This is a genomic window from Rhodoferax sp. GT1R46 (assembly GCF_056521285.1).
In genome coordinates this window covers 741,458-971,458 of record NZ_JBWMBC010000001.1, presented here as the reverse complement: position 1 = coordinate 971,458, position 230,001 = coordinate 741,458, and the positions used below count along the sequence as shown (strand labels likewise).

Sequence of the window (230,001 nt, the reverse complement as noted above, 5' to 3'; positions counted from 1 at the left end):
TCTAACCCTTGGCTCAAACGTTGAACCATATTGGATGGCGGATTGAACGACTGCTGGCCCCATTGGGCTAAGACTGACAATGCAGCACAGCGGTCTTTGGTGAATGAACCCGCATGGCGGGTGACAGCCTCGCAGTACACACAGCACGGGTATTGATATCGATGCACCCATATCAGCTTGCTCAAAAATTTTCGATATAAAAACAGCCTGTAGCCCCCGCCCATATTGCGCAAGCCGCTATCAATAGCAGAGCAATCTGTCCGCCATCGCACACTGGGCAGATCGCTTTCAAAATTCTTCACCCGCTGGAAACTGGCGATCCACAGGGCCCCCAAGTCGTTGACCGCCCGATTGTCAGCGATCGAATGGAAACGCGCCGGATTGGGGCGCTTGTTTACACTGTTCTCTCCATTGCAAGCAATCGTCATCCAGGGTCCCTAAAATGCGGGCGTGAAGATTGGCCAGAACCGAAAGAACTACCCATGCGATTCAATACAAAACTGCTGCTGTCAGCCATCATTCCCTCGGTGCTGTTTATTGTCGGGTTGTTGGTCAGCATCGGCGGCTTGGTCTACACCAAAAGCCAGTTTGAACATTACATCAATACCGAGCAACGCATGGGCACTGCGTTGACCGAGATGTACGCACAAGGTCTGCAGATGGGGCAAGCGTTGCGCAACATTGTTCTGGACCCTGCCAACACCAAGGCGGTAGACAACCTCAACGCGGCGCGCACCGCTTACGAAAAAGCTTTTAGCGAGGCATCTGGCGTTGCTGTGGGAACCGTTTTTGAAGCAGGCATCAAATTGCTGCCCGCTTTGCGTGGCGCACATGCCCTGGCACAAGAGAAGGTCGTGGTCATGGTTCAGGAAAAATCAGAAGACACCATCAAGTTTCTCAATAGCACCGAAACACCGGCATGGCGGGTGCTGCGGGCAGAGTTGATCAAACAGATTGAAGAGACCGGCAAGGTATCCGCACAGGCACAGCTTGACGTCAATCAGAAAGCGAACCGCGCTATTGTGTTCGCAGCGGTGCTGGCTGGCCTGGCGGCTCTGGTTTCCATTGGCTTTGCACTCTTTATGAACAAGACGGTAGCCACGGAGCTTGGAGGTGATCCCGCCGTTGCCCGCGAATCCATCTCCAGAATTGCCGAGGGTGACCTCTCGGTCAGCCTGCCCTCGACTTCCCAGGAAGGCAGCCTGATGGATGGACTGTCACGCATGCAGGAATCCCTGCGTCGACTGGTGGGCGATGTGCGAAGCTCCACGGACAGCATCACGACTGCCAGCGATGAAATCGCCAGTGGCAGCCAGGATCTGAGCAACCGGACTGAACGCACCGCAGCCAACCTGGAGGAGGCCGCCGCTTCGCTGGAGCAGTTGACGGGCACCGTGGCACAGTCTGCCGACTCGTCCCGCCAGGCCAGCCAACTGGCCTCGTCAGCGGCTGTGGTAGCCACCCAGGGTGGCACAGTGGTCGCGCAGGTGGTATCCACCATGAACGACATCAATGACAGTTCCCGAAAAATATCGGACATCATCAGCGTGATTGACGGCATCGCCTTTCAAACCAATATCCTGGCACTCAACGCGGCAGTCGAGGCGGCTCGTGCGGGAGAACAGGGGCGTGGCTTTGCGGTGGTGGCCTCGGAAGTTCGCAGCCTGGCCGGACGTTCTGCCGAAGCAGCCAAAGAAATCAAAAGCCTCATTGGCGCCAGCGTGGAGCGGGTTGAGGCAGGGTCCCGGCTCGTGGCCGACGCGGGCCGCACCATGAATGAAATTGTGAGTTCGGTTCAGAAAGTAGCCGACATCATTGGCGAGGTCACTGCGGGCATTGCCGAGCAGAGTGGCGACATCGGTAGCGTCAACACATCAGTCGAGCAGCTCGATGAAATGACCCAGCAAAATGCAGCACTGGTTGAAGAGTCTGCGGCAGCCGCCATGAGCCTGCGCGAGCAGGCGCAGCATTTGAATCAACTGGTGGGGACCTTCAGACTCTGACTCGCGTGGGTCTGTCAGTCGCGTGGGCAACTATTTTTGTATAAAAACTGCCTGCAGCCCGCGTGCAACATGCGCAAGCAGCTATTCAATAAATAGCAAATCACTAACTGCAACCCGCACCCAGACGCAGCGCGCAGTTCTGCGCGTAGGCGAGTGACTCCAGTTGCAGGGTGACGTGGCGAATCTCGAAGTGCTCGTGCAATTCATGCTCGGCTGCGTGCAAAACGGCGCCCGTGTCTGCAACCCCGACGTTCAGCACCAGATGCGCCGTGAGTGCGGTTTGCGATGTCCCCATAGCCCATACATGCAGATCGTGCACATCGGCAACACCCGGCAGGTCGAGCAGAACGGTGCGGACGGTGGCCAGATTCACACCATCCGGCACGCCATCAAACAGCAGGTGCAGCGATTGCTTGAACAGGCTCCAGGTGCCCACCACGATGATGACCGCAATGGCCAGGCTCATCACCGGGTCGACCCAGGTCCAGCCTTGCCACAGGTAGAGAGCGCCGCCAATCACCACCCCCAACGACACCAGCGCATCCCCCGCCATGTGCAAAAAGGCACCGCGGATGTTGAGATCTTCTTTTCGTCCCCGCATGAACAGCAGCGCGGTGGCGGTATTGATCACGATACCCACGGCAGCCACGGCAATGATGGTCCAGCCCTCGGTCGCCTCCGGCGAGCGCAGGCGCCCCGCCGCTTCCCAACCGAGTGATCCCATGGCCACCAGCAGCAACAAGGCATTGAAGAAGGCCGCCAGGATGGACGCGCGCTTCAAGCCATAGGTGTGGCGCACGTCGGGACGCAGTTTGCCCGCCAGCGCACCGCCCCAGGCCAGCACCAGCCCGGCCACATCGCTCAGGTTGTGACCCGCATCGGCCAACAGTGCCAGCGAGTTGACCTTCCAGCCGTAAAAACCTTCGATAGCAACGAAAGCAATGTTCAGTGCGATTCCAATGGCAAATGCCTGGTTGAATTCTGCAGGGGCATGGTTATGTCCGTGGTCATGCCCATGATCGTGATCGTGATCGTGCCCAGCACTCATGGTGCAGCACCAAACAGCGTGCCGACCCCGGCAGTGATCAGCATCGCCAATGCGCCCCAGAATGTCACGCGCAGCATGCCACGGCCGATGCCGGCACCGCCGGTGTAGGCCGCCAACGCACCGAGCAGCGCCAGCAACACCAGCGATGCCACGCTAACCACTAACGCCAATTGGCTGGGAGCGGCAAACACGGCCACCAGCAGAGGTAGGGCCGCACCCACAATGAAAGACAAGGCCGAAGAAAACGCCGCCTGCAAAGGCTTGGCCGTCATCGTCTCCGAGATACCCAACTCGTCGCGGGCATGCGCGCCCAGCGCATCCTTGGCCATCAGCTGCTCGGCGACCTGCCGCGCCAGTGATTCGTCAAGACCGCGCCCCACATAAATGGCCGTCAATTCCGCATGCTCATGCACGCTGTCGGTTGCCAGCTCAATGCGCTCGCGCGCCAGATCGGCCTGTTCGGTATCGGACTGCGAACTGACAGACACATATTCACCAGCCGCCATGGACATAGCCCCTGCCACGAGACCCGCTGCACCCGCGACAAGAACGGCGCTGTGGCTCGCGCTGGACGCGGCCACGCCAACGATCAGACTCGCGGTGGACACGATGCCGTCGTTGGCACCCAGTACGGCCGCGCGCAGCCAGCCAATATGTTGCGTGCGATGAGATTCTGTGTGGCGTCTAGACATGATTAAAAACCGCTCCTTCAAAAACAGGTGCAAAGCCACCACCGGGGGTGCGAAAGTTGGTCGTCTGGCCCTGGTACAAGCGGGCGGCTACCCACTGCACCTGTCCATCAAAAACGTAGACGCGCAGGTCAAACTTCAGTACCTGCGCGGGCTGCTGATCCGAGGCGTCAGAGATCGTGCGCTCGCCCGGCGCCACCAGCGCCTGCGCCACGTAGTCGCCCGCCAGAATCTCTTGCCACACCCGCTGCGTGAGTTTGTCACCCCGGTAAGCGGCACGGCTGCCATAACCGGCAAAGGGCTTGAAGAACAGGCGCTTGCGGTTGCTCCACAAGCGCTCGGCGTTGGCCGGATCCACAATCTCGGTGTGCGGAATGCTGTCCAGCAATACGTCCTGAATGGTTTGCGGCACGTCCAGCGCCTGGAGTGCTGCAGCATCACTGAGCAAAGCCAGATTGCGCTTGTCCGCATACAAGGCATGCACCTGGGGGTGCGGCGTGAGCACCGTGGCGTTTTGCAAATAGGCGTCGTGCAGCGTCGCGCTGGCGGGTGCGGTCAGGTAGAAATCAGTCAGCCGGTTGTAGACCAGGTCAATGGCCAGGTCGCCATGCCACAGTACCCCATCACGCAGGGTGAATTCCGATGGGTCGGCAATCACGGCCTGCATCCCGTGGCGGTGGAACAGCTGCTGAAATAGCAAAAACTCCGGGTACAAATACTGCTGCTGGGGCGCCTCGTCCACGATGGCAATGCTGCGCAATGGCCTGTTGCGGCCTGAGGAATCCCATTCCTTGCGAAACATGGCCACTACGCTTTCTTCCAGCGCATGGGCTGTGGCCGGCAGTGGGACCATGCTTTCAATCTCGGGGCAGCAGGCACGCTGCGCTCGCGCCAACACCGCGTTGAGCAGCGCGCCACCCGCATTGGTATTGACCTCAATCAGCCCGAATCCACCTTCGGTAACGTGAAAGTCGTAGCCGAAGAAAACACCCTTGGCGCCGCCCGCGTCGTGCCGGGCAATGGCGGGAGACTGCGCCAAAACCTTCTCACGGTAGGCGGGCATGGAAACCACCGCTTCAATAGCACGTACCACCTGCGCCATGCGCACCATGTGGGTCTGCGATACAAACACGGGACGCGCGGCAAACAAATACGGGCACCGCTCGCGAACCAGGTCAAACAGCCCGGGCTGGCCAATCTCCGACTCCAGTGCTTTTCGCAATGCGTCTGTGTCCAGGCTGATGCAGAAGCACTCATTGTTGAGCGTCTCAACCAGTTGGGCCGTCATGGGGGCTGAGGTCGTCTTCGCAACAGGCGGCAATGGCAAGGTTTCGTGCATCAGGGGATTTTGCCAGTACATCACCATCAGCACCTTGAAGCCCCACTTCACAATGTTCGCTAGAGCACAGACGCAGGGTCCCCCTTGGGCAGAACATCTTCTGACATCCATCCAAGAGAGACCCCACCATGACCGAGAAGACCGCCAACGTCCATTGGGAAGGCCCGGGCAAAAAAGGCCAGGGACAGATCAGCACCGAAACCGGGGCGCTCAAGCGCTACCCCTATGGCTTCGCGAGTCGCTTCGAGGACGACCGCCTCGGCACGAACCCCGAGGAAATACTGGGGGCTGCACACGCCGCCTGCTTCACGATGGCATTCTCGTTCGCGTGCGACAAAGCAGGCTTTGCCACCGCTACTGTCGACACACAGGCCCGTGTGCGCCTGGCACAGCAGGGCGAAGGATTTGTCATCGACCGGATTGCGCTCACCTTGAAGTCCGCCGTACCGGGAATCGATGACGCCCAATTCCAGAGCATTGCGCTGGCGGCCAAACACGATTGCCCGCTGTCCAGAGCGCTGGCAAGCGTCTCCGAGATTACCTTGCAGGCCACGTTGATCGATAGCCCCAATCTGGTGGATGACTTTTTCCACCCGGCCAACGACAAGTAGCCGTGTTGCCTCGGAAAGCCGGGAATAGCACCGACCAACAGGGTCCGTTCGCCCATGTCAAAGACCGCGCGATCCAAGCGGTGCCCTGTTTCCATTTGCTGGCAATGAGGATACAGCTATGACCTCGCCGGATAGTCGCAGACAAGGCAAACGGTCTCTCAGTGAAGGTTATTGCCGCAACTAAGGGGCAGATCGCCGCACTGCGCAAGCCTGGAAAGGCCCCGGATCGATGACACGCCAAGCCACAAGGCTCCCCTGTGGCAGAACTCTTCAATTCAGTGGAACGGCGCCCACAAGGGTACGTTTTTCCAGAGTCCACTGGTGCAGTGAGCCGTCATACAACTTGGCGGATTTGTTGCCCAAAATTTCAGAGGCCAAAAACCAGGGGCCGGACGACAAATGTCCGCTGTTGCAGTACGAGATGGAAGGGGCTGACGGATCGATACCCTGCGCCGTCATCAACGCTTTGTAGGTATTGGAGGACAGGAACTTGACCGCGCCACCCGAGGCGTTGACCATCAAGTCCGTTCCGTAAAGTTTGGCTCCATCGAGGTGACCAAAGGCAGATACATAGTCGCGTTTTCCCAAGCCGTTAAACTGCTTGGAGTCACGAGAGTCAATCAGGGTTGCGCTCTTGTCGGCCATGGCTTTGGCAACATCCTCAGACGTTGCGAAGTACTGTGCGCTGCGATCAGCCTTGGCAATCCAGGTGCCGGCTTTGGCTGGGGCCGCAGCGGAACTGTGTTCACGCCCCTCCAGGAGCCAGGTCGCCATGCCGCCATCCAGCACGGCCATTTCGTCTTCACCGTACACCTTGAACTGCCAGTACACGCGCAAGGCGTCGTCCACATCGGTCACGTCCACGCCTACTGGCACAAACACGATGGGCTTGTCCGCGTCAACGCCAGCGGCCTGAATGGCTTTTTCGAAAACGGTTTTTTCCGGGATCATGTACTTGACCTTGATGTCACCATAGGTGCGGTCTGTGCGCATATTCTTCATGTCAATCAGGCGAGCACCAGGAATATGACCACCCACCTCCACCAGTACTTTTTTACCGGTCTTTGCGTCCGTTTCCAGTTCTGGCTTTTCGGTGAAAGACTTCACGTTGGAGCGCACTTCAACCACCTGCACCTTGTCCAGGTTGTCAGCCAGCCATTTGGTGTTGACCAGCGGGCCGGGCAGTACGCCTGCGTGGGCGACCACGAGTCCAAAGGCTGCTACGGCAGCGGCAGATACTTTGATTAATAGTTGTTTCATCGCGTTCTCCTGATTGTTGGCTGCTTAGTCAGCCGAGTTGTTGAATCTGTTGAATCCGTTTGGCAAGCGAAATTCGGGTTTGGGTCACCACATCCAGCTGCCGGTCTTCACAAAGTACGTCCCACCCCTGGCGGGCGCTACGTCGGGCCATCACCGCATCACGGCGGCGAATCAGCTGCTTCAATTGCGGACCGTACAAATGCACCATGGCGGTCAGCCAGCGCGCTACCGGGGCCATACGGCCGTGCGTCTGTACCGCAAAACGCACCAAAAATTGCTCCACCTCAGCGGCCGTGCGCCAGGTTTCACCCGTGACCCAGCGGTTGGTGGTGAACAGGCGAACCGGTTGGCCTTGCGCATCAATCGATAGCCCCGCCAGATGCGTGTAGTCGCCGGGCTGCTTGCCGTGGGCGAACAGATGAAAGTGACCGTGTTCGTTATCCGGTGTGTGGCGTGATCCGTGGGCATGGTAATAAAACCGGGTGCCATGCGCGCCGTCCACCACATCGCGGCGCGGGTAGTGTTGCAACTCCACCCACTGTCTTGCTCCCGCCATGGCGGCCATTGCCAGACTGCTGCCCGACCGGGCATAACGCAGTGGTATGCCCAATGCGTCATGCGCTGCGTGTAGCAGTGGTTCAGAAACCGCAGCCATGGCGTTAGTTCTAGCCGTCCTTCAAGCTCTTACTTCTTGGGTGCGCAAGGGTTGCCGGGCGCACAAGGGTTGTCTGAGCCCTTCTTTTTCTTTTTCTTGGCTGGGCCACAGGGATTGCCTGGGGCACAAGGGTTCTCAGCCTTCTTTCCATCTTTTGCCGCACTGGCGGCTGCAGCGGGCGCGTCTGCTGCCAGCACTGCGGGAGCCGGTGCCACCAGCGCGGTGGCCAGCATCAGTGCGGACAGGGTCTCTGCTAATTTCGAGCGGGAAACTGTGGATTTCTTCATCGGTAAAACTCCGGGTGTTGTTGAATAGTCAATGGGAGCTTGGAGAGCCCGCGCCTGCGAGGGCCTGCTCAGCCGTTACAGGGCCAGCAGAACGTCTCTCGAACCACGAGCCAAAATAGAACACGGCCACCAGGGCGGCAGAAAGAATCGCCAGCATGGTCACTTCGGAAACACCGAAAGCGTCTGTAAAGGTGTCACCCGCCTGCACTTCCCACATGCCCATGAGCGCTTCAATGGCCGGCCCGTAGAAGCCAGCAAAAATTACCGTTCCCAGCAGCAAGCCAACCAGGAAAACCAGTGCGTCGAGTCGGCCCGAAAACAGCCCTACCACGGATGTACCGGGGCAATACCCGCCCACCGCGAAACCTGCGCCCACCAAAGCGCCACCCACGGCTGAGGCCATGAGCAAGGCGCTGGGCACAAACACGGCATCGGCCTGCATGAGCCCCGCCGCCTTGAGACCGTAAAGACCGAAAGCCGCCACCACAATGGCGGTGAACATGACCTTGAAAACCGACCAGTCGCGCAACTCGAATTGCGCGGTCAGCTTGGCGGGGCTCCCAAATCCTGCGTTTTCCAGCACAAAGCCAAACAGGACTCCGCACACAAGCCCGGAAATCACACCTGCATCATTGAATGGAAACATCTCAGAGCCCCTTCACCAAACGGCTGGCAATCAGGCCAGTCGCGAAGAACAGGCCCAAAAAAACAAAAGCTGCGATCCCGAGCGTGGCCGCGCCCGACAGGCCCAAGCCGCTGGTGCAACCAGCCGCTACACGGGCACCAAAGCCAGAAACCAGGCCTCCACCCAAGGCTGCCAGCAAACGACGCGGCGTACCCACACTGCGCGCACCATCCAGCTGAACCCGAAAACGGCCACCCATGAAGGCGGCTGCCAGCGCGCCAATAGCCACACCGATAACTTGCCAGGTGATCCATGAGGACAGAGGATTACCGCTCTCCACCATGGGACCAAGGTAGCTGTTTGCCTGCGTTGCGGCGGGGACCACCGTCCAGCCCAGCCATGCGGTCATGCGGGTGGTGGCACCCGTAGCGCCAAGGCCGTGACCCGTCAATACGAAGGTCAACAGCAAGACCAGGCCTAAAGCAACGCCAGCGACCAAAGGCGGCCAGAAAGGCCTGACTCTACTCCCGGCAGATTGGACAGAAATCGACATACGCAAAAGCCTCAAATAGAATTTATACCCATACCAGTATAGGTAATTTTATTTTAGCGTGGTACGAGGACAAACCCTGATTCATTGATCAGGATCATGCTGATCGCCGCTTCACGGGGTCACACTGCAAGCTCTGATTAAAAGAGGTATCACCATGAAACTGCTGACCGATCTGTTCTCTACCGACTATGGCCTCATGAGCATCAGCGGGATAATTTTTATGCTCGGTATGGGGGTATTTTTCCTGCGTTATTTCAAACGCAAAATGGCTGAAGACGCTGCTACCGCAGCCAAGGCTGCGAGTTAGGGGCTTGCTTTCAGGCGGCAAGCAAACAATCCAGATTGAGGATGCGGTAGACGCGACCGCATTTGTCCAGTGGCTCCAGAGCCTTTTCCCGCACCAGTGCGCTGACCTCGCGACTGACCGTTTCCATTTTGAGGTCAAGCATGGCTCCCATGTCTTCACGCGCAAAAAGCGTAACCGTCTGGGCATCCACCAGGCTGCGCATCTTCAGCACCAAATTGCAGACTCGTTTGCGCGCAGAACCAAAATTCAGATCTGCCAACCAGTCGTCCGCCTCCTTGAGGGTGCGAGACCACTTACCCATCAGGCTATGGTGCAAACGCGGTGACTGCACACCCAGCTTGTGGATGACCGACAAGGGAATCCGGCAAACGGAAACCTCGGTCAATGCCACCGCGTCGGTTTCGTGGCGGGAGGTCGCTAGTGCCTCCAGGGCAATCACGTCACCCGGCCGAAGCACCCGCACGATGCGCTGGCGACCATCCGAGGTAGAGCGTACCAATTTGATCATTCCAGTGCGTAGCGTGAATATGCCTAAAGCCGCCGCTCCTTCCTGAAACAAGCTCGCACCAGCGTGGAACTCCATGTCGTCAATCGGCGCATGGATGAGCCCGAAGTCTTCTTCGTTGAGATCAGCAAACAGCACCATGTCACGGATGCTACAGTTGCGGCAGTCGGAGGTGCCCTTCCAGGCGGATTCAGTTTTTATGGGGATCATGTTGCCTTGCACGGTACGCAGTTTTGCGCTCCAACTCCTTGCAGGAATGGGCGCATGACTGGATAATATCGCTACACGCTTATAAATGAAAGTAGAAACGATGACACACTCCGTTCCAGCTACGCGCCTTGATGTCCGACCACGGAGAATGGCAGCTCTTCTCCTGGCATGCGTGCTCACGGTCTCGACATTCACCAACGCTCATGCGCAGGACTCGGCAGGGGTCAAGGCGATGGAGGACTATCTGGACTTCGTCGATTACGGCGGTGCCACCATTTTTCCAGAGCAGATTCCCGCCGCAGACTGGAAACGCTTTTTTGTGATCGACGCACGCGATGCCGATCAATTCAGCAAAGAGCACATCCCTGGCGCGACCAACATTGAATGGCGCAAAGTGCTGGCAGAGCGCAGCCGCATCCCCAAAGACAAGCCGGTCCTGATTTATTGCAACACCGGATCCCTGTCATCACAGGCGGGGCTGGCATTGCGCCTGGCTGGCTATGACAACCTGCGCATCCTGCAGGGCGGCTTTGCAGAGTGGAAAGCCAAGGGCGGCTTTGAAGCCAACACCCGTGCGGCCGGTGCCATCCCCACCCACTGACACGCACCGTAAATACTGAATCCCCCCGGGGAAACACTAGCAGTGGCTACCCACTACTCGCGGCGCGCCCGGTACCAGCCCAACAAGCGTAGAAACAGAATCAGCAGAGGCACTGAATGCAGCAGCAGATCGAAGATATCAATCGGCCGCACCAGAGTGCCGGCTGAGAGCATGCGAAATTTTTCAATCAGATGAGGTTCTGGCGAGATAGGGGCAATGGCCAACCAGCCCGCGATCACAGCCAGCCAGATTAGCGGAATTCGGTTGATAAGCTTCATGACTTGACTGCCGCCCTGGCCTGCTGCATTCGTTGATCCAGATAGGCACCATAAAAGTCTGGCAGGTAGCCGCCCTCCAACCGTTCTGCCACCTCTTTACCGCCAGCACCGAAAAACAAAATAGTCGGCGCCACCTTGATGCCCCATGCCCGCACCAGCTGATCGTGGGTCACGGCTACACGTTTGAAATCGCGCACCACCACAGCGCTGCGCATATCGATCTGGAACACAGGAACACCCTCCTGGCGGCGCAGGGGATCAAAGTAGTGGTCTCGCGCCACACGACAAAACGGGCAGCCTTCCAGACTGACCATCACAACCAGTGGTTGACCGATTTTTAATGCCTTGGGCAATTCATCGGCCAGCGAGTCTGGCGCCGGCAAGGCCGGACTTGCGGCCCAGGCACGGGGGGTCAGAGCCGTTGCGAGGCAACCGGCCGCGAGGATCAACTCTCGACGCCCGAGTCCATTTGGGCGTGCCGTCATTGCGCAGCTCTTTCCATCAGCAAATACGTGTTGTAAGCATTCATGCGATTGGCCACACGAAACAGCGGCAGGTGCTCAAACTTCATCCAGTCGGTCGCGTCATAGGCTTCTTCGAAAGGCAGCATGTTCTTCGCTGCCTCACCCATCGCAGAGCGGAGGTAAATCAGGTAGTCCCGAGTCAATTCCATGTCCTTGCGCGCTTCCGATGACAGGGGTCCATGACCAGGAACGATCACCGCGGTGTCGAAAGAAAGCAGGGTTTGCAGCGCTTTGATCCAGTGCCCGCTATCCGCCTGACCTACATAGGGAATGCGACTGCGGAAAACCAGATCACCTGCAAACAACACCTTCTCATGCGGCATGTAAACCACCAGATCTTCCGGCGTGTGCGAGGGCCCTACCGGCTGCAACAGGAAGTGAACACCACCGACGACCAACTCCTTGGGGCCATCAATCCATTCATCTGCAGGTACCAGACGGGTTGTTTCATCAATCCACGGTGCGAGCTCCTGGCGGGACGCCTCCAGCCGAAGGCGGGCAGTATCCGAATTCAAGTATTCCAGCGCAGCGCGGTGCGCAATGATGTGTGCGCCCTTTGCCTTGAACGCCTGAAGACCGTAAATATGGTCCGCATGGTAGTGGGTAACGATCACATGGGTCACGGGAAGAGGTGTGATTTTGCGGATCTCTGACATCAGGTGCTCCGCCAATGCCGGCGAACCCAGCGAATCGATGACCACCACACCCGCAGGGGTTACAACGAACGCCGCATTGGAGATGAAATTCTGATTGGCGCTGGACCCCAAGGCCCCCAAGCCTTCAACATACCAGGACGACGGAGATACGCGCTGCGCAACCATGGCCATGGTCTGCGCAAACGCCGGCACCATGGGACCGAACGCAGCCAGCAAGACCATCAAGTAGTGCCTCGCATGCCGCAGAAGGGTTTGCTGGGTCGGAAAATTCATGGGATCTCCTCGCAAAACTGGAAGTTGCATTTTTTCAACAGGGTGAATGAGCCATCATCAAACTCTTGACCGGGATCAACTCATCGCTTTCACCAAGCCTTAATATAAGCGTTTGCTGAATTATTGGGGAATGCGATGGATCTGGCAACCATTTTGGAAAGATATGGCGATGGCGTTGTCATGGCCATGGGTGGCTTGGTGATTGGTGCGTTGTTCGGATTTTTTGCCCAAAGATCGCGTTTTTGCCTCCGAGCAGCCGTCATTGAGTTCTGGCACCGCACATTCGGCGAGAAGCTGTCGGTCTGGCTGCTGGCCTTTGCCAGTGCGGTGGTCGTGGTTCAACTGCTGATCCTGACCCACGCGCTGGACGTCAGTACGGCGCGCCAGATCGCCACGCGCGGAAGCCTCTCGGGTGCATTGGTGGGTGGCCTGCTATTCGGTGCTGGCATGATCATGACACGCGGATGTGCCAGCCGATTGCTGGTGTTGTCGGCCAATGGCAACTTGCGCGCCCTGCTCTCGGGGTTGATCTTTGCCGTCACGGCTCAGGCCTCCCTCTCTGGCGCACTGGCCCCTTTGCGTGCAACCATCAGCAGTTGGTGGACGGTCGAGGCAGGCCCTTCGCGCGACTTTCTGGCAACCACCGGTGCCGGCCCATGGGGCGGCCTGGTAGCCGGTTTGGTATGGCTGTTCGCGGCGCTGTATTTTTCCTGGCGCAGTCCCAAGCGCAGCGTGTGGGTTTGGATGGGTGGCATCGGCACCGGGTTAACAGTAGCCGCTGCGTGGTGGTTCAGCTATTTTGTGTCCACCCAGTCGTTCCAGCCCATCCAGGTTCAGGGATTGACATTCAGCGGCCCATCCGCCGAATGGCTGATGCGCGTGCTGGCCTCGCCAGCACCTGGAATCGGGTTTGATTTTGGCTTGTTGCCCGGTGTTTTCGCGGGATCATTTTTAGGTGCTTGGCTGGGACACGACCTCAAGCTGGAGGGCTTCAAGGACGGCTACAGCATGACCCGGTACATCGCCGGAGCCATCTTGATGGGATTCGGTTCCATGCTGGCAGGCGGCTGCGCTGTCGGGGCGGGGATGACAGGGGGCTCTATTTTTGCCATTACCGCCTGGGTAACGCTGATTGGCATGTGGGGTGGTGCAGGTCTGATGGACCGTGTGCTGGACAACCGGCCCACGCGCCACCAGTCCAATGTGGGCATGCAACCGACAGCCAAAGCAACCTGACCGGCAAGCCACCCGGACTGGATTATTTTCCGCTGAGGTACTCAGCTACCGCCGCCATTTCCAGCGGCGTCATCTTGATCACGATGGAGTGCATGACCGCGTTGTCGTTGGTGCGTTCGCGCTGGTTGAACAGCTTGAGTTGGGTCTCGATGTAAGACGCATACTGACCCGCAAGCCGGGGTAAATTCGTAGTCCCAAGCGCACCCGGTCCGTGGCAGCTGGCGCAGGCGGCTACGCCGCTGTACTTGTTGCCATTCTGGTAAATGTAGCTTCCCACCGCAGCCAGTGCGGTGTCTTTGGGTGACTCGGTAGCCACAGTCTTTTTTTCAAAAAAGCGACCCAATGCCACCATCTCGTCGGGTGTCAGCTTCGCAGCCATATCTTTCATGGCAGTGCTTTTGCGTTTGCCCGACTTGAAGTTATCCAGTTGCTTGGCCACGTACTCCCAGTGCTGGCCCGCCAGTCGTGGGAAAACCTCGCTGGAAGACTCGCCTTCGGCGCCGTGGCACAAAAAGCAGACTCCCGCCACAATTTTTTTCGCGCGCGCCTCGTCGGCCTGCGCCCATGCGCCGCCGGCGATAGCCGCCAAGGCCAGCGCACACAACCAACTGCGTCCTGATGGCATTCCTCTACCTTGCATAGAGAAGATCAGGCCAGGGTGTCAGCCCAGATGTTGCGAGCCCATGCCATCGCATAACGTCCTTCCAGCTCGTTGGCTGCGCTGGACACTCCACCTGCACCTGGCACTGCCAGCATGGTCTTCTTTTCTGCATCGTAGCGATGCACACTGGCCACGTGCACTACGTCTTCGTCGCTGACGAAGCTGTAGCAGGTGTTGGTATAGATCGGCGCGCTATTGGGCTGCTTTCCTGTCAAAAGTGCCACCACAGCCGCTGCGCAGGTCTTGCCATGCTGGTTGGCCATGTGACCCGATTTGGGCATGGCAGGCGCGATCTGAATGGAGTCACCGAGCACGTGCACATTCGGGACTGCCTTGGACTCAAACGTCAGAAAGTCGACGTCGCACCAGCGCTTGTTCGCCGTTGCCATGCCGGTTTTGACTGCGATGTCGCCAGCGCGCATATCGGGAATGACATTCAGCACTGCCGCCTTCACGTCGTCATTGAACTCGAACTTGAGCGTATTGGTGGCGGCATCCACATCGGCCAGCTTGTGCTTGGGGCGGTATTCAACAATACCTTCGTAGCGGTCTTTCCAGGCTTTTTTGAACAGTGCCGCCTTGGAGGTCACGTCGTCATTCGCATCCAGAATCAGTACCTTGCTCCTGGGCTTGGCTTTGCTGAAATAACTGGCCACCTGGCAGGCGCGCTCGTAGGGACCGGGCGGGCAACGGTATGGAGCCAGAGGAATGGACAAGGCATACACGCCGCCGTCCGGCATCGCTTCAAGCTGCTTACGCAACGCCACGGTTTGCGCGCCTGCTTTCCAGCTGTGCAACACCTTGTCCTTGGCGCCCTCTTTGGCCATGCCGGGCAGGTTTTCCCAGATGAAATCCACGCCAGGCGAGACAATCAAGCGGTCGTAAGCCAGTTCGCCACCTTTGGCCAGCATGACTACCCGCTTATCGGGGTCGATACGGGTCACCATGTCCAGCACTATCTTTACGCCATGGCGTTTCACCAGGTTGTCGTACGGGGTGGTGATATCCGCCATGGTCTTGCTGCCACCCAGCACCAGATTTGAAATGGGGCACGAAATGAAAACACTGCTGGGCTCGACCAGTGTCACGTCGATGCCGTAATCGGACCACATGCGCACATACTTGGCTGCAGTCGCCCCGCCATAACCACCACCCACCACCACGACTTTGAGCCCATTGCCATTGCCAGTTGTTGCGCAACCAGTGACCAGACCCAGCGCACTGAGGGAGCCCGCTGCTCCAAGGTTTTGAACAAATTGACGACGCTTCATCATGATCAGGCCTCCCTTATTGTTTCAAAGCAGAAAAATAGCTCGCCAGTGCCGCTAGCTGCTCGTCGGAATAGCCCTTGGACAGTTGGTGCATGATGGTTGCCGGCTTCTTGCCGATCTTGAAGTCCAGCATTTTTTTCAACAACTCATCCTTGTTGACGCCTGCCAGTGACTCATTGCCGGTTTGTGCAACGCCGTTGGTACCGTGGCAAGTGGCACAAGAGGCAGCCATGCTGCGCACCTGCAAAGGGTCCACAGGCTGGGCCTGGCCCCAACCCGAAACTGTAGCGAGCACGCAGGCCGCCAGAGCTGAATGCATTTTCATGTGGTGATCTCCTGATGTCGGATTGGGTAACATTGCGTCAAGGGTGGATGTAAACAAAACCCTCTTTGGCTTGCAGGTTGGCCGTCTCGGCAACGCCAGAAGGCACGATTTTCGCTTCCATAGCAACCTTGTCTTTGGAAATATTGCGACTGGTCAGCGTGTTGTTACAGACCCTGAACTCGACCCCGCGGCCGGCCAGATCACCAATGTCTCCTGCAAATGTCTGACCCCTGGCGTTGACTGCACCGTCCAGCAAGAAATCTATTCCGGCACCATGGGTGACGACCACGATCTTGACCGTTGGATCGGCGGCGATATGGTTGCGAATATTCCCGATCGCCCGGGAGGCCTGCGGAATACCTTCGCTCAGGTGGTACACCACTTTCACTTCACCCCAAGCCAGCGAAGCAGCAAGCAAAGTCGCAACCAGCAGCAGCACTCTTTTCATAATCGACTCCTTATATATATGAATCGAATGCTAGTGCTACCGCTGCCTCCGCCGATACGGTAATAACCCTGACGTACTGGAGAAAAGTGGTTTAGTGTGCGACCAAATCGCCATCGGCGGCGACTTGGGCGCAGACGACGCGGCACAAGTTGGCGACACGGTCGTCGGCAATGCGGTAGTAAATTTGCACACCATCCCGGCGTTTTCCCAGCACGCCGGACAGGTACAGCGTATTGAGGTGCTGCGACATGTTGGGCTGTGTGGTGTTAATGACGCTCAGCAATTCGCTGACGTTTTTTTCGCGCTCGCACAGGCTCTTGATGATTCGCAGCCGCATGGGCGCGGACAACACGCGAAACAGCTCAGCCGCCAACTCGAAAACCTGATGGTGATCAAAATTGGAATCAGGTGACTCTTGTTTAGCAAGCTTGCCCATGGAAATATCCTCGAATCAACAATATGTGATGCCCCTATTGTGATTCAAAGTTGGCGAGACTGCAGCTAATCACCCTGCGGGGTTCATGTTGGTGACACCTCGATACAGTCAGCCGGGATAAAGTCGGGTTGAAACAACCCCTACGAGGAGATACACATGCGATTGTTACGCGTCGGCCCAGCTGGCCAGGAACGCCCCGCCCTGCTGGATGCCCAGGGTCAGCTACGCGACCTTTCGGCGCACTGCGCGGACATAGGCGGTACCACCTTGATGCCGGCGGGTCTGGCGGCTCTGCGCACCCTCGATACAAACCAGCTGCCATTGCTGGACCCAACGTTGCGCATTGGCCCTTGCGTGGGAAGCGTGCGCAAGATTGTCTGCGTGGGGCTGAACTACGCGGACCATGCCGCCGAGGCTAATATGGCGCTTCCCGCCGAGCCGGTGCTGTTCATGAAGCCCGTCAGCAGTATCTGCGGCCCGTTTGACAACGTGGAGATACCCCGTGGCGCAGAGAAAACCGACTGGGAGGTAGAACTCGCCATCGTGATCGGCCAGCGCGCCAAGTACGTCAGCCAGGCTGATGCGATGCAGCATGTGGCCGGCTATTGCGTGGCCAACGATGTGTCAGAGCGCGCTTTTCAGATTGAACGCGGCGGTCAATGGGACAAGGGCAAGGGACACGACACCTTTGCACCGATTGGCCCCTGGCTGGTTACCTCTGACGAAGTGCCGGATCCGCAAGCTCTCTCCATGTGGCTGGACGTAGATGGTCACCGCTTTCAGAACGGCAGTACCCAAACCATGGTGTTCGGCGTGCGCCATGTGGTGAGCTACATCAGCCAGTTCATGACCCTGGAGCCCGGCGACCTGATCTTCACCGGCACGCCGCCCGGTGTGGGCATGGGGCAAAAACCCCCGGTATTCTTGCAGCCTGGCCAGACCATGCGCCTGGGCATTCATGGCCTGGGCGACCAACAACTCCGCACCATTTCCGCCTGACATTTCTTCCATTGAGACAGAATCATGATTGACCTCTACACCGCTGCAACGCCCAACGGCCACAAAATATCCATTGCGCTGGAAGAGCTGGCGCTGCCGTACACCCTGCACACGCTCAACTTGTCCGGAAACGATCAGAAGCAACCCTGGTTTTTGAAAATCAACCCCAACGGACGCATACCCGCCATCGTGGACCGTGCTGAGGATGATTTTCCGGTGTTCGAGTCGGGTGCCATCCTTGTCTACCTGGCCGAAAAAACCGGGAAGCTGATGCCCAGTGACACCAAAGGCCGCTCACGCGTGATGCAGTGGCTGATGTTCCAGATGGGCGGCATCGGCCCGATGATGGGACAAGCCAATGTTTTCTTTCGCTACTTTCCCGAGAAAATTCCAGCGGCCATTGATCGCTACCAGGGCGAGAGCACGCGGCTGTTCCGGGTGCTGGATGGCCACTTGAAAGACCACGAATACCTGGCTGGCGATTACTCCATTGCCGACATTGCCAACTGGGCCTGGGTGCGCACCCACCGCTGGTCGGGTGTGTCCATGGACGACATGCCCCACCTCAAGCGCTGGACGGACAGCATTCGAGCCAGACCCGCCGTCCTCAAAGGGATCGAGATGCCGCCCTCCTCCCTGAACATGCGCATTGATGACGAAGACAAAGCCCGCCAGTTCGCAGAGGAAGCCCGCAAGATGATGGAAACCGGCCAGTCCCGCACCCCCGGAGCGCAGCCATGAAGCTTTACGTCTCCCCCCGCGCGCCCAGTCCGCGCCGCGTAACCATGTTTTTGGCCGAGAAGGGAATCAGTCACATTGAGCAAGTCACCGTCAGCATTGCGGGCAACGAACACCAAACCGAGGCCTACCGCGCCAAGAGCCCTCTGGCCAAAGTACCGGCGCTGGAACTGGACGACGGGCGCGTGCTGACCGAGACCCGCGCCATCTGCACCTACCTGGAGGGCCTGTTCCCCGAGCCCAATTTGATGGGGGAAAACTTTGAAGAGCGCGCCTTCATTGAAATGACGGACCGGCGGATTGAGCTGTACCTGATGAGCAGCATTGCCAACTGCATACGCCATACCCACCCCGGCCTGGCTGCGCTGGAGCAGCCGCAGTTCCCCGATTTTGGAAAATCACAGGGTGAAAAAATGCGCCTGATAGCGCGCTGGCTGGACAGTGAATTGGCCCACCAGCCCTATGTGGCCGGCAAGCGCTTCACCATTGCGGATATCACCACCTTCATTGCCCTGGAGTTTGCGCGCGGACTGATGAAATTCAACCCCGGCGAGGAAGGCATGCTGCATCTGCAGGCCTACCGGGACCGGTGGATGGACCGACCCAGCTCCAAGGTTCAATAATCCGCGTTCAGCTGCTGCTCAAGCTGGTGCAGCACCCGGTAGCACGGCAATACGTGGGCCACACTGCTGTTGGGCTCGCGGGCTTCACGAATGGCGGCAAAGAACTCGCGGTCTTGCAACTCGATGCCGTTCATGCTGACATCCACTTGGCTCACGTCAATCTTTTCTTCCTTGCCATTGAACAAGTCGTCATAGCGGGCGATGTAGGTCGCCGTGTCGCCGATGTAGCGGAAAAATGTACCCAGCGGACCCTCGTTATTGAAGCTCAGCGACAAGGTGCAAATCGCCCCGTTGGCAGCTTTGAGCTGGATGCTCATGTCCATGGCAATCCCCAGCACCGGGCGGATGGGACCTTGCATGGCGTTCGCTTGAACAATCGGACTTCCGCACTGGTAGGCAAACAGATCCACCGTGTGCGCCGCGTGGTGCCACAGCAAGTGGTCGGTCCATGAGCGCGCCTGACCCAGCGCATTGGTATTGGTGCGACGGAAGAAGTAGGTTTGTACATCCATCTGCTGGATGTTGAAACGCCTGGCCGCCACCTCCTTGTGCACATACTGGTGGCTGGGGTTGAAGCGACGGGTGTGCCCGCACATCGCCACCAGCCCCGAGGCCTTTTGCGCGGCAACGACTTCTTCCGCGCCCTGCAGGCTGTCGGCCAGTGGAATCTCGACTTGCACATGTTTACCGGCTTTCAGGCAGGCAATGGACTGCTCAGCATGCATCTGTGTTGGGGTACACAGAATGACGGCATCGACCTCTTTGAGCGCCAGACTATCGGCCAGATCGGTTGTCACATGGCCGATGCCGTACTTGGCAGCCACTTCCCGCGTCTTGTCCAGATCGCGGCTGATGAGCGACACGACTTCCACGCCGTCAATGTTCTTGATGCCATCCAGGTGTTTGATGCCAAAGGCACCTGCGCCCGCGAGGGCGACTTTGATGGTTTTGCTCACTTAGTTGTTCTCCAGGATCAGATGGCCCACCGCCGTATTGGACGCAGGTACATGGTAAAAACGGTGCTTGACCCGCACAGAACCTGCGCCGTCAGCTACATCTTTCATAGCACCGCGCGCGATCAGCCACATCACCAGCTCGATACCTTCGCTGCCCGCCTCGCGCACATAGTCGATGTGGGGAATGGCCGCCGCTGCTGCAGGGTCCGCAATCAATTTGTCCAGAAAGGCGTTGTCAAACTCCTTGTTGATCAAACCGGCGCGTGGGCCCTGGAGCTGGTGGCTCATGCCGCCCGTGCCCCAGATGTGCACGTTCAGGTCGTCGTCGTAGCTCTCCACGGCCTTGGCAATGGCCCGACCGAGATTGAAGCAACGCTGGCCGCTAGGCACCGGGTACTGCACCACATTCACAGCAAATGGAATCACGGGGCACGGCCACGCGTCGGGCTGGCCGCACATCAGGGAGAGCGGCACAGTCAGGCCATGGTCCACATCCATCTTGTTGACAATGGTCAGGTCAAAGTCCTGCTGGATAACCGACTGCGCAATGTGCGAAGCCAGCTCCGGATGGCCGATGACCATTGGCACAGGACGTGCACCATAGCCTTCGTCAGCCGGGTTGAACGAGGCTGCGGTGCCAATCGCAAAAGTCGGAATCATGTCCAGACTGAAGGCCGTAGCATGGTCGTTGTAGACCAGAAAGATCACGTCAGGCTTGTTGTCCTTCATCCACTGCTTGGAATACTCGTAACCCTTGAAAACCGGTTGCCAGTAAGGCTCGTTGCTCTTGCCTTGGTCGAGTGCTGCCCCAATGGCCGGTACGTGGGAGGTGTAAACACTTGCGGTAATTTTGGCCATGATCAGTCGTTCGCCTTCTGTTGTGATTTCCCTTGTGGCTGGCGGTGTGCCTGGGCATCACCGTCTTCTCCGACCACGCGATTGCCCTCAACCGAGCGGCCCCCGGCAATCATCATGTTGCGGTATTCGACTTCGGTCATGCCGGTCATGCTGCCCGCCATTTGCTGGAAGCTCAGGCCGTCGGTTGCACCAATCTTGGCCAGAAAGTAAATATTGCCACCCGCCGCCATGCAACGGTTCAGGTCACGGGCCAGCACGGCGAGTTTCTGCTCCTCCGTCATGGGCCACTCATCCAGATAGGCCCGCTCGTTGGCCTTGAAGCGCTCGCGGTTGGCGGCCTTCATCAGCGACATGCAAAACTGGTTCAGGTGGTAGCCCTTGCGGGACTGTTCGGCATCAAAAATGGTGGTGCCGGGTACATCAAGGTACGGTTTGTCGAGTGCCATGGGGTTTCCTTAGTCAGCCGCTTCGTCTGGCCAGTAGAGTCGCATCGGGTTATCGAGCAGCAGCTTGCGCTGCAGCTCGGGTGTGGTGGCAATATGGGGAATGAAATCAACCAGCAAACCGTCGTCGGGCATGTGGTCCTTGAGGTTCGGGTGCGGCCAGTCAGTGCCCCACAGCACGCGATCCGGAAAAGTCTCCACAATGCGACGGGCAAATGGAATCACATCGGCATAGGCATTCTGCTCACCGTTCAGCGCTTTCGGACCGGTCACGCTAAGGCGTTCAGGGCAGCTCACCTTGCTCCACACATTCCGGTGCTCACGCATGAACTTCACGAACAACTCGAACTCAGGCCCATCGACCGGTTTGTTCAGATCGGGGCGACCCATGTGGTCCACGACCACAGTGGTGGGTAGCACGGTAAAAAAGTCCCACAGCTCGGGCAAATCCACCGCTTCAAAGTAAATCACCACATGCCAGCCCAAAGGCTTGATGCGGTTAGCGATTTCAATCAATTCGTCTTTTGGCGTGAAATCGACAAGACGCTTGACGAAGTTAAAGCGCACGCCGCGCACACCGGCTGCGTGCATGGCCTGCAGTTCTTCATCCGTAACACCGCGTTTGACGGTAGCCACCCCGCGGGCCTTTCCATGGGAATGCACCAGTGCATCGACCATGGCGCGGTTGTCGGCCCCGTGGCAGGTAGCTTGCACCACCACGTTGCGCGCAAAGCCCAGGTGGTCGCGCAATGCGTAAAGCTGCTGCTTGGACGCATCGCAGGGGGTGTATTTGCGCTCGGGCGCAAAGGGAAACTCGGCTCCGGGGCCAAACACGTGGCAATGTGCATCGACCGCGCCCGCGGGTACCTGGAAGCGGGGTTTGCTCGGGCCGGTATACCAGTCGAGCCAGCCGGGGGTTTTGGTAAATTCCATGACGGGTTCTTTTCTGTGCTCAGTCGATGTACCGCAGGCCCGCTTTTTCCAGCGGCTCACGCATCTTGTACATGTCCAGACCCAGCACGCCTGCCGCAAACTTCGCGCGCTTTTCACCTTCAAAACTCTCCCGCTTTTCGGCGGCATCGGCCACCTGCTGGGCGATGGCGGCTGGCACAACAACAATCCCATCGGTATCGGCAATCACCACATCACCGGGGTTGACCTGCGCACCGGCACACACCACCGTGATGTTGACGGAACCCAGCGTGGCTTTGATCGTTCCCTTGGCGTAGATGACACGGCTGAACACCGGAAAGCACATGCGCTCCAGCTCATCCACATCGCGCACGCCGCCATCGATGATGAGACCCATGGCGCCGCGTGCCTGGAAACTGGTGGCCAGCAAGTCACCAAAGAAACCATCAAAATTATCGGTCGTGCAAGCGGCCACGACGACGTCACCTGGCTGAATCTGCTCGGCCGCCACATGCATCATCCAGTTGTCGCCGGGTTGCAGTAAAACCGTGACGGCCGTTCCACACATTTTTGCGCCCTTGTAGATGGGGCGCATATACGGCTTCATCAGCCCGACGCGGCACATGGCCTCGTGGATGGTGGCCACACCAAAATGGGACAGTTTTTCGACCGCCGCCTTGTTGGCACGGGTGATGTTGCGTTTGACGACGCCGAGGTTATTCATGTCCATGGTCATTTGCCTTTCTTTTGCAGCGCTGCATTCAGCCGAGGAAACACGCGGCGTACATTGCCTTCATAAATCTGGAAACGGTCTTCTTCGCTGAGGATCTTCGACGCCTGGATGTAGCGTTTGGTGTCGTCGTAATAGTTGCCGGTCTGCGGGTCAATGCCGCGCACCGCGCCAATCATTTCTGAGGCAAACAACACGTTTTTCACAGGAATCACCGTGTTCAGCAGGTCAATGCCCGGCTGGTGGTACACACAGGTGTCAAAGAAAATGTTGTTGAGCAAATGTTCTTCCAGCAAGGGCTTTTTGAGCTCTTGCGCCAACCCGCGAAAGCGGCCCCAGTGGTAGGGCACCGCACCGCCGCCATGGGGAATCAGAAAACGCAGCGTCGGGAATTCCTTGAACAGATCACTGGTCAGGCATTGCATGAACGCGGTAGTGTCAGCATTGAGGTAATGCGCGCCGGTTGTGTGAAAGCAGGCATTGCAACTGGTTGACACGTGAATCATGGCGGGGATGTCGTACTCCACCATCTTCTCGTAAATGGGGTACCAGTGCTTGTCGCTCAACGGTGGGCTGGTCCAGTGCCCGCCCGATGGATCGGGGTTCAGGTTGATACCCACGTTGCCATATTCCTTGATGCATTTCTCCAACTCAGGAATGCAGCTTGCCGGGTCGACGCCAGGGGACTGCGGCAGCATGGCGACCGGCACAAAGTTGTCGGGAAAGAGCTGACTGACACGGTAGCAAAGTTCATTGCAAATTGCCGCCCAGGTGCTCGACACGTTGAAGTCGCCTATGTGGTGCGCCATGAAACTGGCGCGGGGCGAGAACAGCGTGATGTCGCTACCGCGCTCTTTCATCAGGCGCAACTGGTTGGTTTCGATCGTTTCAATCAACTCGTCGTCGCTAATTTCCAGGTCCGCCACTTTGGGCATGCTGGCCGGGTCTTTGATGCCGGCAATCTGCTGATTGCGCCAGGTCTCCAGCGCCTTGGGTGCCGTGGTGTAGTGGCCATGGCAATCGATGATGAGTGGTTTTTTCATAGCGTGACTCGCGTTGCTTTACCAATAGGTTGATTGTTCAAACCGGCTCCATGCCGTGTCTGCGTATTGCGTCTGTGGCCTCGGATGAAGCCATGAAGGCCAGCAACCCGCGCACCGCTTCCGGCTCGGAGCAGCCGCGGCACAGGCCTGCCGAAAAGGTTGTCACGATCTGGACGGAGGGCGGCAATGGCCCCAGCACCACAATGCCTTCGAGGTGCATCAACTCGCTGCTTTGCTGGAAACCCAATGCCACCCGGCCATCTGCCACCAGGGTGCCAACAGGCACGCCGGGCGGGGCCTGTACGATACGGGCCTCAATGTCCTGCGCAATGCCCCACCGCTCAAAAAGCTTGGCAAGCGCCACGCCGCTAGGGCCGGTCGAGAATCCGATACTGGAGGCACTGCGTACGGCATCCCGCAATGCGTCTTCCGTCGAGATATCTGGCTGCGCAGCCCCCAGGCGCACCGCCACCGCCACACCCGAGCGCATCAAATCCACCTTGCTGTCGGCGAGCACGTGGCCGCTGGCAATCAGTTTGTCAATTGCTTCCGACGCCAGAAAGACCACATCAAAGGCTTCGCCAGCCTGCACACGCTTTGCGGCGTCGACGCCGCCGACTGATTCAATGGCTGCGCTGCGCCCCGTTCGCTTCGCGTAGGCGGCGACCAGATCATTCAGCACCGCGCGGGTGGCCATAGAGGAAATGCCGCGCATGACAGGGCGGGAAATGGCAATTTTCATAAGTAAATTTTAGAGACTTACCCTTGACTACGGTGCATTTCTCGTCACTAGCTGTTATAAACAATCGGTATAGCTTATACGTTGATATTCCAGATAAGACCATGGACCTCAAACAAATTGAATCATTTGTACGCGTAGCCGAACTGGGCAGTTTCACGCGGGCCGCTGCGGCCCTGAGCATGCCGCAGCCTCTGCTGAGCCGGCATGTTCGCCAGCTGGAAGTGGAATTCCACCAGACCTTTTTACTCCGCAATGGCCGCGGCGTGACCCTGACCGAATCGGGCCTGGTGCTGCTGGAACATGGCCGGGGCATTCTTCACCAGGTTGCACTGGCGCGCGAAGAACTGGGGTCCGTGCGCGGTTCTCTGGCGGGCCGCGTCTCGATTGGTCTGCCCCCCTCCCTGAGCAAGCTGATCACAGTACCGCTGACGCTGGAGTTTCGCAAACGGTTGCCCAATGCGCACCTGACTTTGACGGAAGGATTTTCCGTGGTCATGAATGAGGGTTTGCGCTCTGGCCGGCTGGACATGGCGGTGCTGTACAACACCGCACACTCCCCCGACATTGAAACCCAGCCGCTGCACCGCGAAGAGCTCGTTCTGATTTCATCGCAAGAGAGCGTGAAGCGCAACCCGGTGCCCGGCCTGAGCGCGCGCATGCCCCTGTCTGCACTGGCCGACCTGCCCCTGATTGTGCCCAGCCGTCCCAATGCCTTTCGCGTGTTGATCGAGACGGAACTGATACGCGTCAACTGCCGCCCGAAAATCGAACTGGAAGTGGACGGCCTCAACGCCATTCTCGATCTGGTGGGAGAAGGCCTGGGTTTTGCTGTGCTGCCGCCATACACCCTGAGCAACTTCCAGAAACCGCATGTCTTTTTGACACACAAACTGCATAGCCCGCAGCTGATTTGCGAGCTGATGCTGGTCACCTCCGCACGACGGCCCAGTACCGAAACACACAAAGAGGTCCAAAATTTGGTGGCCGATGTGGTCAAAAAGGCTGTTCAGGCATACGCCTAGACCCTTGCTGGCTTGTTGCCATTTCCGTTCCCCCAACTGCAAACCGCAAGTAGATTGAAGATTCAACATGAGTAACACCAAATTCTGTCTGGCAGGCGTCATGGGATGGCCTGTTGCCCATTCGCGTTCACCCCTACTGCACAACTACTGGATTCAGAAATACGGCCTCACGGGCGCGTACGTCCTGCTGCCAGTGCTGCCCGAAAATCTGGAGGTGGCCATTGCCGGCCTGCCTGCTCTCGGATTTGCCGGTTGCAACATCACCATTCCCCACAAAGTGTCGGCCATGGCCCTGGTGCATGAGGTGGACAGCATGGCGCAGCGCATGGGCGCCATCAACACCATCGTGGTGCAACCTGACGGGTCACTCAAAGGCTTTAACAACGACGGTTTCGGCTATATCCAGAGCCTGCTGGATGCCAAGCCCGACTGGCGGGCGGATTCCGGCCCGATCACGGTGCTCGGTGCCGGCGGTGCAGCCCGTGCCGTGGTTTTAAGCCTGGCCGAGCGCGGTGCCAAGGAGATACGACTGCTAAATCGATCCGAGGACAAGGCACAAGAGCTGGCAAGCCTTTTTGGCGGCCCTGTAAAAGCCATGCCATGGTCTTCGCGCCACGATGCCTTGGCCGATATTTCTTTGCTTGTCAACACCACCAGCCAGGGAATGCACGGCAACCCGCCCCTGGAGTTGAATTTAACGCAGATGCCTCTGCACGCACTGGTTTCCGATGTCATCTATGTACCCCTGGAAACGCCATTGCTGGCCGCAGCCCGCGAACGCGGCAACCCCACCGTCAATGGGCTGGGAATGCTGCTGAACCAAGCCCGGCCCGCATTTCATGCATGGTTCGGCGTGATGCCGGAGATAACCCCCGAGTTGCGTCGTGCCATTGAAGCCACCCTCTGAACATCTTCAGGATGGGTACTGGCCTGATCCTGCTTGAAACAATCGATTGCCACTGCCACGCTCTCGACCCGTTGGGTTTGCCCCTGTGCAGCCGTCGATCAGGCCTTTACCTCAGCACGAGCGACCGCATTTTCGGCCGCATAAATCAGCGCCACGTCAACGGAATCCATAAACTCCTGAACTTGGATCGGCTTGGTCAAATAGCGAAAAAATCCGGCGTCCAGGCCCCGAGCGATGTCACGCGCAGTCGCGCTGGCCGATAGCGCCATTACCGGAATATGGGCAGTTGCAGGCGCATCACGCAGCACCCGGAGCGCGTCAAACCCATCCATTCCGGATAAATTAATGTCCATCAAGATAATGTCAGGGCGGTAGGCTCTGGCCATCTTGATACCCAGTTCGGCGTCAATGGCGGTCAACAGTTTCAAATCACGTCGCCGCCCAATCAACTCCTCAATCAGAAGCAAATTTGCCGGATTGTCCTCCACGCACAGCAGCGTGCGCGGGGGTGGAGGCGCACGTGTCACATCTTGAGCCGGCAAGTTCTGTTCGATCGGGTCACTTTCGATGCCTGTCGGCTCAGGCGCTTTCATGACCAAGAATTCAACCCAAAAAACACTGCCGACACCCACACTGCTTTCGGCGCCGATTGCGCCGCCCATCAGTTCGACCATTTTCTTGGTGACAACCAGACCGATACCTGTGCCTTGCTCGGTACCGCCCTCTCGCCCCAATCGGTTAAAGGGCTGAAACAGTTGATCTACCTGCTCCTGCGTCAGTCCAGCGCCCGTATTGCTGACGGACAGGCGCAGCCTGTCATTTCCTGTCGCCACACACTGGACGACAACCGAGCCGCCCGCCTGGTTGTATTTGATCGCATTGGATAACAGATTGAGCAGCACTTGCTTGAGCCGCGTCCGGTCGGCAAGAACATGATGGTTCTGCCCGAACCAGGGGAATGTCATCTTCAGTCCGCGTTGCTGCGCCTGGGGCTCGATCATGGAAAGACAATCTTGCAACACTTCGCTCAGCGACACCGATTCCTGCGACATGGTGACGGTGCCCGACTCAATCCTCGACAAATCGAGAATTTCATTAATCATGTCCAGCAGATACCAACCCGCCTGCAAAATCTGGTGGATTGAGCGCATCTGAGATGCTGAGGGCGGTGGCGTGCCTGATTCAATCAACTGGGCAAATCCCAACACGGCATTCAAGGGTGAGCGCAATTCATGGCTCATTCTGGACAGAAACTCGGACTTCGCCAGATTCGCCTTCTCGGCGACGGCCTTGGCACGGTACAGTTCCTCGTTATTGCTACTGAGCACATGCTCAAACTGCCTGCGATCGGTGATATCGACTGCTGTGACGATAACGCCGGTGGGCTTCTCACTGGGCCCAAGCGGCACCGAGTTAACCGAAATCCATGTCAACTCCCCGGAGGGTTTATGAATTCCCATGACTGTGCCGTGCTGTGCAATTCCCTGGCTTAGCGACACGGTAGCGGGATGATCTTCTTGCGCAAAATCGGAGCCATCATCATGAATAATGTTCCATTGGGCATCAGTCGCGCTGAGTCCCGTCAACTGTGCCGCCGTCAACCCCAGGATGCGCTCCATGCTGGAGTTGCAGAAATCGATCTTGCCATCCTGATTGTGCAGAACGACCCCTTCCTGCAGGGATTCAATGGCTTTTTCAAACCGGCTCACGCTCTCACGCAATGCATTGTCTGAGCGTCGTCTATCAGAAACATTTCGGGCGACCTTTGAGGCGCCGATGATCTTGCCATTCTCGTCGTGGATTGGCGAAATGGTTACGGAAACGTCGATTGCCGCTCCGTCTTTGTGCAACCTCACCGATTCAAACTGCACCAATCTTTCTCCGTCGCGAATCCTTCCAAGAATTGTTTCCTCTTCATCCAGTCGCGCAGGGGGAAACAACATGCCAATGTGGCATCCGACGATTTCATCTGCGCGATACCCAAACATCGCCTGTGCTCCGGGGTTCCAGCTGGTGACGATGCCGTCGAGTGATTTACTCATGATGGCATCGTCCGATGAAGTGACGATGGACTTGAATTGAATGTTCTCGAGTTCCCTTAGTTTGGTCTCGGTGATATCTCTGAAAACCAGACTGAAGTTGTTGCCGCCCATGGAGTTTGCACAGACGCGGAACCATTGCGCATGCGCCGCGCTGTATTCATCACAACACACCACTTTTTGAGTACGGACAACCTCGCCGTAGCGAAGCAGCCACTCCGGCTCAACGGGTGCGAGAACTGCAGAAACTCGCCGGCCAACCGCCTGCTCCCGAGTGATGCCGGTGTGTCGCTCATAAGCCGAGTTCACATCGAGAATGAGGACATCGACCGCATGCCCTTCGTCATCCATGATGAGTTCACACAACTGCACCCCGTCAGTCATCCCGTCGAAAAATGCACGGAGGCGCTGTTCTGCAACGTCACCATGCACGTTCAAGTCTTTAACCAAGGGAGATCCTTTGATGCGGCAAGCAGCCGGTCGGCATACGCCTGCCAGGATACATTCTTTTCCAGGCCGGCGAACACTCCGCCCCGGGCCTGATCGGCCACCCATTGCTGCTTGTCGGCAATGGCGCGGGCCATGAAGGGCTCGAACCCGGCTTCCTGCACCGTGTTGGCCGCTTCACGCATTTCCTCGGCGCGACGCTGGCCGTGTTGCACCACGCGGCTGAAAAAATAGGCGCCGGTCTGCTCCCAGTCGATGCTGGGAAAAGTCTCGGCCAGGGTGGGCAGCACGTAGGCTTCCACCCCATAGGCGCGGGCGGTGGTATAGCTCTCTATCACCAATGCCTCCAGGCCTTTGATCATCACGCTGCGGCACATCTTGATGGCGCTGGCAACGCCCAGCTTCTCCGACACGGCTTTGGCATCCATGCCCCAAGCTATCAGCACACCCGCCAATTCAGCCGCGCGCGCGCCACCCAGCAGCATGGGCACCCGAATGCCATAGGGCGGCACAGAGGTCATCACGCCCGCTTCCACATAATGCGCACCGGCAGCATCAATCAGTGCTGCAGCCTGCTGCTTGGTTCCGGGAGATGCCGAGTTGAGATCCAGAAAGACTGCGCCGGGCCGGATGTGCATGGCTGCCGCTTGCGCCACGGCCAGCGTGTTGGACGCGGTCACCGCGGAAATGACAAGATCGGCACCACTGCAGAGTTGCGCAATGGAACTGCAGGCCGAAACGCCCGATTGCGCCGCGTGGGCCAGCGGCTCCTGCGCCAAGGTGAGGGACTCAAACTTCAGGTCCCAGGCACTGGTGGCGCTCGCCTTGGGCTTGAGCCCCGCGCTGAAAATTCTGCCAACCTCGCCGTAACCGATCATGCCGATGTGGTCAAACTTCACAGGTCGCCCTCCCCTTCATCGCAGATGGACTGCGCAATTATTGCTGCGGAACTTTGGCGCGCACGATGACGTCGCCCCAGCGCTTGATCTCACTCGCCAGCAACTCGGAAGCCTGCTCAGGCGAGCTCGATTGGGCTTCCACATTCTGGTCGTGTAGCCGCTTTTTGACGTCGGGGGCATTGAGCGCGGCCACCACGTCCTTGTTCAAACGGGCGATCACACCTTGGGACGTTTTGGCCGGTGCAGCCAGCGCATTCCAACTGGACACCACGAAGGTAGATAAGCCACTTTCTTTGGCTGTCGGCACATCCGGCAAAACAGCGACGCGTTTGGCACCGGTGACCGCCAGCGCGCGCACGGCTCTGGCATTGATTTGCGGCAGCATGGGAGCCAGTATCTCAATGGCGGCTTCAACCTGCCCACCCCGAAGAGCAGTCACTACCGCGGGGGAACCGTTGTAGGGCACGATTTGAAGGTCGATACCGGCTGCAGTTTTGAACAACTCGGCTGCCAGATTCTGTGTGCTGCCAATGTTGATGGTGCCCAGATTCAGCTTGCCGGGGTTGGCTTTGGCAAAGGCCAGCAGGTCGCCCAGGGTTTTGAATGGGGAAGCAGCCGGGACGACGATGGCCAGGTCGAAAAAGCCCAGGGTGGACACCGGCGCAAAGTCCCGCGCTGTGTCAAACGGCAAAGCCTTGAACAAGCCTGCACTGACAGCCGTGCCGTTGGACATCAGCAGCAGGGTGTGGCCATCGGGCTCGGCCTTGGCGACCGCATCACCCGCCACCACACCGCCGGCGCCGGGCTTGTTGTCGATCACCACCGGTTGTCCCCATGACTCGCTGAGCTTCTGGGCCACGGTGCGCGCCGTCAAATCGGCCACACCGCCCGCACCGAACGGCACCACGATACGAACGGGTTTGGAGGGAAATGTCTGGGCCCATGTCGACCCAGAGAGCCAGATACCAGCGCAAAGGACAAGACCCAGGTATTTCAGCAACGTTTTCATATGATTCAGGCCTCTAGCCCCCGTGGAATATGCGTGAGCAGCTATACAAATAATAGCAAACTGCTTCAACTGACTCTAGCGTGCAACACCCAGCAGTTTGTCGAGCAATGCCGGTTGCTCTTGCAGACTGGCCGCAGTGCCCGCATGCACCACAGTTCCACGGTCCAGCACGGCAGCCGTGTCCGAAATAGCCAGAATTGCCTGGGGATGCTGCTCCACGATAATGGCAGACAGCCCCTCTTCGCGCGTAATGCGGCGAATGGCGCGCAACAACTCCTGCACGATGATCGGCGCGAGGCCTTCCAGCGGTTCGTCCAGCAGCAGCAAGGTGGGGTTCAGCACGAGTGCACGGCCCACGGCCAGCATTTGCTGCTCGCCGCCCGAAAGCTGGGTACCCAGGTTGGTTTTGCGCTCCGCCAGACGGGGGAACATGTCGTACACGCGTGCGGGCGTCCACGGGCTGGTAGTTTTTCCCGCCCGCCCGGGCCGTGTCACCGCCGTGAGGTTTTCGTCCACCGTGAGCGATTTGAAGATGTTGCGCTCTTGTGGCACCCAGCCAATGCCCGCTGCCGCCCGCTCATGCGAGGGCAGCTTGTGCAGGGCCACGCCACCCAATGTGATGCTGCCGGCGTGCTGGCGTGTAGCGCCCGCCAATGTATTGATGAGCGTGGTCTTGCCCGTACCATTGCGACCCAGCAGCGCCAGTGTTTGCCCTTCAGCCAGCGACAGGGAGATACCTGTCAACACAACGGCCTCGCCATAACCGGCGCTCAAACCCTCCACTTTCAACAGCTCACGCATGGCCGGCCTCCTCGCCATGTCCCAGATAGACGGCCTTGACCTGCGGATCGTTGGCAATCTGGTCCGGGTCACCCTCGGTCAGTACTGTGCCGTTGACCAGCACCGTCATGCGGTTGGCAAAGCTGAAAACCAGATCCATGTCATGTTCAATCAAAAGTACCGATACATCGGCCGGCAGGGCCGCCACGGTTTGCAGCAATTCTTCGCGCTCACCCGCAGGTACACCGGCTACCGGTTCGTCGAGCAAGAGGACGCGCGGCTCGCAGGCCAGGGCAATGGCAATCTCCAGCAAACGGCGTTTGCCGTAGGCCATCACGTTGGTGGTCTGGTGCATCACACTGGTCAGGTGAAACTGCTCCAGCAGCTGTTCACAACGCTCGTTCACGCGGGCATTCGAGCCCAGGGCCTGCCACCATTTGCCGCCCAGCCCCTGCTGCTGCGACACGGTGAGTGCCAGCGTCTCCATCGGCGTCATGGTGTCAAACAACTGGTTGATCTGGAAGGTGCGCACCATGCCCCGGCGTACGCGCAGGTGGGGTGCCAGCTGGCTGATGTCCTCGCCCTCCAGCGTGATGCGGCCTTCAGTGGGCTCCAGCACGCCGGTTAGCAGATTGATGAGCGTCGTTTTGCCCGCCCCGTTGGGACCAATCAGTGCGTGACGGGCGCCCCGTCGCAGGTCCAGATTCACGTTATTGGTGGCAGTGATGCCACCAAAGCGTTTGATAAGGCCTTGCGCACTCAGCACAACGTCAGCGGATGGCATCGATTTTGTGAGGCTCATACTTTGCCCCCACGCGAGAACCAGGTCCACGGGCGAATCAGGCGCTCACGCCCGACCAGTACCAGTACAACCAGGAACAGACCAATCCAGAAAGTCCAGTACTGTGGCGTGATGGAAGAGATGACATTCTGCAGCAGCGTGAACGCAATCGCGCCCACCACACCGCCATACAACCAGCCCGTTCCGCCCACCACCAGCACCAGCATGACATCGGCCGAGCGGTGAAACTCGAACACGTCCAGCGACGCAAACCCGGTGGTTTGGGCCAGCAAAGCGCCCGCCGCGCCCGCCATGCCCGCTGCCACCGTGTAGATCACCGCAAGGCGTTGGGTGACCGGAATGCCGATGGCCATGGCACGCAGGCGGTTGTCGCGAATCGCCTTGAGCGTGGCGCCAAACGGCGAGTTCACCAAGCGTCGCGCCAGCACAAACAACACCAGCAATACGCCAATGGAATACCAGGCCGAGGTGCGCCCCGCCAGGTCAAACTCAAACTGGCCCAGCACGGGGCCCATGACGACGCCCTGCAAGCCGTCGGCACCGCCGGTCAGCCAGTCGAGCTTATTGGCCAACTCCATCAATATCAGGCCCACACCCAGCGTCACCATCAGGCGTGTTAAATCGCTTCCGCGGATGATGGTCATGCTGCACACCGCCCCCAGCACGGTCGATACGGCCACCGCAAATGCAAGACCCACCAGGGGGTCGGGCATGACCAGCTTGGCAAACAGCGCTGCAGCGTAGGCTCCCATGCCAAAAAAAGCAGCATGGCCCAGGGACACAATGCCGGTGAAACCCAGAATCAGATCCAGCGAGACGGCAAACAAGGCCACGATGGCGATTTCGTTGATGATGAGCGCGTGGGTAGAAAGGACCAGCGGCGATGACAGCGCCACCAGCCAAAGAGCCAACTCCCACCATTTCCAGCGATTTCGGTCCATCATGATTTTCCGCCCTTGCGTACAAACAACCCCTGCGGACGCCAGATCAAAATGGCAATCATCAAACAGTAAACAATGAAGGCCCCGAGTTTGGGGATGTAGTACTTGCCGGCCACATCGGCAATGCCCAGCAACAAAGCGGCCAGCAAGGGCCCGGTAATGCTGGACGTGCCGCCCACGGCGACCACGATCAAAAAGTAAATCATGAACTTCAGAGGAAAGGTGGGGTCCAGCCCCAGCACTTCGGCGCCCAATGCGCCGCCCAAACCGGCAAGGCCCGAACCCACCGCAAAGGTGGACAGAAACACCACATTGACATTGATACCCAAACCTGCGGCCACTCGCTGGTCATCCACCGATGCGCGCAGACGGCTACCGAAGCGGGTGCGGGTCAGAATGAACTGAAGGCCCACCGTGAGTGCCGCACACACAGCGATGATGAACAGGCGGTAGTGACCCATGCCCAGCATCCAGTCGCCCTCGCCCAGCTCGGTGCGGCCCTTGAGCCACTCAGGTAGTTGCACGATTTGCTGCGTGGAGCCAATGAAATAGTCGGCACTGGCGACAGCCATGAAGGTCAGGCCAATAGAGAAAAGCACCTGATCCAGATGGGGTTTGTGGTACAGCGGGCGGTAGAGCGTGCGCTCCAGCACCCCGCCCAACAAAGCGGAGCCTAGAAATGCCAAGGGCAGGCATACCAAAAAAGGCACACCCAGGCGCTGCATGAGCAGCACCGTGATGTAGCCGCCCACCATGGCAAAGGCGCCGTGCGCGAGGTTGATGAAATTCATCAGCCCCATCGTCACCGCCAGCCCCACGGCAAGAATAAACAACAGCATGCCGTAGGCTACGCCGTCAAAAAGGATGGTCAGCATTCAAACGTCCGTTCGATTCGGGCTGGTCATAAAAAAAACCGTTGCCACCAGGCTGCGCGCAGCCCAGAGGCAACGGTGAGGTAGCAAGTTACTTGGCTTTTCCAGGATCTTTGACGTCTTTGATCACGTCAAATTCCACGTTGTACAGTTGGCCGTCTTTGCGCTCAACCTTGCGCAGGTAAATGTTTTGCACCACGTCACGGGTTTGTGCATCAATGAACATCGGGCCGCGTGGGCTCTCAAAAATCTGGCCCTTCATGGCTGCCAGCAAGGCATCGCCGCCGCCAACGCCTTTGGTGATCTTCAGCGCTTCGTAAATCACGCGCATGCCGTCGTAACCACCCACGGCCATGAAATTGGGACGCAAGCCTTTGTTGGCCTTCTGGAACGCGTCAACAAACTTTTTGTTGGTGGCCGAAGGATGCGCCGTGGAATAGTGGTGCGAAGTGACCACACCCAGGGCCCCGTCACCCATGTCGTTCAGCTGGTCATCATCCGTCACGTCGCCCGTACCGATGAGCTTGATACCGGCCTTGTCCATGCCACGCTCAAGGAACTGTTTCATTACGGCGGCACCGGCGCCGGATGGCACAAATACAAACAAGGCATCGGGTTTGAGGTCGCGCACTTTTTGCAGGAACGGGGCAAAGTCGGGATTGCGCAAGGGCACGCGCAAGGACTCGGTGACCTGACCGCCATTGAACGTCAGGCGTTCCTTGAAGTATTTTTCAGCGTCAATGCCGGGGCCGTAGTCACTCACCAGGGTCACCACTTTCTTGATGCCGTTCTTCGGAGCCCAGTCGCCCATCGCGACGGCCGCCTGTGCCAGTGTGAAGCTGGTACGCACAATATAGGGAGATGCCTGGGTGATGCTGGAAGTTGCAGCAGCCATCACCACTTGAGGCGTTTTGGATTGGGTGGCAATTGGGGCGGTGGCCAATGCGGAAGGCGTAATGCCAAAACCAGCCAGCACGTCGACCTTGTCATTCACCACCAGTTCCTGGGCAAGACGCTTGGTGACATCCGGCACGCTCGTATCGTCTTTCAGGATCAGCTCGATCTTCTTGCCCGCCACCATATCGCCGTTTTGTGCCATGTACAGGCGGGCCGCGGCTTCAATCTGTCGGCCCGTGGTGGCCTGCTGCCCGGTCATGGGCAAAATCAGGCCAACTTTGAAGGTATTGCCTTCTGCCATTGCGCCACTGGAAGCAAGAGTGGCAACTGCCAGCGCTGAGGCGCTGAGGAATAGTCTTTTTTTCACGGGGTGTCTCCTAAAATTGCGATTATGGTGCATCGTGTTGCCAAATTCTTCTATTGGCAACAGCATATTCAGACTGGTTGATATAACAAATCGTGATAGCTTCAGGTTCGAATCTAGATCTCTGGCCGGTAAGCGGAGTCCAGTGTGATGGAACCCACTGCACGCGAAACACACACGCAGATGCGGCGGTTCTGCGCCTTCTCTTCATCGCTTAGAAATACATCGCGGTGGTCAATCTCCCCATCGACGGACAGCACGTCCATGGCGCACAACCCACACTCGCCCCGACGACAGTCATACAGCGCTTGCACGCCTTGCAGCTCCAGCGCATCCAGCAGGCTGCAGTTGGCTGGCACGGTGATGTCAACGGCCTGTCGCGGGATCTTGACCCGAAACGCCTGCGGCGCAAAGCGGCCACTGCTACCAAAGGTTTCGTAGCGCAAATCGGCTAGCGGGCGCCCGGCAGACTGCCAGGCACGGCGCATCGCATCGAGCATGGGCGCCGGTCCACACACATAGGCCTGGGTACCTGGTGGCAAAGCAGCAATTTCGGCATCAAAATCGATCGATTGATCCAGGCTGGACACAGCGGTCTGCAACGAGAACGGGGACTGAAGCGCTGTCAAATCAGGCAAATAAGCGAGCTCATCCTGGGTTCGGGCACCGTACACCATCCGAACCATCACACCGCGACGGGCCAGCGTCTGGGCCATCAGAACCAGAGGGGTGATGCCGATGCCACCGGCCACCAACAAATAAGCGGGCGCGACTAAATCCAATGAGAAGTGATTCTGCGGCTCACTGATGCGCAACCGGTCGCCCACAGACAGCCGCCACATGGCAAGTGAGCCGCCGCGCCCCTCATCGAGACGCTTGACGGCGATGCGGTAGAACGCACCTTCCGACGGACCAATAAGCGAGTAGGAGCGTGTTTTTGGACGGGCCAGCGCGCCCTGCCCCACGTTGATCTGGACTTGCAGGTGGCTACCCGGCTCGTGCGGCCGAACGCCGTCGGATGGGCGAAGCGTGAACTCGCGAACGGTGGGAGTGATCTCGCGCACAGTGTGCACGCTGGCATCAAGCCAGACTTGTGTGGTTTTCATGGCGCTTGAGTGCCTCAACTTCGTTTGCGGATCAGGCGCACACCCGGCATCTGATCCAGATCATGGCTTTGCACCGCTTCACGCAGATTGCGCTGTGCAATTCGCGAGTGCTCCCGCATGAGGTTTTCGGCACGGGAACCTTCGCGCCGCTCAATGGCATCCAGCACCTGCCAATGCTGGTCTTGCGCCACCACCAGCAAGTCGCGGGCGCGGGGGCTGCTGGCCTGCACCACAACAAAGCCTGAGGGCGACGCAAACGGCAAACCGCACACGCGCTCGAGCTCACGTGCCAGCACCGAGCTCTCGGCCATCTCGCCCAGCAAGGCGTGAAAGCGCTCGTTGAGCGTCACGTAGCTGGCGAACGCCTCGTCATCCAGCGAACTGTTGCCCAGTACGGAATCAATCTGTCTCAGGCACGCGCGAGACTCATTGAGCACCACGGGTGAAACACCGCGTTCTGCGGCCAAGCGGGCCGACAGGCCTTCGATCGTGCCGCGCAGCTCAATGGCCTCGGACACGTCGCGCTCCGAAAACGTTTTGACGGCATAGCCTCCGTTGGGCAGAGCGTCGAGCAAGCCCTCCTGCTCCAATCGCATCAAAGCCGCACGAATGGGCGTACGGGAAAAACCCAGTTTCTCGACAATCGACAGCTCGGCAATCCGGGCACCCCCTGGCAACTCGCCCGCCAGAATCATCTCGCGCAGACGGCGTTGCGCCTTGAGCTGCACGCTCTGTTGCAGATTCTTTATGTCATTTTGACCGTTAGCCCCCGTATTCATTGCGTGAACCGCTATATTTCTAGTAGCAATCGCCATGGGGTTTACACCTTCTTTCATACCGTCAAGTCGTATGGCGTATGGGAATCACAGGCGTCTTGGGCTCTTCCCGAGCGACCAGATCCTCGACGAGGCGCCTGGCCCACATGGATCCCGCGTCGATGTTGAGGTTGTAGAACTGATGTCCGGGGTGGTCTTCCATCGCTTTTTGCTGCGCTTCCAGAATCAATTCGTCTTCGCGAAAAATACTGGCTACTCCTTCGCGCAGCTTGTGCGTCAAGGCCTGTTCGCCTAGACAATAGTTGCGTGCGAAGGCCCAAAAATACAGGCAGGTTCCGTCGGTCTCCGGCGTGATGGTGTTGAGCACCATGCCATTGACCCCTTTGCTACGGTCACTGGTCCGGCTATCGCCAGCGTTGCCGCCCACCGGAACGGCGCCAGTACCCGCTTCGGCCACGCCCACATCAATGTTCACTGTGCAAGGCGCCTCAAAGCGGATGATCTGCCAGCGATCGACAGGCCCCTTGTATCCGCGGGCGTGTTCAATTTGTCCAGCCCAAAACGGGGGTGCGTCGATGTTTTCCATCCAGCGGGTCACCGTGGCCGTGCGGCCGCCGTGGGTGGCCACAAAAGGTGCCTCTGCCACAGCGCGCTGACCGATGCTGGAGCCATGAACGAAAGTCTCGTGGGTAAGGTCCATCAGGTTGTCCACCACCAGGCGGTAATCGCATGCCACCCGGATCATTTTGCCGTCGCCCGCCCAATGGGCATCGTCGTTCCAATGCATATCGGGCACCAGCGCCGGGTCGGCCTTGGCCGGATCACCGGGCCAAATCCATACAAACCGGTGCTTCTCAAGCACCGGGAAGCTGCGAACGCAGGCAGACGGGTTCAGCGTTTCCTGGCTGGGCATGTGTGTGCATCGCCCTTGCGCGTTATAGACCAGGCCGTGGTAGCCGCACGTCACCTCGTCTCCATTGAGGTGCCCCATAGAAAGCGGCAGCAGACGGTGCCAGCAGGCATCCTCCAGCACGGCAACGGTGCCGTCCAGTCTGCGAAACAACACCAGCTTCTGATTGCAGATGGTGCGAGGCAGCAGGGCGTGGACCACTTCGACATCGTAAGCAGCGGCGTACCAGGCATTGAGTGGAAAAGTAGAGTTCTTAGCTTTCATGGATACGTAATGTATACATAAATTAATAAATATGACTTGAATTTAGGGCAATTGCTGGTCTATCAGATATTCCTGTATTCAATAACGCATCGTAAACCTGCTCTACCATTACACGTAAGTTCATCCCAAGGAGACCCAGTCATGACCCAGCTCCCCGCCCACTACGACCATGTAGGCAGCTTTTTGCGCCCTCAGTACTTGCTTGAAGCCCGTGAGCAAAAAGCAAAAGGGGCTATGACCCCAGAGCAGTTGCGCCTGGTAGAAGACCGCGCCATTACCGAGATAGTGAAGTTTCAGGAAGACGTAGGCCTGAAAAGCATTACAGACGGAGAGTTCCGCCGCACCTATTTCCACATCGATTTTCTAGAGCAAATCGGAGGGGTCAAGACCGACATCCCGGTCACGGTCATTCGACCCGACGGCACACAGGAACTGGCGCCACCGGTGATGCGCGTGGTCGACAAGGTTCGCCACGTCAAGAACATCCAGCTGGCAGACTTTGAATACCTCAAGAGCCAGGTGAGCGCTGGCAACACACCCAAGGTCACAATTCCTTCGCCCACCATGCTGCATTTTCGGGGCGGGCGTGCAGGCATCAGCAAGCAGCATTACCCCGAGCTGGACCCCGATTTTTACCAGGATGTAGCCAATGCCTACGGCGATGAGCTTCGGAGCCTCGCCGCTGCTGGTTGTACCTATGTGCAGATGGACGACACCAATCTGGCCTACCTCTGCGACGAAAAAATGCGGGAAGCCGCACGCCAGCGCGGCGACGACCCCAATGAACTGCCCCACCGCTATGCCAAATTCATCAACCTGGTGGTGGCGCAAAAACCGCCTGGCATGCTACTGGCCATGCACCTGTGCCGTGGCAATTTCAAGAGCACCCACGCTGCCAGCGGCAACTATGAACCCGTAGCGGAAGCCTTGCTCAAGGAAATGAATCTGGATGCCTATTTCATGGAGTACGACGACGCCCGCAGCGGTGACTTCAAGCCACTGCGCTTCTTGCCCAAAGGAAAGACGGTCGTACTGGGCCTGGTGACCACCAAGTTCGGCGAAATGGAAAGCAAGGACGACCTCAAACGCCGCATAGACGAAGCAGCCCGCTACGCACCGCTTGACCAGTTGGCCTTGTCACCTCAGTGCGGTTTTAGCAGCACAGTGCATGGGAATGACATTGCCGTAGAAGCGCAACGGGCCAAGCTGAGGCTGGTGATTGAAACTGCGCAGGAGGTGTGGGGAGCAACCTGAACGGGTCACCGGCGCTTCACAACAGGGGACGCAGCTCCCGTGCGGCGTCGAGCAGCATGGGTAGCAAGTCTCTCTGCATCGCATCCAGCGTCAAACGGTGGGGCGCAGCCACGACGTTGAGCGCCGCCACGGTCTTGCCCGCGATGTTGCGTAGCGGCACCGCCAGTGCCTGCACGCCCAGTTCGTGCTCCTCACTCGCCATACAAAAGTCCTGACGGCGCGCTTGGTCAATCAACCCTCGGAGCAGACGTATATCCGTGACGGTGTGGGCGGTCAGACGCCGCAGCGGGTGGCTTTTCAACCACTCACCAAGGGCCGGTCGGGCGAATGCCGCCAACAACACCCGCCCGGTGGAGGTCGCTTGCGCGGGCAGCCGGGCGCCCAGGTGCAATCCATAGGCCAGCACCTGGGCCGCTCCCGAGGGGGAACTGCGCCAGTCGTTCCCACTGCGCGCGACGATCACCACTTCATCACCATCCAGCACCACAGCCGAAAAAGAGGCCTGCGCCTGCATGGCAAGGCGATTCAGCGTCGGTTGCAACACCCGGGGTAAACGCGCAGACGAAAGATAACTTCCCGAGAAGCGCAATACCTTGCTGGAAAGCCAGAAGTAACTGCCATCCGTTTCAAGGTAGCCCAAATAGGCCAATGTCAGTAAGTGCCGTCGCGCCGCAGCACGTGTAATGCCGGCGCGCTGCGCTGCCAGTGTGGCGTTGAGCCGTTGACGTTCGGTGTCAAAACTCTCCAAGACCGCCATGCCCTTGGCCATTCCAGCGATGAGGTCGGCTTTTGCAATCTGGGGGCTGGCATGGGTAAGGTCGGTTGACATGGAGTTTGAATTTTGAGGAATGGTTTTGCGCGATTATCGCGCACTCACTCCATTCATCGCACAATGGGCAATGGCACTGTCTATCGGCTATGGCTATACCAACCTAAACTTTGAAGCAGTCAAAACAAGGAGATTTCATGCGTACCCAAGTTGCCATCATCGGTGCCGGCCCCTCTGGCCTGCTACTGGGCCAATTGCTTCACAAGGCCGGAATTGATGCCATCATCCTTGAGCGCCAGACCGCCGACTACGTGCTCACGCGCATCCGCGCAGGCATTCTGGAACAGGTCTGCATTGACCTTCTTGATGAAGCGGGCGTCGGTGAGCGCATGCACAAGGAAGGTTTGGTTCACGGAGGCTTTGACCTGCTCTTCAAAGGTGAGCGCCACCGCATCGACATGAACAAACTCACCGGTGGAAAAAACGTCATGGTTTACGGCCAGACCGAGCTCACGCGGGATCTGATGAGTGCACGCCTCGCAGCGGGTCTGACCACGGTTTATGAAGCAGGCAACGTGACTGTGCATGACTTCGACACCACGAAACCCCGCGTTCGCTACGAGAAGGACGGAAAGACGCACGAAATTGAATGCGACTTCATTGCCGGCTGCGACGGATTTCATGGCGTGTGCCGCGCCAGCGTGCCCCAGGGATCCATTACCGAATATGAAAAAGTCTATCCTTTCGGCTGGCTGGGCGTACTGTCAGACACACCTCCGGTACATGAAGAGCTGGTGTATGCCAATAGCACGCGCGGCTTTGCCCTGTGTTCCATGCGCAGCCACACGCGCAGCCGTCACTACCTGCAGGTGCCCCTGAGCGACAAGGTCGAAGATTGGTCTGACGACGCCTTCTGGCAGGAGTTGCGGCTGCGACTGGACCCCCAGGCCAGAGAAAACCTGGTAACAGGCCCATCGATTGAGAAAAGTATTGCGCCACTGCGCAGTTTCGTGGCGGAGCCCATGCGTTTTGGGCGCATGTTTCTAGCCGGCGATGCCTCCCACATCGTGCCTCCGACCGGTGCCAAGGGCTTGAACCTGGCCGCCACTGACGTGAAATACCTCTCCAGTTCCATCATCGAGTTCTATCTTGAGCAGTCCGAGGCAGGTATCAACACCTACTCCCAGCGCTGCCTGAGCCGCATCTGGAAAGGTGAGCGCTTCTCATGGTGGTTCACCAGCCTGATGCACCGCTTCCCCAATGACGGGGCCATTGGGCAGAAACTGCAGGACGCGGAGCTTGATTACCTGGTTAACTCAGCTGCGGCATCTACAGCGATGGCGGAAAACTACGTGGGACTCCCTCTCTAGACGGGCACAAAAAAACCCAGCACAAGGACTGGATTTTTTTGAAGCCTGTACCAAGCCAACCTCGGAGAGGCGGCCTGGCTGACGCAAAAGCAGCGTCAGTAAATCAGCTTCAGATTAGGCAGCACGTGCCTTCTTTGCAACCGCAGCACCGTTTTTCAAGGTGGAAGCAACCGCGTTTTCCATAGAGGCTGCAGCAGCCTTCAGGCCTTTGCCAACATTGGCAAACGCTTCTGGAGCAGGATGGCTCTCTTGCAGAGCGTCGATGCCCGCATTGAATTGGGCAACGCTCAAAGCAGTTGCTTCTTGCAGGTGCTTGGCTGTCAGAGCCATGCTCTTCTCAGCACTGGTCTTCATGGTTTCCAATGCGGCCTGTGGTTCCTTGATGCTTTTGAAAGCTTCGACTGATTCAGCAACCGCTGCTTGGGTCGCTTGCGCCTGACTCTGTGCAAGCTCACCCCAAGCCTTCAAGTTATCCATCAAAGGCTTGACGGCGTCTTGCATGGCAGCTGGAGTAAATTTCTCAGCGCCAGGAAACATCGTGGCAGCGGAAGCGAAAGGGGTATTGGTAAACATGTGGATCTCCAAAAAATGTTGCAGTGCAGCAATTATTAATCAAAAAGGAAACCTGTGCCTATTTGTTGCAGAAAAAAATCACAGTTAGTGGCTCGTGCCTATTCCGCATTCGTATCCAGCGCTGTTTCCCCGTGAAGTGCAAGTTCGCGCCGACCTGACAGCCTGCACGACCGAAAGCCGCATAATTTGAATTCCCCCAAAACCTAGAAAGAGACGTCAATGGAAAACCTCATGAAATCAGCCTCGATAATTACCGTGGGACTGTTGCGCGATCACCCCAATCCATCCACTGAAAAAATCGCCGAATTGCTGGGCCAGTCATTGGATGCACTGGAGATAGCGACGGGCCGGCTGAACACACGAAACGCAAAAAAGAATGCAGAGATGAAGATGTCAAAAGTTGTCACGCGATAACTTAACGCAACACAGTGGGATTTTCAGTCCCATTTGACATAGAGCCAGCCACACAGCGCCACGCCAATCGCCCAAAGCATCCACGTTTCAGAAACTGCGTAAGGGTAGACCATCAATGCCACTCCGGCCAAAGTGAGTTCGAGCCGCGAAGATGTACGACCACGGCGATAGGCAAGGTAGCCCGCAAAACCGAAAACCACTGATCCGACAAGGTAGGCTGGAGTGGGTAAGGTCAAACCGAGAGTGGCCAGGTTGGTCGATGCATCCATGTTGGAGATTTTTGTTGCTTGGCTCGGCCGATATTGGATTTAACGGTGCATTCCATTAAATCAAGTTGCGTACAGATTGCCTGCAAGCAGCACAAATGAAAAGACCTTGCTACTTATTCAATAGCAAGGTCTTCAATAATCACTTGGGGTGGCTGATGGGGCTCGAACCCACGACAACAGGAATCACAATCCTGGACTCTACCAACTGAGCTACAGCCACCGTGAGCCACTAATTATAGCGGCTGTTTGGCGTTATTCGACAGCAGTTCGCAGATCAGTTGAAGATCGTGCTGGACGCGGCACTTTGATCTGGACCTTGAAGCGGTCCTGGAGCATCTTGTAATAGGCTTGGTTCTCGGCACTTGCCATCCACTGCGTGTACTGTTTGCGCTCCTGAGCTGCCCGCTCCGGTGCCACCGCCGTGCGGGGCAGCACTTTGTTCACACGCAACACCGCATAACCTTGCGCGCCCAGATCAACACCGACCCATCCTGGCAAACTACTGGCATCGGCACGCAGCGCCGCATCCAGCACCGGACCTTGAATGGTTTGCCCCTGCTCACGCGACACGATCACAGCGGCTGGCAGACTGGTTGGAGCAACAGCTTTCCAGGCAGCCAGCTTCTCAGTACCATCCTTTTTGGCCAATTCAGCTGACCGGCTGGCAATCAGACGGTCACGCACACTGGCTCGCACTTCTGTCAATGGACGGGTACGCGCCGGGGTGTATTGTGTGATGCGCGCCGCAGCAAGCTGGTTAGCCGCTATTTCAACCGCCTCGGTATTGCGTTTTTTGTCCACGGAGTCCGGACTGAACACTGCGGCGAGCAGCTTCGGATTGGCCAGCGCACCGGTAACGGATGGTGATGGAGTGCGCTGCAAATTGGAGGCGGTCCTGACTTCCAGTTTCAAACGGTCCGCAACCGGCTTCAGGCTGTCTGACTGCTCATACACCCCGTTTGTAAACGCCTCCGCGGTTTCTGCGAATTTACGCTGCGCCTGTTGCGTTTTCAGATCTGCTTCGATACCCGCACGCAGTTCTTCGAAACTGCGCTGCTTCGGAGCCTTGATGTCCGTGAGGCGGATGATGTGAAAGCCGAAGTCCGACTCGACGATATCGCTGATATCACCCTTTTTCATCGCAAACGCTGCGTCTTCAAACGGCTTGACCATGGCACCACGACCGAAGAAGTCAAGATCACCGCCGCCCGGCGCAGAGCCGGTGTCCTGTGAATTCTTGCGGGCAACATCAGCAAAGGAATCAGGCGCCTTACGCACCTGCGCCAGCAACTCGTCGGCGCGTTCCCGGGCCTTCGAGCGATCGGCGGCTGGCATGCCCTTGGGTGCATTGATCAGGATGTGGCTCGCACGGCGCTCTTCCTTGCCGCTCAATCGGGCTGCGTTCTGCTCGTAATATGCTTTGACATCCGCTTCGTTAAGCGCAATGGTCTTTTTAACGGTATCGAGATCAAGCACCACGTATTCGACATCAGCAGCTTCAGGGGCCTGAAACAGGGACGGATTGGCTTGGTAAAACGCCTCCACATCCGCATCACTGGGCGTTACCTTGCTAGCGTAATCGGCGGGGCTGAAGCGGGCAATTTGTACTTCACGGCGTTCGAAAAATGCATTGAGGGATACATCGGCTAAAGCTTGGGGGGAAAAGGCGGTAGACAACAGCCCCGCCTCTACCTGCCGTACAGACAAGTCGCTGCGCACGCGGGCTTCGAAGCCGTCGGGTGTCAAGCCCTGGCTGGCGGCAAGCTGGCGGTAGCGATCCATGTCCAGTTTGCCGTCCGGCAGGCGCAGGGACGCAATGGTCGGGTCCTGCTGCAGTTCACGTGCCAGTCTCGCGTCGCTGGTACTCAGATGGGAATCTTGTACCGCCTCGGACAACACCCGTTCGCGGACCATGCGCTCCAGAGTGGCGTAACGGGCTTCCGGAGAGTCCAGCAACTTCGCATCCAGGTTTGGCATGGATGCACGCAAGCGATCTACCTCGTTCTTGTGGGCTGCATCCCATTCAGCTTGCGTAATGCTGTGGCTACCGACTTTTGCGACCGTTTCACCCGCGCCGCCCATGCGTCGAAAACCATCTACACCGACCAATACAAACGCCGGGATGATCAGCAAGAACATGAGAAACATCATGACCTTCGTGTGCTTGCGGACAAAATCAAACATTCGCTAACTCTCCATGAAAAACAAAAAAAGGCGAACAACACTGTTCGCCTTTGCTTGGGTGGTGGTGGGTGATGACGGGCTCGAACCGCCGACCTACGCCGTGTAAAGGCGCCGCTCTACCAACTGAGCTAATCACCCCACCTGAAACCTGAATATCTACTGTACCAATCAGTTCAATGCATCTTTCAATGCTTTGCCCGGACGGAACTTTGGAACCTTTGCAGCCTTGATTTTAATCGCATCGCCGGTACGAGGATTGCGACCGGTCCGGGCTGCACGTTTTCCAACCGCAAATGTACCAAAACCAACCAATGAAACAGTGCCACCTTTTTTCAGTGTAGTCTTTACGGCACCAATAGTGGACTCCAGCGCACGCGTAGCCGCAGCCTTGGAAATATCAGCATGTTTCGCGATGTGCTCAATCAGTTCGGTTTTATTCACAAAGACCCCTTGTATGGAAGCAGAGTTAGTCGAATTGTCTCTTCAAATTTATTTATTCACCGGACATTACACAAGGGCCAATGCGATTAACGCAAAAAAATCCTGGGGGGATGTCTGGATCATGTCGGTAGCAGTCTCACCTGCTGCAAACCATTAAAGCCACGGGCCATTCCCGTGTCAATACGCCGTGCAGCAATACGACAGTGCGGAGCAGAATTCTAGTCGCATTTCCAATGAAAACCGGCCATCAACTTCAAGAATTATTGTGGTAAGCGAGGCACAAAAAAAGTGCACTGCGCATGCACTACTTTGCACGACTCAGGGGCTCTGCTATTTGACCCGGGCCCGTATCTCCGGCAATGCTTTTTGCAGGTAATAGACCATGGACCACACCGTGAGCCCGGCCGCCACCCAGATCAGCCAGACGCCCCACACATGGGTATCTACCACGCCGAACAACAGGCCATCAAACAGAAGAAAGGGTATGGCAACCATTTGCGATACCGTCTTGAGTTTGCCGATCATGTGTACTGCCACACTCTTGGATGCGCCAATCTGCGCCATCCATTCCCGCAGAGCTGAAATCGCAATTTCACGACCAATGATGATGAGCGCAACAAAGACATCGGCCCTCTGCAAATGCACCAACACCAGCACACAGGCGCAGACCAGAAATTTATCGGCAACCGGGTCCAGAAATGCACCGAATGATGACGTCTGGTTCAGCTTTCGGGCCAAATAGCCATCCAGCCAGTCGGTAGCGGCAAACACCACGAACATGACCGTTGCAATCAGATTCCTCTCGCCGGACGTGGCAAGTGATTCGGGCAAGTAAAAGACTCCGACAATCAGCGGGATCGCGAAAATTCGCGTCCAGGTCATGATGGTCGGTATCGTCAAAAACATGCTTGGATTGTGGCACGGCTAATGCAGTGCCCGATAAATTTCTTCCGCCAATTCACGGGATATGCCATCCACTGCAGCAATGTCGTCGGCACTGGCCAACGCCACGCCCCGCACTCCACCAAAGCGTTGCAATAGCTTGGCCCGGCGCCGGGGTCCAACCCCCGCAATCTCTTCCAGCTTGCCTCCACCCACACGTACTTTGGCCCGCTGCGCGCGCATGCCCGTAATGGCAAAACGGTGGGCTTCGTCGCGTATCTGTGCCACCAGCATCAAGGCAGCTGAGTCCGCGCCGAGGTACACCTTCTCGCGACCATCGGCGAACACCAACTCTTCCAGCCCGACTTTGCGACCCTCGCCTTTTTCCACGCCGACGATCAATGACAGGTCCAGACCCAGTTGCTCAAAAACCTCGCGGGCCATGGACACCTGCCCTTTGCCGCCGTCCACCAGCACCAGATCCGGTAAACGCCCGGTGCCAGCAGGCGTCTGCCCTGTGCGCTTGGCTTCCATCAATGATTCGGCCAGCTTGCTGTAACGCCGGGTCAGCACCTGACGCATGGCAGCATAGTCGTCGCCTGGCGTGATGCCGTCGATATTGAAACGACGGTACTCGGCGTTTTGCATCTTGTGGTGGTGAAACACCACACAGGAAGCCTGCGTGGCCTCCCCTGATGTGTGCGAAATGTCGAAGCACTCCACACGCAGTTCATCCAGATTTTCCAGCGTCAAATCCAGTGCGTCAGCCAGTGCCCGCGTGCGCGCTTGTTGGGAGCCCTCTTCGGCCAGCAACCGGGCCAGCTGCAATGCGGCATTGGTTTGCGCCATGTCCAGCCAGGCCCTGCGTTGCTCGCGCGGCTGGTGAATGGCGCTGACCTTGAAACCCATCTGCTGTGACAAAGCTTTCAGCAATGTCTTGCTGACCGGGTCACTTACGATAAGTGTCGGTGGCATCGGCACATCAATGTAGTGCTGTGCCAAAAAGGCCTCTAGTACCTGCACCTCGACCGAATCTCCCGCCGCTGGCTTTTCCGCGTCCGTGCCGGTTGGAACTTCCGCATCACCGTCCTCGTCTGCTTCGTCATGCAGGCCCACGGCCTCTTCCACATGGACCGGAAAATACGGTCGATCTCCCAGATGGCGGCCACCGCGCACCATGGCCAGATTCACACATGCCTTGCCGCCCTGCACTTTGACCGCCAGGATGTCCACATCCCGGTCGGCCACATTGTCCATCGATTGCTGGTGCAGCACGTTGGACAAGGCCGCCACCTGGTTGCGCAGCTCAGCGGCCTGCTCGAACTCCAGCTTTTCCGCATGGGTCATCATGCGGGACTCCAGCGCACGCATTACTTCTTGCGCATCGCCGCGCAAGAATTTTTCTGCGTTCGCCACGTCATCCGCATAGTCCTGCGGCGAGATATGGCCGACACACGGCGCAGAGCAACGCTTGATCTGGTACAGCAGGCAAGGACGGGTGCGGTTACTGAACACCGGGTCTTCACAGGTGCGCAGGCGAAACACCTTTTGCATCAGCAGGATGGCTTCCTTCACCGCCCAGGCGCTGGGATAGGGACCAAAGTAGCGGTGTTTCTTCTCCACACCACCCCGGTAGTAAGACACCCGTGAAAAGCTCGCGGCCGAGGGCGCTGCACCCAGCGCATCCGCCCGCAGCGCTGCAGCAGGAACCCCGGTCATCTTGAGATAGGGGTAACTCTTGTCGTCCCGAAACAGGATGTTGTACTTGGGGTGCAGCGTCTTGATGAGGTTGTTTTCCAGCAGCAGTGCTTCGGCCTCGGAGCGCACCACGGTGGTCTCCATCCGAACAATCTTGCTCACCATGTGGCCGGTACGCGTACCTCCATGGTTCTTTTGGAAATAGCTCGACACCCGCTTTTTCAAACTGATGGCCTTGCCTACATACAGCAACTGCCCCTCGACGTCAAAATACCGGTAGACGCCAGGCAGCGAGGGTAATGCCGCGACTTCGCGCAACAATTCAGCAGAGTGGATTTCAGACATGGGGCCGTATTGTCGCGGGATCAGAACTCGATGGACTCCGCGATGGCGCGAATGCCCGCGGCAGCGCACGCTTCATCCGCATCCCCACCAGGCCCGCCCGACACGCCAATGGCTCCAAACACCACGCCACCCCCTTCGATCACCAGTCCGCCTCCCACGGGAATGAACCGGGGCACATTGCGCAATCCGCTCATCGCTTTGCCCGGCTGGGTTTCGTTGGCCAGCGCCGAAGTGGGCGTCCTGAAACTCGCCGCTGTCCAAGCCTTGCCAGACGCGACATCCAGCGTATGCGCACCGGCGAACCGGTCACGCAGCAACACCTGCGTCAGACCAGAGCGGTCAACCACGGCCACTGCGACCTGAAAACCCTGCTTGCGACACTGCTCCAGCGCCGAGCGCCCGGCTACCAGCGCAACCTCGGGCGTCAGCGATCGGGTCTGAAACGTGGTGTCCTGCGCCACGGCCAGCAGCGGCAGAGAAGTCAACAACAGGGCGGCAAAAGAACGGGGTTTCATGAATGTCTCCTGGTTTGAACGGGGGCAGAAGCCGGGCATCGCGGCTGATTTTCATCTTTGTTATAGCAGCAAGGCGCCCAGCAATCGCCTGGCCACCCCGACTTTGTGGACAATCCCCGCCATGACTGCCCCCAATAAGCCCGCCCTGCTGTGGGATATTTTCTGCCGCGTGATCGACAACTTTGGAGACATCGGCGTGTGCTGGCGCTTGTGTGCGGACCTGGCCGCCCGTGGGCATGATGTGCGACTGTGGGTGGATGATGCCAGCGCGCTGACCTGGATGGCACCCGGTGCGCAGGAAGGGAATTGGCATGGCATTGAGGTGCATGACTGGGCCCAGACCAGGCACCGTGAAAGCCTGGCGAACCTGGTCCCGGCGGACGTCTGGATGGAATGCTTTGGATGCGACATTGCTCCTGAATTCATAGCTGCTCACGCAGATGCTTCGGGGGCTAAACCCGAAAAAGACTTACGTAACCCGGTCTGGATCAACCTCGAATACCTGTCGGCCGAGTCCTATGTGGAGCGCTGCCACCGCCTGCCATCACCCATCCTATCCGGACCCGCGCGGGGCAGAACCAGGCACTTTTTCTACCCCGGCTTCACGCAGGGCACTGGCGGCTTGTTGCGCGAGCCCGATCTGGCCCAACGCCGGGCCTGCTTTGACCGCAACGCCTGGCTGAACGGCTGCGGCATTGAACCCAAACCGGGAGAGCGGCTGATTTCACTGTTCTGCTACGAGCCCGCCGCCCTGCCCTGGCTGGTGCGGCACCTGGCCTCCCAAAACCTGCCCACGCGCCTGCTGGTCACGGCCGGGCGTGCTGCAGCGGCAGTGCAGGCCATGATTGAACATGAAAACCGACTGAACCCCCCGTGGAATAAGCGTGAGGTGCTATCTATTTCATACCTTCCGGCGTTGACGCAAAGGGAGTTTGACCATCTTTTGTGGGCCTGCGATCTGAACTTCGTGCGGGGAGAGGACTCGCTGGTGCGTGCTTTGTGGGCCGGTCAACCCTGCATCTGGAACATCTACCCACAAGACGACGATGCGCACCACCCCAAGCTGGACGCTTTTTTGAACATGCTGGGGGCCGACGCTTCGCTGCGGCACCTTTACCGCCAGTGGAATAGCGTAGAAGGCACTGACTGCTCCAACATTTTCCTGCCTGAACCCTTGGAAGCCTGGCGGCGAATTGCCACAGAGGCCAGAACCCGACTCCTAAAAATGGATGATCTGGTCGCCCAGCTGATCCACTTCGTATCGAAAAAACGTTAAAATAGGAGGCTTTGCTGGGTTTGCCGAAAATATTCGCAGCCCGTGCTCCGCCGCAGATAGCGGCCTATTACGCTGTCAGCACAGGCTAACAGTGGTACCTATTACGAGACAATTATGAAAGTCGCTCAAGAAATCCGCGCCGGCAACGTCATCATGCACGGCAAAGACCCCATGGTCGTTCTGAAGACCGAATACAGCCGTGGTGGCCGCAACTCTGCCACCGTGCGCATGAAGCTTAAAAGCCTGATCGCCAACTTTGGCACCGAAGTCGTATTCAAGGCCGACGACAAGATGGACCAGGTTATTCTGGACAAGAAGGATTGCACCTACTCCTATTTTGCCGACCCTATGTACGTGTGCATGGACGAAGAGTTCAACCAGTACGAAGTGGAAGCCGAGAACATGGGCGACACACTGAATTACCTGGAAGATGGCATGGAACTCGAAGTCGTGTTTTACGACGGCAAGGCCATTTCGGTTGAATTGCCCACCAGTGTGGTGCGAGAAATCACTTGGACAGAGCCCGCAGTCAAAGGCGACACATCCGGAAAGGTGCTCAAGCCTGCCAAGATCGCCACCGGCTTTGACGTCGGCGTGCCAATCTTTGTGGCCCAGGGCGACAAGATTGAAATCGACACCCGCACCGGCGAATACCGCAAGCGCGTCTAAGCAAAATCGGACCCACTGCGGCGCAGGTATCCTGCGTGGCGCTTGGTCAAAGAAAGGCTCCTTCGGGAGCCTTTCTTGTTTGCTACTCCGTGCAATTGCTTGAACAACCAGCGAAGCCAGGAACTCACTTGGCTGCGTGGGACCATTGCGGGTGCTCGTCGTCGCACATGTCTATGACTGCAATGCTGCGTTTGCTGCCGGCTAGACCGGCGATCTGGATTTCGGGAATCGACCGGTTGAATCCAAGGCCCAAAGCGGTCAGTCACCTTGCAATATCGATCTACCATTTGCACTCGTTCAGTTAAAGTCCTCTCCCTCTGGGACGGCGGCCGATCGGGTGGGGCTAGCTGTGGCTTACTGAATCAAAAGGAAAACAATATGCTTTTAGTTGATATCGCCGTCGAGCACACGCTGGTGTCCAAGAAGAATGGGGTTCGTCAGACTTTCTTGCTGCATCCGTTTACCAATACGCAGCGAGATACGTTGGGTAAATTCGAGATCGTTCGTGACATCCGTGAGCCAGGGTGCAAAGAAGTTAAGCGCTCAACATTCGTATCGTTTCAGCAATTGGCGGAGTTGTACGCGAAAGGGGTCCTCGACGAATTCGGGTTTTCCGTTCGCATGTGTCCCGCGGATGGCAAATCCCCGACTGTGAATCCCGCAAAAAAAATACTGCCTATCGGCATCAGGCCAGGCTCATCGTTCGACCTAGCGGTTCAAGGCGTGGATGTTTCAAAACCGGCCAGCCGCGAATTGAGAACAGCCTTGCTTCGCACTAACGTCAAGCTTTAGGGATACCTGTGAATCCATCCCTTACCCATGCCGACCTCATTGCCACTTTCAATCGGGCGGAGGCTGAGGCGGTCCACAAGTCCGGTCTGATCCAAGCTGCCGCACAAAAGGGGCCCAAGGCTATCCACGCAGCCGTTGACGCCGCTGCAAAGGCAGCAAAGCGCAGGGACTCTTATGCAAAGAAGCTGGACGCCCTGGGGGTGAATCTCAAGGATTGAGCAGGTCTCAGCCTACTTCCCGACATCAGTCATTGGCGACTACCCCCAACTGGCCCGTAGCCGCAGCCGACCCATACCGGACTTAGCCCTCCTCAATCCGATGGCCTGAAACCAGCCACTGGCGATCAAATTCCTGAAGGCGGGTTTGCTGCGACAACAGTCATTCGGACGAACGAAATACGGCATACCATGCAACAAATACGAGTCAACATGCATGCACTTTCTAATGCCTTTCCTCTCTGTGCTACTTCTCCCTCTCGCCACCCCTCCGGCGCTGGCTAAGGAGCCGTGCCCCGAAAAAGTACGCGTAGCGTTTTACAACTTTGCCGTATCTTCTTTGCTGAATGGAAACGGTGACACGTTTTCCGACCAGCCCGGCTTGGCCCCAGCGTGGGTGCACGAGGCTATCAAGCGCAGTGGCTGCACGCCCACGGTGCAAACAGTGCGCCTGCCGCAAAAGCGTATGAACGCAGAAATATCGGAAAATCGCGTTGACCTTCTGGCTTTGACCGCGCCTACTGAGGAACGCATGAAGGTGGCACAGTTCCCTATGCGCAATGGGCTACCGGACCCGCGCTTTGCTATGGCGCAAACACGCATGGGATTTTGGGTGCGGCGGGACAAAAAGTCCATCCAGTGGGACGGAAAGACCTTGAATGGACCACCCAAATTCAGGGTCGCAGTAACCCGTGGCTCGGTCGCTGAAGAAGTGTTAAAAACGAGAGGGATTGCCGCAGAAACCGGTGGCACCGGAATGCAAACCACCTATATGTTGCTCAAAGGCCATGTGCAGGTGGCGGCGTTACCGGAGCTTGTTGTTGACGGCCTCCCCGATGATGAAAAATCTCAGTTGGAGTTGCTACTGCCGGTGCTGCAGGATTTTTCGTTTTATGCCGCTTCGGGCCTCGCGTTTTACGCGCAGTACCCTGAATTCACACAACGCTTCTGGCGTGAGTTGTGCCGTGTCTCGCACGCGGCGCCTGAACTGCCCAAGCAAAGACTGCTGCCTGCATGCCCAAAATAGTGCTTTTGACCAGTTCCCAAAGTGTGTGGTTGCATCGTGTGTGAGCCCAATTGGGTCAGCGGCTCAACTCACAAGTTCATGTTGAACGATCACATCAATAGACGCGTGTTTTCAGTCTGAAATATTGACACCGCGCTGGCCAGTCGCAACGACTGTTCCCTGAGGCTTTCCGCGGCCGCTGCAGACTCTTCCACCAGGGCAGCGTTTTGCTGGGTCATTTGCTCAATTTGACTGACCGCAGCGTTGACTTCGCCGATCTCTCGGGATTGCTGCACCGACGCTGCAGTGATTTCGCTCACTATGTCGCCCACACGCCTGACCGAACTCACAATTTCAACCATCGTGGTTCCAGCGGCCTGAACTAGGCGAGAGCCAGAGTCCACTCGCTCTACAGACGCGCCGATCAGGGCTTTGATTTCCTTGGCAGCTTCGGCGCTGCGGCTTGCAAGGCTGCGTACTTCACTGGCAACTACGGCAAACCCCCGGCCTTGTTCGCCAGCGCGAGCCGCCTCGACCGCCGCATTGAGCGCAAGAATATTGGTCTGAAACGCAATACCATCAATTACTCCGATGATGTCGCTGATTTTTTTGGAACTTTGATTGATTTCTTCCATTGTGGCGACGACCTGCCCCACCACGACTCCACCACGTGTCGCTACTTGGGCTGCTGATGCAGCAAGCTGATTTGCCTGACTTGCCGCTTCTGTGGATTGCCGCATTGTGTTGTTGAGATCTTCCATGCTGGAGGCAGTGCGCTGCAGATTGCCGGCAGTGTGCTCGGTTCGGGTACTCAAGTCCTGGTTGCCAGTCGCAATTTCATTGGATGCATCTGAAATGCTCAGCACAGAATTTTTGATCTCTCCCATGGTGGATTGCAACATAGCTACCAGCCTAGCCAGCGAATAAATGAGGCTGCCTTCCGGAGCCCGAGACACCTTCAGATCAAGGTTTCCATTGGCAAGAGCTGCGAGCGCCTGGCTCGCTTCGGAGGGCTCACCACCCAACACCGCACTTGCCGTGCGTCGGATCCAAATGGTAAAGCCTATACACACAGCGACGCAGATCGCTGTCAGCATCGCGGTAAGCGTTCCACCCACATGAAGGTAATTGGCGATGGTTGAATTGGAGGCTACCTTCGCTTGTCCTTGCAGCCACACAGCACCAAATACCACTGCGCTACCCGCACCTGCCACCATGGCGGTGGGGATAATCATGGATATAGTCAGCTTTTGCGTATAGTTCATGTCATCTCTTGCGAAATATCCCGTTCAGGAGCTTGTTCTGATGCGGCAATGGGATGTCACCACGACATGCCCACACCTTGGAGAATGATAGCAACACTGGTTCAAGGCAGTGCAACTTTCGTTCCCACATTGCCGCGGTAATCCCTGCGTTTTTCGCTGATGCCAGAAGTAGACGGTTTACGCAGCATTGCGGGTACTGACAGTCAAACCCTCACGGTCAGCAAAGGGTATTTTGGGCGAATTCTCGGCACCCAGTTGTCCGACTGCTTGCTGCCAGGTCCCGACGTTCGCAATTCCAGGGCGACCGTTAGCCGCTGGTCGATAGGCATACCAGAGACATTCAATGGGCTGCAGCTACCATTTGGTTTCCCGAATCCCGAGATAAAAGGAAACATGGTTGACCAGCACATCGCCTATAAAACTGATCCCGCAGACCAAGGCAATGTCCGTCCAATCCAGGCGAACAAAGAAGCCCAGTGCGATCAGCCCGCCTGCAATGAAGTCGAGCTGATCGAAGGGAATCCAGCGCTTTCCGGGCGCAATCTGCAGGCGGCGCTTGAAAAAACTCTTGAGACTGTCGCCCCCCATCGCTCCAAAACCGGCGGCAAATCCTGCCCCAAGCCAATCTTCCGGGGGCAGCAGGCTTCCCTCCCACTGCAGTCGGGACTGCAAGAATGTGACCGCCACACCGACTGCGACGCCCACGGCAAAACCCACCACGGTCTTGTGGTTCCCCAGGAGCGTGACGCTGATGGGGGGATTCCACCCACGCCAGAAACGAACAAAGGGGGGTGCCATGTTGGCCAGATAGACCGGCAGCATGAGATACATCAACTGTGCTAAATGCATGAATGCTCCAGAGATTGACAGCGGGACCCTAGCCAGCCCTCAGAGGCGCTATTGGACTTCCCGGATTCTCTGCCTGATCTTGCTTTGACTGCAATTAAATCGGTGTAGGCTATATCCATGCGCAACGAAATACCTGAGCCGGCGGCCATCGGCCTGAACCCGGGCAATGGCACGTTCAGCCCGGCACGCCTGGTGCTGCGCCGCGTGCTGATTGACACCTACCATGAGAATGTGGCCTACATGCACCGGGACTGCGAGGTCTACCGGGCCGAGGGCTTCAAGGCGCTATCCAAAGTGGAGGTTCGCACCAACGGGCGCAGCATTCTGGCCACTCTGAACGTGGTGGACGACGCCGCCATCGTCGCCCCCGGAGGGCTGGGGCTATCCAAAGCCGCTTTTGCCCAAATGGGCGTAGAAGACGGCCACACCGCGACGGTGGCGCAGGCCGAGCCACCCGAGTCGATGGGCGCATTGCATCGCAAGCTCGGAGGTGAGCGGCTCAATTTGGATGATTTTCGCGCCATTGTGCAGGACATTGCCGAGCACCACTATTCCAAGATCGAGCTGACAGCCTTTGTGGTCGCCACCAACCGGGACGAACTGGACCGCGAAGAGGTCTACTTTCTGACCGAAGCCATGGTCGACGTGGGGCGCCGCCTGGATTGGCACGAACACATGGTGGTGGACAAGCATTGCATTGGTGGCATCCCCGGCAACCGCACGTCCATGTTGATAGTGCCCATCGTTGCCGCCCACGGCATGCTGTGCCCCAAAACGTCCTCCCGTGCCATTACCTCACCGGCGGGTACCGCCGACACCATGGAGGTGCTGGCCAATGTGGAGCTGCCCATTGAGCAACTCGAAGAAATCGTGCGCAAGCACCGCGGTTGCCTGGCGTGGGGCGGGACTGCGAACCTGTCGCCTGCTGACGATGTACTGATTTCCGTGGAGCGACCGCTCGCACTGGACTCGCCCGGGCAAATGGTGGCGTCCATCCTGTCCAAGAAAATCGCTGCCGGTTCCAGCCACCTGGTGTTGGACATTCCCATCGGCCCCACGGCCAAAGTGCGCTCCATGCCGGACGCGCAACGGCTGCGCCGGCTCTTTGAATATGTAGCCCGGCGCATCAAGCTGTCGCTGGACGTGGTGATCACCGATGGCCGCCAGCCCATTGGCTTCGGCATTGGCCCGGTACTGGAGGCGCGCGACGTAATGCGGGTGCTGGAAAACGACCCCCGCGCCCCGATTGATCTGCGGCAAAAGGCCTTGCGCCTGGCCGGTCGTCTGATCGAGAGCGACCCCGATGTGCGCGGTGGTGATGGCTTCGCCATTGCACGCGACATACTCGATTCCGGCCGTGCGCTGACCAAGATGAACGACATCATCCAGGCCCAGGGCAGCAAATCGTTCGACCACAACCAGCCCGAACTGGGCGCGCTGACCTTTGAGGTGCGTGCGCCGGTTGCCGGTGTGGTGACCGGCATCGACAACTTGCAGCTCGCACGCATTGCCGGCTTGGCCGGTGCACCCAAAGTGAAGTGCGCGGGCGTCGATTTGCTGCGCAAACTGGGCGATGAAGTGCAAGCCAACACCGTGCTTTACCGCGTGCATGCCAGTTTTCCGGCAGACCTCGAATTTGCGCGCCAGGCCTTTCGCAGGTCCTCCGGCTACACCATTGGCACGGCCAGCGAAGTGCCCCATGTTTTTGTGGAGTTTTAATGAGTGATACCCATAACACCGCCCTGTTGCTGTGCTTTGAGGAAGACCGGGCCAGCGCCCAGCGTATCGCCACCGCGGCGGCCCTGGACTTGTCCGTCATGGAGCGCCACCGCTTCCCGGATGGGGAACTCAAGCTGCGGTTGCCCCCCGTTCTGCCAACACGCGTGGTAATCCTGCGCTCACTGGACTACCCGAACGAAAAACTGATCGAGCTGCTGCTGGTGGCACGTACCGCGCGGACGCTGGGCGCGCACCACGTCACACTGGTGGCGCCTTACCTCGCCTACATGCGCCAGGACATTGCGTTCCAGCCGGGTGAAGTCGTGAGCCAGCGTGTGGTCGGCAGTTTTCTGGCCGACCTGTTTGATGCCGTCATCACGGTGGACCCGCATTTGCACCGGGTTGCCACCCTGCAGGAGGCGGTGCCGGTTCCCCAGGCCATCGTGCTCAGCGGTGCGCCACTGCTGGCCGACCTCATCGCCGCGCACCACCAGCCATCGTCTCAACGGCCGCTGCTGGTAGGGCCGGACGAAGAATCCGCACAGTGGCTTGCACAGGCGGCCGCAAGCCACGGCTTCGAATTCGGGGTGTGCCGCAAGGTCCGCAACGGTGACCGGGATGTGCACACCACCCTTCCGGACTTGAATGTGACCGGTCGTTCCGTGGTGCTGCTGGACGATATTGCCAGCAGCGGCCACACGCTGGCCGGCGCCGCACGCCTGTTGCTGGCCACGGGAGCCACCTCTGTCGACGTGGCCGTCACCCATGCCCTGTTTGCGGGCGACGCCCTGCAAGTCATCAAGCGGGCAGGCGTAGGCCAGGTCTGGAGCACCGACTGCATTGCGCATCCCACCAATTCCGTGAGCATGGCGCCGGTGATTGCCACCGCCTTGTCTTCCACTTTGTCATTTCAAGCCACCTAGGAAGCACCCTTTTGGACACCCCACACGACCTCAATGAACGCACCCTGGCGGACGCCTGGGCCGACCTCAAAGCCCACGCCGACGCCGGCATTCCGCTGCAACCCGATGCCTACCGGCTGGCGTTCGCCGACCCCGAGTTTTTGTTGCGACGCGAAACGCGCGGCATCCGCTTTCAGCTGGAAATGCTCAAACCGGACCTGGACCAGGCAGAGATGGGCATCGACAACACCATCGTCGTGTTTGGCAGCGCGCGTTTCAGCCCGCCTGAAGATGCACTGCGTCTGCTGGAAGCAGCCCGCGAGAGCGGAGACGTTGACGCGATGACCCTGGCCAAGCGGCACATGCGCAACGCCCATTTTTACGATCAGGCCCGCCTGTTTGGCCGCATTGTGGCCACCCACAGCGAGGCGCTGCCCCAAAAGGAGCGGCTCTACATTTGCACCGGTGGCGGGCCCGGCATCATGGAAGCGGCCAACCGGGGGGCATTCGAAATGGGTGCACCCACTGTGGGCCTCAACATTGCCCTGCCCCACGAGCAAAGCGGCAATCCCTATGTCACACCGGCGTTGAGCTTCAAGTTTCATTACTTTGCGCTGCGCAAGATGCACTTCATGATGCGGGCCAAAGCGTTGGTGGCGTTCCCCGGCGGCTTTGGTACGCTCGACGAGCTTTTCGAAGTCATCACGCTGGTGCAGACCAAAAAGGCCAATCCGGTACCCATCATTCTGTTTGGCGTGGACTACTGGAAGCGCCTCATCAATCTGGACGTGCTGGTGGAAGAAGGCGCCATTTCACCCGCTGATTTGAACCTGTTTCAGTACACCGACGACCCACTGGAAGCCTGGGAATTCATCCGCACGTTTTACAAGTTGTGAGGTAGCAAATCAGGGGCGCATGCGCCAGGCGACGCGCGCACCGGCGCCCACCATCGCGCCCACGGTCCAGAACACTACCGAAACGCCCACCACCATGCCCGCGGTGCCAAACAGCATGGGCATCAGCACGCTGGACAGGTTGATGCTCATCAGGCGCAGGCCCAGTGCCTGTCCGTGCTGGGCATGGGGCGTGATCTGGTGCAGGGTGCTCATGATCATGGGCTGCACCGCGCCCAGCGACAGGCCCAGCAACACCGAGCACATGCCCATCGTAAGGGGTGACGGCATGAACGGGTAAATGGCGAACAGCAGTGCGGTGATCACCATGGAGGTGGTGACTACGACCCACTCGCGCAGGTGGGCTGCCAATAACGGCATGGCCACCCGCACCGCGGCCGCCGCAATGGCAAAAGCGCCCAGAATCGCACCAATGACTGAGGCACTGAACGCCCGCTCATGGCCCAGCACCGGCACGACAAAGGTGTGCACATCCCAGCAACTCGACAGCAGCCAGTTCACCAGCAACAGGCGGCGCATGCGGGGTTCGCGCAACAAATGCCAGGCCTTCGTTTTGGCCGCACCGGCCGGGTGCAGCACGGGAGGCAGCTCCGCAGTGCGCCGAACCAGCGCCCAGGTGATCAAGGGCAAGATCGCCAGCATCAAAAAGGCTGCCCGAAAGCCGTTGTTATCTGCCGGGGCCCCACCCATCCACACCCCCGCGTGGTCTATCAACAACCCGGCCGTAACCGGCCCCAGAAAATTGGAGACGGCGGGTCCGATGGCCAGCCAACTGAAGACCCGTTTCAATTCCGTGGTGTCTTGCACGGCGCGCCCTACATGCCGCTGCAAGGCGATGGAGGCGGTGCCTGTTGCACCGCCCATCAGCAGTGCGCTCAGGCAGAGCACTTCAAACTGGGGCCACAGCACGGCCAGTATCGCTCCGGTGGACGCAGCCAGAACACCCAGCCCCATGGGCCGCTTCAGCCCGTGGCGATCCGCAAACCGCCCGGCTGGCAAAGCCAGAAAAACCTGTGACAGGGAAAACAGTGCCAGCAGCACGCCCACCGCCAGGGCGCTATTGCCCTGACCCAAGGCCAGCAAGGGGGCCGCCAAACGCAGGCCCGCCATGCTGCCGTGCAGACAGATATGCCCGCTAATCAGGCGGGCCAACGCCCAGGGCCCGGCGTGCGGTGTGTGCGGCGCAGCACTCATGTGGAAGCGGTTTCGCTGTCTGCATCGCGATCGAAGTCCTTGTCGAATGGAATGAGCGCTTGCGCCTGTGTGTCGGGCAGCGCATCGACTTTCTTCAGCACGCGGCTCATGGCGCGGCTACGCGTCTCGGCGCTGTCCAGCGTTTTGAGCACGGTCTCGGTCTGTGACTTGACCTTGGCCAGCACATCGCCAAACTTGTTGAACTCGGTCTTGACGGCGCCCAGCACCTGCCACACCTCGCTGGAGCGCTTCTCCAGCGCCAGTGTTCTGAAGCCCATTTGCAGCGAGCTCAGCATGGCCAGCAAGGTGGTGGGGCCCGCCAGCGTGACGCGGTGGTCGCGCTGCAGGCTTTCCATCAGGCCTGGGCGGCGCAGCACCTCGGCATACAGGCCTTCGGTGGGCAAAAAGAGGATGGCAAAGTCGGTCGTGTGCGGCGGTTCCACATATTTCTCGACCATCGATTTCGCCTCCAGCCGGATACGCACTTCCAGCGCCTTGCCTGCCGCCTCGGCACCCAGCACGTCGGCACGGCCCTGCGCATCGAGCAAGCGCTCGTAATCTTCGTTGGGAAACTTGGCGTCAATCGGCAGCCACAGCGGCTCGCCCGTGTCCGACTTGCCGGGCAGCTTGATGGCGAAATCGACCACATTCTTGCTGCCGGGGCGGGTCGCCACCTGCACCGCGTACTGGTCGGGCACAAACACCTGTTCCAGCAGACTGGCCAACTGCGCTTCACCAAAAATACCGCGGGTTTTGACATTGGTCAGCAGGTGCTTGAGATCACCCACGCCCTGCGCCAGCGTCTGCATTTCGCCCAGGCCTTTGTGCACCTGTTCCAGCCGGTCGGCGACCTGTTTGAAACTCTCGCCCAGGCGCGCCTGCAAGGTGGTTTGCAGCTTTTCATCCACGGTCGCGCGCATCTCGTCGAGCTTGGCGGCGTTGGTGGTTTGCAGTTGCACCAGCTGCTTTTCCAGCGTCTCGCGCACTTCGTTCAGGCGTCGCGCGTTGGCCTCGCTCAGGCCCGAGAGCTGGTTGTTAAGCGTGTCCGACAGCGTCTTTTGCAGCAGCGCCAGTTGCTGGCCAAAGGCGTCGATCTGTGTGTTTTGGGTGCGCGTGGCCTCTGCGCCCTGTTGCGTCAGGGTTTGCTGGAAGGTGGCCAGGTTTTGGGTGGTCTCCTGGCGGGCACCACGCGACGATTCGGCAATCTCGCGGCGCAACTCGCGCTCCAGGCGCTCGCTGCTGGCTTGCAACACGCTGCGCAGATCCTGAAGCTCCTTTAGCTGCTGTTGTGCCTGCAGATCCCCACCGCCCTGCCCTCGCCCCAGCCCAACCCAGACCACCAGGGCCAGATTGACGACCGCCAACACCACCAAAACCCACACTAGCCATTCATTCACGTTGAAACCACCCCTACCAGATTATTGAAGAGAAACAGGGCTCTAGCCCCCGTATTACCTGCGCAAGCAGCTATCAAAAACGTAGCGCCTACAGCATACTGCAGCGCACTATGCAAGCGAAACTACCCCAGCGTATTCAAAGGCGTGAGCGCCTTGCCGTTCACCAGATAGCCAATGAGGTTGTTGGCCGCCAGATCGGCCATGGCACGTCGCGTGCCCACCGTGGCACTGGCGATGTGGGGGGTCAGCACCACGTTGGGCACGGTCAGCAAATCAGGGTGCACTTTGGGCTCGCCCTCAAACACATCCAGCCCGGCGGCGGCAATGCGCTTTTCACGTAAGGCCACGGCCAGCGCCGCATCATCCACGATGCCGCCGCGGGCAATGTTGACGAGGGTAGCTGTGGGCTTCATCAGCGCCAGCTCGGGCGCGCCGATGGTGTGGTGCGAAGCCGCCGAGTACGGCACCACCAGTACCACGTGGTCCGCCGTCTTGAGCAATTCTTCTTTGCCCACATAGGTGGCGCGGCACTCGGCCTCCAGCGTGGCGTCCAGGCGGCTGCGGTTGTGATAAATCACGTGCATGCCAAAGCCCAGCGCGCCCCTGCGCGCAATGCCCTGCCCGATACGGCCCATGCCGATGATGCCCAGCGTGGAGCCATGCACTTCAGCGCCCGAGAACATGTCGTAGCTCCAGCGCGTCCACAAACCGGCGCGTAAATAGTGCTCGCTCTCGGTCACGCGGCGGGCTGTGGCCATCAGCAGTGCGAAGCCGAAATCGGCGGTGGTTTCCGTCAGCACATCGGGGGCGTTGGTGGCCAGCACGCCCGCAGCCGTCATGGCGGGCACATCGAAGTTGTTGTAGCCCACCGCCATGTTGGCGCAAATCTTGAGCAAGGGGCATTGGGCCAGCAGCGATGCGCTGATGGCGTCCGCGCCGGTGGTGAACACGCCCACCTTGCCCTGCAGCCTGCGTGCCAGCTCAGCGGCGTCCCAACTCGCATCCGCCTGGTTGGACTCGACTTCGAAATGCTGCGCCAGATTCGCCAGCACCTCGGGGAATACGGCACGGGTCACCAGAATGGCGGGCATGGAAGTTGGTGTGGAATCGGGAATGGTCATGGTAATTGCTCAGGTTGGGGCGGTGCAATTTCAAACACCTGGCGCAGATAGGCCAGGTAGTTTTTGTCGTCGCACATGTCTTTGTTGGGGGAGTCGGACAGCTTGGCCACCGGCTGGCCGTTGCAGCGCACCATCTTGATGACGATTTGCAGCGGCTCGTAACCCAGATCGTTGGTCAGGTTGGTGCCAATACCAAAGGCGAGCTGGCAACGCCCGCGAAACTGCTGGTATAGCTCGATGGTGCGCGGCACGGTGAGGCTGTCGCTAAAAATCAGCGTTTTGGTGCGGGGGTCCACCCGGTTGCGGGCGTAATGGGCCAGCATGCGCTCGCCCCACTGAAACGGGTCGCCGCTGTCGTGGCGGGCACCGTCAAACAGCTTGCAAAAATACAGGTCGAAATCACGTAAAAAGGCGCTCATGCCATAGACATCGCTGAGCGCAATGCCCAGGTCGCCCCGGTACTCGCGCGCCCACGACTCAAAGGCAAAAATCTGGCTGTCGCGCAGCCGCGGCCCCAGCGCCTGCGAGGCCTGCAAATACTCGTGGGCCATGGTTCCCAGCGGCGTCAGGCCCAGTTTCATGGCCAGCAAGGTGTTGCTGGTGCCCGCTAGTTGGCCCGGCGCACCCTTGCTGTTGTCGGGGCTTTGCACCGTGCCCAGACGGGCGACCAGCACGCGCAGCACCTCGTCGTGCCAGGCGCGGGAGAAGCGGCGGCGGGTGCCGTAGTCAGCAATCTTCAAGTCAGACAGGCCCGCACTGCGCAGCTGCTCGATCTTGCGGTCCAGCCGCTTGCGGCCTTCCGGGAAATCAGGCACTTTTTGGGTGTTGCGAAAGTAGACCTCGTTGACGATGGCCAGCACCGGAATCTCGAACAGGATGGTGTGCAGCCACGGGCCGATGATGGCGATTTCGATCTCGCCACTGGGCAGCGGCGTGACCGTGATGTACTTTTCGTTGAGCTTGAACAGCCCCAGAAAATCCACAAAGTCGCTCTTGATGAAACGCATGGAGCGCAAGTACTGCAACTCGCTGTCCTGAAAATGCAGGCTGCACAGCGAGCGAATTTCTTCCCGAATGTCGCTGGCGTGCGAAGCCAGGTCAACGCCCGGGTTGCGGCACTTGAAGCGGTATTCGACCTGCGCACCCGGAAACTGGTGCAACACCACCTGCATCATGGTGAACTTGTACAGGTCGGTATCCAGAAGGCTGGTGATGATCATGGGTTCAAGACTTAAAGAGCATTCAAGGGGGTCTGCGCGGTCAGTGTAATGACCCGGTCGGCCCGGTCGGCGAGGATGCCATTTTGCTCTGCAACCAGCATGGACATTCCTTCGGCTTTCAGCGTCAGCAAGGCATCGCGAATCGATTCCACCAGCACCGGCGCAATGCCCTCGCACGGTTCGTCCAGCAGCAGCATGGACGGCCCGGTCATCAGCGTGCGGGCAATGCTGAGCATTTGCTGCTCGCCACCGCTCATGTGGGCGGCGCTGCGACCCAGCATCGTTGCCAGTACCGGAAAGAGTTGCAGCACACGCGCTGGCCCCAGGGCTCCCGGCCGCGCGGCGATCGACAGGTTTTCCTGCACCGTGAGCGCGGTAAACAAACGCCGGTCTTCGGGCACATAGCCCAAACCGAGCCGCGCACGTTGGTGCGGCGGCAACGCGACAATGCTCTTTTTTTGATAGCTGACTGCGCCATCTACACGGGGTCCAAGGCCCATAATGGCTTGTAACAGCGTGGACTTGCCGGCACCATTCAGGCCCTGTAGCACCACCAGCTCACCGCGACCGACCTGCAGCGTCACGCCGAACAAGGCTTGGGCCGCACCGTGCCAGGCGCACAGGTTTCGAACGTCAAGCATGCAGGCCGCCTTGTGACTTTTCCCACCACTGGCCCAGGTAGCGCTGGCGCACGGTGGGGTCTTCTGCAATGGCCTCGGGGCTGCCCTGCGCGGCAATGGCGCCGTCGATCAGCACCAGCACCCGGTCGGCCACGCCAAACACGGCGTCCATGTTGTGCTCGGTGTAGAGCACGGCCATAGCGGCGCGCACGCCTTGCGGTCGGGTCAGCGACTTGACCAGCGCCATCAGCGCGGCCCGCTCACTGAGCGCAAGGCCCGCTGCGGGTTCATCAAGCAGAAGCAATGGGGCCCCGACAGTCTGCGCAGGGCCCTGGCTGCGCGCGCCGGGTGGGCATTGCAGGCCGGCCAGCGCCATGGCCAGCTCCAGCCGCTTCTTGGCGCCGTAGGGCAGGCTTTGCGCGTCGGCCTGTGCCCACTCGCTCAGGCCGACTTGCGACAGCAGCGCCATAGCCACGGACGCGTCCGTTGAATTGCGTACCGAATCAAGCAGCTTAAAGGCCGAGAGCCCCCGTGGCGCTTGCGTGAGCAGCTGCAAATTTTGTAGCACGGTCAGCGCCTCAAAGGTCTGCGCCACCTGAAACGTGCGGGCGATTCCGCGTTGCAAGCGGGCCGCCGGACGCAGGGTATCCACGCGCTCGCCATTCCACTGCACCTGCCCGGCGGTCAGCGTGTGCTGACCCGCAATGCAGGCAAAAGTGGTGGATTTTCCCGCGCCATTGGGGCCGATCAACGCCACGCATTCGCCCGGCTCCACGCTAAACGTGACGCCTTTGACGGCTTGCACCCCGTCAAAGTGTTTGACCAGACCTTGCACATGCAAGCTCATGGTTTCGTCCCCCGCCGCAGGCCCAATATTCCAGACGGTGCGGCCACCATGATCACCATCACCAGCAAGCCCAAAGCACCCCGCCAGTAGTCAAAACCCCGCCCCAGTTCAGCACCCGCCCACACCAGAATGAACGAGCCCGCCGCTGCGCCCCACAACTGGTGCACACCGCCCAGCAAAATCACCAAGAGCGCATCGACCGAGGTTGAAACCGAGGCCACCGAGGGAAACACCGCCCCCTGGTGTGCGGCAAACAAGCCACCCGCCAGCCCTGCCAGCGTGGCGCTTTCTACATAAATGCGCAGCTTGATGCGCTGCACCGGCAAGCCACTGGCGGCCGCCCGCTGCGGCGCATCACGCACCGCCTGCAGGGCCGCGCCCAGCGTGGAACGGCTCAAGCGCCCCAGGGCGGCGATGCTGAGCAGCGCAACGCCCACCAGCAACGCGAAGAACAGCAGACGCGTGTCATCGCTGACCAGTTGCAGACCAATCAAGCCGTTGTCACCCCCAGTCAGCGTCACCCACTGGCTGGCGGTGGCCCACACCACCTGTGCCAAAGCGAGCGACAGCATCGCCAGGTACACGCCTGCGCTGCGCACCAGCACGCCACCCAGCGCAAGCGCCACCCCGAACGCCAGCGCGCAGCCCGCAGCCAGCGCGCCCGGCAGGGTCCAGCCCCAAACGGTATGCGCCAGCGCAGCGCCATAGGCGCCCAAGCCAAAAAACGCCGCGTGGCCAAAGCTGACCAGACCACCCAAAGCCATCATGGCCTGCAGGCTGACGCCCAGAATCAGCAGGATCAACATGTCGCTCACCAGCGACTGCCAATAAGCACCCGCCCACCAGGCCGTCCCGGCTAACACCAGACACCCTGCGCAGGCGAACAAAAACCCGCTGCGCGAGCGGGGCACCGCGTGAAATTTGTGGGCGACTTCCTGCGGACCCGCGTCCAGCGCGTTGCCCAGCAGACCTTGCGGGCGAATAGCCAGCACCGCCGCCATGGTGACAAACACCAGCACCAGCGTGGCCTGCGGGAACAGGCTGATGCCCAGGGCGTGCACCAGCCCAATCAGCAAAGCGGCAAAGAAAGCGCCGCTGATACTGCCCAGCCCGCCAGTCACCACCACCACAAAGGTCTCGACCACGACATTCACGTCCATTTGCAAATGCGCGGGCTCACGCGGCAATTGCAATGCACCGCCCAGACCAGCCAGCGCGCAGCCCAGCACCACGGCGCCCAGCATCAGGGGCGCAGGGTTAATACCCAAGGCAGACAACATGGCGCGGTCCTGGGTGGCGGCGCGCAGGCGTGCGCCAAAGGAGGTGCGCGTGAGCAACAGGTGCAAGCCCATCCAGACCAGCGGCCCCAGCACGATGGTCAGCGCCTGGTATTGGGGAAAATACTCGCCACCCCACTCAATGGTCCCTTTGAGCCCGGGAAAACGGGGCGCAAACACCTCATCGGGCCCAAAGCCCCAGCGCATCGCATCGTGCAGCGCCAGACTCAGGCCGAAGGTAGCGACCAGCTGGTACAGCTCGGGCACGCCGTAGAGGCGGCGTAGTAAGCAAAATTCGGCTATAGCCCCCGTCAACGCTGCGCAGGCAGCTCCTAAAAGCATAGCAAACGCATAGAGCCATGCGCTGTCAGCCCAGGCAGGGAACCAGTCCACCAGCCAGTGCGCACTGAACAGGGCGCCCAGCATGAAGAAGCTGCCGTGCGCAAAGTTGACGATGCGCGTCACGCCAAAGATGAGCGTCAGCCCTGCCGCCATCAAAAACAGCGTGGTGGCGTAACTCAGTCCATTGAGAAACTGAATGGCAACAAAGCTCATGGTGGGCAGGTGCCCACTTATTCAAGCCAGGTGGTGAAATCCTGCACGGGCACACGCGGTGTGTGAAAGGTGTTGACCACGTCTGACGCGTCGGCATAACCCAGCGCCATGCCGCACACCAGCATTTCGTCAGGGCCTGCACCCACATGCGGCAGGATGATTTTCGAGAAGCTGTTCCAGGCCGCCTGCGGACAGGTGTGCAGCCCGTGGCCCCGCGCCGACACCATGATGCTTTGCAGGAACGCTCCGTAATCCACCAGTGAGCCCCGGCCCATGACCCGGTCCACGGTGAACATCAGCCCCACCGGCGCATCAAAAAAACGGTAGTTGCGCTGGTGCTGGGCGTGCATCTTGTCCTTGTCCGCCTTGCCAATGCCCAGCAAGCCGTAGAGGCCCCAGCCATTTTCACGGCGACGGTCTATGTAGGGGCTGACCCATTTTTGCGGGTAGTAGTCGTACTCTTCGGTGTACTCGGCCGCCAGGGCGGGGTCGGCGCGCATCGCATCATGCGTGGCGCACACCTGGTCCACCAGTGCATTGCGGCTGGCACCCTGCAGCACATAGACCTTCCACGGCTGGCAGTTGGTGCCCGAAGGTGCGCGACTGGCGACCTGCAAAATCTGCTCGATCAGATCCCGTGCAACGGGTTGACTGGTAAAAGCACGCGCTGACATGCGCGAGGTGATCGCCGCATCCACTACCGAAGAAGTCATAACAGGGTCTCCAAAACCGTTTTGAGTTGTGCAGGCAAGGGCACTGGCCTGCGCGTTATCTTGTCTACGTAAACATGGACGAAATGTCCTTTGGCGGCGGTCAGGTCCGAGTCGCCAAAAATACCCACTTCGTAGCGCACGCTGGAGGTTCCCAGCCGCGCCACCCGAATGCCCACTTGAACCGTCTGTGGAAACGCCAGCGATGCAAAGTAGTTGCAATGGGTTTCAATCACCAGCCCGATCGTCTCCCCTGCATGGATGTCCAGGGCACCGTGCTCAATGAGATAAGCGTTCACAGCGGTATCAAACCAGCTGTAGTACACCACGTTGTTCACATGCCCATAGGCATCGTTGTCCATCCAGCGGGTGGTAATGGGGCGAAACGCGCGGTACGCACTGCGTGGCTCTGGCACGGGCTTGGGATTTTGGGCTTGCTGCATGCACCGATTTTGCCAGCCCCGGGTTGGCCGCCTTCGCGCGCATGACCCCTTGATGACAGAACCGTTGTTTGAGAAAAAATGCAAGAGATTGTTGCAATGCAGCAAATTTTGCTTGCAGAACTGCTACATCGTCCTATAATTTAGTCATGCTGCACTGCAACATACACATGGCGATTGGCCAGGTTCAGAGCACATAGTATTCACCTTAACCTCTGGAGATTTGAAAATGATGACCGTAGAACAATTGATGGCTTCCCACAAAGCAAACTTCGAAACCCTGTTTGGCTTGACCACCAAGGCTTTTGAAGGCGTTGAGAAGCTGGTTGAGCTCAACCTGACTGCTTCCAAAGCAGCCCTGTCTGAAGCCAATGCACACACCCAATCTATGCTGAGCGTCAAAGACGCGCAAGAACTGCTGGCCCTGCAATCCGGCCTGTTCCAGCCTTTGGCTGAAAAAACCGCTGCCTACAGCCGTCACCTGTACGACATCGCCAACGGTGCGACTGCCGAATTCAGCAAGAACATTGAAGGCCAGGCAGCCGATGCACAGAAGCAATTCATGGGCTTGGTTGACAACGCTGCCAAAAACGCACCCGCTGGCTCCGAAGCCGCTGTTGCTATCATGAAGAGCACGGTCGCTGCTGCCAACAACGCTCTGGAATCCGTGCAAAAAGCCGTCAAACAAGCAACTGAAGTGGCTGAAGCCAACTTCAATGCGGTGGCCTCCACAGCGTCCAATGCAACGAAACAAGTTGCCAAGAAGCGTTAATTTCTTGGCAAGAACGGGTTTTAGGAGCGATGACTCTAACAAGCAAGGGAAAACCCTGAGATAATTGCCCCATCGGGAAATGAATAACTTCCCAACTGGTTGTCTCCTCGGATCCTTTCGAAACCTTCAGGTTCAGGGATCCCTTAAGGCCTCGTTGCAAGACGGGGCCTTTTTTTTGGCCCCGTCGAACCATCAGTGTGTTTTGGAGGCAATTGCCAATCGCAACTGGGGCAGCATTTGCAGCATGGCCTGGCGGCCCGCCTCGATGGAGCGTTTACGGGCGCTGAAGTCTGAACTCGATATTCCGGTCAATACCGGGCGCACAACCACATCAGCGTCCTTGAGTTCGAAACTGTTGATGCTGCTGCCCATAATGGAAAAGGTCTGCAGCAAAACGTCCAAGGTTCCGCCTGCCAGATTACTGTCGGGCGGACTCGAAATGTCCACCGCAATCACCAACTCGGCGCCCATTTTCCGGGCAGCGCGCACCGGCACTGGCGACACCAGCCCTCCATCCACATAATCACGCCCGGAGATCTTGACTGGCTGGAATACCGCAGGAACTGCGCTCGACGCACGCACGGCCGTGCCGGTATCGCCGCGCTGGAACAGCATGCTTTGTCCACTGTTGAGATCAGTGGCCACGATGCCCAGGGGCAATGGCATATCTTGAATCAGGCGCGCGCTCACTTGACCGTTGACATACTTTGCCAAAGCGTCACCCCGAAACATGCCACTGTTGAATAACGGCAGCGTCCAGTCAGCGATGGTCACCTCTTCCATGGTCTCGGCAACGTGCTGCAATTGCTTTCCGTTTTTTCCACTCGCATAGATGGCGGCAACCAGGCTGCCGGCAGACGTTCCCGTGACCAGCGTCGGACGGATCCCCGCTTCTTCCAGTATCTGGATCACACCAACGTGCGCGAACCCCCTGGCGGCACCCCCGCCCAGCGCGAGCCCAATGCGAGGCGGGATCTTGACGGCTACAACGGGAACCGTTATGGGTGCCACGACCGGTATATCGGGCGGGCTCACATCCTTGGGAGCCGTTGAGCATCCCGCCAAAACGACCGCACAAACCAAAAAAGAAAAATACTTCATGAAGACCAATTTTAAAATGCCAACGAAAGCTTAATTGCGAATGATTCGCGTTTGTTATATGATCCGCCTACCGATCAACGCACCACCCAATAGCCAAACATGATGAAAAAAATCGTTTCCATCGCGTCCTTTCTCTGCATTGCCAGCACAGGGGCTTTAGCAGACGAACAGGTTTTGAATATCTATTCTGCACGCCACTATCCTACGGACGAAGCGCTTTACTCCAACTTCACCAAGGCAACCGGAATCAGACTGAACCGCGTCGATGCGGACGATGCCGGCATTCTCGCCCGTTTGAAGGCAGAGGGCACCGCGTCCCCTGCCGACGTCATTCTTCTGGTGGACGCCAGCCGCCTGTGGCGCGGAGAGATCGACGGGCTATTCCAGCCCATCAAATCCAAGGTGCTGGACGACGCGATACCCGTCCAGCTGCGAGGCAAGGCAACGCCTGCCGGAGAAACACCCTGGTTTGGCTTTTCGACCCGCGCCCGTGTCATTGTGTACAACAAAGCCAAAGTGAACAAAGCAGACGTTGACACATACGAGGAGCTGGGAGATCCGAAAAACAAGGGCAAATTATGCATCCGCTCCGGGTCACACCCCTACAACCTTTCCCTGTTTGGGGCCGTCACGGAGCATCTGGGCGACGCGGCAGCAGAACAGTGGCTACGCGGTATGGTGGCTAACATGGCGCGCTCCCCCAAAGGCGGTGACACCGACCAGATCAAGGCAGTAGCGTCCGGTGAATGCGCCATTGCAGTGACCAACACCTACTACCTGGCTCGCCTCATGCGATCCCAGACACCGGAAGATCAGGCTGTAATTGAGCGGGTAGGCGTGGTCTTCCCCAACCAGGCAACATGGGGAACTCACGTGAACATCGCCGGTGGAGCGGTTGCGAAAAATGCCAAGAATCCCGTCAATGCGGTCAAGTTTCTGGAGTACCTTGCCAGCGCACCGGCTCAGGACCACTTTGCCAACGGTAACAACGAGTGGCCTGCGGCGAAAGGCGTAAAGATCAGCAACCCGGCGCTCCAGGCCATGACGGGAGGCAGTTTCAAAAGCGAGACGATTCCGATCAGCGTGGTGGGTATGAACCAGGTCAAAGTACAGCAGATGTTGGACCGAGTAGGATTCAAATAATATGCGGATCCTTTGGTTCATTGCCCTGTTTGTCGTCAGCGTGTCTGCCGCATTGGTAATGGCGGGACAAATTGGCCTGCTTAGTGGTCCGGCGCCCAAAGACCTCGGCGTTCATGATGGTCGACTCAAGCCACCATCACGCACCCCCAACAGCGTGACAAGCCAAGCTGACCTCTATCCAGACCATCCACAAAAAGACTACGCGCGCATTGCGCCATTGCAGTTCACCGGTGACGGAGAAAAAGCCATGGCCAGAATTGCCGACATTCTGAAAAACTCGGATCGGACCGTGCTGATTACCCATGAACCCGGTTACCTGTACGCGCAAAGTAGCACACAACTCCTCAAGTTCACCGATGACGTCGAGTTCTGGTTTGACCGCTCCGCGGGGGTCATTCAGGTCCGCTCGTCCAGCCGCTTGGGTCAAAAAGACTTCAATGTGAATCGCAACCGGGTAGAAGCAATAAGGGCTCAGTTCTCGACGAACTGAGCCCTTTTCTCACGTTAACGTTGCGTCGTCATCAACTGGCGGTGGCTTCTTCTGGTTTGGACTTGCCTTCCTTTTTCGGCAAAGGCTGGATGTCCAGCAATACTTCGGTCTTGCTTTCATCCTTGTCGTCCAGATCCACCGTCAAACGCCCGCCTTCGGTGAGGCGACCAAACAGCAATTCATCAGCCAAGGCGCGGCGAATAGTGTCCTGAATCAGCCGTTGCATCGGACGTGCACCCATCAGCGGGTCAAAACCCTTCTTGGCGAGGTGTTTGCGCAGCTTGTCGGTAAAGGTGACGTCCACCTTCTTCTCTGCCAACTGGGTTTCCAGCTGCAGCAGGAACTTGTCCACCACGCGCAGAATGACATTTTCATCCAGCGCCTTGAAGCTGACGATGGCATCCAGCCGATTGCGGAACTCGGGCGTGAACAGACGCTTGATATCAGCAGCCTCATCCCCCGCCTCACGCGGATTGGTAAAACCAATGCTCGCCTTGTTCATGGTCTCCGCGCCCGCATTCGTGGTCATGACAATGATCACGTTTCGGAAATCAGCTTTTCGACCATTGTTGTCGGTCAGCGTGCCATGGTCCATGACTTGAAGCAAGACGTTGAAAATCGCTGGGTGCGCCTTTTCGATCTCGTCGAGCAGCAGTACGCAATGCGGCTTCTTTGTGATGGCTTCCGTCAAAAGACCACCCTGATCGAATCCCACGTAGCCCGGAGGCGCGCCAATCAATCGACTTACCGCGTGCTGCTCCATGTACTCGCTCATATCAAAGCGGATCAGGTCAATGCCCATGATGTAGGCCAACTGTTTGGCGGCCTCTGTCTTGCCAACACCGGTGGGACCGCTGAACAGGAAGGAACCAATAGGCTTGTCACCTTTGCCCAAGCCCGAGCGCGCCATCTTGACGGCAGAGGCCAATACGTCCAAGGCCTTGTCCTGGCCAAACACGACATTGCGCAAATCACGCTCAAGCGTCTTGAGCTTGCTGCGGTCATCATTGGAGACATTGGCGGCGGGGATGCGGGCAATCTTGGCCACAATCTCTTCCACCTCAGCCTTGCTGATGATCTTCTTGCGTTTGCTTGGCGGCAAAATGCGTTGCGCGGCACCCGCCTCATCAATCACGTCAATGGCTTTGTCCGGCAAATGCCGATCATTGATGTACTTCGCGCTGAGTTCTGCTGCAGCCTGCAGAGCGGCCAGGGCGTACTTCACGTTGTGGTGCTCTTCGAAACGGGATTTGAGCCCTTTCAAAATGTCGACAGTCTGCTCAACTGTCGGCTCGACCACGTCGACCTTCTGGAATCGACGGGACAAAGCCGCATCTTTCTCAAAGATCCCACGGTACTCGGTGAAAGTGGTTGCACCGATGCATTTCAATTGGCCGGAACTGAGCCCTGGCTTCAACAAATTGGATGCGTCCAGCGTTCCACCGGATGCGGCGCCTGCGCCAATCAGGGTGTGAATTTCGTCAATGAAAAGAACAGCATTGGGTTTGTCCTTCAGGGACTTCAAAACACCCTTGAGTCGCTGTTCAAAATCCCCGCGGTATTTTGTACCCGCCAGCAAGGCGCCCATATCGAGCGAATAGACCACAGCCTCCGCCAGAATTTCAGGCACATCGCCTTGCGTAATACGCCAAGCCAAGCCCTCAGCAATAGCGGTTTTGCCCACGCCGGCTTCGCCCACCAGCAAAGGATTGTTCTTGCGCCGGCGGCACAGAATCTGGATAACGCGCTCGACCTCATATTCCCGGCCAATCAGCGGATCGATTTTTCCGTCTTTGGCGAGCTGGTTCAAATTCTGGGTGAACTGCTCCAGCGGCGAACTCTTCTCGTTCTTGTCACCGCCGCCCTCTTCATTTTCTGCAGGGCTTTCGCTGGCCTTTGCAGACTCTGGCGGGTCACTTTTCTTGATGCCGTGGGCAATGAAATTGACAACGTCAAGACGTGTAACGCCCTGCTGGTGCAGGTAATACACGGCATGCGAATCCTTCTCGCCAAAAATGGCGACGAGAACGTTGGCACCGGTTACTTCTTTTTTCCCGCTTCCAGTGGACTGCACGTGCATGATGGCACGCTGAATCACCCGCTGAAACCCCAACGTTGGCTGGGTATCTACATCATCACTGCCAGCCACCTGAGGGGTGTTGTCCTTGATGAAGTTGGACAGCGACTTGCGCAAGTCGTCAATATTTGCCGAACAGGCACGCAGAACCTCTGCCGCACTCGGGTTATCGAGCAAAGCGAGGAGCAAATGCTCCACGGTAATGAACTCGTGGCGCTGCTGGCGCGCTTCCACAAACGCCATATGCAGGCTGACTTCCAATTCTTGGGCAATCATGTGCTTTCCTTTTTGCCTTGCTTTGATGAATAACTGTAAACCGTTTTCGAACCTCAGTCAGTAGCTGTGGTTAATCAGCTAAAAATCAACTGGCTCACAAATGCATTTAAGTGGGTGACCGGCCTTGTGCGCTGCTTCCAGCACCTGATCCACCTTGGTTACCGCGACATCTTTGGAATACACACCACAGACGGCTTTGCCATCCAGGTGAATTTTCAGCATGATCTGTGTTGCCGACTCCAGATCCTTGCCAAAGAACTCCTGTATCACCACCACCACAAACTCCATGGGGGTGTAATCATCGTTCAGCATGACCACCTGGTACATCTGGGGTGGCTGAACGCGCTCGGTTCGGCGCTCCAGAACCACAGAGTTGCTCTCGTCCTGGTCTGGCTGACGGACTGGTGGTACGGGGGGAGTCTTCGGAATATTTGTAGCCATGAATCAATTCTATCGGTCGACTCAAATCTGTGCGCCGACACAGTGAATTGGTGTCGCATGTCGCAGATTCAACCCAAAACCATAAATAAAAAAACCGCCAGCGGCTCGTGGAGCGTCCGGCGGTTTAAAAGCGTGACGAGCTTGGCGACCCAATGGATCACCCCACTTCATTCACAGCATTACATGTGGTCGATCATCACTTGACCGAAACCGGAACAGCTGACTTGCGTTGCACCTTCCATGAGACGTGCAAAGTCGTAAGTCACTTTCTTACTATTGATTGACTTCTTCATGGAGCTGATGATCAGGTCCGCCGCTTCGAGCCAACCCATGTGACGCAGCATCATTTCAGCAGAAAGGATCTCCGATCCTGGATTCACATAGTCCTTGCCCGCGTATTTTGGCGCGGTACCGTGTGTAGCCTCGAAACATGCCACAGAGTCAGACAGATTGGCACCCGGAGCAATACCGATGCCACCAACTTGTGCGGCCAGTGCGTCGGACACATAGTCACCATTCAAATTCAGGGTCGCAATGACGCTGTACTCTGCGGGACGCAAAAGAATCTGTTGCAGGAAGGCATCGGCAATGCTGTCCTTGACGATGATGTCCTTGCCCGTTTTGGGGTTCTTGAACTTGCACCATGGTCCGCCATCGATGAGCTCAGCGCCGAATTCCTTTTGTGCCAGTGCATATGCCCAATCACGAAAGCCACCTTCGGTGTACTTCATGATGTTGCCCTTGTGAACAATGGTCAGGCTGGGTTTGTCATTGTCAATGGTGTACTGAATGGCCTTGCGCACCAGACGCTCGGTTCCCTCACGGGAAACTGGCTTGATACCGATACCCGATGTGTTGGGGAAGCGGATCTTCGTGACGCCCATTTCCTCTTGCAAAAACTTGATGAGCTTCTTGGCTTTGTCGCTTTCGGCTTCGAACTCGATACCAGCATAGATATCTTCCGAGTTCTCGCGAAAAATCACCATATTGGTCTTCTGTGGCTCTTTCACCGGGCTGGGCACACCGTCGAAATACTGGATTGGACGCAGGCAGACGTAAAGGTCCAACTCCTGGCGCAGAGCCACATTCAAGGACCGAATTCCGCCACCAACCGGCGTTGTCAGTGGGCCCTTGATCGACACGACATAGTCACGCAGTGCGTGCAGGGTCTCTTCAGGCAACCACACGTCGGGTCCATAAACATTGGTGGACTTCTCCCCGGCATAGACTTCCATCCAGTGAATTTTCTTCTTGCCGCCGTAGGCTTTGGCTACAGCCGCGTCCACAACCTTCAACATCACAGGCGTGATATCGAGCCCGGTTCCGTCACCTTCGATAAAGGGAATGATCGGCTGATCGGGCACATTCAAGGACATATCCGCGTTGACGGTGATCTTGTGGCCTTCGGCAGGGACTTTAATGTGCTGGTACATGGGAAGAGGTCTCCGTGGATTTTAGGAATCTGAACTACCTGACAAAAGTCGTTTGCAGCGCTTCTGGAAGTATTTCAAATTTTATCCCTAAAAAATTACTCGATTCTGTCAACTCGAGCGTTTACGATAGACGTTGTGGAAACGTCTTCTGAATCTGGAAGTATTGGTATCTGCAATCTCTCATTTATTTTTAGGAATTTCGATAATGAACAAACTTCTTGCCGCTTTGGTCGCTGGTCTCTTTTCCGTTGGTGCATTTGCCCAAGCCGCAGCTCCAGCCGCACCAGTGGCGCCAGCGGTCCAGGCTGCACCAGCCGCTGCACCAGCCGCTAAAGAGATGAAAAAAGAAAAGGCCGTCGTTAAGAAAGCGAAGAAAGCCAAGAAAGCCAAGAAAGCCAAGAAAGCAGCTGTGACGAATTAATTTCGTCATTGTTGGTATGAATGCCCGCTCACGCGGGCATTTTTAATTGCTGGTCCACAATAAAGTCATGAAAATTCTGATCAATGCCTTGCTAGCTGCGCTGACACTTTCGACCCTTGGTGCGTTCGCACAAGGTGAACCTCAAACTGCTTTGCAGCGTACCACCCTGTCTGTTGGAATTCACCTGATTGACGCACAGGTCGCACTGACCCCCGAACAACACGCCATAGGACTGATGTACCGAAAGGAAATGCCACAGCACGAAGGCATGCTTTTCGCTTTTCAAAGTCCAAGTCGCCAATGCTTCTGGATGAAGAACACCCTTCTGCCCTTGACAGCAGCATTCGTCGCGGACGACGGCACCATCGTCAATCTGGAAGACATGAAGCCGCAAACCACAGAATCGCATTGCTCTGCCAAGCCTGTCCGGTACGTACTGGAAATGAACCAGGGCTGGTTTGCGAAAAAAGGGTTCAAAGCAGGAACCCGAATTTCTGGCCGACCATTCAATCCATAAAAAAAACCGGCTAAAAGCCGGTTTTTTTGTGAAGCCCAAGAGTCTTCAGGCGAAATTGGCTTCCGCAAAGCTCCAGTTCACCAGCTTCTCCAGGAATGCTTCCACAAATTTCGGACGCATGTTGCGGTAGTCAATGTAGTAGGCGTGTTCCCACACGTCCACAGTCAAAAGCGCTTTGTCAGCAGTGGTCAGCGGCGTGCCTGCGGCGCCCATATTGACAATATCCACTGACCCATCCGCCTTCTTGACCAACCAGGTCCAGCCGGAACCGAAATTGCCGACCGCTGACTTGACGAAGGCTTCCTTGAAAGCTGCATAGCTGCCCCACTTCGCATTAATGGCCGCTGCCAGCGCGCCGGTGGGCTCACCGCCGCCTGCAGGTTTCATGCAGCTCCAGAAAAAAGTGTGATTCCAGATTTGCGCTGAGTTGTTGTAAATGCCACCACTGGATTTCTTGATGATTTCTTCCAGGGGCATGCTCTCAAACTCAGTACCTTTCTGCAGGTTGTTGAGGTTAACCACGTAGGCATTGTGGTGCTTGCCATGGTGGAATTCCAAAGTCTCTTGGGAATAGGCGGGTGCCAATGCATCGATGGCATACGGCAGTGCGGGCAAAGTGTGTTCCATGAAATCCTCCAGATGGTTGCATTAAGGGGTTGATTGTAGAAACTAAATCGTGTCGGAGCTGATGACCGCCAAGTCGACCGTACCATCCGCAAGGGTAGCGCGCACCCGTTGCCCTGCTTGCGCCTGCCTCGCACTGCTCAGGCCCCCTCCATCCTCCAAAGTCAGCCAGGCGTAGCCCCGTTTGAGCACGAGTGAAGGGTCCAGCAATCCCAGACGCAGCTCCGCCCGGACGGCCCTATCGCGCTGGCGCTGCAACGCGCGGCCTGTCGAAGAGGGCCACTCCTGCTGCCATCGTGCAATTTCACTCTGCCTGAACTGAAGGGCCGTTCGCAGGGCATGGCGCATCTGCTGCTCTGCCGATGCCAGTTTCAAATGCTGCCGACCGGCCAACGACGAGGGCCGCCCCAAGCGCGTGGTGGCCATATCCAGGCGTTGTGCCTGCTGATCCAGGTATCGCACCAAGGCGTCCCGCATTCGTTGTTCGAGGTTTGCGGTTACGCCTAGCCAGGTCTGCATGGACTCCGACACCAATTCCGCTGCCGCTGTTGGTGTGGGAGCCCTCAGGTCAGCAACAAAATCAGCAATGGTGAAGTCGGTTTCATGGCCGACGCCACAAACCACTGGTACGGGACTGCGCGCAATCATGCGGGCCAAGGCCTCGTCATTAAAGGCCCACAGGTCTTCCATGGCGCCACCACCGCGCACTAGGAGAATGACGTCGACCTGAACGGGTCGCCCTTTGGCGGGCGCTTGTGTGCACTCAAAAAGGTCTGCAAGCGCCTGCATTATTTCGCGCGGTGCATTCTCACCCTGAACCGATGCAGCAGCGAGCACCACCGGAATGTGCGGTACCCGCCTTTGCAGGGCTGTCACCACGTCATGCAGAGCAGCAGCGCCCAATGACGTCACAAGGCCGATTCCCCGTGGCATGACCGGTAGCGGCCGTTTGCGGCTCGCATCAAACAAGCCTTCTTGCTCTAGTTTTGCCTTGAGCTTGAAAAACTGCTCGAACAGCGTACCCTGCCCCGCAGTGCGCATGCTCTCGACAACCAGTTGAAGTTCGCCCCTGGGCTCGTAAACGCCCAGGCGACCCCGTACTTCCACCCGATCCCCATCGCGCGGCACAAAATCCAGCAGGCCAGCGGCCCGCCTGAACATGGCACAGCGAATCTGCCCGCTCTCATCTTTGATAGAAAAATAGCAGTGCCCGCTGGCTGCACGTGAAAAACCGGTGATTTCCCCACCAACGGTAACCGGATTGAAGCGGGCATCCATCGCGTCGGCAATGGCTCGACACAGCGCGCCCACCTGCCAGATACGCGTCGGAGATGCAAACGTGCCAAGGTCAGCCATGCGCACCATTTTCGTAACAAGTTGTTGAAATCATTGGGCCTTCAAAATGCTGAATTAGTCATCAATAGGTCAAATCCGCTCTCTGGCGCGGCCTGCCGCGGGCTTTGCTTCGAGTTTTGCACAAAGTTGACCCCAACTTCTGTTGTGCCGCGAGTCTGCGAGGGTGCGCCATAATCGCGAAGCATTTCAATTGCCCGGAGTGACTATTTGTTTTCCATCATACAAGCCGCTGGCTGGCCAATCTGGCCTCTTATCGCCTGTTCCATACTGGCATTGGCCATCGTTATTGAGCGCTTCATCAGCCTCAAGACTGCCAAGATTGCCCCCCCACGACTTCTGGAGGAAGTGTTGAGTGTGACCCGGACGGGGGTTCCTGGGCCGGACGTTGTTTCTCAACTGGAAAAGAACTCTGCTCTCGGGGAAGTGCTTGCCAGTGGGTTGCGCGCCCTCAATACCGACCCCCGTTGCAGCGAAGAAGATCTGCGGGCCACCATGGAAGGGTCGGGTCGCGTTGTGGCACACCGGCTGGAGCATTACCTCAGCGCCCTGGCAACAATTGCATCGGCCGCGCCGCTCATGGGGCTTTTCGGAACCGTTGTGGGCATGATCGAGATCTTCGGCTCGCAGGCTCCCGGCGGAACCACGGGCGGCAACCCTGCCCAACTTGCACACGGCATTTCGATCGCCTTATACAACACCGCTTTTGGCCTGATTGTGGCGATTCCTTCATTGATCTTCTGGCGGTATTTCCGCGGGCAAGTGGATGCCTATTTGATGACGCTCGAATTGTCTGCCGAACGGTTGGCACGCCATCTGAAGGTATTTCGCAAATAACGCCATGAATTTTCGCCCTCGTACCCGGGACGAACCCGAGATCAACCTGATTCCGTTTATCGATGTCTTGCTGGTGGTGCTGATTTTCCTGATGCTGTCGACCACTTACAGCAAGTTCACGGAAATGCAGCTCAAGCTCCCCGTGGCCGATACCGACGCGCAGCGGGATTACCCCAAAGAACTGATCGTGACGGTCAGCGCCGATGGCGCCTACACTGTCAACCGGCTTCCTGTGCCAGGGCGCAGTCTGGAGAACCTTGCGATTGCGCTGACCGAAGGCGCCACAGCCGGCAAAGACACCGTGGTGATCATCAGCGCTGACGCCAGCGCGAAGCACCAAGCGGTCGTCACCGTCATGGAGGCGGCGCGGCGCTCGGGTCTGAGCCAGATTACCTTTGCCACCCAATCGTCTGCGCAAGCGGGTGGCAAATAGCGGCATGCCACATGCTTTGCGGCCTGCGCTGCAAAGCGCCTTGCTGCGGGCTTGGACCAGGCGAGGTTTGACGGCCTGCCTGCTATGGCCCATTTCCTTTGTTTTCAGTGCCATGATCTGGCTCCGCCGTCAGCTGTACAGCTTGGGTTGGTTCAAGATCCGGCAAGTTGACGCACTGGTTATTGTTGTCGGAAATGTGATTGCCGGTGGTGCCGGAAAAACGCCTACCGCCATCGCTCTCTTGCGCCACCTCCAGGCTCGGGGCCACCGGGTGGGACTGGTCTCCCGCGGCTATGGGCGAACCCATTCGGATTGCCGGGAAGTCAGCCCCGACTCTTTGCCACAAGACGTCGGCGATGAGCCCCTGTTGATCCAGCGCGCCACCCGGGTCCCGATATTTGTGGGTCGAACCCGCCATGAAGCCGCCACAGCGCTGCTGGCAAAGTACCCGGAAACAGAAATCATTCTGTGTGACGATGGCCTGCAGCATTACGGGCTTTTCCGCGACCTGGAGGTTTGTGTGTTTGACGATCGCGGCATCGGCAATGGATGGCTTCTTCCCGCCGGACCGCTGCGTGAAGGCTGGCCCCGACACGCGGTGGCGAAGGCAGGACAACGTGGGGATCGACTTTTCGTTCTGCACACGGGAAGCCATCCCGCATTTGCAGGCTACCTCGCGCAACGCGCGCTTGCCCCATTTGCGGTCCGCAGTGACGGCACCAGCCTCCCATTGACAACCCTGACCGGGCCAGGAGCCACGCCATGGGTGGCCGTTGCAGGCATTGCGCAACCAGAATCATTTTTTTCCATGTTGCGCGCGCTCCATCTGCCTTTGGTACAAACGGTTGGACTTACAGATCACTATGCTTTTGATAGCTTGCCACGCAGTATTGACAGGGGCTACAGCATCATTTGCACAGAAAAAGACGCAGCCAAACTGTGGCGGCTTGCGCCCGACGCGTTGGCTATTCCTCTCGTGCTGACCATTGAATCCGCCTTTTTCGAGGCGCTGGATGCATGCATCTCGGAGCAACTCGCCGCAAAGTTATCATCGGTGCATGGACACAAGACTACTTGAACTACTCGTTTGCCCGGTGACAAAGGGCTCTCTGGAATACGACCGAGAAAAGCAGGAGCTGATTTCGCGCAGTGCCCGTCTGGCCTACCCCGTGCGCGATGGCATCCCTGTGCTGCTGGAGAACGAGGCCCGCACCCTCGCAGACGACGAACTCGGCCTATAGCAAGACACATGGGCTACACCGTACTCATACCTGCTCGCCTGGCCTCCACTCGCCTGCCCAACAAGCCTCTGGCCGATCTGGCAGGCGCACCCATGGTGGTTCGCGTCGCGCAGCGGGTGCGCTCAGGCGTGGCGGCTACCACCAGGGTCGTGGTCGCGGGTGACAGCCCTGCGATTGTTAATGCATGCCTGGATCATGGTATCGAGGCTGTTCTCACGCGCAACGACCATCCCTCTGGCAGCGATCGTTTGGCGGAAGCCAGCCAGCTTCTGGGTCTGGGGGATGACGAAATCGTAGTAAACGTTCAAGGTGACGAGCCTCTGATTGATCCGGCGCTGGTTCAGGCGGTGGCAGATTTACTGCGTGCGCAACAGCAGGCCAGCATGGGTACGGCCGCCCACGCTATCGACACTATTGCGGATTTTTTCAACCCCAATGTCGTCAAGGTCGTGCTGGATGCGGCGGGCTTGGCACTGTATTTCAGCCGCGCACCCATCGCCTGGTGGCGCGATGGCTTTGCAGACGGCATTCAATCCCTGCCTAGCCCCGCGCCATTGCGCCATATTGGCATCTATTCTTATCGCGTCGGGTTTTTGCGTCTGTTTCCTCAATTGACTCAAGCGCCCATCGAGGTTACCGAGGCGCTCGAACAGTTGCGGGCACTGTGGCATGGCTACCGGATCGCGGTACATGTTTCCAGCCACGCGCCGGGACCGGGTGTTGACACGCCGCAGGACCTCGAACGCGTCAGGGCTCTCTACGTCGCAAACGGTGCATTGCCTGTAAGTTAACCGGCAGGGCTCCCATGCTATTCTTGGAGCGCAATCACACGTGGAGTCACGCCTGCTCGGCTCCTCCATCGACGTATAAGGCATTCATTCAAACTGAGGATATTCATGAGACTGATTCTGTTGGGCGCACCAGGCGCTGGTAAGGGTACCCAGGCCACATTCATTTGCCAAAAGTACGGAATTCCACAAATTTCCACGGGCGACATGCTACGTGCAGCCGTCAAGGCGGGTACTCCTTTGGGACTGGAAGCCAAAGCCGTGATGGCGTCGGGTGGACTGGTCAGCGATGACCTGATCATCAATCTGGTCAAAGAGCGTTTGACCCAGCCTGACTGCGTCAACGGTTTCCTGTTCGACGGTTTCCCGCGTACCCTGCCCCAGGCAGACGCCATGCGGGCTGCCGGTGTTGCGCTGGACTATGTTGTCGAGATCGACGTGCCTTTCGAGGCCATCATTGAGCGCATGGGTGGTCGTCGCTCGCATCCCGCGTCGGGACGCACCTACCACGTCAAATTCAACCCACCCAAAGTGCCTGGCGCGGACGACGTGACTGGAGAACCCCTGATCCAGCGGGATGACGACAAGGAAGAAACCGTCAAGAAACGCCTGGATGTGTATAGCGCTCAGACGCGACCCTTGGTTGAGTACTACTCGAATTGGGCGGCAAAAGATCCCGCTGCCGCGCCAAAATACCGCGCGATCAGCGGCATGGGCGACGTGAACGCCATTACGGCCCGGGTTTTCGAAGCATTGGCTGGGTAGCGCCAATCTGCTCCAGACCAAAGGCCGCTCCAAGCGGCCTTTTTTCATGCAAGGCAATCATCAAATTTCATCCTGCATCATCAATTCAAGCATCAGGGCAACCCGTGCTTTCAATGGCGGCAAGCCATTGGAATGCGGCAACCCGGAGGTCATCGATTCCCCCTCCACCACGCGTCCGAAGGCACAGCGGGAGGCCCGAACGACCTGAATACCCTGACTTTGCATCTCAATCAAAGCGACCTCCAGATCTTCGTGAACCGTGCCATTGCCGGTGCCCGCTACCACGATGCCGCGCACCGGCGCAGCCCCGCCCGCAGGCGCAGAGCACAGAGCCCGCACAGTGGCGCCCACAGCCCCCGCGTAGCTCATGATGATCTCGACCCGTGGCCAAACTGCATCGCGCAAGCGCTCGGTAGCAGTAAACAGGCCGGCAGGCTCATTTTCGGGGCAGCGATGCATCCAGCGCACAATACCCTCCTCCACAAACCCCAGCGGCCCGGCGTCGCCGGACCCGAAGGCATCCGGCCGGTAAGGATGAACTTTCTGCACGTCACGCGCTGAATGAATGGTCCCAGCACAAACCACGAGTACTCCCCGAGCCGCTTCTGCGCGCGTCACGACGACCGCGTCTCGCATGTTCTGGGGTCCATCGGGTGCCAACGACGTCGCGGGACGCATTGCGCAAGTCAGTACTACAGGCTTTAGAGCAAGTAAATCGGCCGGCAACACGCAGGACAAAAAATATGCCGTTTCCTCCAAGGTATCTGTCCCATGCGTGATCACCAGTCCGGCCACGCCCGGCAGGGCAAGGTAGTAACTCGCGCGAAGCGCCAGCGCGGACCAATGAGCCCAGCCCATATCCTTGCTGTTTAACTGCGCCACCTGTTCGGATACGAGCGTATGGCCGTCAAGCGCCATGTCCATGCCAGAGATATCCAACAGTAGCTGCGCCACGCTCAGTTGTGCCGCCTTGTATCCAACGTTGTCCAAAGCACTGCTCGCCGTGCCGGCAATCGTGCCCCCCATACCAAGAAAAACAATCTTTTTCGTCATATTTGGATGATCCGCTTGCAATCAAATTAAAACTGGTTAAAAATACAGCTACTGGATGCCGAAACAGTGTGTATGAACCAACAGTCCCTCTCGGCCCAGACAAAAGGAGTCAGCATGCTTGAAAGCCCCAAACTCACCGCTCGCCAACAACAGATTCTGGACCTGATTCAGACTGCAATCTCACGCACGGGTGCACCACCAACGCGTGCGGAGATTGCTTCTGAACTCGGCTTCAAATCAGCCAATGCGGCAGAAGAGCACCTGCAGGCCCTTGCACGCAAGGGCGTCATTGAACTCGTAAGCGGCACATCTCGCGGCATTCGGCTCAAAAGTGACGCACTTCGGTCCATTAATGAGTCCCGTAGCAAGCAATTTTCCCTTTCTTTGCCTGGTATGGCACAACTGGCATTGCCACTGATAGGCAGGGTAGCAGCCGGCTCGCCGATTCTTGCGCAAGAGCACGTTGACCAGACCTATTATGTGGAAAACAGTCTTTTCAAGCATCAGCCCGATTACCTGTTGAAAGTACGCGGCATGTCCATGCGCGATGCCGGCATCATGGACGGCGATCTTCTGGCGGTGCAAGCCACCAAAGATGCAAAGAATGGGCAGATCATCGTCGCCAGACTCGGGGATGAGGTCACCGTCAAGCGCTTCCGGCGCAACAAGCACCTGATCGAGCTGCACCCGGAGAATCCGGATTATCAAACCATTGTGGTGGAGCCCGGCGAGCCTTTCGAGATCGAAGGTCTCGCAGTGGGCCTCATCCGCAACACCATGCTCATGTGATTCCCCCACACAAAACAGGCACTCTATGAACATCGCTTTATTTGCCAGCCCAGGTAGTTTTGAGCCCATCCAAGGTTTGCTGCGCTGGTGGACCTCGAACAGATCTACAGCGAGGCGTCAGGCCGCCAGACCAGTTCAAGCGGAACACTCCTACGCTCCTAAATTTATAGCGCCATGCGTAACAATGACGAGGGCTAGCGGCCAAAAACTCCCTTTACTCAAACCGTTACGCGTAGTTCGCGTGGTCGAATCCGGGCAGGCGCGCTCCTGCGTGGGACGGATGGTCATATCGGGTCGCATGGCCGATGTGTGTGCAGAATTGGATCGACTCGCAGCCTGTGAATCAGCGCTGAATTAGGCGAAACAGGGGATTTTCGCTGGCAGGGAATTGCCATCGGTTTTCCCCCTGCGTCTTTGGTCGTCTGAAGAGGCACAATCAGCGCATGAATATTGTGATTCTGGATGACTACCAAGATGCCGTTCGCAAGCTGGAATGCGCATCGAAGCTGGAGAATTTCCCGGCAAAAGTTCACACCAATACGGTGAAAGGTCTGGCGCAACTATCGATTCGACTCAAGGACGCCGACATCATTGTGTTGATCCGTGAACGCACGCACATCAACCGCCAGTTAATCGAAAAACTACCCAAACTCAAGCTGATTTCTCAAACAGGACGCATTGGTAGTCACGTCGACGTGCAGGCCTGCACTGAACGTGGGATCGCAGTAGCCGAGGGAGGAGGATCTCCGGTCGCGCCTGCCGAGCTCACATGGGCATTGATCATGGCGGCCATGCGAAGGCTTCCCCAATACATCAGTAACCTGAAGCATGGCGTCTGGCAGCAATCTGGACTAAAGGCCGGGTCCATGCCAGCCAACTTTGGCCTGGGTACGGTTTTGCGCGGCAGGACGCTGGGGATATGGGGATATGGCAAAGTCGGTCAACTAGTGGCCGGATATGGAAAAGCATTCGGCATGCAAGTCATTGTCTGGGGCAGCGAGCAGTCACGGGAAAAGGCCAGTCAGGAAGGCTATGCTGCGGCGCCAAGCCGCGAGGCATTCTTTGCAGACTGTGATGTCTTGTCACTTCACCTTCGCCTTAGCGACACAACAAGGGAAATTGTTACGGCGGCGGATCTGGCGCTGATGAAGGACACTGCGCTTCTGGTGAACACTTCGCGCGCTGAGCTGATTGAAACCAACACATTGATCAGCGCACTCAATCGCGGACACCCGGGCATGGCCGCAGTAGACGTTTTCGAGACTGAACCCATATTGCAGGGGCATGCGCTTTTGAGGCTGGAGAACTGCATCTGCACCCCCCACATTGGTTATGTCGAGCAAGACAGCTACGAGATGTACTTTGGCGCAGCATTCGACAACGTTACGAACTTCATCAAGGGCACCCCGACGAACATCATCAACCCAGGCGCCCTGCAGGTACGCCGTTAGAGGGTTGTCATGGCTTGGGTGGCTGCACCCGGGGCATTGCCGGAAAGTCCGAACTGTCAAACTCAATGAGATTGCCGTCTGGTTCCGACAGATCCAAGTCTAAGTCGAGGTCTGCCGTTCTGTCTTGCTCAATTGCCATTGCTGGGGCAACCGGCACGGCGGTGGTGGGTACGGCGAAGGTTCTGGATGCGCTAAAAGGCAATAAACCCGAGTCCGAAAGAGAGTCGATTCGGCCTGCAATGCTGTGCAACAACAGCAGGTCGCGGAAGGCCTCCAAGTCAAATTCCTGTTGCGAATTTTCCAGTGTCCGCACCAGGCAATTCTCAATGAAATGCACCGATTCCTTTGATGGCCAAAGCGCTGCTATTTGGCTACAAACATCAGGGTAATCCTCCAGCGGATTTCCAGACTGATAGAAATTACTGAAAGATGGAACATGCCCGGTAAAGAGCGCATTGAAGCCATCACGATAGCGGTCATATTCAGCCTTGCGACTCAATGTGTGCAGCATCTTCAACAAATCCAGAAACACCAAGGGATTGGATTCTTCGTTATCCCGGATGCAATTCTCGAGTACGGCGATGGCATCCTCATGCTGACCCAGTGTCATGAAAAACTCGGCCTGTTGGCGTACGTCCAGCATTTCCTGGGTATTGATCGCCCGCAGGGTTGCACCGGTGCTATTCGCAAAATCACGTTCTGGAGAGCTTTTGGGCGCCGCACTCGCCAAAGAAGCCGACACAGGCTCCAGCTTCGAAAAAACGGACTCTCCCAAATGGAGGTCAATATCAACCTCACCCCCTCCGGAAATGGGCATGGGGGGGGTATGCGCAAAGGCCTCCTCAGATACGGCCGAGACCGTCTCCCGGGTCATTTCGGATATCAGGTCTGGACTCTCGCCAATCCTCCGATCAACGCCACCCAATTCAGAAAATCCATTTGCACCTGCCGGCTCCTGACCGCCCCACCAGGGCGCATCACCCCCATTTAGACGACGCCATCGAGTCCAGGCATACGCCATTCCCAAGCCGCAAGCCGCCAACAAGGTGATCAACCCATAGACCAGTGGGTTGGCATATCGCTCTGCTTCAGCGCGCTCAAGACGTCCCGCGAAATCTAAAAGGGCTTTCTGGTTCTTCACCGTCTGCTCCCTCAGACCCTTCATCTCTCCATCCATTGCCTGCAGACGGGCACCGTCACGCAGCATATCCTGCGGTGTGGCATTGAGCGACCGCCAAAGGGCCAAGGCTTCCACCCGCTTTTGAAGATCTTCCACAGGAAGAACTGTCAGTTCGTCACTGATTTTGAGTGCTGGATCGCGTTCCGGACCCAAATCCATCAGTGCCAGCTTCAAACGCGGTCGTGAACTTGCCGCAGCCTTCGTACTTTGCGGTGAATTGAACTTTGATTCAGATTTCAACTCAGGACGTTTTACGCGAGACTCAACGATGGGTCTGGAGCCATTGCTTGACATTCCTCCTGCAGACTTCTGAACTGGCATGAGCTCGCCCACGGAAACGGCTGACGCTACCGGCGTCCGAACAGAAGGTGCGGTCGCCTCCAGCAGTGGTGCCAGTTCAGTCACCATGTCTGCCAAAAGCACATAGCTGCGTGAGGACTTCTGCCCGCAGACGGCACGCAAGTACACGGTAACAACCGGCTCATTCACGCTGGCGTTAGCAGCGACTCTCACAGTAACGGATTGTGCTTGTCCACCGCCGCCAGGCATCACTGTCACTATGTTGCCACTCTGCCGAGACTCGCCATAAAAAACATCAGCCTCGAAGCACTGAGCTGCGGCATCTTCCTGGGAATCCAGCTGAACCGGCACCGACACATCGAAAGGTCGCCCCAAAATCGCCACGCCACGGGCACGGCCCATCGTCAATGCCGAACTGGCCGTAGCAAAGCAAATGAGCGCAACCCCCAAAGCCGAAAATTTTAGTTTTTTAACTGGCATCATTTATGCGGTTTATTTTCGCATACCCGGCCTACCGCATTCAGAGCCATGCTGGCAAACCCCCGATGCAGAACACAACAGCCGCCATTCGGGGTCGCGTGATAATGGCCTGATGAAACCACACTACAAAAAAATCGGAATTGTGGGCGCCGGAGCGATGGGTCGCGGCATTGCCCAAATTGCAGCCCAGGCTGGCAGTCAAGTGCTGCTTTTCGATGTGCAGACAGCTGCGGCAGATACTGCACGGGTGCACATCATTGATCAATGGAAGCGGCTGTGCGAGAAGCAGCGCATCACCGCTGATGAAGCCTTGGTAAATGCAACCCGGCTGGGCACCGCCCAGGCCCTGCCGGAACTGGCCGGCTGCGATCTGGTAATTGAAGCGGTGGTTGAGCGACTGGAAATAAAAACACGCTTACTCCAGGAATTGGAAACCTTGGTCGAACCAACTACCGTCTTGGCAACTAATACGTCCTCGTTGTCCATCACCGCCATTGCGGCAAGCCTGCTTCATCCTGAGCGGGTGGCTGGTTTTCACTTCTTCAATCCAGTTCCCCTGATGAAGGTAGTGGAGGTTATTGCAGGACTCAAAACGGACCCAGCTGTCGTCCATGGACTGACCCAATATGCCCGACAAATGGGTCATACCCCCGTAACTGCGCTTGACACTCCAGGTTTCATTGTGAACCATGCGGGGCGCGGTTACGGTACGGAGGCGCTTCGTATCGCCTCGGAAGGAGTAGCTGACTTTGCGACTATTGACCGCATTTTGCGCGACCAGGCAGGATTCAAGCTGGGCCCGTTCGAACTCATGGACCTGACTGGTCTGGATGTTTCGCACCCCGTCATGGAGTCGATTTATCACCAGTACTATGAAGAGCCGCGTTACCGGCCCAGCGTCATCACTGCACAGCGACTGGCTGGTGGTCTGACGGGGCGCAAGGTTGGCGAGGGGTTCTACAAATATACCAATAGCATTGCCCAGATCTCAGCAGAGCCTGCGGTTCCGGTCGTTGAAGAATTGCCTCCTGTGTGGCTATCCCCCAGAGCGGCGCGCCGTGCCGAGTTGCTGCAGCTCCTCAAGAATCTGGGCGCCCAAGTTGAAACCGGTCAATCCCCCTCGCCAAATGCTTTGACGCTGGTAGCCCCCCTGGGCTTTGACGTAACGACCGTTGCAGTCGTGGAACGTCTGGACCCTGCACGCACGGTCGGCATTGACATGCTGGTTGACGACGCAATCAGTCGCAGGCGGGTGATTGCAACCAATCCAGCCACACGCATTGACATGCGTGACGCAGCGCACGCCCTTTTCGCCCGGGACGGAAAAGCCGTCAGCGTCATTCGTGATAGCGGCGGATTTGTTACCCAACGGGTGGTCGCCAACATCGTCAACATTGCATCGGATATGTGTCAGCAATCCATTTGCTCGCCAAGTGACCTGGAGACGGCGGTTACATTGGGCTTGGGTTACCCGCAAGGCCCCCTGGCGATGGGCAACCTGTACGGGCCCACCAATATTCTGGAAGTTCTTTTTAATATGCAGACCGTTTATGGCGATCCGCGCTATCGTCCAAGCGCCTGGTTGCGCAGGCGAGGTGCCATCGGACTGAGCCTTTTGCACGAAGAGCCCTGACAGGTACAGACACGCAGGCGACAAATGCCTGTGCGAGAGATGGTCGCAAGGGGGACAATGGCGAGATAGAAACCGATGAACACAGTCACCCAAAAGACAGGCCATGGACGAACCCATTCTTACCATTGAGGAACGCGCAGCGATCAACTCCGGTCGCTGGTTTGCGTCGCTTTCCCCATCTCTCAAACACGATATTCTTCGATGCGCATACGTCAAACGCTACAAAGACGCGGACCTGATAACGGCCCGTGGCGAACCGCCGGAAGAGTGGATTGCCTGTGCGAAGGGAGCCGTTCGGGTGAGCTCCACATCCATCTCGGGCAAACAAGTCACACTGACCTATGTGGAGCCGGGAATCTGGTTTGGCGATGTCTCGATATTCGATGGCGACCGGCGTACCCACGATGCCTACGCACATGGCGACAGCACCATTTTGTGCGTGGCCAAGGCCGATTTCAAAAAGATACTGGCAGTGCACGCCGAGTTGTACGAAGCCCTATTGAGACTACACGCCCGTCGTATTCGCCAACTCTACGGCTTGGTAGAAGACCTCAATACCCTGCCCTTGCGCGCACGGCTGGCAAAACAACTTCTACACCTGGTTCGCAGCTATGGCGTGCCGTCCCTCAGCGACGCGAGCGAAGTACGCATTGGATTGCAGCTGGCGCAGGAAGAGTTGGCTCAGCTACTCGGAGCATCACGCCAGCGAGTCAACCAGGAGCTGAAGTCCATGGAACGTGACAACGCCATTCGCATCGAGCAAGGCGGCCTGGTCATCCGCGATCGCAATGCGTTAATGAACATCATCGAATCTGACAACTAAGCCCCCGAACTTCACCGAACGAACACTCCATGAGCGATTTTGACCATTTTGTAGGGACGCGATCTGTAACCGAACAGCATGCGTTTGATCTGAACGCGCTGACCGCATGGTTGGAAAAAAACCTGGATGGATTTTCAGGTCCGCTGACAGCTGAGATTTTCAAGGGCGGACAATCCAATCCGACATACAAACTCAATACGCCAGGCAAAAGTTACGTCATGCGTGCCAAGCCGGGACCTGTCGCCAAACTGTTGCCATCGGCCCATGCCGTCGAGCGCGAATTTGCGGTCATGGGAGGACTGCAGGGCACCGATGTACCGGTTCCACACATGTACTGTCTTTGCGAAGACGAATCAGTCATAGGGCGTGCCTTCTATGTGATGGAGTTCATGCAGGGCAGAATCTTGTGGGATCAGTCTCTTCCCGGAATGGATCGCGCCCAGCGCGGTGCCATTTACAACGAAATGAACCGCGTTATCTCGGCACTGCACAAGGTGAAATTCGCTGAACGCGGTTTAAGCGGATACGGCAAGCCAGGCAATTATTTTGAGCGGCAAATTGGCCGATGGAGCAAGCAATACACCGCATCCATTACCCAGCCTATTCCAGAGATGGATCAATTAATGGAATGGCTTCCCCGAAATATTCCGGTCATGGCGCGGGACGAGAGCATGGTCAGCATCGTCCACGGTGACTTCCGGCTGGACAACCTGATGTTCGATGCTGAAAAGCCTCACGTGATTGCAGTGCTGGACTGGGAGCTTTCTACCCTGGGCCACCCGCTGGCAGACTTCAGCTACCACTGCATGGCGTGGCACATTCCTCCCGGTGCCTTTCGTGGTATCGGTGGTCTTAATCTGACCGACCTCGGTATCCCAAGCGAAGACGAATACATTCGCCTGTACTGCGAACGCACGGGGCTTGCAACACCCGAGCAACTCAAGGCGGACTGGAACTTTTACCTCGCCTACAACCTGTTCCGCATTGCGGCCATTCTCCAAGGCATCGCAAAGCGGGTCGAGGCGGGTACTGCATCCAGCGCACAAGCGGTCAGCTCGGCAGCTGGCGCCCGCCCTTTGGCTCAAATGGCCTGGAAATTCGCCTGCAAAGCCTGCCCCCCCCTTATTACATAAACACAACCGGAGATCCCATGGATTTTGACTACTCCCCCAAGACAAAAGAACTTCAATCGCGCTTGCAGAAGTTCATGGATGAGCACATCTACCCAAATGAGGGTGCTTACCACGCTGAAATAGCGGCCAATACGGCGGCAGGCAAGCGCTGGACTCCGTTGCAAACCATCGAGAATCTCAAACCCAAGGCGCAGGCACTTGGTTTGTGGAACCTCTTCCTCCCGGAAGACAGCGCCGCAGCTTCTGGCTATGCCGGGGCCGGCCTGACTAACCAGGAATATGCTCCGCTTGCTGAAATCATGGGACGCGTCATGTGGTCCAGCGAAGTATTCAACTGCTCCGCACCGGACACTGGCAACATGGAAACCATCGCCCGCTACGGTTCAGAAGAAAACAAGGCTCGCTGGCTGAAGCCTTTGCTCGAAGGAAAGATCCGCTCGGCATTTGCAATGACCGAACCCGAAGTCGCATCCAGCGACGCAACGAATATTGCGACGCGAATTGAGCGTCAAGGTGACGACTATGTCATCAACGGCCGTAAATGGTGGACATCTGGCGCAGGCGATCCCCGCTGCGCTATCTACATCACTATGGGCAAGACAGATCCTGAAGCCGCGCGCCATTCACAGCAAAGCATGGTTCTGGTTCCAGCCAATACACCAGGCCTTAAGGTCGTGCGACCACTCAACGTCTTCGGCTACGACGACGCCCCACACGGACACATGGAGGTACTGTTCGAGAACGTACGCGTGCCCGTCAGCAATATTCTGCTAGGCGAGGGGCGCGGCTTTGAAATTGCACAAGGACGCCTTGGACCTGGACGTATCCACCATTGCATGCGCCTGATTGGACTGGCTGAACGTGCTCTGGAATTGATGTGTAAACGTGCTTCATCGCGCATTGCATTTGGCAAGCCCATTGCGGCCCAAACCGTGACACAGGAACGCATTGCTGAGGCCCGCTGCAAAATCGATATGGCCCGCCTGCTGACGCTCAAGGCAGCCTGGATGATGGACATTGGCGGTAACAAGTTTGCAAAGAATGAGATTGCCATGATCAAAGTTGTCGCTCCGACTATGGCCTGCGATGTCATTGACTGGGCCATGCAAGTCCACGGTGGCGCAGGCATGTGCGACGACTTCCCCCTGGCATACAGCTATACCAATGCCCGCACCCTGCGCTTTGCGGATGGCCCGGATGAAGTCCACCGCAACGCGATTGCCAAACTGGAGCTGGGCAAGTACGCCGTGAATCCCAAGCCGGTCGAAATGCCGATTACGCGCGGGTGTTAAAACTTCGAAGCAACTTGGTAACAACCTTGGTTGCTCCGTTTTTTGTAGCTACAGGCCCATACAAGACGTGGGCTGGCAGTGTTTTTTAATGAAACTTGGTCAATCCTGACCAGAGTTCGTTGAGATCAGAAAATCTCCATTTGGCGGGATCCTCACGGCTCACAATTTTCTCAGTGGTGCCAGCGTACGAGAGGTCCACCAACTCCGGAACAATACGCATATTCGATTTGGTTGAAAAGAACACCTTGACCATCGGCATGGTCAGGGATTTTCCAGTCTGCTCCACCACAACCCCCAAGCGCCCTGAGGTCAGTCGAACGAGCGAGCCGATGGGATATATGCCCAAGCTCTTCACAAAGGCCTGAAACACTTTTCCATCGAAGTGCCCATTGGCCCATTCGGCCATTTTGCGAAGTGACTCTGCCGGATCCCAGCCAGATTTGTAGGGTCGATTCGAAGTGATGGCGTCATACACATCACACACTGCGCCCATCTTGGCAAAAAGACTGATCTCGTCGCCCTTGAGTCCCTTGGGATAACCAGAACCATCGGTTTTTTCATGATGGTGCAGACAAACATCCAAAACCATTGGATCAAGTTCACTTCCAGTCAACAGCAGGCGATGGCCTTCTTGTGGATGCGTCTTGATGATGGAGAATTCGGCATCCGTCAATTTTCCCGGCTTATTCAGAACGTCCATCGGCATCATGGCCTTGCCAAGGTCGTGCATCAATCCAGACAGGCCCGCAGATCGGGTCTGTTCCGCGTCCAGACCCAACTGTTTGGCCAGTGCAACCATCATGGCGCACACTGCAACTGAGTGCATGTAGGTGTAATCGTCCACTGTTTTCAGTCTTGCCAAGCTGATTAACGCTCCCGGATTTCGCGCTACCGAGTCAGTTATTTCCTCCACCAAACGCTTGGCGCCGCCAGTGTCAACCGCTTTTCCCATGCGTGCCTCCTGGAACATGGAAATCACGGCCTGCTTGGATTGCAGACAAATTTTTGCTGCTCGCTCCAGCTCAACAGAAGTTGACACAGGTGCAACCTGCCGCTTTTCGCTGACAGCCAGTTGGAGTTCCGCTTCAACCTGGGCATCGGACTCTGCTTCAGACACTGCCGTCTGTCCAAGGGCAACATCCTGTCCCTTGCTGGTGTCAATCCAGACCTCTTTAATGCTGCTAGCCCAAATCGTCTGCAAATCCTTGGGGTCTTCAATAACAAAACCACTACGCCAAAACGGGTGCTCCATCCAAGAGCCACAAAACTCCTTCAGGTGCATGCCCAGTGCGAGGTGATCAACGTGAATTTTCTTCAGCATGGTGACTTACGAGTGAATGGATCAGTGCAAATGTCGCGGCTTGCGGCCTCCGCCATGTCCACCATGATTGCCACCGGATCCGCTGGGGGGTTTTCCAATAGCTAATGAACTTACCAGCAAATCAAATCGTTGCGCAAACAGCTTGTCAACTTCACCAACCACCCCGCTCAACTCGGCGCCGTCAAAGTGACGCTCCATCAGACTCACGACATCCTGTACCAGCAAGTCTCTTTGAACCTGCATGATGGCCGCTGGATCGGGCCCGACAAATAGCATCACGAAATCGTCGCGCGACTCACCGCCCGGGGGGCCATCTTCCTCATCGAAATCTGCGTCATAGAACGTCACTTCAATGGCGGCGCCAGCGTCCGCAAGTTCATTGAGATTCATGCAGACCTCATCCAGCGTTTGACGGAAGTCGAGATCGCCCGCCACGGTCCAACACATTTGAAGAATATGTTCCTGTGCGTCAAACTTGATGCCTGGCTCGTCCTCATATGAGCTTCCAGCGCCATCTGACAACGAGCGGGCACCCGCATATTTCCACATCGGTTTGAGCGCATCCTGAAGCTGTTCAAACTGGACATCTGCGCGCAATGGAACCTGTCCGTGAACGTGGATTTCAAATGGAGCGTTATAGCGTGGCATATTTTGCCGAGACCGGAACCGCAAAGGAGGCTGCAGCCCACACGAATACTCGGTTCTCTGGAGTTAATTTGAAAAAGTACCGTCAAAAGTACCGTCATTTTTCAAAGTAACCCCTTTGTTGGATCTTTGGTACCCAATAAGTTGTCAACTCATTGTAAACACGGCAGTGGCTGTCGGGTATGCGGGTAACCGCTCAAAACGCACGATTTTGATGCCCCCGTCTCGCATACGCGCGACGGGTTTCTAGCTAGTCTTGGGGTCTCACCCTTAATCGATTTCATTCAACACAAAAAAGCGCCGAGACGGATGCATTCGGCTCCAACTCATCAGCAAACCCTCCGTGTAAACACCGATCCATCCCAGTTGTTGGCATCGTGCGAGTACCAACAGAAGTACCGCCAAAGTGCTGGTATGTCATGTTGACCCGCGAGACTGCTTGAGGCAACAAAAACCCCGCTGTAGCTATGAACTACGCGGGTTTTGAGGGCTTCTGAGACCATCTAAAACTACTGATTGGTGCCCGAGACCGGAATCGAACCGGTACGCCCGTTATTCACGAAGCGGCGGATTTTAAGTCCGATGTGTCTACCTATTTCACCACTCGGGCCATTTGATCTATTGTGGAACAAAAATGCCCCGACAGCGAAAGTTGACGGGGCACTTCTAACCAAAATATCTGGAGGCGCGGCCCGGAGTCGAACCGGGCTAACCGGATTTGCAATCCGGGGCATAACCGCTTTGCTACCGCGCCACTGCTATCACAATTACATCTACAAGAAACCGATGCGTTTCACCTAATGAAAAAGGGAAGCATTTAGCTTCCCTTTTCCTGAAATATGGAGCGGGAAAAGAGTCTCGAACTCTCGACCTCAACCTTGGCAAGGTTGCGCTCTACCAACTGAGCTATTCCCGCGTTTCAAGCCTCAAATTATAGCGTGTTTTTGTGGCTTTATGCAAAGATTTAAAAATCTTATTCCACTCAAACGGCCCAATTCAATGCTTAATCGAATCCACTAATTCTACCGCAGGAACCGCCGCAGATCCCGCTGCGGGCGCAACTGTTTCATCGTCTGGCAGAGGTACAGGCTTCGATTCCAGCGCCAATTCAAGTACCTTGTCTATCCAGCGAACGGGGATGATCTCAAGTCCATTCTTCACGTTCTCGGGAATGTCCTGCAAATCCTTGGCATTGGCCTCGGGAATCAGTACCGTCTTGATTCCCCCACGCAAAGCCGCCAAGAGCTTTTCTTTCAAGCCGCCAATCTCGGTTATTTCTCCGCGCAAGGTAATTTCACCGGTCATGGCGACGTCACCGCGGACAGGGATGCCTGTCAGGGCCGACACAAAGGCCGTGGCCATGGCAGCCCCTGCACTGGGACCATCCTTGGGTGTTGCTCCATCTGGCACGTGGATGTGAATGTCCTTTTTCTCAAACACCTCATCCTTGATACCCAGTCGGCGCGAGCGGCTTCGCACCACGGTGCGTGCAGCCTCCACGGACTCTTTCATCACATCGCCCAGAGAACCCGTGCGGGTAATAACACCTTTTCCGGGCGTCAGCGCAGCCTCAATGGTCAGCAAATCACCACCCACCTCGGTCCACGCCAATCCAACGACCTGCCCCACCTGGTTTTGCTCTTCGGCACGACCATAGGTGTACTTACGAACACCCAGATAGTCATTCAGGTTGTCGGCGTTAACCTTGACCTGCGGTTCCAGTTTCTTCAGCAGAAGGCCCTTGACCACCTTACGGCAAATCTTTGACAACTCACGCTCAAGCGAGCGAACCCCAGCCTCGCGGGTGTAGTACCGAACGATGTCGCGCACGGCATCCTCGCCGATCGACAACTCGGAGTCCTTCACACCATTATTTTTCATTTGCTTCGGCAGCAAATAGGTAATGGCGATATTGGTCTTCTCGTCTTCGGTGTAGCCCGAAAGACGGATAACCTCCATCCGGTCCAGCAAGGCCGACGGAATATTCATGGAATTGGACGTGGCCACGAACATGACATCGCTCAGGTCGTAATCGACCTCAACATAGTGGTCGCCGAACTTGTGGTTTTGCTCAGGATCCAGAACCTCCAGCAGCGCACTGCTTGGGTCGCCACGGAAGTCGGTTCCCAGCTTGTCAATCTCGTCGAGCAGAAACAGCGGATTGCGCGTGCCCACTTTGGAGAGGCTCTGCAGCACCTTGCCGGGCATGGCACCAATGTAGGTGCGGCGGTGGCCGCGAATTTCGGCCTCATCGCGCATGCCGCCCAAGGCCATGCGCACATATTTGCGCCCGGTCGCCTTGGCAATAGACTGACCCAGCGACGTCTTTCCAACGCCAGGAGGCCCAACCAGGCACAGTATCGGCGCCTTCACTTTGTCCACACGTTGCTGAACCGCCAGATACTCCAGGATGCGGTCTTTGACCTTGTCAAGCCCGTAGTGGTCTTCATTGAGCACAGCCTCCGCGTTGGCCAGGTTGTGCTTGATCTTGGTCTTGGCGGCCCAAGGCAAACCGGTAAGGACGTCGATGTAATTGCGCACCACGGTCGCTTCTGCAGACATGGGCGACATAAGCTTGAGTTTCTTGAACTCGGCCTCGGCCTTCTTAAGCGCCTCTTTCGGCATCTTCGCGGATTTGATCTTCTTCTCGATCTCCTCCATATCGGCACCATCTTCGCCCTCGCCCAGTTCCTTCTGGATCGCCTTGACTTGCTCGTTCAGATAGAAGTCGCGCTGATTTTTCTCCATCTGGCGCTTGACGCGCCCCCGGATCTTTTTGTCCACATTCAGGATGTCGACCTCGCGCTCGATCTGTTCGAACAGGTTTTCGAGCCGTTCCTTCACGCTAGACAGACCCAACACCGCCTGCTTGCTATCGAGCTTCAACGGCAAATGGGCTGCGATCGTGTCAGCCAGGCGACCGGCATCATCAATGCTGGAAATGGATGTCAAAATTTCCGGCGGGATCTTCTTGTTCAGTTTGACGTACTGGTCAAACTGCTGCATGACCGCACGGCGTAAGGCTTCCACTTCGCTTGCTTTGCCGCGACCTTTTTCGGAAGTATCAATTGGTGCTTCAATTGGGGTCACATTGGCAGTGAAATGCGACTCACCCTCTTCAATTTTATTGACGAGTGCCCGCTGATGGCCCTCAACCAGCACCTTGACGGTACCGTCTGGCAGCTTCAGCATTTGCAGGATGGTGGAAACGCAACCGACATCGAACATGTCGGACACCAGAGGATCATCTTTTGCGGCCGTTTTTTGGGCTACCAACATGATGCGGCGCTCAGCTTCCATCGCCGCTTCAAGCGCTTTGATGCTTTTGGGACGCCCTACAAATAGGGGAATCACCATATGGGGGAACACCACTACGTCGCGCAGAGGCAACAAGGGCAAATCAAGAGGAGTAGCAGGCAGAGGAGTATGGCCAGACATGGGATACCTTTTAGTTACCTGTTAAATATGGACCGTAAGGCTTGAATTTCAAGCCAGCTTCGATTATCAAAGCGGCTGAAATCATAAATATCAATTAAACCAGCGCAAAAGCCCGTCAAATCGGGCATTTGCGCCGTTCTGAACTCACGCCTTCTTGGCGGTTTCGCGATACACCAGCAGAGGCGGTTTGTTTTCTTCAATCGTGGATTCGTCCACCACGACTTTTGCCACGTTGGCCGTGTTGGGCAATTCGTACATGGTGTCGATCAGGGATTGCTCCAGAATCGAACGCAATCCACGGGCACCGGTTTTACGGGCCAGCGCCTTCTTTGCAATCGCCTTGAGCGCAGAAGGTCGAATCTCAAGCTCCGCACCCTCCATGGCCAGCAGCTTGGTGTACTGCTTTACCAAGGCATTTTTGGGTTCGGTGAGAATTTGTACCAATGCATCTTCCGTAAGCTCTGCCAAGGCAGCGACGACCGGCATGCGGCCGACCAGCTCGGGAATTAAACCAAACTTGATCAAATCTTCGGGCTCAACTTCCTTGAACACATCGGTCAGGCTGCGCTGTTGCTTGCTTTTGACACTCGCTCCGAAGCCAATACCAGAAGACTGGGTGCGGGCTTCGATGACTTTTTCCAGCCCCGCAAATGCCCCGCCACAAATGAACAGGATGTTGGTCGTGTCAATCTGCACAAAGTCCTGGTTCGGGTGCTTGCGGCCACCCTGGGGTGGAACGCTGGCCATGGTGCCTTCAATCAGCTTGAGCAGCGCCTGCTGCACCCCTTCACCGGACACATCACGGGTGATGGAAGGGTTATCCGATTTCCGGGAGATCTTGTCGATCTCGTCAATGTAGACGATGCCTCGCTGCGCGCGCTCCACTTCGTAGTTGCAACTCTGCAGCAATTTGAGAACGATGTTTTCAACGTCTTCTCCCACATAACCGGCTTCGGTCAGCGTCGTGGCATCAGCCATGACAAAAGGCACATCCAGCATGCGCGCCAGCGTTTGCGCCAGCAGCGTCTTGCCTGAACCGGTCGGACCAATCAGCAAAATATTGCTTTTGGCAAGCTCAATCTCGTCCTTCTTGGCTTTTTCCTTATGGCGCAGACGCTTGTAGTGGTTGTATACGGCAACCGCCAGGATCCGTTTGGCGGGCTCCTGACCAATCACGTAGCTATCCAGATTGCCCTTGATTTCCGATGGCGTCGGCAAGTCGCTCTTGGCGTCTTTGCCTTCGGTGGTTGCCGGCAACTCGTCACGGATGATTTCGTTGCAAAGCTCAATACACTCATCGCACACGAACACAGAGGGGCCAGCGATCAATTTCTTGACCTCATGCTGACTCTTGCCGCAGAAAGAGCAATACAGGGTTTTTTCGCTGGAGGAGCCTTTTTTCTCGGCCATGTGGTGCTCGCCTTTTCGGAAGATATCCGAATGATACTCAAATAAAAACGGTGTCTGCGTCACCGCAAGACACCGCCTGGAACCCGCTTTCCGCTGGTCAGGCGCGTTTTGAAATCACCTGATCAATCAGGCCATACTCTTTGCACTCGTCGGCCGACATGTAGTAGTCACGCTCGGTATCGCGTTCAATGCGCTCCAGTGGCTGACCTGTGCGCTCAGCCAGAATCTTGTTGAGCTGTTCACGCGTCTTCAAAATTTCGCGGGCCTGAATTTCAATTTCCGTCGCCTGACCCTGGCTACCGCCTGAAGGCTGGTGGATCATGACCTTGGAGTTAGGCAAGGAAAACCGCTTGCCCTTGGCACCCGCTGCCAGCAAAAATGCGCCCATGCTGGCCGCCATGCCGGTGCAAAGCGTCGACACTTCCGGCTTGATGAAGTTCATGGTGTCGTAAATAGCCATGCCTGCGCTCACTGAGCCGCCAGGTGAATTGATGTAGAAGGAAATATCCTTGTCAGGATTCTCGCTCTCCAGAAACAACAGCTGCGCGACCACCAGATTGGCTACGTGATCGTTGACCGGACCCACCAGAAAGATCACGCGCTCTTTCAGCAAACGCGAGTAGATGTCATAGGAGCGCTCGCCCCTGCCCGACTGCTCGATGACCATGGGAACCATGCCAAGTGCCTGTATGTCCATTCCGCCCGTCGCTCCGTATTTCACATTCATAGCGTCTCCAAAAAAGTGTACTGACTGTACCGATATTTCAATTCCTGAATGCAAATGGGGCTTGCCTGCAGAACTGCAAGCCCTGCTCAAGCCCCATCCGCTTTCAATCCGTTCGCCTCAATGGCGAACCGGACCTCAGTTCTGACCCATCAATTCGTCAAACGAAACCGCTTTTTCACTAACCTTGGCTTTACCCAGCACAAAGTCGGTCACATTGTTTTCAATCACGATGCCTTCCACCTCGGCCATACGGCGGTTGTCGCCGTAGTACCAGCGCACCACGTCCGCGGGCTTTTCGTAGCTGGCCGCCAATTCGTCGATGTGTGCCTTGATCTGATCTGGCTTGGCTTGCAGTTCATTGGTGCGTACCAATTCCGCAACGACCAGGCCCAGACGCACACGGCGCTCAGCCTGGGGCAGGAACATGTCAGCTGGAATCGGTGCCTTGTCTGCATCCTTGACGCCGCGTTGCTTCAAATCCTCACGGGCGCCTTCGATCATGCGGTCCACCTCCGATTGCACGATGGACTTGGGCAGGTCGAGTTCTGCTTTGGACAGCAAAGCATCCATGACCACCTGCTTGTTGCGACCCAGCAGGCGGAACTTGACTTCGCGCTCCAGATTCTTGCGAATGTCAGCACGCAGTCCTTCCACGGTCGCATCTGCAATGCCCAGCGACTTGGCCAGTGCACCGTCTACTTCGGGCAGATGTGCCGCTTCGATCTTCTTGGGTGTGACCATGAAGTCAGCCGTCTTGCCAGCCACGTCTTTGCCGTGGTAATCGGCAGGGAATGCCAGCTGGAAAGTCTTGCTTTCGCCAGCCTTCATGCCGCGCACCGCTTCTTCGAATTCCTTGAGCATCTGGCCATCGCCCACGATGAACTGGAATGCTTCGGCTTTGCCGCCAGCGAAAGGTTCGCCGTCGATTTTGCCCTCAAAGTCCACCGTCACGCGATCGGTGTCCTGCGCAGCTGCGTCCTGGGGACGCTGGGCGAAGGTGCGACGCTGTTTTCGCAAAATTTCCACGGTTTTGTCGATGGCCGCATCCGTCACTTCTGCGCTGATTTTCTCAACTTCTGCAGCTGACAAATCACCAATCTTGACTTCCGGGTACACCTCAAAAATGGCATCAAAAGCCATCTGGCCTTCAGGAGACGCTTCACTCTCGGTGATGCGGGGCTGGCCGGCGACGCGCAGCTTGGCTTCGTTGGCAGCGGTGGCAAACGCCTCGCCGACCTTGTCATTCATCACTTCGTAATGAACCGAATAGCCGTAACGCTGGGCCACTACGTTCATGGGCACCTTGCCGGGACGAAAGCCATCCATCTTGACGGTACGGGCCAGCTTGCGCAGACGGGCATCCACTTCCGACTGGATTGCGCCCACAGGCAGATTCAGCGTGATTTTTCGCTCCAGCTTTTCCAGAGTTTCAACAGTAACGGCCATGATCAGTCTCCTAAACTAGCTAATTTTCAGATATGTGGTGCGCGGGGCGGGACTCGAACCCGCACAGTATTGCTACCGTCAGGACCTAAACCTGGTGCGTCTACCAATTTCGCCACCCGCGCAAAAAACAGAAACAGGGGATCAAAAACACCTACAGACGCTGCCTGCAGAGCTTTGACCACCCATTTGAAATCGGTCAGCCCGCTAGTTTAACCTGCTACGGGCGTCTCCCGGCGAACCTTGAACCAGGCCGCGTACATCGCGGGCAGTGCCAGCAATGTCAGCACCGTTGCCACAATCAGCCCGCCCATGATGGAAACCGCCATGGGGCCCCAGAAAACCGAGCGCGAAAGCGGGATCATGGCCAGCACGGCGGCAGCGGCGGTCAGCACAATGGGGCGCAAACGGCGTACCGCGGACTCCACAATCGCATCCCATGCAGGAATGCCCGCAGACCGGTCCTGCTCAATCTGGTCGATCAAAATCACTGAATTGCGCTGAATCATGCCCATCAGGGCGATGACGCCGAGCAGCGCCACAAATCCGAACGGACGCCCCGACACCATCAGGGCAGCCGCGACACCGGCAATGCCCAGTGGCCCGGTCAAAAACACCAGCATGGAGCGGCTGAAGCTGTGCAACTGCAGCATCAACAAGGTAAAGGTCACAAACAACATGATGGGAATGCCGGCCGCAATGGACGCGGAACCTTTGCTGCTCTCTTCCACGGAGCCAGCCACTTCAATGCGGTAAGCCCCCATTCCGTTGGCTTTCCAGGTAGCCTCCAGCGCGCGCAACTTCGGCAGCAGCTCGGCCGTTACCGTGGCACCCTGCAAGCCTTCGACGATGTCGCCCTGCACCGTAATGGCGTAGTCGCGGTTGTCACGCCACATCACACCGGGCTCCCACGCAAACGTGGGTTTGGCAATCTGCGTGAGCGGAATCGACTTGCCACTCGCCGTGGGCAGGTTGGCGTTGGCGACATCGGTGATGGCGTTGCGCTCGTCCTGCGGTTGGCGCAACACAATGTCGATCAGTTTGTCCCCCTCCCGGTACTGACCGACCGGGGTGCCGGAAAACATGGTCTTGGAAGCCTGTGCGATGGATTGGCTGGTAACACCCAGAGCCCGCGCTTTAGTCTGATCAATCTCCAGGCGGATGACCTTGACCGACTCGTTCCAGTTGTCGTTGACGCCTCGGGTGTTGCTGCTCGCGCGCAGCACGGCCTTGACTTCATCGGCTCGCTCGCGCAACACTGCGGGCTCACCGCCGACGACCCGGAACTGCACCGGGTAGGCCACAGGCGGCCCATTGGGCAGAATTTTGACGCGGGCCCGTACCTCGGGAAACTCCTGCGCTATCAGCGCCGGCATCTTGATGCGCAGCGGTTCGCGCAGCTTCAAATCCTTGGGCACGATGATGAACTGCGACACGTTGCTCTGCGTGAAAATATTATCCAGCGGCAAATAAAAACGCGGTACCCCCGAACCCACCCAGGTGCTCACGGTGCCCACATCGGGGTCCTGCAACAGACGGGCCTCAATGCGCTTGGTCGTGAGCTCGTTGGCGGCAAAAGAGGTGCCTTCGGGGTACCAGACGTCCAGCAGCACTTCGGAGCGCGCGGAGTCCGGAAAGAATTGCTGCTGCACCCGCCCCATGCCCACAATGCCCAGTGCAAACGTCAGCAGCATGAGGCCAATGGTGATCCAGCGGTGCTCCACGCACCAGTTCACGGTTTTGCGGAAGGTGTTGTAAAAAGGCGTGTTGAACAGCTCGTGCGGCTCATCACCCACGCCATGCGGTTTGACCTTGAGCAGCAAGGTGCCCAGGTAGGGCACAAAGTACACCGACACCAGCCAGCTGAGAACCAACGCCAGCACGGTCACGCCAAAAATGGCAAAGGTGTATTCGCCGGTGGAAGACTTGGCAATGCCGATGGGCAAAAACCCCACCGCCGTAATAAGCGTGCCCGTGAGCATGGGCATTGCGGTGATTTCGTAGGCAAAGGTCGCGGCACGCACCTTGTCGTAGCCCTCCTCCATCTTGCGCACCATCATTTCCACCGCAATGATGGCATCGTCCACCAGTAAACCCAGCGCAATGATGAGTGAGCCCAGCGATATTTTGTGTAGTCCAATGCCCCAGTACCACATGCCCAGAAAGGTCAGTGCCAGCACCAGCGGAATGGTGATACCCACCACCAGACCCGGGCGCAGGTCCACGTAATACCGGTTGTACCAATGGGTGCTGTTGGAACGCTTGTGCAGCCCCAGGCTGATAAAGCTCACCGCCAGCACAATCGCAATGGCCTCAATCAGCACGCCGACAAATTCATTGACGGACTTGGTCACCGCCGTGGGCTGGTCCTGCACCTTGACCAGATGAATGCCGGCTGGCAGCGTGGTTTCAATCTTCTCAGTGGCGGTGGCCAGCGCCTTGCCCAGGGCAATGATGTCTCCGCCCTTGGCCATGGACACACCCAGCGCAATAACCTGTTTGCCCTGGTGGCGCACCTTCACGGTCGGTGGGTCGACGTAGCCACGCTTGACCTCTGCGATATCACCCAGGCGCAGCTGGTTGCCAGAGCTACCCCGAATCGGCATGGCGCTGAGTTGCTCGACCGCCTCAAACTGGCCGCCCACCCGCACCTGCACCACATCCAGCGGCGTCTGCATCGCACCGGCGGATTCCACTGCGTTTTGCTGACCCAGTTGTGCCAGAACCTGGTTCAGGTCCAGCCCCAGCTGGGACAGACGCTTTTGCGAAATCTCGATGTACAGCTTTTCGTCCTGCGCGCCGAACAGCTCCACCTTGTTCACGTCGGTCACGCGCAGCAATTTCTGGCGTACGTCATCCGCAAACGACTTGACCTCGGCGTTCGAGAAACCGTCAGCCTCCAGCGCGTAAATCACGCCAAAGACATCGCCAAACTCGTCGTTGAAAAATGGACCCTGTACCCCGGACGGCAAGGTCCCACGGATGTCACCCACCTTCTTGCGCACCGTGTACCAGATGTTGGCCACATCGGTGGCCTTGGTCGAGTCCTTCACCTGGAACAGAATAGTGGACTCACCGGGCTTGGAGTAGCTGCGAATCTTGTCGGCGTTGGGTACCTCCTGCAGGGTGTGCTCGATCTTGTCGGCTACCTGCTCGGCCATCTGCTGTGCCGTGGCACCGGGCCAGAAAGCGCGCACCACCATGATGCGAAAGGTGAACGGCGGATCTTCATCCTGCCCCAGCTGAAAGTAGGCCGTCGCGCCCAGAATCATCAGCACGATCATCAGATAGCGGGTGAGCGCCGAGTGATCCAGTGCCCATTTGGAGAGATTGAAACCCGCTTTGGGTTGTTCCTGGTTCATGGCTGCCTCACTTCGCTACGGAATTCATAGCTGCCGACGCAGGATTGACGGGGGCTACAGCACCTTTTTCCTTATAAATCGTGACTTTCTGGCCGGGCGACAGCACATGCACACCCGCTGCCACCACCTGCATGCCTGGCTGCAAGCCAGCGGCCACCACCACGTCATTGCCGTCGGCGGTTGCTATCTGGATGGGTTGCAGCTTCACGGTCATGCTGGCTGTGTCGAGCACCCACACCGCGGATGATTTGCCGTCCTGGCGCAAGGCGCTGGTGGGCAGCTTGATGACCGGCACACCACTGCGATCAAACGCGTGGGGCACCACCGATACCGTCGTGCCCAGAGGCAACGCATCCTTGGCATCCAGCGACACTTTGACGCCAAACGTGCGGGTGACAGGGTCTGCACTGGCTGCCACCTCACGCACCACACCTTTGAGCGCCACGGTAGCCGACCAGGCCCGCACGTCCACTATGGATCCCGGCTTGATCAACGCGACCCGGTCTTCCGGCACCGCAAACACCACATCGCGTGGGCCATCCTGGGCAATGCGCACGACGGGCGTACCTGCAGCCACGACCTGGCCGGGCTCTGCCTCGACAGCCGTCACGACACCCGACACATCAGCCACCAGCGTCGTGTAAGCCGCCTGATTGCCCTGCCCCGATAGCTGGGCTTGCGCCTGGTCAACCTGTGCCTGGGCCGCCTTGAGGGTGGCGTCGCGGCGCTCCAGCTCGGCACCACTGATGAAATTCTGGTCACGCAGCTCTTTGTAGCGCTTGAAATCGGCAGCTGCCAGGTCGCGGTTGGTGGCCGCCACTGCGACCTGTGCTTTGGCGGCTTGCGCGGCCAGCTGGTAATCCTGCGGATCCAGTTGTGCCAGTACTTGGCCCGCCTTCACGCGCTGCCCCAGCTCGGCCTGCCGCCGAACGATCTTGCCGCCCACCCGAAAGCCCAGGCGCGAATCGACCCGCGCGCGCACCTCGCCCGCAAACTCGGCGCCGGAAAGCATGCCCTCGACACCCACGGTGATGACTTTGACGGCGCGAATGGGTTCTTCGGTCGGAGCGGGCTTGGAGCAGGCAGTCAGCACGAGGGCTGCCGCAATCAGCATCACCGCAGTGGGAATGGACTTGATGGACATGGTGGGAGTGGGCGTGTAAAGGTTGGATGTCGGTCACGTTTATTTTAATGACCGAATGGTTAGTAATTTAGTTTAAACAAGAATGCTTGTCAACCGCGACGAGAATCGGCACATGCCCCAATCCGTTACCCGCGCCGCCTCCCCTGTCCCGATTGACCACTACGAGAACTTCCCGGTCGCCTCCTTTTTGTGCCCGGCGCACCTGCGCGCGCCGATTTCCGCGATTTACCACTTTGCCCGCACCGCCGATGACATTGCTGACGAGGGTGATGCCACGCCGCAGCTGCGCTTGGACACGTTGCTTGCGTATCGCCAGGATCTGGTTGCCGCTTGCCAAGCCTCCCCTAGCCCCGGTACCCGCTGGCCGCAAGTTTTCGGCCCCCTGGAAGCAGCCATCCGGTCGCACCCACTGCCGCCCCAGCTTTTGCACGACCTGCTGGACGCCTTCGTCCAGGACATCGAAAAGTCCCGCGCGGGCGCGGGTTACTCCGACCCGGTCGAACTGCTGGACTACTGCCGCCGCTCGGCCAATCCGGTGGGCCGCCTGCTCTTGCACCTCTATGGTGTAACCGACGCGCTGGCACTGGAGCGCAGCGATGCCATTTGCACCGCATTGCAGTTGATCAACTTCTGGCAAGACCTGAGTCTGGACATTCCCCGGGGCCGCTACTACCTGACGCAGGCAGACTGCGCGCAGTTTGGGGTGGCGCAGGAGGACCTACTGGCGTTGCGACAAACGGATAACGCTACACAATTGATAGCTGCTTGCGCAGCAACCGCGGGGGCTAGCATGCGAAAAGGTGCTGCATTGGTACACCAGGTGCCTGGGCGCGCCGGCTGGGAACTGCGTCTGGTGGTGCAAGGTGGCCTGCGCATTCTGGACAAAATCGAGGCACTGCACTTTGCCACCCTCACCCGGCGCCCCACCCTGCGCTGGTGGGACTTTCCGGTCATGGTGTGGCGGGCCCTTTGGATGTAGAACGAGGAAACGCTGCAGAAATACCCACATCCTGCTCAAACACGGTACTGGCTGTCCACGCGATGGCATCCAAAGAATTCTTGTCAACGACTGTTCATCGCCCAAAGCTGCCGGAATTGCACGGTGCCCTGAGGGCCGTAGGTCGCGATGAGCGCGTATGTCTGCCAGCACACCGACAGCCGGAAGATTTCAGCATAAATTGAACCGTTGATTTTGACGGAGAAAACTGATGAAAACCCCGGCTGCTTTGGGATTTGGCGCTCTGGCGCTGCTGACCACCGACATCGCATTGGCGCAGGCCGGCAATATGATGAATGGTGGTACCGGGGGCGCTGGCTGGATGGGTGGCTACGGTGGACCATGGACGCCGATTCTGGTGATTGTTGTTGTTATCGCTCTGGTCGCTCTGTTCTTCAAGCGCGGCGGCAAGTGAGCAGCTTGACCACACCCACGAACGCAATGATGAACCGTCACATGCAAGCAGAACAGCCGGCGCCAGAACCGTCCCCGAAAGGCGCCGCAGCCGGTACCGGCACCATCTATACCTGCCCGATGCACCCGGAGATCCGCCAGGACCACCCTGGCAACTGCCCCAAGTGCGGCATGACTCTGGAACCCGTCGTTCCGACGCTCGATGACGATGAGAATCCCGAGCTGATCTCCTTCACCCGCCGCTTCTGGTGGACGCTGCCGCTCACGGTGGTCGTGACAACCCTGGCGATGTTCGGCCACCAGCTCGGCTGGTTCGACATGGCCACGCAGAGCTGGATCGAGTTGACCCTCTCCCTGCCCGTCGTGTTGTGGGCTGGTTGGCCGTTCTTCGTGCGCGGCGTGCAGTCGGTAGTCCAGCGCAACCCCAACATGTGGACCCTGATCAGCCTGGGTACCGGCGCCGCCTTTGTCTATAGCGTGGTCGCCACGCTGGCGCCTGGAGTATTCCCGGCGTCTTTCATTTCAATGGGTCGGGTCGCGGTCTACTTCGAGGCCGCGGTCGTCATCATCTCGCTGACCCTGTTCGGTCAGTTGCTCGAACTGAAGGCGCGCTCGAAGACCTCGGCGGCGATCAAGTCGCTGCTCGGTTTGGCGCCCAAAACCGCGCGCCGGGTGAAGCCTGACGGCAGCGAGGAAGACGTGCCGCTCGCCAACATACATGAGGGCGACAGCCTGCGCGTGCGCCCCGGCGAGAAGGTGCCGGTGGATGGCGTGGTGCTGGAGGGCAGCAGCGCGCTGGATGAATCGATGTTGACCGGTGAACCGCTGCCGGTCACGAAGCGGGTCGGCGACAAGCTCATAGGCGCCACGCTCAATACCAGTGGTGCGCTGCTGATGCGCAGCGAGCATGTGGGGTCAGCGACGGTGCTCTCGCAAATTGTCCAGATGGTCGCACAGGCGCAGCGTTCCCGCGCTCCCATGCAGCGCATGGCCGACACGGTGGCGGCCTATTTCGTCTATGGCGTGGTGGGCGTTGCCCTGCTCACCTTCTTCGGCTGGGGGGTATTCGGACCCCAGCCAAGTTGGGTGTATGGTCTGATCAATGCCGTGACGGTGCTGATCATTGCCTGCCCCTGCGCGCTCGGGCTGGCCACACCGATGTCCATCATGGTCGCTACCGGTCGTGGTGCAACACAGGGCGTGCTGTTTCGCGATGCCGCCGCGATCGAGAACCTGTGCAAGGTCGACACCCTGATCGTCGACAAGACCGGCACGCTGACTGAAGGCAAGCCCACGTTCGAGCGTGCAGTGGGCGCCACCGGTTTCAACGAAGAAGATGTTCTTCGCCTTGCGGCCAGCCTGGACCAAGGCAGCGAACACCCCTTGGCGGCAGCCATCGTTACGGCAGCCCGTGCACGCAATCTGACCCTGGACAAGGCCGAGCAGTTCGACTCCGCGTCGGGCATTGGCGTGCGCGGTGTCGTGGGCGGCAAGGCGCTGGCGCTGGGCAACACCACGTTGATGCAGCAACTCGGGATCGATGTGGCACCGCTGGCAAGCCAGGCAGAGGAACTGCGCGGCCAGGGTGCCAGCGTCATGCACTTGGGCGTCGATGGCAAACTCGCCGGGCTGCTGGCGGTGTCAGACCCGGTCAAGGCCACGACGGCAGAGGCGCTCGCTTCACTGCGCAAATCGGGCTTGCGCATCATCATGGCCACCGGCGACGGCCTGACAACGGCCCAGGCAGTGGGAAAGCGCCTGGGCATTGAGGAGGTGCACGGCGAAGTCAAGCCCGCCGACAAACTGCAATTAGTTGAACGCCTGCAGGCAGAAGGCCGCGTTGTGGCCATGGCCGGTGACGGCATCAACGACGCGCCGGCCCTGGCGAAAGCCAACGTCGGCATCGCGATGGGCACCGGCACGGACGTGGCGATGAACAGCGCGCAACTCACGCTGGTCAAGGGTGATTTGCGCGGCATCGCAACGGCGCGTGCCCTGTCGGTTGCGACGGTGGCCAACATGAAGCAGAACCTTGCCTTCGCCTTCGTCTACAACCTGCTCGGCGTACCGCTCGCGGCCGGGGTGTTATTCCCGTTCACCGGCTGGTTGTTGTCGCCCATGATCGGGGCGCTCGCGATGAGCCTGAGTTCGGTTTCGGTCATTACCAATGCCCTGCGCCTGAGGATCAGCGCCCTCAAGCCTGAGTGATAACCGCATTGAAATAGACAATCCTGATGCGCCCCCCACCTGCCCTATCATCCACAAGGGCGCCACGTTGTTGCTTGCTTTCACAGGGAATTGATGTATGAAACGCCTTCTTTGGATTTTTTCCGGATTGATCACAGTGGCCACACTTTCTGGGTGCGCTTCCTATTTCGCTTCGCAAGCGCCCATGACCCGTGCCGCGCGATCCACTTTTCAGCCATTCATCACGGAATCCGGTGAGGCGCGATTCGTGATTGAGAACACGTATTTTTCTTCGGAATCGCCTGAAAGAAACAGTCCCTATTTCAGTACTTGGCTGCAAGAATGGCTTATGGAATACGACTACTGCCGCAACGGCTATGACGTCATGTGGACCAAAACCGAGCCTTTTGTGGCGATCCCGACTCTAGGAGGCCATCTGGTGACCATGGCTCGCTGCAAATAGCGAAAGACCGTTGCATCCCGGTGGTTTGAGCTTCGGCATATCCCGGACTGGCGCACTTTGAGGGTCATTCTTGGTGTGACAATAAGCCCATGACACCAGCGCAATATGTTCAGGAAAAGGCCGCCGCCTCGGGCAGCAGCTTTTACTACGCCTTCTTGTTTTTGCCTGCGCCCAAGCGCGCCGCCATCACCGCCTTTTATGCGTTTTGCCGGGAAGTGGACGATGTGGTGGACGACATGGTTGACCCCAGCGTTGCCGCCACCAAACTGGCATGGTGGCAGACTGAGGTCGCCAAAGCCTTCGGCGGCCAGCCCAGCCACCCGGTCATGCAGGCCCTGATGCCACTGGCAACCGACTTCGGCATTGAGCAGCGCCATCTGCAGGCGGTGATCGAAGGCTGCCAGATGGATCTGGAACAAACCCGTTACCTGGATTACCCCGGCCTGCAACGCTACTGCCACCTGGTAGCCGGTGTGGTGGGCGAGGTCGCGGCGCGTATTTTTGGCCAGACCCAGCCCCAAACCACCGAATACGCCCACAAACTGGGCCAGGCGCTGCAACTCACCAACATCATTCGCGACGTGGGCGAAGACGCACTGCGCGGGCGCATCTACCTGCCGGTGAACGAACTGCAGCAGTTTGATGTCAAGGCCCATGAAATTTTGAAGCGTACTTATTCAGAACGCTTTGCTGCGCTGATGCAATTCCAGGCGCAACGCGCCCATGGCCTGTACGACGAAGCGCTGGCACTGCTGCCCTCTGCGGATCGCCGCGCGCAGAAGCCCGGACTGATGATGGCCAGCATCTACCGCACGCTGCTACGCGAAATAGAGGCCGACAAATTCCAGGTGCTGAACCAGCGGGTGCGCCTGACGCCGCTGCGCAAGATGTGGCTGGCGTGGAAAGTCCAAGCATTGGGAAGCATGTGAAGCTTGCCATCGTGGGTGGTGGCTGGGCCGGCATGGCTGCCGCAATGGCTGGTTGCGAGGCGGGGCATGCCGTCACGGTGTTTGAGGCGGCCCGAACCTTGGGTGGCCGCGCACGCGCCCTGAGTGCCACACTGCCCGATGGCACCGCCATCACGCTGGACAACGGCCAGCACATTTTGATAGGCGCCTACACCGAGACGCTGCGCCTGATGCGCCTGGCGGGAATCGACCCGGACACCGCGCTGCTGCGCCGCCCACTCGCCCTGCCCTTTGCCGATGGCACCGGCCTGCAAACGCCCATTTGGGCCGCCACCTGGCCTGCGCCACTGGATGCGTTGGCCGCCATTACCACCGCACGGGGCTGGCGCTGGAGCGACCGGCTGTCGTTGATGCGCGCGTCCATCACCTGGCAAATGCGGGGCTTCACCTGTGCGCCCGGCCTCTCGGTGGCGCAACTCTGCACCAGCCTGGCGCCCCGCGTGTTGCACGAGTTGATTGAGCCCCTGTGCGTCTCGGCCCTCAACACCCCCGCTTCGCAAGCCAGCGCCCAGGTCTTCTTGCGCGTGCTCAAAGACGCGCTTTTCGGCATTCGGGGCGGATCCCACCTTCTGCTGCCGCGTACCGACCTGACGGCCCTGTTCCCGGCTGCGGCTGCCAGCTGGGTCGTGCAGAGCGGTGCCACCATCCATACCAGCCAGAGGGTGGAGCAGTTGCGCTGGCAGTCGCCCCACTGGCTGATTGACGGGGAACCCTTTGACCGGGTGGTCTGGGCGACTTCATCATCCCATGCGGCGCTAGCCCTCGCAGATACTGCGCAGACAGCTCCTGAATTCATAGCAAAAAAACTTATTGACTGGGCGGAAGCTGCCGCTGCCTTGCGCTTTGAAGCCATTGCCACCGTCTATGCTCTGGCGATGGATTCAAAGCGCAAGGCCCGTTTGCCGCACCCCATGCTGGCGCTGCGCAGCGCACCGGATGCACCGGCGCAGTTCGTTTTTGACCGGGGTCAGCTCGGTGGTCCAGAAGGCTTGCTGGCTTTTGTGGTCAGTGCCAGTGACGGGTCACGCGAGTCCCTGCAGGCCGCCGTCCTCGCCCAAGCCGAGCGGCAGCTTGCCGGTTTGGGCTTGCCCGCGCTACAGCCGGTACAAACCGTCGTGGAAAAGCGCGCCACATTCGCCTGCACACCCAGCCTGGTGCGCCCACCGCAGGCCATTGCCCCCGGCCTGTTGGCGGCCGGTGACTACGTCGACGGGCCCTACCCGGCTACGCTCGAAGGCGCTGTACGCAGCGGTTGGGCAGCCGGAAACTTGCCCTAGATCAAGAAACCGGCATCCTGCGGTTTCCTTCCTGCGCAGTCCGGCATACGATCTCGCCAAGAGACCCTAGAGCCTGTCAACCGGAGACCTATTCATGGACAACAACGATCTGCATGCGCTAATGCGCACGATGGTGGAGTGCGGCGCTTCAGACCTGTACCTCACAACCGGCGCCGTACCCAAGGTCAAGATAGATGGCAAGGTCCAGACCCTGCCGCTGCCCTCGCTGCAGAGCGGTCAGGTGCGCAAGCTGGCCTACTCGGCTCTGACGCCGCAAGCCATTGCCGACTTCGAACGCACGATGGAATGCAATATGTCGTATGCGCCCGACGGCATTGGCCGCTTTCGCGTCAACATCTACCAGCAGCGCGGCGAAACCGCTTTGGTCGCCCGACAGGTGAATGCCCAAATACCAGGGTTTGAAAACCTCGGGCTGCCCCCCACAGTGCGTGACCTGGCGATGTTGCCACGCGGTCTGATACTTATCGTGGGGGCTGCGGGCTCGGGTAAAACCACCACAATGGCCTCCATGGTGGATTACCGGGCCAAGCACCATGCCGGCCATATTCTCACGGTAGAAGACCCCATCGAGTACCTGTTCAAGCATGGCGAATCGACCGTGGACCAGCGCGAGGTGGGCGTCGACACCCTAAGCTTCTCCAGTGCCCTGCGCAACGCCATGCGCCAGTCGCCCGACATGATCGTCATTGGTGAGATCCGGGATCAGGAGACGATGCAACAGGCGATCACCTACGCGGAGACGGGGCATCTGTGCATCTCCACCCTGCACGCAGCCAATGCCAGCCAGGCCATCAAGCGGGTCCTGAACTTTTTCCCCGAGCCAGCGCACGCGCAACTGCTGATGGATCTGTCCCTCAACCTGCAGGCCATCGTGTCACAGCGCCTGCTGCCGGGCCTCACCGGCCGGAGGGTTCTGGCAACCGAAGTACTGCTGCACTCGGCCCATATCGCAGACCTGATCCAGCGCGGTGCGGTGGATGGCCTGCGAGAGTCGCTGGAGAAAACCAGCGTCATGGGTACCCACAGTTTCGACCAGTCACTGCTGGAGCTCTTCCAGCGGGGTTTGATCGACCAGGAGACCGCTCTGGCCAATGCCGACTCGCGCACCGACTTGGGCTTGCGCATGCGGCTGCACTCGTCACACGACCCCCACTAGACGCCTGTTCAACCGGTTCCCACCAACGCACAGCACAAGCTCCATGACCGTTACAAGCCTGCCCAGTGCCGCGTTGCGCCTGTCCATCCTTCCCGATTCGCTGGGATTCACCGACACATCCGAGCTGGTACAGCAGCCATTGCCCTGGATTGGGCAGGACCGTGCTGAAAAAGCAGCGCGCTTCGGGCTGGCCATGGAGCAGCCCGACTACAACCTGTTTGTGCTGGGTGAAGTGGGAAGCGGCCGCTCCTCGCTGCTGTTGCAAGTCATGCAGACCGTAGCCGCCGGCCGCCCGGTTCCACCCGACCTGTGCTATTTGCACAACTTTGATGCGCCCGAGCATCCGCGCGCCTTGCGCATGCCCGCCGGTCAGGGGCGCCAACTGCGCCAGCTCATGGTGACGCTGTCGCACACACTGCAAAACGAGATTCCCCTGCGCCTGGCCAGCGAAGACTTCAAAGCCGAGAGCACGCGCATCCAGGGCGCCTACAAAACAGAAGAGTCAAAGGCCTATGCCGAGCTTGACGCCTTCGCCGAGGCGCGCCACTTCACGCTGTTTCGCGAAGAGGGTCGACTGGTTTTTACCTTGCTGGGAAGCAAAGGGCAAGCCCTGACCGAGGCCGAGGCCCGCGCGCTGCCCAAGGAACGCCGTGCCGAGATTGATCGCGACGAGCAGGCGCTGCGTGCAGAAATTGCGCGCTTCATGGAAAAAATTCGCCCAGTGGAGCGCGTCATGAACGAGGCACTGGCGGCCCTGCGCCGCCAGATCGTCATGCCGCTGCTGGACCGTGAGTTGCAGGAGATCCGCGTCAGCCTGCAAAAGCAGATCAAGGACTCCGTCAAACTCGGCACTTACCTCGACCAGGTAATGCACGACGTGCTGGAGCATATGGAACTCTTTTCGCCTCTCGACGAGGAAGAAGACGAGCAGGTGCGGCGCGACGCACTGGTGCAATTGCTGTTGCACTACACCGTGAACCTGGTGGTGGACAACCATGGCCTCACAGGTGCACCGGTCATCGTCGAAGAAAACCCGGTATTTCGCGCGTTGTTTGGCAGCATTGAGTACCAGGCGGAAGAAGACGTGCTGTTGACCGACTTTTCCCGCATTCGCGCGGGCAGCCTGCTGAAAGCCCATGGCGGTTTTCTGTTGCTGCATTTGCGCGACCTGCTGGCCGATGAGTTGGTGTGGGAAAAGCTGCGCCGCTTCCTGCGCAGCGGGCGTGTGCAGATTGAGGAACCCGGTGCCGGACTCATGCCCATGGCCGCCGTGTCGCTGGAGCCCGAGGCCGTCGATGCGGAGCTCAAGATAGTGCTGATTGGCTCCGTGGAGCAGTACTACGAGGTTCAGGAAGCCGACCCCGAATTTGCCCGGCGTTTTCGGGTGAAAGTCGACTTTGCAGAAAGCTTTTTCGCCAGCCAAGACACCCGCAGTGGCACCGCAATCTTCGTCGCCCACACCTGCCGCAAGCTGGGCCTGCCGCATTTCAGCAGCGCGGCCGTTGCCCGGTTGCTGGAAGACGCGCACCGCGAGGTGGATGACCAGACGCGCCAAAGCGCCATCTTTGCCCACACCGAGGCCCTGGTAGCCGAGAGCGCCAGCGTGTGCCGGGCCCGTGCAGGCAGCGTGGTGGAAGCGTCAGATGTGGAACACGCCCTGACCGCGCGCCGCCTGCGCCACGACTACCCCGAACAGCGCCTGCGCGAATCCATCGCCGAAGGCGACCATCTGATCTCATTGACAGGTGAACAGATTGGACAGATCAACGGGCTCACCCAGATTGATCTGGGCGACTGGCGCTTTGGCCTGCCAGTGCGCGTGACCGCGCGCACCCATGCGGGCAATGAAGGACTGATGAACATCGAGCGCGAAGTGGAAATGTCAGGCCCCATCCACGACAAGGGTGTGCTGATCCTGCACAGCTACCTGACTGCACTGTTTACCCCTATTGCACCGCTGGCGCTGAACGCCTCCATCGTTTTCGAGCAGGAATACAGCGGGGTGGAGGGCGACTCGGCCTCCTGCGCCGAACTGTTCGCTGTGCTGTCATCGCTGTCGGACCTGCCCCTCAGGCAAGGTATCGCCGTGACCGGCGCGGTCAACCAGCATGGCGAAGTGCTGCCGGTAGGCGGCATCAATGAAAAAATTGAAGGCTGGTTTCGCGTCTGCGAGGCCGCGGGGCTGGACGGCCGCCAGGGCGTGCTGATTCCGGATCGCAACCGGCGCCACCTGATGCTGGACCCCACGGTACTCAACGCCGTTAATCAAGGGTTGTTCCATGTCTACACCGCGCGCCATGTGGGCGAAGGGCTGGAGTTGATGATGGGTCTACCCAGTGGATTGCCACAGGACCTTTCACCAGGACCTTACCCTGCCGACAGCGTGCTCGGCCATGCCGAGAAAACCCTGCTCGCCTACCGCCGCGCCTGCCAGCAAGCCCGCCGCAGACGGGTGCGAAGCTGACATCGCCATTGCGTATGATGACTCCATACGAGGAGACGCAATTCATGCATATCGCGCTAAAAATAGGGGCGGCCACCGTCATCGCTGCCGCAGTGGCCGCTGGCGGTGCCGGCGCCTGGTTCATTCACACCAAACAGCCCGTGCGCAGTGGGTCCGTCGCCCTGAAACAATTGCAGGCACCGGTCAGCGTGGCATATGACGAAAGGGGTGTGCCCCACATTCGCGCCGAAAATGAGACGGACCTGTACCGAGCCCTGGGCTACGTGCATGCGCAGGACCGGCTGTTCCAGATGGAAATGGTGCGGCGCCTGTCCAGGGGTGAACTCGCAGAAGTGCTGGGACCCAAGCTGCTGGAAACCGACAAGCTGTTTCGCACATTAGGCATCCGCGTCAAGGCCGATGAGATGGCGGCCAAAATGGATCCGGCCAGCAAAGTGGGGATTGCACTGCTGTCTTACCTGGACGGTATCAACCAATTCCAGGCGGGCCATCCGGCCCCGATGGAGTTCGACATTCTGGGTATCCCCAAACGCCCTTTCACGCCACAGGACACGTTTGCCGTCTCCGGTTACCTGGCGTACAGCTTTGCAGCCGCCTTCAAGACCGAACCGGCCATGACCTTCATTCGCGACAAGCTGGGGGCCGACTACCTGCGCGTGTTTGACCTGGAATGGCACCCCGAGGGCGTGGTCGCGCTGGATGCCAAAGACTGGAAGGGTCTGAACCAGCTGGCCGCACTGAGCCAGGATGCGCTGGAGGCCGCCAGCGTGCCCCAGTTTGAGGGCAGCAACGCCTGGGCCATCTCAGGCAAACGCACCGCCAGCGGCAAACCCCTGCTGGCAGGCGACCCGCACATTGGCTACTCCGCACCCGCCGTCTGGTACGAGGCGCATCTGACATCTCCCGGGTTTGATTTGTATGGCCATTACCAGGCGCTCAACCCGCTGGCATTGCTGGGACACAACCAGCAATTTGGCTGGAGCCTGACCATGTTCCAGAACGACGACGTCGACCTGATTGCCGAAAAGGCCAACCCGGACAACCCCAACCAAGTCTGGATTCAGGGGCAATGGGTGGACCTGCAAACCCGCACGGAAACCATCAAGGTGAAAGGTGCAGCCGATGTGCAACTGGCCTTGCGTCGCTCGCCCCACGGGCCCATCATCACCGACGCTTTCAAGGACAGCCTGGGTGGCACGCCGATTGCCCTGTGGTGGGCGTTTCTCGAAACCGAAAACCCGATTTTGCAGGCGTTCTACGACCTCAACCGCGCTGACACTCTTGAGAAGGCACGGGCTGCGTCTGAGAAAATCCACGCACCCGGCCTCAACATCGTGTGGGCCAACGCGAGCGGCGACATTGGCTGGTGGGCTGCGGCCAGATTGCCGATCCGCCCGGAAGGCGTCAACCCGTCCTTTATCTTGAACGGCGGCACCGGTGAGGCCGAAAAACCCGGGTTTTACAACTTCAGCTTCAACCCGCAGGAAGAGAACCCGGCGCGCGGCTACATCGTGTCGGCCAATCACCAGCCCAAACCCAGCAGCGGTGTGCCCGTACCCGGCTACTACAACCTGCCGGACCGGGTGCAGCGGCTGGACTCCGCGCTGCGCGAGCCCGGACGCAAATGGGATACCGCTGGCGCCGAGGCATTGCAACTTGACAGCGGCAACGGCTATGGCCCGCGCATGCTGAAGGATCTGATGCCCATCCTCAAGGCTGTCACCACGGATCCCTATGACAAGGCCTTTCTCGAACCCCTGGAGCTGTGGGATGGCGACTACACCCGGGACAGCATTGCCGCACTCCTGTTCAGTCAGCTGTTATACGAGATAGCCCATGCGGCGATGGCCGACGAAATGGGCGAAGTGCAATTCAATAACCTGTTGAAAACCCGCGCACTGGACAGCGCGTTGCCGCTGTTGGTGGCCGATGCCAGCTCCCCGTGGTGGGACAACGTGAGCACCAAACCCGTGGAAAGCCGCTTCGAAACCATACGCATCGCCTGGAACAACACCCTCAGACACCTCGAATCGCAGCACGGAAAAGACCTGTTGCAGTGGAAATGGGGCAACGCACATACCCTGACCCATGGCCACCCACTGGGCATGCAAAAACCACTGAACCTGCTTTTCAACGTGGGGCCGTTTGCCGCTCCGGGTGGGCGTGAAACACCCAATAATTTCTCGGGCAATATCGGCACCTCGCCCTGGGCGGTGAGCTACGGTCCGTCAACCCGGCGGGTGATTGATTTTGCGGATGCCAGCAAAGCGGTCGGCATCAACCCGGTGGGCCAAAGCGGCGTGCTGTTCGACACCCATTATTCGGACCAAGCCGAGCGTTTCATGGCCGGCGTCTATGTACCGCAGTACCTCAGTTCAGCAGACGTCAAGGCACATACCCAAAGCACCCTCACACTGCGGCCCTAGTTCAGGCTGGTGCGCCCCAGCAGATCGCACAGTTCCGCCAAATCGGCAACCGTGGCGTGGGGATGCTGGCCCTGGGTCCACAAATGCTCGGCGCGGTTCACCCACACCGTCTGCATGCCTGCGCCCAGGGCACCCACCACATCCAGCGCGGCATCGTCGCCCACGTGCAGCACCTCGTGCGCGGCCAGATTCACGGCTTTGGCTGCGGCGTGAAATATCCGCGGGTCGGGCTTGCCCACCCCGACATCGCGGGCGTTGACACTCGCGAAAAAATATTCACCAATACCGACTCTGTGTACATCGGCGTTGCCGTTGGAAACCGCGACCAAGGGCATGCGCTCTGCAAGCCAGGCCAGAGCAGGGAGCACATCGTCAAACAGCGTCACCTGCATGCGCCCGACCATGAAGACCTCGAAGGCCGGCTCTGCCAGGGTGGCGTCGTCTCCCGCGCGCTGCAGCTGCAAACGGATGGCCTCCCTGCGCAGGGCGCCCAGGTCATGTACCAGTTCAGGCCAGCGGGCTTCCGTCTCTGCCCGCAATGCACGCCGTGCGTGCGGGTCAGCAGCCAGCGCTGCGGTGGCCGGCGCGTGCACCTGCAGCCACGCATGCAACTGCTTCTCGGCTTGCACAATGGTCGGCCAGATGGGCCACAGGGTGTCGTCCAGGTCCAGGGTTATTGCCTTGATTTTCGAAAGTTCGAGCATAGGTGCGGGAGAATACCCCATGCCTTTTGAAAAAGAACCCCCCTACTCCCATGGCCAGACGCCGCGTACTGCCATCCTGTTTTGCAACCTGGGCACGCCCGATGCCCCCACTCCTGCGGCCGTGCGCCGCTACCTGGCGGAGTTTTTAAGCGACCACCGGGTGGTGGAAATCCCGCGCCTGCTGTGGATGCTGATCCTGCACGGCATCATTTTGCGGTTTCGCCCCGCCAAGTCGGCTGCCAAGTACGCCAGTATCTGGACGCCTGAGGGCTCGCCACTCAAAATATGGACCGAAAAGCAGGCCAAGCTGCTGCAAGGCTGGCTGGGCCAGCGCAACCACCAGGTCAAGGTGCGCTATGCCATGCGCTATGGCAGCACGTCGATTGCCTCCCAACTCGATGCCATGAAGGCCGAGGGCGTAACCCGCGTGCTCATCGTGCCGGCTTATCCGCAATACAGCGCCACTACCACGGCCAGCCTGTTTGACGCGGTTTACACCTGGGCGCTCAAAACACGCGCGCTGCCTGAGTTGCGGTTTATCAACCACTACCACGACGATGCGGGTTATATCGCCGCACTGGCTGCCAGCATTCAGCGCCACTGGAAGGCCCATGGTCGACCCGACCAGTTGGTGATGAGCTTTCATGGTGTACCTGAGCGCACCCTGCATCTGGGTGACCCCTACCACTGCGAGTGCTTCAAAACCGCGCGCCTGCTGGGCGAGAAGCTGGGCCTCAGCAAGGACCAGTACAAGGTCACCTTCCAGTCCCGGCTTGGGCGTGCCAAGTGGCTGGAGCCTTACACTGAACCCACGCTGATCGCGATGGGCAAGGCGGGGGTGAAGCGGGTCGATGTGGTGTGCCCCGGCTTTACCAGCGACTGCCTGGAAACACTGGAAGAAATCAGTATGGAAGCCCGCGAAGCCTTTCTGCACGCGGGTGGCAAGGAATTCTTCTACGTCCCCTGCCTGAACGACGACCCTGAGTGGATCACCGCCCTGTGCAATGTGACCCAGCAGCATCTGGCCGGCTGGCCTACCCAGGCTGAGCCGGACACCAGTGCCATGGCAGCGCAGCGCGCGGCAGCGCTGGCCCTGGGCGCAAAGCAGTAGGCGAAAGATCTTCACCGGCTGTTCCGCTATATTTTTTATAGCTGCTTGCGCATATTCCACGGGGGCTAGAAGCCTATTTAATACCGACCGCCATACCGTGGTCAACCGACCCGTGCCCGTGAAACGTTAATGGAGTTGCGGGTCTTTACCCGACCTTCATCAAACTTCAACGCATCGGATGGTGCACTGGAGCATGCTGGAGCCACTTATAAACTTCGAAGTTGCTATCGTGAAAAAACTACTACTGGTAACCGTGTCGGTCGCTGCAAGCGGGTTCTGCTTCGCGCAGGATATGGGCGGCGCAGTGGGCCGGGTCATTTCTTCCACACCCATCATGCAGCAGGTGGGGGTTCCCCGACAGGTGTGTTCTACCGAGCAAATCGAGGTACAACAGCAAAAATCCGGTGGTGGCGCGGTGATGGGTGCCATTGCGGGCGGCGCCCTTGGCAACGCCGTGGGTCAGGGCGCTGGTCGGGCTGCTGCCACCATGCTGGGCGTTATCGGTGGTGCGGTCGTAGGGGACCGTATTGAAGGTGCGCCACCTGCGCAGTACCAAAACGTTCAACGGTGTTCATTGCAGAACTCCTATGAAAACCGGGCTGTGGGCTACAACGTGGTCTATGAATTTGGTGGCAAGCAGTACGCCGTTCAAATGCCGCAAGACCCAGGTCCGACCATTCAGTTGCAGGTTTCAGCCGTGGGCGCCAGCACCCAAATGGCCGCGCCTGCCAATAACGTGATCCAGACCCAACCCGTCTACGTGCAGCCTTCCAACGTCATCGTGACCCAGGAGGCCTATCCGACGTACTACACGCGTCCCTACTACCGTCCCTATTACCCACCCGTTTCCATTGAATTGGGGTACGGGTACTGGGGTGGTGGCTACCGGGGCCATGGCCACGGCCACTGGCGTTGATTCTTCAATCGCTGTCGGCTGCCCGCCCGCTGCTGTGGATCAACCCGCATCGGACGGCTGAGCCGCCAGCAACCACGGTGGTGGGTGATACCCCGCTTGGCCTGCCCGACATGCAGGCCGCGCAGGACCGGTTCGAACGCTTTGCCCCTTTACTGGCAGTGCTGTTTCCCGAACTGGCTGCCTCCAATGGCCTCATCGAGTCGGCCCTAGTGCCTGTGCCAGCGATGCAGCGCGCTCTGCACCTGCCGCCTGCGCAAGGTCGACTATGGGTAAAGGCTGATCACAGCCTGCCCGTGGCAGGCTCGATCAAGGCCCGCGGTGGCTTTCATGAAGTGCTGGAACTGGCCGAGCGCCTGGCGTTGCAACACGGCTTGCTTCAACCCGGCGACGACTACCGCGCACTGGCGCAACCACCCGCACGTGCGTTATTTGCCCAATACCAGGTCGCGGTGGGCTCCACAGGCAATCTGGGCATGGCTATTGGCGTGATGGCGGCCGCCTTGGGATTTCGCGCCGCGGTGCACATGTCCGTTGACGCCAAAGACTGGAAAAAAGAGCGCCTTCGACTGCGGGGGGTGCAGGTAGTCGAACACGCGGGGGACTACGAGCAAGCGGTGGCCGCAGGACGCCAACGGGCCGAAACAGACCCCCTGTGCCATTTTGTTGATGACGAGCGCTCGCTCTCTTTATTGATTGGCTACAGCGCCGCAGCACTGCACCTGCGCACCCAGTTGCAGGCCCAGGAGGTGGTGGTCAATGCCGACCACCCCTTGCTGGTGTACCTGCCCTGCGGAGTCGGCGGCGCACCGGCCGGTATTGCCTGGGGCCTGCACCAGCTCTACGGATCCCACGTTCACTGCTTTTTCGCTGAACCCGTGCAGTCACCGTGCTTTCTGCTGCAGATGCTGTCGCCTGTCGACAGCCACCGTTCAGTTTATGACGTGGGCCTGACCAACCAGACGGAGGCTGATGGTCTGGCGGTACCCCGTGCGTCCTTGCTGGCCGCCCAGATCATGCGGCCCTTGTTGGCGGGCGCGTTCACGGTTGAAGACCAAACGCTTTTTGATCACCTGGCTATGGCACTAGGCACCGAGGGTTTGCGCCTGGAGCCCTCTGCCGCTGCGGGTTTTAGCGGGCCACTGCATTTGCAGGGCAACCCGCTGGCCCATGCCGGCGCCAACCATGTGGTGTGGACCACCGGTGGCCTGCTGGTGCCAGAGGTACCGTACCAGGAATTTTTGAAGCGGGCGACTACGCAGCAGCCCCGGCAATAAACGCCGCTACGCTGTCGAGCTGCGACGGCACATTGAGCGCCGGCGCGTGGCCGCAGCCGGGCACCTCCACCACCTGCAAAAGCCCCGCCGCCCCCGGACCACGCTGCTGCATGGTCTGAAGGGTCTCGGGCAACACCAGATCCGACTCGGCACCGCGAAGGCACAACACCGGGATTTGCAATGCGTCGTAGTGGGGCCAGATGTCGTAGTCGTTCGGATGGCTGATGAACTGCTGCACCATGGCCGGATCGTAGTGCGGCGTCACCCGGCCATCGGGCAAGCGGCGGGTGGACGTTTCGGTCAGGCGGCGCCACTGCACATCGCTCAACCACCCGTAGGGTTTATAAACCTGGCGGAAAAAAGCTTCCAGTTCAAGAACCGTTGCAAACGCGGGCGGACTGCCGGCATAGCTGCGGATACGGTCGATGGCCGTTTGCGCCAACTCGGGCGCATTGTCATTCAAAGTCAGGCTTTGAATGCGCGCTTTCATCGAGGGTTCAAACAGGCCCGACGCGCACACCGTGCCAATGGCGCCGCCCATGGAAGTACCGACCCAGTGGGCGTGTTCAATGCCCAATTGGTCAAAAAGCCGTGCCGCAATGCGGGCATAAAACGCCAGGCAGTACTCTTGATCGGGTTGCGGGCTCCACTGGCTCAAACCGCGACCGATGGTGTCGGGGCATATCACTCGGTACTGTGTGCTGAGATGTGCGGCCAGTTCGTCCATGTCGCGGCCGGTGCGGGCCAGGCCGTGCCAGGCAATCACCAGCGGTGCCTCAGGCGAGCCCCATTCGGTGTAATGGATTTCGCGTCCCGAGCAGGTGATGTACCGGGACGAGAAACTCATACGCAACCTCGTTTGTTGATCGACGCAGTCCGCAAGCGCCCCACGACACCGGTTGGAAAATAGTAAACCGACAGCACAAACAGCACACCCAGCCAGAGCAGCCAGCGGTCCGGTGACAACAATGCAGATAACCAAGGCAGCGAACTGGTCGCCTCGCTAACCACGCGCAGCAAATCCTGCAGATAACTCTGCGCCACCAGGAAGAGTGCCGCGCCAATGACCGCGCCATACATCGTGCCCATGCCACCGATTACCACAATCAGCAACACATCCATCATGATTTCAAACGAAAGCGAGGTATCAGGCCCGTTGTAACGCAGCCAGAGCGCCAGCATGGCACCCGCCATACAGGCAAACAACGCTGACAGAATGGCGGATGTGGTGCGGTACACCACCACGCGATAGCCAATGGCTTCAGCCCGGAATTCGTTTTCGCGAATGGCTTGCAGCACCCGGCCAAAGGGTGAATTCACGATGCGCAGCAAGGCCAAAAATAGCACTACTGCCGTTACAAAAAGCAGATAGTAGCACAGCAAGCGGCCATCCAGCGACACACCCAGAAAAGGCGTTTCGCTGAATTCAAAACTGGGCGACAGCACCTCGGGCACTTTGAAGGACAAGCCATCCTCACCGCCCGTGATTTCGTGCAACTGCGACGCCAGCGTCAAAAATGCCGATGCCACAGCCAAGGTGATCATGGCAAAAAAGATCGCTCGCACCCGCAATGAAAACAGCCCTACCACCAGCGCCAGCGCAAACGACAAAGCCAATGCGCCGCCAAGGCCCACAGCCAATGCTTCCCATGTGGCGCCCATGCGGGTGGTGGCCACTGCAATGCCGTAAGCACCAATGCCAAAGAACATGGTGTGCGCAAAGCTGACAATGCCGGTGTAGCCCAGCAACAAGTCAAAACTCGCTACCAGCACAATGAACACCAGCACTTTGGCAGCCACATTGAGCGCTTTCACGCCAGGGAAAATAAAAGGCGTCAGCGCCAGTGCCAATACCAGCAGCACCAGCAAAGCAGCCAGCCAGCGGCTGCGCGGCATGTCATTGGAGAGGATTCGATGCAACATGAGAATGCCTCTTATCGGTTGGCTACGGGATACACACCCTGTGGCCGCCACAACAGCACGCCCACCATGAGCGCTATATTGGAAAACAGCGCGACCTTGGGCGCCAGAAAGCCGGTGTAGTTGGCCATTAACCCCACCAACAAGGCGCCGATCAGTGCGCCACCGGTTGAACCCAGCCCACCGATGATGATGACGACAAAAATCAGTACATTGACCTGTGCGCCCATCTGCGGCGTCACCGTTTGCTGGTACAGGCCCCACATCACGCCGCCCAGCCCAGCCAGGCCGCTGCCCACCACAAACACACCCACAAACAGGCGCTTGATGCGGTAACCCAGCGACTCCACCATTTCTCGGTCTTGCACACCCGCGCGGATCAGCAGGCCGATCTTGGTACGACTCAACACCCACGCCAGTGTGGCAAACACGGCCAGCCCCACCACCACTGCCATCAGGCGGTATTTTTCGATGGCGGCATCACCCAACAGTACCGAACCGCGCATGCCTTCAGGCAAAGGTAGTGGAATCTGCGCCGGCCCCCAAATCACTTTGATGAGTTCTTCGCCAATAATCATGCCGCCCATGGTGATCAGAATCTGCTTGAGGTGCTGGCCGTAGACCGGCCGCACGATGAAGCGCTCAAACGCGAGGCCCACGGCACCCGCCACTGCCATGGCCACCAGCATGGCCGGGAAAACTGCCACCAGGTTGCGCCAAAGCACGTCCGAGCTGGTCCAGTCGCCCATGGCGCCCATCACAGCGGTGGCCACAAAAGCCCCGAGTGCGATGAACACGCCGTGGCCGAAATTGAGCACGTCCATCAAGCCAAAAACAAGGGTCAGGCCTGAAGCAATGATGAAGATGATCATGCCCATGGCCAGCCCGGCCACCGTCAGGGTCAACCAGGTGGATGATGAACCAATGAAAGGCATCACAAGCACTGCCAACAGCGGAACAAGCACGAGCGGCTTCCAGTCAAAGTCAAGATTTTTCATATGGCTAACCCCAGCAAGGCATGCTGCATGTCTTCGTTGTCCGCCAGCTCCTGCATGGAGCCGGCGTGCACGACACGGCCGTTATCCATCACAGCCACATGGTCACCCAAGCGTTTGGCGAAGCTGATGTTTTGCTCCACCAGCAAAATGGTAGTTCCGGTTTGCTTGAGCTGCGCAAAGGCATCAATCATGTTGTTGATGATGGCCGGCGCCAAACCTTTGCTGGGCTCATCCACGATCAACAGTTTGCGGGGCTCAACGATCGCGCGTGCCACCGCAAGCATCTGTTTTTGTCCGCCCGACAGCTTGCCTGCGGGGTGGTTCCAGAATTTCTCCACAGCGGGAAAAAGTGAAAAAATCCAATGCAAGCGCTCTGAGTCCATCTGCTGAGCGCGCTTGGCCGAACGCGCTGCCAGCAGCATGTTTTCCTTCACCGTCAGATCCGCAAAGATGCCCATGTTTTCGGGCACATAGGCAATGTCCATACCGGCGATTTGCGGCGTCTCAACCGCCGTAATGTCGACGCCATCGAATACGACCTTGCCTTGTGATGCGTGCCACAAGCCCATGATGGTTCTCAGCGTAGTGGTCTTGCCCGCACCGTTGCGCCCCAGCAGCATGGTGAGCTGACCACGCGGTACCGCCAGGTCCACCCCGTGCAGGATGTGATACGAACCGATGTGGGTGTGCACGCCTGACAGGGTCAACAAATTGTCATGAGGGTGGAGGTTGCTCATACGCCGTCCTCCACTGTCGCAGCGCTGGGACTGATGCCCAGATACGCTTCCTGCACCACGGGCGATGCGATCACCTCCGCAGGATCACCATCGGCCACCAGCGAGCCGTTGTGCAACACGATAATGCGGTCCGCCAATTCACGCACCACGTCCATCTTGTGCTCCACCAGCAGAATGGTTTTGGTCTTGTCTTTTTTAAGCGCGCGGATCAGGTTGAGAATTACCGGTGCCTCATCGGCGCTCATGCCAGCAGTTGGCTCGTCAAACATGAATACGTCGGGGTCCAGCGCCATCAGCAACGCCACTTCCAGCTTGCGCTGGTCACCATGCGGCAGGCTTGCGACTGGCAAGGTCTGTTTGTCCATCATGGATACCGCTTCCAGAATTTCCAGCGCACGACGCGTCAGGAGCGCATGGTCGCTCCAGATGCTCCACAGGTTCAGTCCCCGCCAATGCGGCCCAGGCTTTGCCGCCTGCACTGCGAGGCGCACGTTCTCCAGCACCGACAGATGCGGAAACAAATTGGTCAGCTGGAACGCCCGCCCTAATCCGGCCCTGGTGCGCGCCGAAGGACTGAGGCCGGTCAAGTTGCGGCCATTCAAAAAAACCTCACCTGCAGTCGCCTTGAGCTGACCCGAGATCAGATTGAAATAGGTAGTTTTACCCGCACCATTGGGGCCAACAATGGCGGTCAACGTGCCCGGCTGAAAAGTGCAGCTGACAGCATTCACCGCCACGTGTCCGCCGAAGCGAATCGTGAGTTCTTGGGTTTGAAGCATGGTTCAGAACTCCCCCGAACAGGGGGAGCCTCGAGGCGACTGGCCGATGGGTTGGCGGATTTGCCGATTAACGCTTGTTGCGGATCGGGATGTTCATCTCTTCGGCCTTGATCTCGTGCACGAGCTCAGGCACGCCCCAGGCAAACGCCGGGTCCACCTTGATCTTGAAGTGGTACATGCTTTGCATGGCCTGGTGGTCTTCCTTGCGAAAAGTCATCTTGCCTTTGGGTGTGTCAAAGCTCATGCCTTCCATGGTCTTGATCAGGGTGTTGGCCGAGGTGTCGCCCTTGCTGGCATTGAGCGCGGTCACCACCGCCATGGCTGCTGAGAAACCACCGGCGGTAAAGAAGTCAGGCGGCGCCTTGAACTGGCTGTAATGGCGGGCGACCATGGCCTCATTCACCGCATTTTTTGGCATGCCAAAGTAGTAGTACGCGGCGCCTTCCATGCCAGGGAACTGCTTGAATGCCGTCATTACTGGAAGGATGTTGCCACCGGTCGCGATTTCAATGCCATGGCGCTTGAGGTCCATATCGGCAATCTTGAACGGATTGCCGCCAGCCCACAAAACAAAAATGACCTTTCGACCCGGCAACTCTTTGAGTTTGTCGATCATGCGCTGACCACCTGCGGTGAAGTCGGTTGTAGCGGGAGGAAGGTACTCCTCATGCACCAGTTTGGCCTTCTTTAACGCCTCTTTGAACGCTTTGACGCCATCGCGACCAAACGCGGAGTCTTGCGCCATGGTGACGATACTGACACCGGCCTTGTCCAGCGCAACAGCGTTGGCAATAGCATCCTGCGAACTGTTGCGCCCGGTGCGGAAGATGTATTTATTCCACTTCTCACCGGTAATTGAATCGGCCACCGCAGGCTCCACCAGCAGGATCTTTTTGTATTCTTCAGCCACCGGCAGCATGGCCAGCGCCACGGGCGAGGCGGTAGGGCCCACGGCCAAATCCACCTTGTCGTCACCATAGGCTGCCGCCAGCAGCGACTTGCCTTGATCGGGCTTGCCCTGATCGTCTTTTTCGATCACGACAATTTTTTTACCTGCAACCATCATGGTGCCGCCGGTCGCATAGTCCAGGCCCATCATGAAGCCGGTTGCGGTTTGCTTGCCATAGGCCTCCAGGGGTCCGGTCTTGCTGTAGATGTGGGCAATCCTGATTTCTTGGGATTGCGCAAAAGCGGTGCTGCACACCATGGCAGCGCACAGCCCGGTGGCAACCAGCGTGGCCTTGATAGCCCAGATGGGTTGGTTCATTGTCGTCTCCTGTTGTAGTCTTCTGACATTAAGCTTTTGCACGAAATGTGCCACATTCCAAGCCCTTGATTTCATTGTATTTTTATAGGCTTGGCGGAGGCAATGCTGAAAAATGACTAAAACAAAGACATATTGAATGCATCAAAAAAATACATGTTGTCTGTATTTTAGACACTGTGAAGCCGGGCATACAAGGTCGCCCGCGCGATGCCCAGCACCTTTGCCGCAGCAACCTTGTTGCCCTTGCTCGCCTTCAAGGCTGCATCAATAGCCCGACGCTCCAGATCCGCCACCTGCTGCGACAGGGGGCGCAACAAATGGGCATCGCCTTCCGCCATGACCGCCGGCGCCAGCGGCTGCACGCCGGACTCGCGCAGCACCGTTTCGAGTTGCGTCACCTCGATGCGCGATACATCGCTGCGCATGGCAGCCTGCTCCAGCACATTGCGCAACTCGCGGATATTGCCCCGCCACGGTTGCGCTTCCAGAAGGGCCAGCGCCTGCGCCGACAACTCGGGTGGCTGCAACCCGCTGCGTAGCGCTACATCCTCACCCAGCACCTCCAGCAGGGCTGCGATGTCGCCTCGACGCTCCCGTAGCGGTGGCACACGAATCGGCAACACGTTGAGGCGGTAAAACAAATCCTCACGAAAACTGCCTTCGCGCACCAGTCGGGGCAGGTCACGCGAGGTCGCTGCAATCACCCGCACATCAAACTCAATCAGTTTGTTGGAGCCGAGTGGCTCGATCTCCCCCTCCTGTAGGGCCCGCAGTAATTTGGACTGCAAAGCCAACGGCATGTCCCCAATCTCATCGAGAAACAGGGTGCCACCATGGGCCAGCAGAAACTTGCCGTCTCGCCCCTTGCGGTCGGCGCCGGTAAAAGCACCGGGTGCAAAGCCAAAGAATTCCGCCTCCAGCAGCGTATCGGGTACTGCAGCTATGTTCACGCTGATAAACGGCCCTGCTGCGCGTGCCGATGCCGCATGAATGGCATGGGCCAGCAGCTCCTTGCCGGTACCGGTTTCACCCAGCAGAAGCACCGGGCTGGAGGACTGCGCAGCCCGGCGCGCCTGGCGCTTGACTTCTACGGCAGCGGCACTCAGGCCAATAAAGCTGGCAAACGTGTACTTGGATTGCCGCTTCCCCGTCTGGCGCAATCGCTGGGTGGCGAGCTCGCGACGCGCATCATCCAGATCGCGCTGCAGCAGAGAAAATTTTTCAATCAAGGGCTGCAGCGTGGTTTCGGCATGGTCAAACAACACAATGCCCAGCGCCCCAATCACCAGCCCCGATGCATCCCGCAACGGAATGCGGCTAACCACAAAGGTGCCCGCCCGGTTAGTCAACAAGTCGATGAGAATCGGCTTGCCGGTTTCCAGCACCTGGTGCATCAGGGTGTTTTGCACCACCTGTGACACCGGATGGCCCACAAAGTCGTCCTCGCGCTCAAACCCCAATGCGGGTAAAAAACGCCGGTACTGGTCGTTGATCCAGACGACCCGTGCCTGGCGATCGACCAGCATCATGCCTTCGCTGGCGCTGGAAAACAGCGCGAACATAGAGCGTGCCGCCAGCTCCAGAATGCTTTGGGCGTCGCGCGGCAGGGTGTCATTTTTCTCCATACAAGAATGTTACCCTGACGACCATCTCCACAATTCAGAGAGATCGGACGAACTGGCTGCCCGAACTGTCAGAAAAACACCCTTAAGTACCGCCATGGACAAAACCCGAATCGACAAATGGCTGTGGGCTGCGCGCTTTTTTAAAACCCGGTCACTGGCCACAGATGCCGTGAACCGCGGGCATGTGCAGGTGGCACAACAGGATGTGAAACCATCGCGAGATGTCCGCGTGGGCGACACGCTCACCATCTGGCAGGCCAAGGTGGCGCATACGGTCGTGGTTCAGGGAATCAGTGAACAGCGCGGCCCTGCGCCAGTGGCACAGCAGTTGTATGCCGAGACGCTTGAGAGCCTGCAACAGAGGGCTCAGGCAGCAGAGCGTCACCGTCTGAGCCCTGAGCCCGCTTTGACCCTGGAACATGGGCGCCCAACCAAACGGGATCGCCGCGACTTGCAGAAGACCTGGAATGACCGGTGGAGTGCCTCAATCGATTGACGAATGCGCTCGGCATCAACAACAAACCGCTGATTTCCGTTTCCTGAGACTAGCGCGGCTGCAGTGAACTACGCGCACCTGATACGTCCAGAACGACGCGGTGCTCCTCGCCCTCCAGAGGCTCGATCGTTTGTATCTGCTGAGCAAGCACATCTACAGTGGCCTCTGAGGCATCACGGCCTGACTCCCTGCGGGCCAGAATACGTTCCCGCAATTGCGCGTAGGTGGCCTGGGGCGCCAAAATGGAAAATTCCACGTTGCAGTCCTTGGCCAGTGTCCGAAATGCGTCACGATCAGCTCGCATCAAAAAGGTGGCATCCACGATGACCGACCAGCCTGCTTGCAAGAGGCTTTCTGCCAAGGTTCGAAGATGAGCGTAAGTACGGACCTCGGCGCTGCGCGTGTAAATGCCGCCGCCAGTGGGTGAACCACTTTTTTCGGTCTGACCTAATCCGAACAGGCGTTTTCGCTCCACATCCGAGCGCAGGCGCAATGTGGACGCACGGGCATCGCTTTGCAGCAATCGATTGGTTGCCATGGTCTTGCCACAGGCGGACAGTCCGTGGGTAATCACCAGCCGTGCTGGCGGTGGCGCGGCAATCCGTTGCGCCAGACCAATCAGGGCCTCTGTCTCGCCATAGTCGACATGCATCTGGTCCTGCCGGATTGCAGCCACCTTGGCAAGCACCAAGGCCCGATACACCGCATAAAAGCGCAGCACCTGGGCCATGCCGTAATCGCCGCTGCGACTCAACACCTCATCCACGAACCAATTGGCAAGGCCCGGTTGGGCGTGAGCCATCAAGTCAACATAGGTGAACGCAATGTCGCCCGCGACATCAATCCATCGCAGATCCTCACTGAACTCGATGCAGTCGAACATGCGCACCCGATGGTCAATCAGCACGAGATTTGCCAGATGCAGGTCACCGTGGCATTCACGCACAAGACCCGTGCGCTTGCGTGTCTCCATCAACGGCGCTACGTCCGCAATCTGGTCAATGCTCCTTGAACGAAGCCCTGCAAGACGGGCGCGCACACAGGTATCTGGCAGCAATGACTGCAGATCAGAAAAATTGTCCATTGCCTGCTTCATGACTTCGCGCGGCGTACCAAAGCGCGAGGACGGTGGCGCAATAGCTGCTTTTTCATGAAAGGCCACCAGCGTAGCTGCCAAATCGGACAAATGCTCGCTCCGCAATTCCCCTCTCGCGCACACGCGGTCGAGACGCCCAGACTCATCGAAGCGTCGCATCCGGACTGCATACTCAATCGGTGCGCCAGGTCCTTCAAACTGCGGATCCTGCGGTGTATTGAAGAGGCCCACCACATCCAGATAGATATCTGGCGCAAACCGGCGGTTTAGTCGCAACTCGTCATCGCAAAAGGAATGACGTTGCTCCAGTGTGCTGAAGTCCAGGAAATGCAGTTTGATGGGTTTTTTGATCTTGTAGGCAAAGTCACCCGCGAGGAACACCCAAGAAATATGCGTCTGGATAAGCTCCACCTGGCGCACGCCACCGGGGTAGCGCCGGGGCTCCATCAGAGCTTGAATGAGCTGGGGCAATGCGCGGTCCATCCGCCGCATGATGTCAGCCCCTGCCAATACTGCGTTGATATGGCGCATCTTTTTGTGCACTTAGCTGCTGGCGCTGGAGGAATCTCAAGCGCACGCCTTATGACGTCATGAGGAGTTGCCGTGGCGATAGGGCCAATATTTCCGGAATTGTGTGCGCTGGGCAACAGAGTTCTCTTTGCCAGATCCCTAAACTGAATTTGACTATGAAGTGGAGCCAATATGTCAATCAACCCTACAAACAGCCAGCCGCTAGCGTCGGAGGAAAACCCTGCAGCTTCGGTCTCGAACTCCCGATTTGCGTTCTGGCCTGAACACATCGCTCAGCCTGTCTGGGGCAGGGATCAGACGGATACGGATACGCGCGACATCGACCAGCGCGTTCGCGAATCGGGTGAATGGTGAACTGAAGCGGTCAAGGGGTTACGCTAGAAATGAATAAAACCCTGAAAGTCAAAGACTTTCAGGGTTTTTCATTGTTTGGAGGAATCGGAGGGATTCGAACCCTCGATGGATTTTTAAGACCCATACTCCCTTAGCAGGGGAGCACCTTCGGCCACTCGGTCACGATTCCTGAACAGGCCATATTATGTCACGAGTCTGCCTTGTTTTTCAGGCGGGGGGCTGGTCCAGATCAAAGGCCTTGTGCAGAGCCCGAACGGCCAGTTCCATGTACTTCTCGTCAATCACCACGGAAGTCTTGATCTCGGAGGTTGAAATCATCTGGATGTTGATGCCCTCTTCGCTCAATACCCGGAACATGCGGCTGGCAACTCCCACGTGGCTGCGCATGCCGATACCGACGATGGACACCTTGCAGATCTTGGTGTCGCCCACCACCTCTTGCGCACCCAGGCTGGGCAGCACTTTTTCCTTGAGCAGGTCCATGCACTTGGCGAACTCACCGCGGTTGACGGTGAAGCTGAAGTCGGTCTTGCCGTCTTTGCTCAGGTTCTGAATGATCATGTCAACTTCGATGTTGGCATCAGCGACCGCACCCAGAATCTGATAGGCGATACCCGGCTTGTCGGGCACACCCATCACGGAAATTTTGGCCTCATCGCGGTTAAACGCAATACCAGACACAATGGCTTGTTCCATTTTCTCGTCTTCCTCAAAAGTAATCAGAGTGCCAGATTTGGCTTCCTCGTCAATATCAATATCCCACGGTGTGAAGCTGCTCAGGACCCGCAGCGGCACTTTGTACTTGCCGGCAAACTCGACGGAGCGAATTTGCAGCACTTTGGAGCCCATGGAGGCCATCTCCAGCATTTCCTCAAAACTTACGGTATGCAGGCGGCGCGCTTCGGCCACGACACGCGGGTCTGTGGTGTAAACGCCGTCCACATCGGTGAAGATCAGGCATTCGGCAGCTTTCATGGCGGCCGCCACGGCAACGGCTGACGTATCAGAGCCACCACGCCCCAGCGTCGTGATGTTGCCCTGGTCATCCATACCCTGGAAACCGGTAACAATGACCACTTTGCCAACGGCCAGATCCGCACGTACCCTAGCGTCGTCAATCGATTCGATGCGAGCCTTGGTGTAGGCGCTGTTGGTCCGAATGGGCACTTGCCAGCCAGCATAGCTGACCGACTCCATGCCTTCGCCCTGCAACGCGATAGCCAACAGAGCAGACGACGCCTGCTCGCCCGTGGAGGCCAACATGTCGAGCTCGCGTGCATAGGCGTCGCCCTGTTTGGACGGAGCCAACTCCTTTGCCAAGCCTAACAGGCGATTGGTCTCGCCGCTCATTGCGGAGGGAACAACGACCATCTGGTGACCCGCGCGCGCCCATTTGGCAACGCGTTTGGCAACATTGCGGATGCGTTCGGTAGAACCCATCGACGTGCCGCCGTATTTGTGAACGATCAGTGCCATGAAATCAGAATTTTTGAAGCAAAACTCAGGGATTGTACCAATTCAAAACTTCACCGTTGCGCTGAACAAAGCCCTGCCCCACCTTGAGATGGATGCGATGACCGCGGGTGGTGCAGGCGGCCAGTTGGTCGAGCAGTTCCTCCAGCTGCGCGGTGCTGGGAATCATCTGAAAACGGGTTTTAAGCCAATAACGCACTACATTGGCCTGGCGTGGCCGGCTAAACGCCTGCACAGGCTTGATCATCAGCAGGCCACTACTGGCGTCGCACACCCGCAGCAGATCCTGCGCACCCACCTCGTCCAGCAGATCCTGCGCCTGGGCGGCATGTCCGGCACTGCGGGCAAACGTGTCCAGAAACTGCGGGAACGCAGCCTGCAGAGCGGGCATCACCCGGGCGCGGATGCGGTTTCGGGTGAACTGCTCGTCGCGATTTGTAGGGTCTTCGATAAAGGACAGGTCGCGCTGTGCCAGCCACTGGCGGATTGCGGCGCTGGAAACCTGGATCAACGGACGGTGGTAGTCCAAGCCGTCACGCCGCCAGCGGGCGGGCATGGCGCTCAGTCCAGCCAGGCCGGAACCACGACTCAGGGCCAGTAGCAAGGTCTCTACCTGGTCATCTGCATGCTGGGCAATCGCTACTGATTTGATAGCTGTCTGCGCATATTGCACGGGGGCTAGGGCACTAAATGCCTTGTAACGTGCCACTCGGGCCGCGTCTTCCGGGCTTTGACCGGCCGCATGGCCGGCATCCACCTTTCGCACCAGCAGGGGAACATTCAATCGGTCGCACAGCGACTGACAACAGACTTCGAAAGCCGGTGCCGCATCCTGCAAACCGTGATTGACATGCCAAGCCACCACCTGCCCCGGCCATTTCTCCGCGCAAGCTACCAGCAATGCGGTGGAATCGGCCCCACCACTCAGTGCGACGGCCAGCGGCAACGCGGGCGCGAAGGCCCGCATTGCGGCGTCGACCGTCACCCTACTTCGAGGCGGCTTTGGTGTCAGTAAAGCGCCCATAGCTTTGCAGGCGCTCATAGCGACGGTCCAGCAGTTCCTTGACCTTCAGATCGCCGACCTGCCGGTAAGCGTCCGCCAGTGCACGCTTCAGAAATGAAGCAGCCTGTTTGGTGTCACGGTGCGCGCCACCCACGGGCTCGTTGACGATTTTGTCGATCACACCCAGAGCCTTGAGACGGTGCGCAGTGATCCCCATGGCTTCGGCGGCGTCCGATGCCTTGTCGGACGTCTTCCAGAGGATGGAGGCACAGCCCTCTGGACTGATGACGGAATAGATGGAGTACTGCAGCATGACCACCTGATCCGCGACCGAAATAGCCAGCGCGCCGCCCGAGCCACCTTCGCCAATGATGGTGGTGATGATGGGGACTTCGAGCTGGGCCATCTCGAAAATGTTGCGGCCAATGGCTTCGGACTGTCCGCGTTCTTCTGCGTCAATACCGGGGTAGGCTCCCGGTGTATCCACAAAGGTGAACACCGGCAATTTGAACTTTTCAGCCAGCTTCATCAGCCGCAGGGCCTTGCGATAACCTTCTGGCTTGCTCATGCCAAAGTTGCGCAGGCCCCGCTCCTTCGTATCGCGCCCTTTTTGCTGACCCAACACCATGCAGGGTGTGCCATTGAAGCGGGCCAGACCGCCCACAATGCTCAGGTCGTCTGCAAAATGGCGATCACCGTGCAGTTCCACAAAATGCGTAAACAGCTCATTGACATAGTCCAGCGTGTAGGGGCGCTCCGGGTGCCGGGCAATCTTCGTGATTTGCCAAGGTGTCAGATCGCTATAAATGTCTTTGGTGAGTTGCTGGCTTTTCTTGCTCAGTTGCTCGATCTCAGCAGAAATATCCACTGCAGATTCGTTTTGCACGTAACGCAACTCTTCGATTTTGGTCTCAAGCTCCGCAATCGGCTGCTCAAAATCCAGAAATGTTTTCTTGGCCATGAATTGATCCTATTCAGTCAGGGTGTCAGTATTCCACTGGCACGGGGTCAAGCGAGCGCCAAATATACCAAGTCGCCACGGTGCAGTAGGGTGCCCAGGCGGCAGCCACTTCGCGCGCATCGCTTCGGCTGACGACATCGCCCGAATAATAGTTCCGGCTGATTCCGTTGATCAAGCCCACGTCATCGAGGGGCAAAACATTGGGGCGCATCAGGTGAAAAATCAGAAACATCTCGGCGGTCCAGCGACCGATGCCCCGTATGGCAATCAGTTCCGCCACGATGTCCTCGTCGCTCATGGTCTCCCATGCTTTGACATGCAGGGCGCCGTTGTCAAAGTGCACTGCCAGGTCCACCAGATATTCAACCTTGCGCGCACTCAGGCCAGCCGCGCGCATGTCGTCCACCTTGAGTTTGAGCACACTGGCAGGCGACATTTTCCGCAATAACAGGGAAAAACGGTCCCAAACTGTCTGGGCCGCCTTGACTGATATTTGCTGTCCCACAATGCTGCGCGCCAACGTGATGAACGCATCGCCACGGGTCTGCAGGCAGGCATCACCAAACTGGGGTATCAAACGCTTCATCACCCGGTCTTTCTTGACCAAGTGTTTGCAGGCCTCTTCCCAGAAGTAGGGAGTCAGCAGTGGCGCGTCCGCCTTCTTGACTGGCGCCATCATTGCGCGGCCTCCCAGGTTGTACCAGCGGCGGTGTCCTTGAGCACGATACCTTGCGCGAGCAAACCCTTGCGGATGATGTCGGCCAAGGCGAAGTCGCGCGCCGCCTTGGCCGCGCTGCGCCGGGCAATTAGCGCCTGAATGGCCGCATCGTCCAAAGCGGCTCCCGCCCGCAAGAATACCTTGGGATCTTGCTGCAGCAATCCCAGAAAACCACCCAGTGCCTTGAGTAGTGCCGCCAGATCGGCTGACTGCGTGCGATTGACATCAGTCGCCAGTTCAAACAACACGGCCACAGCCTCTGGGGTACCAAAGTCTTCATCCATGGCCATCTTGAAGCGTGCAGCCAGAGGTTCATTCCAGTCGATCAGGAAATCATTGTGCGGCGACACCAGATCCAGCGCGGTATACAGCCGCCTGAGCGCGTTGCGGGCGTCATCCAGATGCGCGTCGCTGTGGTTCAGGGCGCTGCGGTAGTGTGCCCGGATGATGAAAAACCGGGTGGTTTCGGCATCATATTGGGCCAGGATGTCACGGATGGTGAAGAAATTGCCCAGACTCTTGGACATCTTCTCGTTGTCGCGCGTCACAAACCCGTTGTGCATCCACACCCGCGCAAGCGGTTTGCCCAAGGCACCTTCGCTTTGCGCAATTTCATTTTCATGATGCGGGAACTGCAAGTCGGCACCGCCGCCATGGATGTCAAATGACTCGCCCAACATCTCGCATCCCATCGCAGAACACTCAATGTGCCAGCCGGGTCGGCCCACGCCATAGTCGCTGGGCCACTTGGCCTCGGCCGGCTCGGACTCTTTGGCCGACTTCCAGAGCACAAAGTCTAGTGGATCATCCTTGCCATCGGCCACCGCCACCCGCTCCCCAGCACGCAACTCGTCCAGCGACTTGCCAGACAACTTGCCGTAGCCTTCAAATTTACGCACGGCGTAGTTCACGTCGCCGTTGGAGGCGCGGTAGGCAAGCCCCTTGTCCTCCAAGGCGCCAATCAGGCGCAGCATCTGGGGCACAAACTCGGTAGCGCGTGGCTCATGAGTTGGGCGCTCAATGCCCAGGGCGTCCGCATCCTGGTGCAGCGCCTCGACCATCCGGTCGGTCAACGCGCGGATGGTTTCGCCGTTTTCCAGCGCGCGGCGAATAATCTTGTCGTCAATATCCGTCACATTGCGCACATAGGTCACCCGCAAACCGCTGGCTTTGAGCCAGCGTTGCACCACATCAAATGCAACCATCGACCGCGCATGTCCCAAATGACACAGGTCGTACACAGTCATGCCGCAGACGTACATGCGCACATGGCCGGCTTCAATAGGGGAAAACGGCTCAAGGGCACGCGACAGCGTGTTGTAAATGCGCAAACTCATGGGTAATTCATCGCCATTCAGGAGGGATACATATTCCTGGAAATGGCTCGGGCCGATGCAGATCTGGTTAGGGTGGGACTTGGTGGCTTGTTCAGAGGAGGAATGTCACCCCCTCAGCTACAATCAACGGCAGTATAAAGCCCCCAATGAGAGGGCTCATCCAACGCGCGAGAACCCCAACGCTTTATGACGTACTCCAGTTCCTTTGTAATGCAGTCGCTCCAGCTGCTAACTCTTTCAGCCACACTGGTGTTTTCTGCGGCGCATGCAGATGAATATGCGGACGTGTCGCAAATGGTACGTGCAGGCAAGCTTCCTGAGGCCCTGATCAAGGCCGACCAATACCTGGCAGGCAAGCCGCGTGACCCCCAGATGCGATTTCTCAAAGGCGTGATCCAGCGTGATACAGGCAAAACCAGCGATGCGATTTCCACCTTCACTCGCCTGACCGAAGACTACCCCGAGCTTCCCGAGCCGTACAACAACCTGGCCGTCCTCTACGCAGGCCAAAGCCAGTTTGACAAGGCCCGCACGGCGCTTGAAATGGCCATTCGCACCAACCCGAGCTATGCCACGGCGCATGAAAATCTGGGGGATGTTTATGCCAAACTGGCCAGTCAGGCCTATAACAAGGCGTTGCAACTGGATGCATCCAATCCGGCAGTGCCACCCAAGCTGGCGCTGATTCGGGAATTGTTCAGTCCTGCAGGAGCCAAGACCTCGCGCCCTGCCCCTGCGCCCGCACCCACTAGTGCGCCTGCGCTGTCAGTTCCTGCGCCAGTTGCCGTAAAACCTGCGCCGACCCTGCCCGGTCCCGCCGTAGCAAAGGCACCCGTTATTGCCGCAGCGCCTACCGTCCCGCAGACAGCTGCGCCGGTAGCCATAACGCCCCCAGCGGCAGCAACGCCAACTCCTGCCGCAAAAGCGCCAGTGGCCGTCGCGGCAAGCGCCGCCTCTGGCAACAATTCCGAAAAAGAAGCAGAAGCGGCTGTCCACGCCTGGGCCAAAGCTTGGGCCGCCCGGGATGTCAAAGCCTACCTGGCCGCCTATGGCAAGGAATTCAATCCTCCTGGTTCTCAGAGCCGCAGCGCTTGGGAAGAAGAGCGCCGGCAGCGCATCAGCAGCAAAAGCAAGATCAGCCTGAAGCTGGAAAACCTCACTGTTTCAGCGGCCGGCAATAAAGCAGTGGTTAAGTTCCGTCAGGATTACAAGGCCAGCGGGCTTTCAGTATCGAGCCGCAAAACTCTCGATATGGTCAAGAATGGCGACCGTTGGCAAATCGTCAAAGAAACCACGGGTAGCTGATCGCCAGTCACTTATATGGCTAGACCGCATTTCACCGCCGTCCTGGTGGCCCTGCTGTCATTGAATGCAGGGGCCTCGCCTGCAGCAACCGGCAAACACATGGGGAAACTGCAGCCAGTACGCCCGGAGCCGCCTGCTGCAAAAGACGCCGACGGCGCGGCCGAGGCGCGGTTGATAGAAATATACAAACTCATCAGCCAGGGACAAAACCGCGAAGCGCTCGCAAAGGCTAGCCGCTTGGTGGAGGACTTGCCAAACTTCCAGTTAGCACAGCTGGTATACGGTGACCTGTTGGCGGCCAGAACGCGGCCCGTCAAGGCGTTTGGTGACGTGCCGGACGAGATTTCAAGTATTGCTGGCACCACCCTCAGTGAACTTCGGGAAGAGTCCCGGCGGCGTATCACTGCCTTGCGGGAACGCCCCTTGGCAGGCACAGTTCCATCGCAGTTTCTGGCGCTTTCGCAGCGCTCCAGGCATGCGATTGCGGTGGACGCGTCGCGGTCACGGCTGTACCTTTTCGAGAACACCCCCGCCGGATTGAATCTGGTGGCGGACTATTACATTTCAGTCGGAAAAGCCGGTACATCCAAAACAGTCGAAGGTGACCAGCGAACTCCCTTGGGCGTGTATTACATCACCAGCAACCTGGACCCCAAGTCGCTCAAAGACTTCTACGGCTCGGGCGCCCTCCCCATCAGCTACCCCAACATACTGGATAGCAAACGCGGCAAGACCGGTAGTGGCATCTGGTTACACGGCACCCCCCCCGACCAGTTTTCACGCCCGCCGCAGGCCACTGATGGGTGCGTGGTGCTGGCCAATCCGGATTTGAAGCACATTATCCGTACCGTTGAAGTGCGCTCCACACCCGTGGTGATTGCATACCAGCTGAAATGGGTGCCGCAACACAGCGTTCGCGCAGAAAGCAAGCCATTTGAGGATGCATTGCAGGCCTGGCGCAATGCCAAGACATCGGGCGATCTCCAACATATATTGTCCTTTTACACGCCGGACTTCACCAGCAACGGAAAGACACTTGCACAGTGGACTCCCACCTTGAGGACAGAATTGTCCGCAAGCCAGGGACGAACCATTCAGCTCAAGGACGTTTCCTACCTTCGGTGGACGGATGCGGCTGACACGATGGTCGTAACGTTCGGCGAAGTGGCCGACGGTACCCGAACAGGCTGGACCAAGCGGCAATACTGGATGCGACAAGGCAGCCAATGGAAGATTTTTTTTGAAGGAGTGATTTGATGCAACAAAAAATAGGGCAATGGACCCGCCGAACATGGATCACCTGCTGCGCAGCGGTATTGCTGCCGTTGTCCGCGATGGCAGACACGGCAACCAAAGTGAAATTTCAGACCAGCCTTGGTGATTTCACGGTTGAGGTTTACGCCGACAAGGCTCCTAAAACCGTCGAAAATTTCCTGCAATATGTGAAAGACAAACATTACGACGGCACGGTTTTTCACAGGGTCATTGAAAACTTCATGGTTCAAGGCGGTGGATTTACCCCTTCCATGACTCAAAAACCGACGCGCGCGCCTATTCCACTCGAAGCCAGCAACGGCCTAAAAAATGACCGTGGCACCATCGCCATGGCGCGCACCGGCAACCCAAACTCTGCAACCACCCAGTTCTTTATTAACGTGGTGGACAATGCAGGGCTGAATGCGCCCTCGCCGGACGGATACGGCTACACCGTATTCGGCAAGGTGATCAGCGGTATGGACGTGATCCAGAAAATAAGGACCGTACCCACCGGCTCGGGTGGACCGTTTCCATCCGACGTCCCCAAGACCCCAATCGTTATCAACTCTGCCACTTTGGTGAAATAAATCATGAGCAATCCACAAGTCGAACTCCACGTCACTGGCTACGGTGTCATTACCCTGGAACTGGATCAGGACAAAGCCCCCAAGTCTGTCGCCAACTTTCTGGCCTACGTGAACAAGGGCCATTACAACAACACGGTTTTTCACCGTGTCATCCCGGGCTTCATGGTTCAGGGCGGCGGCATGGAGCCGGGCATGAACCAGAAGTCCTGCGACGCCCCTATCGAGAACGAAGCCAACAACGGCCTGAAAAACAACAACTACACCGTGGCTATGGCACGCACGGGTGACCCACACTCCGCTACCGCACAGTTCTTTATCAACGTGTCCGACAACACGTTCCTGAACCACACGGCACCCAGCGCACAAGGCTGGGGTTACGCAGTATTTGGGAAGGTCATTGCAGGCACCGACGTAGTCGACAAGATCAAGGCCGTGAAAACCGGGCGCAAGGGCTTTCATGATGACGTGCCAAAAGATGACGTCATCCTCGAAAAAGCCGTTGCGCTGTAAATAACGTAACGCACGGGATGGAACTGCTTGCACCATCCCGCTGGCGTTGCGTTGATTTCATTTCGGACCTGCACCTGCACGAGTCCGATCCACTGACTTTTGGTGTCTGGAGTCATTACCTTCAGCACACCTCGGCAGATGCCCTGTTCATTCTTGGGGATCTGTTTGAGGTCTGGGTAGGTGACGATGCCCTGAGCATCGAAAACGGCTTCGAGCAGCATTGCGTCAATGTGTTGCGTGCGGCAGGAACCCGGCTGGATCTCTACGTCATGCAGGGCAACCGCGACTTCCTGATGGGCTCCTCTCTGATGAAGGCTTGCTCCGCCACCCTGCTGGAAGATCCCTCCGTGCTGTCGTTTGCGGGGCAGCGCTGGCTATTGACGCACGGAGATGCACTCTGTCTGGATGACACCGACTACATGGAGTTTCGCGCCATGGTGCGCAGTCCAAATTGGCAACAGGATTTTCTCGCAAAACCACTGCACGAACGCATGGAACTCGCCCGCCACATGCGCGCGCAAAGTGAAAGCCGCAAAGGCCCAGACGCAACGTATGCGGATGTCGACACCGCTGCAGCCAGCAGCTGTTTGCAGGCCCTGAACGCCGATCACATGATCCACGGCCATACCCATCGCCCCGGCAAACATGCCTTGGCCTGCGGGAGGGAACGTCTGGTTCTCAGTGATTGGGACCTCAAGGCCGCGATGCCCCGCGCCGAAGTATTGCGACTGCGTTGCTCCACCCAAGCCAACAACCCGACACTGGAACGTATACCGCCGGCTATGTCACCGGCTGCGGCCAAGCCTGTGGATTGACCTCGTCGATCTGCCAGGGATCGAGGTATTGCCGGGCATATCGCAAATAAACACCTTCATTGACAAAGACATCAAACAGGTCGGGATCAATGTGGCCGCCCCAACGGTACTTATGCATGATGCCCATGGCCTGCGACAGTTTCATACCCTGCTTATAAGGTCTGTCCCTCGCCGTCAACGCCTCAAAAATATCGGCAATACCCACAATCCGTGCCTGCACCGACATCTGGTCCCGCGTCAGCGCCTTGGGATAGCCTTTGCCATCCATGCGTTCATGGTGGCCACCGGCAAATTCCGGCACATTTTTCAGGTGTTTGGGCCAAGGCAACTGCTCCAGCATTTTGATAGTTGCAACTATGTGATGATTGATGGTCCCGCGTTCCGAAGCGGTGAGCGTACCCGCCCGAATGGTCAGGTTTTCAAGTTCGTTGGCGCTCAGAAACTCGGCCTCCAGCCCTTCAGCGTTGCGCCAGAACTGGCCCTGACCGATTTCGCGCACACGCTTCAGGTCAGACTCCTTCATGGACTCGGCCCCCTGGTTCACCGTACGCAAAAAGTCACGATCCGCATCAAGAGCCGCAATTTGCGCGCGGCATTGCGACCACAACCGCACTTCTGCCGAAACGTCCGTTTGCGATCGCATGGCAAGCTGCGCGCGCAGGGCCGCAATTTCCAAATCGCGCTTGAGAACCTCAAATCGGGTATCAACCAACTCAATGCGGTCGAACAGGGTTTGCAGCTTGGTAGCTTTGTCGGCTATGTGCACCAGCGTGGTCACCTTGCCGCAGTCGTGCAAAAGCCCCGCAATCTTCAACTCGTAGCGATCCCTTTCGTCCATGGTGAATGAGGCCATCGGACCGCTCTGCGTTGCATTAACGGCCTCGGCCAGCATCATGGTCAGAGCCGGAACCCGTTGACAATGGTCGCCGGTGTGGTGGGACTTTTCATCAATCGCCAGATTAATGAGCTTGATGAACGACTCAAACAGTGCCTCGAGTTGCCCCATCAGGCTGCGGCTGGTGATAGCGATTGCAGCCTGTGAAGCCAGAGACTCGGCAAGACTTTGATCAGACGCGGAAAAAGGGACAACTTGACCCGTCTCCGGATGCAGCGCATTGATGAGTTGCAAAACCCCAATCACATCACCCTCATGATCTTTCATGAGCACGGCCAGAAACGACTACGATCGATACCCGGTTTGCTGGTCAAACAGTCGGGTCCCCGAAAAGTCAAAGTTGGGCTCGGTGTAGGCGTCCGATATGTTGACGGTCTGGTTACGGATGGCCGCATAGGCAGCCACCAGCGAATCATTGGGCCGCCCATTGCCGTCGTACAAAGGTAAATTCGGAAATTCGATGACGTGACCCGAACTGCCACCCATCGAAATGTGTAGCGAATCGGTCTTCAGAATTTCAAAGCGCAGGGCCTGGAAGTCCTCGGTGACGCGGTACAACGTGCCGCCATCGGCATGTGTGATAGTTTTTGCAGCCACCAAAATACTTTCCAACAAACGCGTGGTGTCGCGCTCTTTGGACAGGGCTGCGCCAATGGTATTGAGTTGCTCCAGCCGCCTTAAAAGGTCGTCAACGGAATCCACAACGCACAGCCCTTCCGAAATTACCGGCTATTTTTTCAATAGCACCTTGAGGACATTTTGCAGACGTCGTGCCGCTTGTCCGTCAAATGCTCCCGCCAGCACCACTGCCGCATCCTGCCCCCAGGTTTGTACTGGGGCTGGGTCATTGCGACGGGTCAGCAACTGCAACTGCAAATTTCGCCGTGCGGCGAGATCCTCAGCAGGCGTCGGCACTTCAGCGGCCATTTCGAGACGCAACAGTGCTTCTTGCGGAGTGAGCGCCTTGGCGGACGCCTGGGTTTGTCCACCCAACGCCTGCACCCATGCGGTGCGCGTTGCGGGCGTAGCCCGGCTGCCCAAGTCCTGTGCGCTGGGGACCAAGGCCGCGTCGCGTTTCTCCCACGCAGCCAGCAACTGAGTCAGCGCCTCACCATGGGCCTGTGCCGCCAGCTTTCTAAGTGCGTGCTGTGCATTTTCGATCGCGTCGCGCTGGGCACGGAATGCCGTGTCACCCAGACGGGGGGCATCCTGCCAGGGTTCAGAGCGACCACGGCTATCCGCACCGAAACGCTCACCGGGACGCTGGGATCCATACGATCCCGCGTTGGCATCACGCGGACCCCGGCCAGCGTCTTTGCGATCGCTCCCCTTTTCACCCCATTTGCCACCACGTCCACCGGCAGGCGATGGAGTTTCCTTCTTCATGCCGGGACGATCATCCCCGCGCATCGCAATCACCGGTTTGGGCGCCGCCTTGGGAACCGAAGTCGGCGCTGGCGCTTCCTGCGCCGCCACGGACTCTTGCGATGGCTCGTCCATTGCTATGTTTTCTGTAGCTGCCTGCGCATTTTCCACGGGGGCTAGAGGCCCGTTTTGTTCTGAATCGGGAGAAGATACCACCGCCTTGGCGTCAATCTCCTGCGAACCTGCCGCCTGCACTTGCGCCTGCGCCTGGGCTTGTCCATGCAAGGCCGCATCGAGTGCTGCCATGGCCGCGCGAATAGTTTGCGCATCCCCTGTGGCATTGGCAGCTTCCAGCGCCTTGGCCGCTTGCAGGACCAACCTGTCGCGGGCGCCCAAGGTGGCCTCGGCCTTTTCACGCTCTACCGTCTTGCGGTTGAAGGCGTCATCAATCGGCTTTCGGAACGCGTCCCACAGTTTTTGCTCCTGGCGGCGATCCATGGGAACCTCATGGGCCTGTGCCTGCCAGCGCTGTTGCAATGCCTTGACGGCATCAACACGCAACTCTGGAGCGGCTCCCAACACCTTGGCTTCTTCAATCATGGCGTGGCGCAGAGCAAGGCTCGTTGCCTGCAATGCCTCCAACGGAGCGGCTGCATTCGCAATGGCAGTTTTCCACAGCGGTTGCATTTCAGCAAATGCCTTTTCCCCAAGGTGACCCGCTTCTCGCCAGCGGTCGCCAAACTGGTGCAGGATCCGGTTGAAGCCTTTCCAGTCACCGTCAAGTGCGGTGCGGTTCGCTTCAGCCCAGGCGTTCAACTCGGCAATCAATGCCAGACGCTGTGCCTTGTGTTCGGCAGATTCTGACTTGACCTTCTCCAGCCAAGCCTCCACAACCTTGTAGGCCTCATTGCAAGCCTCGTCAAATCGCTTCCACAAGGCATGATTTGGAACGCCGCCCTGGTCCGTTTGCTTCCATTGTTCGCGCATTGAACGCAGGTTTTCCTGCATCTTGCGTCCACCAATGGACTGCCCCTCGGGTCGTTTCAACAACCCCTCAGCCTGGCTTACCAGCGCTTCGCGCAACTGGTCTGCACGCCAGCGCTGCCAGCCTTCAAGCTCACCGGCTGCCGCCAACGCGGCATGCACCTGGCTCTCAAGCTTGTCGTCAATGACCCTGCCAAATTCTTTGAGCGCCTGGCGCAACGCGCCCGCAGCGCCTGCGCTGGCTTTGCCGTGACCTTCGGCGATTTCAAGCTCCAACTTGGCCAACACTTCGCGCACCACCGAAGTTGCCTGGGTGCGAACCTGCGGGTCGACCTTGGCTTTAGTCTGCTTGGCGAGACCTTCTGCGGGCAAACCGCGCGCCACGCGCAACTCATCGGCCCACACGGGCACCGGTGGCAATGCAGCGGCTGCGTCTTGTGCTGCTGACACGGCCAGTGCCAATGCACCTTGAAAGGCGTCCCACACCACAAGAAGCTGTCCACTGGACGCCTCCAGCAAAGGCGGAAACTTCACGTCCACACTCGCCCAATTGTTGTCTGCTACCAACTGCGCGGCCTGTGTCTGCCATTGGCCCACGTCCACTCGCAAAGCATCGACGGCGGCCTGAGCATCCTTCCAGGACTTGGTAGAGAGCACCTCAATGCGTTGTGCCAGTAGTACTGCCGCTTCCCGCTGCACTTGAACACGGCGCTGCAGATCTTCAATGACGCGCACGCGGTCTGTCAGTTGGGTCTTGAGCGAAGCCAGCGGCTCGCGGCTCAGAGGCGCACCTGCCTTGGCCGCATCACGCTGCCAAGCCAGCGCATCCGCAATATTGAGTTTTGCCATGGCCAGCAGGGCTGCAGCCTTGGAAGCCCATTCAGCAGCCAGAACCTCCTGACCCTTGGCACGCTTGGCTTCATCCAGCTTCTCGCGCACCAGTTTGGCCGCGCCCTTGTCCTTGATGCTCAATTCCTTGAACACATCGGCGAGTTGGTCTGTGCTGGGGCTGGTAAGCAACCAATCCCGCACACGTGCAGCGCGTTCGCCGGAAGTGGGGGCAGTAAAAGCGCCACCGGTCAGACTGTCCAAATGGGCAATATCGTTGTTTTTAGCAGGGGAAGTCGACGTCACGGTGAGCTCGGGTATGGTTTGAAATGAAAGCAATAACCCGCTATTTTCGCCGCGAAATGACGCTTCCTCCGAGATTTTTGTCCGCTATCCATATGCATTGGGAATAAAAGCACGTGATTGTCCAATGGCGCGCCAGCAGAAACAAGAAAGCCCGGGTCCAAACCATCAGGTTCAGGCACCGGGCTTGGCGGCTGACCAAAGGTCCGTGCCGTCAGGGTTGACACCAGGGAGATTGAAGTCCCACAGGGTCTAGGAAGTAATAGATTACCTCCCTCAAATGTCGGGGCCGCTTTATCACTGATACCCATTTGGTACGGACTGGCTACTGCCGACACAGCGCCCGAGTTACCAGGCAATCTCAGTCTAGTGACGGCGCAACGTGATTTCAAATCGGATTTTCAATGGATGCTGGCGCCTCGATTACCAAATTTTCCGGGTTCAAAAAATCACGAAAAGCCCGCGTCAGGCTTGAAAAGCGCTCGGCAACAGATCAAAAATAGAATAACAAACCTATTTAATATTGTTGACTAGGTATATCCGACACCCATAGAATCCGCCCATCCCAAGCCAATGCGAGGGATTACCCGTATCCGCTGCCGAACCCGGCATATTCAAATCGCTGCACATGTCGATCCGACGCCGCAGGATATTGATAGCGTACCAACCCAAACGAGGTGTCTGAGATTCTCGCACTGCCCGCAGTGCAAGACGCAAGCCCCCGCCAAAGAAGGAAGAGCTATGACAGCGACCGAAAAATTCACCAAGGGCTTGCGAGTCTTCACAAGCGACATCGCCCAAGGTTTTTTTGAAATCACACACAACGGTTTTGCCCTGCTGGGCTTGGCCGTCATGTTTGCCGTGATCACCCTGACCGCTAGGCCAGAAATTCGCCAGGCTGGTGAAGTTGAGTTGATGGGCTGGTTGAAGGCCCGCCAACCTGAAGTCATTAGCATTGCCCAGGACCTTGTTGGCATAGACCGCGCCACGGCCGCAAACCCCCAAAGCCTGCCTAAACAGCAAGCTGCTGTGGTCTATTGGCTTAGCCGGAAGTACAGCATTGCACCCGAGCCGCTCAGCGCATTGGTAACAGAGGCCTTTGAAACCGGCAAACGCACCAAATTGGATCCCACGCTCATTCTGGCCATCATGGCCATTGAGTCCGGCTTCAACCCGTTTGCGCAAAGTGCAGTGGGCGCGCAGGGGCTGATGCAGGTTATGACCAAGATCCATAGTGACAAGTACGAGGGTTTTGGCGGCAGGCTTGCAGCTTTTGATCCGGTCTCCAACTTGCGGGTTGGCGTCAAGGTGCTGCAGGAGTGTATTTCCCGTGGTGGCTCCATAGAAGGTGGCCTCAAGCTCTACGTGGGAGCTGGCAACCTCGAAGAGGACGGCGGCTATACCGCTAAGGTTATGGCCGAGTACAACCGGCTCCAACTCGTGGTTGGTGGGCGTACCGTGCCGCTGTCAGCGCCACGGCTGGTACCCGTGACTGCACCTGTTAAACCACAGGAACCGCCGGAGACCGTGGCCAGTATTTCCAACTCCTGAGCGAGTCGGGTAAACTCGTATTGGTACGCGACTGGCGATAGGTGTCCACCCGCAAGGGTTTAAGGCACTGACGTGGGACACCACTAGGAAGCGTGCCGTACCGCCTGCACAGGCGGGCACGTTCAGCCGTTCGCCTGGGCAGCCCTTGTCTCATTTCATGTGATCAAGGTTCATTGTCTTAAAGGACTGCCATGTACAACCGTAACATCCTCGTCGAACAAACCGATCCCGAACTGTGGGCCGCCATCCTGGCCGAAAACGCGCGCCAGGAACACCATATCGAGCTGATTGCCAGCGAAAACTACGCATCGCCTGCCGTTATGGCCGCACAGGGCAGCCAGCTGACCAACAAATACGCTGAAGGCTACCCCGGCAAGCGCTACTACGGTGGCTGCGAGCATGTGGACGTGGCCGAACAGCTCGCCATCGACCGTATCAAGCAAATTTTTGGTGCCGATGCCGCCAACGTGCAGCCCCATTGCGGTGCATCCGCCAATGAAGCCGTGTTTCTGGCCTTTTTGAAGCCGGGCGACACCATCATGGGTATGAGCTTGGCCGAGGGTGGCCATCTAACGCACGGCATGCCCCTGAACATCAGTGGCAAGTGGTTCAACGTGGTTTCCTACGGCCTGGATGCCAACGAAGCGATTGACTACGACGCCATGGAGCGTAAAGCCCATGAATCCAAACCCAAACTGATCATCGCTGGCGCATCCGCCTATTCGCTGGCGATCGACTTTGAGCGTTTTGCCAAAGTGGCCAAAGACGTGGGCGCTATCTTCATGGTCGACATGGCCCACTACGCCGGTTTGATCGCGGCCGGCCAGTACCCCAATCCTGTGCCCCATGCCGACGTGGTCACCAGCACCACCCACAAAAGCCTGCGCGGCCCCCGCGGCGGCATCATCCTGATGAAAGCCCAGCATGAAAAAGCCATCAACAGCGCCATTTTCCCTGGCCTGCAGGGCGGCCCCTTGATGCATGTGATAGCCGCCAAAGCCGTTGCGTTCAAAGAAGCCATGCAGCCCGGCTTCAAGGAATACCAGCAACAGGTGGTGAAGAACGCGCAAATCATTGCAGAAACCCTGACTGCGCGCGGCCTGCGCATTGTGAGCGGCCGCACCGAAAGCCATGTGATGCTGGTCGACCTGCGCGCCAAAGGTATTACCGGCAAAGAAGCCGAGGCCGTGCTGGGCGACGCCCACATGACTATCAATAAAAACACCATCCCCAACGACCCCGAAAAACCGATGGTCACCAGCGGCGTGCGTATTGGCACCCCCGCCATGACCACCCGTGGCTTCAAGGACGAAGAGGCACGCGCCACCGCCCACCTGATTGCCGACGTGCTGGACAACCCGCGTGATGCGGCCAACATCGATGCAGTGCGCGCCAAAGTGCACGCCTTGACATCGCGCTTTCCGGTTTACGGCTAAGCACGATCTGGCTGCGCGATGAAATGCCCGTTTTGTAGTCATTCAGAGACCCAGGTTGTGGAAACTAGGATTTCTGAGGACGGGGATTTCATCCGGCGCCGGCGCCAATGCGGTTCGTGCGAAAAGCGCTTTACGACCTACGAGCGTCCGGACGTCAACTTCCCGGCCATTGTCAAAAAGGACGGCCGCCGTATTGAGTATGAGCGCGCCAAGCTACTGGCCTCGTTCAACTTGGCGCTGCGCAAACGCCCCGTCAGCACTGAGCAAATTGATAGCGCCATTGAGCGTATTGAAGAAAAACTGCTGAACTTGGGTTTGCGTGAAGTTGCGTCTACCCGGATTGGCGAACTGGTGATGCGCGAACTCAAGAAGCTCGACAAGGTGGCCTATGTGCGTTTTGCGAGCGTCTACCGCAACTTTGAAGACATTGATGAGTTCAAGCTGCTGGTGGATGAGGTGAGGCGGTAGTCCAATCCAGGATTATGGTGAAGAAGTACCGTCAAGGCGCCGACACGAGTGGATGGGGCCTGATGTTGTGAACTTGGGGCCAAATGAGCCCAGTTCTGCAGCCCTAGGGGCCGTTTTCCGGGCCATCAACCTTTGGGGACCGAGGTGGATTTTGGCCAAAGCAGTGAACGCCTGTGTGGCGTTCTTCTGCAATCCACGATATCTCACCTTAGAAAAGCCCCACAGCCGCTTGACCGCGCCAAAGACATGCTCCAACCGTGAGCGGGTGCGTGAATTGTTGCGGTTCTTGACACGCACGGCCTCGTCAACGACCCCAGCGCATGCGCTGGTTGGTGAAGTCTTTTGCCGTGCGTGCCTTGCCAGCAATCAGAGCCTTCTGACTGGCATAGGCCGAGTCACCGTAGACCCGCCGCTCGTTGCCGTGCAGCAGGTCTGGCAACGGACGCTTGCATGCACAGTGGCCGGTGTTACCACTCCGTTGTGGGCCAGACCGCTTTGGCTATCCACACCAATATGCAACTTCATTCTGAAATACCATGCATAGACTCCCCCGGTTTGCCAAGCTTTCATTTCACGACGGTTCAAAGCTTCGATTGCAGTCATGCATCCGGACTTTGTATGCAGGCTGCAATTGCGGTCGCTGATGGAATTCGCCGGATAGTTCCCCATCACTGCTATGCACTCGGGGCACGTGGTGTTTCTCGGGTTGGGCCAACCACGGTCTGACCTATCTTGCCATCGTTTCGGGATCGCCTGAGCAATCGGTGGTTCAGTTCACCCAGAAGTGGCTCCGGTTGTTTGAACGACAAATTCCCGACTTTAAGTGGGCTCTGGGTCGATTGCTAAAGGTGCTCGGGGCACACCGGGGATTTGATTCTACGCAGCATCTGCCAACGTGGGCAGCAAGTTCAGATAGGTCTGCTCTGGGGTGATTCGATCCAAGCTTGAATGCGGCCTCTGCGTGTTGTACCAGTCAAAGTAGTCGGCAATATCAGCACGGACTGCCGACACGCCGTCATAGGCCTCGAGGTAGATGCGTTCGTACTTGGCGCTGGGCCACACCCGCTCGACAAAGACGTTGTCACGCCAGGCACCGCGCCCATCCATGGATAGCTTGCAACCTTTGTTCAATACCGTATCGGTGAAGTCGCTCGCAGTGAACTGACTGCCCTGATCGGTGTTGACTATCTCTGGCAGACCGAATCGTGCAAAAGCTTCTTCAATGATTTCAACTGCGTGGCAAGCGTCCAGCGTGATCGCCACCTTGTGTGTCAACACCCTGCGACTGGCCACATCGGCAACTGCTGTGAGGCTGACAGAACCTCGGACCATAGGAATGTATGTTGTGTCCAGTGCCCAGACATGGTTGGACTGCACGATGGCGAGTTTGCGCAACAAGTAGGGATAGATCTTGTTGCCTGGTGTTGCCTTGCTGGGGGCAGGCTGGGGCGCCTATGCTTCTATACCCGTGCGGTGGCACCAGATCCACTATCTTGACTGGCTTGGAGTCACCTTCGAAAGCATCCGTTGCATGCGTCAGCAACTGCTTCTTGCACTCCGTAATCTGGTTGGCATGCAATTCGAACTGATTGCACAGCTCTGCCGTCGTCTTGTCCTCAGGCAGAGCTGCCAGCGCCACCTTCGCTCTGCATGCTGGCGTACGCGTGCGCCGAGTGCGGCGTGCTGATTTCTTGGCCATTGTGGACTTGGGGTTTTGCCAAAACCCCTTCATGCCCAACCAATCTCGGCCAGACGCTATGCCGAGAGTTTCCACTTTAAAATTTGTTCAAATTTTCCTAAGACTAATGGCAATAACCGTTCACTTGTTCCAACATGTGGCCGCGTTCCCTAGACTTTGCCCCTTTACGCCAAGACTAGTAAGGGTCAAATTGCCGCAAGTGCTATCTACCCACCCAGTAGGAGTGGCAGTCAAAGTGAAATCGGATGCAGTAGCTACTGCTGCGATGGTGTAGGCAACAGTGCCCGTAGCCGGTGAAACCGCCAAAGCTGAGGGCAAAGCAACCACGTAGGTGAAATTGCTTGACCGATTTCTTTCAAGGAATTGAGCCCCCTGCAACAACACAGTTTTGGCATCCGCCCGCTTTGCCCGCTCTACGTAGCCCTTATATGACGGCAATGCAATTGCAGACAAAATCCCAACAATGGCGACTGTAATCATGAGCTCAATCAAGGTGAACCCACGCAAACGATTTTTTAAATTCATTTCTGCATTCCCATTGTTATTAAAAACGCACGTCTTACTTCAGTTGACGCCAAACCTGTCGGTTCGATGTGGCAGATGGTGTTGCCTTGGTCAAGTCAATAGAAATAATCCGCGTGGTTCCCGTCACACCGTTGATAGTTACATCCTGCGAGCCACCCGTCCCGGTTGTAAATGTGTTAGTGGCAACGGTGTTATTGAAAACAGTTTGACTGATGTACAAAGTAGGTGCAGCACCATCTTGCAACACAAATACACCGCGCGGCGATCCGCCAGTAATTCGCACTGAATTCTCAGCAAGGCTACTGAACGCTTTAACGTAACCGCCGGTCATTGCGTCAACACCGGTAATCCAGGCATCCAATCCAGCTGAACAGTCATCGGTGCTTGGAACAATAGAGGTAAACAAGAACGCGTCAATTGTGCCCGTGATCGTATACCGCACCGGGGGCGCGATAACTCGCTCACCGGCATAAATATTGGTTATAGACGGAGAGATAGACGCCCTCAGAGGCACTACCCAGCCCTTGTTTCCTGCCACGGAATACCACGGAGTTGTTGGCGCTGCCGAGGTTTGGCGTACATCCGAATAGGTTCCCGGTGAAATTGTCATATTCGACAATTTGGTATCAAGTACCGAAGCTATAGAGTTTGACGTGCCCAGCAAATCGTCATAGACACCATATAGCGCTTGCACTGCTGTAGTAGATGGGTCTGCCGCACTCAGATAACTACCAGTTCCAAAGTAGACCATCTTACCGCCGGTGGTCAGTACGCTGGTAGGCGCAGGACCCACCTTGATTTCACCGGTAATGGGGCGCCCAGTGGGCGTTTGGTACAGAAGCGCCCCGTTGGCTGGCCAGCCGGACCCGCCTGAGACGCTGCTCAGGTCAAACCGCCACACCCCGCCCTTGTAGTCCACACCGTAGACGTAGTCAATGGTGTCTCGGTTACCCGATGTTTTGCGCACAATTTCAGTAGCACCCATGCCATTACCCGTAGTGGCATTGTTTGTAGGAATGATCTTCAAAATAGCGCCATCATTCAAGCGAACAACGTACAGGAAAGCACGCCCTGCTGTACTGTTGTAACCATTGCCAAATACGGTCACCCAAGTCCCGTCGGCCAGCTTGCCTATGGCTGGACGCCCCATGATATTGCCAAAAGTTGAGCCATATCCAAAAGTGGAGGCCAAGCTCGAAGCGGCGGTAGTAAGGTTATTGATCTCCCACATGACACTGCCTGTCGTAAACGTGGTGGAGCTTGCATCGACTGCAAACACGGTTTGCGCACCTCCGCCACCAGTCCCAATGGCCAGACTGCGCCACTTCACAGTGGAATCAGCGGGTGTACGGATCTTGGCATGTCCCAAGCCTATAGATCCATCAATTTTGCCTTCATGTTGAAAAGCGGGACTCGCCATGTTTTTGATATTCATGCGCGCGGCTTGCGGCATGAACGCCAACAACTCACCGCCACCACTACTGGTCGGGTCGGCGTTAAAAATATGAAAGAAACCATCGTTGCTGCCAACCGCTATGGTCTCTGAGCTAATAGCGCTGAAGAAGGTAGTGTAGGTTGCGTCACTATCGCCGTAGTCGTAGTCCTTCTTGGAAATAATTTGCGGATCAGAATTAACAATGTCACCCAAGACCGAGCCATAAGTTGACTTGGCATAGGTCGTGCCAGTAGGGTTGTTGGTAGTTTGCGTAGCCGGATCGATGGCCGTCGAAGTGTTGGTACCGGCGGTAATTCCCCGGTTGCGCAAAGTGCCGCCGTTGCGCTCTTCCCCACTTTTGTCTCCACGCAAATAGTTGTAGGTTGCTGAGTCGCCAAAATCATTGATCTCCGTCGTAGTGGGGTCCGCTGAACCGCTTAGAGAAGCGTAGGCGGTGGAGGCCAAGACAATAGGCGTGGTGGCACCACCTCGTCCCAAGAACATGTTGGTGCGCGATGCAGGCGCAGTAGGGATTAGAGCGGACGACTCCCACACAGGAGTGTTTGACAAGGCACCCGACGTAGACACGGGGAAAGCATACAAGCGAGACGACCAGGTTAACGAATCGTAGTTCGCCTGATATATGGCCGCAGTACCCAAACTACGCTGCCCCACACCCACCACGCTGGTGCTCGCCACGGCGGCAAGTGCCGCCGCAGATCGAAACGCCTTTCCCATTTGAGCGGGCAAGTTTGCAGGGTTGCTGATCTTGAAATAGTTGGTTGGATCCTGTGCGCCAACAGGACCCGTCATTACTCCAGCACCACCATATTTGGCCGCATACCAAAGGGGGTCATGCGGTATGAAGCTAGTGGTGGTCGCACTCGCCGCAGTCAACGTAAAAGTACGTGAGGTAGTCGTTCCAAAAGTTGGTAGCGCCTTGCTATTCAGCGGGCTGGTCAAGGTCTTTGGCAATTGAGATGCAATCGTAGGAGTCACTCCAGCCGGCACCGTCACTGCTATAGGAGAATACGTGTCCAGATAATAGATAAGCCCTGCGGCCATCGGATTGGGGAAGCTGGAGGTGTTTGTACGGGTATCGAGATACAAACCATCGGTCGTGGCCCCAGTGCCAGAAATAACGTAACCCATGTTGGATTGAATGCCACCAGGATAAGGGTCGAGCTGCTGCATCTGGATATTCAAAACGTTACCAGTGAGCGTAATGTCGTACACCACTTGCGCATCGGTTTCGTTATCGGTACCCTGGTCCGAGTCGGAATAATTGACGACCGCGGTAACCTGCGTAGGCGAGTAATTCTTGTAATAAAACCCGGTAATAGCGCCCGTTGCCTGGTACTGACCCGGGTTCTTATTAGCCGCGTAGACCTCTTTTGACAAAGGCACAATTGTTACTTTGCCCCCAAGTGGATTTGCAAATTCGATTCTAGGTGTGCGACTGCCTAAAGCCACTGCCAGGGTGTCAACTTTGGTTGCAGCAACGGTAGCTACAACCGGTGTGCCCGTTGGTGCTCCAACAGGTATTCCCGTGACCTTCCCGAAGCGAGCCACGCTCGCGGAATGGTAACTACCCTCCGACTGGGTTTCATCTGGGGCATGCCCCCGCAATTGTGAGAACGAAGAGGCGGTCTTGGCACTTGGGTTGCCATCATAATTCGTAGATGTCGATTGGCCAATATAGACATTGCGCGTACCCAAGGCCTCAGCGGTCCAAATGGCGTCTGCTTCTGTTGTTACATTAAGACCGGTTAGATCATTGGAACCCAAAGCTGCGCCATAGCCGGTGGTTGGCGTGCTGTAGTACGCACCCGGCAATTGGTCAGAATCAAAGCTGGTTAAAGGGTCTGCAATAACCATCTGCACAGGGCGCGAGCAAATAGGGCTGCCACCACTGGCCTTTGCCCGAAATGGATTGGTCCAAGTTGGCAAGGCTGAAAATCCCATCGTCGCGTCTGCGCTGGCTCCACTGCCATAATCAAAAGCACTGGTAGCCGCACTTTTTCCAGAGAAATAGCGCAGCCCCTCATACATCATTTCAGCAATCGGAGCACCCCAAGACTTGCAGTCACCCTGATTGCGATTGGCGGTGGTCTTGTATCCGCAATCATATTGGGAACCTCCCCAACCGTGAACCATTAAACGATCAATGGTTCTGGCGATGCCGTCATTACTCGACGCAAACTGCCCCGTCGCGGTAACAATTTCGTCATTGAAGCTCGTGATATTGCGTCGCACCACTCCGCCCGAATAATTTTTTTCGTATGAACCAGTAATCAAGCCAAACTTCAACTGGTCGTTTACCGCATAGTCGTGCAAGGTACCTGTGGGCTTCCAGACCGTGGGGCTGCTGGATGGATAACCGGTACACCCGGCTTCACGCGCCCCTCCAATCAACACGCAGGCCTCCACCCGCAGCTTGCGGTCTGTGGCCGTTTCGGAGGTAGCAACTCCGGTACCCTTGATAAAGTTAGCAGGAGAACTGCCAATACCTTGTGCAACGTCAGCAGATGCCCAATACCAAATGCGGTGGGTGGTATTGTCAACATTTGTCAGGTAACGCAAGACGGGCGCAGGGGTGGCACTCATGAACGCATAAGTGGTGTTGGCAGTGGGTGTTAACACTACAAAATCGTGTTGATTTGTCCCCGTTGGCATGCTCAAAGTGGTGTATTCGGCAATGTCGTAGGTATCCACGCCACCGGCAGCAAGAGGCCTGTACTCCTTGCCCCAAACATGGCTGTCTTTGGGTATGAAGGCTCCCTGCAGCACCGTAGAGGTACCGCCAGATGTGGTCGCGTTATCTACAACACGGTAACCGCCATAAAGCACGCGGCGCAAAGCATCCATACGGGATGTGGTCGCCCAGTTGAGCCAGTTGCCGTGCCAACGCTGAGTCGAACCAACCTTGCAGCCAGATGCGCTGGCCATTGCAACCGGCCTGAATAGGGGGTTATTGGCCCCAGTCGTGATGTAGTCGTAGCAACGATCGGAAATGAAATTTCCGTAGTAAGTGATTAATGGCTTAAACCCTACATCGACAGTGCCATCTCCATCAATGTCACTCGTGTCGTCGTAGGCCGCATAGAAAAGCCGATGATCTCGACTCATAGTGAGCATGACCAAGCCAGGAGCACTTTTGAGAGCCAGTAGTGGCACTTTCGCTATATTCACCGTAGTTTGCGCCCTGGCTGCATTGAACGGCGCGCTGCCGAAGATCAAAACCGCACACGCTATACCTAAACGCCTCCAAGCGGTGGACTTTGCGCTACTCCAAAAATCAAACAGATTTTTCATGGTCACTCTCCAGAATGCATTAAGGGCATACACCAACGGCTGCCACTTTTTGGCTGTAAATGGTTTGCAGCACTACTTCTGCATCACCCGATCCACCGGTACTTCGTGAAGTAACACGATAGGTGGTGGTCGTAGTGTTGACATTGGTAACGCAGCTGGCTGAACTCGATATGAACTCGATCACATACTGGGCTTTGTTTGCATTGTTGGCATACTTGGTGGCCACAGTTGCCGAACAACTTGTCCAGTTGAACGAAGTGGCAGTAAGGCAATCTGTAGCAGGCGTAGCAAGCGTAGCGCCTGCTCCTTGTGTCCAATAAGCAGCGGTGCCTCCTGCGGTTATCGGGGGATTGAACTGCCCTACCGTGGTCATAGAGATCGTTGCTGTAACCGGCACAAAACCACCAGCCGTATTGATAACCTCCAGCGCTTCTTTACCTGCACTCTCAGCCGACTGAAAGGACACATTGCGATCAAAGGCGTTGCCCGTCATGCGTTCAGATAACGTGGTGTTTCTGAAACCCACCACGCTGACAACCATCAACATGACCAACAAAATAAGTCCGATGACCAGGGTCATGCCACCCTGATTTCCCCGCAAAGAAATAGCCTGCCTTTTCCGAAAATGGGTGGGTAAATGGGTATGGGTCATGATCAAAACGTGGACAAATTTATCGTGCCGCAATACGATTTCGCAGCACCACAGTCGTCGAAAACTCTTTTCGTTGACGGTTGGCTGAGGCGCCGGTGGGCAGTGAGTAAGTGGCCCCAAGCAAGGTGGGCGTATTCATCGTCACGCCGGGATTGATGTCGTCCTCAGCGCTCACCATCATGAGGCCAATGCGAACCGCAACCACCCGACTCCAATCGGTCACGCTGGCCGCACTGGTGCGCCATACATCTGGCACCAAGGACGGCACCGCCAAGCCAGTAACCGGATCAATGACCGTCAAGCCGGTCGCCGGGTTGACCATGCTTCCGGTGTTCTCGCCGAAATGCAATTTCATGCTTTCCACGTTAGACACCAACTCTTCCGCTGCTTGACGTGAATTGCCGTTGAAATAGACGTGGTACAGGCTTGGGGTATTGGCCCCTGTGCGCGTGGCAACAAAATAATAGTGCCACTCAGCAGGCGTTACCACCGCGTCCGTACCAAACATGGTGTTAGATGCGAAATTTGCCGAACTGTTACCCATGGCAGTGCTGTGATCAATCGTGGGGACGCCCGCAGCCAAGGTCACTTTGCCCTTGAAAAGGCTAGAAGCGGTACAGTTGGAGATAATGAAATCATAGATTCCACTGTTGACCGCGGCAGTGGCCCAGCTGTAGGTATCGGTTGCATACGTCGGACTCGCGCTGGGAGATGCCATAGCAGCACTCAACGAAACGGACTTCATGCTACCGCCAGCAAAAAACAAACTCCCGCTAGCCGCCGAAGGAGTGGGATTACTGGTGGCCACCATGCCCGTTGGCACCGTCGCATCAAAGCCGCGAATAAAGTTGTATGCAGTAAAGGGTTGTGCATTGACTTCAGGGTACGTGGTTTCAGCCTGAATAGTGGCAATCTGCGCCAACGGGTTGAGACCATTAAAAGCGGCGGGAGAACTGCTAGACAACACGCTGCCAGGTAAGTACGCAACCCCTTTCTCAATGCCCATACAACCGGCATAACCGGCCATGCGCAAGTCGCGCGATATCGAGTCCAGCGCAAAAACCGCGTCTTCTTGCAATCGACCAGTGTTTTCCTGAAAACGAAATGTCTGCTTGACTGCCACGTAGACAGATGCCAACCCGGCCATCACCGCAAGTGACAGCGCTAGCGAAATCATCAACTCAATCAGCGACAGACCCCGCTGACGGGAGAGAAAAATATGAGGCTTATTCATAAGCGCAGCTCAAAGGTGATCGTTTTAAATGCGGTAGCAGAGTTATTCGTACAGCTTGTACGATCGACATCGTTCAAGGTACCCAAGCAATTGTTCCAACGAACAGTAATATCCAGTCTGCGAGCTCCACCAGCGACGGCATTGGTAATTTGTCCATCACCCTGGGGTAATTGCGCCGCTAATGCCTCCAGCCATACCTTCTTGTCTGCCTGTGCAATGGTCGTGGGGGTGCTGGGAGGCACATCTGAGTAATTGGTTAGGTATTCGCTACTGGCCGAAAGCCCCACCGCAGGATTGGCGCGAATACGGTCCGCCATGTCTGCCGCCAATTGGCTGGCTTTGGCGGATGCCTCCGAAGCCGCAGAGTTGGATACGCCGCTAACCAGCAACCCGGCGACGCCAAGCATTCCAAACGACAAAATCACCATAGTGACCATCACTTCAATCAGGCTAAAGCCCGCCTGAAAAGATGCTTGAGCCTTGGCGCTCCGTGAAAAAAACCGGTAATTGAAATTTTGTCGGGACATACAATAGACAGTCAGGAAGCGGGACAGGTTGCAGAACTCGCCACCCGATCAGTGCGAACGCGACCGCTGGTATCAATGACCAGACAGTACTTTTCACTGATTCCGTCATAAAACCAAAAGGAACGGTTTCCGGGGCCACCAGTGGTAGTGACGACTCTGCCTTGCCCATTGAAACTGAAGTAATTGAGTGTCCCGCTTTGACCGACGCTGACCGGAGAGGATGGTGCAGCAACAATTTCTACGCGCGTTACGGCAGTCGCACCGGTAGTGTCAATGGTCGGGGCTACACCATTATTTGCGGTTCCTGTCTTATCGACAAATACAGTCCAACCATTGGTCCACCCCCCTCCCGCGGTGTTTGCAGCAACCGTCACTACCGAATCCACACCACGTTTGATAGCCTCGGAACGAGCCAAACTGAGAGACACCTGCAACGCCGAGGCTGCACTGGACAAGCGATTTTTCCGCATCATGTCGCCAAACGAGGGAATGGCTACCGCCGCCAAAATAGCAACAATTGCGATAACAACCATGAGCTCTATCAGCGAGAATCCACGAAAATCGTCGACTCCTCTACATGAAACGCAAGCACCCAAGTAAGGCAAGTCTACTGACCTATTTAAAGCTGATAAATCAGAATTATTCATGGAGGATATGTTATTGCTGACGTGACACATGGGGCATACTGAACGGACAAGTGGTCTTCATTACTCGCCAAGCGGTAAAACATCAAGTGCTAGAAAACGAATTGAAATCACTCCAAGCATTAGAGGTTGCGATAGTGGAAGCCAGACGAGCGACCTCCATCGCGCCGCCCAATCCACGAGTTGGTTGCGTACTGGTGTCAAGCGATGGCGCCTTTATCGGACAAGGCCACACCCAACGCGCCGGTGGCCCACATGCCGAGGTGATGGCGCTTCGCGATGCAGCTGCAAATTGCCGTTCCGTTATAGGAGCCACTGCCTTTGTCACATTGGAACCGTGCTGCCACCACGGGCGAACCGGCCCGTGCTGCAATGCACTCATTGCCGCAGGAATCAAAAAGGTGGTGGCCAGCAACACAGACCCGAATCCGCTAGTAGCTGGAAAAGGCTTTGCAACGCTGCGGGCAGCAAGAGTGGAGGTAATGATCCTGGCTGCAGATGACCCCTTGGCAATCCAATCCCGCGAACTAAACATCGGTTTCTTCAGCCGCATGATCAGAAAAACGCCGTGGGTGCGAATGAAAGTCGCCGCTTCGCTGGATGGGAAAACGGCTTTGGACAACGGCACCAGCCAATGGATTACATCACCCGAGGCGCGGGCCGATGGTCACGCCTGGCGGGCACGGGCCTGCGCCGTGCTTACCGGCATTGGCACCGTATTAGCCGACCGGCCCAGGCTGGACGTCCGTTTGGTGGAGACCCCCAGACAACCCCACGTGGTGGTGGTGGACAGCCAGCTGCAAACGCCAACCGATGCTCCTATTTTTATAGCTGGCCGCGCAGTCTATATATACGCTGCAGGTCAAAATGATGAGAAAAAGCAGGCACTGGAAGCCCGTGGCGCCACCGTCATCTACCTGCCCGGTGAGCATGCGGATGGCACACCCACCGGGAAAGTGGATCTGGCGGCCATGCTCCTGGACTTGGGCCGACGTGAAATCAATGAACTGCATGTTGAAGCAGGTCACCAACTCAACGGTTCGTTCATCCGAGAGGGGCTGGTGGACGAATTATTGGTCTACCTCGCTCCAAAACTCATTGGGCAAGGACGCGGCATGGCAAGCTTTGGCCCCTTGACAAGCTTGGACGAAGCTTTGCCGCTGGACTTCAAGTCCGCTGAAATGGTGGGGCCAGACCTGCGCGTCATTGCCCGGGTGGCTGGGCGTGACCTTTTTTAACGAACAAGATTTTGCATGCGTGCCGGGTTCGACTGCAAACCCTGCGAAAATGATGAGATGTTTACAGGAATCATCACCGGCGTGGGGCGAATTGCCGACGTTCACGCTCTGGGCAACTCGCCCACCCACGGCAAACGTCTAACTATCTACTGTCCGCCCCGTTATCTTGACGATGTAGGCTTTGGCGACAGCATCGCGCTCAATGGCGCCTGCATGACGGTCACCACCTTCGATGCGGCTGCCAACCAGTTCGCCATCGACATTTCCGCCGAGTCTCTGGATAAAACCGCCGGATTGGACGCTCTAGGACCGATTAACCTCGAAAAAGCCTTGCGCGCCAACGACCGACTGGGCGGACACATCGTCTCCGGGCATGTGGATGGCATAGGTACCATCAGCCACTTTGCCCAAGTGGGAGAAAGCTGGGAGCTTCGGGTACTGGCACCGCCTTCTCTGGCAAAGTACCTCGCCTACAAGGGGTCCATCACGGTTAATGGCGTCAGCCTGACGGTGAACCGGGTCGCCGATGTACCAGGCGGCTGCGAGATCAGCATCAACCTGATCCCCCATACCGTCGAGAATACTGCCCTGGGCACGCTTACGAACGGCTCCAAAGTCAACCTCGAAATTGATACCGTCGCACGCTATGTAGAGCGCATGCTCAGCAGCAGCCCCTCTACAAAAATTTGACGCGCCTTTCGCCGCACATCACCACAATTAGGACAACGATGAAACGAGTTGATGACTTTCGATTGAAATTCGGGCGCAAAGAGCTGGTGCCGATCATGATTGGCGGAATGGGCGTAGATATTTCGACAGCGGAGTTGGCATTGGAGGCTGCGCGTCTCGGTGGCGTCGGGCACATCTCTGATGCCCTCGTTCATGATGTATCTGATCGACGCTTTGACACGGAATTTGTCAAGGGGAAAACCAAGTTCTACAAGAGCAACATCAACAATTCGGACAAAACCACCATTCAATTTGACTTGGGTGAACTGGCGGAAGCCACCAAATTGCATGTTGGCAAGACCATGGAGGCCAAGCGTGGTGACGGCCTGGTGTTTGTCAACGTCATGGAAAAGTTGACCATGAACTCGCCGCGCGACACCTTGCAAGTGCGACTCAACTCGGCGCTGGATGCCGGTATTGACGGCATCACCTTGAGTGCGGGTTTGCATCTGGGCTCATTCGGCCTCATGGCAGAGCACGCACGGTTTCGGGACGCGAAGCTGGGGATCATTGTGTCGTCGGTGCGGGCTTTGCAGCTATTCCTGCGAAAAACATCACGTCTGAACCGGCTTCCAGACTACGTCATCGTCGAAGGGCCGCTGGCTGGCGGACACTTGGGCTTTGGCCTGGACTGGGCCAAATACGACCTGGCCACCATCGTGGCAGAAATTGCGGCTTTTCTGAAGGCTGAGCAACTGGATATTCCACTGATTGCTGCAGGCGGCATCTTTACCGGTAGCGATGCGGTGAATTTTATGGAGAACGGCGCAGACGCTGTTCAGGTGGCAACGCGCTTCACGGTTTCTAACGAATGCGGCATGCCAGCCAAGGTCAAGCAGGAGTATTTCAGGGCCAGTGAAGACGACATCGTGGTCAATACCATTTCACCCACAGGCTACCCCATGCGCATGCTGAAAAGCACGCCGGCCATTGGCTCGGGCATTCGCCCTAACTGCGAGGCCTATGGTTACTTGCTCGATGGCAATGGCAACTGTGCCTACATCACCGCCTACAACGAGCAACTCGCCTTGCATCCGGATGGAAAAAATATATCGGTCCTGGATAAGACCTGTCTTTGCACGCACATGCGCAACTACAACTGCTGGACTTGCGGCAGCCTGACCTACCGCCTGAAAGACACCACCCGACGACTAGCCGACGGCAGCTACCAGACGCTGAGCGCTGAACACATTTTTCACGATTACCAATACAGCGTTGACCAGCAAGTTGCCCTGCCCGCTTAAACCAGAGCACGTCCGCCTCCCATCTGGGACAATAGCGGGTTTTCCCTGCCCTACAACCGACACCATGAATCCCCAGAACCCTGTGCCAATCTCCCCTGTTGAAGACATCGTGGCTGACATGCGCGCCGGGCGCATCGTCATTTTGGTAGACGAAGAAGACCGCGAGAACGAAGGCGATCTGGTGCTGGCGGCCGATCACGTAACGGCTGAAGGCATCAATTTCATGGCCCGTTTTGGCCGGGGCCTGATTTGTCTGACCCTGACGCGTGAGCGCTGTGAGGAACTGCAATTGCCGCCCATGACTGCGCGCAATGGCGACAAGAAAGGTACCGCTTTCACCGTATCAATTGAGGCGGCGGAAGGCGTAACGACTGGCATTTCGGCCGCAGACCGCGCACGCACCGTACAGGCCGCCGTCGCAAAGACTGCAGGTCCAAGCGACTTGGTGCAGCCCGGTCATATTTTCCCGCTGCAGGCGGTGGACGGCGGCGTGCTCATGCGCGCAGGCCACACCGAGGCCGGTTGCGACTTGGCGGCCATGGCGGGTTGTTCGCCAGCGGCGGTCATTTGCGAGATCATGAAGGACGATGGCACCATGGCGCGTCTGCCGGACCTGCAGCTGTTCGCGGCCGAGCACGGTCTCAAGATTGGCACCATTGCAGACCTGATTGCGCACCGCAGTCGTGTCGAGTCGCTGATTGAGAAAATCGGCGCTAGAAGCATACACACCGCTTTCGGTGAATTTACCGCGCATGCGTTCCGTGACAAGACGGGCGACGGGGTGCACCTGGCGTTGGTCAAAGGCGAATGGTCGGAGCAAGACGCCATTCCGGTTCGCGTGCATGAACCGCTGTCGGTGCTGGATGCGCTGGAAGTGGGACGCACCATGCACTCATGGAGTCTGGATGCGACTTTGGCGCACATTGCGGCCCAGGGCCAAGGCGTGGTGGTATTGCTCAATTGCGGCGAAAGTGGCGAACAATTGCTTTCGCAATTTGAAGGCACGGCCCGCTCTGCCCATGCACCCGAGCGCGGACGTATGGACCTGAGAACCTACGGTATTGGCGCACAGATTTTGCGGCACTGTGGCGTGCACAAAATGCGCCTGATGGGCAGTCCGCGCCGCATGCCAAGCATGACCGGGTACGGGCTGGAAATCACCGGTTACGTCAGCAAATAAGGAGCACTCTATGTTTGGCGCAGACAAAGGCACCGTTGCAAGCACCGACAGCCGCATGAACGGGAAGAAACTCAAAATTGGTATCGTTCAGGCACGCTTCAACGCGTCCGTGACAGATGCGCTGGCGAAAGCCTGCAAGGCCGAGCTGATGGCACTGGGGGTGGCGGAAAAAGACATTGATCTTTTCAGCGTACCCGGTGCTCTGGAAGTGCCTGTGGCCCTGCAGGCATTGGCGGAAAAAGCCAGCTACGACGCACTGGTGGCCATTGGATGCATCATCCGAGGCGAAACATACCATTTTGAGCTGGTGGCCAACGAATCAGGCGCTGGCGTCACCCGCATATCCCTGGACTACCAGCTGCCGGTTGCCAACGCCATTCTGACCACTGAAGATATGCCTCAAGCGGTTGCCCGCCAGGAAGAAAAAGGGCGTGATGCCGCCCGCGTCGCCGTAGAAATGGCCAACTTGCTGGAGTCAATTTGATGAGTGACATAAACACCCCCTCGGCCGCCAAGCGCCCGCCCCGCCAGACACGCACCGGCGTCACCAGCACAGGTGCCCGCAAAGCGGGCAGCAAGTCAGACCGCAGTCGAGCGCGGGAATTCGCACTGCAAGGGCTTTACCAAAGCCTGGTCGGGAAAAATGCTGTGGGTGATATTGATATGTTCACCCGTGATCTGGCTGGTTTCAACAAGGCCGACTCGGTGCACTTCGATGCACTACTGCAAGGTTGTGTGGCGCAAAGCGAGCAGCTGGACCTGCTGATCGCACCCCTGCTGGACCGCCCCATGGGCGAAATTTCACCGGTCGAACACGCCATCATGTGGATCGGTGCCTACGAGCTCAGCCATTGCCTGGATGTACCCTGGCGCGTGGTGCTCAATGAATGCATCGAACTGGCCAAGGAATTTGGCGGTACCGATGGACACAAATACGTGAACGCTGTGCTCAACGGCATCGCTCCCAGTCTGCGTGCAGCAGAAGTGGAGTCAGACCGTTTGGGCAAGAAGCATCGCAGCTGAACCCGGCCCCTGAATATCCGTCCAATAGCCCATGCAAATTTCGTCGCGCGCACAAAAGATAGAGCCGTTTTATGTCATGGAGGTGGCCAAAGCCGCTTCCGCCCTGGGCCGCGAAGTAGCGCACACCGATGCGCCCATGATTTTTCTGAACATTGGCGAGCCCGATTTCACGGCACCCCCGCTAGTGCAAGCTGCCGCTGAAAAGGCCATCCGCGACGGGCAAACCCAATACACGCAGGCCACAGGCTTGGAACCCTTGCGCGAACGTATCAGCGACTGGTACCGGAAACGCTTTGGTGTGAATGTGCCCGCGAGCCGCATTGTTGTGACGGCAGGCGCGTCCGGGGCTTTGCAGCTGGCCTGCCTGGCCCTGATTGAGTCGGGTGATGAAATACTGATGCCCGACCCCAGCTACCCTTGCAACCGGCATTTCGTCAGTGCAGCGGAAGGCCGTGCGGTGCTGGTACCCACCACCGCCGAAGAGCGTTTTCAGCTCAGCGCTGATAAGGTGAAAGCGGCATGGGGGCCACGCACCCGTGGGGTATTGCTGGCATCGCCATCCAACCCCACCGGCACCTCCATTCACCCGGATGCGCTGCGCGACATACACGAAGTGGTGCAGAGCAAAGGCGGTATCACCCTGGTGGATGAAATCTATCTGGGCCTGAGTTTCGAGGCCCAGTACGGCCAGACCGCATTGGCGCTGGACGAACACATCATCAGCATCAACAGCTTCAGCAAATATTTCAACATGACCGGCTGGCGACTGGGCTGGATGGTGGTGCCAGAAAAACTGGTGACCGTGATTGAACGCCTGGCGCAGAACCTGTTCATTTGCCCCAGCACCATTGCCCAGCACGCGGCGCTGGCCTGCTTTGAGGCTGAGAGCCTGGCGCTCTACGAACAACGCCGCACCGAGTTCAAGGCGCGCCGCGACTATTTCTTACCGCAGCTCCAGGCTATGGGGCTTAACGTGCCGGTCATGCCCGATGGCGCTTTCTACGCGTGGGCCGATTGCTCTGCTGCATGCGCCAAGCTGGGGCTCAAGGACAGCTGGGATTTCGCATTCGAGATCATGAACAAAGCCCATGTTGCCATCACCCCGGGGCGGGATTTTGGCAGCGCGCAGACGCACAATTTCGTGCGTTTTTCCACTGCCAGTTCCATGGAGCATCTGCAAGAAGCCGTAGCCCGCCTGCGTGCGGTGCTGCTTTAACACTGAGCCACCGATATGAATCAAGATCTGTCCATACTCCATCTGGTTTTGAATGCCAGTTTTGTGGTTCAAGCGGTCATGCTGCTGCTGATGGTGGTGTCCATCTCCAGCTGGGCCGCCATTTTCCGCAAGTTGTTTGCACTCAACCGCGTCAAATCACTCAATGAAGTGTTTGAGCGTGACTTCTGGTCTGGCTCCAGTCTGAATGACCTGTTTGCCGCCGCTACCAAAAACGCTGCGCATTGTGGGCCCATGGAACGCATTTTCGCCAGTGGTATGCGCGAGTTTCAAAAGCTGCGCGAGCGCCGCATCACCGATGTGGGCACGCTGATGGACGGTGCCCGACGCGCCATGCGGGCCAGTTTTCAGCGCGAGATGGATGCTGTGGAAACCAACCTGTCCTTCCTGGCCTCGGTCGGTTCGGTATCGCCCTACGTGGGTCTGTTTGGCACGGTCTGGGGCATCATGCACGCATTTACCGGGCTGGCCGCCCTGACGCAGGTCACACTGGCCACGGTTGCACCCGGTATCGCCGAGGCACTGGTGGCTACTGCCATTGGCCTGTTTGCTGCCATACCCGCGGTGGTGGCCTACAACCGCTTTGCGCGTGACATTGACCGTATTGCCACGCAACAAGAGACCTTTATTGAAGAGTTCTCCAACATCCTGCAGCGCAACGTGGGTGCACAAACACCAGCACCGGCGCCGCGCTGACCCGCTTTCGATTTTTCGCCTTATTTGAAGGGACGTAAACCATGCCCGCCATTGCAAGCCGTGGTCGAGGACGGCGCACCATCAATGAAATCAACATGGTGCCTTTCATCGACGTGATGCTGGTGCTGCTGATTATCTTTATGGTCACGGCCCCTTTAATCACCCCGAGCATGATTGACCTGCCCAGCGTGGGCAAGGCCTCACGCCAGCCGGATCAGATCATCCAGATCGTGCTGGGCAAGAACGACAGTCTGGAGATGAAGATCAAGGACCAGACAACTGCCATCGCACTCAAGGACGTGGCCAGTGCGGTCAAGCGCGCTCAGGGCGCCAAAGACAGCGCAGCTGCGGCCAATTCGGCCGTCGTCATCAGCGCCGACAAGAATGTGAAGTATGAGAGCGTGGTGAAGATCATGGACACCTTGCAGCGCGCCGGCATTCAGCGCGTGGGCCTGTCCGTGCAACTGGCCAATTGACAGCACCATACAGCGCACCCGACGAAGTTCCCGCCATGACCGCCCGCAACGCCCGCATGGAATTTGCGCCGCCACCCACTCCGGGACTGGTGCGCGCGCTGGGCTTGGCTGTCCTGGCCCATGCATTGCTGCTGGCGATGCTGGCAGCGGGTGTGCAGTGGAAGCGTGAAGCGCCCGTCGTTGCAGTGGAAGCCGAGTTGTGGTCTGCCCTACCGGTTCAGGCAGCCCCGCCGGCACCAGAACCCGTGGCGTTGCCGGAGCCCGTTCCGCGCACCCCGCGCCCCAAAGCGGTCGTGGCCCTCCCCGCGCCACCACCGGCCACTCCGATGCCAGACCCGAGCATTGCCATTGCCAAGGAAAAAGCCCGACTGCAAAAGGAAAAGCAGGCAGAGAAGCAATTGCAGCAGGACAAGCTGGAGCAGGAGAAGCGGCAAAAAGAAGCGCTCAAAAACAAGAAGCTGCAGGACGAGAAAGAAGCCCGCGACAAACAGGCGCGCGACAAGGCCGTCGCTGACAAAAAGCAGCAGCAAGACCTGCAGGCACAAACTGCCAAGGCAACGGCAGAAGCGAAAAAAATGGCCGAGTTGCGCCAGCAGAACATCAAGCGCATGGCGGGCCTGGCGGCAGGTACCGGTGAGGCAGGCTCCACCGGCAGTGCGGCGCAATCATCGGGCCCCTCTGCTGGCTACGCCGGGAAGATCATTGCCAAGATCAAGGCCAACACCAGTTTTTCAGATCTGGGTGGCGGCAAGCCCACCGTTCGTGTATTGGTGCGGGTGGCCCCGAACGGCAGCATCCTGAGCAGCAAGATCGTGGCACCCAGCGGCAACAACGCTTGGGACGACGCGGTTCTCCGGGGTGTTGAAAAAATGAATACCGTGCCGCCGGACATCGACGGCAGGATTCCAGAAAAAATTCTCAAAGAAGGACTGGAGATAGGCGTTACCCTGTAATCCAGTCACCGCGTTCATGCTATATTTTCTATAGCTGCTTGCGCAATATCCACGGGGGCTGGAGACCATTTTCCTGTAAAAAATCAATCATAGGCAATGACTGCCCTACCCTGGTCTGCCTGCGCACGCCAGCCAGCCAATGCAGCATCGGTGGGATAGAAACGGGCGTCTTCGCCCAAATGCAACTCCGCTGTAGCGCCGCTGCAGCCCGCCTCCGGGTCACCCGTATTTCCAGCTGAATCGGATGCCAGCATTCGCTGTACCACCAGCCGCACGGACATACCGCGCACGGTTTCGCCCTGCTCTGAAGTCTCCCGGCGGGCCGGGAATTCCCGGGTGATCCGTGCCACATCCGGCACCTTGCCCACGCTACTGGCGTTGACCGCCACGCGCAGGTACTTGCCAAAGCGACAGCGCGCCTGCTCCAGATCCCAGATTTGCGTCACCGTGAGCTGCATACCGCCCGAGAAGCGGTCGGGTTGCACCTTGCCCATGACAATAATCAGTTCGTCATCCTTCAGCAGATTCTTGTGGGCGTTGATCAGCGCCTCATCGGCGCGGGCTTCGATCACTGCCGACTTGTCGTCCAGCTTGAACAGCGCCAGCTTGCCGCGCTGTCCGTTGATAACCCGAAAATCGGTAACGATTCCGGCCAGCAACTGTGGCTCGCGGGTGTCCAGCAGTTCATCCAGCTGGCGCTTGGCGAAACGACGGACCTCCAGCGTGACGGCATCAAACAGGTGGCCTGACAGGTAGAAGCCCACTGCCGTTTTCTCTTGGACCAACTGCTCTTTCACGCCCCACGGCATGGCCTGCACCAGTTCGGGCTCCTGCGTGCTGGAACCATGGTCGTCCTCCCCTCCCATGTCGAATAAGCCCACCTGATCGGCATTGGCCTGGGACGCAGTGGCAAACGCAAACGCCCGCTCGATGGACTCCACCAGCGATGCGCGGTTGAGTTGCAGCGTGTCAAAGGCACCCGCCTTGATCAGTGCTTCGACGCAGCGCTTGTTCAGGCGGCTGCGGTCCACCCGGCGGCAGAAGTCAAACAGGCTGGTAAACGGCCCATCTTCACTGGTTGGGCCTTTGCCTTCGCGCGCCGCCACGATGGCCTCAATGGCCTGCTGGCCTGTGCCCTTGATGGCGCCCAGTCCGTAGCGGATTTGTTTGTTGGAAATAGGCTCAAACCGGTAGTTGCCGCGGTTGATATTGGGCGGCTCAAACGTCAAGCCCATCTTTTCTGCATCTTCGAACAACACCCTGAGCTTGTCGGTGTCATCCATTTCCACGGTCATATTGGCGCAGAAAAACTCGGCGGTGTAGTGCACCTTCAGCCAGGCGGTGTGGTACGCCAGCAGCGAATAGGCAGCAGCGTGCGACTTGTTGAAGCCGTAGCCCGCAAACTTCTCCATCAAGTCGAAAATCTCGTCGGCCTTGGCCTCGTTGATGTCGTTCTTGGCGGCGCCGTCACGGAATATCTGGCGGTGCTTGGCCATCTCGTCGGCGTCTTTTTTACCCATCGCCCGGCGCAGCATGTCGGCGCCACCCAGCGAATAGCCGCCGAGAATCTGGGCGGTCTGCATCACCTGCTCCTGGTAGACCATGATGCCGTAGGTCTCGGACAGCATGTTGGCCACCAGCGGGTGCGGATACTCCACCACTTCGCGACCGTGTTTACGTGCCACAAAGCTCGGGATCAGGTCCATCGGGCCCGGGCGGTACAACGCATTCAGGGCAATCAGATCTTCCAGGCGCGTGGGCTTGGCGTCTTTCAGCATGCCCTGCATGCCGCGACTTTCAAACTGGAACACGGCTTCCGTTTTGCCTTCCGAGAACAGCCGGTACACCTTGGCGTCATCCAGAGGCAGGTCCTCAAAGGCAAAGTTTTCCTGCCCCGGGTGGCGCTGCATGATGAATTCGCGCGCGATCTCCAGAATGGTCAGCGTAGCCAGCCCCAAAAAGTCGAACTTCACCAGACCGATGGCTTCGACATCGTTCTTGTCGTACTGACTGACGGCGGAGTCGCTACCCGGCTGCTGGTACAAAGGGCAAAAATCGGTGAGTTTGCCCGGGGCAATCAACACGCCTCCTGCGTGCATGCCCACATTGCGGGTCATGCCCTCCAGCTTGCGGGCCAACTCCAGAAGTGTCCGGACGTCCTCTTCCTTCGCCTCGCGCTCCGCCAGAATGGGCTCGTCGGTGGCATAGACGGTCTTGTCGTCTTTCTTGCGGTCTGCGGGCGGAAGCTGCAGGCTCACACTCACGCCCGGCTTGTTGGGAATGAGCTTGCTGATGCCATCGCAAAAGGTGTAGCTCATGTCCAGCACCCGGCCCACATCGCGCACGGCGGCGCGCGCAGCCATGGTGCCAAAGGTCACAATCTGGCTGACGGCGTCCTTGCCGTATTTGTCCTTGACGTAATCAATCACCAGATTGCGGTTCGTCTGGCAAAAATCGATATCAAAGTCGGGCATGGACACCCGCTCGGGGTTCAAAAACCGCTCAAACAGCAGGTTGTAGCGCAGCGGGTCCAGGTCCGTAATCTTCATGACATAGGCCACCAGACTGCCCGCGCCCGAGCCCCGGCCTGGGCCCACCGGGCAGCCATGGCTTTTAGCCCAGTTGATGAAATCGCCCACGATCAGAAAGTAGCCCGGGAAGCCCATTTTCAGAATGGTGCCAATCTCGAACTCCAGGCGCTCCACATAGCGCGGCATCTCGGCGGCACGCACCGCCTCATCCGGGTACAAGTGCGCCATGCGCTCCTTCAGCCCTTCATGCGAAGCGTAGCGAAAGTACTCATCCGGAGTCATGCGCTGTCCGTTGACCTCTGGCGTCGGGAATTCCGGCAACTGCGGCTTGCCCAGCACGAGTGTCAGGTTGCAGCGTTTGGCGATCTCCAGCGTATTCGCCAAGGCAGACGGAACGTCGGCAAACAAGGCCTGCATTTCGGCGCTGGATTTGAAGTACTGGTCGCGCGTAAAACGGCGCACGCGCTTGGCGTTGCCCAGTATTTCACCATCGGCAATGCAGACGCGGGCCTCGTGGGCCTCAAAATCATCTGGCGTGGTGAACTGCACAGGGTGCGTCGCAACCACCGGCAGCTTGATACGAGCGGCCAACTGCACGGCGGCGACCACATGGGCTTCGTCATCCGCGCGGCCCGCGCGTTGCAGTTCGATATAAAAACGGTGCGGAAACACACCACCCAATTGCAGCGCCAACTCGTGTGCCCGTGACGCGTCGCCTTGCACCAAAGCCTGACCGATGGGGCCAGCCTGGGCTCCCGAGAGCGCAATCAAGCCCTCATTGAGTTCCTGCAGCCACTCCAATTTGATGGTGGCCTGATTCTTGACGATGTTTTGGGTGTAGCCCCGGGCAATCAACTCGGACAGGTTCAGGTAACCCTGCTTGTTTTGCACCAGCAGCACGATGCGCGACAGTGCCGTTAAATCGCCGCCCATGCCTTCCAGAAATATCTCGGCGCCTATCAGCGGCTTGGTGCCTTTGGCACGGGCACGTTTGTAAAACTTGATCGCGCCAAACAGGTTACTCAGGTCGGTAACGGCCAGCGCGGGCTGCCCGTCGGCCACGGCCGCCTGGACGATGTCATCGATTCGATTGGTTCCGTCAACAACAGAAAATTCGGTATGGAGGCGCAGGTGTACAAACATCCATGGATTGTAAGTTTCCCCGCTCTTAAAATCAGGGGGTGAACTCCATCCTCAACATCTCTGCTTACAAATTTGCTCCCCTTCCCGATGCGGCAGCGCTTAGGGAGGTTTTTTTGGCCCGCGCACTGGAATTAGAGCTAAAAGGCACCATTTTGCTGGCCGAAGAAGGTATTAATCTGTTTCTGGCAGGGCCAGCCGATGCCGTGCATGGTTTTGTGGCGCAACTGCACACCGATGCGCGCTTTGCCGACATTGCGCCCAAAGAAAGCTGGTCGGATGTGCAGCCCTTCAAAAAAATGCTGGTCAAGGTCAAAGGCGAAATCATTCGCATGAACCGTCCTGCCATTCGCCCCGCAGACGGGCGGGCACCTGCCGTGCCAGCCGCCACCCTCAAACGCTGGCTGGACCAGGGCCACGACGACAACGGGCGGCCGGTGGTGACGCTGGACACCCGCAACGACTTTGAAGTGGATCAAGGCACATTTGAGGGTGCCATTGACTGGCGCATCACCAAATTCACCGAGTTTCCCCACGCCCTGCTTGAGAACAAAGCGGAGCTGGAGGGCAAGACCGTCGTGAGTTTTTGCACGGGAGGCATACGCTGTGAAAAGGCGGCCATCCTGATGCGCGAAGTGGGCCTGGAACACGTGTACCAATTGGAGGGCGGCATCCTCAAGTACTTTGAAGAGACCGATGGCGCGCATTACCAGGGTGGCTGCTTTGTATTTGACGAACGGCGTGCGGTGGGCGCTGATTTGTCTGCAGTTCAGGTGTTGTAGCGGGGCTAAACCACCCCGCTCGGGAAAAGTAAGGTCGGGAACTGTATTAGGATGAAGCATGTCCGCAAAACAGACGCGTCTTGACGAAGTGCACCCTGCAACCGGTGGGCCGTTCCCTCTGCGCAGGCATTTGCTGGCTGGACTGGCATTGATGCCCCTGCTGGGGTTTGCAGGCTGCGCCCCGGTCAAACCGCTGGTGTTGGCCGGACATCCCTGGCCCGGCTATGAGCCGATGTTCCTGGCCCGCACGCTCGGGTACATGCCAGAAGCGCTGACCCTCTTGGAATCACCGACCGTGCACGACTCCATCGAGACCATCAGACAAGGACGCGCAGACGGCGTCATGCTGACGCTGGATGAAGTGCTTCTTTTGCGCGCGCAGGGCACGCCACTGGAAATTGTTCTGGTATTTGACGTATCCAAAGGCGCAGATGTATTGCTGTCGCGCCCGGCAATAACCAGTCTGGGTGCACTCAAAGGAAAGCGTATCGGCTTGGAGAACAGCGCATTGGGCAGCCTGATGCTGACTATGGTATTGGAAAAATCCGGCCTCCAGATTAGCGACGTGGTTCCCGTAAAGATCGCTTATGAAGAGCAGGAAGCTGCCTGGGGGCGCGGTGCCATCGATGCGCTTGTCACCTATGAACCCATTGCGGGACGCCTCAAATCCGGGGGAGCGCTGCAGCTTCTGAGCACCCGTGAAATGCCCGAAACCATTTTTGACGTACTCGCGGTAAGGCCGGACGTTGCCACGCTCCATGCCAACACGCTGCGTGCGGCTCTGGCGGGTCATTTCAAGGCCCTAGCCTACATGCGGCAAAACCCATGGGACGCCGCATACCGTGTGGCGCCGCGTCTGGGCGTCACGGCTGAAGAAATGATCGCGTCCCTGCGCGGGCTTGAGTTACCTGATCTGGTGGGAAATCAACGCTACCTTGTCGACAGCGGCGGCCAGATCCTGCGGGTAGCGCAGAAGCTTTCGCCCATCATGCAACAAGCCGGACTGGTGACCGATCCAATCGACACGCGGCAACTGTTCACCAGCGTCTACTTGCCGGGAGATGCGTCTTGATCGCTGTGCGAGTCGTATTTACCTGGATCACACTGGCAGCCGTGTGGATGTCAGCCCAAGCCGCAATGGCGCAGGACACAGCCCTGACCATTGGTGTGCTGTCCTTTCGCCCTATTGCGATGGCTCAAACCCAATGGCAGCCTTTGGCGACCTATCTGAATAGTACGGTTTCCGGCAGTCACTTCATTCTGAAAATATTCAACTACGAGGAGTTGCAGGAAGCCGTCCGTCAACAAGCAGTCGATGTGGTCATCACCCAACCAGCCGAGTATGTGCGAATGGTCCACCAGAATGGGCTCTCCTCTCCCCTGGCCACCCTCATTAACCTCGATCAGGGCAAGCCCGTTCGTGCATTCGGCGGGGTCATTCTGACGCGCAAAGCCCGGGAAGACCTGCAGACGCTCAGCGACCTGAATGGCAAACGCATTGCAGCGGCCTCGCTGTCTTCATTTGGGGCATACCAGGTGCAGATCTACGAGATGGTGAAACAACACGTCAAGCCTGGAGTCATTGTAGAAACGGGCCTGCCACAGGACCTTTCTGTCGAAGCACTGATGACCGGGCAGGTGGATGCTGCGTTTATTCGCACCGGCCTGATGGAATCGATGATCCAGGAGGGGAAGCTCGATGCCGCGCAGGTCAAGGTGGTGAATGGCCAGAATTACCCAGGCTACCCCTTTGCACTGTCCACACGGCTGTACCCGGAATGGCCGATTGTGGCGATGTCTCACGTCCCGGATGATGTGACGGTTCGCATCGCAGGCGCCTTGCTGTCGCTACCCCATGGCAGCGCCATCGCACGCAGCATGGGGATCAACGGTTTTGCGGTCCCGGCCGATTACGAGTCGGTACGTACCCTGATGCGGGACCTGCGCGCGCCGCCGTTTGATGTGGCTCCCAACGTGACGTTTCAGGACATCTGGTCCAGGTACAAACTCCCCCTTGTTGCATTGGCTATCGCTCTGGGCGCGCTGCTGCTCCTGGCCGCACGGGAGTCGGTCTTGGGCCGGCGTCTGACCTCGTTTGGCGACGCCATGGGCGAAGGCATGTATGTGCTGGACCGCAACGGCCTCGCCACCTATGTCAACCGCACGACATGCGAGTTGCTGGGGTATCCCCGCGAAGCATTGCTGGGCAAAGAACTTCTCAAGCTGATCCTCTCATCGACGAACACGGCATCGCTTGGAGCCGGTCAAAACCCGATGCTGGACCCGGATCGGCGCACCCGGTCGTTCGAGTGTGAAAGTGTCTTTGTCGGCGCAAGCGGCCATCACTTTCCGGTGGAGGTCAGTACCCAGGCCGTGCTGCGCAGAGGCAGATTCCTGCGCTCGGTAACGGTCTTCTCGGATATCTCGGTCCGCAAGGCGCAGAGCGAGCGGGTCTACAAGCTGGCCTACTATGACCCAGTGACCGGCTTACCCAACCGGCGCCTTTTGCTCGACCGGTTACAACAGAGTCTGACCGCGCGGGCCAGTAGTGGGCACCACCCGGGCGCGCTGCTGTTCTCTGACCTGGACCGCTTCAAGCAACTCAACGACAGCCTGGGCCACAAGTTCGGCGATGCACTCCTGCAGGCCGCCGCACAGCGCATGGGTCACCTGGTTGGCTCGGAGGGCACGGTAGCCCACCCGGGTGGTGACGAATTCGCCGTATTGCTCGGCCGGCTGGATACCAACCCGGAAATTGCCGCTGAGCAGGCCAACGCGATCGCGGAAAAAATTCGTATCGCAATGCAAACGCCGTTTGTGATCGACGGCCAGCACCACAAGATTTCCGTCAGTATTGGTGTGGTGATGTTTGAAGGCGATGAGAATGAACCCGAAGAGTTGCTCAAGCGTGCAGACATCGCCATGTACCAGGCCAAAGCCAACGGCCGAAACGCCATCCGCTTCTTTGACAAAACCATCGCGACACAACTCAACCGCCAGGTAACGCTCGAAGCGGACCTGCACCTTGCACTGGAAAAGGGGCAGTTTCTGGTCTACTACCAGCCCCAATTTGACACCGCTGGCAGAGTGATAGGGGCAGAGGCGCTCGTGCGCTGGCTTCACCCCCAGCGCGGCATGGTCTCCCCCGGTGAGTTCATACCGCTGGCGGAAGAAACAGGTCTCATCCTGCCACTGGGCCAATGGGTGCTGGAGCAGGCTTGTGCACAAATAAAGAAATGGAGCGAGAACCCCGCTGCGGCGGACATCATCGTGGCCGTCAATCTCAGTGCCCATCAGATTTTTCAGTCGAATTTCGTGGAACGCGTCAGTGCAACGTTGAAAACCCACGGCGCCGACCCGCTCAAGCTCCAGTTGGAACTCACGGAAAGCGTACTGGCAAAAAACATCGATGACGTCATCGAAAAAATGAACCAACTGGTGGCTTTGGGCATCACCTTTTCACTGGACGACTTCGGCACTGGGTATTCATCGCTGAGCTATCTCAAGCGGTTGCCACTGCATCAGCTCAAGATTGACGGGTCTTTTGTGCGCGACCTGGTCACCAACCCCAGCGACGCCAGCATCACGCAAACCATCCTCGCACTGGGCCGCAGCCTTGAACTGGAAGTCATCGCCGAAGGGGTGGAGACACAGGAACAGAGAGACAAGCTGGTAGAGCAAGGATGCCTGTATTTCCAGGGGTATTTGTTCGGGCACCCTCAACCGGCCGCGCAACTGACCCAGCTCATGAACGCCGCTTTGGAGATGACTCCACAAGTGCGTTCATGAGCCAGCTTCCCTGATGGGGGAAGCTTATGTCTTACCCGCGGAACTTGGCAGCCACTTCAGCCACGCGCGCGCCAAAGAGGCGTGCAGTTTCCAGATCACCCGGCAGCATCTCTTCCGCGCTGGCGTCGGAAGGTGACTGCGCCATCGCGCCGCTGAACGAACCCACATAGTTGACGTCATTGCGCTGCGCGGCTTTGCTGTTGGAGGGCATCAGTGCAGTGCCAACCCACACGCCACCGTGCTGCATGGCCAGCGTGAACAGGTAATGCAGTGTGGACAGCTTGTCGCCGTTCATGGTGGCGCTGTTGGTGAAGCCTGCAAAAACTTTGTCTTTCCACGCCTGGCTGAACCAGGGCTTGCTGGATGCATCTGCAAATTTTTTGAATTGCCAGCTCACCGAACCCATGTAAGTGGGCGAGCCCATGATGATGGCGTCGGCCGCGCCCAGTGTTGCCCAAGCCGCGTCGGACAGATTGCCGTCAGCATCAATGGTTACCAATTCGGCATTTGCGCCTTGTGCCACCGATTGCGCCATGCGCAGGGTGTGCCCATAGCCTGAATGAAATACAACTGCTACTTTTGCCATATGAAAACTCCTTGAAACCAACTGAAAAACGAAGCTGCGCGACGCGCAACTCCCAGGGAAAAACAACGCGAATATCAGGCCTTCAGATCAAACACCAGCACCTCGGCGTCCTTGCCATGAGTCAAGGTCAACTGTCTCTCACCATCCAGCAGCGCCGCATCACCGGCAGCCAGCGCGGTGCCATTGACTGCAACCTCGCCTTTTACCAGTTGCACATATCCCTTGCGATTGGGTGCCAGGGTCAACGATGCCATCTGTTCTCCATCGAACAAACCGCTGTACATCCGGGCATCCGCGTGAATCAACACCGAGCCGTCGGCTCCATCCGGTGAGGCCACCAGCTTGAGGGCACCCTGCTTTTCTGCGGCCGCGAAAGCTTTTTGCTCATACCCGGGCGCAATACCGGTGACGTTTGGCTCAATCCATATCTGCAAGAAATGCGTAGTCGCATCGGGGGCGTGGTTGAACTCGCTGTGCTGCACCCCCGTGCCCGCGCTCATGCGCTGGACGTCGCCAGAGGGTATGCCTTTGACATTACCCATGCTGTCTTTGTGGGCCAACTCGCCCGCCATGACGTAGCTGATGATTTCCATGTCGCGATGGCCGTGGGTACCAAAGCCTGCACCGGGCGTAATGCGGTCCTCGTTGATCACGCGCAGGTTGCCCCAGCCCATGTGCTTCGGGTCGTAATACCCTGCAAATGAAAAACTATGGAAGGACTTCAGCCAGCCATGGTCGGCGTAGCCTCGGTCAGCGGATTTGCGAATTGTCAACATGGTTCAGGCTCCTTGCTATGGGCTCAACTTTAAGGTGGGGCATGCGTGTATCCAACCTCGCTGTTTGATGGCATCATTCAAATAATTTCAACAAAACTGCTCACCCATGCAAACACCTCGAGATGTTTTGACACCAGACGCTCTCGCCATGCTGCAAGCAATTGATTCTGCTGGCAGTTTCGCGGCAGCGGCCCGCGCGATGGGCATGGTTCCCAGCGCGCTGACCTACCGGGTGCGCCAGATTGAAGACGCATTGGATGTTCTGCTATATAACCGCAGTTCGCGCCAGGCTCAATTGACACAGGCCGGAGCAGAGCTGCTGCGCGAGGGTGGAAGACTACTGATCGAGATTGACGCCGTAGCCAACCGGGTCAAGCGCGTGGCCACCGGGTGGGAGCCGCAGCTGACGATAGCGGTAGACACCATCATTTCCAAAGCCACGGTGATGGAGTTGTGCGAAAGCTTTTTTAGCCTTTCGCCGCCCACACGCATACGGCTGCGCGACGAAACACTGTCGGGCACGCTGGAGGCGCTCACCTCTGGGCAGGCAGACCTGGCCCTGGGCGTCACCCGCGATGCGGCCACCCATTCGGGCATACAAGTCCAGCCTCTGGGCGAAGTTGAATTCGTCTATGCCATAGCGCCCCACCACCCACTGGCGAACGCAGCAGAACCGCTGAGCGATAAAACCATTCAGCAGCACCGCGCCGTAGCGGTGGCTGACTCCATCCAACGTGGAACCGGAATGACGTTTGGCTTGCTGGGAGGACAGGATGTGTTCACCGTGGCAAGCATGCACGCAAAACTCGATGCCCAGTTACGGGGACTGGGCGGCGGCTACCTGCCGCGCTGCATGGCGGACAGCTACATCGAAACGGGCCGTCTGGTGCTTAAAAAAACCGAACGGCCTTACCGTATGGTGCCCATCAGTTACGCATGGCGCGGGGCCTCCGCAACGGTGCAGGGCCGGGCACTGCAATGGTGGCTGCAGCAACTCGAAAGCACAACCACCCGAGCCGCATTACTGGAACAACACCGCAATCGGTGAAGCGTGCGTGTATAAAGTGAATGCAAACCCACAATAACTCTTGGAGACAACGCCTATGACCGCTTCCAGACACATTGCCATCGTTGGTTCAGGCATGGCTGCCATCACATGCGCCCGCACGCTGGTGCAGGCGGGGCACCACGTCACGGTGTTTGAGAAAAGCCATACCGTAGGTGGCCGCATGGCCACGCGCAACAGCCCGTTCGGAACCTTTGACCACGGCGCGCAGTACTTCACCGTGCGCGACCCCCGTTTCATGCAAGCAATGCAGACGACGCCCAACCTGTGCAAGCCCTGGAGTGCAAACACCGTGCAGGTGCTTGATGAGCATGGCCGAGTCGCCGCCGCAGGCTTGCCCGCCCGCGAACAGCACTGGGTAGCCAAACCGCGCATGAATTCCCTGGTTCAAGGCTGGGCCAAACCGCTGGTGGATGGTCTGTGCGTGGAAATGCAGACCCGCGTGACCGCCATTGAGCCCGACGCCCTCAACCGCAAGCAATGGCAATTGCGCACCAGTGGCCCGCAAGACAGTTCCCACGTGTTCTCCGGATTTGATTCCGTGGTGCTGGCCATTCCGTCCCCACAGGCGCAGGATTTGCTCAAGGGCTGCAAAGCGGCAGCGCCCCTGGCCAAGAAAATCAGCAAAGTGACCGTAGCGCCCTGCTGGACCTTGATGCTGGCATTTCCACAAGCGGTACAACCTGGGCTGACCACGCTGGGCCCCCAGTGGAACGCAGCCCGTAGCTCGCACCACCGCATCGCCTGGTTGGCCCGCGAATCCTCCAAACCGGGCCGTGGAGCCGTAGAGCGCTGGACCGTTCAAGCCAGCGCGGCATGGTCGCAAGAGCACCTGCATGATGACGAGTCCCGCGTGCAAGCCAAGTTGCTCAAAGCCTTCTCCGAGGTCACCGGCATCCGCGCCGAGCCTGCGCACATCGACACCCAGCGCTGGATGTATGCGCAAACCACCAAGCCGCTCGGTCAGAGCCACTTGTGGGACGCCAAAACCGGTCTGGGCGTGTGTGGCGACTGGTGCCTGGGCCATCGCGTAGAAAACGCCTTCGTGTCCGGTCTGGAACTGGCGCTGTCGATGGCGTGAGCAATAAGGTTTCGTACCGGGGGCGGTTTGCCCCCTCCCCCACGGGCCCGCTGCATGCGGGCTCTCTGGTTGCTGCACTCGCCAGCTGGCTGGACGCACGGGCCCACGGCGGGAAATGGCTGGTGCGCATCGAAGACGTGGACACGCCGCGCTGCGTGCCCGGAGCCGACCAGACCATCCTGCAACAGCTCGCCGCCTGCGGCCTGCACCCCGACGAGCCACCGGTGTGGCAAAGCCAGCGCACCGCGCTGTACCAGCAGGCGCTGGACACGCTGCTCGCAAAGCAGCTGGCCTACCCCTGCGGCTGCAGCCGCAAAGACATTGAAACGGCCTTGCAGCGTTCGGGCCTGAGAAAACCCCGCCATGGCGAACTGGTCTATCCGGGTACTTGCCGCAACGGTCTGCACGGGAAGGAAGGTCGGGCCTGGCGGCTGCGCACCGAAATTTCAGTGCCGAAAAGGCCTGTAGCCCCCGTAGAATATGCGCAAGCAGCTACTGAAACCATAGCAAACGCATCGCCCGTCGTGCATTGGACCGACCGCCGTCTAGGGGCCCAACAGCAAGACGTGGCAGGCGCGGTGGGCGACTTTGTTCTCAAGCGCGCCGACGGGCTTTTTGCCTACCAGCTCGCTGTCGTGGTGGACGACGCTGCACAGGGCATAACGCATGTCGTGCGAGGCGAAGACCTCACGGACAACACCGCGCGGCAAATCCTGCTGCAACGTGCCCTGGGGTTGCCCACGCCCGAGTACCTGCATACGCCGTTGGTGCTGGACGCCCAGGGTGAAAAACTCTCCAAGCAAAATGGCGCCCAGCCGATTGACACTTCCACACCGCAAGCGGCGCACCATGCACTGGTCTGTGCGGCACGGGTACTCGGGCTTGAATGGGACGTTGACCTCACTCCAGCAACGACACCGCAACCTGTTGCTTGGCTTCCCGTGCCATTTCCAGGGCCGTCAATCCCCGGTTATCTTTCAGATTTTTTTCCGCGCCGTGGCTGAGCAGATAACGAACGATGTCATCTTTTCCGTAGGCCGCGGCCCACATCAAAAGCGTGAGCTTATTGTCAAGCGGCGCGTTGACGGAAACGCCGGCATTCAAGAGTTGCGCCACGCAAGGAAGACACCCATTGGCGGCGGCATATGTCGCTGCATTTTTCTTCACCCGATCAACCGGATCAAGACTTGCGCCAGCCTTCAGCAGTTTGCTGACAATGTCGGCGTTGCCAACAAAGCAGGCTCCCATCAGCGGCGTGACACCCGAAAGATTTCCCAGATTGGGATCAGCGCCAGCACTTAGCAACACATCCACCAATGCTTCATTGCCTTTGCTTGACGCCATGTTGAGAGGGGAATTGCCAAGCCTGTCGCGCGAGTTCACCGCCGCGCCTTGCTTGAGCAGTTGCGCTACGCGCTCAACTTTGCTCGCCTTGGCGGCAAGAACAAACTGGCCGTTGATGTTGATTTGGTCAGCCCCTTGTTGGGCGTGGGCAGTCAGGCCCAACACCAGACCCATCGTGAGCACTGCGTTACGTGCAACGAAACGAATTGCGTTCATCTACTTTCTCCCTTGGTTATCGATCGGAATGTTTACCTTTACGGGAGTATTCCCCCGCAGTCATTTAGAGCGCATTAGGGTAAGTACCATATTCCAACGCGATTGTTAGGACTACAAATCTCCAGGCGGGTAAGGTTCCGGTAAGAGCACCACTGCCACTGGTATTGCGTACCTATCCAACAAACAGGGGGGATCTGAAATGCGGAAAAATCTGTCACATATCGGAGTCACGGTAGCCGTGGCGTCATTCGCCTTTGCCGGAGTTGCATCAGCGGAAGAGATTCAAGGGCAAAAGGGCATGAGTGGCGGCGCCACCGCCCTTGCCAAAGGCATCAACGTCTCGCAGTCCCAACTGGACAAGGCGGGAAATCAGGGCAACGACTGGCTTCACACCAACGGCAATTACGACCAGACGCGCTTCTATCCGGGCAAGCAAATCAATACGTCCAATGTCAAGAACTTGCGCCCCAAGTTCACATTCCAGACCGAGGTTCTGGAATCCATGGAAACTGCGCCCATTGTGGTGGACGGCGTCATGTACATGACCACGTCGTACAACCATGTTTACGCTCTTGATGCGGTCACCGGCAAAGAGTTCTGGCACTACAAGCACAAGATGGGGCCGATTACGACCTTCTGCTGTGGCCCGAACAACCGTGGCGTGGCCATTGAGGGCGGCAAGCTGTTCATGGGCACACTGGATGCCCAATTGCTGGCCCTGGATGCCAAGACCGGCGCAGTCCTTTGGAAAACCGAGATTGCCGATCCCGAAAAAGGTTACAGCGAAACCATGTCACCTACCGTGGTGGGTGGCAAGGTTTTGATCGGAACCAACGGGGGCGAGTACGGAATCCGCGGATTTGTAAAAGCCTATGACTCAGCGACCGGCAAGCTGCTCTGGACGTTCCACACCATTCCTGAAAAAGGTCACGAGGGCGTCTGGGCCGTGAACGATGCGACTGGCCGGGACATGCACCGCGATATTGCCGCTGAAAAGGCACAGTTTGCGCGCGACAGTTCGTTCTACCAGACCCTTGGCGGCGGGGTGTGGATGAACCCCGCTGTGGACTTGAAATCACGAACGATCTTCTTTGTGGTCGGCAACCCATCGCCTGACCTTTACGGCGCGGAGCGCCCTGGAGACAACCTGTACACCGACTCGCTCGTTGCGGTCAATCTTGACACGGGTGCATACAAGTGGCACTACCAGTACATCGCCCACGATGTGTGGGATCTTGACGCGGTCAGCCCGCCCATTTTGGTGGACGTCAAAGACAAATCCGGGAAGACGGTGCCGGGTGTAATCCATGGCGGAAAAACCGGCCATGTGTATGTTCATAACCGTGAAACCGGGGATTTGATTCGATTCTCGGAGGCGATGATTCCGCAGGAAAACATGTGGGTCCTGCCCACAGCCAGTGGCGCGCGCATGCTGCCTGGCGCCAATGGTGGCGTGGAATGGTCTCCGATGGCCGTTAACCCCAAGCTGCATCTGACCTATGCCTTGAACCTTCACCAGCCCATGACCTACCACGTTGAAACGGCCAAGTATCCGGGCGGAAAACTGTGGCTGGGTGGCGCATTCAAGGTCATTGAAGGCGAAAAGCAATGGGGCCGTCTGGCGGCTGTGGACTACGACACCGGCAAAATGGCCTGGAAGTTTGATACGGAACAGCCCCTGATCGGCGGCGCATTGGCAACTGGCGGCGATCTGGTGTTTTATGGCGAAGGCAACGGATTGTTTCGTGCCTTGGACGCCCGAAACGGCAAGCTTCTCTGGGAACACAACTGTGGTGCCGGCGCAAACGCGATGCCCGTGTCGTACTCGGTTTCAGGTCGTCAGTACGTGGCCATGGGCTGCGGTGGCAACACACAACTCGACTTCAAGCGCGGCAACTCTCTGGTTGTTTACGCTCTGGATAAATAGTCTGACTATTTGACGCATTGCAAGGTGCGGTCTATGGAAAACGGCCACCCTGAAGGTGGCCGTTGTTTCGTGTGGCCATATTGCCAAATCACAGCCATTTCAGCTGGCTGAAACCCATGCAGGTCAGGTTCATGCGCACTACCACTTACCGCCATTTCTTCACGACTCTGTTGATCCTGTGCGCAGGCGTTGTCCACTCGCAGGATATTGAAGCCGGACGGGTAAAAGCGGAGGCCTGTGCAGCATGTCACGGAGCCGACGGCAATGCGGTGGCCAGCAACTTCCCGACGCTGGCCGGGCAAACATGGCGTTACCTCTACGTTCAACTGAAAGACTTTAAAGAAGGCCGAAGAATCAATCCCATCATGTCGCCCCTCACCGCCAACATGAGCCGGGAAGACATGATCAATATTGCCAATTACTTTGCAAAGCAAGTTGCCAAGCCCAACCCCTTTAAAACCAATGAGGAAAAGGTTCGCCTGGGCAAGGCAAAAGCCGATGAAACCCTGTGCACCATGTGCCACATGGGCGGGCTCGCAGGGCAAAATGAAATACCGAAGGTCGCTGGCCAGCAGTATGACTATGTGGTGCAGCAATTGCATGACTTCAAAGCGCGCACCCGCACCAACGACGCAGGCAATATGACGAGTGTTGCGCAAACACTGAGCGATGCAGACATCGAAAACCTGGCTCACTACATTGCAAGCTTGCGCTGACATCGCGTACTTGCAGCCTGGGGTTTAACAGGTCAACGGCCATCCGTCCCTACAATGCAGGCCACACTTATCACCGGCCCACCATGACTTCCGCATCCCCCGAGATTGACGCAACTGACGTAACCGACCCGACTGCTGCGACCGGCACACCCAAGCCCTTCATGCGCACTATCAAGAGCTTTGTGAAGCGCGCGGGCCGCACGACCGGTGCACAAGCCAAGGCGTTTGAAGACCTGGGGCCCCAATTCTTGCTGCCCTACCAGCCTTCTGCTATCGATTTGGAAGCAGTATTCGCAGGTTCCACGGCGGCTAGCGGCCCAAATGATGCAAAGAAAACTCCCGTAGTGCTGGAAATCGGCTTTGGCATGGGCGAAGCCACGGCCAAGATTGCGGAGTTGCTGAGCGACACAAACTTTTTGTGCTGCGAAGTGCATGAACCCGGCGTGGGCGCACTGCTCAAGCGCATTGGTGAGCAGAACCTGACCAACATTCGCATCTGCGCGCACGACGCGGTCGAGGTGATTGACCACATGTTGCCGACGCAAAGCCTGGACGGTGTGCACATCTTCTTTCCCGACCCCTGGCACAAGACCAAGCACAACAAGCGCCGCCTGATTCAGTCGCCCCTGATCGCCAAGCTGGCCCAGCGCCTCAAAGTGGGTGGCTACCTGCACTGCGCCACCGACTGGCAACCCTATGCCGAACAGATTCTGGAAGTGCTGACCGCCGAGCCTTTGCTCAAAAACCGCGCGCTGCTCACCCACCCGGAGCTGGCGGGCTATGCGCCCAAGCCGCATTACCGGCCCCTCACCAAGTTTGAGAACCGCGGCATCAAGCTGGGGCACGGCGTGTGGGATCTGGTGTTCGAGCGGATTTAACCGGGTTTGACCGGATTTGAGCCTCTACCGCCCTAACCCACCGCCCGCCCGCAGCGGGGTGGGGCCCAGTTGCGTCGTGCTTCCTGCAGGCCCGTGGGCCACCGTAATCGACTTTTTGGTGCAGCGCTTTCCTGGTGTTGCGGCGACCGTCTGGGAGCAACGCCTGCAGTGCGGCGACGTGGTGGATGACCAGGGACAGCAAGTGCTCCCCCATGCGGCCTACCTGTCCGGGCGCAGGCTGTACTACTACCGCGCAGTGGAGGCGGAGCCCCGTATCCCCTTCGAGGCGGTTGTACTGTGGCAGGACGACCATTTGCTGGTGGTGGACAAACCGCACTTTCTACCCGTCATGCCTTCGGGGAAATACCTGCAGGAAACCGTACTGATTCGGCTGAAAAATGCCCTCGGACTAAACGCCCTGTCCCCCATCCACCGCATCGACCGGGACACCGCCGGCCTGGTGCTGTTTTCCAAACAGGTCTCGACGCGCGGCGCCTACCAGGAGCTGTTTCGCACCCGGCAGGTCGACAAAACCTATGAATGCACAGCGCCCTGGAACCCGGATCTTCCATGGCCCGTGCGCCGTGAAAGCCGCATCGCAGCGGCAGACCACTTCATGCAACAAACCGAAGTGGAGGGCCCGCCCAATGCCCTGACCCACATTGCGCCTCTGGAAGTGCACGGGAAATGGGCGCGCTACCTGCTGAAACCCGTCACGGGTCAGCGCCACCAGTTGCGGGTGCACATGGCAGCGCTGGGCCTGCCGCTGGTGGGGGATGGAATTTACCCGGTGCTAACGCCTGAAGGCGTCACCAACCACGCCCTGCCCTTGCAGTTGCTGGCCAAATCCATCGCCTTCAAAGACCCTTTGAGTGGCGAAATGCGGCAGTTTGAAAGCCAGCGCCGCTTGCTACCGATTTCAATGATTGCGTAACCCGCCTCAGGCCCACTGCACTTTCGAGCGCCCCGCATACCAGCCATCCACCCGGGTGCCCACTTCACTCTCAATACGGGTACGTTTGATCTTCATGGTCGGGGTCAGGCAGCCGTTCTCGATGGTCCAGGGCTCTCGGGTGATCACAATCATCTGCAGCTTTTCATAGTCTGCCAATTCACTGTTCACGTCTTTGAGCAGTTGCGTCAATTGGGTCTCCACATCGGTGCGAAATGCCGCATCGCTTTGCTTGGGCCGCAGTTCTTCGGACAGCACCACCATGGCGTAGGCCGATGGCTGGCCCACACCCGACACCAGGCTCGTTTCGATCAGCGGGTGGGCGTTGATGCGGTTCTCGATGGGCGCGGGAGCCACGTATTTGCCTTTGGACGTCTTGAATAGTTCCTTCACGCGCCCGGTAATCTTCAACAGGCCATCGGCACGGCGCTCACCGCGGTCACCCGTACGGAAGTAACCGTCGTCGGTAAACACCTCTTTGTCCAGGTCCGGGCGTTTGTAGTAGCCCACCATTTGCCCGGGTGATTTGATCAGGATCTCGCCGTCCTCGCTGATGCGAACCTCCACACCTGGCAGGGGTACGCCGACGCAGCCGGGGGCATTGACCGTGGGCGTAGAGTTGTGGGAATAGGCGAAATCTTCCGTCATGGCATAGCCTTCTATCAGGTTCAGACCCAGGCGGCGATACCAGGAGATCAACTCTGCCGGTATGGGGGCCGAGCCGCTGCCCGCCAGCAAGGTCTGGTCCAGACCCAGGCCTTTGAGGACCTTGCGCCCGACAATGCGCCCCAGTATGGGGATGCTGAGCAAGCGGTCCAGTTTCTTGGGTGGCATCTTGGAGAAAACGCCGTGCTGAAATTTGAGCCACAGGCGCGGCACCGAGATAAAGGTGGTGGGCCGGGCACGGTTCAGGTCTTGCAGGAAAGTGTCCAGTGATTCTGCAAAGAACACATGGGTTTTGCCGTCTACCAGAGACGCGCATTCCACCCAGGCCCGCTCAAAGACGTGGGCCAGAGGCAGGTAAGACAAGATCCTGTTCTCGGTCTTGTCACCCAGCCGCGACTGCGTATCTTTCACAATGTTTTCGCTCGCGCGGGTGACGCGCTCAAAGCTGTGCATCACGCCCTTGGGCTGGCCGGTGGAGCCCGAGGTGTACATGAGGATCGCAATGTCAGTCGCCGCGCGCTGCACCTTGCCGGCCAAAGGTGCAGTGCGTGCAACGATGGCGTCCCAGGTCTCGTAACTGGTCTTGGGCGACAGCGGCAGGGCAATGCAGGGCAGCCCTGCGGGAATGCCGGGTTTTTGATGCTCCCAGGTATCGAGCTTGCCAATAAACAGCAGGCTGGCGCCACTGTGCTCCAGCACAAACCGAACGGTCTCGGCGGTCTCGGTGGGGAAAATGGCGACGGTGGTGCCACCCGCCATCCAGATGGCCAGCTCGGCCATGATGAAGTGCGCACTGTTCTTGGACAAAATGGCAATGCGCGCACCGGGCTCGAAACCCTGGGCTTTGATGTACGCCGCCATGCGACGCGACTGGTCCAGCACCTGGCGCCAGGTGTAGTCAACCACGTGCCCGCCACCCGTGGGCTGGGTCAGATAGACGGTATCGGGATGCGATGCTTCGTGCTCAAAAACGTAGTCGAGCATCAGCTTGGTAACGGCCATTGTCTTGTCTCCTGTTAGTTATCCCCAAAGAATAACCCAGAGAAAGGCCGTTTTAGCGATTTCTTGCCGAGAGGCCCCACGCCCCGTAGACCCTATTTACAGCAGGGTGTGGGGCCCGTGGGGCGGCCCCTGATCAGGCCTTGATTTCTTTGGCCGTAATCTGGTATTTGAAGTCGTCTGGCGCGTACGAATCAAACCGGCCCGCAGCGTTCTCGCCCGCTGGGTACATGAAGAAACCCAGCTTGGGTCCTTTGGAATGGGGAAGCACCACGTCGTGGGCTACGTTGTAGGCCATCCAGTTGCCTTCCCAGCCCCCAAAAAGACCCTTATTGACCGGTGCTACCAGCGGGTTTTGGGGCGATTTGATCCACTCGGGGGTTTCCTGGCGCATCACCTTGGCGACATCAGCCGGGTCCATTCCGACCCAACCATAGCCCGTGAGATAGACCTCGGCGCGGCAATGCTGCGCACCTTTGAGGCTGGCAGGGTTGCCGCCCAACTCGCGGTAACCAAAGGCACTGGGCACCATTCGTATGCCGTAGACGTCACGCGCAGGGATGCCAAGCGAGCGGCACATACCCACAAACAACGCATTCAAATCGGCACATTTACCGCCCAGGTTGCCCGTCTCCAGCATGGTCTTGATGTCGCCTTCGCCACACCCGCGGACCTTGGGTTCACGGAAGGTGTTCGCCACAATCCAGTCATAGAGCATTTGCGCTTTTTGCACATCAGTGCTGGCGCCCTTGGTGGCTTCAAGAGCCGTCTTGCGCACGATGCCGTCCGTGGGCAACAGGCTGGTGGGCTGGGTCCAGTATTTCAATGTGGTGGCGTCTTCCGCCACCGCCAGTTTTTGCGACCAGTTCTGCGCCCGGTTTTGGGTCTGAATGCGGCTGGTCAACTCGATAAACGGCTTGGCTTCGCTTTCAGCAAACTCCACGTACAACATCTTTGCGCCATATTTTTCGTCGTCTTCCATGCGTGCGGTGCCGTTGCTGGAATAGTTGCTTTCCAGCGACTTCTGCCAATCGCTGTTGACCGAAGGGATCGGCAACCAGACGCGGGTTACGCCCTGCGGCTTGGCAATGTCTACGCGGGTAGTGACCTCAAAGGTGCGCCAGACGCCCGGAACGGGGCTGAAACTGCGCTCGGCAACAGCCGCTGTTTGTGCAAAATTGATAGCAGGTAGCGTACTACCGGCGAGGGCTATAGCCGTATTCTTCAAAAATTTTCGACGTGAATCATCACGACCAAGGGTATACATATTGGCATTAACGGTGGTCATAAAAAGAACTCCGGATTGGGTGGAAAGGGGCGCAATCGGAGTAGGTAAAAATACCCCGACACTGGCACTGGCGAGCAAGGGTCAAGCCCCGGCGCGGCCTGATTATCCCCCTAAGGGTCGTTCAGCTTCCGAGCCTGTCGCGCATCAACCGCTTCATGAGTTTGCCATTGGCGTTGCGCGGCAACGGTCCATCGCACCAGGTGATGGTTTCCGGCACCTTGTAATCGGACAGCCGTGCTGCGCAGTGCGCACGCAGCGCGGCGTCATCGGGCTGGGCTGCAGGCGCATAGACAAAGGCGTGCACCCGTTCGCCCAGCACCGGGCAAGGCCTCGCGACAATCGCGGCTTCCAGCACACCAGGCCAGGTTGCCAGCACATCCTCAACCTCGATCGAGTAAATTTTGAATCCGCCCCGGTTCAGCATGTCCTTCTTGCGGTCGAACAAACGCACATAGCCCTCTGCATCGACCGACCCCAGGTCGCCCGAATGCCAATAGCCGGCGGTAAATGACGCAGCCGTAGCGTCAGGATTGGCCCAATAACCGGGCACCACCATGGGACCGCCAATCCACAGCTCACCCGTCTCGCCTGGACGCACTTCACAGCCGGATTCGTCCATCACGCGAATGTCCGCCGCTGGCAAGGCCACGCCCACGGTGTCGGCATGGGCACGGGTGCCGCCAGCCGGCATCATGGTGGTGGGAGACGTGGTCTCGGTGGCACCGTAGGCGTTGATCAGCGTGAGGCCCGGCAACCGCGCGGCCAGTGCGTCGATGGTGGCGATGGGCATGGGTGCACCGCCATAACCCCCAATGCGCCAGGCGCCAAGATCTGCCTCGCTGAAGCTCGGGTGCAACAGGCACAGGTTGTACATCGCAGGCACCATCAGCGTATGCGTGACGCGCTCTGCTTGCATCAGCGCAATAAACGATTCGGCCTTGAAAGCCGGCACGATCACGATCGTTCCCCCCACATGCAACATCGCCGCAATGACAGCAATCAGCCCCGTCACGTGGCTGGCAGGAACAGCGAGGGCCGAACGGTCATTTGGCCCCAACTGCATACACGCCTGGTAGTGCAGCACGGAGTGGGCAATATTGAGGTGTGTGAGCATGGCCCCCTTGGGGTGGCCAGTGGTGCCCGAGGTGTAGAGGATCACCGCCGTGTCGGTCTCCGCCACGTCGGCTGGCAGCAGCACAAGCCCATTGCTGGCCCGATTGCCTGCCCCATTACCTGCCATCAGCGAGGCCCATGGCACACAGCCTGGCGCTTCGCCCATGACACAACGCAGCCGCAGATCTGGTGCCTCATCCCTATCCGGCAAGCGGTCGGCCAGCGTGGCTTCGGCAACGATGGCCGTCGCTCCGCACTGGCGCGCAATATAGGTCAAGCCCGGCTTCTGTTCGCGCACGCCCACCGGCACGGCAATGGCACCCAGCCGCTCCAGCGCCAGCAGCGTGAAGACAAACTCAGGGCGGTTGTCGATCAGCATCACGACGCGGTCGCCAAGGCCCACCCCATGCCCGGCAAAGCCGGCCGCCACCTTCTGCGCGATGGCATCGCAATGTGCATAGGTCCAGTGCTGCCCTTCAAAGGTCAGCGCCTGGGCATCGGGCCTGCGGGCCAGCGAAGCCGCAAACAGGGCATGAAAGCTCTTGGGCCGCTCGGAAAAACAGCGCACCAGGCGATCCCCGTAGAGCGCCTCATGCTGCATCGCGGGCACCGGGAAGCCTCGCCAGTGCGTCATACCGGCATCCGCCTCATGCAGTGACCGGCGCCACGTTGGTGCCGCGCTCGATCACGAATTCCGTGTCGACCAGTTTGCGTGAATGGTTGAGGTCGCTCTGCGCAATCAGCACCGAGGTCGCGCTCCCTTTCAAGCCCGCGATCACCTCGCCCAGACGCTTGGACAAGGCTGGTGCAACACCTTCAAACGGTTCATCCAGAAGCAAAAGCCGGGTGCCAACTGCCAGCGCGCGCGCCAGTGCCACCAATTTTTGCTGGCCACCCGAGAGCAGCAGTGCACGGCGCTCGCGCATTTCCTGCAGTTCTGGCAGGACGCGATACACCAGCGCCAGCCGATCGGACTCGTTGAGTGCCTTGTTGACCCACACCGGTACCAGAATGTTCTCTTCCACTGTCAGCTCAGGTACCAGCCCGCGGTCCTCCGGCATGTAGCCAATGCCCAGCGCAGCACGCGCATGGAGCGGCACTGCCGCCAGATCTTGCCCATCAAAGGTAATGCGGCCTTGTGTAGGTTTCAGATGGCCCATGACCGTGCGCAACAGTGTGGTTTTACCGGCCCCATTGCGCCCGATAAGCCCCACCATCGTGCCATCGGCCACGGTGAGCGATAGCCCACGCAGCGCAACCACCGACTGGATGGACACGTGAACGCCTTCAACTTTCAGCATTTTTTGGGTCTCCCATGCCTATTCCTGCAGCAACTCGCCGGTGACATACCGCCGTACATCGTCGTTTGCCAGAGCAGCCGTGGGAGCGTCATCCGCGATGATGCGCCCGCTGTAGAAAGCCACTACACGGCTGGCGTGGCGTGCCACGATGTCCATATCGTGCTCCACAAAAAGCACGGTCGTGGACTGCTCATGCCCTAGTGCGGTCATGATGGTGTCCATCATCGGAAACTTCTCTTCAGCAGAAACTCCGCTGGTGGGCTCGTCCAGCAACAGCAGCTTGGGCGACCCGGTGAGCGCCATCGCAATGTCGAGTAACTTGCGCACGCCACCGGGCAATTCGGCGACGCGGCGATCGCGGTGCTCAGTCAAGCGAAAGCGGTCCAGCAGCACCTCAGCACGCTCCACGGCGGCACTGCGCCGAGCCGGTTGCCAGAAACTCAGCCGCTGATCGTGGCACGCATTGGCGACCAGCATGTTGTCCAGTACCGTCAGGTCGCCGTACAACTGGGGAATCTGAAACGACCGCGCCACGCCAAGCCGGGTAATGGCACGAGGCTGCAATGCGGTGATATCGCGGCCGTCAAAGAAAATGTGACCGGCATCCGGCTTCAGATAACCGGTGATCATGTTGACAAAGGTCGTCTTGCCGGCCCCGTTGCTGCCGATCAGGCTGACGCGCTCACCGGGCTGAATACGGATGTTGATATCCGCCGCAGCCACCACCGCGCCAAAACGCTTGCCAAGCCCTCGTGCTTCCAGAATGGCCGTCATCGCGTTCTCCCGCGCACCCACAAGGAGCCAATGCCCCGGGGCAGGAATCGGATCACAAACAGCAGGAACAGGCCCAGGGCGAGCTGCCAGGTGTTGGGGAAATAGGTGCTGGAAAACGAGCGCACCACCTCCAGCACGGTGCTGGCCACAAACACCGCAATCACACTTTGCCAACCGGCCAGGATCGCGACAAATACGAACTCGCCCGAGGTGGTCCAGAAACTGAAATTGGGCTCGATATGTCCGAGCGCCATCACAGCCAGCGCGCCGCCCAGGCCGCCGCAAAACGCGGCGAGAATGAAATTGATGGCCATGGCATGCCGCACGGAGCCCCCAAGGTACTCCACCCGCAGTTCGTTCTCGCGCACGGCCAATGTAATCAGACCGCGGGTGCTGTCGAAGTACACCCGCGCCAGCAACGCCATCACCGTGGACACCACAATGGTTAACAAATACAGGATGTAGCCAACGCGCTCGTCAGGCAAGCGTTGGCCGAACAAGGTTGGACGGCCCAGGTTGAACCCGTCTGAGCCGCCCAATACCTCGAGCTTCATGAACAAGCCATAGGTCACCATCGACAAAGCGAGCGTCAGCATGGCAAAAAAAATGCCGCGGTAGCGCGAAAGCAGTGGTGCAAAGGGGGCTGCCACAAGGGTTGCCATCACACCGCCAGCCAAGGTGAGCCCCAGGGCATCGGTGAAACCGAGCTTGTTGAAAAGCAGTGCGGCGGTATAGCCACCGGCGGCAAACACCATGCCTTGGCCGAAGGGGACCACGCCGCCCCGCATCAGCACCACGATGCCCAGGGACACCAGGCCATTTGCCGCCGCCATGGTGATCAGGAACGTGAGCCACTTGGGCATCACCAGACCGCCGGCGGCCAACAGGATGCAGCAAGCCAGGCCCATGGCTACCGTCCGCCAGCGGGCTGATGTCAGATCGGCTGGAGGAGCCCTATGGGAGAGAGGAAGAATAGCCGCCATGCGTTAGATCTTTCGCGCCTGAATGCGCTGGAACAAGCCTTCGGGCCTAAACATCAGCACAACGGCCATCACGATGTAAATGGAAAAAAGTTCGGCCACCGGCGCCAGATGAACGGCCAGGGAGCGTGCCATGCCAACAATCAGCGCTCCGGCAGCGGCGCCCTCAATACTGCCCAGCCCACCGATGATCACCACTGCAAACGAGACGATGATGACCCCCACCGAAACACCGGGTTGTACCGAGATCATGGGGGCGGTAAACGCTCCGCCAATGGCCGCCAGAAATATGCCGACCGAAAAAGCCAGCATGTACACCCGCGAAACATTGACACCCATGCTCGACGCCACTTCCGAACTGTGAATGACCGCCAGCACGATCTTGCCGTGCCGCGTGCGGTTGAGCCCCCACCACACCACCAGGCCGATCAGCACTGCCAATGCCACCAGCGCAAAGTCGTAGCCCACATAAGTCTGCTGGCCAATATCAATGCTGCCGAACAGCGTGTAGGGCTCTGACACATAGTACGGATTCGCCCCCCAAATCAGCTTGGTAACGTCCTCCATGATCAGGAACATGGCATAGGTCACCAGCACCAGCAGCACTTCGTCACGTCCGTAAAAGAAGCGCAACAGCCCGCGCTCCGTCAATGGCGCGACCACCGCTGCCACCGCAACCGCCGCCAACAGCATGGCCACCAGTGAGTAAGCCGGCGCCCAGTGCATAGACGCCGTCCACCCCACAAAACTGGCCGCCGCATAGGCGCCCAGGGCGTAAAAACTGCCATGGGCAATGTTGAGAATTTTCAACACGCCAAAGACCAGCGTGAGCCCCAAGGCAACAATGAACAGCCACGACGCGTAGGTCAGGCCGTCGATCAGGATGGTGATCATGGTTGGACGACCCTCAAGGGCAGCCTTTGGCCCCAGGGAATCCCGCCTTGATCCACTCCTCAGACTTCATGTTGGCTGGCGGATTGACGCATTCGGCCGGAAAACGCTGAATATCATCCAGCACCACCATCTTCTTGGCAGCATCAAAACGGGTCTTGCCAATCGCGGTGTCCTGAATCGCCTGGTGACCATTTCCCAGCACCATACGGATTTTTCCGGCTGGAGAATCCCATTCAGCGCCCGTCAGTGCAGCGGCCAATTGCTCGGCGGAAGGCTTCTTGCCACCGTTGGCTGCCATGGCTTTTTCAACCGCCAGCTTCAGGCCCAGCAGCGACTGCACCATGCGGTACGGTGCCTGCACGGGGTACACGCTGTAAGCCTTGCTATAGATATCCCACCACCAGTCGTTAAGCGCCGACTTGGGCGACATCAGGCCATAGGCACCCCGCGCACCGATGATGGCGCCATCGGGCATTTTTTCACCCAGTCCAGGCAGCACATGGTCAGCGGCCGACAGCACTACCTGCGATTTTTTGAACAGACCGCGCGGGCCAGCCTGAAGGATGAACGCCTGCAGATCACCGCCCCACAGGCTGCTATGGGTAATGTCGGCCGGCTTGGCCATCAATGCCGAGATCTCAGTGCCATATTGACCCGCACCGAACTTGGGCAACTGGTCCTCACCGGCTTTGGCGTTGGGGTAGAGTTTTTCCATGGACCAGGTGAAGTCCTTCTTGGAATCCTGGCCCCAGGCATAGTCCTGGTTGATCATGTTGAAGGTCTCAACCTTCACGTTGCGCGCCTTCAGATAACGCGCCAGCGCCACGTTGTCCATGGTGGCGTGGGCTGCGGTTCGGAACACATAGTTGAGCTTGTTGTCCTCAAAGATGCGGGGCGTGCCACAGTCATACAGGATCAAAAATTTCTTCATTTCCTCCGCCACGGGCGCCACCGCAAGGCAATCTCCGGAGCCGACATAGCCAACGACCGCGTCGACTTTTTCGCGGTCGTACAAATTGCGCAGTTCTTGTACCTGCTTGGTAGCGCCACCGTTCTCATCCACAAATACCGGTTCGATTTTCATGCCGCCAAAGCCGGTCTTGTTGTAGGGTGCTGGCGCCGTGCCTTTGTTGAAGGCGTCTATCACCACCTTGGCGCCATTGACTGCGGGAATGCCGAAACTCTCCGCGGCCTGGCCCGACAGAAAGCTCACAATTCCGACCTTGAATGTTTCCTGTGCCTGCACCCCACCCGCCGCGCAAAGCACCGCCACAGCGCTTATTACCGATCGCGCAGCCCCACGCTGCCAAGTATTTGCCAAACCTTGCTGTCTTGCCATGCTTGTCTCCTGATGATCGCCCGGATTGGGCAGAAGTAAAGTCCATCTTTGCCCGACTAGCGGCCCGGCATGGAGGGCACAAACCCTATACTTCAGTCATCTCTGTGACAGCAGGTGTCGCACGCTTCGCTGAGGCGATGCTGCACAGGCGGCGAACTCTGTCTGGCGGTCGGTCGCAGCGGCGCGACCCCTGAACGCACCGCTCTTGCCTGCACACTTTACCGGATGAATATTTCTTGAACTCTGATTCCCTGGCTGCGCTATCGCTAGCGGCCTTTGAAAAAGTCGTCGGCGCCACGTCTGGCTTTCGCGCCCGCCCGGGCCAGCACGACATGGCCGCCTGCGTTGCTACCACCCTGGCGCGCGCCGACCTGGGAGAGCATCCCGCGCCCACCAAGGCCATTGCCGTGATTCAGGCAGGTACCGGCGTGGGCAAGTCGGCAGCCTATGCCTCCACGGCCATTGCGCTGGCGCTGGAACGCAAAACCAGAGTCTTGATTTCCACCGCCACGGTCGCGCTGCAGGAGCAACTCATGACCAACGACCTGCCTGCTTTGGCAAAAACCATGGACAAGCCCTTTGCGTTTGCCTTGGCCAAGGGCCGGGGCCGCTATGTGTGCAAGCTCAAACTGGAGCGTCTGGTCGGTACGGGCGCGGGCAGTGACGAGCTGTTTGATGCCGACGATGATGCGCCCGCGCCTTCCCGCTATTCCTCCCCTCTCTCGGAAGAAGCGCTGGAAGAACGTCGTACCAAGTTGTACGAAACCATGGCGTCCACTTTGGCCACTGGCAATTGGGACGGTGACCGTGACACCCTGGCGGAAGCACCTGACCCGCGCGATTGGTCCGTGGTGGCCGCTGAGCGCCACACGTGTACCGTGCGCCACTGCCCGCGTTTTCGGGATTGCAGCTATTACGAAGCCCGCAACCGGCTGGCCGAAGCCAATGTCATCGTCGCAAACCATGACCTGGTGTTGGCATCGTTGGGAATGAAAACCCTGCCCGATCTGGACAACTGCCTGGTGATTTTTGATGAAGGCCACCACTTGCCTGCCGTCGCACTGGACCAGTTCTCCAGCGCCATGGACTTGAGCAATCTGCGCTGGCTCGACAAGTTGCCCAAAATTTTGCAGGAGGTCAGCAGCAAGCTGAACCTGCACCTGGGTGAAGACGTCAACACCGTGACCAGCCAGCTCAAGGGTGCCCTGACGACACTGGCCCGCATGGCCATGGACCTGGTGTGGGCACAGACCGGCAAAAACGCACATGGAGAAGGGCAAGACGGGACCCTGCGTTTTGCCAATGGCAAGCTGCCCGAGGACCTGGCGGACCCGGTCACGCAAATACAGGCGCAGGCAAATGGCCTGTCCACCACCCTGGAAGCGCTGGGCCTCGAAGTAAAAGCCGTAGCCAAGGAAGACCCCAGCCAGGCTGTTCTGTGCGCGCAGCTTTATACCAAGCTGGGTAGCCTGGCGCCCCGACTGGGCAGCGTGGTTTCCACCGCCAGCCTGCTGCTGGAGCATGGCGATCAGCCGCTGGCCAAATGGTTGCAGGCCGAGAGCGAGCATGGATATCTGACCATGACCGCACACGCGTGCCCCATTGTTCCGGGCGATTTGCTGCGTCAATTCTTGTGGAGCAAGGTGCGTGGCGCCGTGGTCACCTCGGCCTCGCTCACCAGTTGTGGCAATTTCGATTATTTTTTGAAAGAAGCCGGGCTCTCCAATAACCCCAATGTGCAGGCGCTGGAAGTCGCCAGTCCCTTTGACTACGCGAAGCAAGGCACGCTGACCGTGGTGCATACCGTCGCCGAACCCAAGAACGCCGATGCCTACACCGCCGAGATGGTGCACGCCCTGATGACCGATATTGAACAGGTCAAGCGCGGCGCGCTGGTGCTGTTTACCTCACGGGCACAGATGCGTGCCGCAACCGAGGCGCTGCCAGGCTACCTGCAGGACATGGTGTTAGTGCAGGGCACGCAATCCCGCGCGCGCCTGCTCAGCAGTCACATGGCGCGCGTGGAGTCCGGTATGCCATCGGTGTTGTTTGGACTTCAGTCGTTTGGCGAAGGGCTGGATTTACCGGGCGCATTGTGCGAAACCGTGTTCATAGCCAAGTTGCCGTTTGCGCCGCCGTCGGACCCCGTGGACGAAGCGCGCGCCGAGTGGCTGCGCACGGTGGGACGCGACCCCTTCAATGAGCTGGTGATTCCCGCCACCGGCATCAAGCTCTTGCAGTGGACCGGCCGCGCCATCCGCACCGAAGAAGACCACGCGCAAGTGATCTGCTACGACAAGCGCCTGACACAAACGGCTTATGGTCGCCGAATGCTCTCAGGGTTGCCGCCCTATCGGCTGGAGAAACGATAGAGCTGATCACCCTCAGGTGAGCGGATCTGCGCATTGAAGGACACGATGATGCGGTCTTTTTCACCCGAGTACGGCAGGGCCTTGTGGGGCAGGAATGCAGGAAACAGCACCAGATCACCCTCTTGGGGCGTGACGTCCCAGGTGGACTGCTGCATAAAGGCGTTGCCCATATCCATGTGCGCCCCACCCAGCAGGGGAAACATGGGGCTGTAAAAGCGCGTGGCACCGTTGAGTGCACCGAATTCAGGGTGGGCCTGGCGCTCGGCCACAGGGTCAATTTGCACGTAATACACGCCCGACCACGAGCAATTGCCATGGGTGTGAATGTCGTGAAAGGCGGCGCCATTCTGTATCTGGAACCAGACACCCATCAGTTCCAGTTGCAAACCATGGCGGCCTTCGGGCCACACGCCAGCGTTCGCCTCCTTGGCGGTGGACTGCAGGGCGCCAGCGATGAACTGGAGCAGTTCGCGAAACTCGGGCAAGTCCACACGCGATAACAGGTCATCGCTACTTGCGTAAAAGTGGCCACCACCCGCCTCAGATTTCGCTACAGAATCAGTAGCGCGCATCACAGTGAATACGAGGGCTAGCGTCTCATTTACCTCTTTAGCGCGTGCAAACCGGTGCACCGCGAGCGGCACGGGCCAGTGCCGCTGCAAATGTCCGTTGTCCGCATTCAAACCGGTACCTCGTGCTTGGGCAGCTCCAGCTTCCAGCCGGTGCGCTGGGCCAGTTGCTCCAGGTCTTTCAGGGTGTCCAGATCGGTAATAAAACGGGTGTTACTGGTCTCAAAAATGTGCACCAGCTCCGGCTGGCGCTCTATCAGGTTGCGGCAGGCCAGGTTGGTGTCACTGGACAAAATTTGGGTGCGCGCCACATCATCCAAAAGTATCGGATTGCCCCGTTGACCATTGACCACCGGCACCACCACGTTGCCCCTGGGGCGCTTCTTGAAAGCAGAGATCAACTCGGTCAGGTCGCTTGCGCCAATCAGTGGCTGGTCAGCCAACGCCACCAACACCAGGTCAAAGTTGCCGATCAAGGCCGTCAGACCCACCCGCACCGAGCCTTGCTGGCCCTGCGCGTAGTCTGGGTTGTGGACGACGGTCACGGGAAAGGTCTGCACCGCAGCCTCCACTGCGTCTCTCGCGTAGCCCGTCACCACCACGACCTCGTCCACCCCCGCACCGCTAAGTGCAATGAGTTGACGGTTAATCAGTGGCACGCCTTGCAGCGTGATGAGCGGCTTGGCCACGCCACCCATGCGCAAGCCCTCGCCCGCTGCGAGCAATACCGCACCGACGCGTAGACGGGCATAGAGGCCGCCGCCTTGTTTGAGTAAGCATCCCATGGGGGTTATTCCTTTGCAAATGAAACGATTGCGTGTGGGGGTGTTGTGCAGGCAAGTTCTCAGGCCAGTAACGATGGCAGACGCGCAAGACTTTGCAGATTGTGCGCCGGCAGGAATCGAGATATATAGGGCAAGGCCAGGCGGATTGCCTCGGACTGCGGCACTTGCACTGTCGGGTGCAGCCAGCAGACCCGCGCGCCCCGGGCTCGCACCTGGGCCAATGCGTCGGCCAGTGCTTGCGGCTCATCGGTGTCATAACCATCGCTGAACACCATGAACAGATCGCCACGCGCAATCGAGCGGCCCAGATGCAACTGCAGTGTTTCCTGTACGCAGGTCGCAATGCGGGTGCCACCACCGAATCCAAACGTCACGGCGTTGACCTTTTCCTGCACCCGTTCGCTGCGGCGTTTCATCAGCGGCGTGACATCCGCAACGCTGGTGTGAAAAACAAAGGCCCGCGCATCCATCACTTCGACAAAAGCACGGCTCAGGCGCAAATAGAACTGCGCGTGCACTTCCATGGAGCGACTCACGTCCACCAGCACCACGACCTTGGGCTGTCGGCGCTTGCGGCGCACATGGTGTAACTTGACCAACTCGCCCCCTGTGGACATGGCCAAGCGCAACGACCGGCGCACATGGATGCTGCCTTTATCGCGGTGGTTCTCCAGGCGACGCATCAGCTGGGCGCGCAATCGGCGTTTGAGCGCCTCGACCAGCGGCTCAAATCGGTCCATATCGCCGGGCATCCAGTCGGCAAAGTCCCGCTCGTCCATAGGCGCAGTTGCGCTGGCGCCGCCCTGCGCGCGTTGCGGCACATCGCTGTCCTCCAGTTCACCCATGCCAGGCTGATCCGCCATACCCAGCGAGGGCTTGGGCGGGCCTGGCGCGGCCGGTGGGCTGGGCGGGCTTTGTCCCATCTCGCTGTGCATCTGCTGCACCAGCTCCGGCAACGAGCGCCCGCGCTGCGTCATTCCTGAGCTTTTTGTTGACGCTTTGACCTTGTAGGGAAACCAGAATGCCTGGTGCAACTCGGGGTACTTCACCCACTGCTTGCGGCTGCCGGACGCAATACCGCGCCACAGCGCCTCAATACGCGGCCACTGATTTAAAGGTAACGTCGCTGCCGCCCGGATCATCAACTCCAACTCGGCATAGCCCAGGGCAAATCCGTGGTCCCGCAGGTAGTGGGCGAAGTCACCCAGTGTCTGCCTGGGATCGGTAGCCTTCACGGGAGCCTCACTTCAGCGCTGGTCTAGCTGCGCGCCATTGCGCCAGCCACGCCAACATCCTGGCCCATGCGCGGCCCGTCCATCAGTTTGCCAATGCGCTCAGAGGTCACTTGCCAGGTATCGTTGCGCGTTTTCAGCAGCGCTGCCAGCGTCGGCACCAAAGCCTGTGGATCGACTGGCAACTCACCATGGCCCAGCTTGAACAACACCCGCACCCAATCCAGGGTCTCGGCAACCCCTGGTGTCTTGTCCAGGTCTTCCTTGCGCAGCCGCTGCACAAAGGCGACGGCCTCTTCCACCAGTCGCGTGGCCGCCTCGGGTACCAGCGTGCGAACTATCTGGGTTTCCCGCGCCAGCGTGGGAAAGTCCACGTAGTGGAAAAGACACCGCCTGCGCAGCGCATCGGACAAATCACGGGTGCCGTTGCTGGTCAGAATGACCAGCGGCTTGCTGCGCGCAGTAAGCGTGCCAATTTCCGGCACCGTCACCTGGTATTCCGACAGCATCTCCAGGAGGAAGGCTTCAAAGGCATCGTCCGCCCGGTCGATCTCGTCGATCAGCAACACACACGGTTCGGGTGATCGAATCGCCTGCAATAAAGGGCGCTCCAGCAGATAGGCTTCAGAAAACAGGTTTTCACGGAGTGCCAGGCGGTCCGCCTGGCCCGCTTCGGCCATGCGGATTTCCAGCAATTGGCGGCTGTAATTCCACTCATAGACCGCTTGGCTCAGGTCAAGGCCTTCATAGCACTGCAGCCGCAAAAGCGGTCGGACCAAAGCCTTTGCACAGGCACTGGCAATCGCTGTTTTCCCGACCCCTGCCTCTCCCTCCAGCAGCAGGGGACGCTCCAAAGCCAGGCCCATCCAGACCAGACTGGCCAAGTCTTCATCCGCAATGTAGCCCGCTCGAAACAGACGCTCGCGCAACCCGTCAGGAGAAGCCAGCGTGCCGGGCATTTCCATACCGGACCTCAGGACTTGCGACCAAAAAGGCCACGAAAGAAATTGACAATCAAGGCCCATACCAAGCCCAGGGCATTGAACTCCTTGGCGACCACGGGGGCTACCGGTGGCGGGGCTAAAGTCGCCTCACCCGCAGCGGCCACTGGCCCCTGAACGACCGCAGCCTTCTGTGAAAAAGTCTCGGCGAACTGGCCCAGGATCATGTCGGACACCGAGGTCATCATCCGCCCACCGAACTGGGCAAACTTGCCATTGACAATCACTTCGGCATGGCCCTGCAAAGTGCATGTTCCGTCTGCAGCTTCGAGCAGGTTGGCCGTCAATTCCATGGATGCCGAAGAACCGCTTTTGTCTGCGCCCTTGCCCATCATTTTCAGGGTTTTGGTCGCCGGATCGAGTATCAAAATTTCGATGGTTCCCGCAAATGCGGCAACCGCCGGTCCCACCTTGACACGTACCGCCCCTTTGTAATGGGTGGCATCGATCACTTCGGTAATTTGCGCACCCGGCATACAGGTCGCCAATTCATTCATGTTGGACAAAACAGTCCAGGCAGCATTCACACCGGACGCAACAGGGTACTGTTTATCGAGAATAACTTCCATGACTACTTTCTAAAAAAACATGAGGGCTGCTGCGCCAGGGCGCAGCAGCCCCAAAACGACTGTCCATTAGCTGGCAATGCCGACTTTCTTGAGCTCCTGCCAGACGCGATACGCAGAGTGCGGCATATTGAAGTGGGTCACACCCAAATGGGCGAATGCATCCACCATCGCGCTGGTGAAGGTTGGAATACTGCCCACGTGCGGAGACTCTGCCACGCCCTTGGCCCCGATGGGGTGGTGCGGCGACGGGGTGACGGTGTAGTCGGTCTCCCACTTCGGTGTTTCCACTGCGGTCGGCAGGAAATAGTCCATGAGGGTGTTGCCCTGAATGTTGCCTTGCTTGTCAAACGACAGCAGTTGGCCCATAGCCACGGCAAACCCTTCGGTCAAACCACCGTGGATTTGCCCTTCAATCACCATCGGGTTGATACGGGTTCCGCAATCGTCCAAGGCATAGAAGCGCCGAATCTTGGTCTCGCCCGTGCCCTTGTCTATGTCCACCACGCACAGGTAGATTCCGAACGGGAAGGTGAAATTGGGGGGATCGTAATAATGCACCGCCTCCAGTCCAGGCTCCAGCCCGGGTGGTGGCTGGTTGTACGCCGCCCAGGCGATGTCCTTCATGGTTTTGAATTTGTCGTCGTTGCCACGCACCTTGAAGCGGTCAATTTCCCATTCAAGATCCGCTTCGCTGACTTCCATCAAGTGTGCGGCGATCTTCTTGGCTTTTGCGTGAATTTTGCGTGAGGCCATGGCTACGGCTGCGCCGCCTACCGGCGTGGAACGGGACCCATACGTGCCCAAGCCGTAGGGTGCCGTGTGGGTATCACCCTCCTCCACCTGAATCACTTCAGAGGAAATACCCAACTCGGTGGCGATGATTTGCGCATACGTGGTCTGGTGCGCTTGTCCCTGCGAGATGGTGCCCATACGCGCTATCGCACTGCCCGTGGGGTGCACGCGAATCTCGCAGGAATCGAACATGCCCACGCCCAGAATGTCGCAAATCTTGCTAGGGCCTGCACCCACCACTTCCGTGAACGACACCAGGCCGATTCCCATCAACGTGGGGCAATCGGGGTCCGCACGTTTGGCGGCCTGTTCGGCACGCAAGCCTTGGTAGTCCACCGCCTTCAGCACTTTGTCCAGTGCGGTCTGGTAGTCACCCGAATCGTACTCAAACCCGAACGCCGAGGTGTAGGGGAACTGTTCCCGCTTGATGAAGTTTTTAGCGCGAATCTCGGCCTTGTCCATACCCAGTTTTTGCGCCAGTACGTCCACCATGCGCTCCACCAGGTACACCGCCTCGGTGACCCGGAAAGAGCAGCGATAGGCCACGCCACCAGGTGCCTTGTTGGTATACACGCCATCCACCCGGCAGTAGGCGTCTTTGATGTCATAGGCTCCCGAGACAATGTGGAACATGCCGGCCGGGAACTTGGTCGGGTCCGCACAGGCGTCAAACGCACCGTGGTCCGCAATGACGTTGGTGCGCAGCGCCAATATCTTGCCGTCCGCCGTGGCGGCCAATTCGCCGGTCATGTGATAGTCACGGGCAAAGGCGGTGCTGGACAGGTTCTCGATCCGGTCTTCCACCCACTTCACCGGCTTGCCCAGCACAATGCTGGAGACGATGGCGCAGACATAGCCGGGGTAGATACCGACCTTGTTCCCAAACCCGCCACCAATATCGGGCGAGATGATCCGCACCTTGGACTCCGGAATGCCGGAGAGCATGGACACCACGGTGCGCACAACGTGCGGTGCCTGGCTGGTGATCCAGGTCGTGAGCTCGCCGCGCACCGGGTCAAAAGACGCCACACATCCACAGGTCTCCAGTGGGCAGGGGTGCACCCGCGGGTAGTGCATGTCTTGCTTGACGGTCACCGGAGCGCTGGCAAACGCTGCGTCGGTCGCGTCTTTGTTGCCAGCATCCCACGTAAAGATATGGTTGTGGTGGTAGCGCTTTCCATGCGCACCTTCTGTCTTGCCGACGAGGTCTTCGCGGATTACCGGAGCACCTTCCTTCAGCGCCTCAAAGGGATCCACCACCACGGGCAGCTCTTCGTATTCGACTTCGACCGCTTCCACGCCATCCGCAGCGGAGTAGCGATCTTCGGCGATGACGACCGCCACCTCCTGCATCTGAAAATGGACTTTTCCGTCGGCCAGTACCGCTGCCACGTCGCCCGCAAGCGTAGGCATCCAGTGCAGCTTGAGGGGCTTGAGGTCTTCGGCCGTCAGGACGGCAATCACACCGGGAATCTTCAGCGCCGCTTCCTTGTTGATGCTCTTGATTCTTGCGTGGGCCAACGGCGAGCGAACAATGTCCATATGCAGCATGCCGGGCATCTTGATATCGTCTACGTAATTCCCCTTGCCCTGGATAAACCGGGCGTCTTCCTTGCGCAGGCGCGACTCGCCCAAGCCCATCAGGGCTTTTTCACGGTCCAGCATCAGCGCTTTTTCGCGATCACTCAGTGGTGCATTCATGTCTGTCTCCTTAGTTTTAGACGGCTGCAATTACGCAGCCACCTTTTCTTGTTGCAGAGCCCGGGCAGCATGCAGCACTGCTTTCACAATATTTTGGTAACCCGTGCAGCGGCACAGATTGCCCGACATGCCGACGCGCACTTCCTCTTCCGTAGGGTCCGGGTTTTCCTGCAACAGACGGGATGCACGCATCAGCATGCCGGGCGTGCAAAATCCGCACTGCAGCCCATGCTCCTTGTAGAAACCCTCTTGCACCGCATGCAATACGCCGCCTTGTGCAAGGCCTTCAACCGTATCCACCACGCTGCCCTCACATTGCACAGCCAGGTGGGTGCAACTTTTGACAGACTGTCCGTCAATGTCCACCGTGCAGGCACCGCAGTGGCTGGTTTCGCAGCCAATATGGGCACCGGTCAGGTTCATTTTTTCACGCAGAAAGTGAATCAGCAAAGTACGGGGCTCCACCACCTCTTCCACCTTGCGACCATTCAGGGTCATCGACACCATTTGTTTTGTCATCGCGTTATTTCCTTGTACGGGGTTTTTAGCTGCAGCGCGAGGCGGCAGTGAGAATGGCACGCTTGGTCATCTCACCGGCCATGGCGGTTTTGTATTCAATATCACCGCGCAAATCTTCCGCAGGATCGCAGGCGGCGCGCACGGCTTTCACTACTGCATCCAGCGTGGCATCGTTCAGGGGTTTGCCCATCAGTGCGGCTTCCGCGGCAGTCGCGCGCAATGCAGTCGGTGCCACATTCGTCAGACCAATGCTTGCTTGCGTAACCACACCCCCTGACATACGCAGAACCACGGCGGCACCGGCGGTAGCCCAGTCGCCCGTCTTGCGCTTGAGTTTTTGGTAGGCATAGCCGGTGCCGGCAGCGAATGGCGCGATCAGTATGGCGGTCAGTATTTCGTTCTCGGCCAACTCGGTCATGTAGGTGCCATGAAAGAAATCAACCGCCTTGACTTTGCGCTCGCCATTTGGGCCCTGCAGGACAAACGTGGCATCCAGTGCCATGGCAATGGCCGGATGGTCGTTACCAGGGTCGCCGTGCGCAATGTCTCCACCGATCGTTCCGCGGTTACGCACCTGCGGGTCAGCAATCAACAAAGCAGCTTCTGGAAGCAGCGGCAATTTATCCTGCAGCAACCTGGAGGCGATGAGCTCATTCTCGGATGTCATCGCTCCGATTCGAATCACGCCGCCTTCTTCTCGACTCCCCCGAAGCTCAGGGATGCGATTGATATCAATCAGCGTGCCTGGCTGGGCAAAACGCAGCTTCATCATGGGGAGCAAGCTGTGCCCACCTGCTAGCAGTTTTGCATCCTCGCCCAGCGTGGACAGCAATGAAATCGCTTCTCCGATAGATCGCGGTGCATGGTAATCAAATGCGGGTGGAATCACGTTGGCTCCTTATGGTTCTTGGCTGAAACTAACCGCTGAACTCTAGTGCCGACGATTCCGGACCGGGAAGCTAAACAATCAACTGGCGTCGCCAGCGCACGAATGGCAACCAGAATGCACGAACGAAAACCAGACCGCGATCAGTGCTTGCTCAGCACCGCATCGGCCAAACCAAGACGCTCCATCAGTCGCGGTGTGCTGGCGCGAGACACAGGAACCTCCAGCGGTATGGAACTCAGCATGCGCAATGTCACGCGGCCGTCCTCCCGGACGATCTCGTCGACATGGGACAAGTTGACGATGTAACTCCGGTGCACGCGCAGAAACAATTTTGGATCCAGCCGGCTCTCAAGGTCGCTAATGTTCAGGTTGCAAAACTGGCTGCCTTGCGCGGTGTGAACCCAGGTGTAATGCCCTTCCGAGCGGATGAAAGAAACACTGGCCACATCGACCAGTAACACGCGGTTCTGTTTGACGGTAGGGATTTTGAGCAGTTGACGCTTTTCACTGTCTTCGCGACCCGAACGGACATTGCTGCCGCTGTCGATTTCTTGGCTCACCACATCCGTGATGTCGTAGAACAGCAGGGTGTACCCCGTGGTTTTACCTTGCATATCTCCCACCTTGGACACCTTGATCAACAACACCCGATCGGGAATATTGATCATCATTGCCATGGGCGGCGGATTGTTGACCGGGCACTCCGCTTGCCCCAGCAGGAATTGGACCTTGGCCTTGGCGGCCTCCGGATGAAACGAGGTAACCAGTTTTCCGAATGGCATTTTTTCCTCCACCGGAAGGCTGCGGCGCGCAAAGTCATTCATGCCAATGACATGCAGTTCCCGATCGAGATGAACAACACCTACATCAAACCGCTCAAGCAAATACAGCCAGGAATTAGGGGACGATACCGGTACAGGATTAAAAGGACAAGATGCCATGGTGGTGCTCTTATGTATCTGGGCAACTCGGCACAAATCACTTCGTGATTCATATCAGACACTCGTGCAAGCTGGAAGCGCTTCGTTCAGATCTCAGTGCAGCACCGAAAACACGAACTACAGTGCAACAGCATTTGTGTTCTGCGAGAAGACACCCAATTACGTTTCGTGCGAATATGCGCAGCGAGATATTGATTGGCATGTGGCCACTTCGCCACGGGGTTTACCCTGACTTTCGCGGGACGCTTCAACTATTGGATAGATTGAGCATCACTATGACCACCGCGAATCCCCAGGCACACTGGCTGGCACGCAGCATCGGTTCTGCCATCTTCACGCCGGCCATTTTGATCGTGTTGGTGGCAGTGACCCTGCTGTCGCTCAGCCGTACGCCGACGCACATGGACAGCGCCATGCGAACAGTCGTGCTGGCCACGCTGGTAATGGTTGCGATGGGCTGTGCGGCCCTGGCCTGGATTCGGCCCCAGCGGGTGGGCCTGTCACCTCCCCACGTCATGCTCTCCCTGGGATTCGGAGGCATGCTCCTGGGGCTTTTGTATGACGTATCTCAGGCAGGGCCTGAACGCCTGAATAATTTGTGTGCGCAGTCGTCATCGGCGAGCTTTTTTGAAAGCTTGCAGCTACACATTGCGTTTCTACCGGGAATGCATGCAGGCATGCTGGCTGGCGGTTTGCTGGCCATTCCCAGCCTGAGGGTGTTACGACCCCACTGCGGCCGCTACCTGTGCTCTCTGTTTGCGCAAAACCTGATGTGTTCTGGATGGATGCTTATTGGTATGACGCTGGGGGCACTTTGGCTATCGCGTTGGCCGGTCGTGCCCGCCGCTTACGCCTTGTCAGGGATGCTTGGCGGCATGTTCGTTGGCATGACCTGGGGCATGGTCATCAGTGTCGCCCTGTACCGGACCTTTTTTTGGCTCAAGGGCTGCACACGCGACTGAACCCTCGCCCATCAAAGCCAGCAACCGGATACGCCGCCACGTATTCATTGCATCTTTGGACCGCTAAAGAATGGCGCGTCAGGGGAACGGCCTTTCAGGCCGCCACGTGCTGCGCAAAGCGCGCTTTGACGTCTGACATGACCTCATTGGTCAATCGGTTGCCGTACTGGCTTACAACTTGCCCGGCGGACTGGTTGGCCAGCCATGCAGCCTGGGCGTGGCTGTGACCGTGCGTTGCAGCATACAAAAAGGCCCCGGCAAACATGTCACCCGCACCGTTGGTGTCAATCGCCTTCACCGGGGCTGCAGGCACCTCGGTCTGCATACCGCCTTCGAGCACGATGCAGCCTTTGGCGCTGCGGGTCAGGCACACAACACGCGCCTGCTGGCTCATTTTTTGACAGATCACCGACAGGTCTTGTGTACCGCACCAGACCTGGGCTTCTTCTTCATTGCAGAAAAGGTAGTCGAGGCCATCACCGACCATCGCATCGAGGCCCGCGCGGCAGAAATTGATCATGCTCATATCGCTCAGGGTCGCCGCCAGTGCAACCCCTGCTGCCTTGGCAACCGCGCGTCCCTGCAAAGCGGCGTCCAGCCCGGTAGGCGACGCCGCCAGGTAACCTTCCATGTAGTAGACCTTGGATTTCGCAATATCGTGCGGGTGCAAAGCGGTGTGATCCAGATCGGCAGTAGCGCCCAAAAATGTGCTCATGCTGCGCTCTGCATCCGGCGTCACCATCACCATGCAGCTGCCGGTCTGACCGTCCAGTGGTTTGGTGTGGTTCAAATTGGTGGCTACGCCGTTGGCAGCCAGGTCTTCGCGGAAAAAGGCACCCAGTTCGTCGTCGGCCACCCGGCATGAGTAAAAGGCCCGCCCGCCCAATTGGGCCATCGCGACGACCGTATTTCCCGCAGAGCCACCACCGGTGCGCCGTGCATGCATGCCGTGCACTTGTGCCAGCAGCGCTGCGCGCCGTGCGGTGTCAATCAGGGTCATGTGCCGCTTCTCCACACCCATGGCTTGCAGCTGGGCATCGGTCACTTCGTATTCAGAATCCACCAAGGCGTTGCCGATGGCGTAGAGATCGTAATGGGACATGGGGTGGGTCTTATTTATTGTTCGGCAAACGCGCGTTCGATGACGAAGTCGCCCTGCTTGGTGGTGTTGCCTTCCATGAAGCCACGCTTCTCCAGCATGTGCTTCAAGTCGCGCAGCATGGCCGGGCTGCCGCAGAGCATGACCCGGTCGTGTTCAGGATTGAGCTTGGGCAGGCCCAGGTCCGCTTCAATCTTGCCGGCTTCAAACAGATCGGGGATACGGCCGCGGTTCTTGAAGGTTTCGCGCGTGACCGTGGGGTAATACAGCATCTGGTTGGTGACCATTTCGCCCAGGAATTCGTTCTTGGGCAGGTCATGGGTGAGGTACTCGAAGTAGGCCAGCTCAGCGACTTCGCGCACACCGTGCACCAGGATCACCTTTTCATACTTGGCGTAGGTTTCCGGATCGCGGACAATGCTCAGGAACGGTGCCACGCCGGTGCCCGTGCCCAACAAGTACAGGTTTTTTCCGGGTAACAGGTAGTCAATCAACAGAGTGCCCGTGGGTTTGCGCCCCACTACGATCTTGTCGCCGACCTTGATGTGCTGAAGGCGCGAGGTGAGCGGGCCATCCTGCACCTTGATGCTCAAAAACTCCAGATGGTCTTCGTAATTGGCGCTGACGATGCTGTAAGCGCGCAGCAGGGGTTTGCCTGTTTCCAGACGCAGACCGATCATCGTGAAATGCCCGTTGGAAAAGCGCAATGTCTGGTCACGCGTGGTGGTAAAGCTGAACAGGCGGTCTGTCCAGTGGTGAACGCTTAATACGGTTTCATCCAGAAATGCACTCATGACGGCCCTTGCTATAGTTCAAAACGATCTTGGGGAAAACCCTCTAGTGTAAAACGTCCGGGGACTGATCCCGTGCAGCGAGTCAAAGTTGCGACTTTGCCGGGCGGAAAAGCCGCTTTTTTTCTGCGATCATTGCCGCATGCCGACTTCACCCAACGCTCCGGAACACACCCTATTGGTCGCCTGCCTGTGCGCGAACTGGTGTGGCACCTGCCGGGAATACCAACCGCTGTTCGAGCAACTGCTAGCCAAGTTCCCTGGTATGCGATTCCTGTGGATTGACGTCGAAGACGAAGCCGATCTGGTCGACCCGATCGAAGTGGAGAACTTTCCCACCCTGCTGATTGCCACGCAAAAAAAAGCCTTGTTTTTTGGCACGATCACGCCGCACCTGGCGACGCTTCAGCGCCTCATTGAATCCCATCTGGGTAGCAGTGCACGGCCATTGGCTCCCTCGCCGGACCTGGATGGACTGGTGCAACGGCTGTGGCACCGCACCGCTTCACGCGCGTAAGGCTATCAGCCATCGCGACTCAGCCTGACTGCCCTACAGCAGTGGCGCAATCAGCCGGGCCGCTTCCGTGCCCAGCCAATCCACTTCACCGCGAACGACCGCATGCACGCGACCGTCTGAGCCAATCAATACTGTCGTGGGAAACACCTTGACCCCCCACTGGCGTGCGATCGCGCCCTGAGGATCCAGCAACACCGGCAGTTTCAATTCCGTTCGCCGGACGAACTGTGTGGCGGTAGTGCTGGACTCCTTGAAGTTCACAGCCAGTACAACCACTTTTTGCGGCTCACGGAACTCGACAAGATCTTGCAGAGCAGGCATTTCTGCGCGGCAGGGTTCGCACCAGCTGGCCCAAAAATTGATCAGCACCGCCTTACCGCGCAATTCCTTCAACTTCCAGACTTTGCCATTGAGGTCTGACGCCTCCAGGGCAGGCACCGGCGTACGCGGATCCCAGCGCTGCACATCGAACCCTTGAGCCCGAACGCCATTGCCGGCGAACGCTGCCGCGCAGGCCAGCATCAAAAGTAGGCTTCGGCGAGAAGAATTCATAGTCATATCGACCTCTAGCCCACGTGGAATATGCGTAGGCAGCTACACATTTGATAGCAAACTCATCGCCAGTCAGAGCTTGGCAGTCACCCAGGCCTGCACGCTGGCCAACGCGCCTGCCAGCTTGGCCGGCTCGGTGCCACCCGCCATGGCCATGTCGGCCTTGCCGCCGCCCTTGCCGCCCACTTGCGCCGCAATGAAGTTGACCAGTTCGCCGGCCTTGACCTTGCCCGTGGTGTCGGGCGTCACGCCCACGGCGATTTGCACTTTGTCGCCATCCACCACGCCCAGCACAATGACGGCCGTTTTGAGCTTGTCCTTGAGCTTGTCCATGGTGTCACGCAGGGTCTTGCTGTCGGCACCATCGAGCGTAGCGACCAACAGCTTCACGCCGTTCAGGTCCAGCGCCTGCGACAGCATCTCGTCGCCCTGGGCAGAAGCCAGCTTGCCCTTGAGGGCCGCCACTTCTTTTTCCAATGCGCGCGCATGATCCACCACCTGATGCAGGCGGCCCGCCAGCTCCGCTACGGGGGCCTTCAAGGTGGCTGCCGCAGCACTCACTGTGTCTTCCAGGTCCTGCAGGTAAGTCAGCGCATGCTGGCCGGTGATGGCTTCGATGCGGCGAATGCCGGCGGCAACGCCACTCTCACCCACCACCTTGAACAAACCTATGTCGCCCGCGCGCTGCACATGGGTGCCGCCGCAGAGTTCGCGGCTGCTGCCAATGTCGAGCACGCGCACGGTTTCGCCGTACTTTTCGCCAAACAGCATCATGGCGCCGGTCTTTTGGGCGGACTCAATGTCCATGACCCGCGCCTGCGTGGCCGCATTGGTCAGGATTTCGGCGTTTACACGCACTTCAATTTCGCGGATTTGCGCGTCGGTGACCGGTGCGTTGTGCGCAAAGTCAAAACGGGTGCGCTCGGCGTTGACCAGGCTGCCCTTTTGCTGCACGTGGTCACCCAGCACTTCGCGCAGGGCCTTGTGCATCAGGTGGGTAGCCGAGTGGTTGCGCACGGTGGAGGCGCGCAGCACGGTGTCCACATGCGCGGTAACCGCGTCACCGACTTTGAGGCTACCGGTCTTGAGCGTACCGTGGTGGCCAAACACATCGGCCTTGATCTTTTGCGTGTCGCCCACTTCAAACAGGGATGCGTCACAGAAGATGGCGCCTTCGTCACCCACCTGGCCGCCGCTCTCGGCGTAAAACGGGGTGGTGTCCAGCACCACAACGCCTTGTTGACCCGCATTTAGCACGTTAACCGGCGTACCGTCTGCGTAGAGTGCTACAACTTTAGTAGCACTGGTCAGCTGCTCGTAGCCGACAAAGTCGGTGGACACACCGGAGTATTCCAGCGCGCGGTCCATTTTGAACTTGCCCGCCGCACGGCCCTTGGCCTTTTGCTGCTCCATGGCGGCGTGGAAACCGGCTTCGTCCACCTCCACCCCGTTTTCGCGACACACGTCGGCGCTCAGGTCCAGCGGAAAGCCGTAGGTGTCGTGCAGCTTGAAGGCCACATCGCCTGGCAACAGCTTGACCTTTGCCACGCCGGTGGAACCATCAATCCCCAACGCGTCGTCCAGAATTTCCATACCGGTGGCCAGTGTTTCAAAGAAACGCTCCTCTTCCACCCGCAACACTTCGGTAATGCGTGCCTGCTGCGCCGCCAGATTGGGATAGGCCTCACCCATCACCACCACCAGGTCGCCCACCAGCTTGTGGAAAAACGGCGTCTTCTGGCCCAACTTGTAGCCGTGGCGAATAGCGCGGCGGATGATGCGGCGCTGCACGTAGCCCCGGCCTTCGTTACCGGGAATGACGCCATCGCTCACAAGGAACGCGGTGGCGCGGATGTGGTCGGCAATCACGCGCAGGCTCTTGTTTTGCAGATCGGCACAACCGGTTTCGCGAGCCGCTGCCTTGATTAGCGCGTCAAAAATGTCGATTTCGTAGTTGCTATGCACATGCTGCAGGATCGCCGCCAGGCGCTCCAGGCCCATGCCAGTGTCCACGCAGGGTGCGGGCAATTTGTGAAGGCTGCCGTCCGTCTGCATGTCGAACTGCATGAACACGTGGTTCCAGATTTCAATGAAGCGGTCGCCGTCTTCCCCCGGGCTGCCGGGGGGGCCACCAGGGATGTGGTCGCCATGGTCGTAAAAAATTTCAGAGCAGGGGCCGCAAGGGCCGGTGTCGGCCATCATCCAGAAGTTGTCGGACTGGTATTTCTTGCCGCCCTTTTTGTCCCCGATGCGGATCACGCGCTCGGGCGGCAGGCCAATCTCCTGGGTCCAGATGTCGTAAGCCTCGTCGTCGTCGATGTAAACCGTGGCCAGCAGCTTGTCAGCCGGCAAACCGTAGACCTGGGTCAACAGCTCCCACCCCCATTTGAGGGAGTCGCGCTTGAAGTAGTCACCAAAACTCCAGTTGCCCAGCATCTCGAAGAAGGTGTGGTGGCGCGCGGTGTACCCCACGTTCTCCAGATCGTTGTGCTTGCCGCCAGCGCGCAAGCAGGCTTGCACCGAGGCCGCACGCACATAGCCGCGCTTGTCCGCACCCAAAAACACATCCTTGAACTGCACCATGCCCGAATTGGTAAACATCAGGGTGGGGTCGTTGCCGGGAACCAGGGGGCTGCTGGCAACTACGGTATGGCCTTTCGAGGCGAAGAAGTCGAGAAAGGTTTTGCGAATGTCGGCGACACTCATGGTGGGCTGGCTGGACTGGGTCATGGCAATTCGATCTGTGGGCAAAAGTTCGGCAGGAATCAAGCTGCCTATTATCGCCCGAGCTCAGCGCAGATAGGTTCCACCCACCGAAGCAGAACCTTCCAGGGTGGGCCGCACGGCTGTTAGAAAGTTGCGCAACGATTCCGGTTGCGCCGCCCCCTTGCGCCAGGCCAACCCCACCTCCAGATGCGGCAGGCTTTGCGCCAGCGGCCGCGCCTCGATACGGTCACCCTCCAGCGACCAGGGCCGGTACAACATATCGGGCAACACAGAGCAACCCGCCCCAGTGGCCACCAGACTGCGCACCGCCTCCACCGACGAGGTGCGGATCAGCACCGTGGGGTCCACTCCGCCGGCATTCCACAGCGCCGTGGTGGCATCGCCCAACTCGTCCACCTGCAGCAGGATGAGAGATTGCTGGGCCAACTCGGTGGCCTGGACTTTTTCTTCCCCCGCCAGCCGGTGGTTGACCGGGCACCATACGCGCCAGCCCGAACGCAGAATCGTTTCGGTCTCCAATGCATGGTGGTTCTGCAACTGCGACACCACGATCAGCGCCACGTCGAGTTCGCCGCTGACCAGCAGGTGTTCCAGGTAATCGCGCCGGTCTTCGGTAATTTGCACCGTGATGCGCGGGAACACCCGGCGGAATCGGTCCAGTAGAAACGGCAGATAGTAGCCCACCATCAGGCTGGTCACACCAATGTTCAGGTGTCCCGTGACCGTGTGGGGGCGCGACGAGAGCGCATCGCGCGCATTGCGCATGGCCACTTCAATCTGGTGGGCGTGGCGCAAAAACTGGTGTCCGGCATGGGTCAGCGACATGCCGCGCGCGCGCCGGTCAAACAACAAGGTGCCCAGGTCGGCCTCGATCTGGGCAATGGCTTGCGACACCACCGACTGCGAAACCCCCAGCCCGTGGATAGCCGCCGTGATCGAGCCCGCTTCCGCGACCGCTATGAAATATCGAATACCTTTAAATGAAGTGCTCATTTTCGAAATTTAGGCACCATTTCAGACCTTTAGACGGGTAAACCCTTGCATGCACCACTTTGGACCCTGGGGTAAACCACTACATTTACGCCATTTGGTGCGATGTTTCTGTTTTACCGATGGATTCTATCGGAGGCGGCGTCTGGATGGGGACGCGCAAGCCGCCTACCATTCCTGCCAGGCCCCGATCGCGCAGGCGACCAGCCGGTTTTCGGCCCGCAGACCGTGGGCTGTGTCCTCAACATTTGGAGAGTTTTCATGTCACAAACCCGCGCTTTACTAACAGGTCTGCTGGCCGTAGCCACCGCAGCGTCCAGTGTCGCCGCTCCTCCCGCTGCCGTTGGCAAGGGCGAGGGCAAACTCAACATCATCGCGTGGGCAGGTTACGTTGAGCGCGGCGAATCCGACAAAGCGTATGACTGGGTTAGCGGCTTCGAAAAAGCGTCCGGCTGCAAGGTCAACGTCAAGACCGCTGCCACCTCCGACGAAATGGTGTCCCTGATGAAGCTCGGTGGCTACGACCTGGTCACTGCCTCTGGCGATGCCAGTCTGCGCCTGATCGCATCCAAGTTGGTGCAGGAAATCAACCCCGCACTCGTACCCAGCTACAAAAACGTGGACGCACGCCTGCAAGATGCCGCCTGGCACACGGTCGATGGCAAGCACTTCGGCGTGCCCTACCAGTGGGGCCCCAACGTGCTGATGTACAACACCAACGTATTCAAGAAGGCACCCGATTCCTGGTCTGTGGTGTTTGAAGAACAAAAGCTGCCTGACGGCAAATCCAACAAGGGCCGCGTACAGGCGTATGACGGCGCCATCTATCTGGCCGACGCCGCCCTGTACCTGATGTCCAAAAAGCCCGAGCTGGGCATCAAAGACCCGTATGAGCTCAACGACAAGCAATACGCTGCCGTGCTGGAACTGTTGCGCGCCCAGAAAAAGCTGACGCACCGCTACTGGCATGACTCCACCGTTCAAATGAACGACTTCAAAAACGAAGGCGTTGTAGCTTCCGGCTCATGGGGTTACCAGGTCAACACCCTGACCGGAGAAAAGCCACCACAGCCCGTCGCGTCCACCATCCCCAAAGAAGGTGTGACCGGCTGGGCTGACACCACCATGCTACACGCCAATGCCAAGAACGTGAACTGTGCCTACCAATGGATGGAACACTCCCTGAGCGACAGCGTTCAGGCGCCGCTGGCCGAGTGGTTTGGTGCCGCCCCCGTGCGCGCTGCAGCCTGCAAGGCCAAAGCGCCCGGTGGCAGCGACTTCTGCAAGGACAACGGCTACGACCGCTTCACACAAGTCAAGTTCTGGAAGACACCCCAGACCAAGTGCAGCACCCAGGGCACCTGCGTCCCGTACTCCAAGTGGACGATGGACTACATCGCCATCATGGGCGGCCGCTGATTTTTGTTTGAATGGTTAAAGGGTTCCATGCCAGTTGCTATCGAGTTCAAAGACATTTCCCGGCACTACGGTGAAGTCAAGGCGCTGGACAGCGTCAGTTTCACCGTTCAAGAGGGTGAGTTCTTTTCCATGCTGGGACCATCGGGTTCCGGAAAAACCACCTCCCTGCGCCTGATGGCCGGCTTTGAGCAACCCACCAGCGGCAGTCTGACGCTGATGGGTGAGGAAGCTTCTGGCACGCCACCCTACCAACGCGACGTCAACACCGTCTTCCAGGACTACGCGCTGTTCCCGCATATGAATGTGCTGGACAACGTGGCTTATGGACTGATGGTGCGCAATATGGCCAAGGCCGAACGCCATGCCAAGGCCCGCGAAGCTCTGGCCATGGTGGCCCTGCCCGACCATGGCGAGCGCACGCCGGCACAACTCTCCGGCGGTCAACGCCAGCGGGTGGCGCTGGCGCGTGCGCTGGTCAACCGCCCACGTATTCTGTTACTGGATGAACCCCTGGGGGCGCTGGACCTGAAGTTGCGCGAGCAGATGCAGGTCGAACTCAAAGTGTTGCACCGCAAGCTGGGCATCACCTTTGTGTACGTCACGCACGACCAGGGTGAAGCCCTGTCGATGTCAGACCGCATTGCCGTTTTCAACAAAGGGCGCATTGAGCAGATTGCCACCCCGCGCGAGCTGTACCACAGCCCCCGTACCCGCTTTGTGGCGGACTTTGTGGGCAGTTCCAATGTGATCGATTCGGCTTTGGCGCAGGCCATCACTGGCAACTCACAGGCGTTTTGTGTTCGACAGGAGGCGATCAGCATTGGCGCCCCCGGTTCAGTTGTCGGACAGGACCGCATTGCGGTAGAGGGCGAAGTGTTGGCCATCCAATTTTTGGGTGCCAACCAACGCATTGAAGTGCGGGTGGGTGACCAGATCATCACCGCCATGCAGCCGGAGAACCAGGCCGCGAGCGATCTGGCGGCTCGCACCTGCCCCGGGCAGCGTGCGGTTTTGCATTGGTCCACCCACAGCATGGTGATGCTGCATGGCTGATACCCTGTCAACGCCCAGGCTGACCGCTGGCGACCAGAGACTGCGGCGGCGTGTCTCCAACGTGATGTACCAGCGCCGCACCTTGACGCTGTTCTTGATGCTGATGCCACCCCTGATGTGGTTTGGCGTGGTTTATATCGGCTCGCTGCTGACCCTGCTGAGCCAGAGCGTGTTCACCTTCGACGATCTGGCCATGTCGGTCACTGCAGAGCTCACCAGCGCCAACTTCCTCGCGCTGATGGTGCCGGCCAACCTGGACATCGTGCTGCGCACGCTGGGTATGGCCATAGCGGTCACGCTGGGCACGGTGCTCATTGGCTTTCCCATGGCGTACTACATGGCGCACTTTGCCAAACCCTGGGAAAAAGGCTTCTTTTTTGTCGGCGTGATGCTGCCCATGTGGGCGAGCTACATCGTCAAGGCCTACGCCTGGACGGTGCTGCTGGCGCAGGGCGGCGTGATTTACTGGGTGCTGAACCAGTTGGGTTTGACCGGGCTGCTGCAAGTCGTGCTGAGTGTTCCCGGAATCGGCGGCGAGACGCTTGCCACCTCCAACCTCGGCCGCTTTCTGGTGTTCACCTACATCTGGTTGCCATTCATGGTGCTGCCGATTCAGGCGGCAATTGAGCGCGTGCCCTCCAACTTGCTGCTGGCTTCTGCGGACCTTGGCGCACACCCGTGGCAAACATTTCGCACGGTGTTGTGGCCATTGGCGTTTCCCGGCGTAGTGGCAGGTTCCATCTTCACGTTTTCGCTGACACTGGGCGACTACATCATTCCGCAACTCATTGGCCCATCCGGCCTGTACATCGGAAGCATGGTCTACACCCTGCAAGGCACCATTGGCAACATGCCCATGGCGGCAGCGTTCACCTGTGTACCGATCGTGCTGATCACCATCTACCTGTCGCTGGCACGCCGTTTGGGAGCCTTTGATGCGCTTTAATTTTCTGCGCCTGTTCGCCTACGCCGGACTGGCGTTCCTGCACCTGCCGCTGATCTTCATTGCCCTGTATGCCTTCAACAGTGACGACAGTGGCTATAGCTTTCCGCTGCAGGGGGTGACCTTGCATTGGTTCTCGCGGGCACTGGAGCGCACCGATATCCGGGCCTCGATGCTGTTGTCGCTGTCGGTAGCCGCCATGGCCACGGTGATCGCCATGGTGCTGGGCACGCTGACCGCTGCTGCGCTGAACCGCGACCGCTTCTTCGGCAAGGATGCGTTCACCACGCTGCTGATCCTGCCAATCGCCCTTCCCGGTATCGTTACCGGTATTGCGCTGCTGGCGGCCTTCAAGTTAATGGACGTGACGCCGGGCTTCTGGACCATTGTGGTGGGCCACGCCACGTTCTGCGTGGTCATCGTGCACAACAACGTGGTGGCCCGCCTGCGCCGCTTGCCCGCCCGATTGATTGAAGCCTCCATGGATCTGGGTGCAGATACCCTGACCACACTGCGCTATGTGGTGCTGCCGCAACTCAGCACGGCTTTGTTGGCTGGTGGCATTCTGGCCTTCGCCCTGTCGATGGATGAATTGATCGTCACCACCTTCACCGCCGGCAACGACCGCACGCTGCCAATCTGGTTACTCAACCAATTGAGCCGCCCCCGTGAAGTGGCCATCACCAACGTGGTGGCCCTGTTGGTGATGTTCATCACCATGCCGCTGATTTTGCTCGCTTGGCGCCTCACCCGTGACGGTGATGCCAACCCGTCCAACCGCTGACCCTTTTTTTTCCCATCGACTACCCCCTCTGGAGCACTGCCATGGCTGCACAACGCTTTTCAACCCAGCTTCTGATTAACGGCACCACCGTCACCGGTGAAGGCCGCGCTGAGTCCATTCTCAACCCTTCCACCGGAGAGGTACTGTGCGGGGTGCGCGAGGCCAGCGCCGACCAGTTGCGCCAGGCGGTGGATGCCGCCAGCGCGGCATTTCCGGCCTGGGCGGCGCTCACTCCCAAAGACCGTAGTGGCTACCTGTTCAAGATTGCCGATGCCATTGAAGCCCATGGTGACGAACTGGCTTCATTAGAGTCACTCAACTGCGGCAAGCCGCTCAGCGCGGCACGCAACGACGAAATTCCCGCCATTGCCGACGTGTACCGCTTTTTTGGCGGCGCCATCCGCAACATGATGGGCACCATGGCGGGTGAATACCTGCCCGGCCACACCAGCATGATCCGCCGCGACGCGCTCGGTGTGGTGGCTTCTATTGCGCCCTGGAACTACCCGTTGATGATGGCGGCCTGGAAGCTGGGCCCGGCCATCGCCATGGGCAACACGGTGGTGCTCAAGCCATCTGAGAACACACCGTTGACCACATTGCGACTGGGCGAGTTGCTGGCCAACATTCTGCCACCCGGCGTGGTCAATATTGTTTGCGGCCGGGGTGACACCGTGGGTGCGCCGCTCATCCGTGATCCCCGCATTCGCGTGGCCTCGCTCACCGGCGATGTGTCCACCGGCAGCAAAATTATGGAAGCCGCCGCCCGCGGCATCAAGCGCACGCACCTGGAGCTTGGTGGCAAAGCGCCGGTCATTGTGCTGGACGATGCCGACATCGCCAGTGTCGTCGAAGGCCTGCGCACCTTCGGGTACTACAACGCCGGTCAGGATTGCACCGCAGCGTGCCGCGTCTATGCCGGCGAGAAGATTTACGAACGCCTGGTGGCCGACCTGAGCAGTGCTGTGTCGGGCATCAAGGTAGGCACGCAGCAGGAACCCGGTGTCGAGATGGGCCCGCTCATTTCTGCCCGTCAGCGCGACCGCGTCGCCAGCTTTGTGGACCGCGCCAGCCAGCTCTCGCATGTCGAGATCACCACCGGTGGCAGCACCGTAGGCAACAAAGGTTTTTTCTACAAGCCCACGGTGGTGGCTGGTGCCTTGCAGGACGACGAAATCGTGCGCAGCGAAGTGTTTGGCCCGGTCGTATCTATCACCCGCGTCAAGAATGCCGAGCAGGCCGTGGCCTGGGCCAATGACTCAGAGTACGGACTGGCCAGTTCGGTCTGGACACGCGATGTGGGTGTGGCCATGAACGTGGCCTCGCGCCTGCAATACGGCTGCACCTGGGTCAACACCCACTTCATGCTGGTTTCTGAAATGCCGCACGGCGGCATGAAGCATTCCGGCTACGGCAAAGACATGTCGGTCTACGCGCGGGAAGACTATAGCTGCGCCCGCCACGTCATGGTCAAACACAGCGGTTAACCGCACCGGACAACAACTTTTCGCGACTATTTTCTAACCACGAGACACCATGAAAATTTCCACCTTGCAAGGCCTCAGCCGCCTTGTGCTTTTGCCCTTGATATTGTGTGTGGGTAACGCCCACGCCGCCGACAGCGCACTCAAAGTCGTCCAGAAATACATGGCCGCATGGAACGCGCACAACTACAACGAAGCCGCGCTGAGTTTGGACTACGACGTCGAGTACTTCGATGCCACGGTCGGTGCATCTTCCTATGGAATCGTGACGGCCCGCGACAACGTCATCAAGTTTTTCATGATGGCGTTGCCCGACCTGCAATGGAAAATGGAAGGCAAGCCGATTGTGCAGGGCGATTCCATTGCCTTCCGTTGGGTATTCACAGGGACCAACACTGGCATACCCTTCGAATGCGAGAAGCCCACCGGAAAAGCCATCGAGTTGCACGGGCTGTCCATGATTCATACCAAGGCCGGACGTATCCAGTACCAGGGGGATTACTACGATGCCAAAACCTTGCGGGACCAGCTTGGACTGGCGCCCACCTGCCCGGTCCCCGCACCTGTGCCTGCTGCGACAGAAACTGCCAAATAAGTAACAGCGTTTTGCAGCGCCGAAGCAAGGGTTTGAATTTAGGCCACGCGGAGTTCGCCAAGAAAGCTCTCAAATGCCTCGTCCTGCGACCAAGCAACGTTAAAACGGAGCCATTGACAAGGCTCAAGATCGACAGAAAAGAGATGCCCGGGCCCCAGCAGAATGTCTTGCTCTGCGGCGCGGTAGGCCATTTCAGCGGCATTTTGAAATGCCGGGTGGCGGGCCCAGAGAAACATGCCCGCTTTCGGCTCGGTAAACAGTTCAAATCCCGCGCTGAGCAACTGGGCCGAAAGCAGCTGCTGCCCCCGTGCAAGCCTGTCCCGCAGGGTTTTCAGGTGCTTGCGCCAGCGCCCATCTGTCAGGGCGCCATACGCCAAGCGCTCGGTGAATTCGGAGGAGGTCAGCCCCGAGAGCATCTTTAAGCGGGCCATGTCTTCCAGCAGAAGCGCACCCGCAGCCACGTAGCCCACGCGGATGTTGGGTGAAATGGTCTTGGAAAAACTGCCGATGTAGAGCACGCGCTTGAGCTGGTCCAGACTGGCAAGTGAAGGATGCGCCTGAGGGTCCAGATCGGCGTAGATATCGTTCTCCACCACCACAAAATCGTACTTCTCGGCCAGTTGCAACACCCGGTACAACTGCGACAGCGACGCTGTGGACCCGGTCGGGCTTTGCAGTCTGGGCTGGGTAAAAAACACTTTAGGGCGGTGCTCAATGATGCGTGCCTCCAGCAGGTCCAGGTCATAGCCATCCGGCGTGCGTGGGGCACCCACCAGTTTGGCCCCCAAAAAGCGCAGTGAAAACAACAGATTGGCGTAGCCAGGTGCGTCCACCAGCACCGCATCACCTGGGCGCACCAGATTGCGGGCCGCCAGATCCATGGCCTGGCTTGACCCTTGGGTCAACAGCACTTGGTCCGCACCCAGCACGATTTCGCGCGATGCCAACAAGTCCCGTACCAGCTGGCGCAACGGCAAATAGCCCTTGGGCTCGCCATAGCCTCCCAAATCCATATCTTCGGCCGCCAGTGCACGCTGGCTGCGCTTCAAGCCATCGGCAAAAAGCCAGTCTCCGGGCAACCACCCGCAGCCGGGCTTGCTGCGTAGACCGCGATTCTCAAAAATACGCGACAGGTACCACATGGAATCAAAGCTGTACTGCCCCGGCCCGCCTGTGGTGACAGTCTCGGTGCTGGTGCGGCTGCGCACAAAAAATCCGGAGTTGGCTTGCGACTGAAAGTAGCCCAGCGCCACCAGCCGGTCGTAAGCATCCACCACGGTGTACACGCTGACGCCATTGGCATGCGCGAACTGGCGGATGGACGGCAATTTGGCACCGGGGCGCAATGCCCCATCGTCCACCATCTGGCGGAATCCGGCCACGATCTGCGTGACAAGAGGAACGGTTGACTGGGAGTCAAGAACAAACATCGAAAGCAGGCCCCATCGGGCAAGGGTTTGTGTGTACTGGTATTGCGGGCTGCACAGTGCGCTCCAATTTGAAGGCAATCTGTATATGTTAGCGCCACCCACTGGCACCTACAGTCGGACTTGAATACGCTCGACCGATTTCGGGCGCTACCGACCGACCGTCACAGCCCAAGGACCTTTTATGCAACGCGACCCCAATTTCACCAACGCTGCCCTCTTCGCCCGCCGCCAGGCCGCCATTCCCCGCGGTGTCGGTCACAGTCACCAGATTTTCATCGCCAAGGGCGAGAACGCCGAAATCTGGGATGTGGAAGGACGCCGCTATGTGGATTTCGCCGGTGGCATTGCGGTGCTCAACACCGGTCACCGCCACCCTGCCGTGATCCAGGCGGTCAAAGACCAGCTGGACCGCTATACGCACACCTGCTTTCAGGTGCTGGCCTATGAGCCGTATGTGGAACTAGCTGAACGCATCAACGCCAAAGCCCCCGGTGACTTTGCCAAGAAAACGCTGTTTTTGACCACCGGCTCTGAGGCGGTCGAGAACGCCATCAAGATTGCCCGCGCCTCCACCAAGCGCTCGGGCGTGATTTGCTTTGCCGGTGGCTACCACGGACGCACGCTGCTGACCCTGGCCATGACCGGCAAAGTAGCCCCCTACAAGACGGGGTTTGGACCGTTTCCGGCCGAGGTGTTCCATGCTACGTTCCCCAACGCGCTGCATGGCGTCACGGTCGATGACTCGATTGCTTCGGTAGAAGCCATCTTCAAGAACGACATTGAGGCCAGCCGCGTGGCTGCCATCATCATCGAGCCGGTGCAAGGCGAAGGTGGCTTCCACGTCGCGCCTCCTGAACTGATGAAGCGCCTGCGCGCCCTGTGCGATGCACAAGGCATTTTGCTCATCTGCGATGAAGTGCAAACGGGCGCTGGGCGCACCGGAACCTGGTTTGCTGTGGAGCAAAGTGGCGTGGCACCCGACCTGATCACCATGGCCAAGTCCATGGCCGGTGGTTTCCCCATCTCCGCCGTGGTCGGACGCGCCGAGGTGATGGATGCAGCCGCACCGGGCGGCCTGGGCGGCACCTATGCCGGCAGCCCCATTGCGTGCGCCGCGGCGCTGGCCGTGCTGGACGTATTTGAAAAAGAGAACCTGCTGCAACGCAGCGTCGAAGTCGGCAAACGCCTGACAGCCGCCTTGAAGGAAATGGCAACCCGCCACACCTGCATTGGCGACGTACGCGGTCTGGGTGCCATGGTGGCAATTGAACTGTTCAAGAACGGTGACATCAAGCAGCCCGACGCCGACCTGGCCAAGCGCATTGCAACCGAAGCCACGGCACGGGGTCTGATCCTGCTGACCTGCGGAACGTACGGCAACGTGATTCGGGTGTTGGTACCTTTGACCGCCAGCGACGCGATTCTTGATGAAGGCCTGGGCATCATGTCTGCCTGCTTTGACGCGGTGGCCTGATCTGCGCACAATGGTGCGGGGCAGACGCAAGTTGATCGCCAACACGGCATCAATCTTGCATCATACCGACTGATCGATACAAGTTACAACAGGCCCACACAGATGACCCAACCCCAAGCCCTCGTCAGCTTCACGGGCGTGCAGAAAACCTACGATGGCAAGAACCTCGTAGTGCGCGACCTGAACCTGGATATCCAGCGCGGCGAGTTTTTGTCGCTATTGGGTCCATCCGGCTCAGGCAAAACCACCACTCTGATGATGCTCGCCGGGTTTGAATCTCCAACCGCAGGAGAGATCAGCCTGGACGGTGTGCCCATCACCCGAACTCCGCCCCACAAGCGCAACTTTGGCATGGTTTTTCAGAACTACGCCTTGTTTCCACACATGACGGTGGCGGACAACATTGCCTATCCATTGACCGTGCGCAAACTGTCCACCGCAGAGCGTGAAGCCAAAGTGGTGCGTGCGCTCGACATGGTGCAACTCGGCAGTATGGGCTCGCGCTATCCGGCCCAGCTCTCGGGGGGACAGCAGCAACGCGTGGCCCTGGCCCGCGCCCTGGTATTCGACCCCCAACTGGTGTTGATGGACGAGCCACTGGGTGCGCTGGACAAGCAACTGCGTGAGCACATGCAGATTGAACTCAAGGCACTGCACCGCCGACTGGGTGTGACCTTTGTATACGTCACGCATGACCAGACCGAAGCGCTGACCATGTCAGACCGCGTGGCGGTTTTCAATGACGGCCAGATCCAGCAGATTGACGTAGTCAACAATTTGTATGAGACGCCCGTCAACAAATTCGTGGCCGCCTTTGTAGGCGATAGAACGGTGATGCAGGCTGAACTCACCCGCCTGGATGGCACCCAGTGCGAGGTTCGCCTGCCCTCGGGTGCGCTGATGCGCGGCTTCAACGTCAACAGCGCACAAGTGGGCGAAACGGTGCAGTGCGGCATACGTCCCGAGCGTCTTGAGATTGCGCCGGCACCCGCCACCAATACCTTTGACGCCCGCGTCATCGACATCATGTATTACGGCGACCACTTGCGCGTGCGCTGCGAGGTACCAGGCCAACCTGACGCCACCATCAAGATGCCGCTGGCCCACCACCAGTTGCCCGAACCCGGCCAGACCATTTCGGTCCATGCCCCCCCAGAACACCTGCGTGTGTACCGCTGAACCACAGCATTTTTCAACTTTCAACTCAACTTCCAATAAGAGGAAACGTCGATGAAACTCAAGCCTTTGATGATTGCTATTGCCGCTACGGTCGCTCTGCCGGTATTGGCGCAGAGCCAGCTGACCGTGGTCAACTTTGGTGGTGCCAACGGCGCCGCACAGAAAAAAGCCTACTTCGAAGCGTTCGAAAAGTCCGGCGCTGGAAAGATCGTCGCTGTTGAATACAACGGTGAGCAAGCCAAGATCAAAGCCATGGTCGAAGCCAAGAAAATCAGCTGGGATGTGGTCGAAGTGGAAAGCCCTGATGTGAACCGTGGCTGCGACGAAGGCCTGTTCGAGAAGATGGACTGGTCCAAAGTGGGCAACAAGGCCGACTTCCAGCCAGCGGCTGTGCACGAATGCGGTGTGGGTACCTTCATCTGGTCCACCGTGATGGCCTACAACGGCGACAAGCTCAAGACAGCACCCACCACCTGGGCTGACTTTTGGGATACCAAGAAGTTTGCCGGCAAGCGCGGCATGCGCAAGGGCGCACGTTACAACCTCGAATTCGCTTTGATGGCCGATGGCGTCAAAACCGCTGACGTCTACAAAGTGCTGGCCACCAAAGACGGGGCTGATCGTGCCTTCAAGAAGATGACCGAACTCAAGCCCAATATCCAGTTTTGGGAAGCCGGTGCACAGCCTCCCCAGTTTCTGGTGGCAGGCGACGTAGTCATGACTACCGCCTACAACGGCCGCATTGATGCGGCCCAGCGCGAAGGCAAAAACCTGCAGATTACCTGGACCGGTGGCATCTATGATCTGGACTACTGGGTCATGCCCAAGGGCACACCCAACAAGGACCTGGCTCTGAAATTCATCGCGATGGCGTCCAGCCCCGATGCGCAAGCCGAGTACGCCCGCAACATTTCCTATGGACCTACCAACAACAAGGCGCTGGCGAAGCTGGATGCCAAAGTGCTGGGACTCTTGCCCACATCGCCTGCCAACAGCAAGGACGCGCTGCAATTCAACATCTCGTTCTGGGCTGACCAGGGCGAGGCACTGGAAAAACGTTTCGCCGCCTGGGCTGCGCAATAAAGTTGGTTTAAAAAGGGTCAAGGCATGAATGCAACGGTTACTTTGGCGGGCTCGGCTCTGGCCACTCAGTTGGGCCGGGTGGAACGCCGCAAGCGCCTGCGCGCCATCGCACTGACCCTTCCCTTGCTGCTGTTCCTGGCGGTCACGTTTCTCGTGCCGCTGGGGGCCTTGCTGGTTCGGGCTGTTGAAAACCCCGAGGTGGCTGGCACGCTCAGTCAAACCGGCAAGGCCCTCGCCGATTGGGACCGCACAGCTGCGCCGCCTGATGCAGCCTACAGCGCCCTATTGGCCGACCTGACCGCCATCCCCGAAACGGCGCAAGCTGGCGTGCTGGCCCGCCGACTCAATACCGAAATCAGTGGCGCCCGCTCGCTGATCATGGGCACCTACCGCGCCCTGCCTTTGGGCTCCGACCTGAGCCCTGCTCAGGCCAAAGAAAAACTGCTGGCGCATGACCCGCGCTGGGCCGAGTTGCCCTATTGGTGGGCCATTGCCAAAAACAGCTCTCGCTGGACTCCCGATTACCTGCTGACAGCAGTCGATCTGAAGCGTGACGCGCAAGGCAACATTGTCCGCGTGGGGGCAGAAGAAGCTGCTTTTAGCGACATCTTGCTGCGTACCTTTTCCATCAGCGGCGTCGTAACGCTGGTGTGCATCTTGCTGGGCTATCCACTGGCTTTTTGGCTAACGACCCTGAGTGAGCGCAAGGCCAACCTGATGTTGATTTTGGTGCTACTGCCATTCTGGACCTCGGTGCTGGTGCGCATTGCGGCTTGGATTGTGCTGCTGCAATCCAATGGGCTGGTGAATCGCTTTTTGATGTTCGTTGGCCTGACTGGCGAGCCCATACCGCTGTTGTTCAACCGGCTGGGCGTCATCATTGCCATGGTGCACATCCTGTTGCCGTTCATGATTTTGCCGCTCTACAGTGTGATGAAGTCCATTCCGGGCAATTACGTGCGCGCAGCGGTGTCACTCGGCAGCGCACCGCTGGCCGCCTTCTTCCGCGTCTATGTTCCGCAAACCTACCCCGGCGTAGCAGCAGGTGGCTTGCTGGTATTCATTACCTCCATTGGTTACTACGTCACCCCCGCCCTGCTGGGTGGCCCGGGGGACCAGATGCTGAGTTACTACGTGGCCCAGTACACCAACGTCGAAGTCAATTGGGGCATGGCCTGCGCCCTGGGCTCGGTGTTGCTGGCCGCCACGCTGGTGCTGTACGTGGTCTACCGCCGGTTTGCCAAAGCCGAAATCAGCCTGGGTTAATTGCCATGAAACCATCCGTCTTTCCTGCGTACTACACCTTGCTGGACAAGCTTGGCTGGTGCGGCCTGCGCGTGCTGTGCGGCTCCGTGCTGTTCTTTCTGCTGCTCCCGATACTGGTGATCATTCCGCTGTCGTTCAGCAACTCCTCGTTTCTGTCCTACCCGATTCCAGGTTGGTCACTGCGCTGGTATCAGGAGCTGTTTGCGTCCGACGACTGGGCCCGTGCCACGCGCAACAGCTTCATCGTGGCACCGCTGGCTACATTGATTGCCACCTCGCTGGGAACGCTGGCGGCAGTGGGCCTGGCCCGCGTGCAGTTTTTTGGCAAGGGGTTTATCACCAGCCTGCTGATTGCACCCATGGTGGTACCGATTGTGGTGGTGGGTGTCAGCACCTACCTGTTCTTCGCCCGCATCGGCCTGTCGGACTCTTACGCCGGGCTGATATTGGTGCATGCGGCACTGGGTGCGCCTTTTGTGGTCACCACCGTGCTGGCCACGCTGCAAGGCTTCAATCAGAATCTGGTCAAAGCCAGCCTGAGCCTGGGAGCCGGCCCAATTCAAACCTTCTTTCGCGTCACCTTGCCGGTGATTGCGCCGGGTGTGATTTCGGGCGCACTGTTCGCTTTTGCCACCTCGTTTGACGAAGTGGTGGTCACGCTGTTTCTGGCCGGCCCATCGCAGGTGACGCTACCGCGCCAGATGTTTACCGGCATTCGTGAAAACATCTCTCCCACCATTGCCGCCGTAGCCACCCTGCTCATCCTCTTCACTGCAGCCTTGATGATGGTGCTGGAGTGGCTGCGCGGACGCAGCAAATGAGCTTCAATCAACCCTTGGGCGGCAACACCATGCCCCGCTTCGGCGGGTTGGCCAGCATGATGCGCCTGCCAGTCGCCGTTGAGCCTGCTGGCCTGGACGCCGCCTTCATCGGCGTGCCACTCGACATAGGCACCAGCCACCGTCCCGGCACACGTTTTGGCCCCCGGCAGATCCGTGCCGAGTCGAGCCTGATTCGCCCCTACAACATGGCTACTGGCGCTGCGCCGTTTGATGCCCTGCAGGTGGCGGACCTGGGCGACGTGGCCATCAACACCTACAACCTGGAAAAGTCTGTCGCCATCATTGAGCGGCACTACCAGCCGATCGTTGACGCGGGGTGCAAACCACTGACCTTGGGCGGCGACCACACTATCGTGCTGCCGATCCTGCGGGCCATAGCAAAAACACATGGTCCGGTGGCTCTCATTCATGTGGACGCCCATGCCGATGTGAACGACGACATGTTCGGTGAGCGCATTGCCCACGGCACACCGTTCCGCAGGGCTGTGGAAGAAGGCCTGCTGCAAACCAGCAAGGTGTGGCAGGTTGGCCTGCGCGGCAGCGGCTATGGCGCCGATGATTTTGACTGGCCGCGCCAACAGGGCTTTACCGTGGTGCAAGCCCA

General features: G+C 58.3%; 213 protein-coding genes, 7 tRNA genes, 5 pseudogenes and 1 riboswitch (2 of these 226 only partly in view). Of the genes and pseudogenes, 95 read left to right on the top strand and 130 right to left on the bottom strand.

Going from position 1 to position 230,001, the window contains the following annotated elements; translation table 11 throughout:
- Positions 1–428: the 5' portion of a hypothetical protein gene (locus AC097W_RS04590; protein WP_479601120.1), read on the bottom strand. Its footprint begins 121 nt before the window's first position; only the first 428 of its 549 coding nucleotides appear in the window; its start codon is at positions 426–428; its stop codon lies off the left edge, out of view.
- Between the two features lie 54 nt (positions 429–482).
- Between AC097W_RS04590 and AC097W_RS04585 the strand changes: the two genes are divergently transcribed.
- On the top strand, positions 483–2,003 hold the full coding sequence (locus tag AC097W_RS04585; protein WP_479601119.1) for a methyl-accepting chemotaxis protein: 1,521 nt from the start codon (positions 483–485) through the stop codon (positions 2,001–2,003).
- Positions 2,004–2,106: 103 nt separating this feature from the next.
- Here the strand turns inward: AC097W_RS04585 and AC097W_RS04580 are convergent, their stop codons facing one another.
- The 3 genes from AC097W_RS04580 to AC097W_RS04570 are packed head-to-tail and all read right to left on the bottom strand — an operon-like array spanning position 2,107 to position 5,130.
- The gene (locus AC097W_RS04580; RefSeq protein ID WP_479601118.1) at positions 2,107–3,051 is read right to left on the bottom strand and encodes a cation diffusion facilitator family transporter; all 945 of its coding nucleotides are present in this window, start codon (positions 3,049–3,051) and stop codon (positions 2,107–2,109) included.
- Positions 3,048–3,743, bottom strand: a complete 696-nt coding sequence (locus AC097W_RS04575) for a VIT1/CCC1 transporter family protein (RefSeq protein ID WP_479601117.1) — start codon at positions 3,741–3,743, stop codon at positions 3,048–3,050. Before AC097W_RS04575 ends, AC097W_RS04580 begins: the two co-directional genes overlap by 4 nt.
- On the bottom strand, positions 3,736–5,130 hold the full coding sequence (locus AC097W_RS04570) for an ATP-grasp domain-containing protein (protein ID WP_479601116.1): 1,395 nt from the start codon (positions 5,128–5,130) through the stop codon (positions 3,736–3,738). The genes AC097W_RS04575 and AC097W_RS04570 overlap by 8 nt, the downstream gene beginning before the upstream one ends.
- Positions 5,131–5,207: 77 nt before the next feature.
- On the opposite strand from AC097W_RS04570, the gene AC097W_RS04565 reads away from it, so the two are divergent.
- A complete protein-coding gene (locus tag AC097W_RS04565) occupies positions 5,208–5,690 on the top strand; it encodes an OsmC family protein (RefSeq protein ID WP_479601115.1) in 483 nt (160 codons plus the stop codon).
- Between the two features lie 270 nt (positions 5,691–5,960).
- Here the strand turns inward: AC097W_RS04565 and AC097W_RS04560 are convergent, their stop codons facing one another.
- From AC097W_RS04560 to AC097W_RS04540, 5 genes are read right to left on the bottom strand one after another with little or no spacing between them, the layout of a single operon-like run.
- On the bottom strand, positions 5,961–6,950 hold the full coding sequence (locus AC097W_RS04560) for a sulfurtransferase (RefSeq protein ID WP_479601114.1): 990 nt from the start codon (positions 6,948–6,950) through the stop codon (positions 5,961–5,963).
- 28 nt (positions 6,951–6,978) lie between these two features.
- The gene (locus AC097W_RS04555) at positions 6,979–7,605 is read right to left on the bottom strand and encodes a DUF6969 family protein (protein WP_479601113.1); all 627 of its coding nucleotides are present in this window, start codon (positions 7,603–7,605) and stop codon (positions 6,979–6,981) included.
- Positions 7,606–7,634: 29 nt separating this feature from the next.
- Entirely contained in the window at positions 7,635–7,892 is a 258-nt protein-coding gene (locus tag AC097W_RS04550; protein ID WP_479601112.1) for a hypothetical protein, read from the bottom strand.
- Between the two features lie 28 nt (positions 7,893–7,920).
- Positions 7,921–8,538: a DUF6691 family protein gene (locus AC097W_RS04545; RefSeq protein ID WP_479601111.1), complete on the bottom strand. Its 618-nt coding sequence runs from the start codon at positions 8,536–8,538 to the stop codon at positions 7,921–7,923.
- A gap of 1 nt (position 8,539) precedes the next feature.
- Positions 8,540–9,070, bottom strand: a complete 531-nt coding sequence (locus tag AC097W_RS04540) for a YeeE/YedE thiosulfate transporter family protein (protein ID WP_479601110.1) — start codon at positions 9,068–9,070, stop codon at positions 8,540–8,542.
- Between the two features lie 154 nt (positions 9,071–9,224).
- Here AC097W_RS04540 and AC097W_RS04535 point away from each other — a divergent pair, with 154 nt between their 5' ends.
- On the top strand, positions 9,225–9,377 hold the full coding sequence (locus AC097W_RS04535; protein ID WP_479601109.1) for a DUF3149 domain-containing protein: 153 nt from the start codon (positions 9,225–9,227) through the stop codon (positions 9,375–9,377).
- A 10-nt stretch (positions 9,378–9,387) separates the two neighbouring features.
- Here the strand turns inward: AC097W_RS04535 and AC097W_RS04530 are convergent, their stop codons facing one another.
- Positions 9,388–10,092: a Crp/Fnr family transcriptional regulator gene (locus AC097W_RS04530; RefSeq protein ID WP_479601108.1), complete on the bottom strand. Its 705-nt coding sequence runs from the start codon at positions 10,090–10,092 to the stop codon at positions 9,388–9,390.
- Positions 10,093–10,240: 148 nt separating this feature from the next.
- Here AC097W_RS04530 and AC097W_RS04525 point away from each other — a divergent pair, with 148 nt between their 5' ends.
- Positions 10,241–10,693 (top strand): rhodanese-like domain-containing protein, encoded by a 453-nt coding sequence (locus AC097W_RS04525; protein WP_479601107.1) that lies wholly within the window; start codon positions 10,241–10,243, stop codon positions 10,691–10,693.
- A gap of 53 nt (positions 10,694–10,746) precedes the next feature.
- On the opposite strand, the gene AC097W_RS04520 is transcribed toward AC097W_RS04525, so the two are convergent.
- The 3 genes from AC097W_RS04520 to AC097W_RS04510 are packed head-to-tail and all read right to left on the bottom strand — an operon-like array spanning position 10,747 to position 12,373.
- Positions 10,747–10,971, bottom strand: coding sequence for a hypothetical protein (locus AC097W_RS04520; RefSeq protein WP_479601106.1), 225 nt, complete (start codon positions 10,969–10,971; stop codon positions 10,747–10,749).
- Entirely contained in the window at positions 10,968–11,456 is a 489-nt protein-coding gene (locus tag AC097W_RS04515) for a thioredoxin fold domain-containing protein (RefSeq protein ID WP_479601105.1), read from the bottom strand. Before AC097W_RS04515 ends, AC097W_RS04520 begins: the two co-directional genes overlap by 4 nt.
- Positions 11,453–12,373 carry an MBL fold metallo-hydrolase gene (locus AC097W_RS04510; RefSeq protein ID WP_479601303.1) on the bottom strand — a complete coding sequence of 307 codons (921 nt, stop codon included), beginning with the start codon at positions 12,371–12,373 and terminating at the stop codon, positions 11,453–11,455. Before AC097W_RS04510 ends, AC097W_RS04515 begins: the two co-directional genes overlap by 4 nt.
- Before the next feature lie 186 nt (positions 12,374–12,559).
- On the opposite strand from AC097W_RS04510, the gene AC097W_RS04505 reads away from it, so the two are divergent.
- Positions 12,560–13,660: a YeeE/YedE family protein gene (locus AC097W_RS04505; protein WP_479601104.1), complete on the top strand. Its 1,101-nt coding sequence runs from the start codon at positions 12,560–12,562 to the stop codon at positions 13,658–13,660.
- A gap of 22 nt (positions 13,661–13,682) precedes the next feature.
- Here the strand turns inward: AC097W_RS04505 and AC097W_RS04500 are convergent, their stop codons facing one another.
- From AC097W_RS04500 to AC097W_RS04480, 5 genes are all read right to left on the bottom strand, one after another.
- Positions 13,683–14,285, bottom strand: coding sequence for a c-type cytochrome (locus AC097W_RS04500; RefSeq protein ID WP_479601103.1), 603 nt, complete (start codon positions 14,283–14,285; stop codon positions 13,683–13,685).
- A 23-nt stretch (positions 14,286–14,308) separates the two neighbouring features.
- Positions 14,309–15,592 (bottom strand): FCSD flavin-binding domain-containing protein, encoded by a 1,284-nt coding sequence (locus AC097W_RS04495; protein ID WP_479601302.1) that lies wholly within the window; start codon positions 15,590–15,592, stop codon positions 14,309–14,311.
- A 16-nt stretch (positions 15,593–15,608) separates the two neighbouring features.
- A complete protein-coding gene (locus AC097W_RS04490) occupies positions 15,609–15,917 on the bottom strand; it encodes a c-type cytochrome (RefSeq protein ID WP_479601102.1) in 309 nt (102 codons plus the stop codon).
- A 37-nt stretch (positions 15,918–15,954) separates the two neighbouring features.
- On the bottom strand, positions 15,955–16,365 hold the full coding sequence (locus AC097W_RS04485) for a DsrE family protein (RefSeq protein WP_479601101.1): 411 nt from the start codon (positions 16,363–16,365) through the stop codon (positions 15,955–15,957).
- Between the two features lie 91 nt (positions 16,366–16,456).
- Positions 16,457–16,801 carry an ArsR/SmtB family transcription factor gene (locus AC097W_RS04480; protein WP_479601100.1) on the bottom strand — a complete coding sequence of 115 codons (345 nt, stop codon included), beginning with the start codon at positions 16,799–16,801 and terminating at the stop codon, positions 16,457–16,459.
- 156 nt (positions 16,802–16,957) lie between these two features.
- Here AC097W_RS04480 and AC097W_RS04475 point away from each other — a divergent pair, with 156 nt between their 5' ends.
- The 3 genes from AC097W_RS04475 to AC097W_RS04465 are packed head-to-tail and all read left to right on the top strand — an operon-like array spanning position 16,958 to position 19,161.
- Positions 16,958–17,800 (top strand): fumarylacetoacetate hydrolase family protein, encoded by an 843-nt coding sequence (locus AC097W_RS04475; RefSeq protein ID WP_479601099.1) that lies wholly within the window; start codon positions 16,958–16,960, stop codon positions 17,798–17,800.
- A gap of 24 nt (positions 17,801–17,824) precedes the next feature.
- On the top strand, positions 17,825–18,541 hold the full coding sequence (locus AC097W_RS04470; protein WP_479601098.1) for a glutathione S-transferase family protein: 717 nt from the start codon (positions 17,825–17,827) through the stop codon (positions 18,539–18,541).
- Positions 18,538–19,161, top strand: a complete 624-nt coding sequence (locus AC097W_RS04465; protein ID WP_479601097.1) for a glutathione S-transferase family protein — start codon at positions 18,538–18,540, stop codon at positions 19,159–19,161. Before AC097W_RS04470 ends, AC097W_RS04465 begins: the two co-directional genes overlap by 4 nt.
- Here AC097W_RS04465 and AC097W_RS04460 read toward each other — a convergent pair.
- Genes AC097W_RS04460 through AC097W_RS04430 form a run of 7 tightly spaced genes read right to left on the bottom strand, consistent with a single transcriptional unit; the run spans position 19,155 to position 24,845 of the window.
- Positions 19,155–20,117, bottom strand: coding sequence for a Gfo/Idh/MocA family oxidoreductase (locus AC097W_RS04460; protein ID WP_479601096.1), 963 nt, complete (start codon positions 20,115–20,117; stop codon positions 19,155–19,157). The two genes, AC097W_RS04465 and AC097W_RS04460, sit on opposite strands and share 7 nt — an antisense overlap.
- Entirely contained in the window at positions 20,118–20,975 is an 858-nt protein-coding gene (locus tag AC097W_RS04455; protein ID WP_479601095.1) for a class III extradiol dioxygenase subunit beta, read from the bottom strand. It abuts the gene before it with no gap.
- Positions 20,976–20,977: 2 nt separating this feature from the next.
- The gene (ligA, locus tag AC097W_RS04450) at positions 20,978–21,421 is read right to left on the bottom strand and encodes a protocatechuate 4,5-dioxygenase subunit alpha (protein WP_479601094.1); all 444 of its coding nucleotides are present in this window, start codon (positions 21,419–21,421) and stop codon (positions 20,978–20,980) included.
- Positions 21,422–21,430: 9 nt separating this feature from the next.
- Positions 21,431–22,351, bottom strand: a complete 921-nt coding sequence (locus tag AC097W_RS04445; RefSeq protein WP_479601093.1) for an amidohydrolase family protein — start codon at positions 22,349–22,351, stop codon at positions 21,431–21,433.
- Between the two features lie 19 nt (positions 22,352–22,370).
- A complete protein-coding gene (gene ligK, locus AC097W_RS04440) occupies positions 22,371–23,054 on the bottom strand; it encodes a 4-carboxy-4-hydroxy-2-oxoadipate aldolase/oxaloacetate decarboxylase (RefSeq protein WP_479601301.1) in 684 nt (227 codons plus the stop codon).
- Between the two features lie 8 nt (positions 23,055–23,062).
- On the bottom strand, positions 23,063–24,103 hold the full coding sequence (locus tag AC097W_RS04435; protein WP_479601092.1) for an amidohydrolase family protein: 1,041 nt from the start codon (positions 24,101–24,103) through the stop codon (positions 23,063–23,065).
- 37 nt (positions 24,104–24,140) lie between these two features.
- The gene (locus tag AC097W_RS04430) at positions 24,141–24,845 is read right to left on the bottom strand and encodes a substrate-binding domain-containing protein (protein WP_479601091.1); all 705 of its coding nucleotides are present in this window, start codon (positions 24,843–24,845) and stop codon (positions 24,141–24,143) included.
- Positions 24,846–24,946: 101 nt separating this feature from the next.
- Here AC097W_RS04430 and AC097W_RS04425 point away from each other — a divergent pair, with 101 nt between their 5' ends.
- Positions 24,947–25,867 (top strand): LysR family transcriptional regulator, encoded by a 921-nt coding sequence (locus tag AC097W_RS04425; protein ID WP_479601090.1) that lies wholly within the window; start codon positions 24,947–24,949, stop codon positions 25,865–25,867.
- A 67-nt stretch (positions 25,868–25,934) separates the two neighbouring features.
- Positions 25,935–26,774 carry a shikimate dehydrogenase gene (locus tag AC097W_RS04420; RefSeq protein ID WP_479601089.1) on the top strand — a complete coding sequence of 280 codons (840 nt, stop codon included), beginning with the start codon at positions 25,935–25,937 and terminating at the stop codon, positions 26,772–26,774.
- A 98-nt stretch (positions 26,775–26,872) separates the two neighbouring features.
- Here the strand turns inward: AC097W_RS04420 and AC097W_RS04415 are convergent, their stop codons facing one another.
- The 11 genes from AC097W_RS04415 to AC097W_RS04365 form a co-directional block, all read right to left on the bottom strand.
- Positions 26,873–29,263, bottom strand: a complete 2,391-nt coding sequence (locus tag AC097W_RS04415) for a PAS domain S-box protein (protein ID WP_479601088.1) — start codon at positions 29,261–29,263, stop codon at positions 26,873–26,875.
- Complete coding sequence (locus AC097W_RS04410; protein ID WP_479601087.1) at positions 29,248–30,159, bottom strand: NAD(P)-dependent oxidoreductase; 912 nt, start codon at positions 30,157–30,159, stop codon at positions 29,248–29,250. The genes AC097W_RS04415 and AC097W_RS04410 overlap by 16 nt, the downstream gene beginning before the upstream one ends.
- 37 nt (positions 30,160–30,196) lie before the next feature.
- Entirely contained in the window at positions 30,197–31,168 is a 972-nt protein-coding gene (locus AC097W_RS04405) for a tripartite tricarboxylate transporter substrate binding protein (protein ID WP_479601086.1), read from the bottom strand.
- 75 nt (positions 31,169–31,243) lie between these two features.
- Positions 31,244–31,969: an ABC transporter ATP-binding protein gene (locus AC097W_RS04400; protein WP_479601085.1), complete on the bottom strand. Its 726-nt coding sequence runs from the start codon at positions 31,967–31,969 to the stop codon at positions 31,244–31,246.
- Positions 31,962–32,750: an ABC transporter ATP-binding protein gene (locus AC097W_RS04395; RefSeq protein WP_479601084.1), complete on the bottom strand. Its 789-nt coding sequence runs from the start codon at positions 32,748–32,750 to the stop codon at positions 31,962–31,964. Before AC097W_RS04395 ends, AC097W_RS04400 begins: the two co-directional genes overlap by 8 nt.
- Entirely contained in the window at positions 32,747–33,694 is a 948-nt protein-coding gene (locus tag AC097W_RS04390) for a branched-chain amino acid ABC transporter permease (RefSeq protein ID WP_479601083.1), read from the bottom strand. Before AC097W_RS04390 ends, AC097W_RS04395 begins: the two co-directional genes overlap by 4 nt.
- A complete protein-coding gene (locus AC097W_RS04385) occupies positions 33,691–34,566 on the bottom strand; it encodes a branched-chain amino acid ABC transporter permease (RefSeq protein WP_479601082.1) in 876 nt (291 codons plus the stop codon). Before AC097W_RS04385 ends, AC097W_RS04390 begins: the two co-directional genes overlap by 4 nt.
- A gap of 88 nt (positions 34,567–34,654) precedes the next feature.
- On the bottom strand, positions 34,655–35,827 hold the full coding sequence (locus AC097W_RS04380) for an ABC transporter substrate-binding protein (protein WP_479601081.1): 1,173 nt from the start codon (positions 35,825–35,827) through the stop codon (positions 34,655–34,657).
- A 113-nt stretch (positions 35,828–35,940) separates the two neighbouring features.
- A complete protein-coding gene (locus AC097W_RS04375) occupies positions 35,941–36,930 on the bottom strand; it encodes a PDR/VanB family oxidoreductase (RefSeq protein ID WP_479601080.1) in 990 nt (329 codons plus the stop codon).
- Positions 36,931–36,944: 14 nt separating this feature from the next.
- Positions 36,945–37,709, bottom strand: coding sequence for a GntR family transcriptional regulator (locus tag AC097W_RS04370; RefSeq protein WP_479601300.1), 765 nt, complete (start codon positions 37,707–37,709; stop codon positions 36,945–36,947).
- A 61-nt stretch (positions 37,710–37,770) separates the two neighbouring features.
- Positions 37,771–38,880 (bottom strand): aromatic ring-hydroxylating dioxygenase subunit alpha, encoded by a 1,110-nt coding sequence (locus AC097W_RS04365; protein WP_479601079.1) that lies wholly within the window; start codon positions 38,878–38,880, stop codon positions 37,771–37,773.
- A gap of 141 nt (positions 38,881–39,021) precedes the next feature.
- Between AC097W_RS04365 and AC097W_RS04360 the strand changes: the two genes are divergently transcribed.
- Complete coding sequence (locus AC097W_RS04360; RefSeq protein WP_479601078.1) at positions 39,022–40,134, top strand: 5-methyltetrahydropteroyltriglutamate--homocysteine S-methyltransferase; 1,113 nt, start codon at positions 39,022–39,024, stop codon at positions 40,132–40,134.
- A 16-nt stretch (positions 40,135–40,150) separates the two neighbouring features.
- On the opposite strand, the gene AC097W_RS04355 is transcribed toward AC097W_RS04360, so the two are convergent.
- A complete protein-coding gene (locus AC097W_RS04355; protein ID WP_479601077.1) occupies positions 40,151–40,963 on the bottom strand; it encodes an IclR family transcriptional regulator domain-containing protein in 813 nt (270 codons plus the stop codon).
- Between the two features lie 137 nt (positions 40,964–41,100).
- Between AC097W_RS04355 and pobA the strand changes: the two genes are divergently transcribed.
- Positions 41,101–42,273: a 4-hydroxybenzoate 3-monooxygenase gene (gene pobA, locus AC097W_RS04350; RefSeq protein ID WP_479601076.1), complete on the top strand. Its 1,173-nt coding sequence runs from the start codon at positions 41,101–41,103 to the stop codon at positions 42,271–42,273.
- Positions 42,274–42,387: 114 nt separating this feature from the next.
- Here pobA and AC097W_RS04345 read toward each other — a convergent pair whose 3' ends face one another.
- Positions 42,388–42,846: a hypothetical protein gene (locus tag AC097W_RS04345; RefSeq protein ID WP_479601075.1), complete on the bottom strand. Its 459-nt coding sequence runs from the start codon at positions 42,844–42,846 to the stop codon at positions 42,388–42,390.
- A gap of 219 nt (positions 42,847–43,065) precedes the next feature.
- Between AC097W_RS04345 and AC097W_RS04340 the strand changes: the two genes are divergently transcribed.
- On the top strand, positions 43,066–43,260 hold the full coding sequence (locus AC097W_RS04340) for a hypothetical protein (RefSeq protein ID WP_479601074.1): 195 nt from the start codon (positions 43,066–43,068) through the stop codon (positions 43,258–43,260).
- 23 nt (positions 43,261–43,283) lie between these two features.
- Here AC097W_RS04340 and AC097W_RS04335 read toward each other — a convergent pair whose 3' ends face one another.
- The 8 genes from AC097W_RS04335 to AC097W_RS04300 all read right to left on the bottom strand — a co-directional run bounded on the left by AC097W_RS04335 (position 43,284) and on the right by AC097W_RS04300 (position 49,594).
- The gene (locus AC097W_RS04335) at positions 43,284–43,529 is read right to left on the bottom strand and encodes a hypothetical protein (RefSeq protein ID WP_479601073.1); all 246 of its coding nucleotides are present in this window, start codon (positions 43,527–43,529) and stop codon (positions 43,284–43,286) included.
- 144 nt (positions 43,530–43,673) lie between these two features.
- Positions 43,674–43,749: transfer RNA gene (locus tag AC097W_RS04330), tRNA-His, on the bottom strand.
- 32 nt (positions 43,750–43,781) lie between these two features.
- Positions 43,782–45,713 carry a SurA N-terminal domain-containing protein gene (locus AC097W_RS04325; protein ID WP_479601072.1) on the bottom strand — a complete coding sequence of 644 codons (1,932 nt, stop codon included), beginning with the start codon at positions 45,711–45,713 and terminating at the stop codon, positions 43,782–43,784.
- A gap of 62 nt (positions 45,714–45,775) precedes the next feature.
- Positions 45,776–45,851 (bottom strand) — tRNA-Val (locus AC097W_RS04320).
- A gap of 30 nt (positions 45,852–45,881) precedes the next feature.
- The gene (locus tag AC097W_RS04315) at positions 45,882–46,154 is read right to left on the bottom strand and encodes an HU family DNA-binding protein (RefSeq protein ID WP_142810653.1); all 273 of its coding nucleotides are present in this window, start codon (positions 46,152–46,154) and stop codon (positions 45,882–45,884) included.
- Positions 46,155–46,484: 330 nt separating this feature from the next.
- Positions 46,485–47,060 carry a CDP-diacylglycerol--glycerol-3-phosphate 3-phosphatidyltransferase gene (gene pgsA, locus AC097W_RS04310; protein ID WP_479601071.1) on the bottom strand — a complete coding sequence of 192 codons (576 nt, stop codon included), beginning with the start codon at positions 47,058–47,060 and terminating at the stop codon, positions 46,485–46,487.
- Between the two features lie 18 nt (positions 47,061–47,078).
- A complete protein-coding gene (locus AC097W_RS04305; protein ID WP_479601070.1) occupies positions 47,079–49,079 on the bottom strand; it encodes an excinuclease ABC subunit UvrC in 2,001 nt (666 codons plus the stop codon).
- Between the two features lie 20 nt (positions 49,080–49,099).
- Complete coding sequence (locus AC097W_RS04300; protein ID WP_479601069.1) at positions 49,100–49,594, bottom strand: GlcG/HbpS family heme-binding protein; 495 nt, start codon at positions 49,592–49,594, stop codon at positions 49,100–49,102.
- A 121-nt stretch (positions 49,595–49,715) separates the two neighbouring features.
- On the opposite strand from AC097W_RS04300, the gene earP reads away from it, so the two are divergent.
- The 5 genes from earP to AC097W_RS04275 all read left to right on the top strand — a co-directional run bounded on the left by earP (position 49,716) and on the right by AC097W_RS04275 (position 53,573).
- Positions 49,716–50,870 carry an elongation factor P maturation arginine rhamnosyltransferase EarP gene (earP, locus tag AC097W_RS04295; RefSeq protein ID WP_479601068.1) on the top strand — a complete coding sequence of 385 codons (1,155 nt, stop codon included), beginning with the start codon at positions 49,716–49,718 and terminating at the stop codon, positions 50,868–50,870.
- A 114-nt stretch (positions 50,871–50,984) separates the two neighbouring features.
- Positions 50,985–51,539 (top strand): elongation factor P, encoded by a 555-nt coding sequence (gene efp, locus AC097W_RS04290; protein WP_479601067.1) that lies wholly within the window; start codon positions 50,985–50,987, stop codon positions 51,537–51,539.
- Between the two features lie 378 nt (positions 51,540–51,917).
- Entirely contained in the window at positions 51,918–52,331 is a 414-nt protein-coding gene (locus tag AC097W_RS04285) for a hypothetical protein (RefSeq protein ID WP_479601066.1), read from the top strand.
- An 8-nt stretch (positions 52,332–52,339) separates the two neighbouring features.
- Positions 52,340–52,549 (top strand): hypothetical protein, encoded by a 210-nt coding sequence (locus AC097W_RS04280; protein WP_479601065.1) that lies wholly within the window; start codon positions 52,340–52,342, stop codon positions 52,547–52,549.
- Positions 52,550–52,775: 226 nt separating this feature from the next.
- On the top strand, positions 52,776–53,573 hold the full coding sequence (locus AC097W_RS04275; protein WP_479601064.1) for a hypothetical protein: 798 nt from the start codon (positions 52,776–52,778) through the stop codon (positions 53,571–53,573).
- Positions 53,574–53,662: 89 nt separating this feature from the next.
- On the opposite strand, the pseudogene AC097W_RS04270 reads toward AC097W_RS04275, so the two are convergent.
- Together AC097W_RS04270 and AC097W_RS04265 are read right to left on the bottom strand one after the other, a co-directional pair.
- Positions 53,663–54,418, bottom strand: a pseudogene (locus AC097W_RS04270) (methyl-accepting chemotaxis protein); the annotation flags it as partial.
- A gap of 753 nt (positions 54,419–55,171) precedes the next feature.
- Complete coding sequence (locus AC097W_RS04265) at positions 55,172–55,666, bottom strand: CDP-archaeol synthase (RefSeq protein ID WP_479601063.1); 495 nt, start codon at positions 55,664–55,666, stop codon at positions 55,172–55,174.
- Positions 55,667–55,783: 117 nt separating this feature from the next.
- On the opposite strand from AC097W_RS04265, the gene AC097W_RS04260 reads away from it, so the two are divergent.
- The 3 genes from AC097W_RS04260 to AC097W_RS04250 are packed head-to-tail and all read left to right on the top strand — an operon-like array spanning position 55,784 to position 59,183.
- Positions 55,784–57,385 carry a thymidine phosphorylase family protein gene (locus AC097W_RS04260; protein WP_479601062.1) on the top strand — a complete coding sequence of 534 codons (1,602 nt, stop codon included), beginning with the start codon at positions 55,784–55,786 and terminating at the stop codon, positions 57,383–57,385.
- Positions 57,385–58,308 carry a ribose-phosphate diphosphokinase gene (locus AC097W_RS04255; protein WP_479601061.1) on the top strand — a complete coding sequence of 308 codons (924 nt, stop codon included), beginning with the start codon at positions 57,385–57,387 and terminating at the stop codon, positions 58,306–58,308. Before AC097W_RS04260 ends, AC097W_RS04255 begins: the two co-directional genes overlap by 1 nt.
- A gap of 11 nt (positions 58,309–58,319) precedes the next feature.
- Positions 58,320–59,183 carry an LOG family protein gene (locus tag AC097W_RS04250; protein ID WP_479601060.1) on the top strand — a complete coding sequence of 288 codons (864 nt, stop codon included), beginning with the start codon at positions 58,320–58,322 and terminating at the stop codon, positions 59,181–59,183.
- Positions 59,184–59,192: 9 nt separating this feature from the next.
- Here AC097W_RS04250 and AC097W_RS04245 read toward each other — a convergent pair whose 3' ends face one another.
- The 9 genes from AC097W_RS04245 to AC097W_RS04205 all read right to left on the bottom strand — a co-directional run bounded on the left by AC097W_RS04245 (position 59,193) and on the right by AC097W_RS04205 (position 68,585).
- Entirely contained in the window at positions 59,193–60,395 is a 1,203-nt protein-coding gene (locus tag AC097W_RS04245; protein WP_479601059.1) for an MFS transporter, read from the bottom strand.
- On the bottom strand, positions 60,392–61,693 hold the full coding sequence (locus AC097W_RS04240) for a DNA recombination protein RmuC (RefSeq protein WP_479601299.1): 1,302 nt from the start codon (positions 61,691–61,693) through the stop codon (positions 60,392–60,394). Before AC097W_RS04240 ends, AC097W_RS04245 begins: the two co-directional genes overlap by 4 nt.
- A gap of 221 nt (positions 61,694–61,914) precedes the next feature.
- Complete coding sequence (locus AC097W_RS04235) at positions 61,915–62,913, bottom strand: 2-hydroxyacid dehydrogenase (RefSeq protein ID WP_479601058.1); 999 nt, start codon at positions 62,911–62,913, stop codon at positions 61,915–61,917.
- A complete protein-coding gene (gene pncB, locus AC097W_RS04230; RefSeq protein ID WP_479601057.1) occupies positions 62,910–64,133 on the bottom strand; it encodes a nicotinate phosphoribosyltransferase in 1,224 nt (407 codons plus the stop codon). Before pncB ends, AC097W_RS04235 begins: the two co-directional genes overlap by 4 nt.
- An 11-nt stretch (positions 64,134–64,144) precedes the next feature.
- Complete coding sequence (locus tag AC097W_RS04225; protein ID WP_479601056.1) at positions 64,145–64,774, bottom strand: ABC transporter ATP-binding protein; 630 nt, start codon at positions 64,772–64,774, stop codon at positions 64,145–64,147.
- Entirely contained in the window at positions 64,767–65,600 is an 834-nt protein-coding gene (locus AC097W_RS04220) for an ABC transporter ATP-binding protein (protein WP_479601055.1), read from the bottom strand. The genes AC097W_RS04225 and AC097W_RS04220 overlap by 8 nt, the downstream gene beginning before the upstream one ends.
- Positions 65,597–67,432 carry an ABC transporter permease gene (locus tag AC097W_RS04215; RefSeq protein ID WP_479601054.1) on the bottom strand — a complete coding sequence of 612 codons (1,836 nt, stop codon included), beginning with the start codon at positions 67,430–67,432 and terminating at the stop codon, positions 65,597–65,599. Before AC097W_RS04215 ends, AC097W_RS04220 begins: the two co-directional genes overlap by 4 nt.
- A gap of 17 nt (positions 67,433–67,449) precedes the next feature.
- Positions 67,450–68,145: a nitroreductase gene (locus AC097W_RS04210; RefSeq protein ID WP_479601053.1), complete on the bottom strand. Its 696-nt coding sequence runs from the start codon at positions 68,143–68,145 to the stop codon at positions 67,450–67,452.
- Positions 68,142–68,585 carry an acyl-CoA thioesterase gene (locus AC097W_RS04205; RefSeq protein ID WP_479601052.1) on the bottom strand — a complete coding sequence of 148 codons (444 nt, stop codon included), beginning with the start codon at positions 68,583–68,585 and terminating at the stop codon, positions 68,142–68,144. The genes AC097W_RS04210 and AC097W_RS04205 overlap by 4 nt, the downstream gene beginning before the upstream one ends.
- A 226-nt stretch (positions 68,586–68,811) precedes the next feature.
- Here AC097W_RS04205 and AC097W_RS04200 point away from each other — a divergent pair, with 226 nt between their 5' ends.
- Positions 68,812–69,354: a phasin family protein gene (locus AC097W_RS04200; RefSeq protein WP_479601051.1), complete on the top strand. Its 543-nt coding sequence runs from the start codon at positions 68,812–68,814 to the stop codon at positions 69,352–69,354.
- Between the two features lie 192 nt (positions 69,355–69,546).
- On the opposite strand, the gene AC097W_RS04195 is transcribed toward AC097W_RS04200, so the two are convergent.
- On the bottom strand, positions 69,547–70,455 hold the full coding sequence (locus AC097W_RS04195) for a patatin-like phospholipase family protein (protein WP_479601050.1): 909 nt from the start codon (positions 70,453–70,455) through the stop codon (positions 69,547–69,549).
- Between the two features lie 99 nt (positions 70,456–70,554).
- On the opposite strand from AC097W_RS04195, the gene AC097W_RS04190 reads away from it, so the two are divergent.
- Both AC097W_RS04190 and AC097W_RS04185 read left to right on the top strand, forming a co-directional pair.
- Entirely contained in the window at positions 70,555–71,598 is a 1,044-nt protein-coding gene (locus tag AC097W_RS04190) for an extracellular solute-binding protein (protein ID WP_479601049.1), read from the top strand.
- A gap of 1 nt (position 71,599) precedes the next feature.
- Positions 71,600–72,088, top strand: coding sequence for a DUF1499 domain-containing protein (locus AC097W_RS04185; RefSeq protein ID WP_479601048.1), 489 nt, complete (start codon positions 71,600–71,602; stop codon positions 72,086–72,088).
- A 31-nt stretch (positions 72,089–72,119) separates the two neighbouring features.
- Here the strand turns inward: AC097W_RS04185 and clpA are convergent, their stop codons facing one another.
- The 3 genes from clpA to icd form a co-directional block, all read right to left on the bottom strand.
- Positions 72,120–74,441, bottom strand: a complete 2,322-nt coding sequence (gene clpA / locus AC097W_RS04180) for an ATP-dependent Clp protease ATP-binding subunit ClpA (protein WP_479601047.1) — start codon at positions 74,439–74,441, stop codon at positions 72,120–72,122.
- A 78-nt stretch (positions 74,442–74,519) separates the two neighbouring features.
- Positions 74,520–74,882 (bottom strand): ATP-dependent Clp protease adapter ClpS, encoded by a 363-nt coding sequence (clpS, locus tag AC097W_RS04175; RefSeq protein ID WP_479601046.1) that lies wholly within the window; start codon positions 74,880–74,882, stop codon positions 74,520–74,522.
- Positions 74,883–75,061: 179 nt separating this feature from the next.
- Positions 75,062–76,315, bottom strand: coding sequence for an NADP-dependent isocitrate dehydrogenase (gene icd, locus AC097W_RS04170; RefSeq protein WP_479601045.1), 1,254 nt, complete (start codon positions 76,313–76,315; stop codon positions 75,062–75,064).
- 133 nt (positions 76,316–76,448) lie between these two features.
- Here icd and AC097W_RS04165 point away from each other — a divergent pair, with 133 nt between their 5' ends.
- Positions 76,449–76,736, top strand: coding sequence for a signal peptidase (locus AC097W_RS04165; RefSeq protein WP_479601044.1), 288 nt, complete (start codon positions 76,449–76,451; stop codon positions 76,734–76,736).
- A gap of 67 nt (positions 76,737–76,803) precedes the next feature.
- A complete protein-coding gene (locus tag AC097W_RS04160) occupies positions 76,804–77,253 on the top strand; it encodes a DUF192 domain-containing protein (protein WP_479601043.1) in 450 nt (149 codons plus the stop codon).
- Between the two features lie 45 nt (positions 77,254–77,298).
- Here AC097W_RS04160 and AC097W_RS04155 read toward each other — a convergent pair whose 3' ends face one another.
- The gene (locus AC097W_RS04155; protein ID WP_479601042.1) at positions 77,299–77,880 is read right to left on the bottom strand and encodes a superoxide dismutase; all 582 of its coding nucleotides are present in this window, start codon (positions 77,878–77,880) and stop codon (positions 77,299–77,301) included.
- 42 nt (positions 77,881–77,922) lie between these two features.
- Complete coding sequence (gene xseA / locus AC097W_RS04150; protein ID WP_479601041.1) at positions 77,923–79,233, bottom strand: exodeoxyribonuclease VII large subunit; 1,311 nt, start codon at positions 79,231–79,233, stop codon at positions 77,923–77,925.
- 207 nt (positions 79,234–79,440) lie between these two features.
- On the opposite strand from xseA, the gene AC097W_RS04145 reads away from it, so the two are divergent.
- The 6 genes from AC097W_RS04145 to adk all read left to right on the top strand — a co-directional run bounded on the left by AC097W_RS04145 (position 79,441) and on the right by adk (position 83,294).
- Positions 79,441–80,067, top strand: a complete 627-nt coding sequence (locus AC097W_RS04145) for a MotA/TolQ/ExbB proton channel family protein (protein WP_479601040.1) — start codon at positions 79,441–79,443, stop codon at positions 80,065–80,067.
- Between the two features lie 4 nt (positions 80,068–80,071).
- A complete protein-coding gene (locus tag AC097W_RS04140) occupies positions 80,072–80,500 on the top strand; it encodes an ExbD/TolR family protein (protein WP_479601039.1) in 429 nt (142 codons plus the stop codon).
- 4 nt (positions 80,501–80,504) lie between these two features.
- Complete coding sequence (gene lpxK / locus AC097W_RS04135) at positions 80,505–81,578, top strand: tetraacyldisaccharide 4'-kinase (protein ID WP_479601038.1); 1,074 nt, start codon at positions 80,505–80,507, stop codon at positions 81,576–81,578.
- The gene (locus AC097W_RS04130) at positions 81,559–81,741 is read left to right on the top strand and encodes a Trm112 family protein (protein WP_479601037.1); all 183 of its coding nucleotides are present in this window, start codon (positions 81,559–81,561) and stop codon (positions 81,739–81,741) included. The genes lpxK and AC097W_RS04130 overlap by 20 nt, the downstream gene beginning before the upstream one ends.
- A gap of 8 nt (positions 81,742–81,749) precedes the next feature.
- The gene (kdsB, locus tag AC097W_RS04125) at positions 81,750–82,532 is read left to right on the top strand and encodes a 3-deoxy-manno-octulosonate cytidylyltransferase (protein ID WP_479601036.1); all 783 of its coding nucleotides are present in this window, start codon (positions 81,750–81,752) and stop codon (positions 82,530–82,532) included.
- A 105-nt stretch (positions 82,533–82,637) separates the two neighbouring features.
- On the top strand, positions 82,638–83,294 hold the full coding sequence (gene adk, locus AC097W_RS04120; RefSeq protein WP_479601035.1) for an adenylate kinase: 657 nt from the start codon (positions 82,638–82,640) through the stop codon (positions 83,292–83,294).
- A 60-nt stretch (positions 83,295–83,354) separates the two neighbouring features.
- On the opposite strand, the gene AC097W_RS04115 is transcribed toward adk, so the two are convergent.
- Entirely contained in the window at positions 83,355–84,347 is a 993-nt protein-coding gene (locus AC097W_RS04115; RefSeq protein WP_479601034.1) for an asparaginase, read from the bottom strand.
- Between the two features lie 114 nt (positions 84,348–84,461).
- On the opposite strand from AC097W_RS04115, the gene lexA reads away from it, so the two are divergent.
- Positions 84,462–85,136: a transcriptional repressor LexA gene (lexA, locus tag AC097W_RS04110; RefSeq protein WP_479601033.1), complete on the top strand. Its 675-nt coding sequence runs from the start codon at positions 84,462–84,464 to the stop codon at positions 85,134–85,136.
- Between the two features lie 443 nt (positions 85,137–85,579).
- Positions 85,580–86,587, top strand: a complete 1,008-nt coding sequence (locus tag AC097W_RS04105) for a D-2-hydroxyacid dehydrogenase family protein (RefSeq protein WP_479601032.1) — start codon at positions 85,580–85,582, stop codon at positions 86,585–86,587.
- A gap of 7 nt (positions 86,588–86,594) precedes the next feature.
- Here AC097W_RS04105 and AC097W_RS04100 read toward each other — a convergent pair whose 3' ends face one another.
- Complete coding sequence (locus AC097W_RS04100) at positions 86,595–88,451, bottom strand: hypothetical protein (RefSeq protein WP_479601031.1); 1,857 nt, start codon at positions 88,449–88,451, stop codon at positions 86,595–86,597.
- Positions 88,452–88,659: 208 nt separating this feature from the next.
- Here AC097W_RS04100 and AC097W_RS04095 point away from each other — a divergent pair, with 208 nt between their 5' ends.
- The 4 genes from AC097W_RS04095 to AC097W_RS04080 all read left to right on the top strand — a co-directional run bounded on the left by AC097W_RS04095 (position 88,660) and on the right by AC097W_RS04080 (position 93,428).
- A complete protein-coding gene (locus tag AC097W_RS04095) occupies positions 88,660–90,180 on the top strand; it encodes a 3-hydroxyacyl-CoA dehydrogenase (RefSeq protein WP_479601030.1) in 1,521 nt (506 codons plus the stop codon).
- A 103-nt stretch (positions 90,181–90,283) separates the two neighbouring features.
- Positions 90,284–91,003, top strand: coding sequence for a Crp/Fnr family transcriptional regulator (locus tag AC097W_RS04090; protein ID WP_479601029.1), 720 nt, complete (start codon positions 90,284–90,286; stop codon positions 91,001–91,003).
- 29 nt (positions 91,004–91,032) lie between these two features.
- Positions 91,033–92,136, top strand: coding sequence for a phosphotransferase family protein (locus AC097W_RS04085; protein ID WP_479601028.1), 1,104 nt, complete (start codon positions 91,033–91,035; stop codon positions 92,134–92,136).
- A 17-nt stretch (positions 92,137–92,153) separates the two neighbouring features.
- Positions 92,154–93,428 (top strand): acyl-CoA dehydrogenase family protein, encoded by a 1,275-nt coding sequence (locus AC097W_RS04080; RefSeq protein ID WP_479601027.1) that lies wholly within the window; start codon positions 92,154–92,156, stop codon positions 93,426–93,428.
- 85 nt (positions 93,429–93,513) lie between these two features.
- On the opposite strand, the gene AC097W_RS04075 is transcribed toward AC097W_RS04080, so the two are convergent.
- The 12 genes from AC097W_RS04075 to AC097W_RS04020 form a co-directional block, all read right to left on the bottom strand.
- On the bottom strand, positions 93,514–94,749 hold the full coding sequence (locus AC097W_RS04075) for an HD-GYP domain-containing protein (RefSeq protein WP_479601026.1): 1,236 nt from the start codon (positions 94,747–94,749) through the stop codon (positions 93,514–93,516).
- Positions 94,750–94,770: 21 nt separating this feature from the next.
- The gene (locus AC097W_RS04070) at positions 94,771–95,397 is read right to left on the bottom strand and encodes a DUF6806 family protein (RefSeq protein ID WP_479601025.1); all 627 of its coding nucleotides are present in this window, start codon (positions 95,395–95,397) and stop codon (positions 94,771–94,773) included.
- A 514-nt stretch (positions 95,398–95,911) separates the two neighbouring features.
- Positions 95,912–96,004: transfer RNA gene (locus tag AC097W_RS04065), tRNA-Leu, on the bottom strand.
- Between the two features lie 70 nt (positions 96,005–96,074).
- A tRNA-Cys gene (locus AC097W_RS04060) sits at positions 96,075–96,148 on the bottom strand.
- Positions 96,149–96,234: 86 nt separating this feature from the next.
- Positions 96,235–96,310, bottom strand: a tRNA-Gly gene (locus AC097W_RS04055).
- Between the two features lie 80 nt (positions 96,311–96,390).
- Positions 96,391–98,832, bottom strand: coding sequence for an endopeptidase La (lon, locus tag AC097W_RS04050; protein ID WP_479601024.1), 2,442 nt, complete (start codon positions 98,830–98,832; stop codon positions 96,391–96,393).
- Positions 98,833–98,976: 144 nt separating this feature from the next.
- Positions 98,977–100,242, bottom strand: a complete 1,266-nt coding sequence (gene clpX / locus AC097W_RS04045; protein WP_479601023.1) for an ATP-dependent Clp protease ATP-binding subunit ClpX — start codon at positions 100,240–100,242, stop codon at positions 98,977–98,979.
- 97 nt (positions 100,243–100,339) lie between these two features.
- Positions 100,340–100,969, bottom strand: a complete 630-nt coding sequence (gene clpP / locus AC097W_RS04040; protein WP_479601022.1) for an ATP-dependent Clp endopeptidase proteolytic subunit ClpP — start codon at positions 100,967–100,969, stop codon at positions 100,340–100,342.
- A gap of 135 nt (positions 100,970–101,104) precedes the next feature.
- Entirely contained in the window at positions 101,105–102,415 is a 1,311-nt protein-coding gene (gene tig, locus AC097W_RS04035; protein WP_479601021.1) for a trigger factor, read from the bottom strand.
- 35 nt (positions 102,416–102,450) lie between these two features.
- Positions 102,451–102,537: transfer RNA gene (locus AC097W_RS04030), tRNA-Leu, on the bottom strand.
- Positions 102,538–102,624: 87 nt separating this feature from the next.
- Positions 102,625–105,774 (bottom strand): efflux RND transporter permease subunit, encoded by a 3,150-nt coding sequence (locus tag AC097W_RS04025; protein WP_479601020.1) that lies wholly within the window; start codon positions 105,772–105,774, stop codon positions 102,625–102,627.
- 7 nt (positions 105,775–105,781) lie between these two features.
- The gene (locus AC097W_RS04020; protein WP_479601019.1) at positions 105,782–106,918 is read right to left on the bottom strand and encodes an efflux RND transporter periplasmic adaptor subunit; all 1,137 of its coding nucleotides are present in this window, start codon (positions 106,916–106,918) and stop codon (positions 105,782–105,784) included.
- 112 nt (positions 106,919–107,030) lie between these two features.
- Between AC097W_RS04020 and hpnC the strand changes: the two genes are divergently transcribed.
- The 9 genes from hpnC to AC097W_RS03975 all read left to right on the top strand — a co-directional run bounded on the left by hpnC (position 107,031) and on the right by AC097W_RS03975 (position 119,291).
- Complete coding sequence (hpnC, locus tag AC097W_RS04015) at positions 107,031–107,897, top strand: squalene synthase HpnC (RefSeq protein ID WP_479601018.1); 867 nt, start codon at positions 107,031–107,033, stop codon at positions 107,895–107,897.
- Between the two features lie 229 nt (positions 107,898–108,126).
- The gene (locus AC097W_RS04010) at positions 108,127–108,330 is read left to right on the top strand and encodes a hypothetical protein (protein ID WP_479601017.1); all 204 of its coding nucleotides are present in this window, start codon (positions 108,127–108,129) and stop codon (positions 108,328–108,330) included.
- A 29-nt stretch (positions 108,331–108,359) separates the two neighbouring features.
- Positions 108,360–110,537 carry a copper-transporting P-type ATPase gene (locus AC097W_RS04005; RefSeq protein ID WP_479601298.1) on the top strand — a complete coding sequence of 726 codons (2,178 nt, stop codon included), beginning with the start codon at positions 108,360–108,362 and terminating at the stop codon, positions 110,535–110,537.
- Between the two features lie 97 nt (positions 110,538–110,634).
- Entirely contained in the window at positions 110,635–110,979 is a 345-nt protein-coding gene (locus tag AC097W_RS04000; protein WP_479601016.1) for a hypothetical protein, read from the top strand.
- Between the two features lie 89 nt (positions 110,980–111,068).
- On the top strand, positions 111,069–111,908 hold the full coding sequence (gene hpnD / locus AC097W_RS03995) for a presqualene diphosphate synthase HpnD (protein ID WP_479601015.1): 840 nt from the start codon (positions 111,069–111,071) through the stop codon (positions 111,906–111,908).
- The gene (gene hpnE / locus AC097W_RS03990; protein WP_479601014.1) at positions 111,905–113,224 is read left to right on the top strand and encodes a hydroxysqualene dehydroxylase HpnE; all 1,320 of its coding nucleotides are present in this window, start codon (positions 111,905–111,907) and stop codon (positions 113,222–113,224) included. Before hpnD ends, hpnE begins: the two co-directional genes overlap by 4 nt.
- 94 nt (positions 113,225–113,318) lie before the next feature.
- Positions 113,319–114,401: a PilT/PilU family type 4a pilus ATPase gene (locus AC097W_RS03985; RefSeq protein ID WP_479601013.1), complete on the top strand. Its 1,083-nt coding sequence runs from the start codon at positions 113,319–113,321 to the stop codon at positions 114,399–114,401.
- Between the two features lie 43 nt (positions 114,402–114,444).
- Positions 114,445–116,865, top strand: a complete 2,421-nt coding sequence (locus AC097W_RS03980; RefSeq protein WP_479601012.1) for a Lon protease family protein — start codon at positions 114,445–114,447, stop codon at positions 116,863–116,865.
- Between the two features lie 44 nt (positions 116,866–116,909).
- Positions 116,910–119,291, top strand: coding sequence for a penicillin acylase family protein (locus AC097W_RS03975; RefSeq protein WP_479601011.1), 2,382 nt, complete (start codon positions 116,910–116,912; stop codon positions 119,289–119,291).
- Here AC097W_RS03975 and AC097W_RS03970 read toward each other — a convergent pair.
- Entirely contained in the window at positions 119,288–119,995 is a 708-nt protein-coding gene (locus AC097W_RS03970; protein ID WP_479601010.1) for an HAD family hydrolase, read from the bottom strand. The two genes, AC097W_RS03975 and AC097W_RS03970, sit on opposite strands and share 4 nt — an antisense overlap.
- A gap of 19 nt (positions 119,996–120,014) precedes the next feature.
- Here AC097W_RS03970 and hemH point away from each other — a divergent pair, with 19 nt between their 5' ends.
- From hemH to AC097W_RS03955, 3 genes are all read left to right on the top strand, one after another.
- The gene (gene hemH, locus AC097W_RS03965; protein ID WP_479601009.1) at positions 120,015–121,106 is read left to right on the top strand and encodes a ferrochelatase; all 1,092 of its coding nucleotides are present in this window, start codon (positions 120,015–120,017) and stop codon (positions 121,104–121,106) included.
- 229 nt (positions 121,107–121,335) lie between these two features.
- Positions 121,336–122,022, top strand: a complete 687-nt coding sequence (locus AC097W_RS03960; protein ID WP_479601008.1) for a glycine zipper 2TM domain-containing protein — start codon at positions 121,336–121,338, stop codon at positions 122,020–122,022.
- The gene (locus AC097W_RS03955) at positions 121,977–123,296 is read left to right on the top strand and encodes a D-serine ammonia-lyase (protein WP_479601297.1); all 1,320 of its coding nucleotides are present in this window, start codon (positions 121,977–121,979) and stop codon (positions 123,294–123,296) included. The genes AC097W_RS03960 and AC097W_RS03955 overlap by 46 nt, the downstream gene beginning before the upstream one ends.
- Here AC097W_RS03955 and AC097W_RS03950 read toward each other — a convergent pair.
- The 7 genes from AC097W_RS03950 to AC097W_RS03920 all read right to left on the bottom strand — a co-directional run bounded on the left by AC097W_RS03950 (position 123,274) and on the right by AC097W_RS03920 (position 130,622).
- A complete protein-coding gene (locus AC097W_RS03950) occupies positions 123,274–124,143 on the bottom strand; it encodes an alpha/beta fold hydrolase (protein ID WP_479601007.1) in 870 nt (289 codons plus the stop codon). The genes AC097W_RS03955 and AC097W_RS03950 overlap by 23 nt on opposite strands.
- The gene (locus AC097W_RS03945) at positions 124,140–125,219 is read right to left on the bottom strand and encodes a branched-chain amino acid ABC transporter permease (RefSeq protein WP_479601006.1); all 1,080 of its coding nucleotides are present in this window, start codon (positions 125,217–125,219) and stop codon (positions 124,140–124,142) included. The genes AC097W_RS03950 and AC097W_RS03945 overlap by 4 nt, the downstream gene beginning before the upstream one ends.
- Before the next feature lie 11 nt (positions 125,220–125,230).
- Positions 125,231–126,214 carry a branched-chain amino acid ABC transporter permease gene (locus AC097W_RS03940; protein WP_479601005.1) on the bottom strand — a complete coding sequence of 328 codons (984 nt, stop codon included), beginning with the start codon at positions 126,212–126,214 and terminating at the stop codon, positions 125,231–125,233.
- Positions 126,211–126,951 carry an ABC transporter ATP-binding protein gene (locus AC097W_RS03935; protein WP_479601004.1) on the bottom strand — a complete coding sequence of 247 codons (741 nt, stop codon included), beginning with the start codon at positions 126,949–126,951 and terminating at the stop codon, positions 126,211–126,213. Before AC097W_RS03935 ends, AC097W_RS03940 begins: the two co-directional genes overlap by 4 nt.
- Positions 126,948–127,730 (bottom strand): ABC transporter ATP-binding protein, encoded by a 783-nt coding sequence (locus AC097W_RS03930; RefSeq protein ID WP_479601003.1) that lies wholly within the window; start codon positions 127,728–127,730, stop codon positions 126,948–126,950. The genes AC097W_RS03935 and AC097W_RS03930 overlap by 4 nt, the downstream gene beginning before the upstream one ends.
- Positions 127,731–127,797: 67 nt before the next feature.
- Positions 127,798–128,937 (bottom strand): substrate-binding domain-containing protein, encoded by a 1,140-nt coding sequence (locus tag AC097W_RS03925; protein ID WP_479601296.1) that lies wholly within the window; start codon positions 128,935–128,937, stop codon positions 127,798–127,800.
- 227 nt (positions 128,938–129,164) lie between these two features.
- Positions 129,165–130,622: a sigma-54 interaction domain-containing protein gene (locus tag AC097W_RS03920; RefSeq protein ID WP_479601002.1), complete on the bottom strand. Its 1,458-nt coding sequence runs from the start codon at positions 130,620–130,622 to the stop codon at positions 129,165–129,167.
- A gap of 94 nt (positions 130,623–130,716) precedes the next feature.
- Between AC097W_RS03920 and AC097W_RS03915 the strand changes: the two genes are divergently transcribed.
- A complete protein-coding gene (locus AC097W_RS03915; protein WP_479601001.1) occupies positions 130,717–131,118 on the top strand; it encodes an RNA-binding S4 domain-containing protein in 402 nt (133 codons plus the stop codon).
- A 49-nt stretch (positions 131,119–131,167) separates the two neighbouring features.
- On the opposite strand, the gene AC097W_RS03910 is transcribed toward AC097W_RS03915, so the two are convergent.
- Positions 131,168–132,745, bottom strand: a complete 1,578-nt coding sequence (locus AC097W_RS03910) for a bifunctional aminoglycoside phosphotransferase/ATP-binding protein (RefSeq protein WP_479601000.1) — start codon at positions 132,743–132,745, stop codon at positions 131,168–131,170.
- Between the two features lie 171 nt (positions 132,746–132,916).
- On the opposite strand from AC097W_RS03910, the gene AC097W_RS03905 reads away from it, so the two are divergent.
- Positions 132,917–133,099, top strand: coding sequence for a hypothetical protein (locus AC097W_RS03905; protein ID WP_479600999.1), 183 nt, complete (start codon positions 132,917–132,919; stop codon positions 133,097–133,099).
- Positions 133,100–133,175: 76 nt separating this feature from the next.
- On the opposite strand, the gene AC097W_RS03900 is transcribed toward AC097W_RS03905, so the two are convergent.
- The 6 genes from AC097W_RS03900 to cysS all read right to left on the bottom strand — a co-directional run bounded on the left by AC097W_RS03900 (position 133,176) and on the right by cysS (position 138,591).
- Positions 133,176–133,268 (bottom strand) — tRNA-Ser (locus AC097W_RS03900).
- A 38-nt stretch (positions 133,269–133,306) separates the two neighbouring features.
- A complete protein-coding gene (locus tag AC097W_RS03895) occupies positions 133,307–134,575 on the bottom strand; it encodes an aspartate kinase (protein WP_479600998.1) in 1,269 nt (422 codons plus the stop codon).
- A gap of 25 nt (positions 134,576–134,600) precedes the next feature.
- On the bottom strand, positions 134,601–135,539 hold the full coding sequence (tilS, locus tag AC097W_RS03890) for a tRNA lysidine(34) synthetase TilS (protein ID WP_479600997.1): 939 nt from the start codon (positions 135,537–135,539) through the stop codon (positions 134,601–134,603).
- A 19-nt stretch (positions 135,540–135,558) separates the two neighbouring features.
- Entirely contained in the window at positions 135,559–136,536 is a 978-nt protein-coding gene (locus AC097W_RS03885) for an acetyl-CoA carboxylase carboxyltransferase subunit alpha (RefSeq protein WP_479600996.1), read from the bottom strand.
- Positions 136,537–136,561: 25 nt separating this feature from the next.
- Positions 136,562–137,212, bottom strand: a complete 651-nt coding sequence (locus tag AC097W_RS03880) for a DNA-3-methyladenine glycosylase family protein (protein ID WP_479601295.1) — start codon at positions 137,210–137,212, stop codon at positions 136,562–136,564.
- On the bottom strand, positions 137,212–138,591 hold the full coding sequence (gene cysS / locus AC097W_RS03875; RefSeq protein WP_479600995.1) for a cysteine--tRNA ligase: 1,380 nt from the start codon (positions 138,589–138,591) through the stop codon (positions 137,212–137,214). Before cysS ends, AC097W_RS03880 begins: the two co-directional genes overlap by 1 nt.
- A gap of 186 nt (positions 138,592–138,777) precedes the next feature.
- Here cysS and AC097W_RS03870 point away from each other — a divergent pair, with 186 nt between their 5' ends.
- From AC097W_RS03870 to AC097W_RS03850, 5 genes are read left to right on the top strand one after another with little or no spacing between them, the layout of a single operon-like run.
- Complete coding sequence (locus tag AC097W_RS03870) at positions 138,778–139,896, top strand: YybH family protein (protein ID WP_479600994.1); 1,119 nt, start codon at positions 138,778–138,780, stop codon at positions 139,894–139,896.
- Positions 139,897–139,911: 15 nt separating this feature from the next.
- Positions 139,912–141,153, top strand: coding sequence for a L,D-transpeptidase family protein (locus AC097W_RS03865; protein ID WP_479600993.1), 1,242 nt, complete (start codon positions 139,912–139,914; stop codon positions 141,151–141,153).
- Positions 141,153–141,740: a peptidylprolyl isomerase gene (locus AC097W_RS03860; RefSeq protein ID WP_479601294.1), complete on the top strand. Its 588-nt coding sequence runs from the start codon at positions 141,153–141,155 to the stop codon at positions 141,738–141,740. The genes AC097W_RS03865 and AC097W_RS03860 overlap by 1 nt, the downstream gene beginning before the upstream one ends.
- A gap of 3 nt (positions 141,741–141,743) precedes the next feature.
- Positions 141,744–142,250, top strand: coding sequence for a peptidylprolyl isomerase (locus AC097W_RS03855; protein WP_479600992.1), 507 nt, complete (start codon positions 141,744–141,746; stop codon positions 142,248–142,250).
- 17 nt (positions 142,251–142,267) lie between these two features.
- Positions 142,268–143,065 carry a UDP-2,3-diacylglucosamine diphosphatase gene (locus AC097W_RS03850; protein WP_479600991.1) on the top strand — a complete coding sequence of 266 codons (798 nt, stop codon included), beginning with the start codon at positions 142,268–142,270 and terminating at the stop codon, positions 143,063–143,065.
- Here the strand turns inward: AC097W_RS03850 and AC097W_RS03845 are convergent.
- Both AC097W_RS03845 and AC097W_RS03840 read right to left on the bottom strand, forming a co-directional pair.
- Positions 143,031–144,662: pseudogene (locus AC097W_RS03845) on the bottom strand (HD domain-containing phosphohydrolase). The gene AC097W_RS03850 and the pseudogene AC097W_RS03845 overlap by 35 nt on opposite strands.
- A gap of 27 nt (positions 144,663–144,689) precedes the next feature.
- Positions 144,690–147,443: a DUF349 domain-containing protein gene (locus tag AC097W_RS03840; RefSeq protein WP_479600990.1), complete on the bottom strand. Its 2,754-nt coding sequence runs from the start codon at positions 147,441–147,443 to the stop codon at positions 144,690–144,692.
- A 738-nt stretch (positions 147,444–148,181) separates the two neighbouring features.
- Between AC097W_RS03840 and AC097W_RS03835 the strand changes: the two genes are divergently transcribed.
- The 3 genes from AC097W_RS03835 (at position 148,182) to nrdR (ending at position 150,895) form a co-directional block, all read left to right on the top strand.
- On the top strand, positions 148,182–148,991 hold the full coding sequence (locus tag AC097W_RS03835; protein ID WP_479600989.1) for a lytic transglycosylase domain-containing protein: 810 nt from the start codon (positions 148,182–148,184) through the stop codon (positions 148,989–148,991).
- Between the two features lie 17 nt (positions 148,992–149,008).
- Positions 149,009–149,138: riboswitch (ZMP/ZTP riboswitch) on the top strand.
- A gap of 44 nt (positions 149,139–149,182) precedes the next feature.
- Complete coding sequence (gene glyA / locus AC097W_RS03830; RefSeq protein WP_479600988.1) at positions 149,183–150,427, top strand: serine hydroxymethyltransferase; 1,245 nt, start codon at positions 149,183–149,185, stop codon at positions 150,425–150,427.
- Between the two features lie 18 nt (positions 150,428–150,445).
- On the top strand, positions 150,446–150,895 hold the full coding sequence (nrdR, locus tag AC097W_RS03825; RefSeq protein WP_479600987.1) for a transcriptional regulator NrdR: 450 nt from the start codon (positions 150,446–150,448) through the stop codon (positions 150,893–150,895).
- A 141-nt stretch (positions 150,896–151,036) separates the two neighbouring features.
- On the opposite strand, the pseudogene AC097W_RS03820 reads toward nrdR, so the two are convergent.
- From AC097W_RS03820 to AC097W_RS03780, 9 genes and pseudogenes are all read right to left on the bottom strand, one after another.
- Positions 151,037–151,435: pseudogene (locus tag AC097W_RS03820) on the bottom strand (transposase); the annotation flags it as partial.
- 336 nt (positions 151,436–151,771) lie between these two features.
- Positions 151,772–152,594 (bottom strand): annotated as a pseudogene (locus tag AC097W_RS03815) (transposase).
- A 120-nt stretch (positions 152,595–152,714) separates the two neighbouring features.
- On the bottom strand, positions 152,715–153,119 hold the full coding sequence (locus AC097W_RS03810; RefSeq protein WP_479600986.1) for a type IV pilin protein: 405 nt from the start codon (positions 153,117–153,119) through the stop codon (positions 152,715–152,717).
- Positions 153,120–153,153: 34 nt separating this feature from the next.
- Complete coding sequence (locus tag AC097W_RS03805) at positions 153,154–157,869, bottom strand: pilus assembly protein (RefSeq protein WP_479600985.1); 4,716 nt, start codon at positions 157,867–157,869, stop codon at positions 153,154–153,156.
- A gap of 19 nt (positions 157,870–157,888) precedes the next feature.
- On the bottom strand, positions 157,889–158,521 hold the full coding sequence (locus AC097W_RS03800) for a pilus assembly PilX family protein (protein ID WP_479600984.1): 633 nt from the start codon (positions 158,519–158,521) through the stop codon (positions 157,889–157,891).
- 19 nt (positions 158,522–158,540) lie between these two features.
- Positions 158,541–159,548: a PilW family protein gene (locus AC097W_RS03795; RefSeq protein WP_479601293.1), complete on the bottom strand. Its 1,008-nt coding sequence runs from the start codon at positions 159,546–159,548 to the stop codon at positions 158,541–158,543.
- Positions 159,549–159,665: 117 nt separating this feature from the next.
- A pseudogene (locus AC097W_RS03790) lies at positions 159,666–159,755 on the bottom strand (prepilin-type N-terminal cleavage/methylation domain-containing protein); the annotation flags it as partial.
- Positions 159,752–160,282, bottom strand: a complete 531-nt coding sequence (gene pilV, locus AC097W_RS03785; protein ID WP_479600983.1) for a type IV pilus modification protein PilV — start codon at positions 160,280–160,282, stop codon at positions 159,752–159,754. The pseudogene AC097W_RS03790 and the gene pilV, both read right to left, overlap by 4 nt.
- 11 nt (positions 160,283–160,293) lie before the next feature.
- Complete coding sequence (locus AC097W_RS03780; RefSeq protein WP_479600982.1) at positions 160,294–160,929, bottom strand: GspH/FimT family pseudopilin; 636 nt, start codon at positions 160,927–160,929, stop codon at positions 160,294–160,296.
- Between the two features lie 101 nt (positions 160,930–161,030).
- Between AC097W_RS03780 and ribD the strand changes: the two genes are divergently transcribed.
- The 10 genes from ribD (at position 161,031) to tolA (ending at position 169,699) form a co-directional block, all read left to right on the top strand.
- Positions 161,031–162,164 carry a bifunctional diaminohydroxyphosphoribosylaminopyrimidine deaminase/5-amino-6-(5-phosphoribosylamino)uracil reductase RibD gene (gene ribD / locus AC097W_RS03775; protein WP_479600981.1) on the top strand — a complete coding sequence of 378 codons (1,134 nt, stop codon included), beginning with the start codon at positions 161,031–161,033 and terminating at the stop codon, positions 162,162–162,164.
- 57 nt (positions 162,165–162,221) lie between these two features.
- Positions 162,222–162,854, top strand: coding sequence for a riboflavin synthase (locus AC097W_RS03770; RefSeq protein ID WP_479600980.1), 633 nt, complete (start codon positions 162,222–162,224; stop codon positions 162,852–162,854).
- A 38-nt stretch (positions 162,855–162,892) separates the two neighbouring features.
- Positions 162,893–164,137 carry a nitronate monooxygenase gene (locus AC097W_RS03765; RefSeq protein WP_479600979.1) on the top strand — a complete coding sequence of 415 codons (1,245 nt, stop codon included), beginning with the start codon at positions 162,893–162,895 and terminating at the stop codon, positions 164,135–164,137.
- A 64-nt stretch (positions 164,138–164,201) separates the two neighbouring features.
- A complete protein-coding gene (ribBA, locus tag AC097W_RS03760; RefSeq protein WP_479600978.1) occupies positions 164,202–165,317 on the top strand; it encodes a bifunctional 3,4-dihydroxy-2-butanone-4-phosphate synthase/GTP cyclohydrolase II in 1,116 nt (371 codons plus the stop codon).
- A gap of 10 nt (positions 165,318–165,327) precedes the next feature.
- On the top strand, positions 165,328–165,801 hold the full coding sequence (gene ribH / locus AC097W_RS03755) for a 6,7-dimethyl-8-ribityllumazine synthase (protein ID WP_479600977.1): 474 nt from the start codon (positions 165,328–165,330) through the stop codon (positions 165,799–165,801).
- The gene (nusB, locus tag AC097W_RS03750) at positions 165,801–166,340 is read left to right on the top strand and encodes a transcription antitermination factor NusB (RefSeq protein ID WP_479600976.1); all 540 of its coding nucleotides are present in this window, start codon (positions 165,801–165,803) and stop codon (positions 166,338–166,340) included. The genes ribH and nusB overlap by 1 nt, the downstream gene beginning before the upstream one ends.
- Positions 166,341–166,371: 31 nt before the next feature.
- Positions 166,372–167,556, top strand: a complete 1,185-nt coding sequence (locus AC097W_RS03745; RefSeq protein WP_479600975.1) for a pyridoxal phosphate-dependent aminotransferase — start codon at positions 166,372–166,374, stop codon at positions 167,554–167,556.
- Between the two features lie 15 nt (positions 167,557–167,571).
- Positions 167,572–168,270: a protein TolQ gene (gene tolQ, locus AC097W_RS03740; protein WP_479600974.1), complete on the top strand. Its 699-nt coding sequence runs from the start codon at positions 167,572–167,574 to the stop codon at positions 168,268–168,270.
- Between the two features lie 41 nt (positions 168,271–168,311).
- Positions 168,312–168,746, top strand: coding sequence for a biopolymer transporter ExbD (locus AC097W_RS03735; RefSeq protein WP_479600973.1), 435 nt, complete (start codon positions 168,312–168,314; stop codon positions 168,744–168,746).
- 35 nt (positions 168,747–168,781) lie between these two features.
- Entirely contained in the window at positions 168,782–169,699 is a 918-nt protein-coding gene (tolA, locus tag AC097W_RS03730; RefSeq protein ID WP_479600972.1) for a cell envelope integrity protein TolA, read from the top strand.
- An 83-nt stretch (positions 169,700–169,782) separates the two neighbouring features.
- Here tolA and dnaE read toward each other — a convergent pair whose 3' ends face one another.
- Entirely contained in the window at positions 169,783–173,373 is a 3,591-nt protein-coding gene (dnaE, locus tag AC097W_RS03725) for a DNA polymerase III subunit alpha (RefSeq protein ID WP_479600971.1), read from the bottom strand.
- Positions 173,374–173,411: 38 nt separating this feature from the next.
- On the opposite strand from dnaE, the gene AC097W_RS03720 reads away from it, so the two are divergent.
- From AC097W_RS03720 to AC097W_RS03710, 3 genes are read left to right on the top strand one after another with little or no spacing between them, the layout of a single operon-like run.
- Positions 173,412–174,152 carry a sulfurtransferase gene (locus AC097W_RS03720; RefSeq protein WP_479600970.1) on the top strand — a complete coding sequence of 247 codons (741 nt, stop codon included), beginning with the start codon at positions 173,412–173,414 and terminating at the stop codon, positions 174,150–174,152.
- A gap of 58 nt (positions 174,153–174,210) precedes the next feature.
- Complete coding sequence (locus AC097W_RS03715) at positions 174,211–175,224, top strand: ABC transporter substrate-binding protein (protein ID WP_479600969.1); 1,014 nt, start codon at positions 174,211–174,213, stop codon at positions 175,222–175,224.
- 5 nt (positions 175,225–175,229) lie between these two features.
- Complete coding sequence (locus tag AC097W_RS03710) at positions 175,230–177,941, top strand: EAL domain-containing protein (RefSeq protein WP_479601291.1); 2,712 nt, start codon at positions 175,230–175,232, stop codon at positions 177,939–177,941.
- Between the two features lie 31 nt (positions 177,942–177,972).
- Here AC097W_RS03710 and AC097W_RS03705 read toward each other — a convergent pair whose 3' ends face one another.
- Positions 177,973–178,527 (bottom strand): flavodoxin family protein, encoded by a 555-nt coding sequence (locus tag AC097W_RS03705; protein ID WP_479600968.1) that lies wholly within the window; start codon positions 178,525–178,527, stop codon positions 177,973–177,975.
- 74 nt (positions 178,528–178,601) lie between these two features.
- Positions 178,602–179,303, bottom strand: a complete 702-nt coding sequence (locus tag AC097W_RS03700; protein ID WP_479600967.1) for a pirin family protein — start codon at positions 179,301–179,303, stop codon at positions 178,602–178,604.
- Between the two features lie 106 nt (positions 179,304–179,409).
- Between AC097W_RS03700 and AC097W_RS03695 the strand changes: the two genes are divergently transcribed.
- From AC097W_RS03695 to gluQRS, 3 genes are read left to right on the top strand one after another with little or no spacing between them, the layout of a single operon-like run.
- On the top strand, positions 179,410–180,351 hold the full coding sequence (locus AC097W_RS03695) for a LysR substrate-binding domain-containing protein (RefSeq protein WP_479600966.1): 942 nt from the start codon (positions 179,410–179,412) through the stop codon (positions 180,349–180,351).
- 55 nt (positions 180,352–180,406) lie between these two features.
- Entirely contained in the window at positions 180,407–181,450 is a 1,044-nt protein-coding gene (locus tag AC097W_RS03690; RefSeq protein WP_479600965.1) for an NAD(P)/FAD-dependent oxidoreductase, read from the top strand.
- Positions 181,447–182,454, top strand: coding sequence for a tRNA glutamyl-Q(34) synthetase GluQRS (gene gluQRS / locus AC097W_RS03685; RefSeq protein WP_479600964.1), 1,008 nt, complete (start codon positions 181,447–181,449; stop codon positions 182,452–182,454). The genes AC097W_RS03690 and gluQRS overlap by 4 nt, the downstream gene beginning before the upstream one ends.
- Here the strand turns inward: gluQRS and AC097W_RS03680 are convergent.
- Positions 182,351–183,010 (bottom strand): ankyrin repeat domain-containing protein, encoded by a 660-nt coding sequence (locus AC097W_RS03680; RefSeq protein ID WP_479600963.1) that lies wholly within the window; start codon positions 183,008–183,010, stop codon positions 182,351–182,353. The genes gluQRS and AC097W_RS03680 overlap by 104 nt on opposite strands.
- A 199-nt stretch (positions 183,011–183,209) precedes the next feature.
- Here AC097W_RS03680 and AC097W_RS03675 point away from each other — a divergent pair, with 199 nt between their 5' ends.
- The 4 genes from AC097W_RS03675 to AC097W_RS03660 all read left to right on the top strand — a co-directional run bounded on the left by AC097W_RS03675 (position 183,210) and on the right by AC097W_RS03660 (position 187,465).
- Positions 183,210–184,937 carry an outer membrane protein assembly factor BamB family protein gene (locus tag AC097W_RS03675; protein ID WP_479600962.1) on the top strand — a complete coding sequence of 576 codons (1,728 nt, stop codon included), beginning with the start codon at positions 183,210–183,212 and terminating at the stop codon, positions 184,935–184,937.
- A 131-nt stretch (positions 184,938–185,068) separates the two neighbouring features.
- A complete protein-coding gene (locus tag AC097W_RS03670) occupies positions 185,069–185,653 on the top strand; it encodes a c-type cytochrome (RefSeq protein WP_479600961.1) in 585 nt (194 codons plus the stop codon).
- Positions 185,654–185,736: 83 nt separating this feature from the next.
- The gene (gene trmB, locus AC097W_RS03665; protein ID WP_479600960.1) at positions 185,737–186,531 is read left to right on the top strand and encodes a tRNA (guanosine(46)-N7)-methyltransferase TrmB; all 795 of its coding nucleotides are present in this window, start codon (positions 185,737–185,739) and stop codon (positions 186,529–186,531) included.
- Positions 186,532–186,547: 16 nt separating this feature from the next.
- Entirely contained in the window at positions 186,548–187,465 is a 918-nt protein-coding gene (locus AC097W_RS03660; protein WP_479600959.1) for a pseudouridine synthase, read from the top strand.
- Between the two features lie 6 nt (positions 187,466–187,471).
- Here AC097W_RS03660 and AC097W_RS03655 read toward each other — a convergent pair whose 3' ends face one another.
- The 8 genes from AC097W_RS03655 to AC097W_RS03620 form a co-directional block, all read right to left on the bottom strand.
- Positions 187,472–189,151 carry an AMP-binding protein gene (locus tag AC097W_RS03655; protein WP_479600958.1) on the bottom strand — a complete coding sequence of 560 codons (1,680 nt, stop codon included), beginning with the start codon at positions 189,149–189,151 and terminating at the stop codon, positions 187,472–187,474.
- 133 nt (positions 189,152–189,284) lie between these two features.
- A complete protein-coding gene (locus AC097W_RS03650) occupies positions 189,285–190,436 on the bottom strand; it encodes a transglutaminase-like domain-containing protein (protein WP_479600957.1) in 1,152 nt (383 codons plus the stop codon).
- A gap of 121 nt (positions 190,437–190,557) precedes the next feature.
- Positions 190,558–192,183: a class I adenylate-forming enzyme family protein gene (locus tag AC097W_RS03645; protein ID WP_479600956.1), complete on the bottom strand. Its 1,626-nt coding sequence runs from the start codon at positions 192,181–192,183 to the stop codon at positions 190,558–190,560.
- Positions 192,184–192,196: 13 nt separating this feature from the next.
- Positions 192,197–192,850 (bottom strand): ABC transporter ATP-binding protein, encoded by a 654-nt coding sequence (locus tag AC097W_RS03640; RefSeq protein WP_479600955.1) that lies wholly within the window; start codon positions 192,848–192,850, stop codon positions 192,197–192,199.
- Between the two features lie 18 nt (positions 192,851–192,868).
- The gene (locus AC097W_RS03635; protein WP_479600954.1) at positions 192,869–193,624 is read right to left on the bottom strand and encodes an ABC transporter ATP-binding protein; all 756 of its coding nucleotides are present in this window, start codon (positions 193,622–193,624) and stop codon (positions 192,869–192,871) included.
- On the bottom strand, positions 193,621–194,607 hold the full coding sequence (locus AC097W_RS03630; protein ID WP_479600953.1) for a branched-chain amino acid ABC transporter permease: 987 nt from the start codon (positions 194,605–194,607) through the stop codon (positions 193,621–193,623). The genes AC097W_RS03635 and AC097W_RS03630 overlap by 4 nt, the downstream gene beginning before the upstream one ends.
- Positions 194,608–194,610: 3 nt before the next feature.
- The gene (locus tag AC097W_RS03625) at positions 194,611–195,498 is read right to left on the bottom strand and encodes a branched-chain amino acid ABC transporter permease (RefSeq protein ID WP_479600952.1); all 888 of its coding nucleotides are present in this window, start codon (positions 195,496–195,498) and stop codon (positions 194,611–194,613) included.
- Between the two features lie 13 nt (positions 195,499–195,511).
- A complete protein-coding gene (locus tag AC097W_RS03620; RefSeq protein ID WP_479600951.1) occupies positions 195,512–196,837 on the bottom strand; it encodes an ABC transporter substrate-binding protein in 1,326 nt (441 codons plus the stop codon).
- Positions 196,838–197,073: 236 nt separating this feature from the next.
- Between AC097W_RS03620 and dinG the strand changes: the two genes are divergently transcribed.
- A complete protein-coding gene (gene dinG / locus AC097W_RS03615) occupies positions 197,074–199,209 on the top strand; it encodes an ATP-dependent DNA helicase DinG (protein ID WP_479600950.1) in 2,136 nt (711 codons plus the stop codon).
- On the opposite strand, the gene AC097W_RS03610 is transcribed toward dinG, so the two are convergent.
- From AC097W_RS03610 to AC097W_RS03570, 9 genes are all read right to left on the bottom strand, one after another.
- Positions 199,188–199,892 (bottom strand): TIGR02466 family protein, encoded by a 705-nt coding sequence (locus AC097W_RS03610; RefSeq protein WP_479600949.1) that lies wholly within the window; start codon positions 199,890–199,892, stop codon positions 199,188–199,190. The genes dinG and AC097W_RS03610 overlap by 22 nt on opposite strands.
- Positions 199,889–200,563, bottom strand: coding sequence for a nucleotidyltransferase family protein (locus AC097W_RS03605; protein WP_479600948.1), 675 nt, complete (start codon positions 200,561–200,563; stop codon positions 199,889–199,891). Before AC097W_RS03605 ends, AC097W_RS03610 begins: the two co-directional genes overlap by 4 nt.
- Positions 200,564–200,622: 59 nt before the next feature.
- Positions 200,623–201,798 (bottom strand): vWA domain-containing protein, encoded by a 1,176-nt coding sequence (locus AC097W_RS03600; protein ID WP_479600947.1) that lies wholly within the window; start codon positions 201,796–201,798, stop codon positions 200,623–200,625.
- Positions 201,799–201,821: 23 nt separating this feature from the next.
- Positions 201,822–202,760: an AAA family ATPase gene (locus tag AC097W_RS03595; RefSeq protein WP_479600946.1), complete on the bottom strand. Its 939-nt coding sequence runs from the start codon at positions 202,758–202,760 to the stop codon at positions 201,822–201,824.
- 8 nt (positions 202,761–202,768) lie between these two features.
- Positions 202,769–203,365 (bottom strand): CoxG family protein, encoded by a 597-nt coding sequence (locus tag AC097W_RS03590; protein WP_479600945.1) that lies wholly within the window; start codon positions 203,363–203,365, stop codon positions 202,769–202,771.
- Between the two features lie 66 nt (positions 203,366–203,431).
- On the bottom strand, positions 203,432–205,858 hold the full coding sequence (locus AC097W_RS03585; protein ID WP_479600944.1) for an aerobic carbon-monoxide dehydrogenase large subunit: 2,427 nt from the start codon (positions 205,856–205,858) through the stop codon (positions 203,432–203,434).
- 30 nt (positions 205,859–205,888) lie between these two features.
- Positions 205,889–206,377: a (2Fe-2S)-binding protein gene (locus AC097W_RS03580; RefSeq protein WP_479600943.1), complete on the bottom strand. Its 489-nt coding sequence runs from the start codon at positions 206,375–206,377 to the stop codon at positions 205,889–205,891.
- A 25-nt stretch (positions 206,378–206,402) separates the two neighbouring features.
- The gene (locus tag AC097W_RS03575; protein WP_479600942.1) at positions 206,403–207,266 is read right to left on the bottom strand and encodes an FAD binding domain-containing protein; all 864 of its coding nucleotides are present in this window, start codon (positions 207,264–207,266) and stop codon (positions 206,403–206,405) included.
- 140 nt (positions 207,267–207,406) lie between these two features.
- The gene (locus AC097W_RS03570) at positions 207,407–208,207 is read right to left on the bottom strand and encodes a LytTR family DNA-binding domain-containing protein (protein ID WP_479600941.1); all 801 of its coding nucleotides are present in this window, start codon (positions 208,205–208,207) and stop codon (positions 207,407–207,409) included.
- Positions 208,208–208,482: 275 nt separating this feature from the next.
- On the opposite strand from AC097W_RS03570, the gene AC097W_RS03565 reads away from it, so the two are divergent.
- Entirely contained in the window at positions 208,483–209,169 is a 687-nt protein-coding gene (locus AC097W_RS03565; RefSeq protein WP_479600940.1) for a hypothetical protein, read from the top strand.
- Between the two features lie 94 nt (positions 209,170–209,263).
- On the opposite strand, the gene AC097W_RS03560 is transcribed toward AC097W_RS03565, so the two are convergent.
- Positions 209,264–210,271, bottom strand: a complete 1,008-nt coding sequence (locus AC097W_RS03560; protein WP_479600939.1) for an adenosine kinase — start codon at positions 210,269–210,271, stop codon at positions 209,264–209,266.
- Positions 210,272–210,285: 14 nt separating this feature from the next.
- Positions 210,286–211,062: a ferredoxin--NADP reductase gene (locus tag AC097W_RS03555; RefSeq protein ID WP_479600938.1), complete on the bottom strand. Its 777-nt coding sequence runs from the start codon at positions 211,060–211,062 to the stop codon at positions 210,286–210,288.
- A 139-nt stretch (positions 211,063–211,201) separates the two neighbouring features.
- Here AC097W_RS03555 and AC097W_RS03550 point away from each other — a divergent pair, with 139 nt between their 5' ends.
- Entirely contained in the window at positions 211,202–211,576 is a 375-nt protein-coding gene (locus tag AC097W_RS03550; RefSeq protein ID WP_479600937.1) for a thioredoxin family protein, read from the top strand.
- 33 nt (positions 211,577–211,609) lie between these two features.
- Here AC097W_RS03550 and AC097W_RS03545 read toward each other — a convergent pair whose 3' ends face one another.
- The 3 genes from AC097W_RS03545 to AC097W_RS03535 form a co-directional block, all read right to left on the bottom strand.
- On the bottom strand, positions 211,610–212,128 hold the full coding sequence (locus AC097W_RS03545) for a TlpA family protein disulfide reductase (protein WP_479600936.1): 519 nt from the start codon (positions 212,126–212,128) through the stop codon (positions 211,610–211,612).
- A 72-nt stretch (positions 212,129–212,200) separates the two neighbouring features.
- A complete protein-coding gene (gene alaS / locus AC097W_RS03540) occupies positions 212,201–214,858 on the bottom strand; it encodes an alanine--tRNA ligase (protein ID WP_479600935.1) in 2,658 nt (885 codons plus the stop codon).
- A 60-nt stretch (positions 214,859–214,918) separates the two neighbouring features.
- Complete coding sequence (locus AC097W_RS03535; RefSeq protein WP_479600934.1) at positions 214,919–215,848, bottom strand: LysR family transcriptional regulator; 930 nt, start codon at positions 215,846–215,848, stop codon at positions 214,919–214,921.
- Between the two features lie 258 nt (positions 215,849–216,106).
- Between AC097W_RS03535 and AC097W_RS03530 the strand changes: the two genes are divergently transcribed.
- Genes AC097W_RS03530 through AC097W_RS03505 form a run of 6 tightly spaced genes read left to right on the top strand, consistent with a single transcriptional unit; the run spans position 216,107 to position 222,123 of the window.
- A complete protein-coding gene (locus AC097W_RS03530) occupies positions 216,107–217,264 on the top strand; it encodes an ABC transporter substrate-binding protein (protein ID WP_479600933.1) in 1,158 nt (385 codons plus the stop codon).
- Between the two features lie 27 nt (positions 217,265–217,291).
- Complete coding sequence (locus tag AC097W_RS03525; protein ID WP_479600932.1) at positions 217,292–218,317, top strand: ABC transporter ATP-binding protein; 1,026 nt, start codon at positions 217,292–217,294, stop codon at positions 218,315–218,317.
- Positions 218,310–219,263 carry an ABC transporter permease gene (locus AC097W_RS03520; RefSeq protein ID WP_479600931.1) on the top strand — a complete coding sequence of 318 codons (954 nt, stop codon included), beginning with the start codon at positions 218,310–218,312 and terminating at the stop codon, positions 219,261–219,263. Before AC097W_RS03525 ends, AC097W_RS03520 begins: the two co-directional genes overlap by 8 nt.
- On the top strand, positions 219,253–220,044 hold the full coding sequence (locus AC097W_RS03515; RefSeq protein ID WP_479600930.1) for an ABC transporter permease: 792 nt from the start codon (positions 219,253–219,255) through the stop codon (positions 220,042–220,044). Before AC097W_RS03520 ends, AC097W_RS03515 begins: the two co-directional genes overlap by 11 nt.
- A 41-nt stretch (positions 220,045–220,085) precedes the next feature.
- Positions 220,086–221,531, top strand: coding sequence for a gamma-aminobutyraldehyde dehydrogenase (locus AC097W_RS03510; protein WP_479600929.1), 1,446 nt, complete (start codon positions 220,086–220,088; stop codon positions 221,529–221,531).
- Between the two features lie 49 nt (positions 221,532–221,580).
- On the top strand, positions 221,581–222,123 hold the full coding sequence (locus AC097W_RS03505) for an ester cyclase (RefSeq protein ID WP_479600928.1): 543 nt from the start codon (positions 221,581–221,583) through the stop codon (positions 222,121–222,123).
- Positions 222,124–222,161: 38 nt separating this feature from the next.
- Here AC097W_RS03505 and AC097W_RS03500 read toward each other — a convergent pair whose 3' ends face one another.
- Positions 222,162–223,553: an aminotransferase-like domain-containing protein gene (locus tag AC097W_RS03500; RefSeq protein WP_479600927.1), complete on the bottom strand. Its 1,392-nt coding sequence runs from the start codon at positions 223,551–223,553 to the stop codon at positions 222,162–222,164.
- A 181-nt stretch (positions 223,554–223,734) separates the two neighbouring features.
- Between AC097W_RS03500 and gabT the strand changes: the two genes are divergently transcribed.
- The 6 genes from gabT to speB form a co-directional block, all read left to right on the top strand.
- Entirely contained in the window at positions 223,735–225,027 is a 1,293-nt protein-coding gene (gabT, locus tag AC097W_RS03495) for a 4-aminobutyrate--2-oxoglutarate transaminase (RefSeq protein ID WP_479600926.1), read from the top strand.
- A gap of 102 nt (positions 225,028–225,129) precedes the next feature.
- A complete protein-coding gene (locus tag AC097W_RS03490; protein WP_479600925.1) occupies positions 225,130–226,206 on the top strand; it encodes an ABC transporter ATP-binding protein in 1,077 nt (358 codons plus the stop codon).
- Between the two features lie 51 nt (positions 226,207–226,257).
- Positions 226,258–227,289: an ABC transporter substrate-binding protein gene (locus AC097W_RS03485; RefSeq protein WP_479600924.1), complete on the top strand. Its 1,032-nt coding sequence runs from the start codon at positions 226,258–226,260 to the stop codon at positions 227,287–227,289.
- Positions 227,290–227,313: 24 nt separating this feature from the next.
- Complete coding sequence (locus AC097W_RS03480; protein ID WP_479600923.1) at positions 227,314–228,555, top strand: ABC transporter permease; 1,242 nt, start codon at positions 227,314–227,316, stop codon at positions 228,553–228,555.
- Positions 228,556–228,560: 5 nt separating this feature from the next.
- On the top strand, positions 228,561–229,376 hold the full coding sequence (locus AC097W_RS03475; RefSeq protein WP_479600922.1) for an ABC transporter permease: 816 nt from the start codon (positions 228,561–228,563) through the stop codon (positions 229,374–229,376).
- Positions 229,373–230,001, top strand: partial view of an agmatinase gene (speB, locus tag AC097W_RS03470; protein ID WP_479600921.1) — the 5' portion only. The gene runs 316 nt beyond the window's last position; only the first 629 of its 945 coding nucleotides appear in the window; its start codon is at positions 229,373–229,375; its stop codon lies beyond the right edge, outside the window. The genes AC097W_RS03475 and speB overlap by 4 nt, the downstream gene beginning before the upstream one ends.

Excerpts from the sequence above, each read along its gene's own strand:
- AC097W_RS04375 (WP_479601080.1), bottom strand. The coding sequence starts at position 36,930 with ATGAAAACCACACAAGTCTGGCTTGATGCCAGCGTGCACACTGTGCGC.
- pncB (WP_479601057.1), bottom strand. The coding sequence starts at position 64,133 with ATGATCATCACCAGCCTTCTGGATACCGACCTGTACAAGTTCACCATG.
- AC097W_RS04285 (WP_479601066.1), top strand. The coding sequence starts at position 51,918 with ATGCTTTTAGTTGATATCGCCGTCGAGCACACGCTGGTGTCCAAGAAG.
- AC097W_RS03810 (WP_479600986.1), bottom strand. The coding sequence starts at position 153,119 with ATGAATTTAAAAAATCGTTTGCGTGGGTTCACCTTGATTGAGCTCATG.
- AC097W_RS03510 (WP_479600929.1), top strand. The coding sequence starts at position 220,086 with ATGGCTGCACAACGCTTTTCAACCCAGCTTCTGATTAACGGCACCACC.
- AC097W_RS04575 (WP_479601117.1), bottom strand. The coding sequence starts at position 3,743 with ATGTCTAGACGCCACACAGAATCTCATCGCACGCAACATATTGGCTGG.
- nrdR (WP_479600987.1), top strand. The coding sequence starts at position 150,446 with ATGAAATGCCCGTTTTGTAGTCATTCAGAGACCCAGGTTGTGGAAACT.
- AC097W_RS04525 (WP_479601107.1), top strand. The coding sequence starts at position 10,241 with ATGGCAGCTCTTCTCCTGGCATGCGTGCTCACGGTCTCGACATTCACC.
- AC097W_RS03850 (WP_479600991.1), top strand. The coding sequence starts at position 142,268 with ATGGAACTGCTTGCACCATCCCGCTGGCGTTGCGTTGATTTCATTTCG.
- AC097W_RS03885 (WP_479600996.1), bottom strand. The coding sequence starts at position 136,536 with ATGGCCAAGAAAACATTTCTGGATTTTGAGCAGCCGATTGCGGAGCTT.
- AC097W_RS03930 (WP_479601003.1), bottom strand. The coding sequence starts at position 127,730 with ATGCTTCAAACCCAAGAACTCACGATTCGCTTCGGCGGACACGTGGCG.
- AC097W_RS04385 (WP_479601082.1), bottom strand. The coding sequence starts at position 34,566 with ATGCTGACCATCCTTTTTGACGGCGTAGCCTACGGCATGCTGTTGTTT.
- kdsB (WP_479601036.1), top strand. The coding sequence starts at position 81,750 with ATGGGCTACACCGTACTCATACCTGCTCGCCTGGCCTCCACTCGCCTG.
- dnaE (WP_479600971.1), bottom strand. The coding sequence starts at position 173,373 with ATGTTTGTACACCTGCGCCTCCATACCGAATTTTCTGTTGTTGACGGA.
- AC097W_RS04475 (WP_479601099.1), top strand. The coding sequence starts at position 16,958 with ATGCGATTGTTACGCGTCGGCCCAGCTGGCCAGGAACGCCCCGCCCTG.
- AC097W_RS03915 (WP_479601001.1), top strand. The coding sequence starts at position 130,717 with ATGGACAAAACCCGAATCGACAAATGGCTGTGGGCTGCGCGCTTTTTT.
- clpA (WP_479601047.1), bottom strand. The coding sequence starts at position 74,441 with ATGATTGCCCAAGAATTGGAAGTCAGCCTGCATATGGCGTTTGTGGAA.
- AC097W_RS03560 (WP_479600939.1), bottom strand. The coding sequence starts at position 210,271 with ATGTCCCATTACGATCTCTACGCCATCGGCAACGCCTTGGTGGATTCT.
- AC097W_RS03745 (WP_479600975.1), top strand. The coding sequence starts at position 166,372 with ATGCAAATTTCGTCGCGCGCACAAAAGATAGAGCCGTTTTATGTCATG.
- AC097W_RS04325 (WP_479601072.1), bottom strand. The coding sequence starts at position 45,713 with ATGTTTGATTTTGTCCGCAAGCACACGAAGGTCATGATGTTTCTCATG.
- AC097W_RS04370 (WP_479601300.1), bottom strand. The coding sequence starts at position 37,709 with ATGAATACGGGGGCTAACGGTCAAAATGACATAAAGAATCTGCAACAG.
- AC097W_RS04105 (WP_479601032.1), top strand. The coding sequence starts at position 85,580 with ATGAATATTGTGATTCTGGATGACTACCAAGATGCCGTTCGCAAGCTG.
- AC097W_RS04155 (WP_479601042.1), bottom strand. The coding sequence starts at position 77,880 with ATGGAACACACTTTGCCCGCACTGCCGTATGCCATCGATGCATTGGCA.
- AC097W_RS03905 (WP_479600999.1), top strand. The coding sequence starts at position 132,917 with ATGTCAATCAACCCTACAAACAGCCAGCCGCTAGCGTCGGAGGAAAAC.
- AC097W_RS04425 (WP_479601090.1), top strand. The coding sequence starts at position 24,947 with ATGGACCTCAAACAAATTGAATCATTTGTACGCGTAGCCGAACTGGGC.
- AC097W_RS04160 (WP_479601043.1), top strand. The coding sequence starts at position 76,804 with ATGAAAATTCTGATCAATGCCTTGCTAGCTGCGCTGACACTTTCGACC.
- AC097W_RS04545 (WP_479601111.1), bottom strand. The coding sequence starts at position 8,538 with ATGTTTCCATTCAATGATGCAGGTGTGATTTCCGGGCTTGTGTGCGGA.
- AC097W_RS04400 (WP_479601085.1), bottom strand. The coding sequence starts at position 31,969 with ATGCGTGAGCTGTTGAAAGTGGAGGGTTTGAGCGCCGGTTATGGCGAG.
- AC097W_RS04090 (WP_479601029.1), top strand. The coding sequence starts at position 90,284 with ATGGACGAACCCATTCTTACCATTGAGGAACGCGCAGCGATCAACTCC.
- AC097W_RS04200 (WP_479601051.1), top strand. The coding sequence starts at position 68,812 with ATGATGACCGTAGAACAATTGATGGCTTCCCACAAAGCAAACTTCGAA.
- clpP (WP_479601022.1), bottom strand. The coding sequence starts at position 100,969 with ATGAATGTGAAATACGGAGCGACGGGCGGAATGGACATACAGGCACTT.
- ribH (WP_479600977.1), top strand. The coding sequence starts at position 165,328 with ATGTTTGGCGCAGACAAAGGCACCGTTGCAAGCACCGACAGCCGCATG.
- AC097W_RS04560 (WP_479601114.1), bottom strand. The coding sequence starts at position 6,950 with ATGAAACAACTATTAATCAAAGTATCTGCCGCTGCCGTAGCAGCCTTT.
- efp (WP_479601067.1), top strand. The coding sequence starts at position 50,985 with ATGAAAGTCGCTCAAGAAATCCGCGCCGGCAACGTCATCATGCACGGC.
- ligA (WP_479601094.1), bottom strand. The coding sequence starts at position 21,421 with ATGGCACTCGACAAACCGTACCTTGATGTACCCGGCACCACCATTTTT.
- pobA (WP_479601076.1), top strand. The coding sequence starts at position 41,101 with ATGCGTACCCAAGTTGCCATCATCGGTGCCGGCCCCTCTGGCCTGCTA.
- AC097W_RS04020 (WP_479601019.1), bottom strand. The coding sequence starts at position 106,918 with ATGTCCATCAAGTCCATTCCCACTGCGGTGATGCTGATTGCGGCAGCC.
- AC097W_RS04000 (WP_479601016.1), top strand. The coding sequence starts at position 110,635 with ATGAAACGCCTTCTTTGGATTTTTTCCGGATTGATCACAGTGGCCACA.
- AC097W_RS04565 (WP_479601115.1), top strand. The coding sequence starts at position 5,208 with ATGACCGAGAAGACCGCCAACGTCCATTGGGAAGGCCCGGGCAAAAAA.
- AC097W_RS03590 (WP_479600945.1), bottom strand. The coding sequence starts at position 203,365 with ATGGAAGTTATTCTCGATAAACAGTACCCTGTTGCGTCCGGTGTGAAT.
- AC097W_RS03625 (WP_479600952.1), bottom strand. The coding sequence starts at position 195,498 with ATGATCACCATCCTGATCGACGGCCTGACCTACGCGTCGTGGCTGTTC.
- AC097W_RS03770 (WP_479600980.1), top strand. The coding sequence starts at position 162,222 with ATGTTTACAGGAATCATCACCGGCGTGGGGCGAATTGCCGACGTTCAC.
- AC097W_RS04010 (WP_479601017.1), top strand. The coding sequence starts at position 108,127 with ATGAAAACCCCGGCTGCTTTGGGATTTGGCGCTCTGGCGCTGCTGACC.
- AC097W_RS03490 (WP_479600925.1), top strand. The coding sequence starts at position 225,130 with ATGACCCAACCCCAAGCCCTCGTCAGCTTCACGGGCGTGCAGAAAACC.
- AC097W_RS04585 (WP_479601119.1), top strand. The coding sequence starts at position 483 with ATGCGATTCAATACAAAACTGCTGCTGTCAGCCATCATTCCCTCGGTG.
- AC097W_RS03530 (WP_479600933.1), top strand. The coding sequence starts at position 216,107 with ATGTCACAAACCCGCGCTTTACTAACAGGTCTGCTGGCCGTAGCCACC.
- AC097W_RS03690 (WP_479600965.1), top strand. The coding sequence starts at position 180,407 with ATGACCGCTTCCAGACACATTGCCATCGTTGGTTCAGGCATGGCTGCC.
- AC097W_RS03655 (WP_479600958.1), bottom strand. The coding sequence starts at position 189,151 with ATGGCCGTTACCAAGCTGATGCTCGACTACGTTTTTGAGCACGAAGCA.
- pgsA (WP_479601071.1), bottom strand. The coding sequence starts at position 47,060 with ATGTTTTTGACGATACCGACCATCATGACCTGGACGCGAATTTTCGCG.
- clpS (WP_479601046.1), bottom strand. The coding sequence starts at position 74,882 with ATGGCTACAAATATTCCGAAGACTCCCCCCGTACCACCAGTCCGTCAG.
- AC097W_RS03910 (WP_479601000.1), bottom strand. The coding sequence starts at position 132,745 with ATGCGCCATATCAACGCAGTATTGGCAGGGGCTGACATCATGCGGCGG.
- AC097W_RS03635 (WP_479600954.1), bottom strand. The coding sequence starts at position 193,624 with ATGACGGCCATTCTGGAAGCACGAGGGCTTGGCAAGCGTTTTGGCGCG.
- AC097W_RS03870 (WP_479600994.1), top strand. The coding sequence starts at position 138,778 with ATGACGTACTCCAGTTCCTTTGTAATGCAGTCGCTCCAGCTGCTAACT.
- AC097W_RS03585 (WP_479600944.1), bottom strand. The coding sequence starts at position 205,858 with ATGAATGCACCACTGAGTGATCGCGAAAAAGCGCTGATGCTGGACCGT.
- AC097W_RS04255 (WP_479601061.1), top strand. The coding sequence starts at position 57,385 with ATGAGTGATACCCATAACACCGCCCTGTTGCTGTGCTTTGAGGAAGAC.
- AC097W_RS03780 (WP_479600982.1), bottom strand. The coding sequence starts at position 160,929 with ATGAATAATTCTGATTTATCAGCTTTAAATAGGTCAGTAGACTTGCCT.
- AC097W_RS04435 (WP_479601092.1), bottom strand. The coding sequence starts at position 24,103 with ATGAAAAAACCACTCATCATCGATTGCCATGGCCACTACACCACGGCA.
- AC097W_RS03570 (WP_479600941.1), bottom strand. The coding sequence starts at position 208,207 with ATGGCATCTTGTCCTTTTAATCCTGTACCGGTATCGTCCCCTAATTCC.
- AC097W_RS04305 (WP_479601070.1), bottom strand. The coding sequence starts at position 49,079 with ATGTCTGAAATCCACTCTGCTGAATTGTTGCGCGAAGTCGCGGCATTA.
- AC097W_RS03765 (WP_479600979.1), top strand. The coding sequence starts at position 162,893 with ATGAAACGAGTTGATGACTTTCGATTGAAATTCGGGCGCAAAGAGCTG.
- tolQ (WP_479600974.1), top strand. The coding sequence starts at position 167,572 with ATGAATCAAGATCTGTCCATACTCCATCTGGTTTTGAATGCCAGTTTT.
- AC097W_RS03950 (WP_479601007.1), bottom strand. The coding sequence starts at position 124,143 with ATGAGTTTCTCGTCCCGGTACATCACCTGCTCGGGACGCGAAATCCAT.
- AC097W_RS03980 (WP_479601012.1), top strand. The coding sequence starts at position 114,445 with ATGACCGTTACAAGCCTGCCCAGTGCCGCGTTGCGCCTGTCCATCCTT.
- AC097W_RS04500 (WP_479601103.1), bottom strand. The coding sequence starts at position 14,285 with ATGCCATCAGGACGCAGTTGGTTGTGTGCGCTGGCCTTGGCGGCTATC.
- lon (WP_479601024.1), bottom strand. The coding sequence starts at position 98,832 with ATGTCTGGCCATACTCCTCTGCCTGCTACTCCTCTTGATTTGCCCTTG.
- AC097W_RS03605 (WP_479600948.1), bottom strand. The coding sequence starts at position 200,563 with ATGGGATGCTTACTCAAACAAGGCGGCGGCCTCTATGCCCGTCTACGC.
- AC097W_RS03640 (WP_479600955.1), bottom strand. The coding sequence starts at position 192,850 with ATGCTGAAAGTTGAAGGCGTTCACGTGTCCATCCAGTCGGTGGTTGCG.
- AC097W_RS04185 (WP_479601048.1), top strand. The coding sequence starts at position 71,600 with ATGCGGATCCTTTGGTTCATTGCCCTGTTTGTCGTCAGCGTGTCTGCC.
- AC097W_RS03645 (WP_479600956.1), bottom strand. The coding sequence starts at position 192,183 with ATGACGCACTGGCGAGGCTTCCCGGTGCCCGCGATGCAGCATGAGGCG.
- AC097W_RS04275 (WP_479601064.1), top strand. The coding sequence starts at position 52,776 with ATGCCTTTCCTCTCTGTGCTACTTCTCCCTCTCGCCACCCCTCCGGCG.
- AC097W_RS03800 (WP_479600984.1), bottom strand. The coding sequence starts at position 158,521 with ATGACCCATACCCATTTACCCACCCATTTTCGGAAAAGGCAGGCTATT.
- AC097W_RS04210 (WP_479601053.1), bottom strand. The coding sequence starts at position 68,145 with ATGACTTCTTCGGTAGTGGATGCGGCGATCACCTCGCGCATGTCAGCG.
- AC097W_RS03545 (WP_479600936.1), bottom strand. The coding sequence starts at position 212,128 with ATGAATTCTTCTCGCCGAAGCCTACTTTTGATGCTGGCCTGCGCGGCA.
- AC097W_RS03945 (WP_479601006.1), bottom strand. The coding sequence starts at position 125,219 with ATGTTGCATCGAATCCTCTCCAATGACATGCCGCGCAGCCGCTGGCTG.
- AC097W_RS03970 (WP_479601010.1), bottom strand. The coding sequence starts at position 119,995 with ATGCTCGAACTTTCGAAAATCAAGGCAATAACCCTGGACCTGGACGAC.
- AC097W_RS04555 (WP_479601113.1), bottom strand. The coding sequence starts at position 7,605 with ATGGCTGCGGTTTCTGAACCACTGCTACACGCAGCGCATGACGCATTG.
- AC097W_RS03630 (WP_479600953.1), bottom strand. The coding sequence starts at position 194,607 with ATGGCGGCTATTCTTCCTCTCTCCCATAGGGCTCCTCCAGCCGATCTG.
- AC097W_RS04455 (WP_479601095.1), bottom strand. The coding sequence starts at position 20,975 with ATGGCCAAAATTACCGCAAGTGTTTACACCTCCCACGTACCGGCCATT.
- AC097W_RS03705 (WP_479600968.1), bottom strand. The coding sequence starts at position 178,527 with ATGGCAAAAGTAGCAGTTGTATTTCATTCAGGCTATGGGCACACCCTG.
- AC097W_RS04005 (WP_479601298.1), top strand. The coding sequence starts at position 108,360 with ATGAACCGTCACATGCAAGCAGAACAGCCGGCGCCAGAACCGTCCCCG.
- AC097W_RS03695 (WP_479600966.1), top strand. The coding sequence starts at position 179,410 with ATGCAAACACCTCGAGATGTTTTGACACCAGACGCTCTCGCCATGCTG.
- AC097W_RS04195 (WP_479601050.1), bottom strand. The coding sequence starts at position 70,455 with ATGAAGTATTTTTCTTTTTTGGTTTGTGCGGTCGTTTTGGCGGGATGC.
- AC097W_RS04205 (WP_479601052.1), bottom strand. The coding sequence starts at position 68,585 with ATGCAGCAAGCCCAAAATCCCAAGCCCGTGCCAGAGCCACGCAGTGCG.
- adk (WP_479601035.1), top strand. The coding sequence starts at position 82,638 with ATGAGACTGATTCTGTTGGGCGCACCAGGCGCTGGTAAGGGTACCCAG.
- lpxK (WP_479601038.1), top strand. The coding sequence starts at position 80,505 with ATGCCACATGCTTTGCGGCCTGCGCTGCAAAGCGCCTTGCTGCGGGCT.
- AC097W_RS04465 (WP_479601097.1), top strand. The coding sequence starts at position 18,538 with ATGAAGCTTTACGTCTCCCCCCGCGCGCCCAGTCCGCGCCGCGTAACC.
- AC097W_RS03895 (WP_479600998.1), bottom strand. The coding sequence starts at position 134,575 with ATGGCACTGATCGTTCACAAATACGGCGGCACGTCGATGGGTTCTACC.
- AC097W_RS04390 (WP_479601083.1), bottom strand. The coding sequence starts at position 33,694 with ATGATGGACCGAAATCGCTGGAAATGGTGGGAGTTGGCTCTTTGGCTG.
- AC097W_RS04080 (WP_479601027.1), top strand. The coding sequence starts at position 92,154 with ATGGATTTTGACTACTCCCCCAAGACAAAAGAACTTCAATCGCGCTTG.
- hpnC (WP_479601018.1), top strand. The coding sequence starts at position 107,031 with ATGCCCCAATCCGTTACCCGCGCCGCCTCCCCTGTCCCGATTGACCAC.
- AC097W_RS03505 (WP_479600928.1), top strand. The coding sequence starts at position 221,581 with ATGAAAATTTCCACCTTGCAAGGCCTCAGCCGCCTTGTGCTTTTGCCC.
- AC097W_RS04340 (WP_479601074.1), top strand. The coding sequence starts at position 43,066 with ATGGAAAACCTCATGAAATCAGCCTCGATAATTACCGTGGGACTGTTG.
- AC097W_RS03835 (WP_479600989.1), top strand. The coding sequence starts at position 148,182 with ATGACAGCGACCGAAAAATTCACCAAGGGCTTGCGAGTCTTCACAAGC.
- AC097W_RS04225 (WP_479601056.1), bottom strand. The coding sequence starts at position 64,774 with ATGCTTGACGTTCGAAACCTGTGCGCCTGGCACGGTGCGGCCCAAGCC.
- AC097W_RS04345 (WP_479601075.1), bottom strand. The coding sequence starts at position 42,846 with ATGTTTACCAATACCCCTTTCGCTTCCGCTGCCACGATGTTTCCTGGC.
- AC097W_RS03475 (WP_479600922.1), top strand. The coding sequence starts at position 228,561 with ATGAAACCATCCGTCTTTCCTGCGTACTACACCTTGCTGGACAAGCTT.
- AC097W_RS03580 (WP_479600943.1), bottom strand. The coding sequence starts at position 206,377 with ATGACAAAACAAATGGTGTCGATGACCCTGAATGGTCGCAAGGTGGAA.
- AC097W_RS03525 (WP_479600932.1), top strand. The coding sequence starts at position 217,292 with ATGCCAGTTGCTATCGAGTTCAAAGACATTTCCCGGCACTACGGTGAA.
- tig (WP_479601021.1), bottom strand. The coding sequence starts at position 102,415 with ATGGCCGTTACTGTTGAAACTCTGGAAAAGCTGGAGCGAAAAATCACG.
- AC097W_RS03805 (WP_479600985.1), bottom strand. The coding sequence starts at position 157,869 with ATGAAAAATCTGTTTGATTTTTGGAGTAGCGCAAAGTCCACCGCTTGG.
- AC097W_RS04360 (WP_479601078.1), top strand. The coding sequence starts at position 39,022 with ATGACCCAGCTCCCCGCCCACTACGACCATGTAGGCAGCTTTTTGCGC.
- AC097W_RS03675 (WP_479600962.1), top strand. The coding sequence starts at position 183,210 with ATGCGGAAAAATCTGTCACATATCGGAGTCACGGTAGCCGTGGCGTCA.
- AC097W_RS04515 (WP_479601105.1), bottom strand. The coding sequence starts at position 11,456 with ATGACGGCACGCCCAAATGGACTCGGGCGTCGAGAGTTGATCCTCGCG.
- AC097W_RS04510 (WP_479601303.1), bottom strand. The coding sequence starts at position 12,373 with ATGGTCTTGCTGGCTGCGTTCGGTCCCATGGTGCCGGCGTTTGCGCAG.
- AC097W_RS03550 (WP_479600937.1), top strand. The coding sequence starts at position 211,202 with ATGCCGACTTCACCCAACGCTCCGGAACACACCCTATTGGTCGCCTGC.
- AC097W_RS03715 (WP_479600969.1), top strand. The coding sequence starts at position 174,211 with ATGTCCGCAAAACAGACGCGTCTTGACGAAGTGCACCCTGCAACCGGT.
- AC097W_RS04140 (WP_479601039.1), top strand. The coding sequence starts at position 80,072 with ATGAATTTTCGCCCTCGTACCCGGGACGAACCCGAGATCAACCTGATT.
- AC097W_RS04085 (WP_479601028.1), top strand. The coding sequence starts at position 91,033 with ATGAGCGATTTTGACCATTTTGTAGGGACGCGATCTGTAACCGAACAG.
- AC097W_RS03500 (WP_479600927.1), bottom strand. The coding sequence starts at position 223,553 with ATGTTTGTTCTTGACTCCCAGTCAACCGTTCCTCTTGTCACGCAGATC.
- AC097W_RS03555 (WP_479600938.1), bottom strand. The coding sequence starts at position 211,062 with ATGAGTGCATTTCTGGATGAAACCGTATTAAGCGTTCACCACTGGACA.
- AC097W_RS03480 (WP_479600923.1), top strand. The coding sequence starts at position 227,314 with ATGAATGCAACGGTTACTTTGGCGGGCTCGGCTCTGGCCACTCAGTTG.
- cysS (WP_479600995.1), bottom strand. The coding sequence starts at position 138,591 with ATGAGTTTGCGCATTTACAACACGCTGTCGCGTGCCCTTGAGCCGTTT.
- icd (WP_479601045.1), bottom strand. The coding sequence starts at position 76,315 with ATGTACCAGCACATTAAAGTCCCTGCCGAAGGCCACAAGATCACCGTC.
- trmB (WP_479600960.1), top strand. The coding sequence starts at position 185,737 with ATGACTTCCGCATCCCCCGAGATTGACGCAACTGACGTAACCGACCCG.
- AC097W_RS04540 (WP_479601110.1), bottom strand. The coding sequence starts at position 9,070 with ATGTCGATTTCTGTCCAATCTGCCGGGAGTAGAGTCAGGCCTTTCTGG.
- AC097W_RS04220 (WP_479601055.1), bottom strand. The coding sequence starts at position 65,600 with ATGAGCTTGCATGTGCAAGGTCTGGTCAAACACTTTGACGGGGTGCAA.
- hpnD (WP_479601015.1), top strand. The coding sequence starts at position 111,069 with ATGACACCAGCGCAATATGTTCAGGAAAAGGCCGCCGCCTCGGGCAGC.
- ligK (WP_479601301.1), bottom strand. The coding sequence starts at position 23,054 with ATGAATAACCTCGGCGTCGTCAAACGCAACATCACCCGTGCCAACAAG.
- earP (WP_479601068.1), top strand. The coding sequence starts at position 49,716 with ATGACTGCCCCCAATAAGCCCGCCCTGCTGTGGGATATTTTCTGCCGC.
- AC097W_RS04260 (WP_479601062.1), top strand. The coding sequence starts at position 55,784 with ATGCGCAACGAAATACCTGAGCCGGCGGCCATCGGCCTGAACCCGGGC.
- AC097W_RS03920 (WP_479601002.1), bottom strand. The coding sequence starts at position 130,622 with ATGGAGAAAAATGACACCCTGCCGCGCGACGCCCAAAGCATTCTGGAG.
- tilS (WP_479600997.1), bottom strand. The coding sequence starts at position 135,539 with ATGCGGGCCTTCGCGCCCGCGTTGCCGCTGGCCGTCGCACTGAGTGGT.
- AC097W_RS04535 (WP_479601109.1), top strand. The coding sequence starts at position 9,225 with ATGAAACTGCTGACCGATCTGTTCTCTACCGACTATGGCCTCATGAGC.
- AC097W_RS03860 (WP_479601294.1), top strand. The coding sequence starts at position 141,153 with ATGCAACAAAAAATAGGGCAATGGACCCGCCGAACATGGATCACCTGC.
- AC097W_RS04470 (WP_479601098.1), top strand. The coding sequence starts at position 17,825 with ATGATTGACCTCTACACCGCTGCAACGCCCAACGGCCACAAAATATCC.
- AC097W_RS04115 (WP_479601034.1), bottom strand. The coding sequence starts at position 84,347 with ATGACGAAAAAGATTGTTTTTCTTGGTATGGGGGGCACGATTGCCGGC.
- AC097W_RS04025 (WP_479601020.1), bottom strand. The coding sequence starts at position 105,774 with ATGAACCAGGAACAACCCAAAGCGGGTTTCAATCTCTCCAAATGGGCA.
- AC097W_RS03650 (WP_479600957.1), bottom strand. The coding sequence starts at position 190,436 with ATGACCACCGTTAATGCCAATATGTATACCCTTGGTCGTGATGATTCA.
- AC097W_RS04580 (WP_479601118.1), bottom strand. The coding sequence starts at position 3,051 with ATGAGTGCTGGGCACGATCACGATCACGATCATGGGCATGACCACGGA.
- AC097W_RS04445 (WP_479601093.1), bottom strand. The coding sequence starts at position 22,351 with ATGGAATTTACCAAAACCCCCGGCTGGCTCGACTGGTATACCGGCCCG.
- AC097W_RS04395 (WP_479601084.1), bottom strand. The coding sequence starts at position 32,750 with ATGAGCCTCACAAAATCGATGCCATCCGCTGACGTTGTGCTGAGTGCG.
- AC097W_RS03700 (WP_479600967.1), bottom strand. The coding sequence starts at position 179,303 with ATGTTGACAATTCGCAAATCCGCTGACCGAGGCTACGCCGACCATGGC.
- AC097W_RS03520 (WP_479600931.1), top strand. The coding sequence starts at position 218,310 with ATGGCTGATACCCTGTCAACGCCCAGGCTGACCGCTGGCGACCAGAGA.
- AC097W_RS04215 (WP_479601054.1), bottom strand. The coding sequence starts at position 67,432 with ATGAGCTTTGTTGCCATTCAGTTTCTCAATGGACTGAGTTACGCCACC.
- AC097W_RS03565 (WP_479600940.1), top strand. The coding sequence starts at position 208,483 with ATGACCACCGCGAATCCCCAGGCACACTGGCTGGCACGCAGCATCGGT.
- AC097W_RS04245 (WP_479601059.1), bottom strand. The coding sequence starts at position 60,395 with ATGAGTGCTGCGCCGCACACACCGCACGCCGGGCCCTGGGCGTTGGCC.
- lexA (WP_479601033.1), top strand. The coding sequence starts at position 84,462 with ATGCTTGAAAGCCCCAAACTCACCGCTCGCCAACAACAGATTCTGGAC.
- AC097W_RS04130 (WP_479601037.1), top strand. The coding sequence starts at position 81,559 with ATGGACACAAGACTACTTGAACTACTCGTTTGCCCGGTGACAAAGGGC.
- AC097W_RS04530 (WP_479601108.1), bottom strand. The coding sequence starts at position 10,092 with ATGATCCCCATAAAAACTGAATCCGCCTGGAAGGGCACCTCCGACTGC.
- AC097W_RS03935 (WP_479601004.1), bottom strand. The coding sequence starts at position 126,951 with ATGAGCAACCTCCACCCTCATGACAATTTGTTGACCCTGTCAGGCGTG.
- AC097W_RS03975 (WP_479601011.1), top strand. The coding sequence starts at position 116,910 with ATGCATATCGCGCTAAAAATAGGGGCGGCCACCGTCATCGCTGCCGCA.
- AC097W_RS04480 (WP_479601100.1), bottom strand. The coding sequence starts at position 16,801 with ATGGGCAAGCTTGCTAAACAAGAGTCACCTGATTCCAATTTTGATCAC.
- AC097W_RS03595 (WP_479600946.1), bottom strand. The coding sequence starts at position 202,760 with ATGGAAATGCCCGGCACGCTGGCTTCTCCTGACGGGTTGCGCGAGCGT.
- AC097W_RS04235 (WP_479601058.1), bottom strand. The coding sequence starts at position 62,913 with ATGACCATTCCCGATTCCACACCAACTTCCATGCCCGCCATTCTGGTG.
- AC097W_RS03940 (WP_479601005.1), bottom strand. The coding sequence starts at position 126,214 with ATGAAAAATCTTGACTTTGACTGGAAGCCGCTCGTGCTTGTTCCGCTG.
- AC097W_RS04265 (WP_479601063.1), bottom strand. The coding sequence starts at position 55,666 with ATGCATTTAGCACAGTTGATGTATCTCATGCTGCCGGTCTATCTGGCC.
- AC097W_RS04550 (WP_479601112.1), bottom strand. The coding sequence starts at position 7,892 with ATGAAGAAATCCACAGTTTCCCGCTCGAAATTAGCAGAGACCCTGTCC.
- AC097W_RS04070 (WP_479601025.1), bottom strand. The coding sequence starts at position 95,397 with ATGCCACGCTATAACGCTCCATTTGAAATCCACGTTCACGGACAGGTT.
- AC097W_RS03620 (WP_479600951.1), bottom strand. The coding sequence starts at position 196,837 with ATGGCAAGACAGCAAGGTTTGGCAAATACTTGGCAGCGTGGGGCTGCG.
- AC097W_RS03485 (WP_479600924.1), top strand. The coding sequence starts at position 226,258 with ATGAAACTCAAGCCTTTGATGATTGCTATTGCCGCTACGGTCGCTCTG.
- AC097W_RS03855 (WP_479600992.1), top strand. The coding sequence starts at position 141,744 with ATGAGCAATCCACAAGTCGAACTCCACGTCACTGGCTACGGTGTCATT.
- AC097W_RS03925 (WP_479601296.1), bottom strand. The coding sequence starts at position 128,937 with ATGGTGTGCAGCACCGCTTTTGCGCAATCCCAAGAAATCAGGATTGCC.
- AC097W_RS04490 (WP_479601102.1), bottom strand. The coding sequence starts at position 15,917 with ATGAAAATGCATTCAGCTCTGGCGGCCTGCGTGCTCGCTACAGTTTCG.
- AC097W_RS04430 (WP_479601091.1), bottom strand. The coding sequence starts at position 24,845 with ATGAAAATTGCCATTTCCCGCCCTGTCATGCGCGGCATTTCCTCTATG.
- AC097W_RS03680 (WP_479600963.1), bottom strand. The coding sequence starts at position 183,010 with ATGAACGCAATTCGTTTCGTTGCACGTAACGCAGTGCTCACGATGGGT.
- AC097W_RS04300 (WP_479601069.1), bottom strand. The coding sequence starts at position 49,594 with ATGAAACCCCGTTCTTTTGCCGCCCTGTTGTTGACTTCTCTGCCGCTG.
- AC097W_RS03865 (WP_479600993.1), top strand. The coding sequence starts at position 139,912 with ATGGCTAGACCGCATTTCACCGCCGTCCTGGTGGCCCTGCTGTCATTG.
- hemH (WP_479601009.1), top strand. The coding sequence starts at position 120,015 with ATGCCTTTTGAAAAAGAACCCCCCTACTCCCATGGCCAGACGCCGCGT.
- glyA (WP_479600988.1), top strand. The coding sequence starts at position 149,183 with ATGTACAACCGTAACATCCTCGTCGAACAAACCGATCCCGAACTGTGG.
- alaS (WP_479600935.1), bottom strand. The coding sequence starts at position 214,858 with ATGACCCAGTCCAGCCAGCCCACCATGAGTGTCGCCGACATTCGCAAA.
- AC097W_RS04190 (WP_479601049.1), top strand. The coding sequence starts at position 70,555 with ATGATGAAAAAAATCGTTTCCATCGCGTCCTTTCTCTGCATTGCCAGC.
- pilV (WP_479600983.1), bottom strand. The coding sequence starts at position 160,282 with ATGTCCCGACAAAATTTCAATTACCGGTTTTTTTCACGGAGCGCCAAG.
- AC097W_RS03795 (WP_479601293.1), bottom strand. The coding sequence starts at position 159,548 with ATGGCCGGTTATGCCGGTTGTATGGGCATTGAGAAAGGGGTTGCGTAC.
- AC097W_RS04095 (WP_479601030.1), top strand. The coding sequence starts at position 88,660 with ATGAAACCACACTACAAAAAAATCGGAATTGTGGGCGCCGGAGCGATG.
- AC097W_RS03735 (WP_479600973.1), top strand. The coding sequence starts at position 168,312 with ATGCCCGCCATTGCAAGCCGTGGTCGAGGACGGCGCACCATCAATGAA.
- AC097W_RS03670 (WP_479600961.1), top strand. The coding sequence starts at position 185,069 with ATGCGCACTACCACTTACCGCCATTTCTTCACGACTCTGTTGATCCTG.
- AC097W_RS04495 (WP_479601302.1), bottom strand. The coding sequence starts at position 15,592 with ATGAAGCGTCGTCAATTTGTTCAAAACCTTGGAGCAGCGGGCTCCCTC.
- nusB (WP_479600976.1), top strand. The coding sequence starts at position 165,801 with ATGAGTGACATAAACACCCCCTCGGCCGCCAAGCGCCCGCCCCGCCAG.
- gabT (WP_479600926.1), top strand. The coding sequence starts at position 223,735 with ATGCAACGCGACCCCAATTTCACCAACGCTGCCCTCTTCGCCCGCCGC.
- AC097W_RS04420 (WP_479601089.1), top strand. The coding sequence starts at position 25,935 with ATGAGTAACACCAAATTCTGTCTGGCAGGCGTCATGGGATGGCCTGTT.
- AC097W_RS04355 (WP_479601077.1), bottom strand. The coding sequence starts at position 40,963 with ATGTCAACCGACCTTACCCATGCCAGCCCCCAGATTGCAAAAGCCGAC.
- AC097W_RS03515 (WP_479600930.1), top strand. The coding sequence starts at position 219,253 with ATGCGCTTTAATTTTCTGCGCCTGTTCGCCTACGCCGGACTGGCGTTC.
- AC097W_RS04075 (WP_479601026.1), bottom strand. The coding sequence starts at position 94,749 with ATGCTGAAGAAAATTCACGTTGATCACCTCGCACTGGGCATGCACCTG.
- xseA (WP_479601041.1), bottom strand. The coding sequence starts at position 79,233 with ATGGCTGACCTTGGCACGTTTGCATCTCCGACGCGTATCTGGCAGGTG.
- AC097W_RS04365 (WP_479601079.1), bottom strand. The coding sequence starts at position 38,880 with ATGAAAGCTAAGAACTCTACTTTTCCACTCAATGCCTGGTACGCCGCT.
- AC097W_RS04520 (WP_479601106.1), bottom strand. The coding sequence starts at position 10,971 with ATGAAGCTTATCAACCGAATTCCGCTAATCTGGCTGGCTGTGATCGCG.
- AC097W_RS03535 (WP_479600934.1), bottom strand. The coding sequence starts at position 215,848 with ATGAGCACTTCATTTAAAGGTATTCGATATTTCATAGCGGTCGCGGAA.
- AC097W_RS03880 (WP_479601295.1), bottom strand. The coding sequence starts at position 137,212 with ATGGCGCCAGTCAAGAAGGCGGACGCGCCACTGCTGACTCCCTACTTC.
- clpX (WP_479601023.1), bottom strand. The coding sequence starts at position 100,242 with ATGGCCGAGAAAAAAGGCTCCTCCAGCGAAAAAACCCTGTATTGCTCT.
- AC097W_RS04405 (WP_479601086.1), bottom strand. The coding sequence starts at position 31,168 with ATGAAAACGTTGCTGAAATACCTGGGTCTTGTCCTTTGCGCTGGTATC.
- AC097W_RS04335 (WP_479601073.1), bottom strand. The coding sequence starts at position 43,529 with ATGGATGCATCGACCAACCTGGCCACTCTCGGTTTGACCTTACCCACT.
- AC097W_RS04505 (WP_479601104.1), top strand. The coding sequence starts at position 12,560 with ATGGATCTGGCAACCATTTTGGAAAGATATGGCGATGGCGTTGTCATG.
- ribBA (WP_479600978.1), top strand. The coding sequence starts at position 164,202 with ATGAATCCCCAGAACCCTGTGCCAATCTCCCCTGTTGAAGACATCGTG.
- tolA (WP_479600972.1), top strand. The coding sequence starts at position 168,782 with ATGACCGCCCGCAACGCCCGCATGGAATTTGCGCCGCCACCCACTCCG.
- AC097W_RS03985 (WP_479601013.1), top strand. The coding sequence starts at position 113,319 with ATGGACAACAACGATCTGCATGCGCTAATGCGCACGATGGTGGAGTGC.
- AC097W_RS04485 (WP_479601101.1), bottom strand. The coding sequence starts at position 16,365 with ATGAAAAGAGTGCTGCTGCTGGTTGCGACTTTGCTTGCTGCTTCGCTG.